This is a genomic window from Cribrihabitans pelagius (assembly GCF_048820915.1).
GTDB lineage: Bacteria > Pseudomonadota > Alphaproteobacteria > Rhodobacterales > Rhodobacteraceae > Cribrihabitans_A > Cribrihabitans_A pelagius.
In genome coordinates this window covers 54,538-279,441 of record NZ_JBMERR010000002.1, presented here as the reverse complement: position 1 = coordinate 279,441, position 224,904 = coordinate 54,538, and the positions used below count along the sequence as shown (strand labels likewise).

Annotated in this window: 208 protein-coding genes, 3 tRNA genes and 2 pseudogenes (2 of these 213 cut by a window edge); 116 read left to right on the top strand and 97 right to left on the bottom strand. The window is 66.2% G+C overall.

From position 1 onward, the window contains the following. The 4 genes in view from hutU to hutI are tightly spaced (at most 5 nt apart) and all read right to left on the bottom strand, a layout consistent with a single transcriptional unit that may run on beyond the window. Positions 1-556, bottom strand: the beginning of a protein-coding gene (gene hutU, locus ACOHX0_RS03040) for a urocanate hydratase (RefSeq protein WP_420675171.1). Its footprint begins 1,133 nt before the window's first position; the window shows 556 of its 1,689 coding nt (coding positions 1-556); its start codon is at positions 554-556; its stop codon lies off the left edge, out of view. Continuing rightward, entirely contained in the window at positions 553-1,335 is a 783-nt protein-coding gene (gene hutG / locus ACOHX0_RS03035) for an N-formylglutamate deformylase (protein ID WP_420675170.1), read from the bottom strand. The genes hutU and hutG overlap by 4 nt, the downstream gene beginning before the upstream one ends. Next, positions 1,332-2,855: a histidine ammonia-lyase gene (gene hutH / locus ACOHX0_RS03030; protein ID WP_420675217.1), complete on the bottom strand. Its 1,524-nt coding sequence runs from the start codon at positions 2,853-2,855 to the stop codon at positions 1,332-1,334. The genes hutG and hutH overlap by 4 nt, the downstream gene beginning before the upstream one ends. Before the next feature lie 5 nt (positions 2,856-2,860). After that, on the bottom strand, positions 2,861-4,075 hold the full coding sequence (gene hutI / locus ACOHX0_RS03025; RefSeq protein ID WP_420675169.1) for an imidazolonepropionase: 1,215 nt from the start codon (positions 4,073-4,075) through the stop codon (positions 2,861-2,863). A gap of 74 nt (positions 4,076-4,149) precedes the next feature. Here hutI and ACOHX0_RS03020 point away from each other — a divergent pair, with 74 nt between their 5' ends. Both ACOHX0_RS03020 and ACOHX0_RS03015 read left to right on the top strand, forming a co-directional pair. Further along, positions 4,150-5,517, top strand: a complete 1,368-nt coding sequence (locus ACOHX0_RS03020) for a formimidoylglutamate deiminase (protein ID WP_420675168.1) — start codon at positions 4,150-4,152, stop codon at positions 5,515-5,517. 104 nt (positions 5,518-5,621) lie between these two features. Continuing rightward, the gene (locus ACOHX0_RS03015; RefSeq protein ID WP_420675167.1) at positions 5,622-6,323 is read left to right on the top strand and encodes a UTRA domain-containing protein; all 702 of its coding nucleotides are present in this window, start codon (positions 5,622-5,624) and stop codon (positions 6,321-6,323) included. Here the strand turns inward: ACOHX0_RS03015 and ACOHX0_RS03010 are convergent. After that, positions 6,317-7,891: a choice-of-anchor L domain-containing protein gene (locus ACOHX0_RS03010; protein WP_420675166.1), complete on the bottom strand. Its 1,575-nt coding sequence runs from the start codon at positions 7,889-7,891 to the stop codon at positions 6,317-6,319. The genes ACOHX0_RS03015 and ACOHX0_RS03010 overlap by 7 nt on opposite strands. Positions 7,892-8,084: 193 nt before the next feature. Here ACOHX0_RS03010 and ACOHX0_RS03005 point away from each other — a divergent pair, with 193 nt between their 5' ends. Then, on the top strand, positions 8,085-8,432 hold the full coding sequence (locus tag ACOHX0_RS03005; protein ID WP_420675165.1) for a hypothetical protein: 348 nt from the start codon (positions 8,085-8,087) through the stop codon (positions 8,430-8,432). A gap of 45 nt (positions 8,433-8,477) precedes the next feature. Here ACOHX0_RS03005 and ACOHX0_RS03000 read toward each other — a convergent pair whose 3' ends face one another. Further along, on the bottom strand, positions 8,478-9,533 hold the full coding sequence (locus ACOHX0_RS03000) for a transporter substrate-binding domain-containing protein (protein WP_420675164.1): 1,056 nt from the start codon (positions 9,531-9,533) through the stop codon (positions 8,478-8,480). A gap of 195 nt (positions 9,534-9,728) precedes the next feature. On the opposite strand from ACOHX0_RS03000, the gene dapE reads away from it, so the two are divergent. The 4 genes from dapE to ACOHX0_RS02980 all read left to right on the top strand — a co-directional run bounded on the left by dapE (position 9,729) and on the right by ACOHX0_RS02980 (position 15,395). Beyond that, the gene (gene dapE, locus ACOHX0_RS02995; RefSeq protein ID WP_420675163.1) at positions 9,729-10,874 is read left to right on the top strand and encodes a succinyl-diaminopimelate desuccinylase; all 1,146 of its coding nucleotides are present in this window, start codon (positions 9,729-9,731) and stop codon (positions 10,872-10,874) included. An 11-nt stretch (positions 10,875-10,885) separates the two neighbouring features. After that, entirely contained in the window at positions 10,886-11,614 is a 729-nt protein-coding gene (locus tag ACOHX0_RS02990; RefSeq protein WP_420675162.1) for a TIGR04282 family arsenosugar biosynthesis glycosyltransferase, read from the top strand. A gap of 57 nt (positions 11,615-11,671) precedes the next feature. Continuing rightward, positions 11,672-13,951 carry a ribonuclease R gene (gene rnr, locus ACOHX0_RS02985; protein WP_420675161.1) on the top strand — a complete coding sequence of 760 codons (2,280 nt, stop codon included), beginning with the start codon at positions 11,672-11,674 and terminating at the stop codon, positions 13,949-13,951. A gap of 118 nt (positions 13,952-14,069) precedes the next feature. Next, positions 14,070-15,395: a lytic murein transglycosylase gene (locus tag ACOHX0_RS02980; protein ID WP_420675160.1), complete on the top strand. Its 1,326-nt coding sequence runs from the start codon at positions 14,070-14,072 to the stop codon at positions 15,393-15,395. A gap of 137 nt (positions 15,396-15,532) precedes the next feature. On the opposite strand, the gene ACOHX0_RS02975 is transcribed toward ACOHX0_RS02980, so the two are convergent. The 6 genes from ACOHX0_RS02975 to ACOHX0_RS02950 all read right to left on the bottom strand — a co-directional run bounded on the left by ACOHX0_RS02975 (position 15,533) and on the right by ACOHX0_RS02950 (position 23,214). Continuing rightward, on the bottom strand, positions 15,533-16,708 hold the full coding sequence (locus ACOHX0_RS02975) for an ABC transporter permease (protein WP_420675159.1): 1,176 nt from the start codon (positions 16,706-16,708) through the stop codon (positions 15,533-15,535). A 5-nt stretch (positions 16,709-16,713) separates the two neighbouring features. Then, positions 16,714-18,342 carry an ABC transporter permease gene (locus tag ACOHX0_RS02970; RefSeq protein ID WP_420675158.1) on the bottom strand — a complete coding sequence of 543 codons (1,629 nt, stop codon included), beginning with the start codon at positions 18,340-18,342 and terminating at the stop codon, positions 16,714-16,716. Positions 18,343-18,431: 89 nt separating this feature from the next. Further along, positions 18,432-19,532, bottom strand: coding sequence for an extracellular solute-binding protein (locus tag ACOHX0_RS02965; RefSeq protein ID WP_420675157.1), 1,101 nt, complete (start codon positions 19,530-19,532; stop codon positions 18,432-18,434). An 85-nt stretch (positions 19,533-19,617) separates the two neighbouring features. After that, positions 19,618-20,718: an ABC transporter ATP-binding protein gene (locus ACOHX0_RS02960; RefSeq protein ID WP_420675156.1), complete on the bottom strand. Its 1,101-nt coding sequence runs from the start codon at positions 20,716-20,718 to the stop codon at positions 19,618-19,620. A 362-nt stretch (positions 20,719-21,080) separates the two neighbouring features. Further along, positions 21,081-22,475 (bottom strand): aspartate aminotransferase family protein, encoded by a 1,395-nt coding sequence (locus ACOHX0_RS02955; protein ID WP_420675155.1) that lies wholly within the window; start codon positions 22,473-22,475, stop codon positions 21,081-21,083. A gap of 67 nt (positions 22,476-22,542) precedes the next feature. Continuing rightward, entirely contained in the window at positions 22,543-23,214 is a 672-nt protein-coding gene (locus ACOHX0_RS02950) for a GntR family transcriptional regulator (RefSeq protein ID WP_420675216.1), read from the bottom strand. Between the two features lie 157 nt (positions 23,215-23,371). Here ACOHX0_RS02950 and ACOHX0_RS02945 point away from each other — a divergent pair, with 157 nt between their 5' ends. From ACOHX0_RS02945 to ACOHX0_RS02925, 5 genes are all read left to right on the top strand, one after another. Continuing rightward, the gene (locus ACOHX0_RS02945; protein WP_420675154.1) at positions 23,372-24,457 is read left to right on the top strand and encodes a polyamine ABC transporter substrate-binding protein; all 1,086 of its coding nucleotides are present in this window, start codon (positions 23,372-23,374) and stop codon (positions 24,455-24,457) included. A gap of 134 nt (positions 24,458-24,591) precedes the next feature. After that, positions 24,592-25,719, top strand: a complete 1,128-nt coding sequence (locus ACOHX0_RS02940) for an ABC transporter ATP-binding protein (protein ID WP_420675153.1) — start codon at positions 24,592-24,594, stop codon at positions 25,717-25,719. Then, complete coding sequence (locus ACOHX0_RS02935) at positions 25,719-26,600, top strand: ABC transporter permease subunit (protein WP_420675152.1); 882 nt, start codon at positions 25,719-25,721, stop codon at positions 26,598-26,600. Before ACOHX0_RS02940 ends, ACOHX0_RS02935 begins: the two co-directional genes overlap by 1 nt. Next, a complete protein-coding gene (locus tag ACOHX0_RS02930) occupies positions 26,597-27,418 on the top strand; it encodes an ABC transporter permease (RefSeq protein ID WP_420675151.1) in 822 nt (273 codons plus the stop codon). The genes ACOHX0_RS02935 and ACOHX0_RS02930 overlap by 4 nt, the downstream gene beginning before the upstream one ends. Continuing rightward, complete coding sequence (locus tag ACOHX0_RS02925) at positions 27,418-28,815, top strand: NAD(P)/FAD-dependent oxidoreductase (protein WP_420675150.1); 1,398 nt, start codon at positions 27,418-27,420, stop codon at positions 28,813-28,815. The genes ACOHX0_RS02930 and ACOHX0_RS02925 overlap by 1 nt, the downstream gene beginning before the upstream one ends. Here ACOHX0_RS02925 and ACOHX0_RS02920 read toward each other — a convergent pair. The 3 genes from ACOHX0_RS02920 to fliK all read right to left on the bottom strand — a co-directional run bounded on the left by ACOHX0_RS02920 (position 28,710) and on the right by fliK (position 30,891). Then, a complete protein-coding gene (locus tag ACOHX0_RS02920; RefSeq protein ID WP_420675214.1) occupies positions 28,710-29,567 on the bottom strand; it encodes a phosphotransferase in 858 nt (285 codons plus the stop codon). The genes ACOHX0_RS02925 and ACOHX0_RS02920 overlap by 106 nt on opposite strands. A gap of 78 nt (positions 29,568-29,645) precedes the next feature. Continuing rightward, a complete protein-coding gene (locus ACOHX0_RS02915; protein ID WP_420675149.1) occupies positions 29,646-30,335 on the bottom strand; it encodes a FlgD immunoglobulin-like domain containing protein in 690 nt (229 codons plus the stop codon). Positions 30,336-30,339: 4 nt separating this feature from the next. Continuing rightward, complete coding sequence (gene fliK / locus ACOHX0_RS02910; protein ID WP_420675148.1) at positions 30,340-30,891, bottom strand: flagellar hook-length control protein FliK; 552 nt, start codon at positions 30,889-30,891, stop codon at positions 30,340-30,342. A gap of 1,509 nt (positions 30,892-32,400) precedes the next feature. Here fliK and ACOHX0_RS02905 point away from each other — a divergent pair. From ACOHX0_RS02905 to ACOHX0_RS02880, 6 genes are all read left to right on the top strand, one after another. Beyond that, positions 32,401-32,697: a rod-binding protein gene (locus ACOHX0_RS02905; RefSeq protein ID WP_420675147.1), complete on the top strand. Its 297-nt coding sequence runs from the start codon at positions 32,401-32,403 to the stop codon at positions 32,695-32,697. Then, positions 32,690-33,049 carry a flagellar biosynthesis protein FlgN gene (locus ACOHX0_RS02900; RefSeq protein ID WP_420675146.1) on the top strand — a complete coding sequence of 120 codons (360 nt, stop codon included), beginning with the start codon at positions 32,690-32,692 and terminating at the stop codon, positions 33,047-33,049. The genes ACOHX0_RS02905 and ACOHX0_RS02900 overlap by 8 nt, the downstream gene beginning before the upstream one ends. 203 nt (positions 33,050-33,252) lie before the next feature. After that, the gene (locus ACOHX0_RS02895) at positions 33,253-34,098 is read left to right on the top strand and encodes a flagellin N-terminal helical domain-containing protein (protein ID WP_420675145.1); all 846 of its coding nucleotides are present in this window, start codon (positions 33,253-33,255) and stop codon (positions 34,096-34,098) included. 79 nt (positions 34,099-34,177) lie between these two features. Beyond that, complete coding sequence (flaF, locus tag ACOHX0_RS02890) at positions 34,178-34,549, top strand: flagellar biosynthesis regulator FlaF (RefSeq protein WP_420675144.1); 372 nt, start codon at positions 34,178-34,180, stop codon at positions 34,547-34,549. Between the two features lie 2 nt (positions 34,550-34,551). Beyond that, a complete protein-coding gene (gene flbT / locus ACOHX0_RS02885) occupies positions 34,552-34,956 on the top strand; it encodes a flagellar biosynthesis repressor FlbT (RefSeq protein WP_420675143.1) in 405 nt (134 codons plus the stop codon). Next, on the top strand, positions 34,953-35,744 hold the full coding sequence (locus ACOHX0_RS02880) for a DUF1217 domain-containing protein (RefSeq protein WP_420675142.1): 792 nt from the start codon (positions 34,953-34,955) through the stop codon (positions 35,742-35,744). Before flbT ends, ACOHX0_RS02880 begins: the two co-directional genes overlap by 4 nt. A gap of 158 nt (positions 35,745-35,902) precedes the next feature. On the opposite strand, the gene ACOHX0_RS02875 is transcribed toward ACOHX0_RS02880, so the two are convergent. Further along, complete coding sequence (locus tag ACOHX0_RS02875; protein ID WP_420675141.1) at positions 35,903-37,231, bottom strand: FliI/YscN family ATPase; 1,329 nt, start codon at positions 37,229-37,231, stop codon at positions 35,903-35,905. A gap of 86 nt (positions 37,232-37,317) precedes the next feature. Here ACOHX0_RS02875 and ACOHX0_RS02870 point away from each other — a divergent pair, with 86 nt between their 5' ends. From ACOHX0_RS02870 to ACOHX0_RS02830, 9 genes are read left to right on the top strand one after another with little or no spacing between them, the layout of a single operon-like run. Beyond that, the gene (locus tag ACOHX0_RS02870) at positions 37,318-37,710 is read left to right on the top strand and encodes a FlgB family protein (protein WP_420675140.1); all 393 of its coding nucleotides are present in this window, start codon (positions 37,318-37,320) and stop codon (positions 37,708-37,710) included. 13 nt (positions 37,711-37,723) lie between these two features. Next, a complete protein-coding gene (flgC, locus tag ACOHX0_RS02865; protein ID WP_420675139.1) occupies positions 37,724-38,116 on the top strand; it encodes a flagellar basal body rod protein FlgC in 393 nt (130 codons plus the stop codon). A gap of 22 nt (positions 38,117-38,138) precedes the next feature. Continuing rightward, positions 38,139-38,429: a flagellar hook-basal body complex protein FliE gene (fliE, locus tag ACOHX0_RS02860; protein WP_420675138.1), complete on the top strand. Its 291-nt coding sequence runs from the start codon at positions 38,139-38,141 to the stop codon at positions 38,427-38,429. Positions 38,430-38,432: 3 nt separating this feature from the next. Then, positions 38,433-38,705 (top strand): flagellar biosynthetic protein FliQ, encoded by a 273-nt coding sequence (locus ACOHX0_RS02855; protein ID WP_420675137.1) that lies wholly within the window; start codon positions 38,433-38,435, stop codon positions 38,703-38,705. After that, complete coding sequence (locus ACOHX0_RS02850; protein ID WP_420675136.1) at positions 38,705-39,421, top strand: flagellar hook-basal body complex protein; 717 nt, start codon at positions 38,705-38,707, stop codon at positions 39,419-39,421. Before ACOHX0_RS02855 ends, ACOHX0_RS02850 begins: the two co-directional genes overlap by 1 nt. 10 nt (positions 39,422-39,431) lie before the next feature. After that, complete coding sequence (flgG, locus tag ACOHX0_RS02845; RefSeq protein WP_420675135.1) at positions 39,432-40,217, top strand: flagellar basal-body rod protein FlgG; 786 nt, start codon at positions 39,432-39,434, stop codon at positions 40,215-40,217. Continuing rightward, the gene (flgA, locus tag ACOHX0_RS02840) at positions 40,217-40,642 is read left to right on the top strand and encodes a flagellar basal body P-ring formation chaperone FlgA (protein WP_420675134.1); all 426 of its coding nucleotides are present in this window, start codon (positions 40,217-40,219) and stop codon (positions 40,640-40,642) included. Before flgG ends, flgA begins: the two co-directional genes overlap by 1 nt. Further along, positions 40,639-41,379, top strand: a complete 741-nt coding sequence (gene flgH / locus ACOHX0_RS02835) for a flagellar basal body L-ring protein FlgH (RefSeq protein WP_420675133.1) — start codon at positions 40,639-40,641, stop codon at positions 41,377-41,379. The genes flgA and flgH overlap by 4 nt, the downstream gene beginning before the upstream one ends. Positions 41,380-41,387: 8 nt before the next feature. Continuing rightward, entirely contained in the window at positions 41,388-41,900 is a 513-nt protein-coding gene (locus ACOHX0_RS02830; RefSeq protein WP_420675132.1) for a flagellar basal body-associated FliL family protein, read from the top strand. An 80-nt stretch (positions 41,901-41,980) separates the two neighbouring features. Here the strand turns inward: ACOHX0_RS02830 and ACOHX0_RS02825 are convergent, their stop codons facing one another. The 9 genes from ACOHX0_RS02825 to ACOHX0_RS02785 all read right to left on the bottom strand — a co-directional run bounded on the left by ACOHX0_RS02825 (position 41,981) and on the right by ACOHX0_RS02785 (position 51,732). Next, positions 41,981-42,379 (bottom strand): hypothetical protein, encoded by a 399-nt coding sequence (locus tag ACOHX0_RS02825; RefSeq protein WP_420675131.1) that lies wholly within the window; start codon positions 42,377-42,379, stop codon positions 41,981-41,983. Continuing rightward, complete coding sequence (gene flhB, locus ACOHX0_RS02820; RefSeq protein ID WP_420675130.1) at positions 42,376-43,464, bottom strand: flagellar type III secretion system protein FlhB; 1,089 nt, start codon at positions 43,462-43,464, stop codon at positions 42,376-42,378. Before flhB ends, ACOHX0_RS02825 begins: the two co-directional genes overlap by 4 nt. After that, positions 43,461-44,240: a flagellar biosynthetic protein FliR gene (locus tag ACOHX0_RS02815; RefSeq protein ID WP_420675129.1), complete on the bottom strand. Its 780-nt coding sequence runs from the start codon at positions 44,238-44,240 to the stop codon at positions 43,461-43,463. Before ACOHX0_RS02815 ends, flhB begins: the two co-directional genes overlap by 4 nt. After that, the gene (flhA, locus tag ACOHX0_RS02810; protein ID WP_420675213.1) at positions 44,237-46,270 is read right to left on the bottom strand and encodes a flagellar biosynthesis protein FlhA; all 2,034 of its coding nucleotides are present in this window, start codon (positions 46,268-46,270) and stop codon (positions 44,237-44,239) included. Before flhA ends, ACOHX0_RS02815 begins: the two co-directional genes overlap by 4 nt. Before the next feature lie 448 nt (positions 46,271-46,718). Then, complete coding sequence (locus tag ACOHX0_RS02805; RefSeq protein ID WP_420675128.1) at positions 46,719-49,181, bottom strand: hypothetical protein; 2,463 nt, start codon at positions 49,179-49,181, stop codon at positions 46,719-46,721. Beyond that, positions 49,178-50,047 (bottom strand): flagellar motor stator protein MotA, encoded by an 870-nt coding sequence (gene motA, locus ACOHX0_RS02800; protein WP_420675127.1) that lies wholly within the window; start codon positions 50,045-50,047, stop codon positions 49,178-49,180. The genes ACOHX0_RS02805 and motA overlap by 4 nt, the downstream gene beginning before the upstream one ends. Positions 50,048-50,125: 78 nt before the next feature. Next, positions 50,126-50,746, bottom strand: coding sequence for a MotE family protein (locus ACOHX0_RS02795; RefSeq protein ID WP_420675126.1), 621 nt, complete (start codon positions 50,744-50,746; stop codon positions 50,126-50,128). Next, positions 50,746-51,195: a hypothetical protein gene (locus ACOHX0_RS02790; protein ID WP_420675125.1), complete on the bottom strand. Its 450-nt coding sequence runs from the start codon at positions 51,193-51,195 to the stop codon at positions 50,746-50,748. Before ACOHX0_RS02790 ends, ACOHX0_RS02795 begins: the two co-directional genes overlap by 1 nt. A 9-nt stretch (positions 51,196-51,204) precedes the next feature. Next, a complete protein-coding gene (locus ACOHX0_RS02785) occupies positions 51,205-51,732 on the bottom strand; it encodes a flagellar basal body-associated FliL family protein (RefSeq protein ID WP_420675123.1) in 528 nt (175 codons plus the stop codon). A gap of 118 nt (positions 51,733-51,850) precedes the next feature. On the opposite strand from ACOHX0_RS02785, the gene fliF reads away from it, so the two are divergent. The 4 genes from fliF to fliP are packed head-to-tail and all read left to right on the top strand — an operon-like array spanning position 51,851 to position 55,158. Continuing rightward, complete coding sequence (gene fliF, locus ACOHX0_RS02780; protein ID WP_420675212.1) at positions 51,851-53,533, top strand: flagellar basal-body MS-ring/collar protein FliF; 1,683 nt, start codon at positions 51,851-51,853, stop codon at positions 53,531-53,533. Beyond that, complete coding sequence (locus tag ACOHX0_RS02775; protein WP_420675122.1) at positions 53,533-54,132, top strand: FliH/SctL family protein; 600 nt, start codon at positions 53,533-53,535, stop codon at positions 54,130-54,132. The genes fliF and ACOHX0_RS02775 overlap by 1 nt, the downstream gene beginning before the upstream one ends. Beyond that, entirely contained in the window at positions 54,125-54,418 is a 294-nt protein-coding gene (locus tag ACOHX0_RS02770) for a FliM/FliN family flagellar motor switch protein (RefSeq protein WP_420675121.1), read from the top strand. Before ACOHX0_RS02775 ends, ACOHX0_RS02770 begins: the two co-directional genes overlap by 8 nt. Next, complete coding sequence (fliP, locus tag ACOHX0_RS02765) at positions 54,415-55,158, top strand: flagellar type III secretion system pore protein FliP (protein WP_420675120.1); 744 nt, start codon at positions 54,415-54,417, stop codon at positions 55,156-55,158. The genes ACOHX0_RS02770 and fliP overlap by 4 nt, the downstream gene beginning before the upstream one ends. 422 nt (positions 55,159-55,580) lie before the next feature. Here fliP and ACOHX0_RS02760 read toward each other — a convergent pair whose 3' ends face one another. The 10 genes from ACOHX0_RS02760 to ACOHX0_RS02715 form a co-directional block, all read right to left on the bottom strand. Next, positions 55,581-56,684, bottom strand: a complete 1,104-nt coding sequence (locus tag ACOHX0_RS02760; RefSeq protein ID WP_420675119.1) for a flagellar basal body P-ring protein FlgI — start codon at positions 56,682-56,684, stop codon at positions 55,581-55,583. Continuing rightward, positions 56,681-57,688 (bottom strand): flagellin, encoded by a 1,008-nt coding sequence (locus tag ACOHX0_RS02755; protein WP_420675118.1) that lies wholly within the window; start codon positions 57,686-57,688, stop codon positions 56,681-56,683. The genes ACOHX0_RS02760 and ACOHX0_RS02755 overlap by 4 nt, the downstream gene beginning before the upstream one ends. A gap of 3 nt (positions 57,689-57,691) precedes the next feature. Further along, the gene (flgK, locus tag ACOHX0_RS02750; RefSeq protein ID WP_420675116.1) at positions 57,692-59,140 is read right to left on the bottom strand and encodes a flagellar hook-associated protein FlgK; all 1,449 of its coding nucleotides are present in this window, start codon (positions 59,138-59,140) and stop codon (positions 57,692-57,694) included. A gap of 46 nt (positions 59,141-59,186) precedes the next feature. Beyond that, positions 59,187-60,500 carry a flagellar hook protein FlgE gene (locus tag ACOHX0_RS02745; RefSeq protein WP_420675115.1) on the bottom strand — a complete coding sequence of 438 codons (1,314 nt, stop codon included), beginning with the start codon at positions 60,498-60,500 and terminating at the stop codon, positions 59,187-59,189. A gap of 124 nt (positions 60,501-60,624) precedes the next feature. Next, positions 60,625-61,461, bottom strand: coding sequence for a flagellar motor protein MotB (locus ACOHX0_RS02740; RefSeq protein WP_420675114.1), 837 nt, complete (start codon positions 61,459-61,461; stop codon positions 60,625-60,627). 133 nt (positions 61,462-61,594) lie between these two features. Beyond that, positions 61,595-63,220, bottom strand: coding sequence for a long-chain-fatty-acid--CoA ligase (locus ACOHX0_RS02735; RefSeq protein ID WP_420675113.1), 1,626 nt, complete (start codon positions 63,218-63,220; stop codon positions 61,595-61,597). Between the two features lie 193 nt (positions 63,221-63,413). Next, positions 63,414-63,489: transfer RNA gene (locus ACOHX0_RS02730), tRNA-Thr, on the bottom strand. Between the two features lie 72 nt (positions 63,490-63,561). After that, positions 63,562-65,082, bottom strand: coding sequence for a heme biosynthesis protein HemY (locus ACOHX0_RS02725; RefSeq protein ID WP_420675112.1), 1,521 nt, complete (start codon positions 65,080-65,082; stop codon positions 63,562-63,564). A 13-nt stretch (positions 65,083-65,095) separates the two neighbouring features. After that, positions 65,096-66,601, bottom strand: a complete 1,506-nt coding sequence (locus ACOHX0_RS02720; protein WP_420675111.1) for a COG4223 family protein — start codon at positions 66,599-66,601, stop codon at positions 65,096-65,098. A gap of 51 nt (positions 66,602-66,652) precedes the next feature. Beyond that, positions 66,653-67,378 carry a uroporphyrinogen-III synthase gene (locus ACOHX0_RS02715; RefSeq protein ID WP_420675110.1) on the bottom strand — a complete coding sequence of 242 codons (726 nt, stop codon included), beginning with the start codon at positions 67,376-67,378 and terminating at the stop codon, positions 66,653-66,655. Positions 67,379-67,449: 71 nt separating this feature from the next. Between ACOHX0_RS02715 and tsaD the strand changes: the two genes are divergently transcribed. Genes tsaD through ACOHX0_RS02690 form a run of 5 tightly spaced genes read left to right on the top strand, consistent with a single transcriptional unit; the run spans position 67,450 to position 70,640 of the window. Beyond that, on the top strand, positions 67,450-68,547 hold the full coding sequence (gene tsaD, locus ACOHX0_RS02710) for a tRNA (adenosine(37)-N6)-threonylcarbamoyltransferase complex transferase subunit TsaD (protein ID WP_420675109.1): 1,098 nt from the start codon (positions 67,450-67,452) through the stop codon (positions 68,545-68,547). Beyond that, entirely contained in the window at positions 68,544-69,506 is a 963-nt protein-coding gene (locus ACOHX0_RS02705; RefSeq protein ID WP_420675108.1) for an NAD(P)H-dependent glycerol-3-phosphate dehydrogenase, read from the top strand. The genes tsaD and ACOHX0_RS02705 overlap by 4 nt, the downstream gene beginning before the upstream one ends. Position 69,507: 1 nt before the next feature. Beyond that, entirely contained in the window at positions 69,508-69,780 is a 273-nt protein-coding gene (locus ACOHX0_RS02700; protein WP_420675107.1) for a YciI family protein, read from the top strand. After that, positions 69,780-70,202 (top strand): EVE domain-containing protein, encoded by a 423-nt coding sequence (locus tag ACOHX0_RS02695; RefSeq protein ID WP_420675106.1) that lies wholly within the window; start codon positions 69,780-69,782, stop codon positions 70,200-70,202. Before ACOHX0_RS02700 ends, ACOHX0_RS02695 begins: the two co-directional genes overlap by 1 nt. Before the next feature lie 42 nt (positions 70,203-70,244). After that, positions 70,245-70,640 (top strand): DUF1761 domain-containing protein, encoded by a 396-nt coding sequence (locus tag ACOHX0_RS02690; RefSeq protein WP_420675105.1) that lies wholly within the window; start codon positions 70,245-70,247, stop codon positions 70,638-70,640. Between the two features lie 321 nt (positions 70,641-70,961). Here the strand turns inward: ACOHX0_RS02690 and ACOHX0_RS02685 are convergent, their stop codons facing one another. The 4 genes from ACOHX0_RS02685 to ACOHX0_RS02670 all read right to left on the bottom strand — a co-directional run bounded on the left by ACOHX0_RS02685 (position 70,962) and on the right by ACOHX0_RS02670 (position 74,177). Continuing rightward, a complete protein-coding gene (locus ACOHX0_RS02685; RefSeq protein WP_420675104.1) occupies positions 70,962-71,303 on the bottom strand; it encodes a DUF2853 family protein in 342 nt (113 codons plus the stop codon). A gap of 178 nt (positions 71,304-71,481) precedes the next feature. Next, entirely contained in the window at positions 71,482-72,120 is a 639-nt protein-coding gene (locus ACOHX0_RS02680; RefSeq protein ID WP_420675103.1) for a PRC-barrel domain-containing protein, read from the bottom strand. 213 nt (positions 72,121-72,333) lie between these two features. Further along, positions 72,334-73,722, bottom strand: a complete 1,389-nt coding sequence (gene ahcY / locus ACOHX0_RS02675; protein ID WP_420675102.1) for an adenosylhomocysteinase — start codon at positions 73,720-73,722, stop codon at positions 72,334-72,336. Positions 73,723-73,859: 137 nt separating this feature from the next. Then, on the bottom strand, positions 73,860-74,177 hold the full coding sequence (locus ACOHX0_RS02670) for a hypothetical protein (protein ID WP_420675101.1): 318 nt from the start codon (positions 74,175-74,177) through the stop codon (positions 73,860-73,862). 233 nt (positions 74,178-74,410) lie between these two features. Here ACOHX0_RS02670 and ACOHX0_RS02665 point away from each other — a divergent pair, with 233 nt between their 5' ends. Further along, positions 74,411-75,007, top strand: a complete 597-nt coding sequence (locus tag ACOHX0_RS02665; protein ID WP_420675100.1) for an HD domain-containing protein — start codon at positions 74,411-74,413, stop codon at positions 75,005-75,007. A gap of 46 nt (positions 75,008-75,053) precedes the next feature. Here ACOHX0_RS02665 and ACOHX0_RS02660 read toward each other — a convergent pair whose 3' ends face one another. The 3 genes from ACOHX0_RS02660 to ACOHX0_RS02650 form a co-directional block, all read right to left on the bottom strand. Next, entirely contained in the window at positions 75,054-76,238 is a 1,185-nt protein-coding gene (locus tag ACOHX0_RS02660) for a glycosyltransferase 61 family protein (RefSeq protein WP_420675099.1), read from the bottom strand. 6 nt (positions 76,239-76,244) lie between these two features. Beyond that, entirely contained in the window at positions 76,245-76,799 is a 555-nt protein-coding gene (locus ACOHX0_RS02655) for an ActR/PrrA/RegA family redox response regulator transcription factor (protein ID WP_420675098.1), read from the bottom strand. A gap of 78 nt (positions 76,800-76,877) precedes the next feature. Beyond that, positions 76,878-77,504: an SCO family protein gene (locus ACOHX0_RS02650; RefSeq protein WP_420675097.1), complete on the bottom strand. Its 627-nt coding sequence runs from the start codon at positions 77,502-77,504 to the stop codon at positions 76,878-76,880. 116 nt (positions 77,505-77,620) lie between these two features. On the opposite strand from ACOHX0_RS02650, the gene regB reads away from it, so the two are divergent. The 8 genes and pseudogenes from regB to trxA form a co-directional block, all read left to right on the top strand. Next, positions 77,621-79,042, top strand: a complete 1,422-nt coding sequence (regB, locus tag ACOHX0_RS02645) for a sensor histidine kinase RegB (protein WP_420675096.1) — start codon at positions 77,621-77,623, stop codon at positions 79,040-79,042. Between the two features lie 89 nt (positions 79,043-79,131). Then, positions 79,132-80,679, top strand: a complete 1,548-nt coding sequence (locus ACOHX0_RS02640) for a PAS-domain containing protein (RefSeq protein ID WP_420675095.1) — start codon at positions 79,132-79,134, stop codon at positions 80,677-80,679. A 49-nt stretch (positions 80,680-80,728) separates the two neighbouring features. Continuing rightward, on the top strand, positions 80,729-81,205 hold the full coding sequence (tsaE, locus tag ACOHX0_RS02635; protein WP_420675094.1) for a tRNA (adenosine(37)-N6)-threonylcarbamoyltransferase complex ATPase subunit type 1 TsaE: 477 nt from the start codon (positions 80,729-80,731) through the stop codon (positions 81,203-81,205). Further along, positions 81,202-82,200: an aminoglycoside phosphotransferase family protein gene (locus tag ACOHX0_RS02630; protein WP_420675093.1), complete on the top strand. Its 999-nt coding sequence runs from the start codon at positions 81,202-81,204 to the stop codon at positions 82,198-82,200. Before tsaE ends, ACOHX0_RS02630 begins: the two co-directional genes overlap by 4 nt. Beyond that, the gene (locus ACOHX0_RS02625; protein WP_420675092.1) at positions 82,200-82,892 is read left to right on the top strand and encodes a nucleotidyltransferase family protein; all 693 of its coding nucleotides are present in this window, start codon (positions 82,200-82,202) and stop codon (positions 82,890-82,892) included. The genes ACOHX0_RS02630 and ACOHX0_RS02625 overlap by 1 nt, the downstream gene beginning before the upstream one ends. Next, positions 82,882-85,815 carry a double-strand break repair protein AddB gene (addB, locus tag ACOHX0_RS02620; protein ID WP_420675091.1) on the top strand — a complete coding sequence of 978 codons (2,934 nt, stop codon included), beginning with the start codon at positions 82,882-82,884 and terminating at the stop codon, positions 85,813-85,815. The genes ACOHX0_RS02625 and addB overlap by 11 nt, the downstream gene beginning before the upstream one ends. Then, a complete protein-coding gene (addA, locus tag ACOHX0_RS02615; protein WP_420675090.1) occupies positions 85,812-89,168 on the top strand; it encodes a double-strand break repair helicase AddA in 3,357 nt (1,118 codons plus the stop codon). The genes addB and addA overlap by 4 nt, the downstream gene beginning before the upstream one ends. A gap of 23 nt (positions 89,169-89,191) precedes the next feature. After that, positions 89,192-89,551 (top strand): annotated as a pseudogene (gene trxA / locus ACOHX0_RS02610) (thioredoxin); the annotation flags it as partial. A gap of 258 nt (positions 89,552-89,809) precedes the next feature. Here trxA and ACOHX0_RS02605 read toward each other — a convergent pair. After that, positions 89,810-90,001 (bottom strand): DUF1127 domain-containing protein, encoded by a 192-nt coding sequence (locus tag ACOHX0_RS02605; RefSeq protein WP_420675089.1) that lies wholly within the window; start codon positions 89,999-90,001, stop codon positions 89,810-89,812. A gap of 281 nt (positions 90,002-90,282) precedes the next feature. On the opposite strand from ACOHX0_RS02605, the gene hslV reads away from it, so the two are divergent. The 4 genes from hslV to ACOHX0_RS02585 all read left to right on the top strand — a co-directional run bounded on the left by hslV (position 90,283) and on the right by ACOHX0_RS02585 (position 94,460). After that, the gene (hslV, locus tag ACOHX0_RS02600) at positions 90,283-90,867 is read left to right on the top strand and encodes an ATP-dependent protease subunit HslV (RefSeq protein ID WP_420675088.1); all 585 of its coding nucleotides are present in this window, start codon (positions 90,283-90,285) and stop codon (positions 90,865-90,867) included. Position 90,868: 1 nt separating this feature from the next. After that, positions 90,869-91,939, top strand: a complete 1,071-nt coding sequence (locus tag ACOHX0_RS02595) for a hypothetical protein (RefSeq protein ID WP_420675087.1) — start codon at positions 90,869-90,871, stop codon at positions 91,937-91,939. Positions 91,940-91,952: 13 nt separating this feature from the next. Continuing rightward, the gene (gene hslU / locus ACOHX0_RS02590; protein ID WP_420675086.1) at positions 91,953-93,263 is read left to right on the top strand and encodes an ATP-dependent protease ATPase subunit HslU; all 1,311 of its coding nucleotides are present in this window, start codon (positions 91,953-91,955) and stop codon (positions 93,261-93,263) included. A 99-nt stretch (positions 93,264-93,362) separates the two neighbouring features. Beyond that, positions 93,363-94,460 (top strand): alpha/beta hydrolase, encoded by a 1,098-nt coding sequence (locus ACOHX0_RS02585; RefSeq protein ID WP_420675085.1) that lies wholly within the window; start codon positions 93,363-93,365, stop codon positions 94,458-94,460. Positions 94,461-94,467: 7 nt separating this feature from the next. Here ACOHX0_RS02585 and ACOHX0_RS02580 read toward each other — a convergent pair whose 3' ends face one another. Genes ACOHX0_RS02580 through ACOHX0_RS02570 form a run of 3 tightly spaced genes read right to left on the bottom strand, consistent with a single transcriptional unit; the run spans position 94,468 to position 96,760 of the window. Further along, positions 94,468-95,055, bottom strand: coding sequence for a Smr/MutS family protein (locus tag ACOHX0_RS02580; RefSeq protein ID WP_420675084.1), 588 nt, complete (start codon positions 95,053-95,055; stop codon positions 94,468-94,470). Beyond that, the gene (gene mltA, locus ACOHX0_RS02575; protein WP_420675083.1) at positions 95,055-96,107 is read right to left on the bottom strand and encodes a murein transglycosylase A; all 1,053 of its coding nucleotides are present in this window, start codon (positions 96,105-96,107) and stop codon (positions 95,055-95,057) included. The genes ACOHX0_RS02580 and mltA overlap by 1 nt, the downstream gene beginning before the upstream one ends. After that, the gene (locus ACOHX0_RS02570) at positions 96,104-96,760 is read right to left on the bottom strand and encodes a Tim44/TimA family putative adaptor protein (protein WP_420675082.1); all 657 of its coding nucleotides are present in this window, start codon (positions 96,758-96,760) and stop codon (positions 96,104-96,106) included. The genes mltA and ACOHX0_RS02570 overlap by 4 nt, the downstream gene beginning before the upstream one ends. A gap of 116 nt (positions 96,761-96,876) precedes the next feature. On the opposite strand from ACOHX0_RS02570, the gene ACOHX0_RS02565 reads away from it, so the two are divergent. After that, a complete protein-coding gene (locus ACOHX0_RS02565; RefSeq protein WP_420675081.1) occupies positions 96,877-97,377 on the top strand; it encodes an FxsA family protein in 501 nt (166 codons plus the stop codon). Between the two features lie 55 nt (positions 97,378-97,432). Continuing rightward, positions 97,433-97,933: a protein-export chaperone SecB gene (gene secB, locus ACOHX0_RS02560; protein ID WP_420675080.1), complete on the top strand. Its 501-nt coding sequence runs from the start codon at positions 97,433-97,435 to the stop codon at positions 97,931-97,933. An 82-nt stretch (positions 97,934-98,015) separates the two neighbouring features. Here secB and dnaQ read toward each other — a convergent pair whose 3' ends face one another. Genes dnaQ through ACOHX0_RS02540 form a run of 4 tightly spaced genes read right to left on the bottom strand, consistent with a single transcriptional unit; the run spans position 98,016 to position 100,756 of the window. Continuing rightward, positions 98,016-98,747 (bottom strand): DNA polymerase III subunit epsilon, encoded by a 732-nt coding sequence (gene dnaQ, locus ACOHX0_RS02555; protein WP_420675079.1) that lies wholly within the window; start codon positions 98,745-98,747, stop codon positions 98,016-98,018. Then, the gene (gene coaE / locus ACOHX0_RS02550) at positions 98,740-99,330 is read right to left on the bottom strand and encodes a dephospho-CoA kinase (protein ID WP_420675078.1); all 591 of its coding nucleotides are present in this window, start codon (positions 99,328-99,330) and stop codon (positions 98,740-98,742) included. The genes dnaQ and coaE overlap by 8 nt, the downstream gene beginning before the upstream one ends. After that, positions 99,327-100,160 carry a shikimate dehydrogenase gene (locus ACOHX0_RS02545; protein WP_420675077.1) on the bottom strand — a complete coding sequence of 278 codons (834 nt, stop codon included), beginning with the start codon at positions 100,158-100,160 and terminating at the stop codon, positions 99,327-99,329. The genes coaE and ACOHX0_RS02545 overlap by 4 nt, the downstream gene beginning before the upstream one ends. Next, positions 100,157-100,756, bottom strand: coding sequence for a Maf family protein (locus ACOHX0_RS02540; RefSeq protein ID WP_420675075.1), 600 nt, complete (start codon positions 100,754-100,756; stop codon positions 100,157-100,159). Before ACOHX0_RS02540 ends, ACOHX0_RS02545 begins: the two co-directional genes overlap by 4 nt. Before the next feature lie 409 nt (positions 100,757-101,165). Here ACOHX0_RS02540 and ACOHX0_RS02535 point away from each other — a divergent pair, with 409 nt between their 5' ends. The 7 genes from ACOHX0_RS02535 (at position 101,166) to ACOHX0_RS02505 (ending at position 108,617) form a co-directional block, all read left to right on the top strand. Beyond that, positions 101,166-101,621: a CopD family protein gene (locus tag ACOHX0_RS02535; RefSeq protein ID WP_420675074.1), complete on the top strand. Its 456-nt coding sequence runs from the start codon at positions 101,166-101,168 to the stop codon at positions 101,619-101,621. Between the two features lie 171 nt (positions 101,622-101,792). Continuing rightward, positions 101,793-103,064 carry a transcription termination factor Rho gene (gene rho, locus ACOHX0_RS02530; protein ID WP_420675073.1) on the top strand — a complete coding sequence of 424 codons (1,272 nt, stop codon included), beginning with the start codon at positions 101,793-101,795 and terminating at the stop codon, positions 103,062-103,064. A 26-nt stretch (positions 103,065-103,090) separates the two neighbouring features. Next, complete coding sequence (gene mnmE, locus ACOHX0_RS02525; protein ID WP_420675072.1) at positions 103,091-104,377, top strand: tRNA uridine-5-carboxymethylaminomethyl(34) synthesis GTPase MnmE; 1,287 nt, start codon at positions 103,091-103,093, stop codon at positions 104,375-104,377. Positions 104,378-104,391: 14 nt separating this feature from the next. After that, the gene (gene mnmG, locus ACOHX0_RS02520) at positions 104,392-106,275 is read left to right on the top strand and encodes a tRNA uridine-5-carboxymethylaminomethyl(34) synthesis enzyme MnmG (RefSeq protein WP_420675071.1); all 1,884 of its coding nucleotides are present in this window, start codon (positions 104,392-104,394) and stop codon (positions 106,273-106,275) included. Then, complete coding sequence (rsmG, locus tag ACOHX0_RS02515; RefSeq protein ID WP_420675070.1) at positions 106,275-106,895, top strand: 16S rRNA (guanine(527)-N(7))-methyltransferase RsmG; 621 nt, start codon at positions 106,275-106,277, stop codon at positions 106,893-106,895. The genes mnmG and rsmG overlap by 1 nt, the downstream gene beginning before the upstream one ends. Beyond that, entirely contained in the window at positions 106,888-107,697 is an 810-nt protein-coding gene (locus ACOHX0_RS02510; protein WP_420675069.1) for a ParA family protein, read from the top strand. The genes rsmG and ACOHX0_RS02510 overlap by 8 nt, the downstream gene beginning before the upstream one ends. 26 nt (positions 107,698-107,723) lie before the next feature. Further along, a complete protein-coding gene (locus ACOHX0_RS02505) occupies positions 107,724-108,617 on the top strand; it encodes a ParB/RepB/Spo0J family partition protein (protein WP_420675068.1) in 894 nt (297 codons plus the stop codon). Here the strand turns inward: ACOHX0_RS02505 and ACOHX0_RS02500 are convergent. Genes ACOHX0_RS02500 through rph form a run of 4 tightly spaced genes read right to left on the bottom strand, consistent with a single transcriptional unit; the run spans position 108,607 to position 111,436 of the window. Continuing rightward, positions 108,607-108,960: a YbaN family protein gene (locus ACOHX0_RS02500; RefSeq protein ID WP_420675067.1), complete on the bottom strand. Its 354-nt coding sequence runs from the start codon at positions 108,958-108,960 to the stop codon at positions 108,607-108,609. The two genes, ACOHX0_RS02505 and ACOHX0_RS02500, sit on opposite strands and share 11 nt — an antisense overlap. 4 nt (positions 108,961-108,964) lie before the next feature. Next, on the bottom strand, positions 108,965-110,119 hold the full coding sequence (gene hemW / locus ACOHX0_RS02495) for a radical SAM family heme chaperone HemW (protein WP_420675065.1): 1,155 nt from the start codon (positions 110,117-110,119) through the stop codon (positions 108,965-108,967). Next, complete coding sequence (gene rdgB / locus ACOHX0_RS02490) at positions 110,112-110,726, bottom strand: RdgB/HAM1 family non-canonical purine NTP pyrophosphatase (protein ID WP_420675064.1); 615 nt, start codon at positions 110,724-110,726, stop codon at positions 110,112-110,114. Before rdgB ends, hemW begins: the two co-directional genes overlap by 8 nt. Continuing rightward, the gene (rph, locus tag ACOHX0_RS02485; protein WP_420675063.1) at positions 110,723-111,436 is read right to left on the bottom strand and encodes a ribonuclease PH; all 714 of its coding nucleotides are present in this window, start codon (positions 111,434-111,436) and stop codon (positions 110,723-110,725) included. The genes rdgB and rph overlap by 4 nt, the downstream gene beginning before the upstream one ends. A 143-nt stretch (positions 111,437-111,579) precedes the next feature. On the opposite strand from rph, the gene hrcA reads away from it, so the two are divergent. Then, complete coding sequence (hrcA, locus tag ACOHX0_RS02480) at positions 111,580-112,644, top strand: heat-inducible transcriptional repressor HrcA (RefSeq protein WP_420675062.1); 1,065 nt, start codon at positions 111,580-111,582, stop codon at positions 112,642-112,644. 9 nt (positions 112,645-112,653) lie between these two features. Then, the gene (locus ACOHX0_RS02475) at positions 112,654-113,217 is read left to right on the top strand and encodes a nucleotide exchange factor GrpE (protein WP_420675061.1); all 564 of its coding nucleotides are present in this window, start codon (positions 112,654-112,656) and stop codon (positions 113,215-113,217) included. 106 nt (positions 113,218-113,323) lie between these two features. Here the strand turns inward: ACOHX0_RS02475 and mutS are convergent, their stop codons facing one another. Together mutS and ACOHX0_RS02465 are read right to left on the bottom strand one after the other, a co-directional pair. Then, positions 113,324-115,957 (bottom strand): DNA mismatch repair protein MutS, encoded by a 2,634-nt coding sequence (mutS, locus tag ACOHX0_RS02470; protein WP_420675060.1) that lies wholly within the window; start codon positions 115,955-115,957, stop codon positions 113,324-113,326. Positions 115,958-116,055: 98 nt separating this feature from the next. Further along, positions 116,056-116,901 carry a flagellin N-terminal helical domain-containing protein gene (locus ACOHX0_RS02465; protein WP_420675059.1) on the bottom strand — a complete coding sequence of 282 codons (846 nt, stop codon included), beginning with the start codon at positions 116,899-116,901 and terminating at the stop codon, positions 116,056-116,058. A gap of 351 nt (positions 116,902-117,252) precedes the next feature. Here ACOHX0_RS02465 and ACOHX0_RS02460 point away from each other — a divergent pair, with 351 nt between their 5' ends. Then, the gene (locus ACOHX0_RS02460) at positions 117,253-119,508 is read left to right on the top strand and encodes an NADP-dependent malic enzyme (RefSeq protein WP_420675057.1); all 2,256 of its coding nucleotides are present in this window, start codon (positions 117,253-117,255) and stop codon (positions 119,506-119,508) included. A gap of 5 nt (positions 119,509-119,513) precedes the next feature. Further along, positions 119,514-120,386 carry a ribokinase gene (locus tag ACOHX0_RS02455; RefSeq protein WP_420675056.1) on the top strand — a complete coding sequence of 291 codons (873 nt, stop codon included), beginning with the start codon at positions 119,514-119,516 and terminating at the stop codon, positions 120,384-120,386. A 59-nt stretch (positions 120,387-120,445) separates the two neighbouring features. Here ACOHX0_RS02455 and msrA (ACOHX0_RS02450) read toward each other — a convergent pair whose 3' ends face one another. Further along, positions 120,446-121,111, bottom strand: coding sequence for a peptide-methionine (S)-S-oxide reductase MsrA (msrA, locus tag ACOHX0_RS02450; protein WP_420675055.1), 666 nt, complete (start codon positions 121,109-121,111; stop codon positions 120,446-120,448). A gap of 149 nt (positions 121,112-121,260) precedes the next feature. On the opposite strand from msrA (ACOHX0_RS02450), the gene ACOHX0_RS02445 reads away from it, so the two are divergent. Both ACOHX0_RS02445 and ACOHX0_RS02440 read left to right on the top strand, forming a co-directional pair. Then, entirely contained in the window at positions 121,261-122,169 is a 909-nt protein-coding gene (locus tag ACOHX0_RS02445) for a D-amino acid aminotransferase (RefSeq protein ID WP_420675054.1), read from the top strand. Then, the gene (locus tag ACOHX0_RS02440) at positions 122,169-122,882 is read left to right on the top strand and encodes a sulfotransferase-like domain-containing protein (protein WP_420675053.1); all 714 of its coding nucleotides are present in this window, start codon (positions 122,169-122,171) and stop codon (positions 122,880-122,882) included. Before ACOHX0_RS02445 ends, ACOHX0_RS02440 begins: the two co-directional genes overlap by 1 nt. Before the next feature lie 84 nt (positions 122,883-122,966). Here ACOHX0_RS02440 and ACOHX0_RS02435 read toward each other — a convergent pair whose 3' ends face one another. From ACOHX0_RS02435 to ACOHX0_RS02425, 3 genes are all read right to left on the bottom strand, one after another. Next, positions 122,967-123,251, bottom strand: a complete 285-nt coding sequence (locus tag ACOHX0_RS02435; RefSeq protein ID WP_420675051.1) for an SCP2 sterol-binding domain-containing protein — start codon at positions 123,249-123,251, stop codon at positions 122,967-122,969. An 80-nt stretch (positions 123,252-123,331) separates the two neighbouring features. Beyond that, positions 123,332-123,799: a DUF1810 domain-containing protein gene (locus ACOHX0_RS02430; RefSeq protein ID WP_420675050.1), complete on the bottom strand. Its 468-nt coding sequence runs from the start codon at positions 123,797-123,799 to the stop codon at positions 123,332-123,334. After that, positions 123,796-125,022: an argininosuccinate synthase gene (locus ACOHX0_RS02425; protein WP_420675049.1), complete on the bottom strand. Its 1,227-nt coding sequence runs from the start codon at positions 125,020-125,022 to the stop codon at positions 123,796-123,798. The genes ACOHX0_RS02430 and ACOHX0_RS02425 overlap by 4 nt, the downstream gene beginning before the upstream one ends. Positions 125,023-125,158: 136 nt before the next feature. On the opposite strand from ACOHX0_RS02425, the gene ACOHX0_RS02420 reads away from it, so the two are divergent. After that, positions 125,159-125,908, top strand: a complete 750-nt coding sequence (locus ACOHX0_RS02420; protein WP_420675048.1) for a threonine dehydratase — start codon at positions 125,159-125,161, stop codon at positions 125,906-125,908. A gap of 72 nt (positions 125,909-125,980) precedes the next feature. Then, a complete protein-coding gene (gene ilvA / locus ACOHX0_RS02415) occupies positions 125,981-127,207 on the top strand; it encodes a threonine ammonia-lyase IlvA (protein WP_420675047.1) in 1,227 nt (408 codons plus the stop codon). Between the two features lie 33 nt (positions 127,208-127,240). Here ilvA and ACOHX0_RS02410 read toward each other — a convergent pair whose 3' ends face one another. Beyond that, positions 127,241-127,564, bottom strand: a complete 324-nt coding sequence (locus tag ACOHX0_RS02410; RefSeq protein ID WP_420675046.1) for an Hpt domain-containing protein — start codon at positions 127,562-127,564, stop codon at positions 127,241-127,243. A gap of 211 nt (positions 127,565-127,775) precedes the next feature. On the opposite strand from ACOHX0_RS02410, the gene ACOHX0_RS02405 reads away from it, so the two are divergent. Then, positions 127,776-129,008 carry a PP2C family protein-serine/threonine phosphatase gene (locus tag ACOHX0_RS02405; protein WP_420675044.1) on the top strand — a complete coding sequence of 411 codons (1,233 nt, stop codon included), beginning with the start codon at positions 127,776-127,778 and terminating at the stop codon, positions 129,006-129,008. A gap of 40 nt (positions 129,009-129,048) precedes the next feature. Here the strand turns inward: ACOHX0_RS02405 and ACOHX0_RS02400 are convergent, their stop codons facing one another. Next, positions 129,049-129,504, bottom strand: coding sequence for an NUDIX hydrolase (locus ACOHX0_RS02400; protein ID WP_420675043.1), 456 nt, complete (start codon positions 129,502-129,504; stop codon positions 129,049-129,051). A 77-nt stretch (positions 129,505-129,581) separates the two neighbouring features. On the opposite strand from ACOHX0_RS02400, the gene hslO reads away from it, so the two are divergent. The 8 genes from hslO (at position 129,582) to ACOHX0_RS02360 (ending at position 138,946) form a co-directional block, all read left to right on the top strand. After that, positions 129,582-130,568 carry an Hsp33 family molecular chaperone HslO gene (hslO, locus tag ACOHX0_RS02395; RefSeq protein ID WP_420675041.1) on the top strand — a complete coding sequence of 329 codons (987 nt, stop codon included), beginning with the start codon at positions 129,582-129,584 and terminating at the stop codon, positions 130,566-130,568. After that, positions 130,561-131,169, top strand: coding sequence for a CoA pyrophosphatase (locus tag ACOHX0_RS02390; RefSeq protein ID WP_420675040.1), 609 nt, complete (start codon positions 130,561-130,563; stop codon positions 131,167-131,169). Before hslO ends, ACOHX0_RS02390 begins: the two co-directional genes overlap by 8 nt. After that, positions 131,169-132,329, top strand: coding sequence for a CCA tRNA nucleotidyltransferase (locus ACOHX0_RS02385; RefSeq protein ID WP_420675211.1), 1,161 nt, complete (start codon positions 131,169-131,171; stop codon positions 132,327-132,329). The genes ACOHX0_RS02390 and ACOHX0_RS02385 overlap by 1 nt, the downstream gene beginning before the upstream one ends. Positions 132,330-132,534: 205 nt before the next feature. Then, positions 132,535-134,373: an ABC transporter ATP-binding protein gene (locus ACOHX0_RS02380; RefSeq protein WP_420675038.1), complete on the top strand. Its 1,839-nt coding sequence runs from the start codon at positions 132,535-132,537 to the stop codon at positions 134,371-134,373. Continuing rightward, positions 134,370-136,217, top strand: coding sequence for an ABC transporter ATP-binding protein (locus ACOHX0_RS02375; RefSeq protein WP_420675037.1), 1,848 nt, complete (start codon positions 134,370-134,372; stop codon positions 136,215-136,217). Before ACOHX0_RS02380 ends, ACOHX0_RS02375 begins: the two co-directional genes overlap by 4 nt. A 74-nt stretch (positions 136,218-136,291) precedes the next feature. Further along, positions 136,292-137,539 (top strand): class I SAM-dependent RNA methyltransferase, encoded by a 1,248-nt coding sequence (locus ACOHX0_RS02370; protein ID WP_420675036.1) that lies wholly within the window; start codon positions 136,292-136,294, stop codon positions 137,537-137,539. A gap of 2 nt (positions 137,540-137,541) precedes the next feature. Beyond that, complete coding sequence (locus ACOHX0_RS02365) at positions 137,542-138,351, top strand: ion transporter (protein WP_420675035.1); 810 nt, start codon at positions 137,542-137,544, stop codon at positions 138,349-138,351. Between the two features lie 67 nt (positions 138,352-138,418). Beyond that, complete coding sequence (locus ACOHX0_RS02360; protein WP_420675210.1) at positions 138,419-138,946, top strand: L,D-transpeptidase family protein; 528 nt, start codon at positions 138,419-138,421, stop codon at positions 138,944-138,946. A gap of 191 nt (positions 138,947-139,137) precedes the next feature. Here the strand turns inward: ACOHX0_RS02360 and dalA are convergent, their stop codons facing one another. Continuing rightward, complete coding sequence (dalA, locus tag ACOHX0_RS02355; protein WP_420675033.1) at positions 139,138-139,632, bottom strand: divisome-associated lipoprotein DalA; 495 nt, start codon at positions 139,630-139,632, stop codon at positions 139,138-139,140. A gap of 167 nt (positions 139,633-139,799) precedes the next feature. Here dalA and ACOHX0_RS02350 point away from each other — a divergent pair, with 167 nt between their 5' ends. Continuing rightward, positions 139,800-140,414, top strand: a complete 615-nt coding sequence (locus ACOHX0_RS02350; protein WP_420675032.1) for a L,D-transpeptidase — start codon at positions 139,800-139,802, stop codon at positions 140,412-140,414. Positions 140,415-140,553: 139 nt separating this feature from the next. Beyond that, positions 140,554-140,736 carry a hypothetical protein gene (locus tag ACOHX0_RS02345; protein WP_420665120.1) on the top strand — a complete coding sequence of 61 codons (183 nt, stop codon included), beginning with the start codon at positions 140,554-140,556 and terminating at the stop codon, positions 140,734-140,736. A 94-nt stretch (positions 140,737-140,830) separates the two neighbouring features. Here ACOHX0_RS02345 and ACOHX0_RS02340 read toward each other — a convergent pair whose 3' ends face one another. From ACOHX0_RS02340 to ACOHX0_RS02330, 3 genes are all read right to left on the bottom strand, one after another. Then, positions 140,831-143,833, bottom strand: a complete 3,003-nt coding sequence (locus tag ACOHX0_RS02340; protein WP_420675031.1) for an aminotransferase class III-fold pyridoxal phosphate-dependent enzyme — start codon at positions 143,831-143,833, stop codon at positions 140,831-140,833. A 72-nt stretch (positions 143,834-143,905) separates the two neighbouring features. After that, a complete protein-coding gene (hemH, locus tag ACOHX0_RS02335) occupies positions 143,906-144,967 on the bottom strand; it encodes a ferrochelatase (protein ID WP_420675030.1) in 1,062 nt (353 codons plus the stop codon). A 106-nt stretch (positions 144,968-145,073) separates the two neighbouring features. After that, positions 145,074-145,910 (bottom strand): methyltransferase domain-containing protein, encoded by an 837-nt coding sequence (locus tag ACOHX0_RS02330; protein WP_420675028.1) that lies wholly within the window; start codon positions 145,908-145,910, stop codon positions 145,074-145,076. A gap of 13 nt (positions 145,911-145,923) precedes the next feature. Between ACOHX0_RS02330 and ACOHX0_RS02325 the strand changes: the two genes are divergently transcribed. The 4 genes from ACOHX0_RS02325 to ACOHX0_RS02310 all read left to right on the top strand — a co-directional run bounded on the left by ACOHX0_RS02325 (position 145,924) and on the right by ACOHX0_RS02310 (position 148,290). Next, positions 145,924-146,652, top strand: coding sequence for a double zinc ribbon domain-containing protein (locus ACOHX0_RS02325; RefSeq protein WP_420675027.1), 729 nt, complete (start codon positions 145,924-145,926; stop codon positions 146,650-146,652). Between the two features lie 80 nt (positions 146,653-146,732). Then, the gene (gene grxC, locus ACOHX0_RS02320; RefSeq protein ID WP_420675026.1) at positions 146,733-146,990 is read left to right on the top strand and encodes a glutaredoxin 3; all 258 of its coding nucleotides are present in this window, start codon (positions 146,733-146,735) and stop codon (positions 146,988-146,990) included. A gap of 17 nt (positions 146,991-147,007) precedes the next feature. Beyond that, a complete protein-coding gene (locus ACOHX0_RS02315) occupies positions 147,008-147,838 on the top strand; it encodes a carbon-nitrogen hydrolase family protein (protein ID WP_420675025.1) in 831 nt (276 codons plus the stop codon). Further along, positions 147,838-148,290, top strand: a complete 453-nt coding sequence (locus tag ACOHX0_RS02310; RefSeq protein ID WP_420675024.1) for a MarR family winged helix-turn-helix transcriptional regulator — start codon at positions 147,838-147,840, stop codon at positions 148,288-148,290. Before ACOHX0_RS02315 ends, ACOHX0_RS02310 begins: the two co-directional genes overlap by 1 nt. A gap of 321 nt (positions 148,291-148,611) precedes the next feature. Here ACOHX0_RS02310 and ubiG read toward each other — a convergent pair whose 3' ends face one another. Further along, positions 148,612-149,358 (bottom strand): bifunctional 2-polyprenyl-6-hydroxyphenol methylase/3-demethylubiquinol 3-O-methyltransferase UbiG, encoded by a 747-nt coding sequence (gene ubiG, locus ACOHX0_RS02305; protein ID WP_420675023.1) that lies wholly within the window; start codon positions 149,356-149,358, stop codon positions 148,612-148,614. A 50-nt stretch (positions 149,359-149,408) separates the two neighbouring features. On the opposite strand from ubiG, the gene pip reads away from it, so the two are divergent. The 7 genes from pip to ACOHX0_RS02270 all read left to right on the top strand — a co-directional run bounded on the left by pip (position 149,409) and on the right by ACOHX0_RS02270 (position 157,627). Further along, on the top strand, positions 149,409-150,386 hold the full coding sequence (gene pip, locus ACOHX0_RS02300) for a prolyl aminopeptidase (RefSeq protein WP_420675022.1): 978 nt from the start codon (positions 149,409-149,411) through the stop codon (positions 150,384-150,386). Continuing rightward, positions 150,386-151,231 carry an ABC transporter substrate-binding protein gene (locus tag ACOHX0_RS02295; protein WP_420675021.1) on the top strand — a complete coding sequence of 282 codons (846 nt, stop codon included), beginning with the start codon at positions 150,386-150,388 and terminating at the stop codon, positions 151,229-151,231. Before pip ends, ACOHX0_RS02295 begins: the two co-directional genes overlap by 1 nt. A 237-nt stretch (positions 151,232-151,468) precedes the next feature. Next, positions 151,469-152,074: a ribosome maturation factor RimP gene (gene rimP / locus ACOHX0_RS02290; RefSeq protein WP_420675020.1), complete on the top strand. Its 606-nt coding sequence runs from the start codon at positions 151,469-151,471 to the stop codon at positions 152,072-152,074. Continuing rightward, positions 152,074-153,693 carry a transcription termination factor NusA gene (gene nusA / locus ACOHX0_RS02285; RefSeq protein WP_420675019.1) on the top strand — a complete coding sequence of 540 codons (1,620 nt, stop codon included), beginning with the start codon at positions 152,074-152,076 and terminating at the stop codon, positions 153,691-153,693. The genes rimP and nusA overlap by 1 nt, the downstream gene beginning before the upstream one ends. Positions 153,694-153,717: 24 nt before the next feature. After that, entirely contained in the window at positions 153,718-154,338 is a 621-nt protein-coding gene (locus ACOHX0_RS02280) for an RNA-binding protein (RefSeq protein ID WP_420675018.1), read from the top strand. A gap of 8 nt (positions 154,339-154,346) precedes the next feature. Further along, the gene (gene infB, locus ACOHX0_RS02275; RefSeq protein ID WP_420675017.1) at positions 154,347-156,833 is read left to right on the top strand and encodes a translation initiation factor IF-2; all 2,487 of its coding nucleotides are present in this window, start codon (positions 154,347-154,349) and stop codon (positions 156,831-156,833) included. 377 nt (positions 156,834-157,210) lie between these two features. Beyond that, complete coding sequence (locus tag ACOHX0_RS02270) at positions 157,211-157,627, top strand: VOC family protein (RefSeq protein ID WP_420675015.1); 417 nt, start codon at positions 157,211-157,213, stop codon at positions 157,625-157,627. Between the two features lie 149 nt (positions 157,628-157,776). Here the strand turns inward: ACOHX0_RS02270 and mutT are convergent, their stop codons facing one another. From mutT to ACOHX0_RS02255, 3 genes are read right to left on the bottom strand one after another with little or no spacing between them, the layout of a single operon-like run. Further along, on the bottom strand, positions 157,777-158,175 hold the full coding sequence (mutT, locus tag ACOHX0_RS02265; protein ID WP_420675014.1) for an 8-oxo-dGTP diphosphatase MutT: 399 nt from the start codon (positions 158,173-158,175) through the stop codon (positions 157,777-157,779). Then, positions 158,172-159,398 (bottom strand): bifunctional glutamate N-acetyltransferase/amino-acid acetyltransferase ArgJ, encoded by a 1,227-nt coding sequence (argJ, locus tag ACOHX0_RS02260; RefSeq protein WP_420675013.1) that lies wholly within the window; start codon positions 159,396-159,398, stop codon positions 158,172-158,174. Before argJ ends, mutT begins: the two co-directional genes overlap by 4 nt. 2 nt (positions 159,399-159,400) lie before the next feature. Then, entirely contained in the window at positions 159,401-160,252 is an 852-nt protein-coding gene (locus ACOHX0_RS02255; protein WP_420675012.1) for a peptidylprolyl isomerase, read from the bottom strand. A gap of 178 nt (positions 160,253-160,430) precedes the next feature. Between ACOHX0_RS02255 and secA the strand changes: the two genes are divergently transcribed. The 3 genes from secA to ACOHX0_RS02240 all read left to right on the top strand — a co-directional run bounded on the left by secA (position 160,431) and on the right by ACOHX0_RS02240 (position 165,893). Further along, positions 160,431-163,133, top strand: coding sequence for a preprotein translocase subunit SecA (secA, locus tag ACOHX0_RS02250; RefSeq protein WP_420675011.1), 2,703 nt, complete (start codon positions 160,431-160,433; stop codon positions 163,131-163,133). Between the two features lie 261 nt (positions 163,134-163,394). Continuing rightward, positions 163,395-164,315 carry a hypothetical protein gene (locus ACOHX0_RS02245; protein WP_420675010.1) on the top strand — a complete coding sequence of 307 codons (921 nt, stop codon included), beginning with the start codon at positions 163,395-163,397 and terminating at the stop codon, positions 164,313-164,315. 24 nt (positions 164,316-164,339) lie between these two features. After that, positions 164,340-165,893 (top strand): phosphate ABC transporter substrate-binding/OmpA family protein, encoded by a 1,554-nt coding sequence (locus ACOHX0_RS02240; RefSeq protein WP_420675009.1) that lies wholly within the window; start codon positions 164,340-164,342, stop codon positions 165,891-165,893. 249 nt (positions 165,894-166,142) lie between these two features. Here the strand turns inward: ACOHX0_RS02240 and radC are convergent, their stop codons facing one another. The 3 genes from radC to dnaK form a co-directional block, all read right to left on the bottom strand. After that, complete coding sequence (gene radC, locus ACOHX0_RS02235; protein WP_420675008.1) at positions 166,143-166,907, bottom strand: RadC family protein; 765 nt, start codon at positions 166,905-166,907, stop codon at positions 166,143-166,145. Between the two features lie 337 nt (positions 166,908-167,244). Next, positions 167,245-168,405, bottom strand: a complete 1,161-nt coding sequence (gene dnaJ, locus ACOHX0_RS02230) for a molecular chaperone DnaJ (protein WP_420675007.1) — start codon at positions 168,403-168,405, stop codon at positions 167,245-167,247. A gap of 78 nt (positions 168,406-168,483) precedes the next feature. Beyond that, positions 168,484-170,409 (bottom strand): molecular chaperone DnaK, encoded by a 1,926-nt coding sequence (gene dnaK, locus ACOHX0_RS02225; protein ID WP_420675006.1) that lies wholly within the window; start codon positions 170,407-170,409, stop codon positions 168,484-168,486. Positions 170,410-170,621: 212 nt separating this feature from the next. On the opposite strand from dnaK, the gene ACOHX0_RS02220 reads away from it, so the two are divergent. Next, positions 170,622-171,224, top strand: coding sequence for an alpha-ketoglutarate-dependent dioxygenase AlkB family protein (locus ACOHX0_RS02220; protein WP_420675005.1), 603 nt, complete (start codon positions 170,622-170,624; stop codon positions 171,222-171,224). Positions 171,225-171,308: 84 nt separating this feature from the next. Here the strand turns inward: ACOHX0_RS02220 and ACOHX0_RS02215 are convergent, their stop codons facing one another. After that, the gene (locus ACOHX0_RS02215) at positions 171,309-172,130 is read right to left on the bottom strand and encodes an ABC transporter permease (RefSeq protein ID WP_420675004.1); all 822 of its coding nucleotides are present in this window, start codon (positions 172,128-172,130) and stop codon (positions 171,309-171,311) included. A 148-nt stretch (positions 172,131-172,278) separates the two neighbouring features. Between ACOHX0_RS02215 and cysQ the strand changes: the two genes are divergently transcribed. The 8 genes from cysQ to ACOHX0_RS02175 all read left to right on the top strand — a co-directional run bounded on the left by cysQ (position 172,279) and on the right by ACOHX0_RS02175 (position 181,354). After that, entirely contained in the window at positions 172,279-173,076 is a 798-nt protein-coding gene (gene cysQ / locus ACOHX0_RS02210) for a 3'(2'),5'-bisphosphate nucleotidase CysQ (RefSeq protein WP_420675209.1), read from the top strand. Then, a complete protein-coding gene (locus ACOHX0_RS02205) occupies positions 173,076-173,876 on the top strand; it encodes a 3-deoxy-manno-octulosonate cytidylyltransferase (protein WP_420675003.1) in 801 nt (266 codons plus the stop codon). The genes cysQ and ACOHX0_RS02205 overlap by 1 nt, the downstream gene beginning before the upstream one ends. A gap of 183 nt (positions 173,877-174,059) precedes the next feature. After that, on the top strand, positions 174,060-174,953 hold the full coding sequence (gene galU / locus ACOHX0_RS02200; RefSeq protein WP_420675002.1) for a UTP--glucose-1-phosphate uridylyltransferase GalU: 894 nt from the start codon (positions 174,060-174,062) through the stop codon (positions 174,951-174,953). A 69-nt stretch (positions 174,954-175,022) separates the two neighbouring features. Then, a complete protein-coding gene (gene galE / locus ACOHX0_RS02195; RefSeq protein ID WP_420675001.1) occupies positions 175,023-176,006 on the top strand; it encodes a UDP-glucose 4-epimerase GalE in 984 nt (327 codons plus the stop codon). Between the two features lies 1 nt (position 176,007). Next, positions 176,008-177,048 (top strand): glycosyltransferase family 2 protein, encoded by a 1,041-nt coding sequence (locus ACOHX0_RS02190; RefSeq protein ID WP_420675000.1) that lies wholly within the window; start codon positions 176,008-176,010, stop codon positions 177,046-177,048. Positions 177,049-177,218: 170 nt separating this feature from the next. Beyond that, entirely contained in the window at positions 177,219-178,205 is a 987-nt protein-coding gene (locus ACOHX0_RS02185) for a glycosyltransferase family 2 protein (RefSeq protein WP_420674999.1), read from the top strand. Then, positions 178,202-179,902, top strand: coding sequence for a DUF5927 domain-containing protein (locus ACOHX0_RS02180; protein ID WP_420674998.1), 1,701 nt, complete (start codon positions 178,202-178,204; stop codon positions 179,900-179,902). The genes ACOHX0_RS02185 and ACOHX0_RS02180 overlap by 4 nt, the downstream gene beginning before the upstream one ends. A gap of 6 nt (positions 179,903-179,908) precedes the next feature. Then, positions 179,909-181,354 carry a nodulation protein NodH gene (locus tag ACOHX0_RS02175; RefSeq protein ID WP_420674997.1) on the top strand — a complete coding sequence of 482 codons (1,446 nt, stop codon included), beginning with the start codon at positions 179,909-179,911 and terminating at the stop codon, positions 181,352-181,354. 405 nt (positions 181,355-181,759) lie between these two features. On the opposite strand, the gene ACOHX0_RS02170 is transcribed toward ACOHX0_RS02175, so the two are convergent. The 10 genes from ACOHX0_RS02170 to ACOHX0_RS02125 form a co-directional block, all read right to left on the bottom strand. Further along, positions 181,760-182,224 (bottom strand): PTS sugar transporter subunit IIA, encoded by a 465-nt coding sequence (locus ACOHX0_RS02170; RefSeq protein ID WP_420674996.1) that lies wholly within the window; start codon positions 182,222-182,224, stop codon positions 181,760-181,762. Positions 182,225-182,271: 47 nt separating this feature from the next. Continuing rightward, complete coding sequence (hpf, locus tag ACOHX0_RS02165; protein ID WP_420674995.1) at positions 182,272-182,829, bottom strand: ribosome hibernation-promoting factor, HPF/YfiA family; 558 nt, start codon at positions 182,827-182,829, stop codon at positions 182,272-182,274. Between the two features lie 383 nt (positions 182,830-183,212). Continuing rightward, the gene (lptB, locus tag ACOHX0_RS02160; protein WP_420674994.1) at positions 183,213-183,971 is read right to left on the bottom strand and encodes an LPS export ABC transporter ATP-binding protein; all 759 of its coding nucleotides are present in this window, start codon (positions 183,969-183,971) and stop codon (positions 183,213-183,215) included. After that, a complete protein-coding gene (lptA, locus tag ACOHX0_RS02155) occupies positions 183,971-184,492 on the bottom strand; it encodes a lipopolysaccharide transport periplasmic protein LptA (protein ID WP_420674993.1) in 522 nt (173 codons plus the stop codon). Before lptA ends, lptB begins: the two co-directional genes overlap by 1 nt. 3 nt (positions 184,493-184,495) lie before the next feature. Beyond that, the gene (locus ACOHX0_RS02150; protein WP_420674992.1) at positions 184,496-185,095 is read right to left on the bottom strand and encodes a hypothetical protein; all 600 of its coding nucleotides are present in this window, start codon (positions 185,093-185,095) and stop codon (positions 184,496-184,498) included. A gap of 19 nt (positions 185,096-185,114) precedes the next feature. Then, positions 185,115-186,083, bottom strand: a complete 969-nt coding sequence (locus ACOHX0_RS02145; RefSeq protein ID WP_420674991.1) for a KpsF/GutQ family sugar-phosphate isomerase — start codon at positions 186,081-186,083, stop codon at positions 185,115-185,117. Then, positions 186,080-186,694: a ribonuclease D gene (locus ACOHX0_RS02140; protein WP_420674990.1), complete on the bottom strand. Its 615-nt coding sequence runs from the start codon at positions 186,692-186,694 to the stop codon at positions 186,080-186,082. The genes ACOHX0_RS02145 and ACOHX0_RS02140 overlap by 4 nt, the downstream gene beginning before the upstream one ends. A 96-nt stretch (positions 186,695-186,790) precedes the next feature. Further along, on the bottom strand, positions 186,791-188,596 hold the full coding sequence (locus tag ACOHX0_RS02135; protein ID WP_420674989.1) for a M10 family metallopeptidase: 1,806 nt from the start codon (positions 188,594-188,596) through the stop codon (positions 186,791-186,793). A gap of 232 nt (positions 188,597-188,828) precedes the next feature. After that, positions 188,829-188,915 (bottom strand) — tRNA-Leu (locus tag ACOHX0_RS02130). A gap of 43 nt (positions 188,916-188,958) precedes the next feature. Next, positions 188,959-190,032, bottom strand: a complete 1,074-nt coding sequence (locus tag ACOHX0_RS02125; RefSeq protein WP_420674988.1) for an AraC-like ligand-binding domain-containing protein — start codon at positions 190,030-190,032, stop codon at positions 188,959-188,961. 125 nt (positions 190,033-190,157) lie between these two features. Between ACOHX0_RS02125 and ACOHX0_RS02120 the strand changes: the two genes are divergently transcribed. Next, positions 190,158-190,601: a cupin domain-containing protein gene (locus ACOHX0_RS02120; protein ID WP_420674987.1), complete on the top strand. Its 444-nt coding sequence runs from the start codon at positions 190,158-190,160 to the stop codon at positions 190,599-190,601. Between the two features lie 11 nt (positions 190,602-190,612). Beyond that, positions 190,613-192,100, top strand: coding sequence for a flavin-containing monooxygenase (locus ACOHX0_RS02115; RefSeq protein ID WP_420674986.1), 1,488 nt, complete (start codon positions 190,613-190,615; stop codon positions 192,098-192,100). Between the two features lie 88 nt (positions 192,101-192,188). On the opposite strand, the gene ACOHX0_RS02110 is transcribed toward ACOHX0_RS02115, so the two are convergent. Beyond that, positions 192,189-192,275, bottom strand: a tRNA-Leu gene (locus ACOHX0_RS02110). Between the two features lie 217 nt (positions 192,276-192,492). Here ACOHX0_RS02110 and hemN point away from each other — a divergent pair. Together hemN and ACOHX0_RS02100 are read left to right on the top strand one after the other, a co-directional pair. Then, the gene (gene hemN, locus ACOHX0_RS02105; protein ID WP_420674985.1) at positions 192,493-193,848 is read left to right on the top strand and encodes an oxygen-independent coproporphyrinogen III oxidase; all 1,356 of its coding nucleotides are present in this window, start codon (positions 192,493-192,495) and stop codon (positions 193,846-193,848) included. Positions 193,849-194,358: 510 nt separating this feature from the next. After that, a complete protein-coding gene (locus ACOHX0_RS02100) occupies positions 194,359-195,351 on the top strand; it encodes a complex I NDUFA9 subunit family protein (RefSeq protein WP_420674983.1) in 993 nt (330 codons plus the stop codon). 77 nt (positions 195,352-195,428) lie between these two features. On the opposite strand, the gene ACOHX0_RS02095 is transcribed toward ACOHX0_RS02100, so the two are convergent. Then, complete coding sequence (locus tag ACOHX0_RS02095; RefSeq protein WP_420674982.1) at positions 195,429-196,235, bottom strand: undecaprenyl-diphosphate phosphatase; 807 nt, start codon at positions 196,233-196,235, stop codon at positions 195,429-195,431. Between the two features lie 265 nt (positions 196,236-196,500). Between ACOHX0_RS02095 and ACOHX0_RS02090 the strand changes: the two genes are divergently transcribed. The 7 genes from ACOHX0_RS02090 (at position 196,501) to ACOHX0_RS02060 (ending at position 208,043) form a co-directional block, all read left to right on the top strand. Beyond that, a complete protein-coding gene (locus tag ACOHX0_RS02090) occupies positions 196,501-197,940 on the top strand; it encodes an NAD(P)-dependent oxidoreductase (protein ID WP_420674981.1) in 1,440 nt (479 codons plus the stop codon). Positions 197,941-198,081: 141 nt separating this feature from the next. Then, a complete protein-coding gene (locus ACOHX0_RS02085) occupies positions 198,082-198,516 on the top strand; it encodes a GFA family protein (RefSeq protein WP_420674979.1) in 435 nt (144 codons plus the stop codon). Then, positions 198,513-203,045, top strand: a complete 4,533-nt coding sequence (gltB, locus tag ACOHX0_RS02080; protein ID WP_420674977.1) for a glutamate synthase large subunit — start codon at positions 198,513-198,515, stop codon at positions 203,043-203,045. The genes ACOHX0_RS02085 and gltB overlap by 4 nt, the downstream gene beginning before the upstream one ends. A 257-nt stretch (positions 203,046-203,302) precedes the next feature. After that, positions 203,303-204,070 (top strand): monofunctional biosynthetic peptidoglycan transglycosylase, encoded by a 768-nt coding sequence (gene mtgA / locus ACOHX0_RS02075; protein WP_420674976.1) that lies wholly within the window; start codon positions 203,303-203,305, stop codon positions 204,068-204,070. A gap of 81 nt (positions 204,071-204,151) precedes the next feature. Next, a complete protein-coding gene (fzlA, locus tag ACOHX0_RS02070; RefSeq protein ID WP_420674975.1) occupies positions 204,152-204,817 on the top strand; it encodes an FtsZ-binding protein FzlA in 666 nt (221 codons plus the stop codon). Positions 204,818-204,924: 107 nt separating this feature from the next. Next, a complete protein-coding gene (queG, locus tag ACOHX0_RS02065) occupies positions 204,925-205,965 on the top strand; it encodes a tRNA epoxyqueuosine(34) reductase QueG (protein WP_420674974.1) in 1,041 nt (346 codons plus the stop codon). A 71-nt stretch (positions 205,966-206,036) separates the two neighbouring features. Beyond that, positions 206,037-208,043: a hydantoinase/oxoprolinase N-terminal domain-containing protein gene (locus ACOHX0_RS02060; RefSeq protein ID WP_420674973.1), complete on the top strand. Its 2,007-nt coding sequence runs from the start codon at positions 206,037-206,039 to the stop codon at positions 208,041-208,043. Between the two features lie 186 nt (positions 208,044-208,229). On the opposite strand, the gene msrA (ACOHX0_RS02055) is transcribed toward ACOHX0_RS02060, so the two are convergent. From msrA (ACOHX0_RS02055) to ACOHX0_RS02015, 9 genes and pseudogenes are all read right to left on the bottom strand, one after another. Continuing rightward, a complete protein-coding gene (gene msrA / locus ACOHX0_RS02055) occupies positions 208,230-208,745 on the bottom strand; it encodes a peptide-methionine (S)-S-oxide reductase MsrA (RefSeq protein ID WP_420674971.1) in 516 nt (171 codons plus the stop codon). Then, a complete protein-coding gene (gene msrB, locus ACOHX0_RS02050; RefSeq protein ID WP_420674970.1) occupies positions 208,742-209,191 on the bottom strand; it encodes a peptide-methionine (R)-S-oxide reductase MsrB in 450 nt (149 codons plus the stop codon). Before msrB ends, msrA (ACOHX0_RS02055) begins: the two co-directional genes overlap by 4 nt. Before the next feature lie 100 nt (positions 209,192-209,291). After that, complete coding sequence (locus ACOHX0_RS02045; protein WP_420674969.1) at positions 209,292-209,855, bottom strand: DUF4202 domain-containing protein; 564 nt, start codon at positions 209,853-209,855, stop codon at positions 209,292-209,294. Positions 209,856-209,966: 111 nt separating this feature from the next. Then, the gene (locus ACOHX0_RS02040) at positions 209,967-210,878 is read right to left on the bottom strand and encodes a DMT family transporter (protein WP_420674968.1); all 912 of its coding nucleotides are present in this window, start codon (positions 210,876-210,878) and stop codon (positions 209,967-209,969) included. Between the two features lie 72 nt (positions 210,879-210,950). Continuing rightward, a pseudogene (locus ACOHX0_RS02035) lies at positions 210,951-211,565 on the bottom strand (LysE family translocator). 173 nt (positions 211,566-211,738) lie between these two features. Beyond that, complete coding sequence (locus tag ACOHX0_RS02030) at positions 211,739-212,026, bottom strand: HU family DNA-binding protein (RefSeq protein ID WP_420674967.1); 288 nt, start codon at positions 212,024-212,026, stop codon at positions 211,739-211,741. Between the two features lie 142 nt (positions 212,027-212,168). Beyond that, on the bottom strand, positions 212,169-213,635 hold the full coding sequence (locus ACOHX0_RS02025) for an AMP nucleosidase (protein ID WP_420674966.1): 1,467 nt from the start codon (positions 213,633-213,635) through the stop codon (positions 212,169-212,171). Then, entirely contained in the window at positions 213,632-215,434 is a 1,803-nt protein-coding gene (gene ade / locus ACOHX0_RS02020) for an adenine deaminase (RefSeq protein ID WP_420674965.1), read from the bottom strand. Before ade ends, ACOHX0_RS02025 begins: the two co-directional genes overlap by 4 nt. An 83-nt stretch (positions 215,435-215,517) precedes the next feature. Further along, positions 215,518-216,459 carry a GlxA family transcriptional regulator gene (locus ACOHX0_RS02015; RefSeq protein ID WP_420674964.1) on the bottom strand — a complete coding sequence of 314 codons (942 nt, stop codon included), beginning with the start codon at positions 216,457-216,459 and terminating at the stop codon, positions 215,518-215,520. A 79-nt stretch (positions 216,460-216,538) separates the two neighbouring features. Here ACOHX0_RS02015 and ACOHX0_RS02010 point away from each other — a divergent pair, with 79 nt between their 5' ends. From ACOHX0_RS02010 to ACOHX0_RS01995, 4 genes are all read left to right on the top strand, one after another. Beyond that, positions 216,539-217,702, top strand: coding sequence for an acyl-CoA dehydrogenase family protein (locus ACOHX0_RS02010; protein WP_420674963.1), 1,164 nt, complete (start codon positions 216,539-216,541; stop codon positions 217,700-217,702). A gap of 3 nt (positions 217,703-217,705) precedes the next feature. Beyond that, positions 217,706-218,041 carry an Rdx family protein gene (locus tag ACOHX0_RS02005; protein ID WP_420674962.1) on the top strand — a complete coding sequence of 112 codons (336 nt, stop codon included), beginning with the start codon at positions 217,706-217,708 and terminating at the stop codon, positions 218,039-218,041. Positions 218,042-218,273: 232 nt separating this feature from the next. Continuing rightward, positions 218,274-220,304, top strand: a complete 2,031-nt coding sequence (locus ACOHX0_RS02000) for an acetate--CoA ligase family protein (protein ID WP_420674961.1) — start codon at positions 218,274-218,276, stop codon at positions 220,302-220,304. Positions 220,305-220,395: 91 nt separating this feature from the next. Next, positions 220,396-221,181: a carnitinyl-CoA dehydratase gene (locus ACOHX0_RS01995; RefSeq protein WP_420674960.1), complete on the top strand. Its 786-nt coding sequence runs from the start codon at positions 220,396-220,398 to the stop codon at positions 221,179-221,181. Positions 221,182-221,289: 108 nt separating this feature from the next. Here ACOHX0_RS01995 and ACOHX0_RS01990 read toward each other — a convergent pair whose 3' ends face one another. Then, a complete protein-coding gene (locus ACOHX0_RS01990) occupies positions 221,290-221,937 on the bottom strand; it encodes a class I SAM-dependent DNA methyltransferase (protein ID WP_420674959.1) in 648 nt (215 codons plus the stop codon). Between the two features lie 74 nt (positions 221,938-222,011). Between ACOHX0_RS01990 and ACOHX0_RS01985 the strand changes: the two genes are divergently transcribed. After that, the gene (locus ACOHX0_RS01985) at positions 222,012-222,881 is read left to right on the top strand and encodes an SDR family oxidoreductase (RefSeq protein WP_420674958.1); all 870 of its coding nucleotides are present in this window, start codon (positions 222,012-222,014) and stop codon (positions 222,879-222,881) included. 251 nt (positions 222,882-223,132) lie between these two features. On the opposite strand, the gene dxs is transcribed toward ACOHX0_RS01985, so the two are convergent. Further along, positions 223,133-224,904, bottom strand: the 3' portion of a protein-coding gene (gene dxs, locus ACOHX0_RS01980) for a 1-deoxy-D-xylulose-5-phosphate synthase (RefSeq protein ID WP_420674957.1). The gene runs 157 nt beyond the window's last position; the window shows 1,772 of its 1,929 coding nt (coding positions 158-1,929); the start codon falls outside the window, past its right edge; it ends in the stop codon at positions 223,133-223,135.

Genomic DNA, 224,904 nt, shown 5'->3' with positions numbered 1-224,904 from the left:
CAGCCGCCAGCGGCTGCGCGCCGCCCATGCCGCCAAGGCCGCCGGTCAGGATCCATTTGCCCGTGAGGTCGCCGCCGTAATGTTGGCGGCCCGCCTCGGCAAAGGTCTCATAAGTGCCCTGCACGATGCCTTGGGTGCCGATATAGATCCAGGAGCCGGCCGTCATCTGGCCGTACATCATCAGGCCCTTCTTATCGAGCTCGTTGAAATGGTCCCAATTGGCCCAATGCGGCACCAGGTTGGAGTTGGCGATCAGCACCCGCGGCGCGTCCTTGTGGGTCTGGAACACGCCCACGGGCTTGCCCGACTGAACCATAAGGGTCTGGTCTTCCTCAAGGTTCTTCAGGGTCTCGACGATCAGGTCGAAATCCTTCCAGGTGCGCGCGGCGCGGCCGATGCCGCCGTAGACCACCAGCTCATGCGGGTTTTCGGCGACGTCGGGGTGCAGGTTGTTCATCATCATCCGCAGCGGCGCCTCGGTCATCCAGGACTTGGCGTTGAGCTCCGGGCCGGTGGGCGGGAAGATGTCTCGGGAGTTCTTGCGGGGATCGCTCATGCGGGCCTCCAGGTCTGAAGATCGGTGAGAATATTGGTGAGATGGGCGCGCAGGGCGTCCGCGCGCTCCGGCAGATAGGTCCAGGGCGCCGCCTCCTCGCAGTAGGTGGCCTGCGCCAGCTCCATCTGGATGGCGTGCAGGCCGTCCGCGGGCCGCCCGTAGTGGCGGGTGGTCCAGCCGCCCTTGAAGCGCCCGTTGAGAGTGGAGGTGTAGCCCTCTGCCGCCTCGCAATGGGCCACGGTCAGGGACTCGATAGCCTGATCGCAGGTCTCGCCCATATTGGTGCCTACGTTGAAATCCGGAAGGCGGCCTTCGAACAGGAATGGAATGTCGCCGCGGATCGAGTGGCAGTCATAGAGGATGGCAAAGCCGTGAATGGCCTTCACCCGCTCCAGCTCCGCCGCCAGGGCGGCGTGATAGGGCGTGTGATAGGCCTCGCGGCGGCGGGCGATTTCCGCCTCGTCCGGCTCCTGGCCTTCGCGCCAGATTGGCAGCCCGTCGAAGTCGGTCAAAGGCACCAGCGTCGTGGTATTTTGCCCGGGATAGAGACTGATACCGGCGGGATCGCGGTTCACGTCGATCACGTAACGGTGGATGGGAGTACGGACGGCCGTCACCTCCTCCGCCAGCCCGGCATAGAGGTCGTGAATATGCCAGTCGGTATCACCCAGCGCCCGGCCGGTCCCGTTCAGACGCTCCCAAATGTCCGGCGGCACATCGGTGCCGGTGTGGGGCAGCCCCAGCACCAGCGGCGAGGCGCCTTGGGTGACTTCGATCATGCTTTCACCTCCACGCCCGCGGCCTTGGCAGCACGGCCTGCGCGGACCATGGCGCTGGCGGTTTCGATATCCGGCGCCAGATAGCGGTCATCGGCCAGAGTGGTGATCTCCGCGCGCAGCATCGCCAACACGTCCTGCAGGCGGGCGGAGGTTTTCAGCGGCGCGCGCGCCTCCACCCCTTGCGCGGCGCAGAGCATTTCGACGCCGAGGATCACCGAGAGGTTGGCGTTCATCTTCGAAAGCCGCAGCGCGCCGTGGGCGGCCATCGACACGTGGTCCTCCTGGTTGGCGGAGGTCGGGGTCGAGTCGGTCACGCAAGGGTTGGCCAGATGCTTGTTCTCGCTCATCAGCGCCGCGGTGGTCACTTCGGCAATCATGAAGCCGGAATTGAGGCCGGGATCGGGCGTCAGGAAGGGCGGCAGGTCGTAGGACAAGGTCGGGTCCACCATCAGGGCCACCCGGCGCTGCGCAATGGCGCCGATTTCGGCCACGGCCAGCGCGATCTGGTCGGCGGCAAAGCCCACATATTCGGCGTGGAAGTTGCCGCCGGAAACGATGCGCCCTTCGTTCACCAGCACCAAGGGGTTGTCGGTGACGGCGTTGGCCTCGATCTCCAACGTCCTGGCCGCCATCCGCAGCACGTCCAGCGCTGCGCCCACCACCTGAGGCTGGCAGCGGATGCAGTACGGGTCCTGCACCCGGGTGTCGCCCTCGCGGTGGCTCTCGCGGATTTCCGAACCCTCCATGATGGCGCGCATTTCCCGTGCCACGTCGATCTGCCCGGCATGGCCGCGCAGGGTGTGGATATCGGAGATCAGCGGCGCGGTGGAACCCATGATGGCATCGGTGGAGAGAGACGCAATCGCCATCGAGGCCTCCGCCATGCGCCAGGCGTCGAACAGCCCGGCCAGCGCGCAGGCGGTCGAAAACTGGGTGCCGTTGATCAGCCCCAATCCTTCTTTTGGACCCAGCACAATAGGCTCTAACCCGGCCTTTTTCAGCGCTTCCGCGCTGGACATGCGTGTGCCCTCAAAGGTGGCCTCCCCTGCCCCGATCATCGCCGCCGCCATATGCGCCAGCGGTGCCAGGTCGCCGGATGCACCGACCGAGCCTTGCGAGGGGATCACCGGCACCACGCCGCGTTCCAGCATCTGCTCGATCTGCTCGATCACCAGCCAGCGCACGCCCGACGCACCGCGCCCCATCGACAGGAGCTTCAGCGTCATCATCAGCCGGGTCCTGTCCTCCGGCAGCGGTTCGCCCACGCCGCAGCAGTGCGACAGGATCAGGTTGCGCTGCAGGGTGGCAGTATCCGCCGGTGCAATCTTGGTCGAGGCCAGCTTGCCGAAACCGGTGTTGATGCCATAGACGGCTTCCTCACCCGCGGCAGCCTCCGCCACCATCCGGGCGGCGGCCGCCACCGGTTCCCGCGCAGAGGCGTCCAGCTTGGCCGGAGTCAGGTTGCGGTAGATATCTTCCAGCGTGGACAGGGTCACTGTGCCCGGAACCATCTGAATCATCTCGATCATTGTTTGCCCTCATAGATACGGGTGTGAAGCGGGTTGAAGCCGATGCGGTAGGCAAGCTCGCCGGGCGTCTCCACGTCCCAGACCGCCAGATCGGCGCGCATGCCGGGGGCGATTTGGCCCCGGTCTGCCAGACCCAGCGCGCGGGCGGCGTTGCGGGTGACGCCGGCCAGCGCCTCCTCCGGCGTCATCCGGAACAGGGTGCAGCCCATGTTCATGGTGAGCAGCAGGGAGGTCAGCGGCGAGGAGCCCGGGTTGCAGTCGGTTGCCAGCGCCATCGGCACGCCGTGGCTGCGGAAATGCGCGATCGGCGGTGCTTGCGTTTCGCGGATGGTATAAAACGCGCCGGGCAGGATCACCGCGACGGAGCCGGAGGCGGCCATCGCCTTGGCATCATCCTCGGTGGCGTATTCCACGTGATCAACTGACAAGGCGCCGTATTGGGCCGCCAGGGCAGTGCCGCCCTGATGGCTCAGCTGCTCGGCGTGCAGCTTCACCGGCAGGCCCAGCTCCTGCGCCACTTCGAACACGCGCTCGATCTGCGCCGGGGAAAACGCGATGTTCTCGCAGAAACCGTCGACCGCATCCACCAGCCCCTCGGAATCGGCGGCGCGCAGGGCCGGAATGCAGACCTCGTCGATATAGGCGTCATCGCGGCCCTTGTACTCGGCAGGCGTGGCATGGGCGCCGAGGAAGGTTGTTTTCACCGTCACCGGACGCAGCTCGCCCAGACGCCGGGCGGCGCGCAGCATGTTGAGTTCGGTTTCCAGATCCAGCCCGTAGCCGGATTTTACCTCCACCGTGCTCACGCCCTCAGCCAAGAGCGCATCCAGCCGCGGCAGCGCGTCCTGCACCAGTTCCTCCAGCGAGGCTTCGCGGGTGGCGGAGACCGTGGAGACGATGCCGCCGCCGGCCCGCGCGACCTCCTCGTAAGACGCGCCGTTCAGCCGCATCTCGAACTCCATCGCGCGGTTGCCGCCAAAGACGACATGGGTGTGGCAGTCGATCAGCGCAGGCGTCAGCAGGCGCCCGCCAAGATCCCGGCGCGGCCAGTCCGCGTAGTCGGCGGGAAGATCGCCACCCGCGCCGGCCCAGGCGATTCTGCCATCCAAGAGCGCAACGGTGCCGCCGGGAATCAGCCCGTAAGGCGCGCCGCCCTCCTTCATCGTGGCGAGATTGGCATTGTGGAGAACGGTTTTAGACGGTTCGGGCATCTCACTCCCTCAAAAAGCTTGCTGCCGGAAAGGTATGCTATTAAGCTCATTATGTCTATACATATGAGGATCAGATGCAGACGATTTTTGCCCGGCACGCCCGCCTGCCCGAGGGCTGGGCCGCAAACCTCCGCCTGACGGTTGCAGACGGGCGTATCGCCACGGCCGACACTGATGCTGTGGTGCAGGACGGGGACTGCCGGGTGGACACGCTGCTGCCCGCGCTTGGCAATCTGCATTCGCACAGCTTCCAGCGCGCGATGGCCGGCATGACCGAGGTGCGCGCCGCCGGGAAGGACAGCTTCTGGACCTGGCGCAGCCTGATGTACCGCTTCATGGATCACCTCACGCCCGAACAGTATGAAGCCATCGCGGCGCTGGTCTTCATGGAGATGCTGGAGGCCGGCTATGTCGCGGCGGGTGAGTTCCACTACGTGCACCACCAGCCGGGCGGGGCGCGGTTCGAATCGCTGACGGAGCTGAGCGAACGGGTCTTTGCGGCGGCGGGCGAGGCGGGCATCGGCCTCACCCACCTGCCGGTGCTCTATACCTACGGCGGTGCCGGCAAGCAGGCGCTGAGCGGCGGGCAGCAGCGGTTTGGCAATAGCGTCGAGGGGTTTGGTGAACTGGTGACGCAGGCGCGAGAGGTTGCAGCGCGCGATCTGCCTCCGGATACCCGCGTGGGCATCGCGCCGCACTCGCTGCGCGCCACCTGCCCGGCTGACCTGGCGGAGGTGCTGACGCTTCAGGACGGCCAGCCGGTGCACATCCACATCGCGGAGCAGCCCAAGGAAGTTGAGGATGTCCGCGATTGGCTGGGCGCGCGGCCGGTGGAGTGGCTGCTTGAGAACGCTCCTGTGGACGCCAGGTGGTGCCTGATCCACGCCACCCACATGACCAGCGCCGAGACCCGGGCGATGGCCCGCTCGGGCGCGGTGGCAGGCCTGTGCCCGGTGACCGAGGCGAACCTCGGCGACGGCCCGTTCAACGGCCCCGAATACCTGGCCGAGGGCGGTGCCTTCGGGGTTGGGTCGGATTCCAACGTGCGGATCTCGCTGGCGGAAGAGCTGCGCACGCTGGAATACTCCCAGCGGCTGCGCGATCTGGCCCGCAACGTGCTGGTGCCGGGCGAAGGCTCGGTCGGGGAGACGCTGTATCTCGGTGCCGCCGCGGGGGGCGCGCAGGCGCTGGGGCGCGATGCCGGGCGGATCGAAGCGGGCGCGCTCGCCGATCTGGTCGCGATCGACAGCACCGCGCCGGCGCTTTGCGCTCTGCAGCCGGAGCAGCTCTTGGACGGGCTGTGCTTTGCCGCCGGCGACAACACCGTCACCGATGTCTGGAGCGCCGGGCGCCATGTGGTGCGGGAGGGCCGCCACGTCGCGCGGGCGGAGATCATAACGGCCTACCGAACGGCAGTGCGGGGGCTCTTGGACAGTCTCTGAGCAGCCCGCACTCCGCTCCCGGACGCCGGGACGGCTTTACATTCTTCGGCGCGGGCGGACATAGTCCGGCCACCCCAGACAGGCTCAACAGAACAGGCAACCCGGTGCAGCAGCGGAAGAAAACCAGCTTTCAGGACGTCCGCGACGAGGTGCTGCAACGCATCCAGAACCGGGTCTGGCCGCAAGGCGCACTCTTGCCGACCGAGCAGGAGCTGGCGGAGGAGTTCGGCTGCGCCCGCGCCACCGTGAACCGCGCCCTACAGGAGCTGGCCGCGCGCGGCATCATCGACCGCAAGCGCAAGAGCGGCACAAGGGTGGCGCTCACCCCGGTGCGGCAGGCCAAGCTGGAAATCCTGGTGATGCGGCAGATGGTGGAGGAGATGAACGCCGCCTACCGCTACGCGCTGGTGCACCGCGAAGAGATGCCGGCGCCGCCCTGGCTTGCGTCGCAGATGGGGCTGACCGCGGCGGCGGAGGTGCTGCACCTGCAATGCATGCATTACGCCGACAACCGCCCCTTCCAGTTCGAGGAGCGCTGGATCAGCACCGCCGCGGTGCCGCATGTGACAGAGGCGGATTTCACCCGGACCGGCCCGAACGAATGGCTGCTGGCCGAAGTGCCCTTCTCCAACGCGGAAATTTCGCTGGCGGCGGTGGCCGCGGATGCGCGGCTGTCGGGGTTCCTCGGCAGCGGCGAGGGCGTGCCGCTGTTCCAGATGGAGCGCACCACCTGGTTTCAGGAAGCGCCCGTGACATTTGCCCGGATGACCTTCCACCCGGGCTACAGGATGCAGACGCGCTACTGAAGCTCGGCCGCCAGCAGGCGGCTTTCATGCGCTTTCAAGGACATCCGCGCGGCAGCACCGTAGCTGCGCCAGCTGTCGCCCATCAGCGCCATGAACTCGGCCCTCGTGTCTTCATCCAGCCCCTCCAGGCTCTGCGCGCCGGGGTGGTAGCTTTCGCTCTCCAGGCCGTTGCCGCGCACGATCTGGTGGCGGTCGAACAGCAGGTGCAAATAGGTGACCGGCCGGGCGTCCTGCCGGAGGCGGACGGTGGTGCCGTTGACCAGATGCTTGGCCGCCACCAGCACTTGACGCGCGCCGAACATCAGCTCGGCACTGCCTGAGGCGACCAGCACCCGGTGGCAGGGTGACAGCTCCATCGCGTCGTGCTGCCCCAGCGCACCCGCCGCGATCTGCACCGGCGCGTCGCGGCCTTCCGCCAGGCGGCGGCTGCGGCCGATCCAGCGCACCGGCTGCGGGCCGTCGTCGCGGGTCAGCACCAGGGTGCCGGGGCGGATCTCGGCAATCGGCATGGGGCCGTGCACGGTGTCGATCAGCGTATCTTCGGTGAAGCAGGGCGTCGTCGTCATCTTGACGAAGCCCACGTCCGAGGTGCCCGCATCATCCGCGACCGTATAGGTGAAGGTGGTTTCCTCGTCGGTGGCGACGTCTTCCTTGCCGGTGACGGTGAAGGTGCCGTCGTCGTTCAAGGTCACCGTCTCGCCATCGGCCAGGGTGACAGTATCGCCTGCGACGACCGGCTGGTTGTTGATATGGGTGATGTGCAGGGTGCCGCCGGTGGCGTGGCTGTCATTTGCCAGCACGTCGATGGTGGCGCTGTCGTCCTCCTGCACCGAGACCAAATCGTCTGCCGCGATCACCTCGGTCTGGATCGAATCCCCGGCGATCAGCAGATTGGAATCGTATTTGGCATCGCCTGCATCGGCGATGCCGATCTTGATGGTGTTGATCTGCCCCGGGTTCACCGGCGCCGTCAGCTTCAAGGTCACGGTGAAGCCGTCCATCTCGGTGTTGTAGGAATCGTCCTGGTGGCTGTTGTCGACGTAGAGGTTGGAATTCGATTCGTCATTGATGTTGTCGATCGAGATGTCGCCCTCGCCCACCGTCAGCTGCGCCGGCACCCCGTTGACCCAGACCCCGACGGCATCGTTGAAACCGGAATCGACGTATTCGAGGTATTCTTCCGAGGAAAACACGAACTGCATCGACAGCACCGAACCTGCGGGCACGAAATCCGCCTCGAAAACGGCGGCGTCGTAGGTGCTGCCGCCGGCGATCTCCGACAGATCTGAATCGCCCGCGGTCTTGTGCTGGGTGGTGGTATGGGCGCGGGTGTTCACGTCGCCGCTGCTGTTGGTCACATCCTGCGCCCGGCCGGTCGACAAGATCACGCCGCTGTCCGAAGGCGTCAGATCCGGCGCGGCCGAATCACCGTTGGAATAGATCCCCGACGCCGAGCTTGCTCCGGTGTAATCGGCAGACATGATGACGATGCCATTGCCGAACATGGCGTTGGCCATCTGCCAGGCGGAGGCAGAGGTATCGACCGGCAGTTCAGAGGCAGAGCTCATCTAATGTCCTTTTCGAAATGCATAATCCAAAACCGTTGCTGCCACGGGCCTAGCTGCCCTGCAGTTGCTGCGGGGTAAACACTGCCGCCGCGGCAGCGAAGGATTTTGCTGTATTTTCACTTTGCGCCTGCTTCGGCCCCGCCGCAGGCCATTTCGATTGACCCGCAGGGCGCCGCAGCGATATGGCAGCGCCATGGAACAAAAGAAACCCTCCCGCCAGCAGGTTTACACCCTCCTCGTCCAGATCGGCCGCAAGGACGGCGACGGGCTGCCCGACGGCGCCACGGGTGCTGCGCTGATGGTCTTTGCCTCCGGCATCGACGAGGCCGAGGCGGTACGCGAGACCGTGGCGATTCTCAAGCAGGCCGATACTGCGCCGCTGGATGTCACCGGCTACGGCACCCTGCAGGAGCGCGAAGACGAAGGCCACGAGATCGGCGAGGAAGAACGCGCGCTGATGCAGCGGGCGCTGGACGAAAACGCGGTGATCGTGGCGCAGATGACCCCCTTCTTCGACGGCGAGGAGCCGGTGGTGCACTAGATCACCCGCTGGCAGCGACCGCGCGCCGATACCGCGGCGGCGGATTTAATACTGGCTGCCGAACCACTTGCGGTAGATGGCGTCATAGGTGCCGTCTTCCTGCAGGCTGAGCAGCACCCGGTTCACGTCCTCCACCAGCGGCGAGCCGGCCGGGAACACCAGACCGTAGTTCTCCCGCAGAAAGGCCGGCCCCACGGTGCGGCCGAACTCATGCCCGCCCTGGCGGATGTAGTAGTTCAGCACCGGCGCATCAAACACCACCGCATTCAGCTCCCGGGCTTCGAAGGCGGCAAGCAGCGGCTGCAGCCCGGGATAGGCGGCATAGCCGATCTCGCGCCGGTCCAGGAATCCGGCCGCGGTGGAGCCCTCGATGGTGCCGACCTCCTTGCCGTAAAGGTCGTTCACCGAATTAACCGAGCCGCTGATCGCTTCCACCGTCATCACCGCGGTGATCTTGGCGACAAAGACCGAGACCACGAATAGCGAGGAGATCACCAGCACCACGCCGAAAATGCGCCCGACCGGCGTGCGCGGCACGCGCTCCTCGAAGCCGCCGTTCACCACCAGGTTCAGCGCCCACCAGAACGACGGAAACCAGGCCTCCTTCAGGGGCCGGTCGAAATAGGGCTGGGCGCGGCGCTCGAACCCCCACATCATCATGCCGCCCCCCAGCAGCAGCACGAAGGCGATGCCGATGGCTGCGGCCAGATCCCAGGACAGCAGCGCCCTCAGCAGCGAGGGCGCGCGCACGTCATCGGCCTGCACCATGATCTGCAGGCCGCTCTCGAAGATTGGCTGGCTGAAGTCCATCTCCACCTCGCGCGCCGCGGTGATCGAGATATTGGCCGCGGCCAGGTCGCTCGCGCCGCTGCGCACGCCGTCGAGCATCCCGGCAAAGCTGTCGGCCCGGTTGACCGCGTAGCTCCAGCCCAGGCGGGTTGCCAGCGCGTCCAGGACTTCGAGCGAAAAACCGGTGTCGCGCCCGCCCTCCAGCATCGAAAACGGCGGCCGGGTCACCGTGTTCACGGTCAGCACCTGGGCTGGCAGCCACTGCCCCCAAGATATCAGGGTGAGAAGGAGGGACAGGCGGAATAATCGCAAGGGAACGCTCGGCAGCCGGAGATTGATCTATAGCGGCTCCACTAGGCGGGATTCCGCCACCGCGCAAGCGCGGCGGGCCAGCCCGGATCGCAGAGGCCGCGCGGCGTGGCCGTGGCGCCGCAGGGCGGCCCCAATTGAACCGGAGGCCGATCCGCGCTAGGCCAAGGCAACCCCAGCGTTTCAGGAGCTTGCCCCATGCCGCAGACCGATCCCGTCCAACTGACCGCCGACCTGATCCGCTGCCCCTCGGTCACGCCCGTGGAAGGCGGGGCGCTGGTGCTCCTGGAAAAGCTGCTGAGCGGGGCGGGTTTTGAGTGCACCCGGGTTGACCGCGGCGGCATTGCCAACCTGTTTGCCCGCTGGGGGCAGAAAGGCCACGCCAGGACCTTCGGCTTCAACGGCCACACCGACGTGGTGCCGCTGGGGGACGAGGCCGCCTGGACCATGGCGCCCTTCGGCGCCGAAATCAAAGACGGGGTCATGTACGGCCGCGGTGCCACCGACATGAAATCGGGCGTCGCCGCCTTTGCCGCTGCTGCCATCGACTTCGTGCGCGACACGCCCCCCGACGGTGCCGTGATCCTCACCATCACCGGGGACGAGGAAGGCGACGCGGTGGACGGCACCACAGCACTTCTGGAGCATATGGAGCGCGCGGGCGAGAAGATGTCGGTCTGCCTGGTGGGCGAGCCCACCTGCCCCAGCACCATGGGAGAGATGATCAAGATCGGCCGCCGCGGCTCGCTCTCGGCCTGGTTCACGGTGACCGGTGTGCAGGGCCATTCCGCCTATCCGCACCGCGCCAACAACCCGCTGAACGCGATGGCGCGGCTGATGGACCGGCTGGCGAGCCACGAGCTGGACAAGGGCACCGAGCATTTCGACGCCTCCACCCTGGCGGTTGTCACCATCGACACCGGCAACCCGGCGACCAACGTGATCCCGGCGCAGAGCCGCGCCACCGTGAACATCCGCTTCAACGATGCCCATTCCGGCGCCAGCCTGTCTGAGTGGCTGCAGAGCGAGGCGGACAAGGTGGCGGAAGAATTCGGGCTGCAGATCGGCATGGAGGTGAAGATATCGGGCGAGAGCTTCATCACGCCTCCGGGGGCGCTGTCGAATCTGGTCGCGGCGGCGGTGGAGGCCGAGACCGGCGTGAAGCCGGAGCTCTCGACCACCGGCGGCACCTCGGATGCGCGCTTCGTAAAGGCCCACTGCCCGGTGGTGGAGTTCGGGCTGGTCGGCAAGTCCATGCACCAAGTCGACGAATGCGTGGAAGTGGCGCAGATCGAGCAGCTGAAGGCAATCTATACCCGCATCCTGAAGGACTATTTCGCCTGAGACGCCCGCACATGCGCCCGCGCCTCGTCATCATGCTGAAAGAGCCGCGCCCGGGCCGCGTCAAGACCCGCCTGGGGCGTGACATCGGCGTGATCCCGGCCACCTGGTGGTTCCGCCACCAGACCGCAGCCCTGATCCGGTCCTTGCGCGATCCGCGCTGGCAGATCGTGCTGGCGGTGGCGCCGGAGCGGGCGGTTGCTTCGCGCGCCTGGCCCGCGGACCTGCCGCGGCTGGCGCAGGGTGGCGGTGATCTGGGCGCGCGGATGAAACGGATGCTTCAGGCGGCGCCCCAAAATCGCCTGTCTGGCCCGGCCGCGGGCCGGGCCGCGCCCGACCCTCGCGTCAAACCGCAGGTTTGCCTCCGGCAAAACGGGAGGGCGCTTTCGCACCCCCCCAGGGTCAGGCGCGTCCCTTCCCGCATCGTCCCTCCCACCTGTCTGATCGGCGGCGACATTCCCGGCGTCACACGCGCCCATGTCGCCCGCGCCTTCAAGGCCCTGGGCGATCACGAGGCCGTCTTCGGCCCGGCGGAGGACGGCGGTTACTGGCTGGTGGCGGCCAAGCACCCCGCCCGCCTGCCCGACGGCCTGTTCGAAAACGTGCGCTGGTCCAGCGAACACGCGCTGGCCGACACGCTGGCCACGGCACCCGGCCTGCGCATCGCCTTCACCGATGTCCTGCGCGACGTTGATACCGGTGCGGACTTGCGCACCGGTCGGCCGGAGCACCGCCTGCGCTGAACGGCACATACGCTTTTCCCCCATGACGCGCCCCGCGCGCCGTGCTAGGGCGGAGACATGAGCCGTATTCCCACGAAGGCCGAAATCCTCGACTGGATTTCCGCCAACCCGACGCAGACTGCCAAACGTGACATTGCCAAGGCCTTTGGCATCAAGGGCGCCGACCGCATCGACCTCAAGCGCCTGCTGAAGGAGCTGGAGGCCGAAGGCCACCTGCAGAAACGCAAGAAGACCTACCGCGACCCGGACCAGCTGCCGCCGGTGACGGTTCTGCAGGTGAAGGCGCCGGACGACAATGGCGATCTTTACGGCCGTCCGCTGGAATGGCACGGCGAAGGCATCGAGCCGATCATCCTGATCCTCACCAAGGCCTCGGACCCGGCGCTTGGCGAAGGCGACCGCGTGCTGGCCCGGCTGACCGCGGTGCCGGATCAGGACCACAACTACGAGGCCCGGCTGATCCGCCGCATCGCCTCCGGCCCGAAACGGGTGCTGGGCATCTTCCGCAGCGGCGCCGAGGGCGGCCGCGTGGTGCCGATCGACAAGGCATCCTCGAACGAATGGATGGTCGCGGGCGATGCCACCAAGGGCGCCCGCGACGGCGAGCTGGTGGAGGCCGAACAGGCCGGGCCCAAATCCCGCATGGGCCTGCCGCGCGCGCGCATCGTCGAACGCTTGGGCGATCCGGCGGCGCCCAAGGCGGTGTCGCTCATCGCGATCCACCAGCACGGCATCCCTGACGACTTCCCCGAAGACGTGCTGGCCGAGGCCGACGCCGTTAAGCCCAAGGGGCTGAAGGGGCGCGAGGATCTGCGCGAGCTGCCGCTGGTCACCATCGACCCGGCTGACGCGCGTGACCACGACGACGCCTGCTATGCGCATGAGGACGACGACCCGGCAAACCCCGGCGGTTTTGTCATCTGGGTGGCAATTGCCGATGTCGCCGCCTACGTGCGCCCGGGCTCGGCGCTCGACCGCGAGGCGCGCAAGCGCGGCAACTCCAGCTACTTCCCCGACCGGGTGGTGCCGATGCTGCCGGACCGGCTGTCGGGTGATCTCTGCAGCTTGCACGAAGGCGTGCCGCGCGCCTGTCTGGCGGTGCGGATGCAGATCGACGCCGCGGGCAACAAGACCGGCCACCGCTTTGTGCGCGGGCTGATGCGCTCCGCCGCCTCGCTGAACTACCAGGAGGTGCAGGCAGCCCGGGACGGCGATCCGAACGAGAAGACCGCGCCGCTGCTGGAGAGCGTGATCAAGCCGCTCTACGGCGCGTATGCGGCGCTGCGGCGCGCCCGCGCGACGCGCGAGCCGCTGGATCTGGATCTGCCGGAGCGCAAGATCGTGCTGGACAAGGACGGCACCGTGACCTCGGTGGCCTTCCGCGACCGGCTGGATGCGCACAAGCTGATCGAGGAGTTCATGATCCTCGCCAATGTCGCCGCCGCCGAGACGCTGATCAAGAAGCGTTCGCCACTGCTGTTCCGCGTGCACGAAGAGCCGGCCCAGGACAAGCTGGAAGCCTTGCGCGAAACTGCCCGCGCCGCCGGGCTGAACCTCGCCAAGGGGCAGGTTCTGCAGACCCGGCACCTGAACGCGCTGTTGAACAGCGCCGCCGGGACCGAGGACGCGGAGCTGATCAACATCTCCACCCTGCGCTCGATGCAGCAGGCCTATTACAACCCGGAGAACTTCGGCCACTTCGGCCTCGCGCTCAGGAACTACGCGCATTTCACCTCGCCGATCCGCCGCTACGCCGACCTGATCGTGCACCGCTCGCTGATCTCGGCGCATGGCTGGGGCGACGACGGGCTGACGGCGGAGGAGATCGAGCGGCTGGAGCAGACCGCCACCCATATCTCCGACACCGAGCGCCGCTCGATGATTGCCGAACGCGACACCTCCGACCGTTACCTGGCCGCTTACCTGAGCGAGCGGGTGGGCAATGAGTTTGCCGGCCGGATCAGCGGCATCGCCCGCTTCGGCGCCTTCGTGAAGCTGGACGAGACCGGCGCCGACGGGTTGGTGCCGGTGCGCTCGATCGGGCGGGAGTTCTTCCATTTCGACCCGCAGGCCGGGACGCTGACCGGATCGGATACCGGGCTCACGCTGGCCATCGGCCAGCGTGTCACCGTGCGGCTGACCGAGGCCGCGCCGGTCACCGGCGGGCTGGAGCTGGAACTGCTGTCGATCGAGGACGCCAAGCTGCCCCGCGGCGGCAGGGGCGGCAAGGGAGGCCGGCGCAGCCCGGCAGGCCAGCCAGCCAAGCGCAAGGCCGCAAAGTCCAAGCTCAAATCCGCCAAGGTCAAACGCAAGGTCGAGCGCAAGCGCCGCAGCTGACCGGCCAGCCCTGGCAGACCACCGCAGGCAAGCTCCCGCCATTGTTGCGGGCGGCCCTTTTTCGCTGCATCCCCCGCCGCTAAGGTGAAGGGGAGCAGCACGTTATTGAGGTATTCCTATGCGTATTTGGTTGACGGCATCCCTGCTGGCAGGCGGCACGGCACTGGCTGGCACGGCACCGCCCGACAGCTCTCTCAGGCCCGAGGGACGGCCCGGTGCCGGTGTGGCGCAGGACATCGGCGTCCGCACCGCCAGCGCGGCCTCGCTGCGCCCGCTTGCGCGCCCGGACGGTTCCCTGGCTGCCTCGCCCGAGCAAGCCGCGGAGGAGGCGCGTTTCCAGGACTGGCTCACGGGGTTCCGCAGCCGCGCTTTGGCGCAGGGGATCAGCGTGTACACGCTGGATGCGGCGCTGGCCGGCGTCACCCCCGACCCGGAGGTGATCCGCCGCGACCGCAACCAGTCCGAGTTCAGCAAGACGATCTGGCAATATCTCGACAGCGCCGCGTCGGACACGCGGGTGCGGAACGGCCGCGCCGCCCTCGCCGCCCAGCGGCAGCGGCTGGAAAAGATCGAGGCGGCCTATGGCGTCGACAAGGAAGTTGTGGCGGCGGTCTGGGGGCTGGAAAGCAGCTATGGCACCTTCCGCGGCAGCATGGACGTGGTGCGCTCGCTCACGACGCTGGCCTTCGACGGGCGCCGCGGGGAATTTTTCGAGAATCAGCTGATCGCAGCCCTCAAGATTCTGCAGGCGGGTGACGTGCCGCCGCGCAAGATGACCGGCAGCTGGGCCGGCGCCATGGGGCATACCCAGTTCATTCCCGCGTCCTATCTGCAATTCGCGGTGGATTTCACCGGCGACGGCAAGCGCGACATCTGGTCGGACGACCCCTCGGACGCGCTCGCCTCCACCGCGGCCTACCTGAACAAGGCGGGTTGGGTGACGGGTCAGCCCTGGGGGGTCGAAGTGCGGCTGCCCGCGGGCTTTGACTACCGGCTGGCGGACCGGGAAATCACCAAGCTGCCCTCGGACTGGGCGCGCCTGGGCGTGCGCGGCATCAATGGTGAGGCGGTGGCGGATCACGGCCAGGGCTCGATCCTGCTGCCTGCGGGCCGGAACGGTGCGGCCTTCATGATCTTCAAGAATTTCTCGGTGATCGAGCGCTACAATGCCGCCGATGCCTATGTGATTGGGGTCGGGCACCTGTCGGACAGGCTGAAGGGCGCCGCGCCGCTGCAAAGCAGCTGGCCCCGCGGCGACCGGGCGCTGAGCCGGGCCGAGCGTGAGGAGCTGCAGCGGCGGCTGAGTGCTGCCGGGTTTGACACGCAAGGCGTGGACGGGCGCATCGGGCCCAACACGATCCAAGCCGTGCGCGCCTTTCAGGAGGCGCGCGGGCTGGTGCCGGATGGCTATGCCTCTCCGGCCATGCTGGAACGGCTGCGGTAAGGTTTGCGGTGAAATAGGGGGCCAGCCCCCTCGCCCGGACGCTGTCCGGGCTCACCCCCGGGGTATTTCGGGTCAGAAAGTTGCAGAACAGGCCCCGCTTGGGGGCCTGTTTTTGTTTTGGTTTGTGGTTCTTGGCGTCAGCTTGGGGACATGCCGCGCAGGCGCTCGGAGCGGCGGCGCAGCATCTCGACCGTGGTGAGCAGCGCGATGGAGATCACCACCAGGATCGTCGCCACCGCGAGGATGGTGGGCGAGATCTGCTCGCGCAGACCGATGAACATCTGCCAGGGCAGCGTCTTCTGCCCGGCGGAGCCGACGAAGAGCACCACCACCACCTCGTCGAAGGAGGTGATGAAGGCAAACAGGCCGCCGGAGATCACGCCGGGCAGGATCAGCGGCATCTGCACCCTGAAGAAGGTGGTGACGGGCCCTGCGCCCATGTTCGCCGCCGCGCGGGTGAGCGAGCGGTCGAAGCCCACCAGCGTCGCGGTCACGGTGATGATCACGAAGGGGATGCCCAGGGCCGCATGCGCCAGCACCACGCCGAAGTAGGTGCCTTGCAGGCCGATCCGGCTGTAAAAGAAGTACATCCCCGCCGCCGAGATGATCAGCGGCACGATCATCGGCGAGATCAGGATTGCCATGATGGCGCGGCGGAAGGGCACATGCGGCTGGCTCAGGCCAATTGCCGCCAGGGTGCCGAAGCCCACCGACAGGATTGTTGCCATCGGCGCGATCTTCACCGAGTTCCACAGCGCCTGCTGCCAGTCGTCGTTGGTGAAGAAGTCCCGGTAGTGCTTGAGCGAATAGCCCTCAGGGTCGAAACGCAGCATCTCAGGCGTGAAGGTGAAGAAGTCCTCGGCGTTGAAGCTGAGCGGCATCACCACCAGTATCGGCGTGATCAGGAAGACGAAGATCACCCCGCAGATCACCCGGAAGGCATAATGCCAGAGCACCTGGCCCGGGGTGAGGTACGGCGCCAGGTGGGCGCGGTAGCGCGAGGTGGCGATCCAGAACACGAACCAGCCGGTGAACCAGCCGAAGAGCGCGCCGATCACTCCGGCGACGATGCCGCCAAGCAGGAAGCCCGCCGCCGCGAAGACCGCGAGCAGCAGCCAGCGCAGCGGGGTTTCCTTTTCCGTGAGCCCGGCCGCGACGAAGCCGATCACACCCAGAAGCACGGCCCCCGCCAGCACGCCGATCAAGCCTGAGCCCTGGGCGGTGCCCACGAAGAGGCCGAAGAAGGCGCCTGCGGCGGCGGCCACCGCGGCGGTGAAACCGGGGGTTTGGTTTTCAACAGGTGTCAAAGCCATATCGGTTATCCCAGTTTCACGTTGTCGATGCCGACGATCTTGTCATAGGCCCAGTAGAGCCCGAGCACGACCACCAGCAGGATGGTCCCGAGTGCTGCGGCCAGGCCCCAGTTCAGCGACTGCGAGATGTGGAAGGCGATCCGGTTGGAGATAAAGACACCCTTGGTGCCGCCGACCAGTTCCGGCGTGATGTAGTAGCCGATTGCCAGGATGAAAACGAGGATCGAGCCCGCGCCGATGCCCGGCACCGACTGCGGGAAATAAACCCGCCAGAACGCCGTCCAGTTGGTCGCGCCCAGGGATTTCGCCGCCCGCAGGTAGGTGGGGTTGATGGTCTGCATCACCGAATACATCGGCAGGATCATGAACGGCAGCAGGATGTGGGTCATCGCCACGATGGTGCCGAACTGGTTGTTGATCATCACCAGCCGGTCGCTGTCGCTGACCAGCCCCAGCCAGACCAGCGTGTCGTTGATCACGCCCTGCTGCTGCAGCATCACCTTCCAGGCCGAGGTGCGCACCAGGAGCGAGGTCCAGAACGGCAGCAGCACCAGGATCATCAAGAGGTTAGCGGTGCGCGACGGCAGGTTGGCGAGAATCCAGGCCACCGGGTAGCCGAGCACGATGCAGCTGCAGGTGATCGCCAGCGACATCACCAGCGTGCGCAGGAACAGGGTGCCGTAGATGCGCTCGTCTTCGGGGCGCAGCTCGGGGCCGTCCGGGCTTTTCTGCAGATCGGCGGCATTCAGGAAGTAGCCGTTGGTGTATTTGCCGGCATAAGTCTTGAGGGTGCGCCAGACCTCGGGGTCGGCCCAGTCCTTGTCCATCTTGATGAAGGCGTCGCGGGCGGATTCGGTTTCCATCTGACCCGATTCGATCAGCGCGGCGGCTTCCTGCAGCAGGCGCTGCGGGTCGCCTTCGAAAGCCCGGACGGCAAAGGGATTGGCCGCGAGGTCGGCATGCAGCGCCATATAGACCGGCGCCCAGGGCTCTTCCTCGGTCGGGCTGTCGTTATCCTCGTCCTGAATAGTGCGGGCAAAGCTGAGATAGGCGGCACTGGCCACAGGCAGCGCATTGCGCGCGGCATCCGAAAGGCGGAAGCGCGGCTCCTTTTCGCTGCTTGCGCGGTCCTCCAGCCACTCGGGATCGGCGAAGATCGCGAGAAAGGTCTGCGGCTCCTCCCATGCGGGGTCGAGGGCTGCAAACTGTTTCAGGTAACCCTCGCCGATGTCGTCGGCGCGGCGGCCTGCCTTGCGGAACAGCGAGGAGATGCCGGGCGTTTCATAGTTCAGCCGGGAACCAACACGGGTGTGTTCCTTGCGCTCGGCAGCCTCCACCATGTCGTAGGCCAGCGCTTCGAACACCGGTTCGGGCGGGATTTCACCGCTGTCGGCGTCCCACTGCTGCACCGCCACCACGGTCTGCGGAAGGGTGTCCTGCACGATGCGGTTCTCGACCGAGCGGAACAGCATGTCCGCGATCGGGAGAATGAAGGTCAGCAGGACAAAAAGCAAAAGCGGCGCGATCAGCATCAGCGCGCGGATCTTCTGCATCCGGAGGGCACGGGCCAGGCTGCGCTTCAGCGGCCTGCCGTCGGCGGCAAGCACCGGTCCGGAAAGGGTTGTATCGCTCATGTTGGGAAACCCCCTGTCGGGTTCTTTATGGTGGGGAAAGGGCACCTCGGCGTGAGCCCTTTCCCGATGGTCAGATCGCGGTCAGGCGATTATTTCGCCAGCCAGGCCTGGAACTTGGCGTCCAGATCATCGCGGTTGTCGGCCCACCATTCGTAGTCATAGGTGTGCACGTTGCCGGAGTTGGCCGGATCGGTCGGCATATGCGGCGCCATCTCGATGCCCAGTTCGGCATGCTGGCCGACCAGCGGCGCCGAAGAGGCGCGGGCCGGGCCGTAGGAGATGTAGGCGGCCTGATCGGCCAGACGCTGGGTGTCGGTGGCGAACTTCAGGAAGTCCATCACGCGGGCCAGGCGGTCTTCGGGCAGGCCTTCGGGCACGATCCAGCCGTCCAGATCGAAGGACTGCATGTCCCAGAGCATCCCGATCGGCTGGTCCTGCTCGGCAATCGCGGAGAACAGGCGGCCGTTGAAGGTGGACCCCATCACCACTTCGCCATCAGCCAGGAGCTGCGGGGTTTCAGCACCGGCGGTCCACCAGACCACCTGGTCCTTGATGGTGTCGAGCTTGGCCAGCGCGCGGTCGACGCCTTCGTCGGTGCCCAGCACGTCATAGAGCTCGTCCTTTTCGACGCCGTCGCAGTAGAGCGCCCATTCCATGTTGTCGATCGGGCGCTTCTGCAGCGAGCGCTTGCCCGGGTACTTTTCGGTGTCGAAGATCGCGCAGACCGAATCCGGCGCGTCGATCAGGTCGGTGCGGTAGCCGAAGGTGGTGGAATAGACGATCTGCGGCACGAAGCAGTCGGAAACCAAGAGGTCGCCGAAGTCTTCGGAGGCCGGGGTGCCGTCGGGCGCTTCTGCCAGCACCTCGTCGTGGTCCAGCTCCATCGCCAGGCCTTCGTCGCATAGGCGCATCGCGTCGGAGGCCACCGCGTCGACCAGGTCCCAGGTCACATTGCCGGCTTCGTTCATCGCGCGCAGCTTGGCCACCGCTTCGGCCGAGCTTTCATCCCAGATGATTTTCACGTCCGGGTTCATCTCCAGATAGGGCTCGACGTAGGCCTTCTGCTGGCTCTGCTGATAGGCCCCGCCCCAGGACACCAGGGTCAGTTCGTTGGCCATCTCGGCGGCAAAGGCAGCGGGCGCGCAAAGCGCCGTCGAGGCCGCCAAAGCAGACAGTTTGGTCAGTTTCATAGAGATACTCTCCTTGTTGAAATTCGTCGTCGTGAATTGCCCCCCCGGTCGTTCGCCCGCCGGGGGTTCGAAGCGGCGCGCCGGCTCAGGCGTCCAACGCGCGGCAGTCTTCCGGCAGCCAGCCGATTTCGATCTGCCGGCCGGGCTGAAGACGGACCTGGTCGGGTGCGTTCCGGGTCTTGATAATGAACTCGTCATTGCCGGCCACCCGCAGCCGGGTGCGGAAGATGTCGCCCATGTAGATGAATTCCAGCACTTCCGCTTTCAGCGTGTGGACGCCTTCGCGCAGGCGGTCCTTGTTGTACTCGACCCGCTCGGGGCGAATCGAGACGCGGGTGCGCTCACCGGGCTTGGAGACGTTCACCGGCTTGCAGTCGATCAGCCCGCCGTCGTCAAGCTGGACCAGCGCCAGCCCGTTCTTGATCTCCTTGACAGTGCCTTCCAGCGTGTTGTTCTCGCCGATGAACTGGGCGACGAAGCTGTTTTCCGGCTCTTCATACAGCTGATCGGGCGGCGCCAGCTGCTGGATGCGGCCGTCGTCGAAGACCGCAACCCGGTCCGACATGGTCAGCGCCTCGGTCTGGTCATGGGTCACATAAACCGTGGTGATGCCGAGGTTGTGGGCCAGGTTGGTGATCTCGAACTGCATCTTCTCGCGCAGCTGCTTGTCGAGCGCGCCGAGCGGTTCGTCCATCAGCACCAGCTCGGGTTCGAACACCAGCGCGCGGGCCAGCGCGATCCGCTGCTGCTGGCCGCCCGAAAGCTGTGCCGGGCGGCGGCCGCCGAAGGCGCCCATCTCCACCATGTCCAGCGCCCGCTTCACCTTCTGCTCGCGCTCGGACTTGCCCAACTTGCGCACTTCCAAGGGGAACGAGAGGTTTTCCGCGATGGTCATGTGGGGGAACAGCGCGTAGTTCTGGAACACCATGCCGATGCCGCGCTTGTGCGGCGGGATGTTGTTGATCGAGGTGCCGCCCAGCCGGATATCGCCGTGAGTGGCGGTCTCGAACCCTGCCAGCATCATCAGGCAGGTGGTCTTGCCGGACCCCGACGGCCCCAGCATGGTCAGGAATTCGCCTTTGGGCATGGTGAGGTTGAGATCTTTGACAACGAGATTTTCGCCATCGTAGCTCTTTTGGACGCGTTCGAACTCTACGAACGCATCAGTGTTTGACGCATCAGCCAAAGCAGGCTCCCCGTTTATTTTTAACCTCTGGCAGATTTCAGCTCTGCGCTTGTTGTGGATTTAATCACACCCAGCATAGCGAGTGCTAGGGATGAAAAAAATAATCTTTCCGCCTCTGGACGCGGCCGCGCGGACTCTGCGGGCCGGGCGGGCGGACCGCGCTGATCGCGGACCGGCTGGCGTGATTAAATCGTAAGTTCCGTAACGTAGCGGATGATTTGCGGCACGCAAGGGGGGCTTTGCGGCGCGGCGCCGCAATTCGCGGCCGCGGCGCAAATTCAGCGTAAAACCCCCGCGCCCTGGCGGGCACGGGGGCAGGTGATTCCAGAGCGCAGGGCGGAGCCGCGCCAGAGACAGCCGGGTCAGGCCGCCGCCAGCAGGCCCTTCTCCTTGGCTTCCGCGTAGGCCTCGTCCAGCGCCTGGCGGGCCCGGGCGATCAGCACGTCGATCTCCGCGGGCGTGATCACCAGCGGCGGCGCGATGATCATCCGGTCGCCGACGTGGCGCATCACCAGGTTGTTGGCAAAGCAGCGCTCGCGGCAGAGGAAACCCACGGTGCCTGCCTCGGCGGCAAAGGGCGCGCGGGTTTCCTTGTCGGGCGTCAGCGCGATCGAGCCCATCAGACCGGCGATCTTGGCCTCGCCCACCAGCGGGTGACCGGCCAGCGCTTCCCACTTCTGTTTCAGATAGGGCGCTGCCACGTCGCGCACATGGCCCAGGATGTTTTCCTCCTCCAGGATGCGCAGGTTCTCCAGCGCCACCGCGGCCGCCACCGGGTGGCCGGAATAGGTGTAGCCGTGGTTGAACTCGCCGCCCGCGATGACCGCGGCGACCTCGTCGCTCACGATCGAGCCGCCGATCGGCGCGTAGCCCGAACTCAGCCCCTTGGCGATGGTCATGATGTCGGGGCGGATGCCCAGGGTTTCGCTGCCGAACCAGTTGCCGGTGCGCCCGAAGCCGCAGATCACCTCGTCGGCGATCAGCAGGATCTCGTATTTGTCACAGATACGCTGGATTTCCGGCCAGTAGGTTTCCGGCGGCACGATCACCCCGCCCGCCCCCTGCACCGGCTCCGCGATGAAGGCCGCGACGCGGTCTTCGCCCAGCTCCTGGATCGCCGCCTCCAGCTCGCGGGCGCGGGCGAGGCCGAACTCCTCCGGCGGCATGTCGCCGCCCTCGGACCACCAGTCCGGCTGGTTGATGTGGTGAATGTCCGGGATCGGCAGGCCGCCCTGGGCGTGCATGCCGCTCATGCCGCCCAGCGAGCCGCTGCCGACCGAGGAGCCGTGATAGGCGTTCTTGCGGCTGATGAGGATGGATTTGCCGGGCTTGCCCTTTTCGGCCCAGTAGTGGCGCACCATGCGGATGTTGGTGTCATTCGCCTCCGAGCCGGAGCCTGCGAAGAACACGTTGTTGAGATCGCCCGGCGCCAGCTCTGCCAGCCGCGCCGCCAGCGCGATGGCGGGCACGTGCGAGGTCTGGAAGAAGGTGTTGTAATAGGGCAGCTCGCGCATCTGGCGGGCGGCGGCCTCGGCCAGCTCGTCGCGGCCATAGCCGATGTTCACGCACCACAGCCCGGCCATCGCGTCGAGGATCTCGTTGCCCTCGCTGTCGGTCAGATGCACGCCGCTGGCGCGGGTGATGATGCGCGCGCCCTTCTGCGCCAGCTCGCCGTTGGCGGTGAAGGGATGCATGTGATGCGCCGCGTCGAGCGCCTGCAGCTCGCCCGTCGGCATGTGGTTGGTGATCACGGTCATGAGACTGGCTCCTGAGAAAGACAGATTGTTGCCCAGAATATGATCAAATATCCGCGTGTCAATCGAATCAGTTGGCCGCGTCCAGCCCCTGCCGCACCTGCTCCATGCCCTGCGTCACATCGCGCTCCATCGCCAGCGCCGCCAGTTCGGCGTCCTGCCGCTTCAGCGCCTCCAGAATGTCCTTGTGCCGGTCCGGAAAGCTCTGGGTGCCAAGCCGCCCGCAGACCACCCGCAGCGAGGGGCCGAAGCGCAGCCACAGCCGGTCTGCCATGTCGCTGAGGATGGGGGCGCCGGCCTCCCCGTACAGCACGGTATGGAAGCTGTAATTCTGCACCAGGTAGCCTGCCACGTCGCCGCCCATGATGGCCTTGTCGAGCGCACCGTCGATGGCCTCAAGATCTGCAATCCGGGTCTCCGCAATGCGCAGGGTAGCCCGGCGCGCAAGCTCGCACTCGATTGTTTTTCTTGCAAAAACCAGCTCATCCAGATCCTCGGTCGTCAGCTCGGGCACCGACACGCGGCGGTTGCCCTGAAACATCAGCGCACCGTCCGAGATCAGCCGCCGGATCGCCTCGCGCACCGGCGTCATGCCCGCGCCCAGCGCCTCCACCAGCCCCTGGATCGTCACCGCCTGTCCCGGCGCCAGCTCCCCGAACAGAATCTGCGCCCGCAGGGTCTGGTAGACGGTTTCATGGGCCGGCTGTTTGGCGCCGCCGTCCGCTGCCGCTGCGGCCTGCATATTGGTCTCGTTCACCTTGGGTTTCACCTCCGCTTTTGCGGGCAGCTTGCACCATCTCTGCCCGGGTGAAAACATAAACGGTATTGCCCAATCAGGCAAAACTTGATCAAATCCATTCCAGCCGGGCTGCGAAACCGGCACGCACAGGGAGATTTCCATGACACTGAAAACGATGACCTTGACCGCCGCCGCCGCGCTGATCGCTGCCGGTGCCGCCGCGGAAGAGGTGCGCGTCTACAACTGGTCCGACTACATCGACGAGGACCTGCTTGCGAAGTTCGAGGAAGACACCGGCATCGAACTGATCTACGACGTCTTTGACAGCAACGAGGTTCTGGAAACCAAAATGCTGGCGGGCGGCTCCGGCTATGACGTGGTGGTGCCCTCCGGCACATTCCTGCAGCGGCAGATTGCGGCGGGCGCCTTCCAGAAGCTGGACATGGAAAAGCTGCCCAACCATGAGCATATGTGGGATCTGATCGAGAAACGCACCGCGCAGTACGATCCCGGCAATGAATACTCGATCAACTACATGTGGGGCACCACCGGTATTGGCGCGAACGTCAATAAGGTGAAGGAAATCCTGGGCGAGGATGCGCCCATCGACAGCTGGGACCTGGTGTTCAAGCCGGAGAACATGGAAAAGCTCGCGGAATGCGGCGTGCATTTCCTGGACGCCCCGGCTGAGATGATTCCCGCGGCGCTCAATTACATCGGCGAGGATCCCGACAGCCATGACCCGGATGTAATCGCCAAGGCGGAGGAGGTCTTTGCCCCGATCCGCCCGCACATCCAGAAGTTCCATTCTTCCGAATACATCAATGCGCTGGCCAACGGCGACATCTGCGTCGCGGTTGGCTGGTCCGGCGACATCCTGCAGGCCCGCGACCGCGCCGCCGAAGCGGGCAACGGTGCCGAGATCGCCTATCACGCGCCCAAGGAAGGCGCCCAGATGTGGTTCGACCAGATGGCCATCCCGGTTGACGCGCCGAACCCGGATGCGGCGCACAAGTTCCTGAATTTCATCATGGATCCCAAGAACATGGCGGCGGCGTCGAACTACGTCTACTACGCCAACGGCAACAAGGCCTCGCAGGAGCACCTGGTCGAGGACGTGAGCGGCGACCCGGCGATCTACCCGGACGAAAAGACGCTGGAGAACCTCTTCACCACCACGCCCTACGAACCCAAGGTGCAGCGCGTGGTGACGCGCCTGTGGACCAAGATCAAGTCCGGCACCTGATCCGTGCCCGGACCGGCAGGGCGCACAGACCGCGCCCTGCCCCCTCTCCCCGCCACACAGGGACCCTTTCCCAAATGGACGTTCAGACCCTCCCGACCCAGAAGACCTCCCCGAGCACCTCGAAGGAGGCCGGCGTGACCAACTCCGTTTTCGAGCCCTGGAACGATCCCCAGGCCAAGCCCCTGATCCAGTTCCAGAATGTGACCAAGCGTTTTGGCGAATTCACCGCCATCGACGACTTGACCATCGGCATTCACGAGCGCGAATTCTTTGCCCTCCTGGGGCCGTCGGGCTGCGGCAAGACCACCCTGATGCGGATGCTGGCCGGGTTCGAGACCCCGACCGAGGGCACCATCTACCTCGCCGGGCAGGACATCGCCCGGGTGCCGCCGAACAAGCGCGCGGTCAACATGATGTTCCAGTCCTACGCCTTGTTCCCGCACCTGTCGGTCTGGGAGAACATCGCCTTCGGCCTCAAGCGCGAGGGCATGGCCAAGGATGACATTGCCGGCCGCGTCACCGAAATGCTGCGCCTGACCCGGCTGGAGAACTTCGCCCGCCGCAAGCCGCACCAGATCTCCGGCGGCCAGCGCCAGCGGGTGGCACTGGCGCGCTCGCTGGCCAAGGCGCCAAAGCTTCTGCTGCTGGACGAGCCGCTCGGCGCGCTCGACAAGAAACTGCGCCAGGACACCCAGTTCGAGCTGATGGATATTCAGGAGAAGACCGGCACCACCTTCGTGATCGTGACCCACGACCAGGAAGAAGCGATGACCGTGGCCAGCCGGGTTGCGGTGATGGACCACGGCCGCATCGTGCAGGTGGCCACCCCGGACCGCATCTACGAAACACCGAACTCGGTGTATGTGGCTGATTTTATTGGTGATGTGAACATCATCGAGGGCACCGCCACGCGAGTGGGCGAAGACCGCTACGCGATGGCGTGGACCGAAGGGCAGAAGCCGCTCGATGTGAAGAGCGCCAGCACATTTTCCGACGGGCAGAAATGCCACCTGGCGATCCGACCGGAGAAGGTCACGATCAGCGCCGAACAGCCCGTCGATGCAGCCAACGCGGTGCAGGGCCGGATTCTCGATATCGCTTACCTCGGCAATATCTCCACCTACCACGTCGAGCTGCCCTCGGGCGGGGTGATCAAGGCGCAGACCGCCAACACCCGCCGCATCTCCCGCCGCGCCTTCACTTGGGAAGACTCTGTCTGGCTGTCCTGGACCGCCACGGCAGGCGTTCTGCTGGCCGACTGATGCGCCGCTTTCTGCTGATCGCCCTGCCCTACGCCTGGCTGGCGGCGCTGTTCCTGGTGCCCTTTGCCATTGTCCTGAAAATCTCGCTCTCCGACGTCGCCCTGGCGCGCCCGCCCTACATGCCGCAGTTCGACTGGGCCGAGGGCATCGGTGCCTTTCTGGCCGGGCTGGATTTCGAGAATTTCGTCTGGCTGACCCAGGATGACCTTTACTGGAAAGCCTATCTCAGCTCGCTGCGCATCGCCTTTGTTGCCACGCTGCTGACCCTGATCGCGGGCTATCCCATTGCCTATGCGATGGCCCGCACCCCGCAGGAATGGCGCCCGACGCTGATGATGCTGGTGATCCTGCCGTTCTGGACCAGCTTCCTCATCCGCGTCTACGCCTGGATGGGCATTCTCTCGAACGAAGGGTTTCTCAATCAGCTCCTGATGTGGACCGGGCTGATTTCCGAACCGCTCACCATCCTCAATACAAACACCGCGGTCTATATCGGCATCGTCTACACCTATCTGCCCTTCATGATCCTGCCGATCTACGCGGCGCTGGAGCGGCTCGACGAATCGCTGATCGAAGCCGCCGAGGACCTGGGCTGCTCGCGTTTCACCGCCTTCTGGCTGGTCACCGTGCCGCTGTCGCGGCCTGGCATCATCGCGGGCTGCTTCCTGGTCTTCATCCCGGTGATCGGCGAATTTGTGATCCCCTCGCTGCTTGGCGGCTCGGGCACGCTGATGATCGGCAAGGTGCTGTGGGAGGAGTTCTTCTCCAACCGCGACTGGCCGGTTGCCTCGGCGGTGGCGGTGGTGCTGCTCCTGATCCTGATCATCCCAATCGTGCTGTTCCAGCGCAACCAGCAGAAACAGCAGGAGGCGGAGCAATGAACAAACTGAGCTGGTTCAACGCGGTATCTCTGACACTGGGGTTTGCCTTCCTCTACATCCCGATGCTGATCCTGATCATCTTCAGCTTCAACGAAAGCAAGCTGGTCACGGTCTGGGCCGGGTTCTCCACCAAGTGGTACGGCGAGCTGATGCAGAACGAGGCCTTCCTCAACGCGGCCTGGGTCACGCTGAAGGTCGCGGTGCTCTCCTCCACCATCGCCACGGTTCTGGGCACTATGGCGGCCTATGTGCTGGTGCGGGGCGGGCGTTTCCTGGGCCGCACGCTGTTTTCGGGCATGATCTACGCGCCCCTGGTGATGCCCGAGGTGATCACCGGCCTGTCGCTGCTGCTGCTTTTCATCGGCATCGGTCTGGATCGCGGCGTGCTGACCATCGTGCTGGCGCATACCACGTTTTCGATGTGCTACGTCTCGGTCGTGGTTTCCTCGCGGCTGGCCACCTTCGACCGCTCGCTGGAAGAGGCGGCGCTGGATCTCGGCTGCTCGCCCGGAGAGGCGTTCCGTCTGGTGACCTTGCCGATCATTGCGCCCGCGGTGATTTCCGGCTGGCTGCTGGCCTTCACCCTGTCGCTCGATGACCTTGTGATTGCCTCCTTCACCTCCGGCCCCTCGGCCACCACCCTGCCGATCAAGATCTTCTCCGCCGTGCGCCTTGGCGTCTCGCCCGAGATCAACGCGCTGTCGACTATTCTGATCGGCATCGTGACGGTGGGGGTGATCACCGCTTCGCTGGTGAGCAAACAGCAGCTGGTGCGGCAGAAGCGCGACGAGCAGGCGGCCGAGCGCGCGGCGGCCTGATGCGCCGGGTCTTTCCGGACTACGCTTACGGGCCGGGCCCGCGCTCGGACTGCTGGTGGGACACAACCATCGCGGCGCCGGACTGGCCCCGCCTGGACACGGATGCCGCCGCCGATGTGGCAATCATCGGCGGCGGCTTTACCGGGCTTTCCACCGCACTGCATCTGGCGCAAGACGGCGTTTCGGCTACGGTGCTGGAGGCGGAAAGCCCCGGCTGGGGCGCGTCGGGGCGCAATGGCGGCTTCTGCTGCCTGGGCGGCGCGAAACTGCCCGAGGCCGCGATCCGCCGCCGGTTCGGGAAGGCCGCTGCAGACAGCTACTTCGCCGCCGAGGAAGCGGCAGTCACGCTGGTCCGCGACCTGCTCACCCGCCACGGCATCGAGGCGGATACCCATTCCGCGGGCGAGACCCGGATGGCGCATAGCCCGAAGGCGGCCCGCCGTCTGCGGGCAGAGGCCGGGGCGTTGCAGGCTGAGGGGCATGATCCGGTCTTTCTCGACCGGGATGAACTTGCCGCCGCCGGACTGAACGGCAGGTTCCACGCTGCCCTGACAACCCCTGCGGGCTTTGCCCTCAACCCGCGCAAGTACCTCTTTGGCCTTGCCCGCGCGGCCCGGGCCGCCGGCGCAGAACTGTTCCGGCAAAGCCCTGCGTTTGCAATTCAGCACACCGGCAGCACCTACCGCATCCGCACGCCGCGGGGCGAGCTGCGCGCGCGCCGGGTGGTGATCGCCACCAATGGCTATTCCTCCGAAGACCTGCCGCCGGCACTCGCCGGGCGCTATATGCCCGCGCAGTCGACGGTGATGGTGACCCGCCCGCTCACCGTGAGCGAGCTTCAGGCGCAGGGCTGGACCTCCTCCCAGATGGCCTATGACACCCGCAACCTGCTGCATTATTTCCGCCTGATGCCGGACCGCCGCTTCCTGTTCGGCATGCGCGGCGGGCTGATCTCCTCGCCCCGCGCCGAGGCCGCCATCCGCCGCCGCCTGCGCCGCCATTTCGACGCGCTGTTCCCCGCCTGGCGCGGGGTCGAGGCCACCCATTGCTGGTCCGGCATGGTGTGCCTCGCGCGCAACCTGGTGCCTTTTGCCGGGCGGGTGCCGGGGCAGGAAGGCATGTTCGCGGGTCTCTGTTACCACGGCAACGGCGTCGCAATGGGCAGCTATACCGGCGCGCTTCTGGCAAGCCTTGTCCAGGGCAAGCCGCCCGATCTGCCCTACTCGCCCGTGATGCAGAGCCTCGCCCGCTTCCCGCTCGGCCGCGCCAGGCGCCTGCTGATGCCGCCCGCTTATGCGCTGCTCGGCCTGATGGACTGGAGCGCCGCAAGCTCCAGATCCAGGCCTTCGCGGTCCCGCGAGGCGCCGCATCCACGCTCCGCCCGCCACAGGCAATAGGCCGCCATCCGCCAGTGAAACCAGGGCTTCAGCGCCAGTACCCGGGCCACGATGCGCGGGTCGGGGTAGGCGGCAAGGAAAGTGTCTTCCTCTCCCCGTGTGAGCGCGCTGCCGCGGTAGAGGAGCTGCATCGCCGGCGACAGGAACAGTGCCAGATCCTCAGCCGGGTCGCCGAGCTGCGGGCATTGCCAGTCGATCAGCGTCAGCGTGCCGTCATGGGCAAGGAGGTTGCCCGGCACCGGGTCGCCGTGGATCAAAACCGTGCCTGCCAGCGGCGGCACCCGCCCCAGCGGCCGCAGCGGGATCAGCGCCGAGGCACCGCGGCAGCGGGTCAGGACCGCCTGCGTCTGCGCCTCCAGCGCGACGCTGCCGTTCACCCCCGCAGGCAGGCCGGGCGGCGGCGCCTGATCGTGCAGCCGCCCCAGCAGCCGCGCCACATGGGCGGTATCGCGCTGCCAGGGGCGGCCTGTGATATGGGCGTAGGCCAGCCAGTGCCGCCCCTCAAAGCAGCCCGAGGCCGCCAGCGGCGGCACCATGCCGGTGCCCGCGAGCGCGCCCAGCGCCGCCGCCTCGCGCCGCGGGTCATTGGCAAACAGAGGATTGGCGCCCTCCGGTTCATAGAGTTTGATCACCAGCCCGCCCGCCCGCCAGACATGATTCGAGCGCCCGCCAGCGAGGGGCCGGGGCGCCGGGACATCGAGGCCGCGCGCCGCAAGATCGGCGAAAAGGCGGGCAGTGAAACGGGCGGGCAGCGGTTGCAGGGCGGGCTCCAGTCAGGCGCCGCGCAGGCCCTGGGCCCGCGCGGCTGTCACTGCCGGCGCCCGTCCGGATCAGCTTCCGGAGACAGGATCGCGCAATGCGCTCACCGACGAGGCCAAAATCGCCGAACCGCCATTGGTGATCAAGACCACATCGCCGCCGCGCATCTGGGTTTCCTTGACCTTGGTATAGATCTCGGCGGTTTCCGAAAGGATCACCTCGCCCGCCTTGCTGCTTTCGACGGTGAAGCTGTAGTTGCCGGGCGCCAGCGTGTTGCCGTCGGCGTCGGTGCCGGTCCACTCATAGGCGTCGGCAGAGACCGGCAGTACCACGCGCTGCACCTCGGTGCCGTTCTTGTCGCTGACCACGAGGTTGACGGTATCGGCCGCCGCGGCCGGATTCGGCGAGATGGTGATCGGGCTGCTGCCGTCGAAGTGGCCGGGCGTGGCCGCGCGTGCCTCCATGCCGACCCAGCCGGACATTGCCGCCATGTTGGCCAGCCCCAGCTGCGCCTGCACCCCGCCCAGCAGGTCGTTGCTCTGCACCTGCTGCTCCACCATCGAGAACTGCGCAAGCTGTGCGGCGTATTCCGTCGAATCAAGCGGCTCCAGCGGATCCTGGTATTTGGCTTGTGCAGTCAGCATCTTGACGAAGGTTTCGAAATCCGACGTCAGCCCCATTGCCGAGTTGCTGGAGTCGGAGGCGGAAGTTACAGCGGGCTGTGCCGCTGCGCTGCCTGCTTGGGATACGGCTGTTGTCATCTGATCAGACCCTCATGTCCACGCCGGCGCTGCCGAGCCGGAGATTCTGTTTTGCCGGTTCATTTTCTGGTTCGGCGGAAGGCGCGCCGGGGCCTGCGGAGGCAGCCGCTCCGGCATGCTCCGCCCCTGCCCCGCCGTCGCGGAAGGCGCCGCCGCTCTGGCCGCCGCCGAATTCAAACGAGATGTTTTCATATCCCATGCGCCGGAACTCCTCGGCCAGCTCATGGATGTGGCGGCGCATCAGGTCGCCGGTTTCCGGCCGCTCGGCCTGGATCATCACGGTGATTCCCGTCTCGCTCGCCGAGACCCGCATACGCACCTGGCCCAGTTCCTGCGGGTTCAGGGAGACGTCGACCTTCTGTTCGCCCTTGGCGGCAAAGGCCTCGGCCAGCTGCGTGGCAACCTGGCGCGGGGTTTCCGGGCGGTGCACGGTGCCCGCGGCCCCGGCCGAAGCTTCGGCCAGCAGCTGGGGCAGGCCTGGTGCCTCCGCCGCAAAGGAGCCGAGGCCGCTCAAGGGATCGCCCTTGCCACTCAGGAAGTCCGTTTCGCTCACCATTGCGCCCAGCGCCTGCGGCACCTGGACCTGGACCGCAGCAGTGGTGCCCTGCGCAAGGATCTGACCCCCGCTGCGCAGGGGCGCTGTGGCCGTGGAAGCGGGAGCAACGGGCTCGGTCAGCGGCGCTGCCCGGCCCGCCCGGCGCGCTTCCGCGGCAGCGCCGGGCGCGGGTGCCGCGGCGGCCGGCGGAGCCACTTGGGCGCCAGTTGCGGCAGGCTGCGGAGCGGCCGGCCCAGTTGGCTGGGGGGTCGCAACAGCTGGCCCCGGTGCGCGCCTTCCTGAATTGGCAGTCTCTTGCACCGCGGCCGTTTGCGTTCCAGGACGGCGAATCCCGGCCTGCCCGGTGGCATCAGGGGCGGCGGCGCCGGGAATTCCAGGCTTCGCCGATGGCAGCACGGGTTCCTGCACCGCCACGCCTGCGGCGCGGCGCATTGCACCTCCAGCGGCAGGGGGGCGATTCGCGGCAACACTTTGCGTTTCATCCGCTTGCGCCGTGGAAGCCTCTGCCGCGCCGGTGAAGGACGGTTCAGCGCCGCGCCGGCCCGAGGTCCCAGCGGCTGCGCTCCGGGCCGCCTCCCCTGCGCGGGGCCGGACGGCCGCACCTGCATCCCCGCCAGAGCGCGGAATGCTGGCCGGGCCGGCGCCGGTGTCCCCGGCGGCCTGTACCGCCGCAACCGGCCCGGCGCGGAGGCCGCTGCCCGGCTCCGGGTCCGGTGCGCCCCAAGGCTTCGGCCCTTCGGGCGCAACGGCAGTATCGCCAGGAGCTGCGGGCTTGGCCTCCGATCCGCCGTCGCTGACGATGGCTCTTACCTTGGCCCCATCGACCTCTGCACCATCAACCCCTGCTCCATCGCCGGTGGCCGCCGCTGCCCCTTCAGAGGAGACCGGAACAGCAGATGCAGCTTTAGGGGCCGTGAGGCCCGCAACATGCGTGGAACCGGAAGGTTTTGCGGAAAAATCTGCTGCCTGGCGGCGTCCCCCGAGAGATGCGGTTGTCCCAGTTTCCCCGTCCTCGCCATAAGCCGCCGGCAGGCCGCGCGCTGCGGCACCCTCCGCCGCCTCCGCTGGCCGGTCTTCAGGTGCCGCAACGGCAGTGAAGGCTGGGACAGAACCGGTCGGCTCATCCTTTCCGCGCGGCGGCGGGGCCTCCCCGCCGCCATCGGCAGCCGCCTCCGCGGACCCCGCAGCGGCAGAGGCAGGCGCAGGGACAGAGGCAACTTCACGCTCTCCTGCCGGATCCGGTTCGGCCGCAGGCCGGTTCCGCGATTCGACGAACTCTGCAAAGCTCTTTGCAGTGCCTTGCCCCAGGGCCTTTCCGGCCGCTGGAGGAGGAGACTTGGACGCCGGGTTCAGAACCTGGGCAATGATCGGTGTCGTATTCATGATGTTCCAGACATTCTATCTTGACCCGTCCAGTCTTACCCAAAAGCGGTTACGGCAATTTTAACCGGTGATGGCGCAGTCTCAGAAAAATCGATGCAATTCGTGATCTGAACCGGAGAACCGGAGATGCCATATATTTCCCCTGCACCGCCGCCCGTGCCACCCGCCGCCGCCGTCGGCGGCGGCGCCGCGGGCCAGGATCCGCTGCGCGAGGCCGCGATCAAGCTAGAGGCCTCATTTCTTTCGGAAATGCTGAAATCCGCCGGATTGGGGGAAGCCCGGTCCGGCTTTGGCGGCGGCGCCGGGGAGGAGCAGTTTTCCAGCTTCCTGATCCAGGCGCAGGCCGAGCAGATGGCCCGGTCCGGCGGCATTGGACTGGCCGAATCACTTTATCACGCACTGAAGGAGACTCAGAATGAGTGACCACACCCCGCAGCAGCTCATCGATGAGCTGGACATCATCCTCGACCGCGAGCGTTCGGCCCTGATGGCCGGCGACCTGAGCCAGCTGGAAGAGCTCCTGGCCAAGAAGGAAAACCTGATCAGCCAGCTCAACACGGCAAACGAGCTGGAACGCGAGTCGCTGGTGCAGGTGCAGAACAAGGTGTCGCGCAACCAGCAGCTCCTGGACAGCGCCATGGAGGGGATCCGCTCGGTGGCCACCCGCATGGCCGAACTGCGCCGCATCCGCAAGGGTCTCGACGTTTATGACAAGTCCGGCCGCAAGACCCGGTATGGCACCCGCGGCAGCACCAAGCTGGAGAAGCGCGCCTGAGCGCGCAATTTAGGGAAAATTCTAAGGATGCAAATTCCAGCATTAGCTTTCCCTTAGCACCTGATGCGCCAAAGTCACCTTGCACCTGATGAAGGGTGGCGCGGAAGCCGGACGGCGGAACGCACAGTCAGAAAGACGTCAAGAAAGCGCCCTCCGGGGCAAACAAATATGGGCTAAAGCGCCCACAGCTAAAGGAAAAAGCTATGACCAGCATTCTGACCAACAATGGCGCAATGGTTGCACTGCAGACCCTGCAGTCGATCAACAACAACCTGACTGACACCCAGAACGCAATCTCCACCGGTAAGGAGATCAACAGCGCATCTGACAACTCCGCGATCTGGGCGATTTCCAAGGTGATGGAATCGGACGTTGCCGGCTTCAACGCTGTGTCCGACTCTCTGTCGCTGGGCGAAGCCACCGTCGAAGTGGCGCTCGCGGGCGCCGAACAGATCACTGAAATCCTGAAGGACATCAAGGAAAAGGTGGTCCAGGCGACCGGTGAAAACGTCGATCACACCAAGATCGGTGCGGAAATTTCGCAGCTGACCGAGCAGGTCACCCAGATCATTGCAGGCTCGCAGTTCAACGGTGCAAACCTCCTGAACACTTCGATCGATGCAGCCGGCAACTCCGAACTGACCGTGCTGTCCTCGCTCGACCGCTCCGGCACCACGGTGACTCCGGCGAACATCACCATCGCGTCGGTCGACTTCCAAGCCGGTGCCCTTGACAGCAACCTGGCCGCTGTCGACGTGAGCGACGCCGCCACTGCGGAGAGCTCGCTGGCCAGCATCGAAGCGGCAATCCAGGCCGCTGTGGATGGCGCGGCCGCGCTGGGTGCAGGCGCCTCCCGGATTTCCGACCAGAAGGAATTCGTGAACAAAGTGTCCGATGCCATGAAGTCAGGCATCGGGGCGCTGGTGGATACCGACATGGAAGCCGCATCGGCAAGGCTGAAGGCGCTGCAAACCCAGCAGCAGCTTGGCGTGCAGGCGCTCTCCATCGCCAACTCGGCGCCGCAGACCCTGCAGCAGCTGTTCCGGTAACGGCCTGATCCGGGGCGCCCCTGGCGCCCCGGTCTTCCTCTCTCAGAGAATCTGAAGAAATAATACGTTAGGAAAACACGTGAATGCCCTTCTGAAGGCGAAGAGCGCCTATTCGGCCGGAACGGCCCCCACCCGGACAGCAAAGAACTTGGAATACGATGCGCTGGCCCGCATCACGCGCCGGATGATTGACGCTGCCAACAAGGGTCGCGATAGCTTCACCGAGCTCGCCCAGGTCCTGCATGAGAACCGCAGGCTCTGGAGCATCTTCGAAACCGATCTGCTGAGCCAGGACAACCAGCTTCCGCTGGAGTTGAAGGGAAACCTGCTTTCCCTCGCCGCATTCACGAGAGAACACACCAGCAAGGTCCTGTCCCGCAAGGACACGGTGCGCCCGCTGGTCGAAATCAACATGGCCATCATGCGTGGCCTTCGCAGCGGAGCATCCTGAAGATGAGCGGATTGGTTCTGAAACTTGCCCCCAAGGAGCGTGTCCTTGTCAACGGCGCGGTGATCGAAAACGGCGACCGCCGCAGCCGCCTGTCGATCGTCACCCCCGACGCCAACATCCTGCGGCTGCGGGATGCCATTCACCCCGAAGAGGCCAATACCCCAGTGCGCCGGGTCTGCTATGCGGCCCAGCTGGTGCTGTCCGGCGATGCCGACCCCGAAGAGGAGCGGCTGCCGATGCTGCGCCGGATCGAGGAGCTGAGCCAGGTCTTTACCGACTCCGACAGCCGCGCCGCCCTGGCCGAGGCCACCGAGGCGCTGATCAGCGGCAACCACTACCGCTGCCTGAAGGCGCTGCGGGCCCTGCTGCCGCGCGAAGAGCGCTTGATGGCGATCCGTCCGTCATGAGTTTCCAGCCGGTCATACCCGCCTCGGGGATTGTCGGCTGGAACTTTCTTCAGGCGACCTACGAGAAGCAGTTCGATGCATTCACCGAGGGCGCCGTGCTGCAGCGCGACAGCGATTACTTCCTCGAGAATATCGGGGAAGTCAAAACCGCCGAGGATCTGGTCAAGGACCACCGCCTGCTGAGCGTGGCCCTGGGCGCCTTTGGCCTCTCGGACCAGCTGCCGATGAAGGCGCTGGTTCAAAAGGTTCTTGAGGACGGCACCAGCGCTGATGACGCGCTGGCCAACCGGATGGGCGATGACCGCTGGGCCAGTTTCGCCGACGCCTTTGGATTCGGGCCCGGCGACACTGTCCTGACCGGCTCACCCGAGGCCATGCAGGACGTGATCCATACCTTCAAGATTCAATCCTTCGAAGAGGCGGTCGGCGCACAGCAGCATTCCATGCGGATCGCGATGTATGGCGAGCGCGAGGTGAAGATCCTGGCCGAAGAAGACAGCTCGATCGACACGAAATGGTACAATGTGCTGGGCCAGCCCGCGCTGCAGGAGATGTTCCAGGTTGCGCTTGGTCTGCCTAAATCCTTGAGCGGGATCGACATCGACCAGCAACTCGAAGTCATGAAAGAGCGCGCCCAGCGCATGTTCGGCTCTGACGACGTCGCGATTTTTGCCGACCCGGACGAGCTGCAAGACCTGGTCACGACTTATCTGGCGCGGTCGGAACTGGAAAGTTTCCAGGCTTCCCAGTCCGGGGCCTCCACAGCCTTGACGCTGCTCCGGTTCTAAGAAAACCGCCTTCCGCTTCCGAGGGGCGTCCGGGCAATGCCTGCGGCGCCCCTCCGCCGTTTCCGGACGGCGCCTCCGGATGTCGCTGGCGTCGGCAGCTGAAGTCTCCGCTCGCGGCTGCTGCGCAAGGCCCCGCGCGGGCACTGGCGGGCCGCCTTTCAGCGGCCTGCGGCGGCCCGGCGCAAGAGCAGCAGCAGGCGGTTGAAACTGCTTTGGATGCCCGCTGGATCGTCGCGGCCAAAGAAGGCGTCCAGCTCGGGCCAGATCTTGACCGCCTGGTCCAGGGTGGCGTCGTTTCCCTCTGCGTAAAGACCCGCGCGGATCATCACTTCCGACTGCTCGTAGGAGCCGAGGAACTTGCGCACGTCCAAAATCGCCGCGTTCTCATCCGGGCTGGCCGCGGCCGGCAGGCTGCGCGAGACAGAGCGCGAGACGTCGATCGCCGGAAAGCGGCCGCGTTCGGCAATTTCCCGGTTCAGCACGATATGCCCGTCCAGAACCCCGCGCAGGATGTCGGCGACCGGCTCGTCCATGTCCGAACCCGCCACCAGGACACTGAACACCGCGGTGATATCGCCCTGCCCGCCGCTGCCGGGGCCTGCGCGTTCGCAGAGGCCAGTGATCAGCGGCGTCACCGAGGGCGGATAGCCGCGCAGCGCGGGCGATTCTCCGGAGGCCGCGGATATTTCCCGGTGCGCCTCGGCAAAGCGGGTGACGGAGTCGGCCAGGAACAACACGCTCTTGCCCTGGTCGCGGAAATGCTCCGCAACGCTCATCGCAGCCCAGGCGCAGCGCCGCCGCACCAGGGCGGATTGGTCGGACGTGGCCGCCACGACAACCGCGCGGCGCATGCCTTCGGGTCCGAGCACCTGTTCGACAAAGTGATTCACTTCTCGGCCGCGCTCGCCAATCAGCGCCATCACCACGACATCGGCTTCCATGTTCTGCGCCAGTTTGGCCAGCAGCGAGGATTTACCGACGCCGGACCCCGCAAACAGGCCGACACGCTGGCCGCGCACGATGGGGAGAATCGTGTTCAGAACCGCCAGTCCTGTGGCCAGCCGCTCCCCCATCGCCCGCCGCCCGGCCGCCTTGGGCGGTGACGCCATCACGTCGCGCACTGCGGCGCCCGGCAGCAGCGGACGCCCGTCAAGCGGGGCACCGAAGGGATCGATCACCCGTCCCACCCAGTGATCCCCGGGCGCAAATTCCGGCGCGGGGTACAAGAGAACCGGATCGCCCACTGCCGCGCCTTCGGGTGATCTGTCCGGCAACATGCTGATTTTGCTGCCTCCGATGGCCAAAACGTCGCCGTGGAGTTCATTCCCGGGCCCGCGCCGCAAAATCAGCCGGTCGCCGATGCGGGCGGTTCCGGCCAGACCCTCCACCTCAATCTCGCCGCCGGTGATTCCACTCACCCGCCCCATCGGTGCTGCCAGTTTCTTGGCCGCCAGTTGCTGGGTCAGCGCCTCTAGCTCTGCTTTCATCGCAGCCGCCTCCATTTCTTCCTGAAACAATTTCTAAAGGAATCGGGGTTAAGCCTTGATTGAAATTGATCACGGGAGAAGCCCTGGTGTTCACAGAACTGAACGTATTCAAGATCGCCTACTCCATGGCCACCCACGCCGGCACACGCCAGGCGCTGGTCGCGCAGAATATCGCCAATGCCGACACGCCGGGTTACCAGGCCAAGGATATCAAACCTTTTGCAGAAGTGTTTGCCGCCGGCTCACAGGGCGGCGGCGGTATGGCTGCCACCCGCGCCAGCCACCTGCACGGCAGCACCGGCAGCGGGCTGGATTGGGCCGTAACCACCAGCAAATCCGGCAGCGACCCGAACGACAATTCGGTTTCGGTCGAAACCGAGCTGTTGAAGGGCGTTGAGGTGGAGCGCCAGCACAAGCGGGCCATGGCCATCTACAAATCTTCGATGAACATCCTGCGCACCAGCCTGGGCCGCGGTTGAGGAGGAATGAGCGATGAGTGAGTTTTCCAAAGCCCTGTCCGTCACCGCCAGCGGGCTGAAGGCCCAGGCCACCCGCCTGCGCCACGTGTCCGAAAACATTTCCAACGCCGACACCCCCGGCTACCGCCGCAAGACGGTGCCGTTCGAGGCGGTGCGCGACCTGAAGACCGAGGCCGAGCAGGTCCGCACCGGCCGGGTCAGCCTGGACCGCGGCGACCTGCCGAAGATCTACGACCCCTCGCACCCGCTGGCCGATACCTCGGGCCACTACGAAGGTTCCAACGTGGACCTGATGATCGAGATCGCGGACGCGCGCGAAGCTCAGCGCAGCTACGAGGCCAACCTGAAGATGTTCGATCAGACCCGGCAAATGTCAGCCGGGCTGATGGACCTATTGAGACGCTAACCGACACATTTGGAGATCCAGAATGGATATTCGCAGCCTTTCCGCCGCCAGCGGCTATGCCGCCGCCCGCCCGGCGACCAAAGTTGACCCCAGCCACGACGGCGCCGCCGCCCAGGTAAAGGCCAGCTTCGAGCAGTTCGCCTCCACCCTTCAGCACAGCGAGCAGGTCTCGGTGCAGGCAATGACCTCGGGCGCCGACCCGCATGCGCTGGTGCAGGCGCTGGCGCAAACCGAACTGGCGGTCGAGACCGCGGTGACGGTTCGCAACAAGGTCGTCGAGGCCTATCAGGAAATCCTGAGAATGCCGGTCTGAGCCATGTTGAGTGAAGGCCAGTTCTACGACACCCTGCGCCAGGCGCTCTGGGCCGCGGTCACCATGTCGACGCCGATCCTGATCGTCGCGCTGGTGGTGGGCCTGGCCATCGGCCTGTTTCAGGCCCTGACCTCGGTGCAGGAGATGACGCTCACTTTCGTGCCCAAACTGGCGGCGATCCTGGTCGTGTTCTGGATCACCATGGGCTTCATGACGCAAACGCTGGTGGCCTTCTTCGACGGCCACGTGATCCCGATGATCGCAGGAGGTGCCTGATGGAAGCCACCGGTTACGCAACCCTGTCGCGCCAGTCCGGCCTGATGCGGGAGATGCGCGTTGTTGCCAATAACATCGCCAACTCCGCCACCACCGGCTACCGCCAGGAAGGGCTGATTTTCTCGGAATACGTCCAGACCTCTCCGGACCAGGCCTCGCTGTCGATGGCGCGCGCCAATATCTACAACACCTCGATGGCACAGGGCGCGATGACCCAGACCGGCGGCACTTTCGACTTCGCGGTCGAGGGCGACGGTTTCTTCATGGTCGAAACGCCCCAGGGCGAGCGGCTGACCCGCTCCGGCGCCTTCTCCCCGAATGCCGATGGCGACCTGGTCACGATGGATGGCCACCGGGTGCTGGACGCGGGCCGCGCGCCGGTCTTCGTGCCGCCCGATGCCGGCAAGATCGAGGTCGGCGCCGATGGCACGATCAGCGCAAACGGCCGCCTCCTGGGCCAGCTCGGCCTGTTCAAGCCCGTCGAGCAGCACCAGATGGTGCGCGAGGACGGGGTGATGTTCCGGGTCGACGGCGACATCGAGGAAAGCTTCGATTCCAAGGTCCTGCAGGGCTTCCTGGAAGGCTCCAACGTGAATGCAATTTCCGAGGTGACCCGGATGATCGAGGTGCAGCGCGCCTATGAGATGGGCCAGAGCTTCCTGGAAACCGAAGACCAGCGCATTCGCAATGCAATCAAGAACCTGATGAAGTCGTAGGAGAATCCCGATGCGTGCCCTGAAAATCGCCGCCACCGGCATGAGCGCCCAGCAGCTGCGGGTGGAAACCATTTCCAACAACCTCGCCAATATGAACACCACCGGCTACAACGCCCGGCGCGCCGAATTTGCCGATCTGCACTACCAGCAGGTGTCGCGCGCGGGCACCGTCAACGCCTCCGACGGCACGGTGCTGCCGACCGGCGTGCAGGTCGGGCTGGGTGTGCGTCCGGCAGCGGTGTCGATCCACCTTGCACAGGGCTCGCTGCGCCAGACCAATGGCGACCTCGACCTCGCCATCGACGGCAAGGGCTACCTGGAGGTCACCCTGCCCTCGGGCGAGTCGGGTTACACCCGGGACGGCGCGCTGAAACGCTCCGCGGAGGGGCTGATCGTCACCTCGGACGGTTTTGCGGTCTCCCCGGAGATCACCATTCCGGAAGATGCCAGGAATATCTCCATCAACGCCGAGGGCGAGGTCTACGGTTATTTCGAAGGCACCGCCGAAGGCCAGCTGCTGGGACAGCTGACCCTGGCGGGCTTCACCAACCCCAAGGGCCTGGAAGCGGTCGGCAGCAACCTGTTCAAGGAGACCGAGGCCTCCGGCGCGGCCACCGTGTCCACCGCCGGCGAAGACGGGCTCGGCACCCTGCGTCAGGGCTACCTGGAGGACAGCTCGGTCGATGCCGTGCGCGAGGTCACCGAACTGATCGAAGCCCAGCGCGGCTATGAGATGAATGCCAAGGTAATCTCCGCCGTCGACCAGATGATGGGCGCGACGACGCAGGTGCGCTGATGAAACTGACTCTCGCCCTCCTGACCGCCGCCGCGCTTGCCGCGCCGCCCGCCTTCGCAGAGTATCTGGTGCCGCTGCGCACCATCCGGGCAAAAGAAATCGTGAACGCCGAGGATCTGGCGGTCAAGAAAGGCGAGATCCTCGGCGCGCTGGCCGACCCGGCCGCGGTAGTGGGCAAGGAGGCGCGGGTGTCGCTTTATGCCGGCCGGCCGCTGCGGGCAGGCGATATCGGCCCCCCGGCCATCGTCGAACGCAATGATCTGGTCAACCTGGTGTTCCGCCAGGGCCCGCTGACCATCGCTGCCGAGGGCCGCTCGCTTGGCCGCGGCGCCGCGGGCGAAGCCGTCAGGGTGATGAACCTGGCATCGCGCACCACAGTTTCCGGCCGCATCCAGACGGACGGCTCCGTTGAGGTAAACCAATGAAACCGAACCTTCTCTCCGCGAAAACCTTGCTCGCCGGGCTGACCCTGCTCACCGCCTGCGGCCGCATGGACCACATCGGCAAGCCGCCGACCTTCACCCCCGCGAACGAAACGCCGGAGCACGTCGCGATGCTCTACCAGGGCCTGCCGTCGCAGACCCAGACCCGGCGCCGCGTCGATGGCGCCTCGCTGTGGAGCGGCTCGCAGCAGTCGCTTCTGGGCGACCGCCGGGCGATGAAGCAGGGAGACATCCTCACCGTGGTGATCGAGATCGATGAGGAGGCGGAAATCTCCAACGACACCAAACGCTCCCGCTCGGGTTCCGAGAGCCTCTCCATGCCGCAGCTTCTGGGGCTGCCGCAGCGGCTGGACCGGAAGCTCCCCGAAGGCGCCTCCTCGGCCGAGGCAGTGGAGCTGGGCAGTTCCAGCTCCTCTGGCGGCAAGGGCTCGGTCAAGCGCAGCGAGAAACTGGAGCTGCGGGTTGCCGCTACCGTCGTTGACGTGCTGCCTAACGGGGTGCTGGCGATCAGCGGCACCCAGGAGCTGCGCGTGAACTTCGAGCTGCGCGAGCTCCTGGTCACCGGCTACGTCCGCCCGCAGGACATCAGCCGCCAGAATGAAATAACCTACGACAAGATCGCATCGGCACGCGTCTCATATGGCGGCCGTGGCCAGATCACCGATGTGCAGCAGCCGCGCTACGGCCAGCAGCTGCTCGACGTCGTCCTGCCGTTCTGAGGTCCGCCATGCTGTCGAAACTTCTGCCCGTCATCCTGCTCGTCGCCGGCACCGGCGGCGGCATCGGCGCCGGCATCATGCTGGCCCCCGAGCCCGAGGCACCGCCGCCCGCCGAAACCGCCGAGGGCGGCGCGGACCCGGCACACACACCGGAACCGGAGCCCGAAGCAGACCTCGCTGCCGGCGGCGAGGCGCTGGAACGCGAATACATCAAGATCGCCAACCAGTTCGTGGTCCCGGTGGTGGAGCGCGACGTGCTGTCCTCGCTGGTGGTGATCTCGCTCAGCCTGGAGGCCAAGAAAGGCACCTCGGAGAAGGTGCACGCCTATGAGCCCAAACTGCGCGACGTCTTCCTGCAGGTGCTGTTCGATCACGCCAACATGGGCGGTTTCCGCGGCGCCTTCACCCGCTCGGACGTGCTGAACCCCCTGCGCAACGCCCTGCGCGAGGCGGCGCAGAAGCAGATGGGCAAGGATATCTACGACGTGCTGATCATGGAGATGTCGCGCCAGGACGTCTGAGCGCCCCGGCATTTTTCCACAAGCAGAATGGCCGGCCCCGCGCGGGACCGGCCATTTTCGTGTTTCAAGAAATGCGGCCTTCAGCCCTCCATCAGCCGCTCCATCAGCGCCTTCGCCCTGGCCGCCTTGTGTTTCGCGCGTTCGGCTTTGGCCATGGTCTCCACCGCGTGCTTGCGGCCGAAGGACCGGCGCAGCTTGTCCATCACACGCAGCTTCTGCGCCGTGGCCTGGGCCAGCTCGACGTTGAGCTGGCGCCGGGTGCGCGTGTGCCAGCCCTCCCACAGCAAATCGGCGCCCAGCGCCTTCATCGCGTGGTCGGCATCCAGCTGCGTGCGCGCCTGCTGCACCTGGGCGCTCAGCTTGGCCACCTGGCCGCGCAGCTTGGCCTCCTGCGCCAGCACCGGTTTCACCCTGGCGTGCTCCTGCAGGTATTGCGCCGCGGTGACCGCGGCCATCTGGTCCAGCATCTTCTGCTTCATGTGACTTTCCCCTTGGCGCGCTGGCGCATGTCCTCGGCAAAGCGGATCGCTGCCGCCACCGGCGCGTAATGTTCTTCCATGACCTCGTCGCCGATCTCCACCGCGGCATGCAGCGCCCGCGCGGTCGGCGGGTCGCTGTGGATCGGCACGCCGTTCTCGTTCGCCACCCGGCGGATAGCGGCGGCGGTTTCGTCCACGCCCTTGGCAACGCAGGTGGGTGCCGAGCCGGGATCGCGGCTCCATTGCAGGGCCACAGCATAATGCGTCGGGTTCACGATAACCACATCGGCCTTGGGCACATCGGCGAGCATCTGGCCCATCGCGATCTGCTGCCCGCGCTGGCGGCGCTTGCCCTTGAAATGCGGATCGCCCTCGGAATCCTTCATCTCGTCCTGGATTTCCTTGCGCGACATCATGTTCTTGCGCCGGTGCTCGGCGTGCTGGAAGGCGGCATCCACGATGCCGATCGCCAGCGCGATCAAGAGCGCCATGACCAGGAACTCCATCGCCAGTTCCGCCAGCATCAGCACCACCGATTGCGGCCCGGTGCCGGAGGAAGCGATCATCTCCGGCAGCCGGTGCGAGAGATAGACGCCCAGGCAGATTGAATAGAGCACCAGCTTCACGAAACTTTTCAGGAACTCGAACAGGCCGGAACGCCCGAATTTGTTCTTGGCATTGGAGAGGATCGAGATGCGGGAAATCTTCGGCTCAAGCTTGCTGGGCGCAAAGACCAGCGCCCGCTGGCCGATGATCGACAGGAATACCAGTACAAAGGGCACCATGAACCAGGGCAGCACCGGCCAGATCGCGCTGCTGACAAACCTGCCCGAAACCGGCGCCGCCGAGCCTTCGAAGAACAGGGGCGCAAGCCGGTCCGGCTGACTGATGAAAGCCATCAGCGCCGTGCCCATCGCCTCCACCGACGCGCCGCCCGCCGCATAAAGCGCGATCACCAGCCCGATATAGGAGGCCGCGACCGAAAGATCGGTGGATTTGGCCACCTCGCCTTTGTCGCGGGCCTTCTTGAGCTTCTGTTCTGTCGGCTCGAATGACTTGTCTGAATCGTCGTCCTGGCCGCTCATGGCATGCCGCCTCCCGGGTTCGCGAAAAAGGTCATCAGGGCCCGCACCCAGACGTCCAGGATCATCGGGCTGGCGACCATCAGGATGAACAGCCCGCCAAAGGTGATCACCGGCGCGCCGACAAAGGCCACCATCAGCTGCGGCATGGCTCGGTTGATGACGCCCAGCGCAAGGTTGTAGACCACCGCGGTGATCACGAAAGGCGCGGACAGGGTGAACGCCATCGCAAAGCTGCGCGAAATCCGGTGCACGCCCCATTCCGACAGGCCGGCCGCGGCTGGGAACTCGCCCGCCGGGAACATCTGGTAGGACGAGATCAGCAGCTCGGCCGCGCGCACGTGCAGCCCCATCATCACGGCAAGCGCGGTGCCCGATATCATCAGAACCGCACCGATCGCGGGCATCGGCTCAGCGCCGATACCGCCCAGCACCTGCGACAGCGAAGTGCTTTGCGCCGCCATGGTGCCCGCGGTTTGCAAAGCCAGCACGAAAAGCCGCACACCGATCCCCAGCGCCAGGCCGATCACCGCCTCGGTCGCGGCAAAGCGGGCGTAATCCATCAGCCCGTCCGGTTCCGGAAACGGCGGCAGCGCCGGGGCCACCACGAACGTGAAGGCGATCGCCACGGTCAGCTTCACCCGCATCGGCACATACAGCTCGCCCACCGCCGGCAGCACCGAAACCATCGCCGAAACCCGCAGGAAAACGATGGCTGCATGCCAGAACCCGGCCCCCAAGAGCGCAAGCAGCTCGGGCGGCAGGAAGTCCAGGCTCATGCCTGCACCATCCCCACCAGCGCCGGGCGCGCCTCCAGCCCGATTTCCTCGAAGGAGAGCACCGGGTTGGAGATGCCGCGCGACTTCAGGATGGTTTTCAGGTAGCGCCGCCGCCGGGTCGAGGTCACCACCGCGGCAAAGACGCCCTGCTCGGTCACCATCGAGAGCTTGTCGCTCAGCCCCTCGGCCAAGCGGTTGAACAGGTCGGGCGGCAGCGCCACGTCGAGCCCTGCGCCTTGCGTATCCACCTGATAAGTCGAGAACTTGTCTTCCCATTCCGGCGCCAGCTGCACCAGCGGGATGGTGCCGTCCTCGCGCTTCATCTCGGCCACCAGCTGGAAGCCAAGCCGCTGGCGCACGTGCTCGCAGATCAATTCCGGCTGGGTGGTGTGAATGCGCGCCTCGGCAACGGCTTCCAGGATCAGCGGCAGGTTGCGGATCGAAACCCGCTCCTCCAGCAGAAGCCGCAGCACCGAATGCAACGTGTCCATCGGCACCTTATCCGGCACCAGCGCGTCCAGAAGCTTGCGGTTTGCCTCCGAGCGGAAGCCGTCCGACAGCTGGGTCATCTCATCGAGCAGGCGGCGCAGGGACTTGAGCGTGAGCAGGCGGGCAAAGTTCTGCTTGATCACCTCCAGGAGGTGCGTGGCAAGGATCTCGGGCGGGGTCACCACCGTGGCGCCTGCCAGCGCCGCCTGCTCCTGCGATTTCGAGGCGATCCAGCGCGCAGGCGCGCCATAGACCGGCTCGGTCACGTCGGTGCCGGGCGGCAGGGCGCCGTGGTTGTCGGGCATCAGCGCCAGCACCATGTCCGGGTGCAGAATGCCGCGCGCCTGCTCGACTCCCTGAACCTTGATCACATAGGTGCCCTTCTCCAACTCGAACTGGTCGGTCAGCCGGATCTCAGGCAGGATCAGGCCAAAGGAAGTGGCGATATGCGACCGCATGTTGGCGATCCGCGCATCCAGCCCGGTGCCGGCGTCCAGCACCATGCTCACCAGATCGGGCGCAAACTCCAGATGCAGATCGTCAAGATCCAGAATGTCGCCCAGCGGTTTCTTGGCGGCCGGGTCGGAGGCTTCCTCGATCTTCTCCTCGATTTCGGCCTCTTCCCTGTCCACGTTGTTCTTATGCAGCCGGATGGCGGCATAGCCAAGGATGCCGCCGCCGGTGATGAAGGGCAGAAACGGCAGGCCGGGCACCAGCGCAAACAGCACCATAAGCACGGCCACGGTGGCCAGCGCCGCCGGATGCTTGCCGAACTGCTCGAACAGCGCAATGTCGGTGGAGCCGGTGGCGCCGCCACGCGCCAGCAACAGCGCCGCCGCAATCGAGATGATGACCGAGGGGATCTGTGACACCAGCCCGTCGCCAACAGTCAGGATGGCATAGGTCTCAAACGCCGCACCAACCGGCATGCCGTGCACCAGCACGCCCATCACCAGGCCCATCACCAGGTTCAGCAGCGTGATCAGCAGCCCCGCGACCGCATCGCCCTTGACGAATTTGGAGGCACCGTCGAGCGAGCCGAAAAAGGTCGTCTCGCGCTGGTCCCGTTCGCGCCGCTCCTTGGCGGTGGCGTGGTCGATGGCGCCCGCGGACATGTCGGCGTCGATCGCCAGCTGCTTGCCTGGCATGCCGTCCAGCGCAAAGCGCGCGCCGACTTCGGCCATCCGTGCAGCACCCTTGGTGATCACCATGAAGTTCACGATCAGCAACACGCCAAAGACCACGAGGCCGAGGAACACGCTGCCGCCCATCACGAACTGGGCAAACCCTTCGATCACATTGCCGGCTGCGTCGGTGCCGCTATGGCCCTGGCCGATGATCAGCTTGGTCGAAGAGACGTTCAGCGACAATCGCAGCATCAGCGAGGCCAGCAGCACCGTCGGAAAGGAGGAGAAATCCAGCGGCCGCTCGATGAACAGCGTGACGGTGAAGATCAGGATGGCAAGGCCGAAGGAGGCCGCCAGCCCGACGTCCAGCACCCAGGCGGGCATCGGCAGAATCATCATCACGATGATCGCCATCAGCGCAAGCGCAAGCAGGACGGTCGGGCTGAACAGCTGCTGGGGAGTTATCTTGGGCACTGCTTAGAACTCACAATTTCTGAAAAAGAAGGGGCGCGGCAGCATGGCCAAAGCCCGGCGCGCCAGGGGCGGCCGGGCCGGGTTGCCGGAGTGCGGGCGCAGAAGCCCTCCGGCGGCAGCAACTGCTGAGCTGAAGAAACGGCGGCCGCCGCCGGCGCGCAACGGCCTGGGCCGGGGCGTATGGCTGCACGATTCGCCCGGGCCGCCGGTCATACGGCGGCAGACTGCGCCTTGCAGGCTGATGGTCTCAATAATCACTGGCATTCTGCCGTTCCAAGTCAGGATTCACCCGGGCTCCAAGCTACTGCCCGCCGGTTGACAAAGTGTTAGCGCCGCACAGCAAAGGCCGCCCGTTTCCGGACGGCCAGCGGGCGCAACTTCTTGCGGATTATTGGGTTTCGGTCTCGGGCTTGAGGCTCTTCCCGACCTTGTTCAGCAGGTCCTCGATACCGCCGCGAGTGCCTTCGCTGCTTTCGACCAGGGCCCGGGCATGGGCCAGCGGAGTGAGGCCTTCGGGGTCTTCCGCGGTCTCGCCGATCTGCGTGGTGACGGTGGCGACCTGTCCAAAGGGCAGCTCCGCCGCGGGTTCGATTGCACCGATGGAGTCCAGATCCTGCGAGTGCCAGAAGCCGCGCGCCGCCGCGTCCGGCTGTTCCTCGGCCAGGAGGTATTCGCCGGCCCGGCCGTATTCGCCATTGCGCCAAAGCGCCTCCGCCCGCAGGCGGTTGGCCTCTGACCCGTCCAGCCCCATCAGTTCAACCAGCGCCCGGTGCGGCTTGCCCAGCGCCAGCGCGGCCTCGGCCATCATCAGACGGCGCTCCTCGTTGCCCGGCTCCAGCGCCAGCTTGTTGAGCAGCGTCTGGGCCTGTTCGGCAAAGCCGAGATTCAAGAGCCGCCGCGCGGTGACGGACGCCACGGGCGCCGCCTCAGACGCGCTCGCCTCGGCCGCAAACACCAGCGCATATTGCAGGAAACTGACATCATCTGCGCGCTCGGCCAGAAGCGTCATCAGCGGCTCAAGCGCCTGGGCCCGCGCCGCCGGTCCGTCGCGGCCCGAGAGCTTCGCCAGCTCGTGGAACGCGTCATCGAACTGCCCGGTCAGGGCCAGCGCAGCAATTTGCGTCTGGCGCAACTCGGCTCCAAGAGGCGTTTCGCGGTTTTCCAGCTCGTAGGAGGCCACCAGGTCGGGCACGTCCGGCGTCAGCGCCTTGCGCTCGCCGAAACTCAGCTCCACCAGTTCGATCAGCGCTGCCGGCGCGTTGCCGGTGCGTTCGGCAACTTCGCTGGTCAGCTCCTCGGCGACCTTTTCGGTGTCCCCTTCCAGCTCGGCCAGCGCAGCTTCGGCCAGGTTGATTTCCGGCACGTCCTCGACCCCGGTGCGGCCGACCGAGCGCAGTACCGCCTCGGCCATGTGCAGATCGCCCGCCTCGGCAAACAGCGTGCTGAGGCGCGGGCCCAAGTGCACGCGCAAATGTGCCGGCAGCTTGGAAAACGCCTGCTGAATAGCATCGGTATTGGCACTTTTGCGAATGGACCCTTCGGCCAGCGCGCCCCAGAAGGCGCTGCTGCCCTCGCAGGTCTGCTGCCCGGTAAACGGATGCCCCTCGGGCAGGGCGGCGCCGTCCAGAAGCAGGGACAGCGGCTCCAGGATCGCGAGCGCCTGCGAATCGCGCTGAGCGTCAGGCAGGATTTCCATCAGCGAGCGCGCTTCGGCGCCAAAACCGAAGTAGAGGTAGATCCGCGCCAGCGCCATCACGCCGGCCGGATTCACATCGTCGAACTCGCGCACCAGGGCGCTGCGCAGCGGCCCCACCTGCTGCGAAAACGGTCGGTCGTTGCCCCAATTCTGTACCGCCAGCGCCGTTCCGGGCAGGCAATGGTCCGCCTGCGCGTTGGCGTCGACGGGATCGGGCATCAAACCAGTTTCGCGGTCGATCGCGGAGGTGACCGCGACATGTCCCAGCGGATCCAGCGGCCGGCCTGCCCGGCCCATCGGATCCAGCCCGTCCGGGCTGACTGCATTGGCGATGGCATCGCCGGTTATGGTGAGCAGGCCCTGGTTGGCCGCCCGGCCAAGCTGCTGCAGCAGGCGCTGCTCGGACGCGCTGACGGCGGCGGCACGCTCGCTTTCCTCAAGGTCCATCAGCAAGCCCGCGGCAGGCACCCTCACGGAGGGCCCGGCCGTCTCCGCGCGCTGGCGGGAATCGGCGGCGGCGACCGGGCTCAGCGGCAAGACCGCTCCCAGCTCAGCCCGCTGCCCGCCGGTATCCGCAGCGGCCGGGGGTGGCGAGACCAGCGCCGGCGTTGCGGCAGCACGTCCCGGAGCGCCGGAAGCAAAGGCCCGGCCCAGCATCTGGCGCGCATCGGCAATGGCGGAATTGGGAAGGTTGAAGCGATAGCCGGACGCCGCAGGTGCTGCCGGGACCAGCGGCAGAATACCGCTGCCCGCGGTGCGCAGCTCAGGCTGGAATGTTTCACGCTCCGGGCCGTTCTTGCCGTCGCGGATGTCGATCACCAGGTAGCCGTCGCGCTGCACGAAGGTCTCCACGTCGCAGGCGCAGCCAAGCTGCAGCCTGAGCGGCTGGCCCGGCGCGGCCTGGTCCAGAGCCTGCAGGCGGGTGCGCGGGATCAGGTTGAAGACCCGGGAGGTGTCAAAGACGGCCGCCGGTGCGTCCAGATTGAGCGTAGCCGTGCGGCCGCTTTGTGTCAGCGACCAATCGGCACCGTCCGGCAGCCGCATCACGAGGCGCGAGAAGTCGCCATGCTCGCCCGAGCGGGCGACGATGGTCTGCGCCCGGGCAGATCCGGCCGCCGCGAGGGCGGCCGCAATGGCAAGAGCTCGCCAGATCATGCTGCGTCCTGTTTCACCGATTTGAGGGCCTCTTCAAGCTCGGAGAAGCCGGGGCGGAAGTGCGAAGGCGTGTTCTGGCGGCCGACCTCGATGCAGATCGCCGCGGCGTGGTTATGCAGGTTGGCGACCAGAACCTCGCGGATCAGCTGGTAGAAATGCGCGTCTTCCTCGACCACGGCCTTCACCTTGCCGGCAAAGGGCGCAACCAGGCCATAGGACAGGAACACGCCGAGGAAGGTGCCCACCAGGGCGCCGCCGATCAGCTTGCCCAGAACCTCGGGCGGCTGGTCGATCGAGGCCATGGTCTTGATCACGCCGAGAACGGCGGCCACGATCCCCAGGGCCGGCAGGCCGTCGGCCATCACCTGCAGCGCGTGGCTGGAATGCAGCGCGTGGTGCAGGTTGGCTTCCATCCGCTTTTCCAGAACCTCTTCGACCTGATGCGGATCATCATAGTTCATCGAGGCCGAGCGCATGGTGTCGCAGATCAGGTTCACCGCTTCCTTGTCGCCCAGGATCTTGGGGTACTTGTTGAATACGGAGGAGTTTTCCGGATCTTCGATATGCTGTTCGACCTCGACCGGGTTGGCGCGCGCAATGCGGATCAGCGCAAACAGGAGGCACAGCAGATCGCGGTAGTCATCCGGCTTCCACTTGGGGCCCTTGAAGACCTTGCCAACGTCCTTGACCGTGTGTTTGACCCCGCCCATGTCATTGGCAATGAGAAAGGCTCCGACCGCGGCGCCGCCGATCATCATCATCTCAAACGGCAGCGACTTGAGAATGATCGCCATCTTGCCTCCGGCCAGAAGATATCCGCCGAAAACCATGGAAAAGATCACCACAATGCCTACAATACCGATCATAGGTCCACTCCGAATTCCATTACTTTTTATTAGTTTAGGCGAGTCTTCCTAAGGAAAGACTAAGTTCGGGCCGCACCCTTACTCCTTGGGCACCTTGCCATTGCGCCCGGCCAGCACCACGCTGATCGTATAAGCGGCTTCGGGGCTGAGGCCTGCCATGATTCCGGCGGCCGCCTCCGGCTGCATCCGGGCCAGGAAGCCGGCCGCGAAGCCGGGGTCCATCTCCTCGAACAAAGCGGCGGCCTCCTTGGGTTTCATCTGCTCATAGACGCTGGTGAGGCGGGTCACGTCCGCCTCGGTGGCGCCATCGGCGAGCGCCAGGGTGGTGCGCAGTTTCGCCTCTGCTTCCCGGAGCGCGGCGAGCTTCTTGTCGATCGCCTGATCGGCGATTTCCAGAGCCTTCATGCGGTCCTCGAACTCGGCCTCGCGGGCGGCAAGAGCGGCTTCGCGCTCCTGAAAGGCGGCGAGCATGGTCTGCAGCTCCGCCGAAGAGGGCAGCGCCTGGGCTTTCAACGCGCCGGTATCGGGTTTTTCCGCGCTCTCCTTGCCGGGTTCGCCCAGGCTTGCAACCTCCCGCGCGATAGCGGGGCCTGCCTCCATGCCGAGGCGCACGATCGCAGACCCCATCAGCAGGAGCGCAATCGTCATCAGCGTGCCGCTACGGCGGTAATTCCTGGTTTTCTTGGCTTTCTGTCCCATCACGCCACCTTGCTGCGGCTATGGCGTTTGAACATCACGCCCTGGCGCTTGCCCTTACCCTCTTCTTCCTTGGCTGGCTGGGTTTCGGCCTCATAGGCGGCCGCGAGCGCGTCATCCTCACTCTTCTTGGCCTTGAGCTCGGGCTTGGCGGGCGCCTCCCCGGTGCCGGGGATGTCGTGCATCGAGGCCATCATCAGCTCCAGCCGCTGCGCCACCGATTCGGCACGGCCGGTCAGCTGTTCCAGCGCCTTGCTGGAGCCGTCCGACATCTGCCGTGCGGCATTCAGCGATTTGTTCAGGTCATCAACCTGCGCCGACAGCACCGCCACCGCGCCGCCGACGCCTTTTTCCAGGTCATTGAAACGCTTCAGGCGCCGAGACAGCACCAGGCAATAGAATCCGGCGCCCATTGCACCGGCGGCCAGCAGGATATCAGCAATAATCTCCATCCCGTCCTCCTAGTTCAAAACGAAATCCATGATCAGCAGATCGCGCACCCGGCCCTGGCCGGTGGCAATATTGATCCGCCGCAGCATCTGTGCCCGCAGTTTGGGCAGCGCCATCGGATCGGTCAGATCCTCAAGCTCCAATGCTCTAAGGTAGCTGTTCAGGACATCGACGACCCGAGGAAGGATTTTTTCGACTTCGGCCTGATGGGCGATGCCGACCTCAAGTTGCGCGCGGAACCGCAAGTGATTGAGCCCGCCGCCCTTGCGCAGCGAGATCACGATCGGTTCCATTTCGATGAAGGCGAGATTGGCGATATCCGCCGAAGTCTCGCCACTGTCCACGCCTTCTGGCGCCGCTTTGGCCGCGGATGCCCGTTCTGGGGCCGCTTTCTGACCAAAGGGAAGAAGGCCTGACTGAACGGCGAAGAAACCGCCGCCCGCACCCGCAATTGCCAGCACCACCCCGATGATGAGGGGCAGTTTGCTTTTCTTTGCGGCCGCGTCTTCTGCTTCGATATCTGCTGCAGCGTCTGTCATGGCTATCCCTAAAACGTCGTGCAGCTTCTTCATAACCTGCGAGGAACTAACCGAATGTTAAGGCCAATCCTGCAAAAGGGTTGCAGCCGGAGAGAACGCCGGTGTGACGGAGGTTAATGTGCAGCAGATCAAGAATGTCTGGGCAGAAATGGACACACGCAAGCGCGTGATCGCGGTTGGGGCCACGGTAATCGTGATTCTCAGCGTGTTTGCCATGTCCCATGTGGCGAGCAAGCCATCCATGCAACTGCTCTATGCCGGGCTGGAAAGCGGCACGGCCGGAGATGTGGTGCGGTCGCTGGAACAGCGCGGCACCCCTTATGAAGTGCGCGGCGGGTCGATCTACGTCCCTGCCGAACGGCGCGACGAACTGCGGATGACGCTGGCCAGCGAGGGCCTGCCTGCAAATGGCGGCAAAGGCTATGAGCTGCTCGATTCGCTCAGCGGCTTCGGCACCACCTCGCAGATGTTCGATGCCGCCTACTGGCGCGCAAAGGAAGGCGAACTGGCCCGCACCATCGTTGCCAGCCCGCATGTGAGCCAGGCCAGGGTGCATATCGCCAATACCGGCGCGAATCCCTTCCAGCGCACGGTGGAGCCTACCGCCTCGGTCTCGATCGTGCCGATGGGCTCGCCGATCACCCCGGCCCAGGCCAATGCGATCCGCTTCCTGGTCTCCTCCGCGGTCACTGGCCTGCCGGTGGACAACGTGGCGGTGATCGATGCCAATGGCGCGCTGATCGGCTCGCCCGAAGCCGCAGCCTCCGGCGGCGCCGGCACCGAGGACCGCTCGCAGACGATTCGCGAACGGGTGATGCGGCTGGTCGAGGCCCGCGTCGGCCATGGCAACGCGGTGGTCGAGGTCAGCGTCGAAACCGTCACCGACACAGAATCGATCCGCGAGAAGCGCGTGGACCCGAAAAGCCGCGTCGCGGTCAGCACCGATATCGAGGAGCGCGCCGATTCCTCCACCAACCAGGCCGGGGAGGTCACCGTCGCCTCCAACATCCCGGACGGGGACGCGGCCGCGGGTGAAGGCTCCAAGGCCAACACCAGCGCCACGCGGGAACGGGTCAACTACGAGATCTCGGAAACCCAGAAGGAAATTCTGCGCGGGCCCGGCGCCATCAAGCGGCTGACCGTCGCGGTGCTGGTGAATGGCACCGCCGCGGTGAATGAAACCGGCGCCACCGTGTTTGCGCCGCGTCCCGAGGAAGAACTGGCCGCGCTGCGCGAGCTGATCTCCGCCGCGGTCGGCTTCGACGCGGAGCGCGGTGACGTGATCACGCTCAAGTCCATGGAACTGCCCGCGGTGGAGCCGCAGGGCACGGCGGCGGCGTCCTCCTTCATGGACAACCTCTATTTCGACGCAATGTCGCTGATCCAGATCGGCGCATTGGCGCTGGTCAGCCTGATCCTCGGCCTCTTCGTGGTGCGTCCGATCCTGTCCAACAAATCCGGGGCCGTCCCGGCGCTGGCAGCCCCGCAAGCCGACGGCGACCTGTCCGGCCTGCCCGCGCTGGACGGCGGCGGCGGCGGCTTCATGACCGCGCCCGACCTCGGCGCCAACCTCGCCCTGGACGGTGAAATCGAAAACGGCGAGACCGGCCAGTTCGAGCCGATGGGCGGCATGGGCGGCATGGGCGGCATGGGCACCGGCGACATGATGGGCGGCCTGCCCGCCTTGGGCGGCGGCGGCGATGACCCGGTCGACCGCCTGCGCAGCATGATCGGCGAACGCCAGGAAGAAACCGTCCAGATCCTGCGCGGCTGGCTGGAAGAAAACGAGGAGCGTGCCTGATGACGATTGCCCATCTTCTGGAAGACTTCGCCATTGATACTGCACCCGTGCAGCCGGAGCCCACGATCTCGGAGGAGGAGGTGGAAGAACAGCGCCTGGCCTCTTTCGAGAAGGGCTACAGCGCCGGCTGGGACGACGCGGTCACCGCCAAGGACCAGGAAAGCACCCGGATCTCGACTGAGCTGGCCAGCTCGCTGGAAGATCTGCAGTTCACCTACCACGAAGCGCAGAGCCAGCTGCTGGATTCGCTCGATCCGATTTTCAAGGTGCTGACCAGCGCGGTTCTGCCGGATGCGATGGCGGCCTCCTTCGGCCATCATATTGTCGACCAGCTTTCCGACATGGCCCGCGGCCGCGCCGGCGAGCCGATGCAGATCGCCGTCGCCCCGGGCGAGGCCAACGCGGTGCGCAATCTCCTGCCGGAAAGCTTCGCGGTGCCGGTCAAGGTGCGCGAAGACGCGATGCTGTCACCGGGCCAGGCCTATCTGCGGGCCGGCGAGGCGGAACGCGAAATCAACTGCAACGCCCTGATCGACTCGATCCATGAATCGATCGAAGCCTTCACTTATCACGCCAAAGAGGACAGCCAGTATGGATGATTCCAACCCGCTGAACATGAAACCCGATGCCGGCAACCCCTTCGTTTCGGTGCCGGTCGAGGTTGTGGTCTCGGTCGGCAAGGCCCGCCCGCTGATCCGCGATCTGGTCAACCTGGGCGAAAACGCCATCCTGACGCTCGACAAGCGGGTCGAGGACCCGGTCGACCTCTACGTCGGGGACCGTCTGGTCGCGCGCGGCCTGCTGGAGGAGCTGGAGGGCGAACAGGCCGGCCAGCTTGCGGTGCGGCTGACGGAAATTGCCGATCTGCAAAGCGGGCTGGGATGACACGAACGCCGATTGTCTGGGCGGTATTGGCGGCGGCGGCCTTCGCGGCCGCGCCGGATGCCGCCATGGCTCAAGAACTGAGCCTTTCGCTGGCCGACGGGGAATCGATTTCCGCCCGCTCGATCCAGCTCATCCTGCTGATCACCGTGCTCAGCCTGGCCCCTGGCCTGCTGATCATGATCACCTGCTTTCCCTTCCTGATCACGGTGCTGTCGATCCTGCGCCAGGGCATCGGGCTGCAGCAGGCGCCGCCGAACATGCTGATCGTCAGCCTGGCGCTGTTTCTCACCTATTTCGTGATGGAGCCGGTGTTCACCGCCGCCTGGGAGACAGGGATCAGCCCGCTGTTGCAGGAGCAGCTGGAGCCGAGCGAGGCGATTGCCCGCGGGCTGGAGCCGTTCCGTGCCTTCATGGCCAACCGGCTGGATCCGGATACCTTCTATGCCATCGCCGACCTGCGGCCCGGCACCGAGGGTATCGATCCCTCGCCCGAAGCGCCGCTTTCGGCGCTGATCCCGAGCTTCCTGCTGTCGGAGATCTCCCGGGCCTTCCAGATCGGCTTCCTGATCTTCCTGCCCTTCCTGGTGATCGACCTGGTGGTGGCCGCGATCCTGATGTCGATGGGGATGATGATGGTGCCGCCCGCGGTGGTCTCGCTGCCTTTCAAGCTGGCCTTCTTCGTCGTGGCCGACGGCTGGAGCCTGATCGCCAGCGCCCTGGTGCGCAGCTACTACCCCTAAGCCCGGCGCCACCCCGCAGCCTCCCGCCCCCGCAAGCCCCGCTTGCGGGGGTTTTGCGTTGCTCCCGCCCTGTCAGCTCTGGCGGCCCTGGCGCCACGGGCTCCAGCGGCCGCGCCGCGCGCCGGCCACCGATACCGGCCCGTGCGGCCGCCCCGGCAACACGGTGCCGGCGGCAGCGGGAACTGCCATGCGTTCCGCAGCGGAGCACGCCGGAGCGGCGCGGCAGGTCCGGCCGGGCGGGAGAACGGCCAAGGCAAACGCCCGGCTCCGCCCGCAGCTGGCAGGCTTCGCGGTGCGCCAGCCATCCGCGCTCCCGCGCTGCCAGTCTGCCGGCATTACCCCCGGCAAGGCTCGGCTCCAAAGAAAATCCCCCGGAACCTGAGGGCACCGGGGGCGGGATTTTTAACTTTGGCGGCAGGTCTTTAGCGGACCACAAACTCCGCGTGCAGCGCGCCGGCCGCCTTCAGGCTTTTCAGGATGTCGATCATATCGCGCGGCGAGACGCCGAGCGCATTCAGCCCGCCGACCACCTCGGAAAGCGACGTGGTTTCCGGCACTTCAGCAAGCTGGATGCCGTCTTCGTCGATTGCGGCACCAGTGCGGGGCACCACCACGGTCTCGCCGTCGGCAAAGGGGTTGGGCTGTACCGCGATAGGCGCTTCCTCGATCCGCAGGGTGAGATTGCCCTGCGCCACTGCCACACGCGAGATCCGCACGTCATTGCCCATCACGATGGTGCCCGAGCGCTGATCGACCACCACCCGCGCCTTGCGCTGCGGCTCCACCAGGATGTTCTCGATCCGGCCCACCGCATGTGCCGTGGAGCGCGTGTTGGTGCGGTCGATGTCCACCTCGACCGTACCCGAATCGCGCATGATTGCCACGGACCGGCCGAATTCGGCGTTGATCGCGCGTTCGATCCGGCCCGCAGTGGTGAAATCCGGCTCGCGCAGCGCCAGCCGCATCGACGACAGCGACGCGAGGTCGAAATCGATCTCCCGCTCCACCCGCGCGCCGGAGGGGATGCCGCCGGAGGTCGGCACGCCCTGGGTGACCCGCGCCGCCTCGCCCTCGGCCACCGCTCCGCCAGCCAGGATGGTGCCCTGGGCCACGGCGTAAATTTGCCCGTCGGCGGCGTTCAGCGGCGTCATGATCAGCGTGCCGCCCAAAAGGCTCTTGGAATCGCCGATCGCGGAGACAGTCACATCGATGGTGCTGCCCACCCGGGCAAACGGCGGCAGGGTGGCGGTCACGAAGACCGCGGCCACGTTCTTGGGCCGGAACTGCTCGCCGGTCACATTGACGCCGAGCCGCTCCAGGATATTGGTCATGATCTCTTCGGTGAAAGGCGAGTTGCGCAGCCCGTCGCCGGTGCCGTCGAGCCCCACCACAAGGCCATAGCCGACCAGGTCGTTGCCGCGCACGCCGTCGAATTCCACCAGATCCTTGAGCCGGATTGTATTGGCCTCAGCCAGCGCGGGCAGCAGCATCAGGCAAGCGAGAAGGAGATACAGCAGTTTCCTCATGAGATGTAATTCAGCAGAGACAGATTGGCGCTGCGCGCGGTGATCGTGTAGAGGCCCTCAAGCTGGGTCTGCACTTCCTGCAGGCGCGTGTAGGTCTCGTACGGATCGGCCGAGATCAGGTTGTTCTTGGCAATGCTGAGGCTGGTTTTGGTTGCAGCCGTGCGGGCGTTGGCGGCTTCCAGCCGGCCCTCGATGAAGCCCACATCCGCCTGCACACCGATCAGCGTGTCATTGCTGACCGCCAACTCCAGGCCGGCCGAGCGCACCAGCTCCACCTGTACATCCAGGCCGATGCCCAAGGCCCCTTCGTTGGCAAGGGCCGCAATGGTGTAGCTCTGCAATGCGTGCTTCAGATCCGGATCGTCGGCCCGCAATCCAAGGGAGACTTGCTCGCCATCGCCTATCTGCACCGGCTGCAGAGAGGTGTCCGAGCCATTGTACATCACGGTATCGAAACCTGCCGGGTCGTCGAACCAGTCCTTCACCGCCTGGATGATGTCGTCGCTGGTCGTCAGCCCGCCAACCTCGGCCACCAGCGCGGTCATCAGCGTATCGGTGTTTTCCAGGGGCGAAACATTGGTGGCGATGCCCGCAAACAGGCTGCGGCCGCCGGACCAGCCGTTCAGCGAGCTGATTGCACTATCCAGCTGCTGGCGCGCTTGTTTCGAAAACTGCGTGACCTTGGAGCTGTCCAGGCTCGGGCTCATCGCCAGGATGTCGTCACGCAGCGATTGGACCTGTGACTGCACCTTCTCGAGGCTGCCCTGGGTCGCGGTGGCGAACAGCTGCACCTCGCTGTTGGCGACCGTATAGCTGTCGAGCCGGTTCAGCGTGTTCTCGATATCGGCGAGATAGGTGAAATCGCCGCCCAGGCGTTCGGTGATATTTGCAGTCTTGCCGGTGGCGAATTCTTCGGAAAGCGTGCTGACGTTCTCCTTCAGCTCCGCGTTGCGGCTGCGCAGAAACAGATGCTGCGCCATGTCGCCATAGGAATTAATGATCATGCGTCAGATCCTCAAAAGCGTTTCCATCAGCTCGTCAACAACCGAAATCATCCGGGCGTTGGCGGCATAGATCTTCTCCACCAGCATCAGGTTCTGCAGTTCGGCGTCGGTATCCACGCCGAGCGCCAGTTCGGCGCTGCTCAGCTCGTTGAAGCTGGTGGCGGCAAAGGTGGAGGCGCGGGACGCGGTGTCATCGTCCCGGGCAAAGCGCGACAGCAGATTGGCGCTGAGCGTGGTTGCCGTCATGTCCGCAGTGCCGAGACCCACCGAAGACACCGTCCGCACCGCCGACAGGGCATCGGAATACCCTTGCAGCAGGCTGGAGTTGCCAGGGTCGCCCTGCCCTGCGGCATTGAACCCGTCGCGGAACCGCCAGGTCTCCGCCTGGCCGCCGAGCGCGACGAGATCGTTCAGCTCGATCCGGTTGGCGATGCCGACGGTATTGGTGGCATCGAAGAAGCCGCCGTCATCGGTGAACATCCCGGCATCGGTGGCGCCGAGGGTGGTGTCCAGAGCCGGATCCTGGAACCGTTCGATCAGATCGCGCGCCATCGCGTCCAGGTCTTCCTGTGCGTTCACGGAATCGACGTCGCGGATCTCGAACTGGGTGATCAGCGTGCCGCCGCGCAGCGGACCGCTGGTGGAAGTGTCGATGGCCTTGCCGTCCACCTCCAGCCCCGACAGCAGGCCGCCGGCCTGGGTCATGTAAGGCATGATGTCCCGGGTCGGATTGAAGCTCACCTCCGCCGCCTTGCCATCGATCAGCTTCACGCCGCCGTCGGAGTAAAGCGCGATCTGGCCGTTGTCGCGCATCATTATGCTGACCGGGATGATCTCGTTCACCTGATCGACCAGCTGGTCGCGCTGGTCGTGCATGGACACCGCGTCCATGCCGCCTGCCTCGACCACCATAATCCGGGCGTTCAGGCGCTCGATCTCCTTCAGGGCCTGGTTCACCGTATTGACCTGATTGTCGATCGAACTGTCGGCGGAGACACGCAGCGTGCGCAGCCCTTCGGCGGCGCGGGAGATCGTATCGGCCAGCGATTCCGCCTTGACCGACAAGTCGTTCAGCCGCGGCGTGGAGTCCGGCCGCGACACCGCCTCGATCAGCGAGGAGTCGAAATCCGACAGCTGCGCCGCCAGCGAGGAGGAGTCGTCCACGGTGCCGACCAGCGTCGACATCCGGCTGTAGAAATCGGCCCGCGCCTTGGCAACGCCGAAATCGGCCTCGGCGATGCGGCGGCTGGAGACCAGTCCCGGGTCGGTGACCCGTTTCACATGGCCAACCCGGACCCCGGTGACGGCGTCGCCCGGGCTGTGCAGCTCCAGCGTGCGGCGGGAGTAGCCGGGGGTCAGGGCGTTGGCCAGGTTTTCTGACACCACTTGCGACGAGCGGCTGGCCGCAGTGAGCCCGCTCATCGCACTGTTGAGGGCGGAATAGATCGACATGATCAGCCTGCTTTCCTGGGTCCGGGATCAAAGCGCATCAGGCGCGTCAGCGCTTGATGTTGGTGGTTTCCTGCAGCATTTCGTCAACCGTCTGGATGACTTTGGCGTTGGAGGAATAGGCCCGCTGGGTCTGGATCATGTTGGTCAGCTCATTGGCCACATCGACCGCGGATTCCTCCTGAGCGTAGGACATGACCTCCCCGGTCGGCCCGTCGCCCGCGTCCCACAGGAAGTAGGAGCCGCTTTCGCTGGAGGGCAGGTAGGTCTGCTGGTCCATCGAGACCATGCCGTTCGGGTTCGGCAGGTCGACCAGCGGGATCTTGTAGACAACCAGGCTGGCGCCAGTGTCGTACTGCGCCCGGACATAGCCGGATTCGTCAATTTCGACGCCGGTGTAGTTGCCCACGGGGGAGCCGTCCTTGGAGATCTGCGCGGGCGCAAAACGGTCGGCCAGCTGGGTCAGCCCGTTGTCATCGCCGAGTATGCCGATGTCGATCTCCATCGGGCCGCCCGCAACATTCACGATGATGCTGCCGGTGGTAGAATCATAGGCGCCGCCGGTTGTGGTGGCGACCGAGGCCAGGGTGCCGCCATCGTCGCGGCTGTCGTCGAAGGTGATCGTGTATTCGCCGACTGCGGTGGCACCGGTGGCCGAATCAGTGATCGTCATCGTCCATTCGTTGGACGGGTCGGTGGCCGGCGCGGTGGGCACGGTGGGCGAGAAGGTGATGGTGAGCGTTTCCGCCCGGCCCATGTTGTCGTAATATTCGACCACCTGCTCCTCGTCGCCGGAAGTGGCATCGACCTCGGTCGAGGTGGCGGGCAGGTTCAGGCCGACGCTGATCTCGGTGGTCGGCTCGCCGGAAAGCTTGTTGGTGTTCAGGTGCACCGGCTCCAGCCCTTCGGTGGTGTCGCGCGGGCCATCGGGCACGGTGCCGTCGGAGGCGGCGGGCCAGCCCAGGAGCACCAGGCCGGATTCGGTGGTCAGCAGGCCGTCCTCATTGGTGCGGAACGAGCCGGTGGTGGTCAGCATCATGGTCGGGCTGCCATTGCCCGCCTCGACATCGGTGATCGAGGCAACCGGCAGCATGCCCCGGCCGCGCACGGCCAGGTCGGTGGCGTTGTTGGTCGACACCAGCGGACCGCGTTCGTCGATCATCCGTACCGTCGTTGCGCGCACCCCGCCGGCGGAATAGGTGCCGCTCCCGGAGGAGGTCATCACCATCGAATGGAAATCGGTCTGCACCCGCTTGTAACCGCGGGTGCCGGAGTTGGCGATGTTGTCGGAAATGGAGGCCAGTTTGCTGGCGTTGGCGCTCAATCCTGAAACGCCCGCGTTCAGCGACGAAGAAATGGTCATAGCACGCCTTTCTGCTGCATCTAATCATTCTGGATGCAACAGCTAGCGCAGGAGCGATTAACGGGCGGCTAACAGATACAATCTGATTGATCGGTCAGCCGCCATGTCGTGAAATATCAATTGGTTAGTTGCGCAGAAGGATGATCTCTATCCGATCGTTGCGGGCTGACATCGGATTCGCGACGGCCAGCTTGCGGTCGGCATGGCCGGTCACCCGGTGAATGCGCTTTGCCGCGAGATTCCCTGATTCGAGCAGTTTGCGGGTGGTTCCCGCGCGCGCCTGCGACAGCTCCCAGACCGGGTTGTCGGCCAGCACCACCGGGTGCGAGCGGATGTGCCCGCCGATGGCGACATTGCTGGTCACGCTGCCCGAGACCCGCGCCACCATCTGCACCAGATCCCGCAGCAGCGGCGTCGGCGCGGCGCGGCCGTCCTCGAACAGCGGCGCGTCGGGGGTTGCAAACAACTCGATTATCAGCCCCTCGTCCGTCACCCGGGTGACGATGTGGCGGGCCATCTCGGTGGAGACCATGCTTTCGCCGGACCGGCCCGCGAGCTGTTCCTCGACGGCACGGAAGGTTTCGTTCTGCTTTTCGATTTCGGCGTCGGCATCGATGCCGGTTTCGCCCTGGGCCTGCTGCGCATCCATCGGATTGGCGTCGGTGGCACCGGTCCCGGATTGCGGCTGGATGTCCTCGGTGAACATGCTGTCGCCCTGGAAGGCGCCATTGCCGCCGCCGGAGACCCGGCTCAGCGGGATCGACGGCGAGAAATAATCCGCCAGCCCTTTGCGTTGTTTTTCGGTCGTCGCGTTCAGCAGCCACATCAGCATAAAGAAGGCCATCATCGCGGTCACGAAGTCGGCATAAGCCACCTTCCATGCGCCGCCGTGGTGGCCATCGCCACCACTGACTCTTTTCTTCTTGATGATAATGGGCGCCACATTGCTCTGTGCGCTCATATCCACCACCACTATTTTCACCCAGGACCGGGATAGCAGGCGGGCTGTTAAACGCGGCTTAACAATTAAATTTGCCGGCAGTTACAGCCGCCCCGCATCAGCCACGCCGGGTGCGGGGCGGCACTGGACCGTATCAGCCGGCGCTGTCCAGAAGGACGCGGCCGAACTCTTCCCGCAGGCGGGACTTCAGCACCTTGCCGGTGCCGCCCATTGGCAGCTCGCTGACAAAGACCACCTTGTCGGGCACCTGCCAGCTAGCAACCTTGCCCTGGTAATGCGCCAGCAGCTCGGCCTCGCTCAGCCCGGGGTCCGCGGCGATGGCGATCACCACCGGGCGCTCGTCCCATTTCGGATGCGCCGCCGCAATCGCCGCCGCCTGCGCCACCTTGGGATGCGACATCGCGATATCCTCCAGCTCCACGGTGGAGATCCACTCGCCGCCGGACTTGATGATGTCCTTGGAGCGGTCGCGGATGATCATGTAGCCGTCCGGATCGATGGTGGCGACGTCGCCGGTGTCGAACCAGCCGTCCTCGGTCAGCGCCGGAGATTCCTGGCCGAAATAGGTATCGACCACCCAATGGCCGCGGATCTGCAGCTCGCCCTGTGTCCTGCCGTCCTCGGGCAGCGGCTGGCCCGCCTCGTCCACGATGCGCAGCTCCACCCCAAAGGGCGCCCGGCCCTGGCCTTCGCGCAGCGCGGCCTTCTCCGTCTCCGGCAGGGCTTCGTGTTTCTGCAGCAGCTGGTTCAGCGTGCCGAGCGGGCTGGTTTCGGTCATCCCCCAGGCGTGGATCAGCTCCACACCGTACTTGTCGCGGAACGCCGGGATCATCACCGTCGGCAAGGCCGAGCCGCCAACCACCGTGCGTTCCAGGCTTTCCGCCTTGCTGCCGGTCTGTTCCAGCGCCTGCAGAAGCCCCATCCAGATCGTCGGCACGCCCAGCGCCAGGGTGACGCGCTCATCGTCGATCAGGCGGACGAGGCTTTCGCCATCGAGGAACGGCCCCGGCAGCACCAGCTTGGCGCCCACCGCGGCGGCAATATAAGGAACACCCCAGGCGTTCACGTGGAACATCGGCACCACCGCAAGCACCGTATCCCGCGCCGCGATGGCGAGCCCGTCGGGCTGGTTGCCGCCGAGCGAGTGCAGCACGGTGCTGCGGTGGGTGTAGAGCACGCCCTTCGGGTGGCCGGTGGTGCCCGAGGTGTAGCAGAGGCTCGACGGCAAGGTCTCGTCCAGCTCCGGCCAGGCGAAACTGCCGGTCTCCGCGGCGATCAGCTCGTCATAGAACAGAAGCCCCGGGATCTGCCCCGCCGCGGCCTCGTCACGCGGGCCCATCAGGACAATGTGCTTCAATGCCGGAAGCTGCGGGTGCAGCTGGCTGACTGCGGGCACGAAGGTGGCGTCGATAAACAGCACCTCGTCTTCGGCATGGTTCAGGATGTAGACCAGCTGTTCCGCCGGCAGGCGCGGATTGAGGGTGTGGCAGACCATGCCGCCGCCCGCCGCGCCGAAGTAGATCTCCAGATGGCGGCGGTTGTTCCAGGCGATGGTGCCGCAGCGGGCGCCCTGCGCCAGCCCCAGCCGGTGCAGCGCGCTCGCCAGTTTTCGCGCCCGCGCCGCGACCTCGCCCCAAGTGGTATGCTCCACCCCGCCCGAGGTTTCCACCGAGGTCACCGCAGTACCGCCGTGATATCGGCCTGCGTGTTCGATCAGCGAACTGATGGTGAGCGGTTTGTGCATCATCTTGCCAAGCATTGGGGCCTCTTTCCTCCGTGTTGCCGCGGCACGGGCAGCCTGTGCGCATGCGGGTCTGCGCAGGAGCGTAGCGGCCCCGCACAGGCGGCGCTGCCGCAACGCTGCGTCAAGCAAGTGGAGCGGCAGCCCACGGGTGATACATGGTGCCTGGCGCGGGAAACGGCCCTTGGGAGAGGGTGGTCTGGCAAGGAGGTGGTGCCGCTGAAGGGACTCGAACCCCCGACCCCATCATTACGAATGACGTGCTCTACCAGCTGAGCTACAGCGGCGCCCGGAACCGGCTTGCGGTTCGATAGGCTTATGCGGCGCGCTTTAGCATTGGCGCGCCGCCTGGGAAAGCCCTAATTGGCGGCTTTCGGTGTCTCCGCACCCTCATGGGCGGGTCCCGGCTGTTCCGTTTCGGGTTCTGGGGCAGGTTCTCCGGCAGGTTCTGCGGTGGCGGTCAGCAGATCCTCGTCCGGCGCCTCCCCGGCTTCCGGCACATCCGGCCGGCCGGTGAGCAGAGGCAGCACATGCGCAGAGGCGAGGCTCGCGGTTTCCGGCGTCTCCGGGCGTTGCCAGGCCAGCGTGTCGAAGCTTGCGCAATGCTCGCAGACCGGCACCCATTCGGCGTGGATATGATTGCAGTTGCTGCACACCCACTGCGGCCCGCGCGGCGCGGTCAGCGCCCGGGTGAGCCAGCCCTGCACCACCTTGTCGCCGGCGCCTTCACCGCGCTCGATGGCTGCCATCAGCGTCAGCGCGCGGGTGTCGGGGGCGCGCTCGGGCAGGTCGCCAAGCCAGCGGCGGGCCTCCGGGAAATCCTCCGCCACGATGTTCAGCTCGGCCATCACCAGCCGGGTTTCCGCGTGATGCGGCGCCAGACGGGCCAGGTGCTCGAAACGCTGCACCCGGGCCGAGGGGCTCTCCTCCGGATCGATCGCGGCAAAGGCCTGCGCCAGATCCGGATGCGGCTGGGTCTCCCAGGCCTTTTTCAGGAGGCGCACGGCCGGGCGCGTCTTGCCCTTGGCCACATAAGCGCGCGCCGCCAGCGCGGCTGCGGGCACCAGATCGGGCGACAGGCGGTTGGCCTCGATCGCCTGGTCCTGCTGCTCGGGCGTGGCGGTGCCGTCGAGGATCGCGCGCGAGGAAGACAGCGCCAGCACAGCATCGCGGCGCTTGTAGACGTCGCGCGGCAGGGTGCCGGTCTTGAGCTTGGTCGCCAGCGTCTTGCGGGCGCCGGACCAGTCCTCGGCCTGGGCCTGCAGCCGCAACAGAGCGTCCTGCACTTCCTCGTGGCGCGGGCGCAGCGCCAGCGCCTTCTCGGCCAGCTGGCGCGCGGTCTCGCTGTCACCTTCGGAGAGCTTCTGCCGCATGATGCCGCGCACCCCGACAAAGCGGGTGGACTGGTTTGCCAGCAGGCGCTTGTAGGCCTCCGCGGCCTTGTGGGTGTCGCCCGTCATCTCCGCCGCCTGGGCAGTAAGCAGGTCGGTCAGCTCAGGCTTTTGCAGGTATTTCTCCGCCCGCGCCGCCTTGGCCATTGCCAGCCGCCCCTCGCCCGAGGCCAGCGCCATCAGGCCGTCGGACAGCGCCTTGAAGCCCTTACGCTCGCGGCCCTTGTCGAAATAGCGCGACAGGGCGGTTTCATCGCCATTGAGGAAATGCAGCGTCGCCGCCAGCAGCGACAGCAGCTTGAAGAACAGCCAGACCAGCAACACCAGAACCGCCAGCGCAATCACCGATTGCAGCGCGCTCAGCGTGTATTCGGTGCCCGCAACGGTGATCTGCACACCGCCCGCGGTTTCCATCAGAAGCGACGCGCCAAAGGCAAGGACCGCAACGATCGCGACAAAAACGAGGATCTTCAACAGGGACCAGAGCATATCGGCGGCTTCCTTATTTGTCGTTCAGGCGTTGGGCCAGATCATCGGCGGCGGCTACCGCGGCCAGGCGCGCCTTGGCGGCGGCCTCCCAGCCGGAGAGCGCTTCGCGGGCCTTTGCGGGCAGCAACTCCAGCCCCTCCAGGGCATCGCCCAGGTTGCCGGCCTTCACGGCCGCCTCGGCGCGTGACAATACAGCGTCCGGATCGTCGCCCTCGCGCGGCGCAACCGAGCGTGCGCCCAGCTGGCGCTGGAAATAGGCGGTGATGCCGCCGGTGCCATCGCCTTCGTCGCGGGCCGCGGCCAGCGCCTCCCGTGCGGCGGGGGCGAAACTGTCGCGCAGGCTGGCAAGCGTCGCAACGCCAGTATCGGCATGGGCGGCCAGCGCCTCGGGCACCTCGACGCCAACAGCGCCCAAATCCGCGATCACGCCGGTATAGCTGCTGCCCGTTTCCAGCGCGCCGCGCAGCCGCGCCATCATGGTGCGGGCGCTGGCCAGGCGGGCGGTCTCGGCGCTGGCGGCCTCGGCGGCGCGGGCTTCCTGCAGCATCGCCTCCACCTCGGCGCGCTGCGCGGTGAAGCTTTCCTGAAGCTTGGCCAGCTCACTCTCGAAAGCCTCCACCGCACCGGCAGAAGCGCCCTCGGTCAGCGGCCGGGTTTCCAGCTCGGCCAGGCGGGTGTTGAGCGCCTCGATCTCGGCGGCAAGCGCATCGCCGTTGCCGCCCTGCTCCGGACTCACGCCCTCAAGGCTGGCGGCCAGCTCGTCCACACGCTGCTCAAGCGGCCGCAAGTCGGTCACCGGGCGGGCGGCGGCGTCTTCCTGAAGCTCCGCCACTTGCGCCTCCAGCTTGGCCTGCGCCTCGGCCAGGGCGGCGAGTTCGGCACTGTTGCCGGATTTCAGGCTCGCCGGCAGGACCTGATCGAGCAGCCCCGCCTGCCCTGCGGCAAAGCCCAGCACCGCAGCCACGGCCCCGCCCAGCAGCGCGGCGCCAAAGCCACCGCGTCTTTCCACGATGTGTTCCGCGGGCACGGGCGCCGCAACGGCAGAGGGGGCCTCGGCGCGGCCGGTGTCTGCAGCGCCGGGGCCGGAAGCGCCGGAATCCGCGGAGCCGGAGGCATATGCAGCGCCGGTGCGGCCCGTCTCTTCCAGAGCCGCCGGTTCTTCCTCCCCGGCGGCTTCCTCCGCTTCCGTGGCGGGCATGATCGCCGGGTCGGCCAGCGTGGCGTCCTCACCGGTGTCCGCTTCCCCTGCGGTCTCGGTCTCGGTCTCGGTCTCGGTCTCGGTCTCGGTCTCGGTCTCGGTCTCGGTCTCGGTCTCGGTCTCGGTCTCGGTCTCGGTCTCGGTCTCGGTCTCGGTCTCGGTCTCGGTCTGAGAAGACTCTTGCGGCGTCTCCGCGTCAACCGCCTCAGCGGTGCCCTCATCCGGCCGGCCTGGGGCGCCGGTGTCCGAAGCGGCTTTATCGCCCTCCGGTGCGGCGGGGCCGGGCTCGTTCAATTCTTCCGGAGTTTTCTTGTCAGCCACGCCGGCCTCCCCTCAGATTACCAAATTCATTTGCGCGAACACCCCGGGACACTACTGCGCAGCCCCCCCGTCCTCAAGCCGCCGCAGACCGGCTGCGGCATCCTGGACAGCTTGCGCCATGGCCCCGGCATCCGGCGAAGTACATACCTGCAACGCCTTGCAATTCAAGCCTTTCAATGGCTCCGCCACCGCCAGGCTAAGAGCGATCAGGTGCAGATTGGGCGCCGTTGCGCAGAATCCGGCAAACTGCCGCGCGGTCCTGGGCGAGAAAAGCGGCACGATGACACCGTCGCGCGCCGCCAGCGCCTCAAGCGCCCGGGCACTCAGCGGTTTCAGCTCCTGACGGTAAACGATCTGCTCGCGGCATTCGTTCCCGGCCGCAGCCAGCCGCTGCGCAACCTCGCCGCGGGCATGGCTGCCGCGCAGATGCAAGAGCGGGCCGGGCGGCTTGTGCCGCACAAGATCCGCCACCAGTTCCTCCGCGGTGGCACCGGCACGGACCGCCTGCCAGCCCTCTGCCGCCGCGGCCGCTGTGGTGCGGGGGCCGACGCAATAGGCAGGCAGCCGCCGGCCGGTTTCACGTGAAGCGGCCGCCACGCCGTTTGCTGAGGTGAAGATCACCGCCCGGGCGGGGCCCAGATCCAGCGGCCCGGCAAGGGGTTCGATCGAGATCAGCGGCGCATAGATAACCTCCACCCCCTCCAGCGCCGCCTCCGGCAGGCTGGCCACGAACCGCTGCGCCGCCTCCAGCGGGCGCGTCATCAACAGGCCCGCCATCACTTGCTCCCAGTTGTTTGCTCGCCGTTAAGGTGGTAGCCCCGGCATCAATTCAATGCAACGGTAAGACCATGACAAAGACCCTGACCATACTGGGGCTGGAAAGCAGCTGTGACGACACCGCCGCCGCGGTGGTGCGGCAAGCGGCGGAAGGCCGGCCGCAGGTCCTGTCCTCGGTGGTGTTCGGCCAGACCGAGCTGCACAGCGCCTATGGCGGGGTGGTGCCGGAAATCGCCGCCCGTGCCCATGCCGAAAAGCTCGACATCTGCGTGCGCGAGGCGCTGGCGGAGGCCGGTGTCACGCTGGCCGGGCTGGATGCGGTGGCGGTGACCGCCGGGCCGGGGCTGATCGGCGGGGTAATGTCGGGCGTGATGTGCGCCAAGGGGATTGCCGCCGCCACCGGCCTGCCGCTCATCGGCGTGAACCACCTGGCGGGCCATGCGCTGACGCCGCGGCTGACCGATGGCATCGCCTACCCTTACCTGATGCTGCTGGTGTCCGGCGGCCATTGCCAGTTCCTGATCGCGCACGGGCCGGAGCATTTCTCCCGGCTGGGCGGCACCATCGACGACGCCCCGGGCGAGGCCTTCGACAAGACCGCGCGGCTGCTGGGCCTGCCCCAGCCCGGCGGACCCTCGGTGCAGGCCGAGGCGGAAGGCGGCGATGCGAAGCGTTTCCGCTTCCCGCGCCCGCTGATGGACCGGGACGATTGCAACCTGTCCTTCTCGGGGCTGAAGACCGCGCTGTTGCGGATGCGCGATCAGATCGTGGCGGAGAAAGGCGGGCTCACGCGGCAGGACCGGGCCGACCTCTGTGCCGGATTCCAGGCCGCGGTGGTGGATGTTCTGGCGGCAAAGACCCGCCGGGCGCTGGCGCTTTACCTTAAGGAGAACCCGGCCCAGCCGACGGTGGCCGTGGCTGGCGGGGTGGCGGCAAATACCGCGATCCGCGCCGCGTTAGAGACGGTTTGTGCCGAAGCTGGTGCGGCCTTCACCGCCCCGCCGCTCAGTCTCTGCACCGACAACGCGGCGATGATCGCCTATGCCGGCCTGGAGCGGTTCAAGGCCGGCGCGCGCGACGGGCTGGAGCTGACCGCGCGGCCGCGCTGGCCGCTGGATCAGAGCGCGCCGGCGCTGATCGGCTCGGGCCGCAAGGGGGCCAAGGCATGAGCGTCGCAGTCCTCGGCTCCGGCGCATTTGGAACGGCGCTGGCGATCTCGCTGGCGGGGAACGGGCCGGTCATGCTCTGGGCGCGCGACGCGGAACAGGCCGCGGAAATGCAGCACAGCCGCCGCAACGAGACCCGCCTGCCCGGCGTGGAGCTGCCCGCGGGGCTGAGCGTCACCGCGGATCTCGGCAAGGCCGCGCAGGCGAAGACCCTGCTCCTTGCGGTGCCGATGCAGAAACTGCGCGGCGCGCTGGAGGCCCATGCGGCGCATCTGGGCGGTAAAACGCTGGTTGCCTGCTGCAAGGGGGTGGAGCTGAAGACCGGACTGGGCCCGGTTGCGGTGATCCGGCAGGTCCTCCCGGACGCCCAGGCGGCGCTGCTGACGGGTCCCAGCTTTGCCGCCGACATTGCTCGCGGCCTGCCCACGGCTTTGACGCTGGCGTGCGAAGACTCCAAGCTGGGCGAGGCGCTGCAGGCCGAGCTGACCACCGCAAACCTGCGGCTTTACCGCACCACGGACACCATCGGCGCCGAGCTTGGCGGCGCCTTGAAGAACGTCATCGCCATCGGCTGCGGTGCAGTGATCGGCGCAGGCCTCGGCGACAGCGCCCGGGCCGCGCTGATGACGCGGGGCTATGCCGAGATGCAGCGCATGGCGCTGGCCTGCGGTGCCAAGGCCGAAACGCTGGCCGGGCTGTCGGGCTTTGGCGATCTCACGCTCACCTGCAGCTCCGAACTGTCGCGCAACTACCGCCTGGGCCTGTCGATCGGCCGCGGCGAAGCCTTCGATTCGAGCATCACGGTGGAAGGTGCCGCAACCGCCCATGCGGTGGCGGAACAAGCGCGGAAAATGCAACTGGATATGCCGATCACCCACACGGTAACCCTTTTGCTCGATCAGCGCTTGACGATTGCGGAGGCGGCGGATCAACTGCTTAAAAGACCGCTAAAAGAGGAATAAAATGCTCATCGCCTTGATTGCCCGCGATAAACCCGGCCATTTGCAGACCCGTCTCGACAATCGCGATGCGCATCTCGCCTATATCAACGACACTGGTTGCGTGGCCCAGGCCGGGCCGCTTCTTGATCAGGACGGCGAAATGGCGGGCTCGCTCATTATCCTCGACGTCGATGACATGGCCGCGGGCGAAGCCTGGGCCGCGGATGACCCCTACAACAAGGCAGGGCTGTTCGAGGCGGTCGAACTGATCACCTGGAAGAAGGTCATCGGCTGATGCGCTACTGGCTGTTCAAATCCGAACCCTCCACCTGGAGCTGGGACGACCAGCAGGCCAAGGGCGATGCGGGCGAGGAATGGGACGGCGTGCGCAACTACCAGGCGCGCAATTTCATGCGCGAAATGAAGATTGGCGACCGCGGCTTCTTCTACCACTCGCAGAAGGAAAAATCCGTGGTCGGCATCGTCGAGGTCTGCGCCGAGGCGCATCCCGACAGCACCACCGAAGACGACCGCTGGGAGTGCGTCGACATCAAGGCGGTGCGCCCCTTCGTGCAAGCGGTGACACTGGATGAGATCAAGGCCGACCCGCGGCTGGAGGAGATGGTGCTGGTCAAGAACTCGCGCCTGTCGGTGCAGCCCGTCACGGCCGGGGAATGGCAGGCCGTCTGCGCGCTGGGGCAGACGGATCCTTCGTAACCTGCCATTCTAACGGCAGATTTCCGGATTTATGGAGCTGACATGGACTTCCTGAGTGTGATTCTGGCGACAATTGCAGCCTTTGCGCTGGGGGCCGGGTATTACGGCGCCCTGGCGAAGCCCTGGATGAAGGCCGCCCGCATCCCGCGCGGCCCCGATGGGCGGCCCGAAGGTGCCGATGACAAGAAGATCTATGCCATCGCCTTTGTGCTGCAGCTGTTTGTGGTCGGCATGATGAGGCACGTGTTTGTGCTGTCGGGGATCGAGACGCTTGGCGCAGGGATTGTCGGCGGCGCAGGGATTGGCCTGTTCTTCATCAGCCCGTGGCTCGCGCTCAACAATCTTTATGGCATGCGGCCCGTGAAGCTGTCGCTGATCGACGGCGGCTATGCCACGCTGGCCTGCGCGGTGATGGGGCTGATGCTGACACTTTTCTGACAAGTCGTGCGGCAAGGATACCTGTCGTCATCCCGGCCTGGGCCCTGGCAGAGGCGGTCCGTGCATGCAGGACCAGCACCACTGCAACCCGGAGGCTGAAAACCAAAAAGGGAAGATCCCGAGGAGACCCAGGACCTTCCCTTCCACCCCGCGTGCTCCTATCCACCACACGCGTATGAAAATCTGGTTCCTGGCCATCCTGGCCGGTGTCTTCAGGTATAGACGCGCGCAGGTTGATTCCGCAAAGCAATAACCAAGACAATGCTCATCAAATGGGAAACGCCCGCAGCGGGGCGCTTCCAAAGACCGGGCTGCGCGGGTTCAGGCGTAGACCGATTCCTTCCCGAAATGCCGGGTCAGGAGGTAGTAAACAACGGCGCGGTACTTGTTGCGCTCCGAGCGGCCGTAGGTCTCCACCGCCTGCTCGATTGCCTGCATCAGCTCTGGCCCGTCGGGCAGGCCCAGCTTCTTGATCAGAAAGTTTTTTTTCACAGTTTCCAGTTCGCCCGGCTGGCTGGAGGCGACGGTAGCGGCATCCGCGTCATAGATCGCCGGGCCGCATCCGATGGCGACCTTGGCGAGCAGGTCCATGTCCGGCTGCACTCCGCATTTGGTCTTCAAATCCTCGGCATACTGCGCGATCAACTTGTCCCGTTTTCCCATGAAATACCCTCCTGTTTACAATAGCCGCCCCCCACGGGGCCTCGCAGAATACCAATAACCTAAAGGCGCGCCGCGGTTCATCAAGCGCGGTTCTTCCTGGCACGGGCCAAAGCCCAGAGCACAAAGGTGAAAAAAGGCGCCCCCGCAGGGGCGCCCCGAAACTATTCCGTTGCAGCGGTTACATGTGCGCCGACAGTTTCTCGTCCTCCGCCAGCGGCGAGATCTGGCTCTCGTCGACCTCCGCCATTGCCTTCAGCCCGGCTTCGGTCTGCGCGCTCAGCTGCAGCTGCTCGTCCTCGATCACCTTGAAGTCCTCCAGCGGGATCGCGACGGTGTGCTCGCCCAGCCCCAGGAAGCCGCCGACACCGACCACACCGGCCAGCTTGCCGCCCTGCTTGATCACATAGTCGATCTCACCAACGTCGCTGCCGTCGGCGCTGAGGACGTTCTTGCCAGTCAGCTCGCCCGCGGTCATGTTTGCGATATCCAGTTCGGCCCCGGCCATCGAGGAGGCATCTGCCATCCCGGACCCGATATCGGTTTCGGCACTAGTCTCCGCCGTGGTGCCGCCCTCGTAGGCAGGCGAGCCCGGCTCTGCGGAGATGTCCGCACCTGCGTTTGCTTCGGCCTCCGCTGCGGCGCCCTGGCCGTCGATCGCGCCCTGCAGATTGCCTTCAGTCTGCAGGGAGCCGGCTGGCGCGCTCTCCTGGCTCACGTCAGCGCCCAGGTCGCTGGAAGCGGCAAAGGCAGGACCGGCGATCAGCGCGGCGGCGGTCACGGAAGCCAGGATACGGGCTTTGGTTTTCAGCGCGGTCATCATCGGTAGAACTCCTTCTGTTTCACTTACCGTCCCCCACCCAACGTCTCGGTCCTGTATGGGTTCCTGCGGGTGCCGCGCGCCGAAGGCCGGGCAAGCGGCTTCCCGCCGCCGCCCCTGCGTCCCGCGCGCAGGTTCCCGCCGGCCGCCGCAAAAAGCAAAAGGCCCCGCCGGGAGAGCGGGGCCTTTGCCAATCTCTGCGCTTGCGGCCGCTCAGTAGCGGTAATGCTCCGGCTTGAACGGGCCTTCCGGAGTGACGCCGATATAAGAAGCCTGCTCGGAGGACAGCTGGGTCAGCTTCACGCCGATGCGCTCCAGATGCAGGCGCGCGACCTTCTCATCGAGATGCTTTGGCAGGATGTAGACCTTGTTCTCGTATTTGTCGCCACGCGTCCACAGCTCGATCTGGGCCAGCACCTGGTTGGTGAAGGAGGCCGACATCACGAAGGACGGGTGGCCGGTGGCGTTGCCGAGGTTCAGCAGGCGGCCTTCGGACAACAGGATGATCCGGTTGCCCGAGGGCATCTCGATCATGTCCACCTGTTCCTTGATGTTGGTCCACTTGTGGTTCTTCAGGTTGGCGACCTGGATCTCGTTGTCGAAGTGGCCGATGTTGCCGACGATGGCCATGTTCTTCATCTCGCGCATGTGCTCGATGCGGATCACGTCCTTGTTGCCGGTGGTGGTGATGAAGATGTCGGCAGTGGCGACAGCGTCTTCCAGCAGAACCACTTCGAACCCGTCCATCGCCGCCTGCAGGGCGCAGATCGGGTCGGCCTCGGTCACTTTCACCCGGGCACCCGCGCCGCGCAGGGAGGCCGCGGAGCCCTTGCCGACGTCGCCATAGCCGCAGACCACGGCGACCTTGCCGGCCATCATGGTGTCGGTGGCGCGGCGGATGCCGTCGACCAGCGATTCCTTGCAGCCGTACTTGTTGTCGAACTTCGACTTGGTGACGGAGTCGTTCACGTTGATCGCCGGGAAGGGCAACTGGCCCTGCTTCACCAATTCATAAAGGCGGTGCACGCCGGTGGTGGTCTCCTCGGAGACGCCCTGGATCGCATCGCGGGTCTTGGTGAACCAGCCCGGCGAGGCTTCCATGCGCTTCTGGATCTGCGCCTTGATGACGGCCTCTTCCTCGGACTGCGGGACGGGGATGATCTCCTCGCCGGCTTCGGCGCGCGCGCCCAGGAGCACGTAGAGCGTCGCATCGCCGCCGTCGTCGAGGATCATGTTGGCGCCCTCGGGGAACTGGAAGGAGCGGTCGAGATAATCCCAATGCTCCTCCAGCGACTGGCCCTTGATGGCAAAAACCGGGATGCCCGCGTCAGCGATTGCGGCGGCGGCGTGATCCTGGGTGGAGAAGATGTTGCACGAAGCCCAGCGCACGTCCGCGCCCAGCGCCACCAGCGTTTCTATCAGCACGCCGGTCTGAATAGTCATGTGCAGCGAACCAACGATGCGGGCGCCCTTCAGGGGCTTGCTGCCGCCGTATTCCGCGCGCAGCGCCATCAGGCCCGGCATCTCGGTTTCGGCGATGTCCAGTTCCTTTCGGCCATAGCCGGCCTGCGCGATATCCTTAACGATGTAATCCCCGGCCATGTTTTGCTCCATATCGGTTACGGGTCGACTTGGAGCTTGGCCTAGCATCGCAGCAGTTTACATTCAACGAAGATGGCGGCGGCCGGGCCGACTTGGCCCGGACCGGCCGGCGAGACAGGCTGCGCAGGCGCTGAAAATCAGCTTGGCGTGCCCAGGTCGGCCACCTCGGTGGCCGGGATGTGGAAGAATTCGGAGCCGGTTGCCACCACGCAGCTGATGCCGTTGGCATGGGTGACAAGAACCGTGAAGGTGCCGGTTTCCTCCGAGGCCCAGACCTCCAGCATGGTGGCGGCGGGCCGGGTCCGTTGCAATCCGCCAACGGTGAGCCGTTCGGAATATCCGCTTTGCAATTTGCTGACCATCACCTCGCGGTCGCCGCAGCTGGCGGCAAAAGCGGGCGGCGCGGTGGCCGCCATGCCAAAGACGAGGCCGATACCCAATACGCGCTTGAACATGACAGTCTCCTTTCCTGTGCGCGATACGTCAGAGAAGGGGTCTGCCATTTGGGGGGCAGTGCCCCTTGCCTACACATAATATTGGGGTTTGGCAGGGGTTTTTCAAATTCACGGGCTGTAAATACAGTGTTTCCATCCGTGTTCCGCCGCCGGGAAACCGGCGCCCCGGCGGCATTGCCCGGCAGGCCAACAGCAGGTAGTCAGAGGTAAAATTGCTGCGACAGGAGGGGCTCATGCCCGCCAAACCTGCCCGCGCCTGGCAGCGCATGCTGTCGGGCCGGCGTCTAGACCTGCTGGACCCGACGCCGATGGATATCGAGATCGAGGACATCGCCCGCGGGCTGGCTTTCGTGGCGCGCTGGAACGGCCAGACCCGCGGCGACTACGCCTATTCGGTGGCCGAGCATTCGCTGCTGGTGGAGGCGCTGTTTGCCCGGATGAACCCCGGCGCGCCGGTCCGCTGGCGGCTGGCGGCGCTGCTGCACGATGCGCCGGAATACGTCATTGGCGACATGATCTCACCGGTGAAGGCCGCGGTTGGCCCCGGCTACGGCGAGCTGGACCGGCGGCTGACCGCCGCGATCCATTTGCGCTTCGGCCTGCCCGCGGCGCTGCCCAAGACGGTGAAGGCGCAGATCAAGCGCGCCGACAAGGTGAGCGCCTGGATGGAGGCGGTGCAGATCGCGGGCTTCTCCGAGGCCGAGGCGAGCCGCTTCTTCGGCCGCCCGCGGCCCGAACTGATGCAGGGGCTTGCCATTGTGCTGCGCCCGCCGATGGAAACCCGCACCGCGCTGCTTGAGCGCCACGCGGATCTGCTTGGCCGGATGTGACGGGCGCGGCGGGGGCGCGCTCAGCGCCGTGCCTTAGCCCCCTGCCTTAGGCCTGAGCCTCGGCCCGCCGCGCACGGCGCGCGTGCCGCAGGGCGCGGATGCGCTGCCGCCTGGCCTCCGGCGCCTCGGTAAAAGCGCTGTTGCCGCCCAGGCCCTTGGCGTCGAGGATGCGCTGCCGGTCGGCATCGCTCAGCTCCGGCCACGCGGCGCCCCGCGCGATGAAGTCCTGCCCCGCCAGCGCCGTGCCGATCGCTGCCAGGTTCAGCTCGCCAAAGCTGAGGCGGCTGGATTTCTGCTTGTGCGCGGGCACCCATTCGGTGCGCAGCGCATCGATCACCAGCGGGTCGCAGCGGCAGAAATGCGCAACGTGATCGGCCAGCAGATTGTTCGCCCCCGCTTGCCGCCGCAGCACCATTGCCACCTTCTGATCGGGCCGGCCCACCATCGCATAGAGATGCAGCGCCGAGCCGTCCGCCGCGACCACCTGCCGCGCCGCCTTGTAGCGGGCCAGCTGGGTGCTGAGGCTGTGTTCCTGCGGATGGAAGATCTCGTAGCCCTCGGCCCGCAGCAAGTCCTCCATCTGCTCTTCGCCCAGAAGCCCGCCCTTGCCGAGACCCAGTTTCGAGCGCGAGATATAGAGTTTCTCTGGCCCCTCGGCTGCCACATCGCGGGCAAAACGGCTGTGGAATGCATTGCGGAACCTGCGGGTGCCTGCGGTAATCCTGCCAAGGCCGAACCCCTGCCCCGGCACCACCAGCTGCTCCGCCTGCAGCGCATGATCCGCCACTTTCAGCGGCAGGCCCGGCGCCATCAGCCCGAGGAATTCATGCTGAAACCCCCGCGTAGCGGCACCGGTGGCGGGGCGTTTCGGGATAAACAGGATACCGTCGACCGGCTGTTCCAGATGCGCCAGCGCCCAGAGCCGGGATGAGCTTTCCACCAAAAAATGCCCGAAATGCGCCCAGAGCACCCCGCCCCAGAGCCAGCGGCCCGGCAGCTGCTCCACCCCGTCGTCCGGACGCGGCGGGGAGGTGGTGATCGGCCGGTAGCGGCGCCAGAGCGCGCCTTCCGCACAATAGCGCCCATCGGCGTGCAGTACCCCCGCCGCCTGCACCAGAGCGCTTTCGCAGGGCGGCACCACATAGGCGCCGGCAAGGGTGGTGATGCCTTCGGACCAGCCGCCGCCGGGCTGCGGCTGGTGTTCCGGGCTGAGGAGGTCCGCCTGCTGCACCCGGGCTTACCGCGGGCTGCGCTTGGCCAGGATGCGCTGCAGCGTGCGCCGGTGCATGTTGAGCCGCCGCGCGGTCTCCGACACGTTGCGGTCGCAGAGCTCATAGACGCGCTGGATATGCTCCCAGCGCACCCGGTCGGCGCTCATCGGGTTTTCCGGCGGCGGCGGCAGCCCGTCATCGCCAGCCAGCAGGGCGTTCATGATGTCGGTGGCATCGGCCGGTTTCGACAGGTAATCCGTGGCGCCGATCTTCACCGCGGCCACCGCGGTGGCAATTGCGCCGTATCCGGTCAGCACCACCACCCGGCTGTCGGGGCGCTTTTCGCGCAGGATTTCCACCACGTCGAGCCCGTTGCCGTCCTCTAGCCGCAGGTCCACCACCGCATAGGCAGGCGGGCGGGCGGTGGCGATGGCGCTGCCCGCGGCAACCGAATCCGCGGTCTCCACCTCGAAGCCGCGCTTCTCCATCGCCTTTGCCAGCCGCCGCAGGAAAGGTTCGTCATCATCGACCAGCAGCAGCGTGTTGTCTGATCCGATGTCCTGCAGAGCAATGTCGGCCATGCCCGGTCCTCCGCCAAATTCTATTGTGCAAGGCAGAATACGACCGGGCAGCCGGAAAGGTCAAACAGCTATGACGTCTCAGCTATTTTCGATGAAGCAGGCGGTCTTCCCGGCGATCTGCTCCGCACTCTCGTCGCGGCGGAAGAACTCGACGAAGCCGTCTTCGGGCAGCACCAGGTAGGAGAAGGTGGAGTGGTCGACCAGATAATAGTCCTCGTCGCCATCGTTCTTCTTGTAGTAGGTCTTGTAGGCCTTGCTCGCTGCCTTGATCTGATCGGGCGAGCCGGTGAGGCCGATCATCTTCTCGTGCAGGTTGCCGGCAAAATCACCCACCGCTTCCGGCGTGTCGCGCTCCGGATCGACCGAGATGAACACCGGCGTCACGCTGTGGCCGCGCTCGGCCAGCAGGTCCACCGCGTCGGCGTTGCGGGCGGAATCCATCGGGCAGACATCGGGGCAGAAGGTATAGCCGAAGTAGACAATCGAGGGCTCGGTGATCACGTCCTGGTCGGTGACTGTTTCCCCCTTGGCGTTGACCAGCTCGAATGGCCCGCCGATGGCGGCGGTGCCGCCGGCGATCTGGCTGCTGCGGCATTGCGCGTATTGATCGCCTCCGCCTCCGCTGCCGCCGCGCGTCAGATACCAGCCCCCCCCGACCAGGGCAGCGACAATCAGGGCGGCAAGAAGAGCATAGAGGCGCGTCATGGGATCACACTTTGACTTGGAGAAGGGTTGTTGATCGTTCCAGGCGCCAGACCTATCAAGAAAACCACCCGATGCAACTGGCGCACGGGGTCACATCTGCGGGAGCAGGCGCAAATATGAGCGATCGCGACATATGGCTGGCAGCCAGCCGGCCAGGCAGCCACTGGATTCGCCTCAGGACCCTGATCCTGCTGCGCTGGGTGGCGATTGCCGGCCAGCTTGCCGCGATCACCGTGGCGCAGCAGATGTACAGCCTGCGGCTGGAGCTGGAGCTGTGCTACCTGGCAGTGGGCATCTCGGTGGCGGGCAACCTGTTGCTGATCTTCGTCTTCCCCGAAAACCGGCGCCTGACGGATTTCGAGAATTTCCTGATGGTGCTGTTCGACCTGTTGCAGCTGTCCTTCCTGCTCTATCTCACCGGCGGTCTCAACAACCCGTTTGCGCTTCTGGTGCTTGGGCCGGTGACGATATCGGCCGCTGTGATGCGGCTGCGCCCGACTCTGATCATCGGCGCCACCGCAGTGATCCTGGTCACCCTGATGGCCGAGTTCCACCTGCCGCTGCGCACCGAACAGGGGTTCCTCCTGCGGGTGCCCGACATCTTCATCTTCGGCAACTGGACCGCCATCGTCATCGCCATCCTGTTCATCGGCGGCTATTCCTTCCGCGTCAGCAACGAAATGCGCTCGATGTCCGAAGCGCTGAGCGCCACCCAGCTGGCGCTGTCGCGGGAGCAGAAGCTGACCGACCTCGGCGGCGTGGTGGCCGCCGCCGCGCATGAGATGGGCACGCCGCTTGCGACCATCAAACTGGCCAGCGCCGAGCTGATCGACGAGCTCGAAGACCGGCCGGACCTGCGCGAGGACGCCGCCCTGATCCGCGAGCAGGCCGACCGCTGCCGCGACATCCTGCGCGGCATGGGCCGGGCCGGCAAGGACGACTTGCACCTGCGCCAGGCGCCCTTTTCCACCGTGGTGAACGAGGCTGCGGAGCCGCACATGCAGCGCGGCAAGGCGGTGCTCTACCACGAAGGCCCGCTGGAGGGCGGCGATTTCCAGCAGCCCACCGTGCAGCGCATGCCTGAGATCATCCATGGCCTGCGCAACCTGGTGCAGAATGCAGTGGATTTCGCCCGGTCCACGGTCTGGATCGACGCCGCCTGGAATGACGAGCGTATCACCCTGCGGATCTGCGACGACGGCCGCGGCTACCCGCCGCAGATGCTGGGCCGGATCGGCGATCCCTTCATGCGGCGGCGGCGCAGCGACAGCGACAGCCGCCAGCGCCCGGAATATGAAGGCATGGGGCTGGGGCTGTTCATCGCCAAGACCCTGCTGGAGCGCACCGGCGCGCAGCTGCGCTTCGCCAATGGCTCGGACCCGTTCCAGACGCTCTGCCCCTATGGCGACCGCTGCGGCGCCATCGTGGAGGTCTCCTGGCCGCGGGCGGCCATCGACGCCCAAGCGGCAGATGGCGCCGAAACAGGAGCCGACAACGGCCGGGGCGGGCTTGGAGAGAACAAACCGATAGAATTTTAACTATTCATTTTTCGGCAACCAATTAAACTTGATTTAACCATTTACGGGGAACCATGCGGAAAAACGATAGCTAACCGAGGCAGGACGACATGCAAGACATCGTTTCGATCGAATGGTTTGTACTGGCGGTGATGTGCGCCGCCACCGCGGCCGCTGCCGTCTGGTGGCTGTCGCCGTCCCCGGGCCGCCACGGGCTGGAGCAGGACCTGCTCGCCAGCGACGGGCGCACCGATGCGGTATTCCTGTTCGACGACACCACGCTGATCGGCTGGTCCTCCGGAGCGCGCAAGTTCATCGGCGACCAGGCCGAAAATTTCAGCTGGGCCATGCTGCGCGACCAGCTGGCGCGCAGCTACCCCGGCCTGCCGCAGTCGCCGGGCTTCCTCAAGGACGTGGGCCCGCTGGTGCTCTCCGGCACCGCCACCGCCGAAAGCCGCGAGGCGCATTGCGAATGGATCGACGGCGTGACCCGGGTGCAGCTGCGCCGCAGCACGCTGGAAGAGCAGAACAAGTCGCTCGACCAGGAGCTCACCACCCTGCGCGCCGCGGTGCATCAGGCGCCCTACCCCGTCTGGCTGCAATCGGACGAAGGCCACGTCACTTGGACCAACCTGGCCTATGACAACCTCAGCCAGAAGATCCGCGGCCGCGATGCCGATTTCGCCGAACCGCTGTTTGCCGACCTCGAGGATCCGATGGCCAGCGGCAAGCCCGAGCGCATCTCGATCCCGCTGCCGGAGACGAAAAAGAAGCTGTGGTACAACATCTCCACCACCGAGACCGAGGCCGGCTGGTTGTGCCACGCGGTCGATGTGAACGCGGTCGTCGATGCCGAGGTCGCCCAGCGCAATTTCGTGCAGACTCTGGCCAAGACCTTTGCCCAGCTCTCGATCGGCCTTGCGATCTTTGACCGCAACCGCCAGCTGGTGCTGTTCAACCCGGTGCTGATCGACCTCACCGCGCTGCCTGCGAATTTCCTCTCCTCGCGCCCCAACCTGCTCAGCTTTTTCGACCGGCTGCGCGACCAGCGCATGATGCCCGAGCCCAAGAACTACTCGAGCTGGCGCCATCAGATGGCCGATGTTCTGGAAGCCGCCGCTGAGGGCCGCTACCAGGAGACCTGGTCGCTGCCCTCGGGCTCGGTCTACAAGGTTTCTGGCCGGCCGCATCCCGATGGCGCCATCGCCTTCCTGTTCGAGGACATCACCGCCGAGATCACCCTTACCCGCCAGTTCCGCTCCGAGCTGGAGATGGGCCAGTCGATCATGGACCAGATGGACGAGGCGATTGCGGTCTTTGCCGGCGACGGCACCATGAGCTTCTCCAACCGGGCCTATCACGAGCTGTGGCGGATGGACCCGGAAACGAGCTTTGCCAAGGTCTCGATCATGGATGCCAGCCGGGTCTGGCAGGACACCTGCGCGCCAACCCCCGCCTGGGGCGAGATCCGCGACTTCACCGCCGGCGGCGAGACGCGCGAACCCTGGTGGTGCCAGGTCCAGCTGCGCGATGGCACGCCGCTGATCTGCAAGGTCTCCGCCATCCAGAACGGCGCCACCATGGTGAGCTTCCGCCTGCCCGAAATCGCGGCCGCACCGGCCGGGCAGGAGCGCTTTCCCGCGATCGGCCAGGGCTGAGCCGGGAAACCGGCTTGCGGCGGCTCCGCCACGGCGGCATTCTACCGCCATGATCACGAGCCCTGCGCGCCTGACGCTGAACTCACCGGAAGAAACAGCCGAGCTGGCTGGACAGATCGCCGGGGCCCTGCGCCCCGGCGATTGCCTGTTGCTGGATGGCCCGATCGGCGCCGGAAAGACCCATTTCGCCCGCCACCTGCTGCAAACACTGATGCCGGTGCCGGAGGACGTCCCCTCCCCCACCTTCACCCTGGTGCAGACCTACGAGGTGCCCGGGGGTGAGGTCTGGCACGCCGATCTCTACCGGCTCACCAGCCTGGACGAGGTCGAGGAGCTGGGCCTCACCGCCGCCTTCGACGAGGCGGTCTGCCTGGTGGAATGGCCGGACCGGCTGGCCGAATTGACGCCCGCCCATGCGCTCACCCTGTCGCTGGCCCCCGATCCCGAACACGAAGACCGCCGCCATCTGCGCCTCGCCTGGAGCGACGCCAAGTGGCAGCCCCTGATGGAGCGCCTATTCGCATGACCGACCGCGCCGCCGCCTGCGAAACCTTTCTTGCCGATGCGGGCTATGCCGGTTGGCGCCGCGCGCCCCTGGCCGGCGATGCCTCCAACCGCCGCTACGAGCGGCTGACCGGTGCCGGCGCCCGCAGCGTGGTGCTGATGGACGCGCCGCCTGAGAAGGGCGAGGACGTGCGGCCCTTCGTGCGGATCGCCCGCTATCTGACCGCACAGGGCCTGAGCGCGCCGGAAATCCTCGCCGCGGATGAGGCCCGGGGCTTCCTGCTGCTGGAGGATCTGGGCGACGACCTCTTTGCCCGGGTGATCGCCGCTGATCCCTCGCTGGAACGCCCGCTCTACGAGGCCGCCACGGACGCGCTGGCGGCCCTGCACGCGGCCCCGCTGCCGGACCTGGAACCCTACGGCCCCCGGCTGATGGCGGAGATGTCGGGCCTGGCGCTGACGAAATACCGCGCGGGCATTTTCGGTTCCGCGGACGCAGACCTGCAGGCGCGGTTCGAGAACAGTTTCGAGGACATTCTGCGGGAAACCGTGACAGGCGATCCGGTGCTGGTGCAGCGGGATTACCACGCCGAGAACCTGCTCTGGCTGCCCCAGCGCGCAGGCGTCGCCCGCGTGGGCCTGCTGGACTTTCAGGACGCCCGTTCCGGCCACCCGGCCTACGACCTGGTGTCGCTCCTGCAGGACGCCCGCCGCGACGTGACGCCCGCTGTCGAGATGCAGATGATCGAACGCTATCTCGCCGCCACCCGCACGGATGAAACCGGCTTCCGCACGGCCTATGAGGTGCTGGGTGTGCAGCGCAACCTGCGCATTCTCGGCGTCTTTGCCCGGCTCAGCCTCGACTACGGCAAGCCGCATTACATCGGCCTGATCCCGCGGGTCTGGGCGCATTTCATCCGCGGGCTGGAACACCCCGCGCTGGCGCCCGTTGCGGCTCTGTTGCGGGACAATCTGCCGGAACCCACGCCGGAAAACCTGAACAAGCTGAGGCGCTGATGCAGGACACGCCTGATTCCGTCATGCTGTTCGCGGCCGGTTTCGGCACCCGGATGAAGGAGCTGACCCGCGACCGCCCCAAGCCGATGATCGAGGTCGCCGGCCGGCCGCTGATCGCCCATGCGCTGGACCTGGCGCGAGGAGTCGACCCGCGCCGGGTGGTTGCAAACCTGCATTACAAGCCGGAGCCGCTTCGCGCCTATCTAGAGCCACATGACGTGGCCTTGAGCCACGAGACGCCCGAGATCCTCGACACCGGCGGCGGGCTGCGCCAAGCCCTGCCGCTATTGGGCGGAGGGCCGGTGTTTACCCTGAACACCGATGCGATCTGGAAAGGCCCGAACCCGCTGGCACTCGCCCGCGCGGCCTGGGACCCGGAGCGGATGGATGCGCTCCTGGTCTGCGTGCCGCTGGCCCGAACGCGCGGCCGCAAGGGTGCGGGGGACTTCGGCACCGACACGGAGGGCCGCCTGCACCGGGGCGGCGATCTGGTCTATGGCGGCGCGCAGATCGTGAAAACGGACGCGCTTGCGGAAATCCCCGAACGCGCCTTTTCGCTGAACCTTCTGTGGAACCGCATGGGGGAAGCCGGCCGGCTGTTCGGGCTGGAATATCCCGGCCACTGGTGCGATGTGGGCCACCCTGAAGGCATCCGGACCGCCGAGGAGCTGATTGCAGCCGATGATGTTTGAGCCCAGCCCCAAGCCACGCCTCTTTGCCCTGCCCTGCGGGGTGGATTTCCCGAAAGCCCTTGTTCAGGGCCTGATTTCGCGCAGCCCGGGCCTGCCGCCCGAAGCGCTGGCCCGGGCCGAGCTGATCGTGAACACCGCCCGCATGGCGCGGCGCGTTCGGAGCCTGTTCGATCAAGGCCCCGCGATGCTGCTGCCGCGGCTGTCGCTGCTGACCGACCTGGCCGAACGCGCGGCCCCTGGCAGCCTGCCGCCCGCCCTGCCCCCGCTGCGGCGCCGGCTGGAGCTGGCGCAGCTGATCGCAAGGCTCCTGGAGGCCCAGCCCGACCTCGCGGCGCGCGCCTCGCTTTATGACCTCTCCGACAGCCTCGCCGGGCTGATCGACGAGATGCAGAGCGAAGGCGTCACCCCGGAAGATATCCGCAATCTCGACGTCTCCGACATGTCCGGCCATTGGGCGCGGGCGCAGGCCTTCATCGGCATCGCCGACCAGTTCACCGCCCTGCACGAGGGCGCGCTGGACAGCCAGGCCCGGCAGCGCCAGGCGGTGCTTTCTCTCATCGAACACTGGGAGACGTCCCCGCCCCAGCACCCGGTGATCCTCGCAGGCTCCACCGGCTCGCGCGGGACCACGCTGATGCTGATGGAGGCGATTGCCCGCCTGCCCCAGGGCGCCGTCGTGCTGCCCGGCTTCGACTTCGACCAGCCTGCAAGCGTCTGGTCCGGGCTGGACGACCCGATGATCTCGGAAGATCACCCGCAGTACCGGTTCTACCGGCTGATGCGCGACCTGGACCTTGCGCCGCAGGACGTGCGGCCTTGGACCGGTTGCGCCCCCGCCTCGCCCGCGCGCAACCGGCTGGTCTCGCTCGCGCTCCGGCCCGCGCCGGTGACCGACGCCTGGATGAGCGAAGGCCCGCAGCTGGAGGGGTTGGACCGCGCCACCCGGGAAGTCACCTTGATCGAAGCCGCAGGCCCGAGGGCCGAGGCGCTGGCGATCGCGCTGCGGCTGCGGCAGGCAGCGGAGGACGGGCAGACCGCCGCCCTGATCACGCCCGACCGGATGCTGACGCGGCAGGTGGCGGCGGCGCTCGACCGCTGGAACATCCTGCCCGATGACTCCGCAGGCCAGCCGTTGCAACTGTCGCCGCCGGGCCGTTTCCTGCGCCATGTGGCGGGGCTGTTCACCCGGCCGCTCACCTGCGACAGCCTGCTGACGCTGTTGAAACACCCGCTGTCCCATGACGGCGCCGGCCGTGGCGGCCACCTGCGCCAGACCCGCGAGCTGGAGCTCTCCTTGCGCCGCAACGGCCCGCCCTTCCCCGATGCCGCGGCCTTTGCCGCCTTTGGCGAAAGCCGCGAGCTGACGCCGGGCTGGACCTGTTGGCTGAGCCACTGTTTCGATGGCCAGAAAACCGAGTGCGCCCTGCCGCTGACCGAATGGGTGGCGCGCCTGCGCGAACTGGCGGAAGCCATCGCCGCGGGCAGTCAGGCCACAGGCACCGGCACTCTCTGGGACAAGAAGGCGGGCCAGTCCGCGCTTGCGCTGATCGAGGAGCTGGAGGCCCAGGCCCCCCACGGCGGCGAGATGAGCGCTCGCGACTTTGCAGACCTTCTGGGCGCGCTCCTGAGCCAGGGCGAGGTGCGTGACCGCGACGCGCCTTATGGCTCGATCATGATCTGGGGCACTTTGGAAGCGCGTGTGCAGGGCGCCGATCTGGTGATCCTCGGCGGCCTCAATGAGGGCAGCTGGCCCGAGGCGGCAAGCCCCGATCCCTGGCTGAACCGGCAGCTGCGCAACCAGGCGGGGCTGTTGCTGCCGGAACGCCGCATCGGCCTCTCGGCGCATGACTTCCAGCAGGCGGTGGCCGCGCCGGAGGTCTGGCTGACCCGCGCGATTCGCTCGGAAGAAGCCGATACCGTGCCCTCGCGCTGGCTGAACCGGCTCACCAACCTGCTCAAGGGCCTGCCGGATCAGGGCGGGCTCGATGCCTGGCAGAGGATGAAGGCGCGCGGCAACGAATGGCTGGGCTGGGCCGCCGCGCTGGAGGAACCGGCGCCCCTGCCGCCTGCCCCGCGCCCCTCGCCGCGCCCGCCGGTAGCCGCACGTCCGCGGCGCCTGACCATCACAGAAATCCCGCGGCTGATCCGCGACCCTTACGCGATCTATGCCAAACACGTGCTGCGCTTGAAGCCGCTCAATCCGCTGGTGCAGGAGCCGGACGCGTTGCTGCGCGGCATCGTGGTGCATGAGGTGTTCGAGCATTTCATCAAGGACACATTGGCGGACCCAGCCCTGCTGGATGCCGGAACCTTGGTCGAAAAGTCCCGCGCCCTGCTGGAGGAACACGTGCCCTGGCCGGTGGCGCGCATCCTCTGGCTCAGCCGCATCCGCCGCATCGCCGGCGATTTCGTGCAAGGTGAGCAGGAGCGCCAGGCCCGCGCCAGGCCCGTTGCGTTCGAGGCCAAGGGCAGTGCCCGGCTGGATCCTCTGGATTTCACCATCGCCTGCCGCGCCGACCGCATCGACATGGACGACCGCGGCTTCCTGCATCTTTACGACTACAAGACCGGTGCGCCGCCAAGCGAGAAACAGCAGCAGAAGTTCGAGAAACAGCTGCTGATCGAAGCCGCGATGGCCGAGGAAGGCGCCTTTGCAGAGATTGGCCCGGCCGAAGTGGCCCGTGCGCTGTTCATCGGGCTCGGCAGCAGCCTCAAGGAGGTGCGCGCGCCGCTGGAGGAGCACCCGCCCGCCAAGGTCTGGGACGAGCTGCGCACCCTGATCGGTGCCTATTTCGAGCCGGACCAGGGCTACACCAGCCGCCGGATGGTGCATAAGGACGATTTTGCCGGCGATTATGACCACCTCGCCCGCTATGGCGAATGGGACCGCAGCAAGGACGCGGAACCGGAGACCCTGACATGACCCCTCGCGACGCCGCTTCCGAAGCGCAGTTCCGCGCCGCCCGCCCCGATGCCTCCACCTGGCTCGCTGCCAACGCGGGTTCCGGCAAGACCAAGGTACTGACCGACCGCGTTGCCCGGCTGCTGCTGCGCGGAGTGCAGCCGCAGCACATCCTCTGCCTCACTTACACCAAGGCCGCGGCGAGCGAGATGCAGAACCGGCTGTTCAAGCGCTTAGGTGAATGGGCGATGCTGGCGGACGAGAAGCTGATCGCGGCGCTCACCGAACTGGGTGCGGAGGACGTGATCTCCCCCGAGGGCCTCGCGCAGGCGCGCACACTCTTTGCCCGCGCCATCGAGACGCCCGGCGGGCTGAAGATCCAGACCATCCACTCCTTCTGCGCCTCGCTGCTGCGGCGCTTCCCGCTGGAGGCCGGCGTCAGCCCGCAATTCAGCGAAATGGACGACCGCGCGGCCACCCTCTTGCGCGGCGAGATCATGGAGGATTTCGCCCAAGGCCCCGAAGCACCGCTGCTCGATGCGCTGGCCCGCCACGTAAGCGACAGCGATTTCGAGACGCTGACCGCCGCCCTCTGCCAGCGCCGCGCCAATTTCGACCCGCCCTTGGAGCGTGACGCGCTGCTGGAGCTGTTCGGCCTGCCCGCCGGTTTCGACACAGAAGCGCTGGAGGCGCTGGTGTTCCTCGGCGGCGAGGAGGAGCTGTTGCAGCGCACCCGCGCGATGCTGGCCGAAGGCGGCACCACCGACCAGCGCGCCGCGGCCAAGCTGGCGGGCATCGCCCGGCCCTCGCGGGCGGATCTGGACGTGCTGGAAAGCGTCTTCCTCACCGGCACCGGCGCCAAGGCGCCGTTCAGCGCAAAGGTTGGCAGCTTCCCGACCAAGAAGCTGCGCGAGGCGAACCTTGGGCTGATGGACCAGCTGGAGCCGCTGATGCTGCGGATTGAGGACGCCCGCGCCAAACGGCTCGCGCTTTCCGCCGCCCGCAAATCCGCCGATCTGCACCGCTTTGCCGCCGCTTTCCTGCCGGAATACGAACGCCGCAAGCAGCAGCGCGGCTGGCTCGACTTCGACGATCTGATCCTGAAGGCGCGAAAGTTGCTGAACGATCCGGGCGTCGCCGCCTGGGTGCTCTACCGGCTCGACGGCGGCATCGACCACATCCTGGTGGATGAGGCCCAGGACACCAGCCCGGTGCAATGGGACGTGATCGAGAAGCTGGCCCAGGAGTTCACCTCCGGCGAAGGTGCGCGTTCGGATGTGGAGCGCACGATTTTTGTGGTCGGCGACAAGAAGCAGTCGATCTATTCCTTCCAGGGTGCCGACCCGGATGCCTTTGATCGGATGCAGGTGGAATTCGGGCGCCGCCTGGAGGAGACAGGTGCGGGGCTGCAAAACGCCTCGCTCGACTTTTCCTTCCGCTCCTCCGCCGCGATTCTGAAGCTGGTGGACCTGGTGTTCCGCGACAGCCCGCGCGCCGGCTTCCGCAAGGAAGCGCTGCATCAGGCCTTCAAGTCCGACCTGCCCGGCCGTGTCGACCTCTGGCCGGTGGCGGAGAAGACCGAGGACGAGGAAGAGCCCGACTGGACCTCGCCGGTCGACCGCCCCGGCCGCCGCCACCACACGGTGATCCTCGCAGAACGCATCGCCGGCGCGATCAAACAGATGATCGACAGCGGCGTGACCATCCCCGAAGACGGCCCCGAGCGCGGCAGCTTCCAGCGGCGTCCGGTGCAGGCAGGCGATTTCCTGATCCTGGTGCAGCGCCGCTCGGAACTGTTTTCCGAGATCATCCGCGCCTGCAAGAAAGCGGAACTGCCCATCGCCGGCGCCGACCGGCTGAAGGTCGGGGCGGAACTGGCGGTGAAGGACATTGCCGCGCTCCTGCGCTTCCTCGCCTTGCCGGAGGATTCGCTTTCGCTGGCCGAGGCGCTGAAATCGCCCATCTTCGGCTGGAGCGAGCAGAGGCTCTTCGACCTCGCCCACCGGCGCGACGGCCCCTACTTGTGGCCTGCCCTTCGCGACCGGGCGGCGGAGTTCCCGGAAACCCTTGCCGTGCTGGACGATCTGCGCGCGAACGCCGATTTCCTGCGTCCCTACGACCTGATCGAGCGCATCCTGACCCGCCATCAGGGCCGCCAGAAACTGCTGGGCCGGCTCGGGCCGGAGGCCGAGGACGGGATCAACGCGCTGCTGTCGCAGGCGCTGGCCTATGAGCGCTCCGATGTGCCCAGCCTCACCGGTTTTCTGGTCTGGATGCAGACCGACGATCTGGAGATCAAGCGCCAGATGGGCAGCGCGGGCAACATGATCCGGGTGATGTCAGTGCATGGCTCCAAGGGTCTGGAAGCGCCCATCGTGATCCTGCCCGACACCGCCAAGCGCCGCCCGCCCGCCGATCCCGAAATCATGACTGCGGGCGAGGTGCCCCTTTGGAAGGTGCCCAAGGACCAGATGCCGGAGGCGATGCTCGCCGCACGCGACGCTGCGCAGGAGAAGCTCCAGAACGAGCGGCTGCGGCTGTTGTACGTGGCGCTGACCCGGGCGGAGAAATGGCTCATCGTGGCCGCGGCGGGGGATCTGAGCCCGGACGGCAACAGCTGGTACCAGATGGTCGAACGCGCCTTGCAGGACGGCGGCGCTGCGGAATGCGAAATGCCCGGCGGCACCGGTCTGCGCCTGCAGCATGGGGGATGGGACGGGTTGCCGCTGGTGCATCACCCCGTCGCGGAGACCCCAAAACCGGTGCTGCCGGCGTTGTTCCTCCAGTCCGCGCCGCCTTATGCAGCGCCCAGCGCAGCGCTCAGCCCCTCGGATCTGGGCGGCGCCAAGGCGCTGCCGGGCGAAGCCGGGCTGGAAGAGGACGCGGCCAAAACGCGCGGCACAAGGCTGCACCTTCTGCTGGAGCATCTGCCCGGGCGCGCCGAGGCGGACTGGCCCGCCCTGGCCCAGGCGATGCTGCCGGGTGCAGAAGACGGTGGCACACTGCTGGCCGAAGCTGCGGCGGTGCTGCGCAACCCCGATTGCGCCCATGTCTTCCACGCCGAAACCCTGGCCGAGGTGCCCTTCACCGCCGGCCTGCAGGGAGAGCGGATTCACGGCATTATCGACCGGCTGATCCTCACCCCGGACAAGGTGCTTGCGGTGGATTTCAAATCCAATGCGACGGTGCCGCAGAGCCCCGAGGCCTGCCCCGAGGGCCTGCTGCGGCAGATGGGCGCCTATGCCCATGCGCTGGCCCAGATCTACCCCGGGCGGCAGGTGGAAACCGCGCTGCTGTGGACCCGCACCGCCACCCTCATGATGCTGCCACACGATCTTGTGTCAGCGGCGCTCATGCGGCGGTTGGAACCTTGACGATCTGAGACCCCGTACCTAGGTTCCAACTCCAGTTGCCACACACTCATGGAGACATGCATATGTCCACCGTAGCCGTCACCGACGCCACCTTCGACGCCGAAGTCAAAAACTCCGATATCCCCGTCGTGGTGGATTTCTGGGCCGAATGGTGCGGTCCGTGTAAACAGATCGGCCCGGCCCTGGAAGAGCTGGCCAAGGAATATGATGGCAAGATCAAGGTCGCCAAGGTCGATGTTGACAGCAACCCGAACTCCGCCGCCGCCATGGGCGTGCGCGGCATTCCGGCGCTGTTCATCTTCAAGGACGGCCAGGTTGTCTCCAACCGCGCCGGCGCCGCCCCCAAGGCCGCGCTGCAGAGCTGGATCGACGAATCGATCTGATCCGCGCTGAACCGGATTTCTTGAAGGGCTGCCCTCCGGGGCGGCCTTTTTCTTGGCGCAGGCCGCCCCGGCTTTCTGCACAGATCCTGTGTGAGAGCCATATAACAGAACTGCCCCGCGCCGCGCGGGCGATGCGCGGCGGCGTTCGGCCTTGATCCGCGCTGGAGATATTCAGTGGCGGTTGGCCGTAAATATCAAAAGCCGCCCGATGGGCGGCTTTGGGAAGACTGGCTGCCCGAAGGCAGATCAGGCGTCAGCTCAGAACTTGGCGATGTCCATACGGGTCAGGCCGATGTCGTGCAGCTGGCTGTCGGTCAGTTTCGACAGCTCCTTGCGGGTCTGGCGCGCCAGGTGCCAGTCCACGATGGCGTTCTTCACGTCCAGAATCGAATCGACCACGCGGAGAACGGAGACTGCCCCGAGCGGCGCATGGATGTTTGCGGTCGTCATTTGCGCATGTCCTTGATGAGAAGCAGCCGGCCCCGTGCCGGTTGTGAGGCTGATTTAGAGCGCCCCCCCGGGACTCACAATTGTCCGTTGAGCAGTCCCGATTTGCGCCTGCTGCATGGCTGCAACACCGGCTTGCAATCCGGCCGCAGTTCCTCGGGAAAAACGGCCGCAGAGCGCTGTCCGGCACCCCGCTGCCGCCCGCCCGGCGCCCGTCCGCGCCGCTCCCTTGTGCCGGCAGGGGGATGGTTCCATATAAGGGGGCAACCCAATTGGAGGCATTTATGGCAGACGATCAATTCCCCGGCTGGCACGGCACCACCATCATCGGTGTCAAGAAGGACGGCGAGGTTGTCATCGCCGGCGACGGCCAGGTGTCGCTGGGGCAGACCGTGATCAAGGGCACCGCCCGCAAGGTGCGCCGCCTGTCGCCGGGCGGCTTTGACGTGGTGGCGGGTTTTGCCGGCTCCACCGCTGACGCCTTCACCCTGCTGGAGCGGCTGGAAACCAAGCTGGAAGCCACGCCCGGCCAGCTGGCCCGCGCCAGCGTCGAGCTGGCCAAGGACTGGCGCACCGACAAATACCTGCAAAAACTGGAAGCCATGCTGATCGTCAGCGACGGCAAGGACATGTTCGTGATCACCGGCGCCGGCGACGTGCTGGAGCCCGAGCATGACGTGGCCGCGATCGGCTCCGGCGGCAACTTTGCGCTGGCTGCCGCCCGCGCGATGATGGATGGCGGCAAGTCTGCCGAAGACGTCGCCCGCGGCGCCATGGCGATTGCCGCCGACATCTGTGTCTACACCAACGGCAACCTGACCGTCGAAACCATCACCGCCGCCAGCTCTGACGCCAGCGCCGGGGTCTGACATGACGGAGATCGATCAGAACGACCTGCGCGCGGCGGTTGGTTCCGGTCTCCTGAGCGAGGCCCAGGCGGCTTCGCTTCTGGCGCTGGCCCAAAGCCGCCGCGGCGCGCGGGAGAACCTTGCGCCGGGCGATGAGCCGTTCGAACTGTTCAAGGGCTTCAACGAGATCTTCATCGTCATTGGCCTGATGATCCTCGCCTCCGGCTGGGCCGCGGTCACTGCCGCGGTCCTCTCGGGCGGGTTCGGCGGCTTTCAGGGCAAGACCGTGGCTTCGGCTGTGCTGGCGGCGCTCGCGCTCTGGGGGCTCGCGGAATACTTCATCCGCCGCCGCCGCATGGTGGCGCCGGCCATTGCGCTTTCGGCGCTGTGGGCGGCGAATGCCGGCTCCGGGCTTGTGGCGCAGTTTGCCCAGCCTTTCATGGTGGCGCAGAACGACTACTCCAGCCTGCTCCTGCCCTGCGCGCTGACCACCGCGGCGATTGCCGTCTTCTGGGCCCGCTTCCGGGTGCCCTTTGCGATGGCGCTGATCGCGCTTGGCGTCTTTGTGCTGGCGCTTCTGGCCGGTGCGGTGCAAGCGGGCACGCCTGCGAGCCTTGGCGATTTCTTCCTGCTCTCGGCAAGCGGCCCTTTCGCCTGGATCACGCTGCTGGTGGGGCTGGGCGTCTTTGCTGCCGCCATGGGCTTTGACCTCAGCGACCCGCACCGGGTCACCCGCCGCTCGGCGCAGGCATTCTGGCTGCATGTGGTGGCGGCACCTGCGCTGGTGAACACCATCGCGCTGAGCCTTCTGGAAAGCGCCACCCAGGGTGCCCACATGCTGTTGGTGGCCATCCTGCTCGGCTTTGCCCTGGTGGCCATCGTGATCGACCGCCGCTCCTTCCTGATTGCCGCAATCGGCTACAGCGTGACGCTGGCCGGCACCGTCTTCGACGGCGAGGGTGCCGCGGCCATCATCCTTCTCCTCGGCGCGGTGCTGGTGGCGCTTGGGGCCTTCTGGTCCCGCATCCGCGCCGTCCTCCTCGCGCCCCTGTCAGGGCTCCTGCCGCTCGACCGGCTGCCGCCCGCACATTGAAACGGATAGACCCATGACCGACCTGACCCCCCGTGAAATCGTGTCCGAGCTGGACCGCTTCATCATCGGCCAGAAAGAGGCCAAACGCGCCGTTGCCGTTGCCCTGCGCAGCCGCTGGCGGCGCAAGCAGCTGCCCGATGACCTGCGTGACGAGGTCTACCCCAAGAACATCCTGATGATCGGCCCCACCGGCGTCGGCAAGACCGAGATCTCGCGCCGTCTGGCCAAGCTGGCCCGCGCGCCCTTCATCAAGGTGGAAGCCACCAAGTTCACCGAGGTCGGCTATGTCGGCCGCGACGTGGAGCAGATCATCCGTGATCTCGCCGATACCGCGATCCTGCAGACCCGCGAATACATGCGCGAGGAAGTGAAGGCCAAGGCCCACAAGGCGGCTGAGGAGCGGGTGCTGGAGGCCATCGCCGGCACGGACGCCCGTGAAGCCACCCGCGAGATGTTCCGCAAGAAGCTGAAGTCGGGCGAGCTGGACGACACCATGATCGAGCTGGATGTGGCTGACAGTTCGAACCCGATGGGCGGCATGTTCGACATTCCCGGCCAGCCCGGCGCCAACATGGGCATGATGAACCTCGGCGATCTGTTCGGCAAGGCAATGGGCGGGCGCACCACCCGCAAGCGTCTGACCGTCGCCGAAAGCTATGAGGTGCTGATCGGCGAGGAAGCCGACAAGCTCTTGGACGACGAAACCGTCACCAAGGCCGCGCTGGAATCGGTGGAGCAGAACGGCATCGTCTTCCTGGACGAGATCGACAAGGTCTGCGCCCGCCAGGAAGCCCGCGGCGGCGATGTCAGCCGTGAGGGCGTGCAGCGCGACCTCCTGCCCTTGATCGAGGGCACCACCGTCAGCACCAAGCACGGGCCGGTGAAGACCGACCACATCCTGTTCATCGCCTCCGGCGCCTTCCATATCGCCAAGCCTTCGGACCTGCTGCCGGAATTGCAGGGCCGACTGCCGATCCGGGTCAACCTGCGCGCGCTGAGCGAAGAGGATTTCGTGCGTATCCTGACCGAGACCGACAACGCGCTGACCCGCCAGTACACCGCGTTGATGGGCACCGAGGAGGTCGAGGTGAGTTTTACCGAAGAGGGCATCGCCGCGCTTGCCAAGATCGCCGCCGAGGTGAACCAGTCGGTCGAGAATATCGGCGCACGGCGGCTCTATACCGTGATGGAGCGCGTGTTCGAGGAGTTGTCCTTCACCGCCCCTGACCGACCGGGGGAGAGTATCACCGTCGATGCGGCCTTTGTGTCGAAGAACCTGGGCGAGCTCAGCCGCTCCACCGACGTGAGCCGCTACGTGCTCTGACAGGCCCCGAAGGGCCGGTTCCCCGGGGCGGCGCGCAGGATGCTGGACTTTGGCGGCAGGTGTAATAGCCTGCCGCCACTTCGTGGAGGGCAGGGCAGGATGCAGCGGCTGCGCGCGGTGTTATCTGTGGGTCTGATGCTGCTGGCCGGCTGCACTGGCCGGCCGGTCTCGCCCACCGTCCCGGAGGCGCTGGACATCGGCACGCCCCGGACCGTCTTTGCCGCCACCACCCGCGCGGAACAGCCGGACCGCACCTTCGGCCCCGGCCGGTCGCGCAAGCTCAGCCTCCTGGAGCTAACGGTGTCCATCCCCCCGGTGCGCAGCCCCGGCACGCTGATACCGGCCAGCGGTTCGCCTGATCCGCGCACCCAGTTCGCCATTGCGGAGCGCCGCCGCTTTCCCGACGCCCTGGGTTTCAACCGCCGCCTGCGCACAGCCGCGCGCAGCAACGGAAACGGCCGTGACGTGACGGTCTTCGTGCATGGGTTCAACGCGACCCAGTCCGAGACCGCCTTCCGCGCCGCGCAGCTGGCGCAGGATATCGGCCTGCCGGGGGCGACGGCGATCTACTCCTGGCCCAGCCAGGGCAGCCCGCTCGGCTATGCCTATGACGCCGACAGCGTGCTGTTTGCCCGCGACGGGCTGGAGCAGTTCCTGCGGCAAATCCGGGCGGCCGGCATCGACCGGACCGTGCTGGTGGCGCACTCGCTGGGGGCACAGCTGACGATGGAAGCGCTGCGGCAGATCGAGATCAAGACGCCGGGCTGGGCCTCGGATAACCTGGGCGGGGTCATCCTGATGTCGCCCGACCTCGATATTGACGTTTTCAAGTCGCAGATCGCCCAGTTCCGCGAGGTGCCGCAGCCCTTCCTGGTGTTTGTGTCGCGCAGGGACAGGGTCTTGACCCTCTCCCAGCGGCTGCGCGGGCGGCGCAGCGGCGCCCGGCTCGGCAATCTCGGGTCACTCGAAAGCATCGCTCATCTGCCGGTCGAGGTCATCGACACCACCGCCTATGCGGACACCGCGGAGTCCGGGCATTTCGTGGCCGCAACGTCGCCCGCGCTGATTGCCTTGCTGAACGCGGCCAGGGCCACGGCTCAGGCGTTCGGCCGGGAGGCCGGTATCGAACAGCTTCTGCCGGTGCGGATCGAGCGGCAGAGCAAGGCCGTTCAGGTGTCTCTCTCCGTGGCGCGTTGAGCCGGTCTCAGCGCGGCCGCCGCAAATAGACGTAGTAGGCGCCGTCGCCGCCGTGGCTGACATGCGCGGGCGCCACCTGCAGCACCGCCTGCGCAAGCGGCGGCAGCGCCAGCCATTGCGGCACCTGGTGGCGCAGCACACCGCGCGGCACCGGCATCGGGCCGGGCTCGTCGCGGTCCTTGCCCTTGCCGGTCACCACCAGCACAAGACGCTTCCCCGAAGCCTGCGCCGACAGGATGAAGCGGATCAGCGCCGGATGGGCGCTGTCGATGCGCATGCCGTGCAGGTCCAGCTTGGCCTCGGGCCGGAGCTTGCCGCGCTTCATCCGGCGGAAGGCCTTTTCATCCATGTTGAGCGGAGCGCCGCTCAGGCTGCGCGCGAGCGACGGCTTCAGGTCATGGCCCCCCGGCGCAGGCTTGGCGCGGCTGCCGGCCTCAAACGGCGCCAGCCGCGGTTCGGGGTGTTTCACCGGCTTCGGTTTCGGTTTGGGCGCGGCAGGCGGCGTGGAATGGGCGCCCGGGTGCAACCGCTCGGTATGCGCCACGACCTTGTGCCAGAGGCCGATTTCCTCTTCTGTCAGTTTGCGCCGGGTCATCAGAGGTCTTCCGGCAGCATCGCATAGGCCCGCTGGATCGGCAGCAGCACCACCATCCTTCCGGGGTCTTTCATCTGCCCTGCGGTTTCCCCTGCAGCATCGCCGCTGCCGACGAAGATGTCGGCCCGCTGCGCGCCCTTGATGGCCGATCCGGTGTCCTGCGCGACCATCAGCCGCCGCATCGGCAGCACGCCGTCCTTTTCGACCCACACAGGCGCGCCCAGCGGCGTGTAGGCGGGGTCGGCGGCAATCGAGCGCATCGGGGTCACAGAGCGGTTCATCGCCCCCAGGGGCCCGCGGGAGGCCGCCAGGCGCCGCAGCTCGCGGAAGAACACGTAAGACGGGTTGTGAAACAGCAGCTCGCGCCCGGCAGCGGGGTTGCGCCGCACCCAGGCCTTGATCACCTGGGCGCTGACCTGGTGCGCCTGGTAGATGCCGCGCCGGACCAGTTCCTGGCCAATTGAGCGGTAGGGGTGGCCGTTGGCACCGCCATAGCCGACCCGCAAGGTAGCGCCATCCGGCAGGCGGATCCGGCCCGAGCCCTGGATCTGCAGGAAGAACAGCTCCACCGGGTCGTCAACCCAGGCAATCTCCAGCCCGCGCGCCTGCATCACATCCGAGGTAAGGATCTCCTGCCGCGGCAGCCACATCTCCGCCTGCCGCGCCTCGGGCGGCATCCGGTAAACCGGGTAGCGGTAGCGCTCGGTCGGCACGCGGGAGCCTTGCAGCTCGGGTTCGAAATAACCGGTGAACAGGGCCGGGCTGCCGTCTTCGATCATCACCGGGCGGAAGAACAGCTCGAAAAAGGCGCGGGCGCCCTCCGGCGGCTGCTCCGCGGCGGCGCGGCAGAGCGCGGTCCAGTCCGGATCCTTCAGGTCCCGGCAGGTCTCCAGGAAGACCGCCAGCGCCTCGGCGTGGGTGTCCTTCTGCCAGCCATCCAGTTGCGCGTAGTCGAGCAGCGTCAGCACGGTTTCAGCCCGAACTCCGGAAGCGGTCACGGCAGTGCCTGCAAGCGCGGCCGCCGCCAGTGCCCTCCGGAGCGCGGCAATCATGCGTCCGTTGCGACCAGCTGCCAGTTCGGGTCGTCGCTGCCCATGATGCGGGCAAAGACCCAGGTGTCCTTCTGGCGCTTCACCGCCTTGGGGTCGCCCTCGACGATATCGCCGCCGCGGTCGCGCACAACCGAGGTCAGCTCACCCACGAAGCGCATGGTGATTTCGGCGCGCTGGCTGTCTTCGTCGAAATGTGCATCCGCGAGTGTGGTTTCGCGCACGCCGATGAACTCGGCCTCGATCTTGTAGCCCTGATCCTCGCGCTGCGCGACGGCATCGACGAAGCTTTCAAAGACGTCCTCAGCCAGCAGCGGCTGGATGTTGTCCAGGTCGCCGTGCTCGAAGCCCATCAGGATCATCTCGTAAGCGGCGCGGGCGCCCTGGACGAATTCCTGCACCTGGAAAGAGGCATCGGCGCGCTTCATCGCGGTCAGCGCCTGCGCCTGCGGGCTGCCTTCGGGCACGTAATCGGTGATGTCACGGTCCGGCCCGCCCTCGATCACTTCCAGATCCGGGCGGCGGCTCCGGGTTTCCGCTTTCGGCAACGGCGGCTTCTCGAACCCCTCGCGTGTTCCCAGAACGCTTTTCAAGCGCAGGATCAGGAACACGGCGATACCGGCCAGAACCAAAAGCTGTATCACGGGCGACTCCATGCGTACCTCATGCTAGGTATTGGTGCCTTGTTTGAAACCAAAGCCTTCACGCCTTATGTAGGTGACGGGCGGAGCCAAGTCTACCGCTCCGGCTCATGTTCTGAGGAAACCCCGCGATGTATCTCTTCCTGGCCTTTCTGCTGGTCCCGATTCTTGAAATTGCCCTGTTCATCCAAGTCGGCGGTGTAATCGGCCTGTGGCCGACGCTTGCCATCGTGGTGCTGACGGCGGTGCTGGGCACCTGGCTGGTGAAGACCCAAGGGCGCATGGCGATCGGGCAGCTGAAATCCTCCTTCGAGCGGCTGTCCGATCCGGCCGAGCCGCTGGCCAATGGCGCGATGATCCTGTTTGCGGGCGCACTTCTGCTGACGCCGGGGTTTTTCACCGATGCGGTCGGCTTTGCCCTGCTGACGCCGCCGGTGCGCCGCGCCGTCTTCTCCTACCTGCGCGGGCGCGTCAGCGTCGCGCAGTTCCGCATGGGACCGCAGCCGGGCCGCCAGCAGCAGCCGCCGCGCCATCCCGGCGGGCCGGGTGATATCATCAACGGCGACTACGAGGACGTCACACCGAACCGCCGCGGCGAGGGGCCTTCGGGCTGGGTCGACGGGCCCCGTTGAGCTGATGCCGGCAAGCTGCTAAGCACTTGCAAAGCAATTCTTCAGGAGTACCACGATGGCCGAGAACGGCGAAGACAAGCAGCAGCAGCCGCAAGTGCAGATGAACATTCTGGCCCAGTTCATCCGCGACATGTCCTTCGAGAACGTGATGTCGCAGAAAGGTGCCGGCGGCGAAGTGCAGCCGGACGTCAGCGTGCAGGTCAACCTCGACGCCAAGAAGCGCTCGGCGGAAGACCAATATGAGGTCATCACCAAGCTGACCATCGAGTCCAAGAACAAGGACGGCGGCAACATCCTGTTCGTGTTCGAGCTGGAATATGTCGGCGTGTTCAGCATCACCGGCGTGCCCGAAGACCAGCTGCATCCCTATCTGCTGATCGAATGCCCGCGGATGACCTTCCCGTTCCTGCGCCGCATCGTGTCGGACGTGACCCGCGACGGCGGCTTCCCGCCGCTGAACCTCGACAACATCGACTTCGTGGCGCTCTACCGCAACGAGCTGACCCGCCGCCAGGCCGCGGCCGCGGCCCCAGCACCCGAGGCGCCGGAGCAGTAAGACTGCCCGCAAGCCGGAACGCAAAACGCCGCTGAGATCCCTCAGCGGCGTTCTTTTTGATGACTGCCGTGCCGGCGCCGGTTCAGCCGCCCGGGCTGTTCCAGAGCGCGTCTTCACCCAGCTTGGCCACAAAGGCCTCATGCGCTTCCTGTTCCGCAGCCGTGAGCCGCGATGGCAGCGGCGCGGAGCGCGGGGCAGGGCGCCAGGCGTCCTGAGCCTGGGAAGTGCCGCCGGAGCCGCCGCTGCTCAGCCCGAAATCCGGCTGGCGGCCGCCGATCAGCTCCAGGTAGACGTCGGCCAGGATCTCGGAGTCGAGCAGCGCGCCGTGCAGCGTCCGGTTGGCATTGTCGATACCGAAGCGGCGGCACAGCGCATCCAGCGTCGCCGGCGAGCCGGGAAAACGCTTGCGCGCCATCGCCAGGGTGTCGAGCGCCTGCTCCATCGGCAATTGCGGCAGCCCCATCCAGCGCAACTCGGCATTGAGAAACTTCATGTCGAAGCTGGCGTTGTGGATCACCATGCGGGAATCGCGCACGAAATCCAGGAACTGCTGCCCCACCCTGGCAAAAACCGGTTTGTCGCGCAGGGTGACCGCGCCCGGCGCGGGCTGCTGCGGCGGCTCCAGGAGGTCGGGGCCGATGCCATGCACGCCAAAGGCCTCCGCCGGCATCGAGCGTTCGGGGTTGATGTAGACGTGGAACGTCTCTCCCGTGGGCATGTGGTTGAGCAGCTCCACCGCGCCGATCTCGACGATCCGGTCGCCGGATTCGGGATCAAAGCCGGTGGTTTCGGTGTCGAGTACGATTTCACGCATTGGCGGTCCTGCTCCTGATATCGGCGAGGATGCGGTCGACGGCTGCCGCCGCCTGCTCTGGCGTTGCGGTTTCGATCACGTAGTCGGCGCGCGCCAGCTTCTCCTCGATCGGCATCTGTTTCTGCAGGATCTGGCGGAATTGCTCAACCGTCATCGTGCCGCGCGCAAGAACCCGCTGCTCCTGCGTGGCGCGGTCCACGGTGACGCAGGCGACCGCGTCCATCTCCGCCTCGCCGCCGGTCTCGAACAGCAGGGGAATGTCGAATACGAGGATACCGCTGCCCGCCGCCCGGAAGGCGGCCCGGTCGGCAGCGACCAGCGGGTGCACGATGGCCTCGATCCGCTTGAGCGCCCCCGGGTCTTCCGCAATGATGCGTTTCAGCGCCCCGCGGTCGACCGTGCCTTCGGTCACCGCCTCGGGGAAGGCGGCGGCCATGGGGGCCACGGCAGCGCCTCCGGGCCCGTAGAGCCGGTGCACCGCGACGTCCGCATCCCAGACCGCGCAGCCCCGTTCGGCAAACAGGCGGGCGGTTGTGCTTTTGCCCATGCCGATGGAACCGGTGAGGCCAAGGCTGAAGCTCATGCCAGGATGGCCGCGCGGGTGGCAGCATCGACCACCGGGCGCTGGCCGAACCAGCGCTCGAACCCGGGCACCGCCTGGTGCAGCAGCATGCCGAGACCATCGACCACGGTGCAGCCGGCCTCTTCCGCCGCCTCCAGCAGATGCGTCTTCAGCGGCGCATAGATCAGGTCCGTCACCACCGCGCCAGGGCGCAGGCCGTCCAGCGGCACCCGCAGCCGCGGCTTGCCGGTCATGCCGAGCGAAGTGGTGTTCACAACCAGCGCGCCTTCCTCGATCACATTGCCGGCCTGCACCCATTCCACCACCCGGATGCGGGCACCGAACTCGCTGTGCAGCTGGTCGGCGCGCTCCCGCGTGCGGTTGCTGAGCAGGATCTCCGGCACCCCGGCTTCCAACAGCGACGCCACCACCGCGCGGCAGGCGCCGCCGGCCCCCAGCACCACCGCGGGCCCGGCTTTCGGATCCCAGTCCGGCGCACCCTGGTGCAGGTTGGTGATGAAGCCATAACCATCGGTATTATCCGCCAGCACGGAGCCGTCGCCGCGGAAGATCAGCGTATTGGCCGCCCCGATGAGGCGCGCGCGGTCGGTCACCTTGTCGGCCACCGCCATCACCGCTTCCTTGTGCGGAATGGTCACATTGGCGCCGGCAAAGCCCATTTTCGGCATCATCCGGATCACCGCCTCCAGATCGCCCGGCTCCACGTGCATCGGCACATAGTGGCCGGCAATGCCCAGCGTTGTGAGCCAGTGGCGGTGCAGCTGCGGCGACTTGGAATGGGCGATCGGGCAGCCGATCACGCCGGCCAGCGGGATAATCTCAACTGTCATTGCGCAATCACACCCTGCAGCCCGAGGTAACTGATAAGCTCGATCAACGGTAAACCCAAAACGTTAAAATAGCTGCCGTCAACCTGGGTGAACAGGCGCACGCCTTCCTCTTCCAGCTTGTAGCCGCCCACCGCGTGGCGGATGCTGTCCCAGTTGCGCGCCACATAATCCTCCAGATAGCTGTCCGACGCGTGGCGCATCGACAGCCGCACCTGGCCAACGTGCCGCCAGACCGGCTCTGCGTCGCGGTAGATCACCGCAGCCGACAAGAGCATGTGCCGTTTGCCGCGCATCGCCTTGAGCTGTGAGAGCGCCTCTGCGGGGCTTTCCGGCTTGGAGAGCAGCTGGCCCTCGAAGTCGAGCACCTGGTCGCAGCCGAGCACCAGCAGCCCGGGGTGTTTTGCACTGACCTTGCGGGCCTTCGCCTCGGCCAGGGCGTCGGCCACATCGCGCGGCGGCGCGCCCTCGGCCAGCAGCCCCGCCTTCACCGCCGCCTCGTCCAGGCGCGGCACATCGACGGTGAATTCCACCCCCGCCTGGCGCAGCAGATGCGCCCGGATTTCGGAACCGGAGGCCAGAACGATGTGGGCAGCCATGTGGAAAACCCCGTGGGAAAGCAGCTGATCTTTGCAGGACGTTTTGTATGGTTTTCCGGGCACAAGTAAAGACCACAGGGCTTGACGCATGCGCCGGGATTCCGCCCGATGAGTCGCCCAGCGTGGATGAGGATAACTGCAAATCCGTGGATATCTGCACTACCCCCAATTCATCCCGGAATTATCCCCAGGCTGCTGCCGGCAGAAACTCCGTCCAAACACCTTATTTTCATGACGCCTGGCAGATTTTGCCGGCAAGCGCCTGCAAGCGCTGGAATTTTATTCACAGTGAGGATAAGCGGGGGGAAGAGTCACTTATCCACCGGACTCGGTACACCCTACAAAAACATCATCCTTCTAATATTTCTTTTTTTAATTAGGGGGACTGATCCGGCCCAAGGAATAGCCCATGGACCTCGGCGACCTGATGCACTCGCTCTATCCTTACGCCAAATCGCTGCACATCATGGCGGTGCTGAGCTGGATGGCGGGGCTGTTCTATCTCCCCCGCCTGTTCGTGTATCACGTGGAGCAGGCAGAGAAGGTGAACGACGCAAAGCCGATCTTCCTGGAAATGCAGGAGAAGCTGCTCAGAGTAATCATGCGGCCTGCGATGTATGTCTCCTGGGCCGCAGGGCTGTTTATCGTGCTGACGCCGGGGATCGTCGACTGGAGCTACATATGGCCCTGGACCAAGGGCGCGGCGGTGATCGCGATGACCTGGTTCCACCACTGGCTTCTGATGCGGCACAGGGATTTCCAGGCCGGACGGAATCAGCTCTCGGGCCGGCGTTTCCGGTTGATGAATGAGGTGCCGACCGTGCTGATGGTGATCATTGTCGTCTCGGTGATCTTCAAATTCTAGCGCAGAATCGCAGGAACAGGGGCAGGGGCGGCGGAACGGCCATCGCCGGCGTTTGACTCATCCTCAGCGAGTCCCTATGTATCGTCTTCAACGGGCCCGTCCGGGCACCTGTGCCTTCCACACCTGTCGAAATACCGCCCCCGGGCAAGCGGGGGACCAGAGGCTGTATATATGACCGTCCAATCCCTGAATCTGTCCGATCTCAAGGCGCAGAGCCCCAAGTCCCTGCTGGCCATGGCCGAAGAGCTGGAGATCGAAAACGCCTCCACCATGCGCAAGGGCGAAATGATGTTCCAGATCCTGCGCGAACGCGCGGATGAAGGCTGGGATATCGGCGGCGATGGCGTGCTGGAGGTGCTGCAGGATGGATTCGGCTTCCTGCGCTCGCCCGAGGCGAACTACCTGCCGGGTCCGGATGACATCTATGTCTCGCCCGACATGATCCGCCAATATTCCCTGCGCACTGGCGACACCGTCGAAGGCCAGATCAAGGCGCCGCTGGAGACCGAGCGCTACTTTGCGTTGACCAATGTCACCAAGATCAACTTCGAGGAGCCGGAGAAGGCGCGCCACAAGATCGCCTTCGACAACCTGACCCCGCTTTACCCGGACGAGCGCCTGAAGATGGAGATCGAGGATCCCACCATCAAGGACCGCTCCGCCCGGGTGATCGACCTGGTCGCGCCCATCGGCAAGGGCCAGCGCTCGCTGATCGTGGCGCCGCCGCGCACCGGCAAGACAGTGATACTGCAGAACATCGCGCATTCGATCGCGAAAAATCATCCCGAGTGTTACCTGATCGTGCTGCTGATCGACGAACGCCCGGAAGAAGTCACCGACATGCAGCGCTCAGTGAAGGGGGAGGTCGTCTCCTCCACCTTCGACGAGCCGGCGACGCGCCATGTCGCGGTGTCGGAAATGGTCATCGAAAAGGCCAAGCGTCTCGTTGAACACAAACGAGATGTTGTTATTCTTCTCGATTCGATCACAAGACTTGGTAGAGCATTCAACACCGTTGTGCCGTCCTCCGGCAAGGTTCTCACCGGCGGCGTCGACGCCAACGCGCTGCAGCGGCCGAAACGCTTCTTTGGTGCGGCCCGGAACATCGAAGAAGGCGGCTCGCTCACCATCATCGCCACCGCGCTGATCGACACCGGCAGCCGGATGGATGAGGTCATCTTCGAGGAATTCAAGGGTACCGGTAACTCGGAAATCGTGCTGGACCGCAAGATTGCCGACAAGCGCGTGTTCCCGGCGATTGACATCCTCAAGTCCGGCACCCGGAAAGAAGACCTGCTGGTGGATAAGGGCGATCTGGCCAAAACATTTGTTCTGCGCCGGATCCTCAATCCGATGGGCACCACCGATGCCATCGAATTCCTTCTGTCCAAGCTGAAACAGACCAAGTCGAACACGGAATTCTTCGACTCCATGAACACCTGATCCGGGCCGGCAAGAAGGGCCACCCCATGGACACGATCTTTGCGCTGGCCTCCGCTCAAGGCAAGGCCGGGGTCGCGGTGATCCGCGTCTCCGGCCCGCGCGCGCAATTTGCAGGCGCGGCGCTGTGCGGCCGGGCATTGCCGGAGCGGGGAAGCTCTTTGCGCTTGCTGCGCGACAGTGCCGGCGAGCGGCTGGACGAGGCGCTGGTGCTCAGCTTCACCGCGCCCAAGAGCTTTACCGGTGAGGACGTGGTGGAGTTCCAGACGCACGGCAGCACCGCGGTTGTCGCCGCCGTTCTGGAGGCGCTTGGCCAGATTGACGGGCTGCGCATGGCGGAACCGGGGGAATTCACCCGGCGGGCGCTGGAAAACGGCAATCTCGATCTCACCCAGGTGGAGGCGCTGGCCGATCTCATCGACGCCGAAACCGAAGCGCAGCGCAAGCAGGCGCAGACCGTGCTTGCCGGCGGGCTGGGCAAGCTCGCTGAGGAATGGCGCAGCGACCTGATCCGGGCGGCCTCCCTGATCGAAGTCACCATTGATTTCGCCGATGAAGAGGTCCCGGTCGATGTGACGCCGGAGGTCTCCGCGCTGCTGGCCAAAGTTCAAGCCGGCTTGACGCGGGAGACCGCAGGTGTCGGCATCGCGGAACGCATCCGCACCGGCTTTGAAGTTGCCATTGTCGGCGCGCCGAATGTCGGCAAGTCGACGCTCCTGAATGCGCTGGCCGGCAGGGACGCCGCAATCATTTCGGAATATGCTGGAACCACCCGCGATATCATCGAAGTGCGCATGGATCTTGCCGGCCTGGCAGTCACGCTGCTGGACACCGCCGGTCTGCGTGACACCGACGACCATGTCGAAGGCATTGGCATCGCTCGTGCCCGCGCGCGTGCTGATGCCGCCGACCTGCGGGTCTTTCTGGCTGAAGAGGATGATCTTCTTGACGTGAGCCTGCGGGCCGGCGACATCCGGCTGAAGCCCAAGGCGGATCTGCGCGCCGATGGCGCCGGCGCCGTCTCGGGGCGCTCGGGGCAGGGGGTGGACCAGCTGGTGGCCCATATCGCGGCGGTGCTTAAGCAACGTTCCGCGCATGCCGGCATTGCTACCCGGGCGCGTCATCGGGACGCAATGGCCGCCGCCCTTGAAAACCTGACCGCGGCACAAGATATTCTTCGGCGCGGCCCTGAGTGTTATGACATCGCGGCCGCGGAACTGCGCTCGGCGATTCGCGCCTTGGAAATGCTGGTGGGGCGGATCGGCGTCGAAAACCTTTTGGATGAGATCTTTTCAAGCTTCTGCCTTGGGAAATAGAAGGAGTGTTTCACGTGAAACATTCGGGATATGACGTGATTGTGGTCGGCGGCGGTCACGCCGGCACCGAAGCCGCCCATGCCGCCGCTCGCATGGGCGCGCGAACCGCGCTGGTGACCTTGCGCCGGCAAGACATTGGCGTGATGTCCTGCAACCCGGCCATCGGCGGCCTGGGCAAAGGCCATCTCGTGCGTGAGATCGACGCGCTCGACGGAGTCATGGGCCGTGTGGCCGATCGCGCCGGCATTCAGTTCCGCCTGCTGAACCGCCGCAAAGGCCCGGCGGTGCAGGGGCCGCGTGCGCAATCGGACCGGAAGATCTACCGTTCCGAGATGCTGACGGCGACCGAGGCGCAGGAAAGCCTGGACATCCTTGAAGGCGAAGTCACCGATTTCCTGATGGAAGGAGAGACTGTCGTCGGCGTGCAATTGGCGGATGGAAGCACCCTGCCGGCCCGCAGCGTGATTCTGACCTCTGGCACCTTTCTGCGCGGCGTCATCCATATCGGCGATTCCTCGCGCCCCGGCGGACGTATGGGAGACCGGCCCTCGGTCAAGCTGGCCGAGCGGCTGGACAGCTTCCAGCTGCCCTTGGGCCGTCTGAAAACCGGCACACCACCGCGGCTGGACGGGCGGAGCATCAACTGGGATATCCTCGATGCCCAGCCCGGCGACGACGATCCCGTATTCTTTTCTTTTCTGAGCAAGTCCGTCTCGGCCCGGCAAGTGGCTTGCGGCATTACGCATACCAACCCGCGCACCCATGAGATCATTCAGGAAAATCTGGCTCGCTCGGCGATGTACGGCGGTCATATTGACGGGGTCGGCCCGCGTTACTGCCCTTCGATTGAAGACAAGATCGTGCGCTTTGCGGACAAGACCTCGCATCAGATATTCCTGGAGCCGGAAGGGGTGTCCGACCATACGGTTTATCCGAACGGGATTTCGACCAGCCTGCCAGAAGATGTGCAAGAGGCTTATGTGCGCTCGATTTCCGGCTTGGAGCACGCGGAGATTCTGCAACCGGGGTATGCAATCGAGTATGACTACGTCGACCCCCGCGCGCTTGGTCTCGACCTTTCCCTGAAAGATGTACCGGGTCTCTTTCTCGCCGGCCAGATCAATGGCACCACTGGCTATGAGGAAGCCGCAGCACAAGGGCTTGTTGCCGGATTGAATGCGGCGCGGCGCGGTCTGGGTCAGGAACCGGTGATTTTCAGCAGGGCAACTAGCTATATCGGTGTAATGATCGATGATCTCACCACCAACGGCGTGGCAGAGCCCTACCGGATGTTTACGTCCCGGGCGGAATTCCGGCTGTCCTTGCGGGCCGACAATGCCGATCAGCGCCTGACGCCCTTGGCACTTGAGCTTGGCTGCGCCGGCGAGACGCGCAAAGCCGCGTTTCTGGATAAAATGGAACGTCTGGAAAGCGCGAGAGACGTGCTGCAGTCCAGCAGCTTTACCCCCAAGGAAGTCGCGTCCGCGGGAATTCGCGTCAACCAGGACGGCAACCGGCGCAGTGGCCAGGACGTTCTGGCCTTTCCGGATGTCAGCTTTGAGGACATCTTGCCCTTGCTGCCGGAGCTTGCGGGCGTGGACGCGGAAATCCGCCGCCAGTTGGAGCGCGATGCGCTCTATGCCAACTATATCGTGCGGCAGGAACGCGAAATCTCCGCGATGAAAAAAGATGAAGGCTATGTCATCCCGGCCGGTTTCGACTACGCGTGTATCGACGGTTTATCCAAGGAACTTCAGCAGAAGCTCGCGGCTGCCCGGCCAGAGACCCTGGCCAAGGCGGCCCGGATTGATGGGATGACTCCAGCGGCCCTGGCACTTCTTCTGGCGCGTTTGCGGCGGGATGCCGGTAAGACGGACCGCCAGGAGAGGGCGGTCTGATGGCGCGTCCGCTGCTGGAGCAGCTGGATGTTTCACGTGAAACAGTGGCCCGGCTGGAGGTCTTTGAACAGGTAATCCGTAAATGGAATCCGAAGATCAACCTGGTGTCGCGCAGCAGTCTGGATGAGCTCTGGACTCGGCATATCGCCGATTCAGTTCAGGTGTTTCGTTGCGCCGCGCCGCCCCTGGCGGGTAAATGGGTGGATATCGGCAGTGGCGGCGGTTTTCCCGGTTTGATCATTGCAATCCTCGCCGCAGAGGAAGCGCCGGGTTTGGAAGTTGTTCTGATCGAAAGCGATCAGCGCAAATCGGCATTCCTGCGGACGGCTGCGCGGGTATGCGGGGTCAAGGTGAGGGTAATCAGCGAAAGGATCGAACGCGCCGAGCCGCAGCAGGCGGATGTTCTCTCGGCCCGCGCCTTGGCGGATCTGTCGACTTTGCTCGAATTTTCTACGCGCCACTTGAAGATCGGCGGAATGGCGCTGTTTCCGAAAGGGGCGACATGGAAAAAAGAAGTGGATAACGCGCAAGGGCAATGGCGGTTTGAGGCGGAACCGGTTAGAAGTATTACAGAAAACGAAGCAGTGATCCTGAAAATAGGGGGAGTGGCCCGTGTCTGAATTCACCCGCCCGGAGGGGCCTCGTATTATCGCGGTCGCCAACCAGAAAGGCGGGGTAGGGAAGACAACCACGGCGATCAACCTGGCAGCCGCGCTGGTGGAGTGCGGTTTGCGGGTTCTGGTGGTGGACCTCGACCCGCAGGGCAATGCCTCGACCGGGTTGGGAATTGAAGCCTCGGAGCGGGAACTGACCAGCTATGATCTCCTTGTGGAGGACGCGCCTTTGCAAGACGTGATCCGCACCACGGAGATCGAAGACCTTTGCATCATCCCCGCGACCGTTGACCTCAGTTCCGCCGACATAGAGTTGTTTGCAAATGAGAAACGCAGCTACCTGCTGCATGATGCGCTGCGCCAGCCTGCGATGGAAGATTATGATTGGGATTATGTCCTGATTGATTGCCCGCCATCGCTGAACCTGCTGACCGTCAATGCGATGGTCGCTGCCCATTCGGTGCTGGTGCCGTTGCAGAGCGAGTTTTTTGCCCTGGAAGGCGTCTCTCAACTGATGCTCACGGTGCGGGAAGTGCGCCAGTCGGCCAATCCCGAACTGCGCATAGAAGGCATTGTGCTGACCATGTTCGACCGGCGCAATAATCTGTCCCAGCAGGTGGAGCAGGACGCGCGGGACAATCTCGGCGATCTGGTTTTCCAGACCAAGATCCCCCGCAATGTCCGGGTGAGCGAGGCACCCTCTTTTGCGCTGCCGGTGCTGAACTATGATACAAACTCTCTGGGTGCCCAGGCCTACCGGGCTCTGGCAACGGAGATCCTAAATAAACACCAAAGAATAGCGGCTTGAATGCAGAAGAAAATGCGGAGGCAGTCATGGCAGAAAAAAAGGCAAAACCTCGCGGGCTGGGCCGGGGGCTGTCGGCTCTGATGGCAGATGTGAACCCCGAGCCCGTGAGCACCCTTGCAGAGGCGCCGCGCAGCGCCGAAATCATGGTGCCGATCGAGAAGATTGTCGCCAACCCGAACCAGCCGCGTCGGCAGTTCCTGCAGGAAGATCTGGATGACCTGACCGCCTCGATCAGGGAAAAGGGTGTTCTTCAGCCGCTGATCGTGCGGCCCAAGGCGGGCGGCCAGTTCGAGATTGTTGCCGGCGAACGCCGCTGGCGCGCCTCGCAGGCGGCAAAGCTGCATGAAGTCCCGGTTCTGATCCGCGAGTATTCGGACCTCGAGATGATGGAAGTTGCCATCATTGAAAACATTCAGCGTTCGGACCTGAACGCGATGGAAGAGGCGCAGAGCTATAAACAGCTGATGGAGAAGTTCGGCCACACCCAGGAGAAGATGGCGGAGGCGCTTGGTAAAAGCCGCAGCCACATTGCCAACCTGGTGCGGCTGTTGCATCTGCCCGAAGACGTGCGCGTGCTGGTGCACGAGCGGAAGCTGTCAGCCGGCCACGCCCGCGCGCTGATCACTTCCGACAATGCCTCGGATCTGGCCAAGAAGATCGTCAAGGGCGGGCTTTCGGTCCGCGCGACCGAGGCGCTGGTGAAAAAGGACGCCGCCGGCATTGCCAGCAACTCGCCTAAGAAGCCAAAGACTGCGGCGGAGAAGGATGCCGATACCAAGGCGCTGGAAGGGGACCTGTCTGCGACGTTGAAGATGCAGGTCTCGATTGATCACAAGGCCGGCGGCGAAGCCGGGTCGGTGACGATCAGCTATACTTCCCTCGACCAGCTGGATGATCTCTGCAATATGCTCAGCCGCTAGGCCGGGTCCAGATGAACAGCAGGACGAGGCTCAGCACGGCGGCCTGAATGCCCAGAAGATGGGTCGGGAGCGTCAAGGCGAGAGACAATCCAAAAACGGCGGCAATCGACAGGGTTGCCGCCGTTTTTGCACGCGGCCGGATGGCACCGCGTTCGCGCCAGTCCAGGATCATCGGGCCAAAGACCGCATGCGCAATGATCCAATCGTGCAAGCGTTCGGATGAATTGGCAAAAAAGAACGCCGCCAGCAGCAGGAAGGGGACGGTGGGCAGCAGCGGCAGCGCGATACCTACGACGGCCAAAGCGACGCAAAGCAACCCGAGACCAGCATAGAGAAATCGCATTATATTAATCCGCTAACAAGTCGCGCAGGACTGCATTCAAAACGGCGCGGCCCTGCTCGGTCGCGCGAAGCCTCTGGTCCGAGATAGTCACCATTCCGAGCTGCACAAGGTTGTCGAGTGCATTTTCCGGCAGCGGCTTGCCGGCCAGCCGGGCGTAGCGCTCTATATCCAGACCCTCGGACAGGCGCATCCCCATCATCAGGTATTCAGCCGCAGTATCTTCGGGGAGGAGTGCCTCGCGCAGGGTTTCACCGTTGCCGGCTTTTGCCGCGGCCAGCCAGGCGCCCGGCGCCTGGTGCGTTTCGCTGGCGTAGCGGGTGCCGTTCAGGGTCATCCGCCCGTGCGCCCCGGGGCCGATGCCGACGTAATCGCCATACCGCCAATAGATCAGATTGTGCCGCGACTCGGCACCGGGGCGGGCGTGGTTGGAAATCTCGTAGCCGGGCAGGCCATGCGCTGCGCAGATCTCCTGCGTGGCAAGGTACATGTCGGCGGCGCTGTCGTCACTTGGCAGGCCGCGCAGCTTGCCGCGGGCGTAGCGGTCGCCGAAGGCGGTTCCGTCCTCGATGGTGAGCTGGTAGAGCGAGAGATGGTCGATCGCCATCGACAGCGCTTCGTTCAGTTCCGCTTTCCAGGCCTGGAGCGTCTGCCCCTGTCGGGCATAGATCAGATCGAAGCTGACCCGGTCGAAACAGTGCCGCGCAATGTCGAAAGCAGCGCGGGCTTCGGCCACCGAATGGATGCGGCCAAGCCGGCGCAGGTCGTCGTCGTTCAGGGCTTGTACGCCCATGGAGATGCGATTGACGCCGGCATCACGGTAGCCGGCAAAGCGGCCTGCCTCGACCGAGCCGGGATTGGCTTCCAGCGTGATCTCCATGTCATTGGCAAAGGGCCAGATGCGGCGTGCGCCCTCGATCACCGCGGCCACCGTTTCGGGCAACATCAGGGAAGGGGTGCCGCCGCCGAAGAAGATGGTATTCAGGACCCGGCCCGCCAGCTCCTGCGAGAGCCGCTCGAGCTCGCTCAGATAGGCTCTGACCCAGGCGCTCTGGTCGATGTTGGCCGAGACATGGCTGTTGAAGTCGCAATAGGGGCACTTGGCCTGGCAGAACGGCCAATGCACGTACAGGCCAAAGCCCCCATTGCGCCAGTCATCCACCGAAACAGCCCTCGATGAACTTCGCCACCGCCTTGGCGCGGTGGCTGATCTTGTTCTTCTCCCAGCGGTTCATTTCCGCAAAGGTCACGTCGTAGCCGTCGGGCATGAACATCGGATCATAGCCGAAGCCGCCTTCGCCTCGGACCGGCCAGACCAGATGGCCGGCGGCGATGCCCTCGAACACTTCATCATGGCCGTCTGGCCAGGCCAGCACCAGGGTCGAGCGGAACTGCGCCAGACGCGGGTGGGGGGCACCCTTGGCCTCCAGTTCTCCATGGGCCCGGGTCATCGCCTGCATGAAGTCGCGGCCATCGCCGGTTTCGGCCCAATCGGCGGTATAGACACCGGGGGCGCCGTCCAGCGCGTCGATGGTGATGCCGGAGTCATCCGACAGCGCGGGCAGGCCGGTCGCCCCGGCCGCGGCATGGGCCTTGATGCGTGCGTTGCCGACGAAGGTGTCCTCGGTCTCCTCCGGTTCCGGCAGCTCCATCTGCGCCGCACCGATCACCTCCACCCCGTAGGGGGCAAGGAGATGTTCCATCTCCTCCAGCTTGCCCTTGTTGTGGGTGGCAAACAGCAGTTTGCCACCTTCGAACTTGCGGGTCATGCGCAGGCGGCCTTCTGCATCTCGGCCAGCTCGGCGGTGCCCTTGGCGGCGAGGTCCATCAGCGCATCCATCTGCTCGCGCGAGAAAACCGAGCCTTCTGCCGACATCTGCACTTCGATCAGCTTGCCGGTGCCGGTCATGATGAAGTTGCCGTCAACGCCCGCCTCAGAATCTTCGGGGTAGTCGAGGTCCAGCACCGGCTGGCCCGCGTAGATGCCGCAGGACACCGCCGAGACCGGATCCACCAGCGGGTCGATCTTGACGTCGCCGGCCTTCATCAGCTTGTTCACGGCGAGGCGCAGCGCCACCCAGCCGCCGGTGATCGCGGCGCAGCGGGTGCCGCCGTCAGCCTGCAGAACGTCGCAGTCGACGGTGATCTGACGCTCGCCCAGGGCGACCCGGTCGACCCCCGCGCGCAGGGCCCGGCCGATCAGGCGCTGGATCTCGACGGTGCGGCCGCCCTGCTTGCCGGCCGCGGCCTCGCGGCGCATCCGGGTGTTGGTGGCGCGCGGCAGCATGCCGTATTCGGCCGTGACCCAGCCGAGGCCGGTGCCCTTGATGAAGGGCGGCACCCGGTCTTCGATGGTGGCGGTGCACAGGACATGGGTGTCGCCCGCCTTGATCAGGCAGGAGCCTTCGGCGTGTCTGGTGAAACCGGTCTCGATCGAGACGGTGCGCATTTGGTTCAGTTCTCGTCCGGAGGGTCGCATGTCAGATCCTTTTTTTGCTGGCCCGGGGATAGCCTTCGCGGGGCCGCGGATGCAAGTCTGATTGACCTTTTGACGCGCTGCTCCTTAATGACATCGGGGTCTTGCACACCTATGTTGAAACCGGAAATCTCCGAGAGACGCACATGAAGGATACACGCAAAATTCTGGAGGATCTGAATGACCGCTCCCGCGATGTGTTCCGGGCGGTGGTGGAGACCTACCTGGACAGCGGCGGCCCGGTTGGCAGCCGCACCCTGACCCGGTCGCTGAGCGAGAAGGTGAGCGCCGCGACGGTGCGCAACGTGATGCAGGACCTGGAATATCTCGGTCTGCTCGACAGCCCGCATGTGAGCGCCGGCCGGGTGCCGACGCAGCTGGGGCTGCGGATGTTCGTCGATGGGCTGCTGGAAGTCGAGAACCTCAATGCCCAGGACCGCGAGAAGATCGACGCAACGCTGGGGCGCAACGCGGGCGATGTCGGCGGCATGCTGGACCGGATCGGCGCGGCGCTTTCGGGGGTGACGCATGGCGCCTCGCTGGTGCTGACGCCCAAACACGAGGCCGAGCTGCGCCATATCGAGTTTGTCTCGCTTGCCCATGACCGGGCGCTGGTGGTCTTGGTGTTCTCGGACGGCCATGTGGAGAACCGCCTGTTCGCGCCGCCCCCGGGGCAGACACCCAGTTCGATGCGGGAGGCGGCCAATTTCCTCAATGCGCTGATCGAGGGCCGCACGCTCACCGAGGTGCGGCGTGAAATCCTGAAAGAAATCTCCTCCCGGCGGCAGGAAATCGACACGCTGGCGCAGGAAATGATCGAGAGCGGGCTGGCGGCCTGGGAGGATGACGGCAGCGATCAGGCCCGTCTGATTGTGCGCGGCCGGTCGAATCTCCTGGCCGAAGAAGGCGCCGCCGAGGAGCTGGACCGCATCCGCAACCTGTTCGACGATCTGGAGCGCAAGCGGGACATTGCCGAATTCCTGGAACTGACCGAAGAAGGCGAAGGCGTACGGATTTTTATCGGTTCGGAGAATAAACTTTTCTCACTTTCGGGTTCCTCTTTGGTGGTGTCTCCCTATATGAACGCGGATCGGAAGATAATTGGCGCGGTGGGGGTGATCGGCCCGACGCGGCTGAACTACGGACGGATCGTGCCGATTGTTGACTATACGGCACAACTGGTCGGCAAGCTGTTGTCGGACCGGAGTTAGAGGTGAAATATGGCAGAGCTCAAGAACGAAGACTTTCTGGACGACATCGCCGATGCCGAGGCTGAAGAGCTTGCGGCGCAGACAGAAGAAATAGACGACGATGCGCTGGAGATCGACGCGCTGCGGGCCGAGCGGGATGAACTGAAGGACCGGTTCATGCGGGCGCTGGCGGATGCCGAAAACGCCCGCAAGCGCGGCGACCGCGCGCGCCGGGAGGCCGAGCAGTATGGCGGCTCGAAGCTGGCCCGCGACATGCTGCCGGTCTATGACAACATGAAACGCGCCATCGACGCGGCCACCGACGAGCAGCGCGAGGCGGCTTCGGCGCTGATCGAGGGCGTGGAGCTGACCATGCGGGCGCTTCTCGGCGTGTTCGAGAAGCACGGCATCCGGAAAGTTTCGCCCGATGTGGGTGACAAGTTCGACCCGCAGATGCACGAAGCGATGTTCGAAGCGCCTGTGCCGGGCACCAAGGCGGGCGACATCATCCAGGTTTCTGCCGAGGGCTTCATGCTGCACGACCGGCTGCTGCGGCCGGCGCAGGTCGGCGTGTCCTCGACGCCGGCGAACTGACATCGCGCCAAAGAGTAGAACACGCCCATTCGGGCCTGTGCCTCCGGCGGGAGTATTTTCGGCAAGATGACAAGGGCGGGTCCGGTTGGATCCGCCCTTTTCCGTTTTACTCTGCGGCCTGTTTGAGCTGGTAGAGCAGGTCCAGCGCCTCGCGCGGGGAGAGGTCGTCCGGCTGGATGGTGCCGAGCATCTGTTCCACGGGGGAGGGGCCGGGCGCGGGTCTTGCCGCGGGCTGCGCAGGAGCGGCGGCAAACAGAGGCAGGTCGTCGATCTGGATCTTGCTGCTGCCGTCGCGGCTGTCCTGTTCCAGCATGTCGAGCACATCGCGGGCGCGCGCCACCACCGAGGCGGGCAGGCCCGCAAGCTGCGCCACCTGCACCCCGTAGGAGCGGTCAGCAGCGCCCTTACGCACCTCGTGCAGGAAGACCACGTCGCCCTCCCACTCCTTCACTGCTACAGTGGCGTTGTTGACGCACGGCAGCTTGGCCGCCAGCTGCGTCAGCTCGTGGTAGTGGGTGGCAAAGAGCGCGCGGGCCCGGTTCACCTCATGCAGGTGTTCCAGCGTGGCCCAGGCGATCGACAGGCCGTCGTAGGTGGCGGTGCCACGGCCGATTTCGTCCAGGATCACCAGCGCGCGGTCGTCGGCCTGGTTCAGGATCGCGGCGGTTTCGACCATCTCGACCATGAAGGTCGACCGCCCGCGCGCCAGATCGTCCGACGCGCCGACCCGGCTGAACAGCTGGCTCACCAGGCCGATATGGGCGCGCTCGGCGGGGACGTAGCTGCCCATCTGGGCCAGGAGAGCAATCAGCGCGTTCTGCCGCAGGAAGGTTGATTTACCGGCCATGTTGGGGCCGGTCAGCAGCCAGATCGCGGCGCCATCTTCGGCCGTCAAGGTGCAGTCATTGGCCACGAATGTATCGCCGCCCTGCTGGCGCAGAGCCTGTTCCACCACCGGGTGACGGCCGCCCTCGACATCGAAAGCGCGGGAGCCGTCGACCCGGGGCCGGGTCCAGTTCTCACTGCGGGCGAGATCCGCCAGCGCGGTCACCAGGTCCAGCTCGGCAAAACCGCGAGCGGCAGTGCTGAGAAGGGGAGCGGCCTCCAAAACAGCGCCGGAAAGCCTTGCATAGAGCCGCTTTTCGATCTCCAGAGCCTGATTTCCGGCGTTCAGGATACGGGTTTCAATCTCGCTCAGCTCCACGGTGGTGAAACGCACTTGATTGGCCGTGGTCTGGCGGTGGATGAAGGTTTCCGACAGGGGCGGCGACAGCATTTTGTCCGCGTGGGTGGCGGTGGTTTCGATGAAATAGCCCAGGACGTTGTTGTGCTTGATCTTCAGCGAGGCGATGCCGGTCTGTTCGGCATACTGCTTCTGCATCGCCGCAATCACCGAGCGGCCCTCGTCGCGCAGGGTGCGGGCCTCGTCCAGCTCCGCATCGTAGCCGGGCGCGATGAAGCCGCCGTCGCGGGCCAGAAGCGGCGGCTCGGCCACAAGCGCGGCGTCGAGCAGGGCAAGGAGACCGGTGAAACCTTGCAGGCTCTGTACCGCGTCAGTGCTGAGCGGCGGCAGATCCTGCGCGGCGCAAAGCCCGGTGATGCTCTCGGCCTGGGTCAGCGCGTTGCGGATCGCGGCAAGGTCACGCGGGCCGCCGCGCTCCAGCGCCAGGCGGGAGAGCGCGCGGTCAAGGTCCGGCGTTCGGCGCAGCGCGGCGCGCAGGTCCTCGCCCCATTGCGGGGCCTCCACCGCGTGATCCAGCGCCGCCAGCCGCGCCTGCACCACGTCGAGGCTGCGCGAGGGGCTGGCGATGCGCTGCTCCAAGAGCCGCGCGCCGCCGGGGGTGACAGTGCGGTCGACCACCGACAGAAGCGAACCGGCCCGGCCGCCCGACAGCGCGCGGGTCAACTCCAAGTTGCGGCGGGTGGCGGCGTCGATCTGCACGACGCGGTCCTGGGCTTCTTGCTGCGGCGGCTGCAGGAGCGGCAGCTTGCCCTTCTGGGTGATCTCCAGATAGTCGATCAGCGCCCCCATGGCGGAGACCTCGGCGCGGCTGAAACTGCCGAACCCGTCCAGGGCGCTGACGTTGAACAGAGCGCAGATGCGCTGCTGCGCGGCAGTGCTGTCGAAACTGGCCTTGCCGAGCGGCGTGAGCGGGATCTTGTATTCTTCGGCCAGCGGGCGGGCGTGTTCGTATGCGGGGCCGTCGGCGACCAGCAGCTCGGAGGGCGCGAGCCGCGCGAGCTCGGGCGAGAGACGCACGCGGGCGACGGGCATCACGTGGAACGCGCCGGTGGAAATATCGGCCCAGGCCAGCGCCGCCTCGTCGCGCAACTCGGCGTAGGAGACCAGGAAGTTGTGGCGGCGGGCCTCCAGCAGCGAATCCTCGGTCAGTGTGCCGGGGGTGACCAGCCGCACCACGTCGCGTTTCACCACTGATTTGGCGCCGCGCTTCTTGGCTTCGGCCGGGGATTCCAGCTGTTCCCCCACCGCCACGCGAAAGCCCTTGCGGATCAGGGTCAGCAGGTAGCCCTCGGCGGCGTGGTAGGGCACGCCGCACATCGGGATCTCGGCGCCGTCATGCTTGCCGCGCTTGGTCAGCGCGATATCCAGCGCCTCGGCCGCGGCGACGGCGTCGTCAAAGAACATCTCGTAGAAGTCGCCCATCCGGTAGAACAGCAGGGCGTCCTTATATTGTTCTTTTATTTCAAGGTATTGCGCCATCATGGGCGTGACGGTCATAACGGGCCCCCACCGGTTTGTGCCGGGGATGTCTACAATGGCGCCGGTCCGAGGAAAACCCGGATATCAGGGGCCCGGCTGAGGTTTGCCGCGTAGCTCTAGAACAGGGCTTTCAGGGCCTGAGGAGCGGCATTGGCGATCGACAGCGACAGGGAGCCAAGCTGCTGCTGCGCCTGCAGCGCATGCCAGCGGGTGGCGGCCTCTTCCATGTTGGTGTCGACCAGGCTGCTCTGGCCCTGCTTCATCGCATCCGCCAGCTTGCTGGTGAACTCGTTCTGGTCCGACATCCGCTTGGAGCTTGCGCCCAGCCGGGCAGCGCCGTCGATGGCGAACTGGATGAAGCCCTCCATCTCGTCCAGCGCCGCCATGGCAGAGGCCTTGTCAGTGATCGGGGTGCGGTTGGCGAGATCGAAGGCGGCATCGCCCTCGAAGTTCACGCTGTCGACGGTGATGTTGGAAAGGGCGGGGTTTCCGGCCCCCTGCCGGTCGAGCGACGCTGCCACCGAAATTCCGGTGGCGCCGTTGCCGTTGGCATCGGTGGCCAGAAGGTTGGCGCCGTTGAACTGCGAGGCGGAGATGATCGAATTGATCTGCTGCGTCTTCTGCTGCATCTGCGCTTCGACCTTGGAGTAGTCGACAAGACCGCTGGCGGCGGAGATCGCGAGCTTCTTCATGTCCATCAGCGTGTCGGTGATCTGTTCGGCCCCGGCCGATGCCACGGCAACGGTGGCTTCGCCCAGCGACAGGGCATCCGACACGCCGCGGTAACCCGCCATGTCGGTGTCCATCATCTGGGAAATCGCCCACAGCGCGGCATTGTCCTTGGCGGTGTTCACCTCACGGCCGGTGGCCACGTCGTCCTGCACGTCATTCAGCTGCCGGGTGGTGCCGCCCAGCATCTGCAGCGCTGTCATCGCGCCCGTGTTGGTGTTGATACTAAACATCGGTTTGCATTCCTCAAACTCGTAAGGGCTCGGTCATGGTCTGATTGCGGCGTCTTGCGAGGCCGGTGGATGCCGTTCTGACACGTGCTGAAGGGGGCATGGGATTCGGCCCCCCAGCGCCACCCGGGCTGCGGGTGCAAGTTGAAGGCTAGTTAACAATTGCAGCGCAGCCGGGCCTCTATTGCGGCAGAAATGGGGCGGGCAGGCGAATTTGCGCAAGTCTTGCGCGGGTCCGGCCACGGGCACAGGCGCCGCAGCCCGGAGGCGGCTGCCCAGTTTCTGTGCAGCCCGGATTGAGAGCGGCGATTGGCTGGGATATGAGAGGTGCCAGTAAAAGAGGACAGGACCCCGATGCCCAAAGCGAAGATCACCAACGAAGAGGCGCTTGCGTTCCATCTGGAGCCCACGCCCGGCAAATGGGAAGTGCAGGCCACCGTGCCGATGACCACGCAGAGGGACCTGTCGCTGGCCTATTCGCCCGGCGTTGCCGTGCCTTGCGAGGCGATCGCGGCCAATCCCGAGACCGCCTATGACTACACCAACAAGGGCAACTTGGTGGCGGTGATCTCCAACGGCACCGCGGTGCTGGGGCTTGGCAACCTCGGCGCGCTCGGCTCCAAACCGGTGATGGAGGGCAAGTCGGTGCTGTTCAAGCGCTTTGCCGACGTGAACTCGATCGACATCGAGCTCGACACCGAAGATCCGGAAGAGTTCATCAAGGCGGTGAAGCTGATGGGTCCGACCTTCGGCGGCATCAACCTCGAAGACATCAAGGCGCCCGAATGCTTCATCATCGAGCAGCGCCTCAAGGAAGAGATGGACATCCCCGTCTTCCACGACGACCAGCACGGCACCGCGGTGATCTGCGCGGCCGGCCTGATCAACGCGCTGCATCTGTCGGGCAAGAAGATCGAGGACGTGAAGATCGTTCTCAACGGCGCCGGTGCCGCGGGCATCGCCTGTATCGAGCTGCTGAAATCTATGGGCGCGCGGCACGAAAACTGCATCGTCTGCGACACCAAGGGCGTGATCTACCAGGGCCGCACCGCGGGCATGAACCAGTGGAAATCGGCCCATGCGGTTGAAACCGGTCTGCGCACCCTGGAGGAAGCAATGCGCGGTGCCGACGTCTTCCTCGGCGTTTCGGTCAAAGGTGCTGTGACGCAGGAAATGGTCAAGTCGATGGCCGACAACCCGGTCATCTTCGCGATGGCTAACCCCGATCCGGAGATCACCCCGGAGGAAGCTCACGAGGTCCGCGTCGATGCCATTGTCGCCACCGGCCGCTCGGACTATCCGAACCAGGTCAACAACGTGCTCGGCTTCCCCTACCTGTTCCGCGGCGCGCTCGATATCCACGCCCGTGCCATCAACGACGAGATGAAGATCGCCTGCGCCCATGCGCTGGCGGCGCTGGCGCGCGAGGACGTGCCGGACGAGGTGGCGCTGGCCTATGGCAAGTCGCTCGCCTTCGGCCGCGATTACATCATCCCGACACCGTTTGATCCGCGGCTGATTCACCGCATTCCGCCCGCTGTGGCCAAGGCCGGTATGGACACCGGCGCCGCCCGCCGCCCGATCATCGACATGGACGCCTACGAGGTCTCGCTGAAGACCCGGATGGACCCGACCGCCTCGATCCTGCGCGGGCTGAATGCGCGGGCGCGCTCGGCCCAGTCGCGGATGATCTTTGCCGAGGGCGACGATCCGCGGGTGCTGCGCGCCGCGGTGATGTACCAGAGATCGGGCTTCGGCAAGGCGCTGGTGGTGGGCCGCCCCGAGGATGTGCGCGAGAAGCTCGAAACCGCAGGCCTCGGCGATGCGGTACGCGAGCTGGAGGTGCTGAACGCCGCCAATACCCAGCATTTCGAGACCTACAAGGACTTCCTTTACAACCGGCTGAACCGCAAGGGCCACGACCACAAGGACATCCACCGCCTGGTCGGCCGCGACCGCCACGTGTTCTCCGCCCTGATGCTGGCGCATGGCCACGGCGACGGGCTGGTCACCGGCGCCACCCGCAAGTCGGCGCATGTGCTGGACCGGATCAACCATGTCTTCGACGCCGACGCCGCCCATGGCGCCGCGGGCGTCACCGCGCTGTTGCACAAGGGCCGCATCGTGCTGATCGGCGACACGCTGGTGCATGAATGGCCGAACGAGAACGACCTCGCCAATGTCGCCGAGCGCGCCGCCGGCGTCGCCCGCCACATGGGGCTGGAGCCGCGTGTCGCCTTCGTCAGCTTCTCCACCTTCGGCTACCCGGTGTCGGAACGCGCCGAGAAGATGCATCGCGCCCCGGCGGTGCTCGACAAGCGCGGGGTGGATTTCGAATACGAAGGCGAAATGACGGTCGACGTGGCGCTGAACGCCGCCGCACAGGAGGCCTACCCGTTCCAGCGCCTCTCCGGCCCGGCCAATATCCTGATCGTGCCGGCCCGCCATTCGGCCTCGATCTCGGTCAAGCTGATGCAGGAAATGGGCGGCGCCACCGTGGTTGGCCCGATCCTCTCGGGTGTGGACAAGCCGATCCAGATCTGCTCCACCACCTCGACAGCAAATGACATCCTCAACATGGCCGTGCTGGCGGCCTGCAACATCGGATAGGTGCCATGGCGATTTTCAACCTGGGTTCGATCAATGCCGACATGGTCTATGCGCTGCCGCATCTGCCCGCCGCAGGGGAGACCCTGGCCGCGGAAAGCCTGACCCGCTTCCTCGGCGGCAAGGGCGCCAACATGTCGGTGGCCGCGGCGCGTGCGGGCAGCCGCGTCCGCCACATCGGCGCGGTCGGCCCGGACGGTGAATGGGCGGCAGCGCGGCTGCGGGACTATGGCGTGGACACGCAGCATGTGACCCGCGCCGGCACCGCCACCGGCCATGCCATTATTGCGGTGGAGCCCGGCGGCGAGAACCAGATCATCCTGTTTCCCGGCGCCAACCGGGCGCTCACCCCGAACCAGCTGGACCCTGCGCTGGCCGCGGCCAATGCCGGCGACATCCTGGTGTTCCAGAATGAAACCAACCTCCAGGCCGAGGCCGCTGAAGCGGCGCGCGCGCGGGGTTTGCGGGTCTGCTATGCGGCGGCACCCTTTGATGCAGCCGCCGTGCAGGCGGTGCTGCCGCAGCTCGATCTCCTGTTCCTGAACGAAGTCGAGGCCTGCCAGCTGCAGGAGGCCACCGGCAAGAGCGCTGCGGCGCTGGGCGTCCGTGACGTGGTGATCACCCTGGGCGCCAAAGGCGCGCGCCATATCGACGGCACCACCGGCGCCACCCTGGAGGTGCCTGCGCTGCCGGTCACCGCGGTCGACACCACCGGCGCCGGCGACACTTTCACCGGTTACGTGCTGGCCGGCCTCGATGAAGGCCTGGCGATGCCCGAAGCCCTGGCGCTCGCCAGCCGCGCCGCCGCGCTGATGGTCACCCGCCACGGCACCGCCGACGTGATCCCCACCCGGCAAGACGTCGCCGCTGCTACTTTCTGACCGGAAATACCCCGGGGGAATTGGCCGCAGGCCAAGGGGGCAGCGCCCCCCTTAAGGTTTCAATGCCCGGCCGCAAACGGCGCCGAATCGCCCCAGAGCTGCGCCACCCGCGCATCCCGCCCGCAGGCCTTGCGGTAGCGTTTGTATGCCGCGGCCTGCCGCTTGGGGCCGAAGCGGGTGAAGACCAGGCCGGTGCCCTTGTAATAATCCTGGTGGTAGTCCTCGGCCCGGTAGAAGCGGCCGGCCTGCAGCACCGGCGTCACCACCTTGCGCCCCAAGGCATCCTGCGCTGCGGCAAGCACCCGCTGCGCCAGCGCCGCCTCCTGCGCATCCGCAGCAAACACGGCGCTGCGGTAGCTGTCGCCGCGGTCGCAGAACTGGCCGCCCGCGTCGGTCGGGTCGATCGACCGCACGAAGAGCTCCAGCAGCTGCCGGCGCGAGACCCGCGCCGGATCAAACCGGATCTGCACCGCCTCGTAATGGCCGGTGCCGCCGCCGGTCACCTGATTGTAAGTCGGATTGGCGACCGTGCCGCCAGTGTAACCGGAGGTGGCCTCGATCACGCCGGGCACCCGTTCGAAATCGCTCTCGACGCACCAGAAACAGCCGCCAGCAACCGTGAGCACCGCCTGTTCCTGGGAGTGGGACTGCCGCGCCTGCAGCAGAACCGCCAACGCAATCAGCGCCGCCAGCAGGACGGGTTTGAGATTTTCCGCAGCACGCATCACACCCTCCGTTCCGGACCGCCCTCAGCCTGCCGCGCGCGGGCCTGCGCCTCAAGCCGGCAGGCGGCGCCTTCACGCAGTGGTGACAGCAAGTTACCGCTTGGAAAACCCCGCACTCCCTTTTAGCGTGCCCGGTGCAGGAGGACCCCATGACCGACAAGATGAGCACCCATCAGGCCGAGGAAGATCAGCGCAACGAGGAGATCCTGATCTATCTGAACGGCCGCATAGTCCCCAAGGCCGAGGCCAAGGTCAGCGTCTATGACAGCGGCTTCATGCTGGGCGACGGCGTCTGGGAGGGATTGCGGCTCTACAACGGCACCTGGGCCTTCCTCGACGAGCATCTCGACCGCCTGTTCGAGGCGGCAAAGGCTATCGATCTGGACATCGGCGCGGACCGCGGCGGGGTCCGCAAGGCGCTCTTGGACACTCAGAAGGCCAATGGCATGACCACCGATGCCCACGCCCGGCTGATGGTCACCCGCGGCCCCAAGACGCGGCCCTTTCAGCATCCGTCGCTGTCGCAGCAAGGTCCGACCTTCACCATCATCATGGAACACTCGCGCCCCGCTCTGCCGCGGCCGATCCGGCTGGCCACGGTGCCGCATGTCCGCGGCCTGGCGATGAGCCAGGACCCCAAGCTCAATTCGCATTCCAAGCTGAACTGCATCCTCGCTTGCATCGCGGCGGAGAAGGCCGGCGCGGATGAGGCGCTGATGCTGGATGTGAATGGCTTCGTGAACACCACCAACGCCTGCAACTTCTTCATCGTGCGCAAGGGCGCGGTTTGGACTTCGACCGGGGACTACTGCATGAACGGCATCACCCGGCAGAAGGTGATCGACCTTTGCCGCGCCGAGGGTATCGCGGTATTCGAGCGCAACTACTCGCTGGTCGACACCTATGGCGCGGACGAGGCCTTCCTGACCGGCACTTTCGGCGCGCAGACCCCGGTGGGCAGGATCGACGGGCGCCAGATCGGCAGCGGCACATTGGGTCCGGTGACAGAGCGCATCCGGGCGCTGTACAAGGGTCTTATCGAGAGGGAGTGTGCCTGATGCGGATTGCAATGTGGTCCGGGCCGCGGAACCTGTCCACGGCGATGATGTATGCCTTCGGCAACCGCGGCGATTGCGCGGTGGTGGATGAGCCCTTTTATGCCGCCTACCTGAAGATGACCGGGCTGGAGCACCCGTTGCGGCAAGAGATTCTGGAAAGCCAGAGCCAGGACCCCGGGGCGGTGGCCAAGATGCTCTTGGGGCCGGTGCCGGCGGCGAAACCCTTCTTCTACCAGAAGCATATGACCCAGCACATGATCCCGGGCGTGCCGCGGGAGTGGATGCGCGAGGCCGCGAACGTGTTCCTGATCCGCCACCCGGCGCGGGTGATCGCATCGTATGCGGCCAAGCGCGAGAACCCCACGCTGGAGGACATCGGATTCCGCCAGCAGGCCGAGCTTTACGCGCTGGTGCGCCGCTGGGGGCAGGCGCCGGTGGTGATCGACAGCCACGACATCCGCGAGGACCCGGCCGCGCGCCTGGAGCAGCTCTGCGAGGCGCTGGGCCTGCCGTTTTCGCCAAAGATGCTGAGCTGGCCGAAGGGCGGCCACAAGGACGATGGCGTCTGGGCCGCGCATTGGTACGGGGCGGTGTGGAACTCGACCGGATTTGCGGGCCCGGAAGGCCCGCTGCCGGAGGTGCCAGAGGCGCTTCAACCCGTGCTGGAGGCGGCGATGCCGTTCTATGAGGAGATGAAGGCAGCGAAGATCTGAAGGGGGAGGGGCGTTGCCCCTCTTGCCCCCTGGCGGGGGCAATTCACCCCAGAGTATTTCTGGCAAGATGACGGGGAGCCGGGCTCAGCCGATCAGTTTGCTCAGCTTCATTGCAACGCCCATATCGCCGGAGATTTTGATCTTTCCCAGCATCACCGCGGTCATCGGGTTGAGCTTGCCGGCGAGCAGTTTTTGCAGGTTTTCGGTGGAGAGCCGCAGGGTGCAGTCGGTGTCGCGGTCGCCGGTTGCGGCGCTGCCGTCGGCCAGCACGATCACGCCGTCACTGCCGCAGTCGAATTTCAGCGAGCCGTCGAAGCTTTTGCCGGCGAGGCCCGCCTGGATGTTTGCGGCAATCTCTTGCAGCTGCATGTTGTGTCTCCCCCTGGTGGCACCAGCGTTAGCAGGCCGCGGCAGCGGAGCAAGCGTGACCAAGGGGGAGGCGGGCGGCTTTATGCGCCGCGCGCCAGCGCCGCCGTGGTGAGCGGGCAGGGGCTGCCGTCGAAAAAGGCATCGAGCACTTCGCCGAAGTCTTCGGGCGCGCCGGGGACCGCAGCAAAGAGCGTCATTGAGGAGCGCAGTTTCTTGGCGTCGATGCCGCCGAGGATCTGCTCAGGCGCTTTGCCGCGGTGCTGCAGCATAAGCTGGCTGACCTCGGCCAGGCGGGCGCGCAGTTTTTCATGGTTGAGATAGGCGGTGGCCTCGGCCAGGTCTTCGATTCCGTAGAGCTGGGCCATGTGGGAGCGGCCCAGCTCGGCCAGCTGGGGGAAGACGAACCACATCCAGTGGCTCGTCTTCCGTCCGGCCGAGAGCTCACTCAGGACATCCGCCCAAACGGTGTCCTGAGCCTCGACGAACATCTCCAGTTCTTCCCTGAAATCGTCGCCGAAATCGCCGTCTATGCCGTCGTGCTCGCTCACTTCTTGATCCGGCGCTCGCGGGCGGCCAGCAGCTTGAGGCGCAGGGCGTTCAGCTGGATGAAACCGGCGGCATCCTTCTGGTCGTAGGCGCCGGCATCGTCCTCGAAGGTCACGTGCTCCTCGGAGTAAAGCGAATGCTCCGACCAGCGGCCGACGGTGGAGGCGTGGCCCTTGTAGAGTTTGACGCGCACGGTGCCGGTCACGTGCTGCTGGCTCTTGTCGATCGCCGCCTGCAGCATTTCGCGTTCCGGCGAATACCAGAAGCCGTTGTAGATCAGCTCGGCATATTGCGGCATCAGCTGATCCTTCAGGTGCATCGCGCCGCGGTCCATGGTGATCGACTCGATGCCGCGGTGGGCTTCCAGCAGGATGGTGCCGCCGGGGGTTTCGTAGATGCCGCGGGACTTCATGCCGACAAACCGGCCCTCGACCAGGTCGAGCCGGCCGATACCGTGCTTGCGGCCGTATTCATTGAGCTCGGTCAGGATGGTGGCCGGGCTCATCGCCGCGCCGTTGATGCTGACCGCATCGCCCTTCTCGAACCCAATCTCGATGTATTCGGGGGTGTCGGGCGCGTCCTCGGGGTGGACGGTGCGCTGGTAAACGTAATCGGGCGCTTCCTGCGCCGGGTCTTCCAGCACCTTCCCCTCGGAGGAGGTGTGCAGCAGGTTCGCATCGACCGAGAAAGGCGCTTCGCCGCGCTTGTCCTTGGCAACCGGGATCTGGTGCTCCTCGGCGAACTCCAGAAGCTTGGTGCGCGAGGTCAGGTCCCATTCGCGCCAGGGCGCGATCACCTTGATGTCGGGGTTCAGCGCATAGGCCGCGAGCTCAAAGCGCACCTGGTCGTTGCCCTTGCCGGTGGCGCCATGGGCGACCGCGTCGGCGCCGGTTTCCTCGGCGATCTCGATCAGGCGCTTGGAGATCAGCGGGCGGGCGATGGAGGTGCCGAGCAGGTAGAGCCCTTCATAGACCGCATTGGCGCGGAACATCGGGAAGACGAAATCGCGCACGAACTCCTCGCGGATGTCCTCGATGAAGATGTTCTCCGGCTTGATGCCCAGCATTTCCGCTTTCTTGCGGGCCGGATCCAGCTCCTCACCCTGGCCGAGATCGGCGGTGAAGGTGACAACTTCGCAGCCGTATTCGGTCTGCAGCCATTTCAGGATGATCGAGGTATCGAGACCACCTGAATAGGCCAGAACAACTTTCTTGGGCGCGGACATGGCTTTCCTCTCAGTCAGAACGTCCGTCGCCTAGCCGGTTTTTCGCGCGAGAGCAAGGTTTGCGGGGGTTTCCCGCCCCGTGAAACACGCCTAACGTGCGCGTCAAAACAGAACGATCCCTTGGAGAAAGCCCCTCATGAAATCCTGGTCCATCTTCAGCCATTCCATCGGGATGGTGCTGCGCAATTTCCAGCAGGCCGTGCAGATCGGGCTTGTGCCGCTGCTGATCGCCTTTGGGGTGGGTGCCGCGGTGCTCATCTTGGCAGGCAAGCCGCTGGATTCGCTGGGCGGCGGGCAGATCACCACGGAGACTGCCGGCGGGTTGGGTCTGGTCACTGTGGCGCTGGCGGTGGTGCTCTGCATGCTGTGGATCGTGGTGTCCTGGCACCGCTTCGTGCTGCTGGAGGAATACCCGCAGGGCTGGGTGCCGCCGTTCCGTTTTGACCGTATCTTGTCCTATCTTGGCCATGGGGCGATGATTGTTATCCTGTCACTCTTCGCGATCATCCCGGTCGGCCTGGTAGTTGGCATGGCCGCGGCCAGCGGGCTGCAGATGCTGATCGCAATCGTTGTTGCGGCTGCCAGTATTGCCATGGGAATTACCATGTACCGGCTGCTTCCAATTCTGCCGGCGGCAGCAATCGGCGTGCCCTTGAAGCTGAAGGAGGCCTGGGCTGCAACTGAAGGGGCCAATGGCACGATGTTCGGCCTCTGCGTCATTGTGTTCTTGTTCGGTATGCTGGTGCAGCTGGCGTCCGTGCCGGTGGCGATGGTGCCGGTGCTCGGGCCGATGGTGAGTTTTGCGGCAAGCCTTGTAGTGTCGCTGGTCAATGTCAGCGTAATGACCACGCTTTACGGCCACTACGTGGAGGGCCGCCCGGTCTGAGCGCCGGTATTCTTCCCAATGCCTCTCGCCTGCCCCTTGCCTTGGGGGCAGGCATGCGCCACTGAATGAGCCATGAGCGATTTTCAGACCCAGGCCCGCGCTGCCGAACAGGCGATGCGCGATGTGTTTCCCGCCACGCCCTTGCAGCGCAATGTGCATCTGTCCGAGCGCTATGGCGCCGACATTTACCTCAAGCGTGAAGACCTGAGCCCGGTGCGCTCCTACAAGATCCGCGGCGCGTTCAACGCGATGCGCAAGCAGCCGGATCAGGAGCTTTTTGTCTGCGCCTCGGCCGGCAACCATGCCCAGGGGGTGGCCTTCATGTGCCGCCACATGGGCAAGCGCGGGGTGATCTTCATGCCGGTGACCACACCGCAGCAGAAGATCCAGAAAACCCGGATGTTCGGCGGCGGCAATATCGAGATCCATCTGGTTGGCGACTATTTCGACATCTGCCTGGCCGCAGCGCAGGAGTGGTGCGCCAAGGAGGGCGGGCATTTCCTGTCGCCTTTCGACGATGCCGATGTGATCGAAGGCCAGGCCTCGATCGCGGCGGAGATCGAAAGCCAGCTCGGCCGCGTCCCCGATCACGTGATTCTGCCGGTGGGCGGCGGCGGCATGTCCTCCGGCGTCTACAGCTGGTTCGGGGAGAAGGTGCACTGCCTCTTTGCCGAGCCCGAGGGCGGTGCCTGCCTGCGTGCCGCGCTTGCCGCCAAGCGGCCGGTGGCGCTGGGCCGCGTCGATACCTTCGTCGATGGCGCCGCGGTCGGGAGGATCGGCGAGAAGACTTTCGAGATACTGAAAGACGTGCCGCTGCCTGATGTGCTCACCATCTCCGAGGACCGCATCTGCACCACCATCATCGAGATGCTGAACGTCGAGGGCATCGTGCTGGAGCCCGCGGGTGCGCTGGCGGTTGAGGCGCTCAACGACGTGCGCTCCTGGATTCGCGGCCGCACCGTGGTCTGCGTGACGTCCGGCGGCAACTTCGATTTCGAGCGCCTGCCTGAGGTCAAAGAGCGCGCGCAGCGGTATTCGGGCGTGAAAAAATACTTCATTCTGCGGCTGCCGCAGCGGCCCGGCGCGCTGAAGGAATTCCTCAGCATCCTCGGCCCCGAGGATGACATCGCCCGGTTCGAATACATGAAGAAATCGGCCCGCAACTTCGGCTCGGTGCTGATCGGGATCGAGACCAAGCGGCCGGAGAATTTCGCCGAGCTGTTTGCGCGGCTGGATGCGGCGGGGATGACCTACACCGACATCACCCGGGACGAGACCCTGGCGCAGTTCGTGATCTGAATCCTGGCTGGGGCCGTCCGCCTGCGCGCCGTCTCAATACCGCTGGGGCAGTTCCTTGAGAAAATAGGCCTTGGAGGCGCCGAAACTGGCCAGGATCGTCTCCACGCTGACGCTGCCGGAATTGCCTTCGGCGGCGGCACGTTCGCCTTCCAGGCACAGGGCGGAGAACTGCTCGAAGCCGAGGTTCAGCGCGCTGCCCTTGAGGAAATGCAGATCCTGCTCCAGCTGGCTGCGGCCGCCCGCCTTCAGCTTCTCCAGCACGGATTCCACTTCCTCCAGGAAAATTTTGACCACTTCGCCGAAGTCTTCTGCACCGACCTCCTCGCGCAGCTCTTTCACGCGCGGCCAATCAATCATGCGTCCCGTCCTTTCTTCACTGCTCTTGCGCGGGTCTTAGAGTTGAAAGGTGCAAAAATATAGTGAAATAAAGGAACAAGCTAAAACTTTAGGTTTCATCACCTGTTAAATATCTGACCAGATACTACGAAGCGTTAATCTGATAACGCCCTTTTCCTGTGAGGTGCCTTCGGTGCTGCCAGAAAGTTTGACGGACAACGAGGACCACACAGTGGCCGGATCTATTCGCCGCGTGCTTGTCGTGGACGACAGCCGCCTTCAACGCCGGATTCTGGTGGCATCGTTGAAGAAATGGGGGTTCTCCGTCACCGAGGCGGAGAGCGGTGAGGAGGCGATGGAGATCTGCTCCACCGAGCCGCCGGATCTGATTCTCAGCGACTGGATGATGCCGGGCATGAACGGGCTGGAATTCTGCCGCAGTTTCCGCGCGCGGTCCAAGGACGATTACGCCTATTTCATCCTGCTGACCTCCAAAAGCGAGAAGAACGAGGTTGCTGAAGGTCTGGATGCCGGAGCCGACGATTTCCTGACCAAGCCGGTCAGTTCGGACGAGCTGCGGGCGCGGATTTCTGCCGGGGAGCGGATTCTGCGCATGCAGCGGGAGCTGTCGCAGAAGAACCGTATCGTCTCCGAAACCCTGGACGAGCTGCAGCGGGTCTACGACGCCATCGACAAAGACCTGATCCAGGCCCGCAAGATCCAGGAATCGCTGGTGCCGGAGCTGTCCAAGGATTTCGGCTCCTCCACGGTGTCGCTGCTCCTGAAACCTTGCGGCCATATCGGCGGCGACCTGGTTGGCATGTTCTGCCCGGGCGTGAACCGGATCGGCTTCTACTCGATCGACGTTTCCGGCCATGGCATCACCTCGGCGATGATGACGGCGCGGCTGGGCGGCTACCTGTCGTCGAATTATTTCGATCAGAACGTCGGCATGGAAAAGCGGTTCAACCGCTTTTATGCGCTGCGCCAGCCGGAGGAGGTGGCGGGTCTGCTGAACGCGCGCCTGATCGCCGACACCGGGATCGAGGAATATTTCACCATGGCTTATTGCATCGCCGACCTGCGCAGCGGCGTGCTGAAGATGGTGCAGGCGGGCCACCCGCATCCACTGCTGCTGCGCAAGGACGGCTCGGCCGAGTTCATCGGCAAGGGCGGGGTGCCTGTCGGGCTGATTTCAGGAGTCAGCTACAGCCAGGAGGAAGTGGTGATGCAGCACGGCGACCGGCTGCTGCTCTATTCCGACGGCTTCACCGAGGCGCGGCTTGAAGATGGCTCCATGCTGGAGGCCGAAGGCCTCTTGGAACTGATCCGGAAATGCGACGCCAACCAGAGCGGCAAGGAATTCCTGGACGATCTCTACTGGAATCTCACGCAGATGATGAGCAGGGAACACGGGCTGGAGGATGACGTCTCCGCCACGCTGTTCGAATACAAAGGCCCCTGACCGCCGCGGCGCGCGCCAGAGGCCGCCTTCTGGGGCGGGCCTAGCTGCGCGCGGCCAACTGCTGCGCCAGCCGCGCCGCAAAATGCCTGTCGCCCGCGTTGCCCAGTTGCACCGCGGCGTCTTCCGCGGGAAGCCACAGCGCCTCGTGCCCGTCCTCCAGCGGCGGGCCGATCCGGCGCAGCGGGCGCGCCACGTAGATATGGCAAAGCTTTTCGGCCCAGAGATCGTATTCCGGCATGTAGGTATAGCGCCGGAACGCCCCCAGCCGCCGCGGCGCGCCGATGCGCCAGCCGGTTTCCTCATAGACTTCGCGGTGCAGCGCCGGCAGCGGCGATTCACCGGGATCGATGCCGCCGCCGGGCAGCTGCAGCTCGGGCCCCGGGTCGGCCTGGCGGGTCACCAGCAGCCAGCCGCCGCGCGGCAGCAGCGCATAGGCGCCCGGCCGCACCCGGTAGCGCCGGCCATTCTGCGGCGCGTTTCCAAAACGTCTGATCACGAACCGGCCCCTTCACTCCAGCGGCAAATCGCCTATATAGCCCCGGTATGCCAACCCCCGGCGTTTAAGGAAACCCCATGACTCTTGGTTCGAAAATCGCGTGGGACGACACCGTCCTGCCCTTCCAGCTTGACGTATCGGACATGCGCGGCCGCGTGGCGCGGCTGGACGGCGTGCTGGACGGGATTTTGAAGCAGCATGATTACCCGCCCGCGGTGGAGGCCCTGGTCGCCGAGATGGCGCTGCTGACGGCGCTGATCGGGCAGACCATCTCGCTGCGCTGGAAACTGTCGCTGCAGGTGCAATCCAAGGGTGCGGTGCGGATGATCGCGACCGACTATTACGCGCCGCAGAAAGAAGGGGAGATCGGCCGCATCCGCGCCTATGCCAGCTTCGACCGCGAGCGGCTGACGGAGGGCAGCCCGTTCGATCAGGTGGGCGAGGGGTATTTCGCCATCCTGATCGACCAGGGCAACGGCACCCAGCCCTACCAGGGTATCACGCCGCTGGCGCAAGGCTCGCTCAGCGCCTGCGCAGAGTCCTATTTTGCCCAGTCCGAGCAGCTGCCAACCTTGTTCAAGCTCAGCTTCGGCAAGTCGTCGGAACCGGGCATGGGTGAGCATTGGCGCGCCGGCGGCATCATGTTGCAGCACATGCCCAAGGCCTCGCCCTTTGCGGCGCAGTCCGAAGGCACCGGTGAGACGCTGCAGGCAAGCGACCTGGTCTCGGGCGAGCAGGAAGAGAACTGGAACCGCGTTACCATGCTGCTGAACACGGTGGAGGACCTGGAGCTGATCGGCCCCTCGGTCACCCCGGCCGACCTGCTGGTGCGATTGTTTCACGAGGAACAGCCGCGGGTCTATGACTTCCAGCCGGTGCGCTTTGGCTGCACCTGTTCCGAAGACCGCGTGCGGCAGAGCCTGTCGATCTACTCGGCCAAGGACATTGAGAAGATGACCACCGATGATGGCCGCGTCACCGCTGACTGCCAGTTCTGCGGCGCGCATTACGACCTCGACCCGGCAACCGTCGGGTTTGATGCGGAAAATCCGCCAAGTGCGTGATCCGGCTGAGGATCTCGCCCAACGTATCGCCGCCGCCCTGGCCCGGCCGGGCGGCGGCTCCTCCGATTTCGACCTGAACCCCGGCGTGGTTCTGCCCGAGGGGCGCAAACTGCGCCCGGCAGGGGTTCTAGTGCCCATCACCCTGGCCCACGGCGCGCCGCGGATGATCCTGACAAAGCGCTCCTCGGTGCTGAAACATCATCCGGGCCAGATTGCCTTTCCCGGCGGCAAGGTCGATGCGGGCGACGCGGACGCCTGCGACGCCGCCCTGCGCGAAGCCTGGGAGGAGATTGGCCTGCCGCGCAAACTCCCCGAGGTTCTGGGCACTCTGCCCCCGCATGAAACCGTCACCGGATTTACCGTGACCCCGGTCGTCGCGCTGATCCGCGAGGGCTTTACAGCGCGCCCCGAGGCGGGGGAGGTGGCGGAGGTCTTCCCGGTGCCGCTGGCGCATCTGCTTGACCCCGCGAACTACCTGATCGAGGCGCGGCGCTGGCGCGGCACTCGGCGGCGGTATTATACCGTTCCCTACGGCCCCTATTACATCTGGGGCGCCACCGCGCGGATGTTGCGCGCCTTTGCGGCACGGATGGAGACATGATGCGGATCAGCCAGCCCTGGCTGCATGACCCCGCCACCCAGGCGGTTTGCGCCGCGCTCACAGCAGAGGGCGCGCAGGCACTGTTCGTGGGCGGCTGTGTGCGCAACGCGCTTCTGGGGGCGCCGGTGTCGGATATGGACATCGCTACCGATGCCCATCCCGAGACAGTGCTGGAGCTGGCGGCGAAGGCGGGCATCAAGGCGGTGCCCACCGGCATCGAGCATGGCACCGTCACGCTGATCAAATCCGGCATCCCGCATGAAATCACGACCTTCCGCAAGGACGTGGCCACCGACGGCCGCCGTGCGGTGGTGGCCTTTGCCAGCGGCATTGCCGAGGACGCGCGGCGCCGCGATTTCACTATGAATGCGCTTTATGCCCGCCCGGACGGCACAGTGGTCGATCCGCTCGGCGGCATGGCGGACCTGCAGGCGCGCCGGGTACGCTTCATCGGCACCGCTGAGCACCGCATCCGCGAGGATTACCTGCGCTCCTTGCGCTATTTCCGCTTCCACTCCTGGTATGGCGATGCGGCGCAGGGATTCGATGCTGACGCGCTCGCCGCGATTGCCGCCAATCTGGACGGGCTCGAGACCCTTTCGCGGGAGCGGGTGGGCAGCGAGATGCTGAAGCTGCTGGCCGCGCCCGACCCGGCGCCCTCGGTTGCGGCGATGCGGCAGGCGGGGGTGCTGGCGCAGATCCTGCCCGGCACCGACGACCGCGCCCTTGCGCCGCTGATCCACCTGGAGGGCACCCGCCCGCCCTCGGCGCTGCGGCGGCTGGCGGCGCTGGGCGGTGAAGACATGCAGGAGGCGCTGCGCCTTTCCAAGGCGCAAGGGAGGGAGCTCACCCGCCTGCGCGACGCGGCCACCGGCACCATGGGGGCGGCGGAACTTGGCTACCGGCTTGGCGCGGCAGCGGCTCAGGATTCGCTTCTGCTGCGGGCGGCACTTCTGGAGCAGCCGCCTTCCCCCGGTCTGGAGACAGAAATTGCCCGCGGCGCCGCCGCCAAATTCCCGCTCACCGCACGCGACCTGATGCCCGCCCTGAAAGGCCCGGCGCTGGGCAAGGCGCTGAAGAAGCTGGAGGCGGAATGGATCGCCTCGGGCTTCACGCTCGGGCGCGATGAGCTGCTCGACTCGCTGAAGGGCAGCAAGTGACCCTCCGCCGCAACCTTTAGGGGTGACAAGCGCCCGGATCTTGCCTACCCATGGGGAAGGCACCACATGTCGGGAGGAATGCTGATGTATTACGGGATCTGGTTTCACTAACGCCTGAGACCCTGCCCGTATTTGCGTGGCGGCCTTGGGCTGCCCGCTGTCTGCATCCGCATATCTATTTGCTCAACCGCCCGGAGCGCCCCGCATGTTTCGCTTTTTCGAGAACCTGATTGACCCTTATTGCGCCTATCCCGAGACCAACACGCCGCCCACGCGGCTCTGGCCCTTCCTGCGCGGCTACGCAAAACCCTTCAAGACCGTCTTTACTCTGACCGCGCTGATGTCGGTGGTGGTTGCCGCCATCGAGGTCGGGCTGATCTACTACATGGGCCGGGTGGTAGACCTGCTGGCGGGCACGCCCGAACAGGTCTGGCAGGAGCACGGCACCGAGCTGATCCTGGTGGCGCTGTTCATCCTGCTGGTGCGGCCGGTGATCCAGCTCTTTGACGTGCTGCTGCTGAACAATGCGATCCTGCCGAACTTCGGCACGCTGATCCGCTGGCGGGCGCACAAGCACGTGCTGCGCCAGTCGGTCGGCTGGTTCGAGAATGATTTTGCCGGCCGCATCGCCAACCGCATCATGCAGACCCCGCCCGCCGCCGGAGAGGTGGTGTTCCAGGTCTTTGACGCGATCACCTTCTCGCTGGCTTATCTTGTGGGGGCGGCGGTGCTCCTGTGGGTCGCCGATGTGCGGCTGATGCTGCCGCTGGCGGTCTGGCTGGTGCTCTACGCGCTGCTCGTGCGCTGGACGGTAAAACGGGTGGGGCCGGCGAGCCAGGCGGCGTCGGATGCGCGCTCGGAAGTCACCGGCCGCGTTGTCGACAGTTATTCCAATATCCACTCGGTCAAGATGTTTGCCCATCACCACCGCGAGCTGACTTATGCCCGTGACGCAATCGAGAAGACCCGGCGCACTTTCCAGGCGGAAATGCGAATCTTCACCGTCATGGATGCGGCACTGGTGACGCTCAACGGACTGCTGATCGCTGGTGTCGTGGGCTGGGCGGTGATGCTGTGGATGCAGGGCTCCGCCTCCGTCGGGGTGGTAGCCGCGGCCACCGCGCTCACCTTGCGGCTCAACGCGATGACCGGCTGGATCATGTGGGCGCTCACGTCGTTCTTCCGCCAGCTCGGGGTGGTGGCCGAGGGGATGCAGACCATCGCCCAGCCGATCGGACTCGCCGATGCCGCAAATGCGGCGCCTCTGCGGCTGGGCAAGGGCGAGATCGAGTTCCGCAACCTCTCGCACCACTATGGCCGCGGGGCGGGCGGGCTCGACCGGATCAGCCTCACCATCCGCCCGGGCGAGAAGATCGGGCTGATCGGCCGCTCTGGTGCCGGGAAATCGACCCTGGTGAAGCTGTTGCTGCGGTTCTACGACGCCGACAGCGGCCAGATCCTGATCGACGGGCAGGACATTCGCACCGTGACGCAGGACTCTTTGCGCAGCCATGTCGGCATGGTCCAGCAGGACAGCGCGCTGCTGCACCGCTCGGTGCGCGACAACCTGCTCTATGGCCGCCCAGACGCCAGCGAGGAGCAGATGACCGCCGCTGCAAAACAGGCGCAGGCGCATGAGTTCATTCTTGACCTCGAAGACCCGCAGGGGCGCACGGGCTATGATGCTCATGTGGGCGAGCGCGGCGTGAAACTCTCCGGCGGGCAGCGCCAGCGGGTGACGCTGGCGCGGGTGATTCTGAAGGACGCGCCGATCCTGGTGCTGGACGAGGCGACCTCGGCGCTCGATTCCGAGGTGGAGGCGGCGATCCAGGAAACGCTCTACGGCATGATGCGGGGCAAGACGGTGATCGCAATTGCGCATAGGCTGTCGACCATTGCGCAGATGGACCGCATTCTCGTGCTGGACGAGGGCCGTATCGTCGAGGAAGGCTCGCATGAGGCGCTGTTGCAGGCGCAGGGACTTTATGCGCAGCTTTGGGCGCGCCAGTCCGGCGGTTTCCTGAATGTCGAGGCAGCAGAATGAACATTGGCAATCTGATTGACGCCTTTCGCCCCGCCGACGGCCCGCCGCCGCAGCGCCTCGGCGCCTTCCTGCGCTGGTGCCTGTCCGGGGCCTGGCCGATGCTTTGGGTGGCGGCGCTGTTCTCGGCGCTTGCGGGCGGTATGGAGGCGGGCACCGCCTATATCCTTGGCCTGGTCGTCGACACCGCGATTGCCAGCGGTCCGGGGCAGTTCTTTGCGCCCCGGAACGTCGCGGTGATCGCCGGGGCGCTGGCCTTCTTCCTACTGGTCCGGCCGGTTCTGTTCGGCCTCTCGGCGGCCTCCAATGCGATCGTGGTGCAACCGAACGTGAGTCCCTTGGTGCTGTCCCGGCTCAACCGCTGGACGCTGGGCCAATCGGTGCGCTTCTTTGACGAGGATTTTGCCGGGCGCATCGCCCAAAAGCAAATGCAGACCGCCAGCGCCGTGACCTCCGTCGCGAGCGAGATGATCAACGTGGTGGCCTTCGCGCTGGCGTCGCTGGCGGGTTCTTTGGCCTTGTTAGGCTCTATCGACCTGCGGATCACTCTGGTGTTTCTGGTCTGGCTCGCGGGTTATTTCACGCTGATCCGCTGGTTCCTGCCGCGCATCCGCAAACGCTCCGGCGCGCGGGCCGGGGCGCGGGCGACGGTAACCGGGCAGGTGGTGGATTCGATCACCAACATCAAGACGGTGAAGCTGTTTGCCCATGCCGACCACGAGGAGCGCACGGCGCAGGACGCGATGGTCTCCTTCCGCCAGAAGGCGCTGGACTTCGGCTATCTGGCGGCCAGCTTCCGCTTCACGCTGATGTGCCTGGCGGGGGTGCTGCCGGTGCTGCTGATCGGTGCGACGCTGTTCCTGTGGCGCAATGGCACTGCCACAGAAGGCGACATCGTCGCGGCCGGGGCGGTGTCGATCCGCATCGCCCAGATGACCGGCTGGGTCAGCTTCACCCTGATGGCGATCTATTCCAACATCGGCGAGGTGGAGAACGGCATGCGCACGCTCTCGGTCCCCGACCGGGTCGAGGACAGGCCGGACGCCCGGCCGCTTGTGGTCAGCGAAGGCAAGATCGTCTTTGACGGGGTGGAGTTTGCCTATGGCCGCGACGCGGGCGGGGTGCAGGGTCTGAACCTCACCGTGAATCCGGGCGAGAAGCTGGGCATCGTCGGCGCGTCGGGGGCGGGCAAGTCGACTCTCGTATCGCTGCTGCTCAGGCTCTATGACGGGGAAGGCGGGCGCATCCTGATCGACGGGCAGGACATTGCCGGCGTGACCCAGGACACCCTGAGGGGCCAGATCGGCATGGTCACGCAGGAAACCGCGATGTTCAACCGCTCGGCCCGCGACAACATCCTCTATGGCCGCCCCGATGCCACCGAGGCTGAGCTGATCGCCGCCGCCCACAAGGCCGAGGCGCATGAGTTCATCACCGAGCTGGAGGACGGCAAGGGCCGCAAAGGCTATGACGCGTACCTCGGCGAGCGCGGCGTGAAGCTCTCGGGCGGGCAGCGGCAGCGCATCGCCCTGGCCCGCGCGATCCTGAAGGACGCGCCGATCCTGGTGCTGGACGAGGCGACCTCGGCGCTCGATTCCGAGGTGGAGGCCGCGATCCAGGCGGCGCTGCACCGGGTGATGGAAGGCAAGACGGTGCTGGCCATTGCCCACCGCCTGTCGACGCTGAGCGAGATGGACCGGATCATCGTGATGGAGAAGGGCCGCATCGCCGAAGCGGGCAGTCACGAGACGCTGCTGGCCAGGGGCGGGCTTTATGCGAATTTCTGGGCGCGCCAGTCCGGCGGCTTCATCTGCACCGACGAGGACAAAGCCGAGGCTGCAGAGTAGCGCGCAAAGCGGGAGCAGGGCAGGGCACGCGTATTTTCCTTTTGCCCCGTCCCGGCCCGCGTTATGCAGCCGTCATGACAGATGCAGCCAGAACCACAGCCACGATAACCCGTCTCGGCCATCAGGGCGACGGTATCGCCGAAGGGCCGCTGTTTGCGCCCCGTACCCTGCCGGGGGAGACCGTCAGCGGCGTTGCCGAGGGCAACCGCCTGCAGGATATCCGTATCGAGACCCCCTCGGATGCGCGGGTGCAGCCGCCCTGCCGCCACTACAAGGCCTGCGGCGGCTGCCAGCTGCAGCACGCGAGCGACGCCTTCGTGGCCGGCTGGAAGGCAGAGGTGATCCGCAGCGCGCTGGCCGCGCAGGGCCTGGAGACGGAGTTTCGCCCGGTCCACACTTCGCCCGCGCAATCCCGCCGCCGCGCCACCTTTGCTGTGCGGCGCACCAAGAAGGGCGCGCTGGCGGGGTTCTACGGCCGCGCCTCCGGCGTGATCACCGAGATCCTCGACTGCCAGCTGCTGGAGCCTGCGCTGATGGCGGCGCTGCCAGTTGCGGAGGCGCTCGCCGTGGCCGGGGCCAGCCGCAAGACGCCGCTGTCGGTGACGGTGACCACCACGGAGGCCGGGCCCGACGTGCTGGTGCAGAACGGCAAACCGCTGGACGGGCCGCTGCGCATCGCGCTGGCGCAGCTGGCCGAGCGCCACCGCCTGGCCCGGCTGACCTGGGAGGACGAGCCGGTGGCGATGGCGCAGCCGCCGGTGCAGCGGTTCGGCCCGGCACCGGTCTGCCCGCCGCCCGGCGCCTTCCTGCAGGCCACCCGCGACGGCGAGGCGGCGCTGGTGGCGGCGGTGCAGGAGATCACCCGCGGCGCGCGGCGCATCGTCGACCTGTTTGCGGGGTGCGGCACCTTTGCCCTGCCGCTGGCGCAGGGCGCCGAGGTGCACGCCGCCGAGGGCGAGCGCGCGATGATCGAGGCGCTGGAGGCGGGCTGGCGCCCGGCCAAGGGCGTGAAGAAACTCACTGCCGAGACCCGCGACCTGTTCCGCAATCCGCTCCTCGCGGAGGAGTTCACGCCCTTCGGCGCCGCCTTCGACGCCGCTGTGATCGACCCGCCCCGGGCCGGTGCCGAGTCGCAGATCGCCGAGCTGGCCAAAGCGGGAGTGCCGGTGATCGCCTATGTCTCCTGCAACCCGGTGAGCTTTGCCCGCGATGCCAAGGCTCTGGTGTCGGCGGGTTATGCCCTGCACTGGGTGCAGCCCGTTGACCAGTTCCGCTGGTCGCCCCATACCGAACTGGTTGCCCGATTCTCCCTGGAACAGTGACGATGACCAACGCGCAGACAAACCCCCCGCTCCGCCGCCTGGCCGCCATTCTGGACAGCCAGGGTTTCAGCCGCTTCATCACCGGGGTCATCCTGCTCAACGCGGTGACCCTGGGGCTTGAGACATCGCCGGAGGCGATGGCCGTGGCAGGCGGGCTGATCCTGCTCGTCGACCAGATTTGCCTTGCTATCTTCGTGGTGGAAATCCTCGCCAAGCTCATGGTGCGGCGGCTGCGCTTCTTTGCCAGCGGCTGGAACGTCTTTGACTTCCTGATTGTAGGCATCGCGCTGGTGCCCGGCGCGCAGGGCTTTTCGGTCTTGCGGGCGCTGCGCATCCTGCGGGTGCTCCGGGTTATTTCGGTGGCGCCGCGCCTGCGCCGGGTGGTCGAAGGCTTTATCACCGCGCTGCCCGGCATGGGCTCGGTGTTCCTGCTGATGGCGATCATCTTCTACATCGGCGCAGTGATGGCGACGAAACTGTTCGGCGGCCTGTTCCCGGAGTGGTTCGGCGACCTTGGCCGCAGCGCCTATTCGCTGTTCCAGATCATGACGCTGGAAAGCTGGTCGATGGGCATCGTGCGCCCTGTGATGGAGGTCTACCCCTATGCCTGGGCCTTCTTCGTGCCGTTCATCATGGTGACTACATTTGCGGTGGTGAACCTTCTGGTTGGCCTGATCGTGAACTCGATGCAGGATGCCCACCACGAGGAGGAAGGCGAGCGCACCGATGCTTACCGCGACGAAGTGCTGAGCCGGCTTGAGGCAATCGAGCAGCAGATTGCGGGCCTGCGCGGCCCGAACAGAAAGATGTGATTTTGATTTGCCGCTGATCCGCGGTATGCGGAAAGGCAGAGGCAAACAAAAAAATACAGGCATAATGATGGACAGAAGGGCGTTTGGATTCGGCGCGGCGGCAAGCCTTGCGCTGGCGGGATGCAGTGGCGGCGGTGCCGGGGTCAGCAGGTTTCAGATCTATGACGGGCCGGAGGTGACCTCGATCGTGGTGAACAAGGGCGCGCGCAAGATGTACCTGCTGCACCACGAGGAAGTTCTGAAGCAGTATGATGTCGATCTCGGCTTTGCGCCGCTGGGCACCAAATCCATCGAGGGCGACGGGCGCACGCCCGAGGGCACCTATCTGATCGACCGGCGCAACCCCAACAGCCGTTATCACCTGTCAGTTGGGATCTCCTACCCGAACCAGCAGGACCGCGAGGCGGCTCTGGCCATGGGCCGGAAACCGGGCGGTGACATCTTCATTCACGGTGAGCCGGTGAACGCCAGGGAACGCAAGCGCGCCGCCCGCGTCGATGACTGGACTGCGGGCTGCATCGCGGTCAGCAATGAGGAGATCGAGGAGATCTACGCGATGGTGCAGGACGGCACCACGATCACGCTGCGGCCCTGATCACGCGGCAGCTCTGAGCGGCGGCAGCGCCCGGGAGGCGCCGCATGCCGTGCCGCAAGCCGTAAGGGCGCGCTCCCGCGCCCGCGGCTGCGCCGGCAAGGCCGGCACCGCCTGGCGGCCTTGGGCCGGGCGCCGCGCTGGCGCGCGGCGCGGGTCCTCAGCCGCTGCTTTGGATCGAATGCACGTGGCCCTCAGTTGGCCATGATCATCGTCCACCAGATCTTGCCGTTGGGCTCCTGGAACCAGGAAAGACCCATATTCGACGCCTTGGGGTCGAGGATCACCGCACGGGTGGCGGGCTTTTCCAGCCAGGCAGCCAGGGTCTGCTGCTCGTTCTCGTAGGTTTCGGAGATATTCTCCCCCAGGAGCGTGCCGCCGTAACCTGCCCGCGCCACCCGCTGCAGCGGCGAGGAGCCGTCGGAGCCGAAATGCCAGGGCCGGTTCTGCACCGACATGTCCCGCGCATGGGTGGCGGCGGCGGCGTTCAGCTGGGCGTTCAGCCGAACCGCGGGCGCGCCTGCGGCCTGGCGCAGGGCGTTGACCGAATCAAGCATCCGCAACTGAACCTGGTCGTCGTTGCGGATCCGGTAGATATTGCCGCCGCCGGTCCCGGTTTCGGTGACTGGCGTACAGGCGGTGGCCAGAGCCATCGCGGCTGCGGCGGCGAACAGGAAAACACGCGTCATCTTGCACTCTCGCTCCATGAATTGCCCTAGCACTTAGCCCTCCTGTGGCGCCGGTGCAAACTGGCCCGGGGTATTCGGCGGCGGCAGCGCCCGGTTTGAATTGCGACTGCGGCATTCCCGCCATAAACTCCCCGCACACCCACCGGAATGCGCAGGCTGGACTTCATATGTATAGAAACAGATTTAACCGTTGCAACAGGCGGCAGTTCCTGGCCGCCAGCGCCGCCCTGGCAGCCGCGCCCGCCTGGGCGCAGGACGCAAACGGCATCGATACCGCCTATGACCCGCTGCGCCCGCCGCCGGGGCCGGAACCGGCGGTCAAGCGCAATATCTCGGCCTTCCGTGCGAAGTCCTGGCGGCCCTATTTCGACAATTTGCGCAACGGCGCGGTGCTGGTCGACATCGACAGCCGCGCGCTGCACTACTGGGCCGAGGACGAAAGCACCTATCTGCTGTTCCCCTCTTCGGTGCCGTTGTCCGACGATCTGACCCGGCGCGGCCGCACGAGGGTGATCCGCAAGGTCGAAGGCCCGGGCTGGGCGCCGACGCCTAACATGCGCAAGCGCAACCCGGAATGGCCTGCCTATGTCCCGCCAGGGCCGGATAACCCTCTGGGAACACACGCGCTTTACCTCGGCTGGAAATATTACCGTATCCACGGCACCCACGATACGCGCAAGATCGGGCGGAAATCCTCGAACGGCTGCATCGGGCTCTACAACGAGCATATCGCCCATCTTTTCGGCCTGACCAAAATTGGCACACAGGTGTTGCTAATTTGACGACATCGCGCCGGCGCCGGCAGCGCCATGACGAACAAGCAATTGCAATGACGCAGTTTTGCTGCTTAGACAAAATAACGAGGTAAGACTTGGGTGCGTGGTCCATTTGGTGTGTTCCACGCAAATTCTGGAGGTTGACATGAAAAAACTCGTTATCGCCGCGGCTCTGACCGCTGCTGCTTCGACCGCTTCGGCGGGCAATCTGGCGGAGCCGGTTGTGGAAGCACCGGTCATCGTCGAAGAGGCACAGGGTTCCTCGGCAGGTATCCTGCTGCCCCTGCTGCTGCTGGTTCTGGTTGGCGCCGCAGTCGCGTCCAACTAAGCCCTGCGCAAGGATTACGGAAAAGGCGGTGGGGTTCCACCGCCTTTTTTGCTGCCCGGGCCTTGCCCGCCTCCTGCGGCAGAAATCTGCCGGTTCAGCCCAATTCGGCTTCGGTCAGCACCCGGCCGAGCACCTCCAGAAGCATCTCCGCATCAGCCGATTCGATGGTCAGCGGCGGGCGGATCTTGAGGATGTTGTCCCCGGGTCCTTCGCTGCCGATCAGGATGCGGTGGTCGCGCATCCGGTTTTTCACGAAGGCGCACAGGCCGGCGCCCTCGCTGCCGTCAGCCCCGATCAGCTCCACGCCCAGAAACAGCCCCATGCCGCGCACGTCGCCGATTGCGCCGTGGCGCGCCTGCAGTGTCCTGAGCCCCGCGCGCAGCACTTCTCCCTGGAGACGGGCGTTTTCCTGCAGCCCTTCGTCGTCGACGATATCCAGCACCTCCTTGCCGATGCGGCACGACAGGGTCGAGCCGCCGAATGTGGAGAAGAATTCCGGACCCTTGGCAAAGCTCTCCGCGATGGCGCGGGTGGTGACCAGCACGCCGATCGGGTGGCCGTTGCCGATGGGTTTGCCAAGCACCACGATATCGGGGCTGGCGCCCTGGTGCTCGAAGCCGAAGTAATAGTCGCCAAGCCGCCCAAGCCCGGTCTGTACCTCGTCGGCAATGCAGATGCCGCCGGCGGCGCGGATCTTCTCGTAGACCGCGGGCAGGTAGCCCTTCGGCGGGATGATCTGGCCGCCGACCGAGGGGAAGGTCTCGGCGATGAAGCCCGCGGCGCCATGGCCCTTCGCTTGCAGCCGGGCGATGGCCGGGTCCACGAGGTCCGCGAACTTCTGCGCGCGCTCGGGGTCATCGCGGCGGAAGCGGCCGCGGTAGTCGTCCGCGACGTCCACCAGCTCGACCCACTCCGGCTGTCCCGGCCCGCCGGGCTTGTTGAACTTGTAGGCAGAGATGTCGACCGCGCCGGTGGTATTGCCGTGATAGCCGTGATCTGGCGTCACCATGCCCTTGGCGCCGGTATGGGCGCGGGCCAGGCGCAGGGCGAGCTCGTTGGCCTCGGTGCCGGAGTTGACGAAAAAGCAGACCTCCAGATGGTCCGGCATTTTCGACAGGATCTTCTCGGCAAAACCCACCTGCGCCGGGTGCAGGTAGCGGGTGTTGGAGTTCATCCGCTTCAGCTGGTCCGCCGCCACCGCCTGGATGCGCGGGTGCGCGTGGCCCACGTGGGGGACGTTGTTGTAGGCGTCGAGATAGGGCCGGCCCCATTCGTCGAACAGGTGGTGCCGCCAGCCGCGCACCAGCATCACCGGATCGCTGTAGGTGAGGCTGAGGTTGGCGGCAAAATGGGCGCGGCGGCCCTCCAGCACCGCGGCCTTGTCGGTCGGTTGGTAGCGGGTTTTCGCATCCGGCAGGTTGAGTAGCGGCGCCGGGTTGGGGCACAGCGCGTGCCAGAGTTCCAGCTCGTCCGGGTCGGCCACGCCCGGCCAGTCGGACTCCATGCCTTGGGTGCTGAGCGCGAGCTGGAAGTGCACATGCGGCGCCCAGCCGCCGTTCTGCGTGGCATCGCCCAGGCGGCAGAAAGCCTCGTCCCTGGCAATGCGGTCGCCGGGGGTGAGCCTCCCGCAGCATTCCGGGTCGAGGTGGCCGTAGAGCGTGTAGAAGGCATCGCCTGCCGGGGTTTCATGGCGCAGGATGATGACGCCGCCGTAGTCCAGATGGCTGTCGCGGTTTTCCACCGCAAAAACGGTGCCCTCCAGCGGCGCATAAAGCGGCGTGCCCGCCGGGGCGAAGCCATCGACGGCCAGATGCACGGTGCGCCGGTTGCTCGCCTTCCACGGCCCCTTGCGGAAGGCCGGTTCCGCGTAGATCAGCCGCGGCTCGTTGTAGTAGCCGAGCCACAGTCCGGTGCCGAACTCCGCGCCCGCGCGGGCGGCTTCCTCCGGCGGCATGTGGAACGGGTCCTGCGGCCAGGTGGAGTTTTCGACCGAGAGCGAGCCCATCGGCACGCCGCCCAAGTCCTGCCCCATCAGGGGGGCAAAGCGGCCGCGTTCAGTCTCTAAAAAGGCCAAAACCCGGTCTGCACCCTCCGCAACCGGCAGGCCGCAGGCGGCGCGCAGGCGGGCGTTGATCAGGCCCGCGTTTACGCTGCTCCCTTCAAGGAAGCGCCAGGCCGGAGCTTGCGAGATGGTCACGTAAGGGTCGTCGGGGTTCTCTGCCGCCATCAGCGTGGAGTTCACCACGCTCACCGCCAGCCGCATCCTGAGCAGAGGCCAGATCAGGTCAGCCTCGGCAGGTGAGAGCGGGTAAGCACTGTGATAACCCTGCACCAGAGCGGCCAGCGCCGCCTCCGGCTCGGGGTGGTCGAGCACGATGTAGGCCGCGGCGATGGCCAGGTCGCAGACCCGCGGCGCGGCACACATGTCGCCAAGATCGATCAGCCCGGAAATCCGGCGCGGCTCGGTCAGCTCGCCTGTGACCATCAGGTTGTAGTCGTTAGCGTCATTGTGAATCGCCTGCTTCGGCAGCGCGGCCAAATCAGGCTCTAACTTGGCGAAATCGGCGCAAATGCTTTCGATGACGTCACGGCGGCCAGAGTCGGTGATGCACTCCGTCCGGTCTCGAATCCAGCCCGCCTGTGTCAGGTCCCACTTGAACGCGCGGTCGAGACCTTCGTGCCGGAAATCCGCCAGTGCCGCGGCGGTTCCACCCAGGACGGCGCCGGCCTCCCGGATCAGCGCGGCGGCTTTCGGCGCGGCCTTGGCGTAGCAGCGCCCGGGCAGGCGGCTCAGCAGCCAGATCAGGCGGGGCTGGCCGTCTTCGTCCGGCAACTCTGCCACGGCCGCGCCGCTCGTTGTGCGGATCACCCGGGGCAGGGGCAGCGCGGAATTGCGCGCGCGGATGTGCTCCAGCGCGGCGATCTGCATCTCTACCAGCCCGGGCGCGCAGTCCGGGCGCATCGCTTTCAGAATGCAGCCGGTGCCGTCCGCCGCCTCGGCGAGGAAGTTCAGGTCGTACTCCCCGTCGAGCCGGCGCAGATCCGCGGTGATCCCCCACCGCGCCTCAAGTGCCGCGGCCCAATGTGCAAATGCCATGTCCAATCCTCCCCGGCCGGGAACGCCCCCCGGCACCTGAAATCCGCGCCATGTTTGGCGCGGAGCGGGAGGCTAGTCCAGCCAGCCCTTGAGGTTTTCGCTGATCACCTGCGCGAGGGCCGCGATGTGATCGCTGTCGTCGTTGAGGCAGGGGATATATAGGAACGCCTCGCCGCCCGCTTCCTCGAAGCTTTCGCGGATCTCCTCGTTGATCTCCTCCAGTGTCTCAATGCAATCGGCGGAAAAGGCGGGCGCAATCACCGCGATGTTCTTCTTGCCTTCCTTGGCGAGCGCCGCGACGTGGTCGACGGTGTAGGGCTTCAGCCATTCCTCCGGCCCGAAGACAGACTGGAAGGTGGTTGTGATCGCGGTGTCGTCCCAGCCCAGTCGTTCCTTCAGCAGGCGCGTCGTCTTCTGGCACTGGCAATGGTAAGGGTCGCCCTGCATCAGGTAGCGCTTCGGCATCCCGTGGTAGCTGACGACCAGGATATCGGGGCGATTCTCAACCTTGGCATAGGCCTCCTCCACCGAGCGGGCAAGCGCGTCGATATAGGCGGGCTCGTCGAAATAGGGCGCGATGGTGCGGGCCGCGGGCTGCCAGGTTTCTTCCATCAGTGCGCGGAAGAACTGGTCGTTTGCGGTGGCGGAGGTGGCGCCGGCATATTGCGGATAAAGCGGCACGAACAGGATCTTCTGACAGCCCGCCGCGACCATCCCGCGCACCTTGGACTTGGTCGAGGGGTTGCCGTAACGCATGCAGAAATCGACCATCACCTTGTCGCCGTAACGCGCGGCCAGCACTTCCGCCATTTTGGCGGTCTGGTCCTTGGTGATTGTCATCAGGGGGCTTTCGCCCTTGTCGTGGTTCCAGATCGACTTGTAGGCCGCACCCGAGCTGAACGGCCGCTTGGCGAGGATGATGAGCTGCAGCAGCGGCTGCCATTTCCACGACGGGTAATCGATCACCCGCTTGTCCGACAGGAACTCACTCAGATAGCGGCGCATCGGCCAGTAGGTGTAGCTGTCCGGCGTGCCAAGGTTGGCCAGCAGGATTCCCACCTTTCCGGCCGGCAGCTCCGGATGGCCGGCCGGTGCGTGGGCGGGGCAGGTGGCTTTCTGGGTGGTATCCAGCATGGGTACGGTCCTGTGCGGCTTTGTCGGTTTCAGTCGGGTGTAATCCGATACGGGCGGGAAGGCCAATTGGATCGCATTGCCGCAGCGATAGGCGCGCCCTATCGGATCAGATTTTGCCTTCGGGCACCTTCAGCGCATCCGCCAGCCGCATCTGTGCCGAGCCGGGGCGCAGTGGTTTCTGCTGCGTCTCCGACGGGGTCCAGCCGGTCAGGCAAACCAGTTCGAAGGTGGCGGGCAGCCGGCCCTCCGCGGTGGCGAAATGCGCGCGGTAAAGCCGCTCGGCCTCGGCAAACAGAGCCCGCGGCGGTGTGCGTCTCAGGCGCTGGGCAAGCGCGTTGGTCTCTCCCATGCCGCGCAGGTCGCGGACCAGGTGCGCCAGATCGCGGTATTCAGCGGTGAGCGGCACCGCATCGGCGACCGGCAGCGCAAAGCCCGCCCGCTGCAACAGCCCGCCGAGGTCGCGGATCTCGCCCATCGGGGCCACGCGCGGCGACAGCCCGCCGGTCACCAGGGTTTCGGCCTCGGCCAGGGCGGCGCGCAGCTCCCGCAGGGTCCCGCCGCCCAGCATCACCGCCAGCAACAGCCCGTCTTCCTTCAGGGCGCGGCGGCACTGGATCAGCTGGCCGACCGGGTCATTGGCCCAATGCAGCCCCATCGTGTGGATCACCACGTCATGCGCGCCTGGCTCCAGCGCCAGCGTGTCGTCGTCCGGCACCAGCTTGGCTCCGGGCAGAACGGCGGGCAGGGACCCCTGCCAGACCTCGGGGAAAGGCGTGACCACGGCGGGTGCCGTAAACCTCCGGTTAACCATGCTCAGGCGATCCTCGGCCTCGTCCCGCGCCATCTGGTGCAGGAACAGCGCGTCCGCCCGGCGGCGGGCGCGGCGGGCAGACAGTGCGTGGCGGTCAACAAGTTGCGGCTGGGAGGCAGGTGCAGGCGTCATAGGAGCTATTTAGATGCTGCACAGTCAGATTCAAACCGCTGTTTCTCTCGTCTTCCCGCCGCAATGCATGGGCTGCGGTGCGCTCACCGAAGAAACCGGCGGACTTTGCGCAAGCTGCTGGTCGGAGACGCAATTCATCACAGGCACTGTCTGCGAGGGGTGCGGCGCGCCATTGCCGGGGGAGGCAGACGGTTTCCGGCTTGAATGCGACGGCTGCATGACGCACCCGCGGCCCTGGGCCCGCGGCCGCAGCGCGCTTTTGTACGAGGGGCGCGGACGCAAGCTGGTGCTGGCGCTGAAACACGGCGACCGGACCGAGCTCGCGGAGCTGGCGGCGCATTGGCTGCACCGCGCGGCCCAGCCGCTGCTGGCGGGCCAGCCGCTCCTGTGCCCGGTGCCCCTGCACTGGACCCGTCTGCTCAGGCGCAAGTACAACCAGTCGGCGCTGCTGGCGGCGGCGCTGGCGCGGCGGACGGGACTTGCGCATTGCCCCGACCTGCTCCGCCGCATCCGGCTGACCCCGGCGCTGGAGGGCAAGAGCCGCGCCGCGCGCCACCGCCTTCTGAGCGATGCCATCACCGCGCACCCGCGCCACCGCGGGCGGCTTGCGGGGCGGGCGGTTCTGATCGTTGATGATGTGATGACCTCGGGCGCCACCCTGGGCGCCTGTGCCGAGGCTTGCCTGGCGGCGGGCGCGGGCGAGGTGCGGGTGGCGGTTCTGGCGCGGGTCACGCGGGCGTGAGCGGGGGCAGCCGCCTCTGGCAATTCTTGCAATGAATGCCCAATTCCTCCAGAACACGCTCACCAAGGATGGGGTTCGGAATGAAGCCGGTGGAAATTTACACGTCGCCGCTGTGCGGCTTTTGCCACGCCGCCAAGCGGCTGCTGGACAAGAAAGGCGTTGCCTTCTCGGAGATCAACGTGCTGCAGGAGCCGGAGCGCAAGGCGGAGATGATCCAGCGCGCCAATGGCGGCCGCACCGTTCCGCAGATCTTCATCGGCGGCACCCATGTGGGGGGCTGCGATGATCTTTATGCGCTGGAGCAGGACGGCAAGCTCGACCCGCTGCTGGCCGCCTGACGCCCGGAGACACAAATATGCGCGCTGCCCTGCTGCAAATGACCTCCACCGACATTCCGGCCCAAAACCAGGAAACGGTGAAGCGGATGATGGCGGAGGCCGTGCGCGGCGGCGCGGAGCTGGTGCTGACGCCGGAGGTGACCAACTGCGTCTCCACCAGCCGCAGCCACCAGAACGCTGTGCTCTGCCATGAGGATGAGGACCCGACCCTTGCCGCCCTTCGGGCCGAGGCGGCGCGGCACGAAGTCTGGCTGCTGATCGGCTCGCTGGCGCTGAAGACGCAGGATGCGGACGGGCGCTTTGCCAACCGGCAGTTCCTGATCGCGCCCGATGGCAGCATCCAGGCCCGCTACGATAAAATCCACATGTTCGACGTCGAAGTGACGCCGGAGGAGACCTACCGCGAATCCGACGGCTTCCGGCCGGGCGCTGAGGCGGTGCTGGCGCAGACGCCGCTGGGCCGGATCGGCATGACGGTCTGTTATGACGTGCGCTTTCCGCATTTGCACCGCGCGCTGGCCAAGGGCGGCGCCCAGATCCTGACCGTGCCGGCCGCGTTTTCGCATGTGACCGGTGCGGCCCATTGGCATGTGCTGCTGCGCGCCCGCGCGATCGAGACCGGCTGCTTCGTGCTGGCGCCCGCCCAGACCGGCACGCACCCGGCCACCAAGGGGCAGAACCGGCGGACCTATGGCCATTCGCTGGTGGTGGCGCCCTGGGGGGAAGTTCTGGCCGATGGCGGCACCGGGGCGGGGGTGGTCTTTGCCGACATTGACCTCGACAAGGTGCAGGACGCGCGCGCCCGGGTTCCGGCGCTCACCCATGACCGGGAGTTCGACGGGCCCTGATGGACGAGACCAATTCCCTGGCGGTTTCCCTGTTCAGCGAAATCCTGATGGCCGATCAGCTTGCGCGCACAAGGCTCAGCAAGGTGCTGCCGAAGGGCATGGAGCTGTCGCATTTTTCGGTGCTGAACCACCTGGCACGGGCCGGGCTGGAGCGCTCGCCCGCGCAGCTGGCGAAGTCCTTCCACGTCACCCGCGGCGCGATGACCAACACGCTGAACAAGCTGGAGACGGCGGGCTATATCCACGTGCGCCCGGATTGGGACGATGCCCGGCGCAAGATGGTGGCGATCAGCCCGGCGGGCCGTCAGGCGCGCGACGCGGCGCTGGCGGGGATCATCCCGATGATCTCCGAAGTGGTGGAAGAGCTGGGCAGCAGCCGGGTGCGGGCCACGCTGCCGATTCTGCGCGAACTGCGCGGCAAGCTGGAAACCGGCGGCAAGGAGGGCGGCTGAGGCGGCCATTCCTGTGCGGAGCACCAAACGCAGGCCGCATACAGGAAAAGGGGGCGCCTGGCAGAACAAGCGCCCCCATCTTCCCCATCAGTCCCCCATCAACCCCCGTGAGCGGTGGTTGGCAACCTCTGGGTTATGCCGCCGGATAGTGCGGCAGGCATTCACTCGGTGAGAAGGGCCAAAGCCCATGCCGGGCCGCGTAATTGCGCCCCGTGGCCTGACTCTAGCAAAGCCCGGCCCAACCCCCAACGGTGCAGAAGAGGTACGCCCTATCCTTTCGTATAGGACAGGGACCCGCCGCCCCGTAAACACCTGATTTTTTTACGCTGGCTTCACGCTGGCTGTGACGTAGTTCACCGTGAGGTCCCGCTCGGAGACTGCCCAGTTCCAGGTGATCGGATTGAACACAAAACCCTTGCGGTCCACTGGGGCCAGGCCTGCCTTGCGCAGCAGCTCGAACAGCTCGTCCGGAGTGATGAACTTGGACCAATCATGGGTGCCGCGCGGCAGCCAGCGCATGATCACCTCGGGGCCGACAATCGCCATTGCATAGCTCTTGGGGTTGCGGTTGATGGTGGAGCAGATCTGCAAGCCGCCGGGTTTCAGGAGAGTCTGCGTGGCGGTGAGATAGCCGAGCGGGTCGGCGACATGTTCGACCACCTCCATGTTCAGCACCACGTCAAAACGCTCACCCGCCTCCGCCAGAGCTTCGGCGGTGGTGTGGCGGTAGTCGATCTCCAGCCCCGATTGTGCGGCATGGATGCGCGCGACGGGGATGTTGCCCGCGGCGGCATCGGCACCCACAACTTCGGCCCCCAGCCGCGCCATCGGCTCGCTCAAGAGCCCGCCGCCGCAGCCGATGTCCAACAGGCGCAGCCCCTCGAAGGGGCGCTGTGACGTCAGATCGCGGCCGAACTCCGCCGCGATCTGACGCGCGATATAGTCCAGCCGGCAGGGGTTCAGCATGTGCAGCGGCTTGAACTTGCCCTGCGGGTCCCACCACTCCGCGGCCATGGCCTCGAATTTGGCGATTTCCGCCGGGTCGACCGTGGATAGAGGCGCTTGCATTCCTGTCTCCGTGTGTTCTTTTGTAGGCTGACGTCTCACTTAGGTCAGTAATGGACAAATACACCGACCAAAAGCGCGCTGTGCATTATCTTTATCCGCCGGTCGAACCCTTTGACCAGCGGATGCTGGATGCGGGCCAGGGCCACCGGATCTATGCCGAGCAGAGCGGCAATCCGCAGGGCATCCCGGTGGTGGTGTGCCACGGCGGCCCCGGCGGCGGCTGCAGCCCGGCGATGCGGCGCTATTTCGACCCCGAGGTCTACCGGATCATCCTGTTCGACCAGCGCGGCTGCGGCCGCTCGCGCCCGCATGCCTCCTGCGAGGACAACACCACCTGGCATCTGGTTGCCGACATGGAGCTGATTCGCCGCCAGCTGGGGATCGGGGACTGGATCGTCTTTGGCGGCAGCTGGGGCGCGACTCTGGCGCTGGTCTATGCCCAGTCCCACCCGGACCGGGTGCGCCGGATCGTGCTGCGCGGCGTGTTTTTGATGACCAAGGGGGAGCTCGACTGGTTCTATGGCGGCGGGGCGGGCAAATTCTGGCCTGAAACCTGGGCCCGCTTCACCGCGCCGATCCCGGACGGTGAGCGCGGCGACATGATTGGCGCCTATAACAAACGCCTGTTTTCCGGCAATCTTGAGGAGGAAGTGCGCTATGGCCGGGCTTGGTCGGCTTGGGAGAACGCGCTGGCCTCGGTCACCTCGAACGGGCATGGCGGCGACAGCCCCGGCGATTACGCCCGCGCCTTTGCCCGGCTGGAGAATCATTATTTCATCAATGGCGGGTTCCTCGATTACGACGGGCAGATTCTCGCCAACATGGACCGGATCTCGCATATCCCGGGGATGATCGTGCAGGGGCGTTATGACATGATATGCCCGCCCGCTTCCGCCTGGCGGCTGAACGAGCTGTGGCCGAGGGCCGAGCTGCGCATGGTGCGCAATGCGGGACACGCGCTTTCGGAGCCCGGCATCAGCGCCGAGCTGGTGCGGGCGATGGACCGGATCGCAGGGGAGCTTGTCTGATGCCGCGTATCGACCGCCGCGCGCTGTTCACCTCGGGTGCTGCTGCTGCCCTGCTGGCTGCGGCCGGCGGGCCGGTGGGGGCCGGGGCGCGCATGGGCGGCGTTCTGCGGCTGGCGGTCCCGCGGGAGGGCGCGCTGCTGGAGCAGACCGCCCGCGGCGCGCTGCACGCGACGCTGACCGAAGTGGCCCCCGACGGTGTGCTGCGCGGCGATCTGGCGCAGGGCTGGCAGTGTGACTCGGACGGAACGCGCTGGACTTTCGATCTGCGCAGCGATGTGCGCTTCCACGATGGCCGCGTGCTGACCGCCGAAGACGCCGCGCTGTCGCTGAAAGCGCTGGGCGTGCCCGGCGCAGGCCTGCGCGGGGCCGGGGCGCTGGGCCCGCACCGCCTGGCGCTGGAGCTGGACGCGCCCAACCCGCATCTGCCCTATCTGCTGGCCGCGCCCGGCCTTGGCATCGCGCCCTCCGGCGCGGTGGACGTGCCGCTCGCCGGCACGATTGGCGCCGGCTGCTACCGGGTGGAGCGCGCGCAGGAGGGCCGCCATTTCCGCGCCGCGCGGGTCGAGGGCCATTACAAGTCCGGCAGCGCGGGCTGGGTGGACGCGGTGGAAATCATCGTGATTCCCGACGCCGCCGTGCGCGCCGAGGCGCTGCGCGACGGCTATGTCGATATCGCCGCCCTGCCGGAGCCGCGCGGGCTGTTGCAACGCGGCCGCTTCCACTATCACCCATCGGCGGGCGAGATGGCGCTGGCCGCGCGGCAGGACGTTGGCATTCCGCGCAAAATCGGCCGCCAGGCGCCGCTGGACGACTTCCGCATCGCCGAGCGCTGGTGGCGCATCTGACGCCGCCAGCCGCGTACCCAGGCGCGCCGGCAGGGCAGTGCAGCAACAGAACACTTGCAGTTCGCCCCGATCCGCCCTATATGCCTTGAACAACAGCGGCGCGTTGAACCACTGGTTCAAGGCTCCACCGGGAATGATCAACGGGCCGCGCGCCCGTTTTTTTGTGCCCGCAGGCCCCGCGCCTGTATGCCCCAAGTGCCCGCAGGCGGACGCCTGCACGCCCAATTTGGAGGTCAGATGACCAACGACCTTATTGCCAAAGCCGCCATCGACCGGCGCCTGGCCGAGATCGTCGCCCCGGTGATCGAGGATCTGGGTTACGAGCTGGTCCGTATCCGGCTGATGTCCGGCAAGGCCACCACCTTGCAGATCATGGCCGACAAGCCCGACGGCGGCATCGAAGTGGATGACTGCGCCGATATCTCCAACGCCGTGAGCGCGGCGCTGGATGTCGAAGATCCGATCCTGGATGCTTACAGCCTGGAAGTGTCGAGCCCCGGCATCGACCGCCCGCTGACCCGGATGAAGGACTTCGAGATGTTCGAGGGCTACGAGGCCAAGCTGGAGACCGCCGAGCTGGTCGGCGGCCGCCGCCGCTTCAAGGGCGAACTGGCGGGCACCGAGGGCGACGAGGTGCTGATCAACATCGAGGATCAGGGCGAGACCGTGACCATCGGGCTGAAATTCGACTGGCTGAGCGACGCCAAGCTGGTGCTGACCGACGACCTGATCGCGGAAATGCTGCGCCAGCGCAAGGCCGCGGGCACGCTGAACGAAGACGCATTTGACGAAATCGAGACCGACCAAATCGAGACCGAAGAGTCCGAACAGGAGAAAAACTAATGGCGATCACCTCTGCTAACCAGCTGGAGCTTTTGCAAACCGCCGAGGCCGTGGCGCGGGAAAAGATGATCGACCCGGGCCTGGTCATCGAAGCGATGGAAGAGAGCCTCGCCCGTGCCGCCAAGAGCCGCTACGGCGCCGAGATGGACATCCGCGTCTCCATCGACCGCAAGACCGGCCGCGCCACCTTCACCCGGGTGCGCACCGTGGTCGCCGATGAAGACCTTGAGAACTACCAGGCCGAGATGACTGTCGCGCAGGCGCGCCAGTACATGTCTGAGCCGGAAGTGGGCCAGACCTATGTCGAGGAAGTGCCGCCGGTCGAAATGGGCCGCATCGCCGCCCAGTCGGCCAAGCAGGTGATCCTGCAGAAGGTGCGCGAAGCCGAGCGTGACCGCCAGTACGAAGAGTTCAAGGACCGCGCCGGCACCATCATCAACGGCCTGGTCAAGCGCGAGGAATACGGCAACGTCATCGTCGACGTCGGCGCGGGCGAAGCGATTCTGCGCCGCAACGAGAAGATCGGCCGCGAAAGCTACCGCCCCAACGACCGTGTGCGCTGCTACATTAAGGACGTGCGCCGCGAACAGCGCGGGCCGCAGATCTTCCTCAGCCGCACCGCGCCCGAGTTCATGGCCGAGCTGTTCAAGATGGAAGTGCCGGAAATCTATGACGGCATCATCGACATCAAGGCAGTGGCCCGCGACCCCGGATCGCGCGCGAAGATTGCCGTGATCTCCTATGACAGCTCGATCGACCCGGTCGGCGCCTGTGTGGGTATGCGCGGCTCCCGCGTGCAGGCCGTGGTGAACGAGCTGCAGGGCGAGAAGATCGACATCATCCCGTGGAACGAGGATCAGCCGACCTTCCTGGTGAACGCGCTGCAGCCCGCCGAGGTGACCAAGGTGGTGCTGGATGAGGAAGCCGGCAAGATCGAGGTCGTGGTGCCGGAAGAGCAGCTGTCGCTCGCCATCGGCCGCCGCGGCCAGAACGTGCGCCTGGCCTCGCAGCTCACCGGTCTCGATATCGACATCATGACCGAGGAAGAAGAATCGGCCCGCCGCCAGAAGGAATTCGAGGCGCGCACAAAATTGTTTATGGAGACCCTTGATCTGGACGAGTTCTTTGCCCAGCTTCTGGTGTCTGAAGGCTTCACCAACCTGGAAGAGGTCGCTTACGTCGAGCTTGACGAGCTGCTGGTGATCGACGGCGTCGACGAAGGCACCGCCGAAGAGCTGCAGGCCCGCGCCCGCGACTACCTGGAAGCCCAGGCAAAGGCGGCGCTCGATGCCGCCCGTGAACTTGGCGCCGAGGACAGCCTGATTGGCTTTGACGGCCTCACGCCGCAGATGGTCGAGGCCTTGGCCAAGGACGGTGTGAAGTCGCTGGAAGATTTCGCCACCTGCGCCGACTGGGAGCTGGCCGGCGGCTGGACCTCGGATGGCGGCGAGCGCGTCAAGGACGATGGTATCCTGGAGCCCTTCGGCCTGTCGCTGGAAGACGCCCAGGACATGGTCATGACCGCGCGGATCTCGCTGGGCTGGGTCGATCCGGCCGAGCTGGAGCAAGACGGCGCCGAAGGTGAGGCGGAAGACGGCGAAGCGGAAGGCGAAGCCTGAAGCCGGTAAAGGCAGGAGAACGCGATGACACGCGGCGGCGCAACCAAAGACCGGTCCGAAGACAGCGAGCGCAAGTGCATCGCAACCGGCGAGACCGAGCCCAAGCAGGGCCTCATCCGCTTTGTGATGGGCCCTGACGGCAGCGTCGTGCCGGACGTGCGCGGCAAACTGCCGGGCCGCGGCGTCTATGTCGCGGCCAGCCACGCGGCTTTGGCCGCGGCGGTAAAGAAAAAGGCCTTTGCCCGCGGCTTCAAGGCGCAGGTGCAGGTGCCCGAAGATCTCCCACAGGAGGTCGAGCGCCAAGTCGTGCGCCGCCTCGTGGAGCTGATCAGCCTGGCCCGGAAATCCGGCGATGCGGTGGCCGGCTTCGAAAAGGTGAAGGACTGGCTGTACAAGGAAGACGCCCGGGTGCTGATCCAGGCCTCCGACGGCTCCGGCCGCGGCAAGTCAAAGCTGAGCACGCCCTACAAGGGTAAATTCATCGGCTGCCTCACGGCGGACGAGCTGGGAATGGCATTTGGACGGCAAACTGTGATACATGCCGCCCTCGCCTCTGGCGGACTCAGCAAACGTGTTGTAGATGAGGCGCAACGACTGCAAGGTTTGCGCGAAATGGTGGGCGGCAAGGGCCGCACGGAAGGATAAGTAGCTTTATGAGCGATAGTGACGGCAAAAAGACACTGGGTCTGCGTGGGGGTTCCCGTCCGGGGAACGTGAAACAGAGTTTCAGCCATGGGCGGACCAAGAATGTCGTGGTGGAAACCAAGCGCAAGCGCGTGGTTGTACCCAAGCCGGGCGCTGCCAAAGGCGGCAGCGGCGCCTCGCCCGCCGCGTCCGGATCGCGCCGGCCCGCCGGCATCAGCGATGCCGAAATGGAACGCCGCCTGAAGGCTCTGCAGGCCGCCAAGGCCCGCGAAGCGGATGAAGCCGCGCAGCGCGAAGCCGAGGAAAAGGCCCGCGCCGAGGAGCGTGAACGCCGCCGGGCCGAGCTGGAAGCCAAGGAGCGCGAGCAGCGCGAGGCCGAAGAGCGCGCGCGCCAGAAAGCCGAAGACGCCGAGCGCAAGCAGGCCGAGGAAGCGGAAGCCGCCAAGCGCGCCGCAGCCGACGCCGAGAAGAAGAAATCCGAACCCGCAGCCTCCGCGCGACCCGCGCCGAAGTCCGCAGCGCCGGCAGCCGCGCCGCGCAAGGCAGACCGCGAGCGCGAAGAGCGCGGCCGCAGCGCCAAGGGCCGCGGCGACGGCGGCCGCCGTTCGGGCAAGCTGACCCTCGGCCAGGCCACTGGCGGCGAAGGCGGCCGGCACCGGTCGATGGCCGCGATGAAGCGCAAGCAGGAGCGGGCGCGTCAGAAGGCCATGGGCACCGTCGAGCGGGAAAAGATCATCCGCGACGTGCAGCTGCCGGAAACCATCGTGGTTTCCGAGCTGGCCAACCGGATGGCCGAGCGCGTCGGCGAAGTGGTAAAATCGCTGATGAACATGGGCATGATGGTCACGCAGAACCAGACCATCGACGCCGATACCGCGGAACTGATCATCGAGGAATTCGGCCACAAGGTGGTCCGGGTCTCCGACTCCGACGTCGAGGACGTCATCAAGGAGATCGAGGACAAGGACGACGACCTGAAACCGCGTCCGCCGGTCATCACCATCATGGGCCACGTCGACCACGGCAAGACCTCTCTGCTGGATGCGATCCGCGACGCCCGCGTCGTGGCTGGCGAAGCCGGCGGCATCACCCAGCACATCGGCGCCTATCAGGTCACCACCGACAGCGGCGCGGTGCTGAGCTTCCTCGACACCCCCGGCCACGCGGCCTTCACCTCGATGCGCTCGCGCGGTGCTCAGGTGACGGATATCGTGGTGCTGGTTGTTGCGGCGGATGACGCCGTGATGCCGCAGACCGTGGAGGCGATCAACCACGCCAAGGCGGCACAGGTGCCGATGATCGTGGCGATCAACAAGATCGACAAGCCGGCCGCCGACCCGACCAAGGTGCGCACCGACCTCTTGCAGCACGAAGTCGTCGTCGAGGCGATGTCGGGCGAAGTGCAGGACGTCGAAGTCTCCGCCGTCACCGGCCAGGGCCTGGACGAGCTGCTGGAAGCCATTGCGTTGCAAGCGGAAATCCTGGAGCTGAAGGCCAACCCCGACCGCGCCGCCCAAGGCGCCGTGATCGAGGCGCAGCTGGACGTGGGCCGCGGCCCTGTTGCCACCGTTCTGGTTCAGAACGGTACCCTGCGCCAGGGCGATATCTTTGTGGTGGGTGAGCAGTACGGCAAGGTCCGTGCGCTGATCAACGACAAGGGCGAGCGCGTCCAGGAAGCCGGTCCTTCGGTTCCGGTCGAGGTGCTGGGTCTCAATGGCACGCCGGAAGCGGGCGACGTTCTGAACGTCACCGAGACCGAAGCCCAGGCCCGCGAGATCGCCGAGTACCGCGCCCATGCCGCCAAGGACAAGCGCGCCGCCGCCGGTGCCGCGACCACGCTGGAACAGCTGATGCAGAAGGCCAAGGAAGACGAAAACGTCTCCGAACTGCCGATCCTGCTGAAAGCCGACGTGCAGGGCTCTGCCGAAGCCATCGTTCAGGCGATGGAAAAGATCGGCAACGACGAGGTGCGCGTGCGGGTTCTGCATTCGGGCGTCGGTGCGATCACCGAAACCGATGTCGGCCTTGCCGAAGCTTCGGGCGCGCCGATCATGGGCTTCAACGTCCGGGCCAACACGTCGGCCCGCAACACTGCCAACCAGAAAGGCGTGGAGATCCGCTACTACTCGGTGATCTACGACCTGGTGGATGACGTGAAGGCGGCGGCCTCGGGCCTGCTGTCGGCGGAGATCCGCGAGAACTTCATCGGTTACGCCGAGATCAAGGATGTCTTCAAGGTCTCCAACGTCGGCAAGGTCGCCGGCTGCCTGGTCACCGAAGGCGTTGCCCGCCGCTCCGCCGGCGTGCGCCTGCTGCGCGACAACGTGGTGATTCACGAAGGCACGCTGAAGACCCTGAAGCGCTTCAAGGACGAGGTTGCCGAAGTGCAGTCCGGCCAGGAGTGCGGCATGGCGTTCGAGAACTACGACGATGTCCGCAAGGGCGACGTGATCGAGATCTTCGAGCGCGAGGAAGTGACCCGCACACTGGACTGATCCGGCCCTGCGTGGAAATTGGAAAACCCCCGGTGCCTGCGCCGGGGGTTTTGTTTTGGAAGTGTCCGGGTGACGGTATAGCGTCGCGGGCTCAGACGCACTTGCAGGCAAGCCGGAACGTTGCCTTCCCTTCGGCAATTCGGGCAACCGGCACAACACTCTAAAGTTTAGGGGAGCCGGAAAGGGTTGCAGGTTCCCGGAAAGTCTCACCGTGGCCGCAATGCGGGACAGAGACAGCTCTCGCTGCGATTGCACCAATGCCGGCTTGGGGAACCGGCGACGCGGGAGGTGCATTGAGCCGAATCTTGCAGCGGCCTACAAGAACGCAGCAATCTCGATTGAATGGCCAAACAAACGTCCGGAAGGAAACGCAAAGCATGATTGCCTACGTCACAGTCGGTGCAGACGACATAGCGCGCGCAAATCGGTTTTATTCCGCGTTCCTGCCAGCCCTTGGCTACGAATTGGAGAAGGGGCCTGAGGGTCTGAGTTACGCACTGCCCCTGCAACCGGGTCAGTCCCCCGCTCCGCCGGATTTCTACGTTAAACCCACCTTCGATGGACGTCCTGCCTCGGCCGGCAACGGCTCTATGGTCGCATTCGAGGCGCGCAGTCAGGCACAGGTCCGTGACCTTCACGCCGCGGCGCTTCGCGCTGGCGGTTCCGATGAGGGGCAGCCGGGCTTTCGTGCCTCATATGGCCCCACATTCTATGTTGGCTACCTTCGCGATCCGCAAGGCAACAAGATCGCACTTTTCTCCAGCGATCCGAACGAACCGGGACGCGACGGATAGCCCGGGGAATCGCGAGCACCAGCCATTTGCCGCACCGCGAACGATCGGCAATAAGGGCCCCGGCCGGCCGCTGACGAAGATGGCGCAGCTATTGCCAAACGGCGCATTGGCCAGCGCCGTTTTTTCTGTTCTTAAAGAAATATCCCCGCCTACAGCCAGTCGCGCAGGATCGGGATCAGCGGGATGTCGGCGGGCGGCATCGGGTAGTCGCGCAGATCCTGCGGTTTTGCCCATTTGAGCACCTGGCCTTCCTTGCCGTGCGGAATGCCCTCCCACTTGCGACAGGCAAAGAGCGGCATCAGCAGGTGGAAGTCCTCGTAACTGTGGCTGGCAAAGGTCAAAGGAGCCAAACAAGACGCCCAGGTGTCGATGCCCAGTTCCTCGTGCAGCTCCCGGATCAGCGCGGCCTCGGGTGTTTCGCCCGGCTCCACCTTGCCGCCGGGAAATTCCCATAGCCCGGCCATGGACTTGCCCTCCGGGCGCTGCGCCAGCAGCACCCGGCCATCGGCGTCGATCAGCGCGACGGCGGAGACCAGTATGGTCTTCATGACCGGTAGTCCGCGTTGATCGAGATGTACTGATGGGTAAGATCGCAGGTCCAGACGGTGGCCTTGCCCTCGCCGAGGCCGAGGTCCACCTTGATGGTGATCTCCGGCTTCTTCATCTCCGCCGCGCCCAGCTCCTCCCGGTAGTCCGGGGAGACCCAGCCCTTTTCCGCCACCAGCACATCGCCGAATGAGATCGAGAGCAGGTCGCGGTCCGCTTCAGCGCCCGACTTGCCGATCGCCATCACGATGCGGCCCCAGTTCGGGTCCTCGCCGGCGATGGCGGTCTTGACCAGCGGCGAGTTGGCAATCGCCAGACCATGCACCTTGGCCTCCGCGTCCGAAGACGCGCCGGTGACCTCAATGGTGACGAACTTGGTCGCGCCTTCGCCATCGCGCACCACCTGATGCGCCAGGTCCAGCATCACGCTCTCCAAGGCTTCCGCAAAGTCTGCATCGCCAGTGGCGTCAACGCCGGAGGCACCGGTTGCGCAGAGCATCAGACTGTCCGAGGTCGAGGTGTCGCTGTCCACGGTGATGCAGTTGAAAGTCCGGTCGCAGGTCTCCCCCAGCAGGCTTTGCAGCGCGGCCTGCTCCACTTTGGCGTCGGTGAAGATATAGACCAGCATCGTCGCCATGTCGGGGGCGATCATGCCCGAGCCCTTGGCAATGCCCGCGATGCGCACTCTCTTGCCGCCGACCTCGACCTCGGCGCTGGCGCCCTTGGGGAAGGTGTCGGTGGTCATAATCGCCTTCGCAGCCTCTGCGATACCGTTGCCGTCCAGCGCGCCGGTCAGCTCCTCCAGCTTGGCGAGGATGCGGCCATGCGGCAGCGGCTCCCCGATCACCCCGGTGGAGGCGGTGAAGACCCGCGCGGGCGGCAGGCCCGCGGCGGCGGCCACGGCGGCGGTGATCTCCGCCACCGAGGTCTGGCCGTAATGGCCCGTGAACGCGTTGGAATTGCCGGAGTTCACCAGGATCGCCGCGCCCCCGGACGTATCGCCGCCCAGTTTTTCCTGGCAGTCCAGCACCGGCGCGGAGCGGGTCTTGGAGCGGGTGAAGACCCCGGCCACCGCGGTGCCCGGTTCCATCACCGCCAGCATCACGTCGGTGCGGCCCTGGTACTTGATCCCGGCCGAGGCGGCGGCAAAACGCACACCCGCGATCTGCGGCAAATCGGGGAAGCCGGCAGGCGCCAGCGGGGAGACAGGGAGCGGTTCGCCCATGATCAGTTTCCTACCAGGCTGCGGTCTTTGAGAACGGAGGGGTCGAGATCCTTGATTTCCGGTTTGTCGATTTCGGCAGAGGCGGTGAGCTCGCTCACGCGGTTTTCCACCGCCTTCACGCGCAGCTCCTCGGCGATGTCGCCGCGCACTTCCTCGAACTCGGGCGCTTCGGTCTTGCGGCGCTCGTGCAGGAGGATCACGTGCCAGCCGAACTGGGTCTGTACCGGGGCGGAAACCTCGCCCGGACGCAGCTCAAGTACCGCGGCTTCGAACTCCGGCACCATGCGCCCCGTTTCGAACCAGCCCAGCTCGCCGCCGCTCGGGCCCGAGGGGCCGGTGGATTTCTGCTTGGCCAGGGTGGCAAAATCGGCGCCATCCTGCAGATCGGCCGCAATCGCTTCGGCGGCTTCCTTGGTTTCCACCAGGATATGCGCCGCCTTGAACTCGTCGACGCCCTCGCCGGTGGCGTATTTTTCCTCATAGGCCGCCCGCAGCTGTTCGTCGCTGGTGGCGCCCTGCATCACGGTGCCGATCACCTTGGCGGCCAAGAGCGCGCGGCGCTCGTTGTCGATCGACAGCTGCACGTCATGCGGAACCTCGCCATGCAGCTCCTGCTTCAGCGCGGTCTGCTGCACCAGCTGGTCGAGGATCGCATTGTAGAGCACATCGTCGGGCAGCTGCTTATACTGCTGAGGCAGGGTTTCGCGGGCCATGATCATGTGGCCGATGGTGATGTCCTCGCCGTTGACCGTGGCAACCACCGTGTTGGCATGGGGCGCGGCCACTGCTGCCAGCGGCAGCGCAGTCCAGGCCGCCACTGCCATGCCACGCAGAAAAGTGAGACCTTTGGGCATTGAAATCTTCCTATTCCTGGGCCGCGGCGGGGCGCGGCGTTGACACTCTATACCCTGCCCCTTACATCGCTTTGAGGCCTTTGGCAGGACCGTCTTTTCCCCCTTTGTTTATGGGTTGCGGGCGGGGCGGGCAAGCCTGCCCGGAACAGGGGCCGCAGACAGGACCGTTGGAGAAAACATGCTGGGTATCGGAACACTCGCCAAAAAGGTTTTCGGCACGCCGAACGACCGGAAAGTCAAGGCGACGCGGCCGCTGATCGCACAGATCAACGCGCTGGAGGACGAGTTCGCGAAGCTCAGCGACGAGGGTCTGAAACAGAAGACCGAAGAGCTGCGCAAGCGCGCGCTGGACGGCGCCAAGCTGGACGATCTGCTGCCCGAAGCCTTCGCCAATGTGCGCGAAGCCGCCAAACGGGCGCTTGGCCTGCGTGCCTTTGACACCCAGCTGATGGGCGGCGTGTTCCTGCACCAGGGCAATATCTCGGAGATGAAGACCGGCGAGGGCAAGACCCTTGTTGCGACCTTCCCCGCCTATCTCAACGCGCTCACCGGCAAAGGCGTGCATGTGGTCACCGTGAACGAATACCTGGCCAAGCGCGACAGCGAATGGATGGGCAAGGTGTTTGCGCAGCTGGGCATGACCACCGGTGTGATCTGGTCCGGGCAGGCCGACCCGGAAAAGCAGGCCGCCTATGGCTGCGATGTCACCTACGCCACCAACAACGAGCTGGGCTTCGACTACCTGCGCGACAACATGAAACCGTCGCTCGACCAGGTGTTCCAGAAGCAGCACAACTTCGCCATCGTCGATGAAGTCGACTCGATCCTGATCGACGAGGCGCGCACGCCGCTGATCATCTCCGGCCCGGCGGAGGACCGCTCGGAGCTATATGCCACCATCGACAAAGTGATCCCGCATCTGACCGCGGACCACTACGAGATCGACGAGAAGACCCGCGGCGTCACCTTCACCGAGGACGGCAACGAATACCTCGAAAACCTGCTGCAGGAGCAGGGGCTGCTGGAAGAGGGCGCCTCGCTCTACGATCCGGAAAGCACCACCGTGGTGCACCACGTGAACCAGGCGCTGCGCGCGCACAAGCTGTTCCAGCGCGACAAGGACTACATCGTGCGTGACGGCGAAGTGGTGCTGATCGACGAGTTCACCGGCCGCATGATGCCGGGCCGCCGCCTGTCGGAAGGGCTGCACCAGGCGATCGAAGCCAAGGAAGAGGTGGCGATCCAGCCGGAAAACACCACGCTGGCCTCGGTCACCTTCCAAAACTACTTCCGCCTCTATGACAAGCTGTCGGGCATGACCGGCACCGCGATGACCGAGGCCGAGGAATTCCAGGAAATCTACGGGCTGGGTGTGGTCGAAGTGCCGACCAACAAACCGATTGCCCGCGTTGACGAGGACGACCAGGTCTACCGCACCGCGCGCGAGAAATACGAGGCGATGATCGCCGAAGCCAAGAAGGCGCATGAGAAGGGCCAGCCGGTCCTCCTCGGCACCACCTCGATCGAGAAGTCGGAACTGCTGAGCCAGATGCTGCAGGCGGAAGGCATCCCGCACAACGTGCTGAACGCGCGCCACCACCAGCAGGAAGCCCAGATCGTCGCCGAAGCGGGCCGCCTCGGCGCGGTGACCATCGCCACCAACATGGCGGGCCGCGGCACCGACATCCAGCTCGGAGGCAACGTCGAGATGCGGGTGCTGGAACGCCTGGCGGAGAACCCCGAGGCCGACCCCGCCGCGCTGCGCGCCGCGGAGGAAGCCAAGCATGCTGAGGAAAAGCAGAAGGTGCTGGAGGCGGGCGGGCTGTTCGTGATGGCGTCGGAGCGCCACGAAAGCCGCCGCATCGACAACCAGCTGCGCGGCCGCTCGGGCCGTCAGGGCGACCCGGGCCGCACCCGTTTCTACCTCAGCCTCGAAGACGATCTAATGCGCATCTTCGGCTCCGAGCGGCTGGACAAGCTGCTCTCCTCGCTCGGTATGAAGGAAGGCGAGGCGATCATTCATCCATGGGTGAACAAATCGCTGGAACGCGCCCAGGCCAAGGTCGAGGGCCGCAACTTCGACATGCGCAAAAACGTGCTGAAGTTCGATGACGTGATGAACGACCAGCGCCGGGTGATCTTTGGCCAGCGCCGCGAGATCATGGCGGCCGAGGATCTGTCGGAAATCGTCGGCGACATGCGCCACGAGGTGATCGACGATCTGATCGACACCTTCATGCCGCCCAAGACCTACGCTGACCAGTGGGATACGGCAGGGCTGCAGGAGCAGGTGCGCGAGAATCTGTCGCTGGATCTGCCGGTCGCGGATTGGGCCGCCGAGGAAGGCGTCGACGACGAGCAGATCCGCGAGCGGCTGGTGGCGGCCTCCGACAAGCTGATGGCGGAAAAGACCGAGGCCTTCGGCCCGGAAAACATGCGCAACATCGAAAAGCAGGTGCTGTTGCAGACCATCGACAAGAAATGGCGCGAGCACCTTCTGACGCTGGAGCACCTGCGCTCGGTCGTGGGTTTCCGCGGCTATGCGCAGCGCGACCCGCTGAATGAATACAAGAACGAAAGCTTCCAGCTGTTCGAAAGCATGCTCGACAGCCTGCGTGAAGAGGTGACCCAGCAGCTGAGCCGGGTGCGCCCGATGACCGAAGAAGAGCAACAGCAGATGCTGCTCGACATGGCCGCACGCCAGGCCGCGATGCAGCAGATGGCGGCCGCCTCCGCGGCCCCGGCAGCCCCGGCAGCGGAGGAGCCCGCACCCGGCTTTGTCGAGGATGACCCCGAGACCTGGGGCCAACCCTCGCGCAACGACAAGTGCCCCTGCGGCTCCGGCAAGAAATTCAAGCACTGCCACGGCAGCCTGGTCTGAGCCTGTGCGATCAACACCCGGCGCGCGCTGCGCCGGGGCCCTCCCGCCGGTCACCGGGACTTTAAAAAAGCCCGGTTCCCGTTGGGCCGGGCGCTGCGCTGACGCGCAGCGGGAGCGGCGAAAGAGGCCACGTTTGTTTCTGAAACGGAGACAAAACAGGGCTCGTCACCGGATTTGCCCGAAACTCACCCGCCCTTGGCCACAGTCTGGCCGGATTTCCGGGTGAGGATGCCTCGACCACCCCCGGGACTGGAGGCCATGATGCTGAATAAACACGTGCTCTTGAGCGGTGCCGCGACCCTGGCCTGCGCCCTGGGGATCGGGGTCTTCATGCAATTCACCGGTGCCGAAGCCGCCCGCGAGCAGAGCCGCCCGGCGGTGCCGCTTCTGCCTGCGGAGGCCGGGCCTGCCGCGCTCACCATCGAAAACATCACCCTGACCTCGGTGCCGCCCGGCCTTGGCAAGAGCGCTCCGGTTGCGCGGACGGCTCGGCCTGCCAAAGCGCATCCGGCGCTGAAACCCGCCTGTGCGTTCATTGCCACGGCGGCGCCGGCGGCCGGCGCCTCGGTCCTTCTGTCGGTGGACGCTCCCTGCCGCGCGGGTGAGGCAGTTACCGTGCATCACCGCGGCATGATGTTCACCGCCGCGCTGGACGGCTCCGGCCGCTACCAGGCGCGTGTTCCTGCGCTGGCCGAACACGCGGTGTTTGTCATCGAGACGGCCGATGGCGGCGGTGCGGCGGCCAGCGCGCAGGTTCCCGGGCTGGAGGGCATGGAGCGTATGGTGCTGCAATGGCGCGGCGGCAGCGGGTTCGAGATGCACGCCCGCGAAAACGGCGCCGCATACGGCAGCCCGGGTCACCTTTGGCATGGCGCGGAGGCGCCGGCGACCGCTGGCGCGGCGCCGCGTCTGGTCCGCCTCGGCAGCAGCGCCCGGCCGGGTGCGCGCATCAGCGAGGTCTACACGCGGCCCGCGGCACAGGACCCCGGCACCGCGCTCACCGCCGAAGCCGAGGTGACGCAGGCAAACTGCGGCCGTGACGTTTTTGCCGAGGCGCTGCACCTGCAGGACGGCCGTCTGGGCAGCCGCGACCTGTCCCTGTCTATGCCGGGCTGCGAGGCAGCCGGCAGCTTTCTGGTGTTGAATAATCTGGCCGAAAACCTGAAACTCGCCGCCAATTGATCTGCGGCAAAGTCAGGTAATCCCATGTCCTTTTTGCGTGCGGCCCTCTGTGCCGCACTTATTCTGACCGCGCTTGGCCGCCCGCTTGCGGCGCAGGACGTGACCCTGTCCTCGCCGGACGGGGCGGTGGAGATCACTGGCGACCTTCTCGGCTTTGACGGTGAGTTCTACCGGGTGCGCACGCAGTTCGGCGAATTGACGGTGGATGGCTCGGGGGTAAGCTGCGAGGGGCCGGGCTGCCCCAGCCTGTCGGATTTCGTGGCGGAGCTGACCTTTGCCGGGGCCTCGGCGATGGCGGAGGTGCTGCTGCCGGCGCTGATCGAGGGCTTTGCCCTGCGCAATGGCTACAAGACCGAACGAGACGCGCTGCCGGGCGGGAACTTCAGCTATGTCCTGCTGCGCTCGGACGCGCCCGCCGCGCGGTTCACCTTCGACATCAGCACTACCGATGAGGGCTTCGCGTCGCTGTTGGCGGACCAGGCCGATATCGTGATGGCGCTGCGCGAGATCCGGGTGCAGGAGCAGGCAATGGCGCGCGGCGCCGGGCTTGGCGATCTGACCGGGCCGGGCCGCAGCCGGGTGCTGGCGCTGGATGCGCTGGTGCCGGTGGTGGCGCCCTCCAACCCGGTGCGGGAAATCTCCCTGCCGCAGCTGGCGGCGGTGCTGTCGGGAGAGATCGCGAACTGGAAGCAGCTGGGCGGGCCGGATGCGCCGGTGGCGCTGCATCTGCCGGTGGCGGGCTCCGGTCTGGCGCAGACCGTCGAGGACCGGCTGATGGTGCCTTTCGGGGCGCGGCTGTCTTCTGCCGCCCGCCGCCACGACCGCAGCAGCGCGCTGGTGCGGGCGGTGGCGACGGACCCCTTTGCCATCGGCGTCGGCAGCTTTGCCGAAACCGGAACCGCCCGGGTTCTGACCCTGGCCGGGACCTGCGGCTTTGCGCTGAAAGCGGGCCGGCGCGCGGTGAAGACCGAGGATTACCCTCTGAACGCGCCAATGTTCCTCTACCTGCCGGCCCGGCGGCTGCCCAAGGTAGCGCGGGACTTCCTCGCCTATGTGCGCGGGCCTGCGGCGCAGCTGGTGATCCGGCGCGCGGGCTTCATCGACCAGGCGGCGGAGCGCATCCCTCTGGCGGTGCAGGGCAGCCGGCTCTCCAATGCGATCCTGGCGGCGCAGGGCGAGAGCGGGCTGGGTGAGCTGCAGCGGCTCTTGCGCGCTTTCGACGGGTTGCAGCGTCTCAGCCTGTCGTTCCGCTTCGAGCCCGGCTCCTCGCGTCCCGATGCGCAGTCCCGCGGCAATATCGAGCAGCTGGCCCGGGCGCTGGAGACGGGTGCGTTTGATGCGGGTGAACTGGTGTTTGCGGGCTTCTCCGACGGCGAAGGCCCGGCCGCACGCAACCGGGAGATTGCGCTGGAGCGCGCCGGTGCCGTGCGCGATGCGGTGCTGGAGGCGGCGGAGACAGCGGACCTGAGCCGGGTGAAACTCAGCGCCGAGGGTTTTGGCGAGACGCTGCCGATGGCCTGCGACGACAGCGCGTGGGGCCGCCAGGTGAACCGCCGGGTCGAGGTCTGGGTGCGGTGATTATTGCGGCGGAGGGCTCCCGCCCGGCGTGCGCCGCATCACAGATGCGGCTGCGCCCGTTGGGCCGGGCGCCGCGCTGGCGCGCGGCGGGGCGTCCCGCGGGAGTCGCCTGTGTGCAAGATTTTCGTTGCGGCAGCGCATGCAGCGCACCGAAGGTGCGCTGCGCGGCCCAACGCCGCCAAGGGGTTCCGGCGCGGCCGGGGCACCTGCGGGCGCGGGAGCGTTCGCTTTAGCGGGGCCGGGCTGGGGTCAGAGGTAGCCTTGGGAGCGGAAGCTCAGCTCGGTTGACTTTCCGATGATGAGATGGTCGTGCAGCACGATCCCGAGGGCCGTGAGGGCGGTCTGCACTTGCTCGGTCATCGAGATGTCGCTGGCCGAAGGTGTGGGGTCTCCGGAGGGGTGATTATGCACAAGAATCAATGCGCTGGCGTTCAGCTCAAGGGCGCGTTTGGCGACCTCGCGCGGGTAGACGGGAACGTGATCGACGGTGCCGCGGGCCTGTTCCTCGTCGGCGATCAGCACGTTCTTGCGGTCGAGGAACAGGATGCGGAACTGCTCCGTCTCGCGGTGCGCCATGGTGGTGTGGCAATAATCCAGAAGCGCGTCCCAGCTGGAGATCACCTGCCGCTGCATGATGCGCGCGCGGGCCATGCGATGGGCGGCGGCCTCCAGCACCTTGAGATCGGTGATTACCGCGGTGCCGATGCCCTTCACCTGCGCCAGACGTTCCGGCGGCGCGGTGATCACGCGGTTGAAATCGCCAAAGACATCAATCAGTTGCCGGGCGATCGGTTTTACGTCCTGGCGCGGGATGGAGCGGAAGAGGACCAGTTCCAACAGCTCGTAGTCCGGCACCGCGGCGGCACCGCCCTGCATGAAACGGCTGCGCAGGCGGGTGCGGTGGTCGCGGATGTAGGAGGGCAGGCGGCCGTTCGCGGGGAGCGCTGGCGCGGCCGGGCTGCTGTCGGGAAACAGCGGCAGGGTGGCTTCCTCGAAGGCAGGCGGCTTGGGCATGCGGGCAGGGTGGCTGCGGGATGGTTTCCGGCCGGTTAACCGGGGCGGTAAGGCTGCGTGAAAAGCGAGCTCTTCGATCCCGGGCCGAGCGGGTGCGATGCGTGCACCCCTTGTGCACCTTCTGTGCACCGTTGGAAGCGGCATCGGCTCTTTTCCTGGAATTCCCGAACCCAAGCGGAAACGGTCAAGCGGAGCCGGCGCCTTCGGCACGTTTCCGGGCTGGAAAAAGGAAAAGCGCCCCTTGGGGCGCTTTTTACTCAGTTGCCCGCTGGGAGAGGCCGGGGCTGCGCCTGTTCGCAAGCGAAATGCTTCCCCGGAACTCTTCCAGGAAGCCTGCTCACCCCTTCATGCCGTCCCAGAAGCTCTTCACCGAGGAGAAGAAGCTGCGCGATTCGGGGTTGGTGGCGTCTTCCGAGATATCCTCGAACTCGCGCAGAAGCTCCTTCTGGCGCGCGGTGAGGCTCATCGGTGTTTCAACCGCAAGCTCGATGAACATATCGCCCGGTCCGCCGCCGCGCAGGGCGGGCATGCCCTTGCCGCGCAACCGCATCTGACGGCCGGACTGGCTGCCCTCGGGGATCTGCACCCGGCCGCGGCCGCCGTCGATTGTCGGCACCTCGATGGCGCCGCCAAGCGCGGCCTTGGCCATGCTCACCGGCACCCGGCAGTAAAGGTTGTTGCCGTCGCGTTCGAACAGCTTGTGCGCCGCCACCTCGACAAAGATGTAGAGATCGCCCGGAGGCCCGCCGCGCAGACCCGCTTCGCCTTCGCCGGCAAGACGGATGCGGGTGCCGGTTTCCACCCCGGCGGGGATGTTCACCGACAGCGAGCGGTCCTTCTCGACGCGGCCGTGGCCGTGACAGGTCTTGCAGGGATTCTTGATGATCTGGCCCAGGCCCGAGCAGGTCGGGCAGGTGCGTTCGACGGTGAAGAAACCCTGCTGCGCGCGCACCTTGCCCATGCCGGAGCAAGTCGGGCAGGTGGTCGGCTCGACCCCGCCTTCGGCGCCGGTGCCCTCGCAGGAGCCGCAGGCCACGGAGGTGGGCACGCGAATCGTCTTGTGCAGGCCCGAGAAGGCTTCCTCCAGCGTGACGCGGAGGTTGTAGCGCAGGTCGGCCCCGCGTGCGGCGCGCTGGCGCCCGCCGCCGCCGCCGCGGCCGCCCATGAAATCGCCGAACAGATCGTCGAAGACATCGGAGAAGGCGGAGGAGAAATCTCCGCCGCCAAAACCCTGGGCGCCGCCGCCCCCGCCGCGGGCGCCGCCCATGCCGTTTTCGAAGGCAGCATGGCCAAAGCGGTCATAGGCGGCTTTCTTGTCGCCGTCCTTCAGGACCTCATAGGCCTCGTTGGCTTCCTTGAACTGCGCCTCCGATTCCGGATTGTCCTTGTTCCGGTCCGGGTGCAGTTCCTTGGCCTTCTTGCGGTAGGCCTTCTTGATCTCGTCGGCCGAGGCGCCCTTGGACACCCCCAGAATATCGTAGTAGTCGCGTTTTGACATCGGATAACCCCATCAGCCTCAACATAAAATGGGCCGGTCCGGAGTTCGGACCGGCCCGCTGCGGCCTGACTTCAGGCGTTAGCGCTTGCTGTCGTCCAGGTCTTCGAACTCAGCATCCACGATGTCGTCGTCACCGGGGCCGGCAGCGGCGCCGTCAGCTGCGGACGGCTCGTCCTCGCCGGCGCTTTCCTCGGCCTGGGACTTGTAGATCGCCTCACCCAGCTTCATGGCGGCTTCGGTCACGTTCTGGATGCCGGCCTTGACCTTGTCGGCCTTGACTTTTTCGTTCTCCAGATCGTCCTTCAGCGCGGCCACGGCCAGCTCGATCGCCTCGACGGTGGAGGGGTCGACCTTGTCGCCGTGCTCTTCGACCGCCTTCTCTGTCGAGTGTATGAGCGATTCGGCCTGGTTCTTGGCTTCCACCAGCTCGCGGCGTTCCTTGTCCGCCTCGGCGTTGGCTTCGGCGTCCTTGACCATCTTTTCGATGTCGTCGTCGGAGAGGCCGCCGGAGGCCTGGATGGTGATCTGCTGCTCCTTGCCGGTCGCCTTGTCCTTGGCGCCCACCGACACGATGCCGTTGGCGTCGATGTCGAAGGTCACTTCGATCTGCGGCATGCCGCGCGGGGCCGGCGGGATGTCTTCCAGGTTGAACTGGCCGAGCATCTTGTTGTCGGCCGCCATTTCACGCTCGCCCTGGAACACCCGGATGGTCACGGCGTTCTGGTTGTCTTCCGCGGTCGAGAACACCTGGCTCTTCTTGGTCGGAATGGTGGTGTTGCGGTCGATCAGGCGGGTGAAGACACCGCCCAGGGTTTCGATGCCGAGCGACAGCGGGGTAACGTCGAGCAGCACCACGTCCTTGACGTCGCCCTGCAGCACGCCGGCCTGGATGGCAGCGCCCATGGCAACCACTTCATCCGGGTTCACGCCCTTGTGCGGCTCCTTGCCGAAGAACTTGGTCACCTGTTCGATGACTTTCGGCATCCGGGTCATGCCGCCGACCAGCACCACCTCGTCCACGTCGGAAGCGGAGAGGCCTGCGTCCTTCAGGGCCGCCTTGCAGGGGTCCATCGAGCGCTTGATCAGGTCGGCCACCAGGCTTTCCAGCTTGGCGCGGGTCAGCTTCATCACCATGTGCAGCGGCTGGCCGTCGGAACCCATCGAGATGAACGGCTGGTTGATCTCGGTCTGCGAGGTGGAGGACAGTTCGATCTTGGCCTTCTCGGCAGCTTCCTTCAGGCGCTGCAGGGCCATCTTGTCCTTGGACAGATCGACACCGTTTTCCTTTTTGAACTCCTCGGCGAGGTAGTTCACGATGCGCATGTCGAAGTCTTCGCCGCCCAGGAAGGTGTCGCCGTTGGTCGACTTCACTTCGAACAGGCCGTCGTCGATTTCCAGGATGGTGACGTCGAAGGTGCCGCCGCCGAGGTCATAGACCGCGATGGTGTGGGTGTTCTGCTTGTCGAGGCCATAGGCCAGCGCGGCCGCGGTCGGCTCGTTGATGATGCGCAGCACTTCGAGGCCCGCGATCTTGCCCGCGTCCTTGGTGGCCTGACGCTGGGCGTCGTTGAAGTAGGCGGGCACGGTGATCACCGCCTGGGTGACTTCCTCGCCCAGGTAGGATTCCGCGGTTTCCTTCATCTTGCCCAGGGTGAAGGCGGAGATCTGCGAGGGCGAATACTTCTCGCCGCGCGCTTCCACCCAGGCGTCGCCATTGCCGCCGTCGACGATGGAGAACGGGACCATCTTCTTGTCCTTGGTGACGGCGGCATCGTCGATGCGGCGGCCGATCAGGCGCTTGACGCCAAAGATGGTGTTGTTGGGGTTGGTCACGGCCTGGCGTTTTGCCGGCTGGCCGACCAGGCGCTCTTCTTCGGTGAAGGCGACAATCGACGGCGTGGTGCGCGCGCCCTCGGCGTTTTCGATCACGCGGGGCTGCGAGCCGTCCATGATGGCTACGCACGAGTTCGTCGTACCCAGGTCGATCCCGATAACTTTGCTCATTTTCGATCCCTCTTACGTTTCAAGGCGATTACCCGAGGCGGGAACCCGTTGTGGCATTCCGGCCCCGATCCTGTTGCGGTTTGGCCTGCACCTCGCCGCGTCCCGGCGTATATAGGGAGCAGAAAACGCCCCTGCAACCGCCAGATTGAGCCGCCAGCCGCGATTCAATGCGCTTTTTTGCACGGGGCGCAGTTAACAACGGATGAACGGTGATGCCGGCTCTAAATGTGCGCGGATTCGAGATACACAAGGGCTGCCTCGGCCCGGACCGCCAGGCTGCCCTGATCAAGGCGCTGCGGCCAGTCCTGAAGGCCGCGCCGCTGTTTTCGCCCAGGGTGCCGGGGGGCGGGCAGATGTCGGTGCGGATGACCTCGGCCGGGCGCTTTGGCTGGTATGCGGATGCCACGGGCTACCGCTATGCCGAGCAGCACCCCGGCGGCCAGGATTGGCCTGCGATCCCGCCCGAGGTGCTCGAGATCTGGGACGAGGCGACCGGGCTGGATCGGAAACCCGATTGCTGCCTGTTGAACTACTATGGCGAGGGCGCCCGGATGGGCCTGCACCAGGACAAGGACGAGGCGGATTTCTCCTTTCCCGTGGTCTCGGTCTCGCTGGGCGACGACGGGCTGTTCCGCATCGGCAACCGGACCCGCGGGGGCAAGACCGAATCGCTCTGGCTCAGCTCGGGGGATGTGGTGGTGATGGGAGGCGCGGCGCGGCTCACCTATCACGGGGTGGACCGGATCCGCTTCAAGTCCTCCCGCTTGCTGCCGAAGGGCGGGCGGATCAATCTGACGCTGCGGGTGGTGACCTGAGGCAGCGGGGTGGCTGCCAGGGGCGGCGGCAAAAATCTTGGGAAGATTGTTGGCCGGAAAATTGGAATTTTCCGGTCCCGCCCGCTAGCGCTTGGCGCTCCAGCTGATGGAGACATTGCGGCGGGTGTAGAACTCGCCCATCAGGCCGATCATCAAGAGCACCAGCGCCACCCAGGCCGCATACTGCCAGGAGCTGAAATGCGGATTGTAGTTGATGAAGACAAATCCGCGCGCCTGGTCGATGCAGTGAAACAGGGGGTTCCAGTCGAACATCGCCAGCATGAAGCCGGGCAGCGTGTTGGCCAGGAACATCTTGCCGGAGGCAATCATATTGGCGCGCTGGTAGATCATCGTGAGGATCCCCACCATGCCCGGCGCCCAGGGTTTCAGCACCAGGAACACCAGCCCCACCGCGGCGCCGGTGAGCCAGGACAGCAGCACCATGCCGAAGGCCGCCGCCGGTTCCTCGATATGAAGGGGGGTGAAGGCGACATGGTAGACGAAGAGAATGATGAACAGCGACAGCACCTGGATGTAAAGCGCCCCGATCGCCGCCGAGAGGATCGCCACCACGGTGTTCATCGGCGCATGCTGCATCATCGGGCTGCTCGGCCCTTCGGCGCCGGCCACCGCGCTCACCGTCTTGGTGTGGATCAGGAACAGGAAGATGCCCGACATCACGTAGAGCAGGAAATCGCCGCGGATGGCGGAGCCGCGCATGCCCAGCACCGCAAACATCACATAGAAGGCCATCACGAAAAGCACCGCCTGCAGGAGATTCAGCCCCAGCGCCAGAAAGGCGTTGTTGTGCTTGGAGCGCACGCTGCGCACCACCGCGTGGAACACCACTTCCCCCATCATCAGGAGGCCGGAGAGGCGCGAAGGCTGGGGGCGGGGCTGGAACATGAAAGCTGCGGGGCCTGTGAACTCTGCTCGGGTGATCTCTGCTCGGGGCGTTGCGGCTTCTTGCCGTTTGGCCGCCAGGGCAGCATAAGGGTGCACAGGCAAATATTCAATTAAACCCGGTTGAGGGAGAGCCACCGTGCCGAATAGCGTGACATATGAAGAGCTGGTGCCCGTGATCCGCCGTCTTGCCATCGAGGCGGGCGAGGTGATCATGGAGATCTACAACTCCGAGGATTTTGGCGTGAAGGTGAAATCGGACGAAAGCCCGGTCACTGCGGCAGATGAGGCGGCGGATGCGCTGATCTCGGCCGGGCTGCGGGCGGCGTTCCCGGAGATGATGCTGGTGACCGAGGAACAGGCGGCTTCGCACAAGGAACGCGGCGATACCTTCCTGATCGTCGACCCGCTGGACGGCACCAAGGAATTCATCCACCGCCGCGGCGATTTCACCGTGAACATCGCACTGGTCGAAAGCGGCACCCCCACCCGCGGTGTCGTCTATGCGCCGGCGAAGGAGCGGATGTTCTACACGCTCGCCGATGGCACCTCGGTGGAGGAAACCGGCGCCTTCGACCCCGAAACCACCGGTGAGACCCGCCCGATCCGGGTGGCCGGGAGCGACAATGCCGCGCTGATGGTTGTGGCGTCGAAATCGCACCGCGACCAGGCCACCGATGATTACATCGGCAAGTACAGCGTGAAGGACATGAAGAGCGCGGGCTCCTCGCTGAAGTTCTGCCTGGTGGCCACGGGCGAGGCGGATCTCTACCCGCGTGTCGGCCGCACCATGGAGTGGGACACCGCCGCAGGCCATGCGGTGCTGGCGGGCGCGGGCGGCAAGGTGGTCCGGTTCGACGATCATTCCCCCCTGGTTTACGGCAAGGAAGGTTATGCGAACCCCTTCTTCATCGCCCACGCTCCGGCTGTGGACCTGAAGGAAGCCTGATGTCCGTGCTGATCGTCATCCCCGCCCGCTACGCCTCCACCCGTTATCCGGGCAAACCGCTGGTCGAACTGGCCGGCGCCGGCGGGGAGAAGCGCACGCTGATCGAACGCTCCTGGCGCGCGGCGATGTCCGTCGAAGGTGCGGACCGGGTGGTTGTGGCGACGGATGACGGCCGCATCCGCCAGGCGGCCGAGGGGTTTGGTGCCGAGGTGGTGATGACTTCGCCCGAGTGCGCCAACGGCACCGAACGCTGTGCCGAAGCGCATGCGGCGCTGGGCGGCGGTTTTGAGGTCGTGGTGAACCTGCAGGGCGACGCGCCGCTGACCCCGCACTGGTTTGTCGAGGAACTGGTCGCGGGCTTGCGCGCGGCGCCGCAGATGCAGCTCGCCACCCCGGTGCTGCGCTGCGACGGCGCGGCGCTGAACAGCCTGCTGGCGGACCGCAAGGCGGGCCGGGTCGGCGGAACTGCCGCAGTATTTGCTTCCGACCGCAGCGCGCTCTATTTCTCCAAGGAAGTGGTGCCGTTTTGTGCACAGACTTTCGGGGAAAGCGAAAAGACGCCGGTTTTCCATCATGTGGGCGTTTATGCCTACCGGCCGGAGGCGCTGGCGGCCTATCCTGGCTGGACTGCGGGGCCGCTGGAGCAGCTGGAGGGCCTGGAGCAGCTGCGCTTCCTTGAAAATGGCCGCAAGGTGCTCTGTGTCGAGGTGGAATCCCGCGGGCGGGAATTCTGGGAGCTGAACAACCCCGAGGACGTGCCGCGGCTGGAGGCGATGATGAGGAAGATGGGGCAACAGTGAACGAGTAGGGGGATACTGCAGGATCGGCCCGCAAGGGCTCTGCGCCACCGCATGACGCAGCGGCTCCGATGTGCTAGGGCTTCATGTATTGTTGGGAACATCCGGGCAATGATGCGCTAAACCGGCCGGCGGAGATAATCCGGCCCGCAGCACACCCGGGCATTCAGGTTTTGAGAGAACGTCATGCGCAAGAAAGTCACGAAAGCCATTTTTCCGGTCGCGGGTCTGGGAACCCGGTTCCTGCCGGCCACCAAATCGGTTCCGAAGGAAATCATGACATTGGTGGACCGGCCGCTTGTGCAATACGCCATCGACGAGGCGCGCGCGGCCGGCATCAAGGAGTTCATCTTCGTCACGTCCCGCGGCAAGGGCGCGCTGGAAGATTACTTCGACCATTCCCCGGTGCTGGAGCAGGAACTGCGCAAGAAGGGCAAGGAGGAGCTCTTGGAGGTGCTGCAGACCACCAATATGGAAAGCGGGGCCATTGCCTATATCCGCCAGCACAAGGCGCTGGGCCTGGGCCACGCGGTCTGGTGCGCGCGGCGGCTGATCGCCAATGAACCCTTTGCGGTGATCCTGCCCGATGATGTGATCGCGGCCGAGAAGCCCTGCCTGCAGCAGATGGTCGAAGCTTATGAGGAAACCGGCGGCAACATGGTCGCCGCGATGGAGGTCGCGCCCGAGCAGACGTCTTCCTATGGCGTGCTCGACGTGAAGGAGGACATGGGTCAGGTGGTGGCGGCCAACGGCATGGTCGAAAAGCCCAAGGCCGGGGAGGCTCCCTCGAATCTGGCGGTGATCGGCCGCTATATCCTGGCGCCCTCGGTGCTGAAGAACCTCAACAAACGCAAGCAGGGTGCCGGCGGCGAGATCCAGCTGACCGATGCCATCGCCGAGGATATCGCCAAGGACGTGCCGGTCTACGGCTACCGTTTCAACGGCCAGCGCTTCGATTGCGGCTCCAAGTCGGGCTTTCTGCGGGCCACCGTGGCCTTTGCGCTGGCCCGGGACGAGTTGCGCGACGATCTGATGAACTACATCACCGAGATCGCCCAGGTGGGCAAGGCCGCGCAGTAAGCCGGACAATCGGAACCAGGCCAGCTCCGGCCAAGAATGCCGGGGCGGCCGCAGAGAAGAGCAGCGACATTGACAAACATTCTGGTTACCGGCGGTGCCGGTTACATTGGCTCCCATGCCTGCAAGGCCCTGAAACAGGCAGGCTACACCCCCGTGACCTATGACAATCTGGTCACCGGATGGCAGGAGGCGGTGAAATTCGGCCCCTTCGAGCAGGGAGATCTGAACGACCGCGCCCGGCTGGACGGGATCTTTGCCAAGTACCGGCCCGCTGCGGTGATGCATTTCGCCGCTCTCAGCCAGGTCGGCGAAGCGATGAGCGAGCCGGGCCGCTACTGGGCCAACAACGTGGGCGGATCGCTCACTCTGGCCGAGGCCGCGGTGGCTGCGGGATGCCTGAACTTCGTGTTCTCCTCGACCTGCGCAACTTACGGTGAGCATGACAACGTGGTGCTGGACGAAAACACCCCGCAACTGCCGCTGAACGCCTATGGCGCCTCCAAGCGCGCGGTGGAGGATATCCTCAAGGATTTTGGTGCGGCACACGGGCTGAACGCGGTGATCTTCCGCTATTTCAACGTGGCCGGCGCCGACCCTGAGGCGGAGGTGGGCGAGTTCCATCGCCCCGAAACCCACCTGGTGCCGCTGGTGCTGGACGCGATTGCGGGCAAGCGCGATGCGCTGACCGTTTTCGGCACCGACTACGACACGCCCGACGGCACCTGCATCCGCGACTACGTGCATGTCTGCGATCTGGTGGACGCGCATGTGCTGGGTCTGCAATGGCTCGAAGAGGGCAAGGGCGCCCAGGTCTTCAACCTCGGCACCGGCGCGGGCTTTTCGGTGCGCGAGGTGATGGACAAGGCGGAGGCTGTGACCGGGCAGAAAGTGCCCTGCACCACCGGCCCGCGCCGGGCGGGCGATTGCACCAAGCTGGTCTCGGGGTCGATCCGGGCGGTCACCGAACTCGGCTGGGAGCCGCGCCGCTCGACGCTGGAGCTGATGATTGGTGATGCCTGGAAGTGGCACAAAAGCGGCCACTACGAGCGCTGACATGGGGCCTGCCGCCGTTCCGGGCGCCTCTTCCGGCCTGGTGGCGGCTTACCGGCTGCGCTGGAAACGGCGGCGGCTGCTGTGGCGGGCGCTAAGGGCACGGCATCAGCTCACCTGCCGTGCCGACCGTACCGGAGAAATCCCCGAAGCGCCAATCCTGTGCTTCTCAGTGGTGCGCAACGAGGCTGCCCGGCTGCCCTTCTTTCTCGGCCACTACCGCCGCGCCGGGGTTTCGCATTTCCTGTTTGTCGACAACGGCAGCGATGACGGCTCCGCCGGGCTGCTGCTGGATCAGCCCGATGTCTCGCTCTGGCAGACGCAAGCCAGCTACCGCGGCAGCCGCTTCGGGATGGATTGGCTGACCTGGCTGCAAATCCGCTACGGCCATGGCAAATGGTGCCTGACCGCGGATGCCGACGAGATCCTGACCTACCCGCATGCGGACACCCGCTCGCTGCGCGGCCTGACGGACTGGCTGGACCGCCAGGGCGTGCCGGCCTTCGGCGCGCTGATGCTGGACATGTACCCGAAGGGGCCGCTTGGCCAGCAGGCCTATGCCCCCGGCCAGGACCCTTGCGAGGTGCTGCCGTGGTTCGACCCGGGCCCGTTCCGCGCTGTGCGGCAACATCCAGCAGGTAACCTCTGGCTGCAGGGCGGGCTGCGGGAGCGGGTGTTCTTTCAGGACGATCCCGCGCGCTCTCCGACGCTGAACAAGATCCCGCTGGTGAAGTGGGACCGGCGCTATGTTTATTTGAACTCTACCCATTCGCTGCTGCCGCCGCGGCTCAACGCGCTTTACAGCGGACCGGGCGGACCTGGGCCTTCGGGGGTGCTGCTGCACAGCAAGTTCCTGCCGGAGATCGTTTTAAAGTCGGAATCAGAACGGCAGCGCGGGCAGCATTTTTCCCGGCCGGAGGACTTTGACCCCTACTACGCCCGCATCATGGCCGGGCCGGACCTGTGGCACCCGGGCGCGCTGCGCTACGAGGGCTGGCAGCAGCTGGAGGCGCTGGGCCTGATGACACGCGGCGGCTGGACCTGACGGCGCGCGCGAGCGGCGGGCCCGGACGTGCAAATCCGTTGTCCGGGTGGCAGGTCCATGACATATTGGCGCAAAGCGAGAGAGGCAGGGCCGGGCATTTTCCCGGCAGGTGAGCGCGCTCCCTGTATTTTAATGATGGAGTGGACGTGGGGCTTTGGGATTCTTACAGGATGCGGCTGCGGCGCAAACGCCGGCTCCTCCGGGCCCTGCGCAAGGGGCGCGAGCTGAGGGCGGTGCAGGACAACACCGGCGCCATCCGGCCGGATGACGTGCTCCTGGTCAGCACCATGCGCAACGAACAGATCCGGCTGCCCTATTTCCTCGACTACTACCGCAAGATGGGGGTGGGGCATTTCCTGCTGGTCGACAATGGCTCCACCGACGGCACCGCGGACTACCTGCGCGGGATGGAGGATGTCTCGTTCTGGCACACGGAGGCGAGCTACAAGCAGGCAGGCTTCGGCATCGACTGGATGAACGGGCTGAAGCGGCGTTACGCGCATGGCCACTGGGTGCTGGTGGCCGATCCCGACGAGTTCTTCATCTATCCGTTCTGCGACAGCCGCCCGATCCAGGCGCTGACCGGCTGGCTGGACGATTGCGGCGCCCGCAGCTTCCCGGCGATGCTGCTCGACCTCTACCCCAAGGGGCCGCTCGATGCGGTGCCCTACCGCGCGGGGCAGGACCCGATGGAGATCGCCCATTGGTTCGACAGCGGCAATTACACGCTCAGCCGCAACCCGGAGTATGGCAACCTGTGGATCCAGGGCGGGCCGCGGGCGCGGGTGTTCTTTGACGGCGACCCCTACCGCGCGCCGGCGCTGAACAAGATCCCGCTGGTCAAATGGCACCGGCGCTACGCCTATGAAAGCTCGACCCATGCGCTGCTGCCGCGCGGGCTGAACCAGGTCTATGCCCGCGAAGGCGGCGAGCGGGCGAGCGGCGCGCTGCTGCATGCCAAGTTTCTGGACACCTTCACCGCCAAGGCCTCGGAAGAGCTGGCCCGGCGCCAGCACTATGCCGACTCGGTCGAGTACATGGCCTATGCCGGCCAGCTGGCGAAACACCCCGAACTATGGTGCCGCTGGAGCGAGAAATACATCAACTGGAGGCAGCTGGAGATCCTCGGCCTGATGTCGAAAGGCGGCTGGGCGTGAGCGCGCTGGGGGTGGTGATGCTGGTGCACACCGCGCTGGAGCGGGCGGCACAGGCGGCCCGGCACTGGAGCGCGGCAGGCTGCCCGGTGGTGATCCACGTGGACAGGAGCGTGTCCGCGCCGGAGCTTTCCGGGTTCAAGGCGGGTTTGGCCGCTGATCCGCTGATCCGCTTCTCGCCGCGGCACCGCTGCGAATGGGGCACCTGGGGGATAGTCGCCGCAACCCAGGACGCCGCCGCGCTGCTGCTCGAGGATTTTCCCTCCGCGCGGCATGTCTTCCTCGCCTCCGGTTCCTGCCTGCCGCTGCGCCCGGTGCAGGATCTCGCGGCCTACCTCGAGGCGCGGCCCGGGACCGATTTCATCGAAAGCGCCACCACCGCGGATGTGCCTTGGATCACCGGCGGGCTGGCGCACGAGCGCTTCACCCTGCGGTTTCCCTTCTCCTGGAAGCGGCAGCGGCGGCTGTTCGACCGCTATGTCGCGCTGCAACGCCGCCTGGGGCTAAGCCGCAAGATCCCCGAAGGGCTGGTGCCGCATATGGGCAGCCAGTGGTGGTGCCTGACCCGGCAGACGCTGTCGGCCATCCTGACCGATCCGCGCAGGCCGGAGTATGACGCCTACTTCCGCCGCGTCTGGATTCCGGATGAAAGCTATTTCCAGAGCCTGGCGCGGCTGCATTCCAACCGTATCGAAAGCCGCTCCCTGACGCTGGCGAAATTCGACCCGCACGGCCGGCCATATGTATTCTACGACGACCACCTGCCGCTCCTGCGCCGGTCGGAATGTTTCGTGGCGCGCAAGATCTGGCCTGAGGCCGGTGCGCTTTACAGCGCCTTCCCGGCAGCATCAGACGGGCCGCCGCGCCAGGCCGAGCCCGACCCCGGCAAGATCGCCCGGCTGTTCGATACCGCGGCGGAACGGCTGAGCCGCGGGCGGGCCGGGCTATATATGCAAAGCCGCTTTCCCCGGCCCGGCCGGGAGCACGGCATCACCCCGGGGCCTTACGCGGTTTTCCAGGGCTTTGCCGAACTGTTCGAGGATTTCGAGCGCTGGCTTGCCGGGGCCACCGGCGCGCGGGTGCATGGCCATCTGTTTGCCCCCGAAGGCGCAGACTTCGCCGGCGGCGGCGGCCGGATCGAGGGCGCGCTGGGTGCCGACCCTGTGGTGCGGGACTATGATTGCGAGCGCTTCCTCACCAATTTCCTGTGGAACACCCGCGGCGCGCGCCAGTCCTTCCAATACGGCCCGCGCGACAGTCAGGGGGCGAACTGGCTGATGGCCCGCGACCCGAATGCCCGCATCGCGGTGATCAGCGGCGCCTGGGCGCTGCCGCTGCTGCGCTCCGCCCTCCCCTTTGCCGAGCTGCGCCGCGAGGCCGCGCGGCTGCAGCAGGCCGAAGCTGCGCAGCTGGAGATCCTGCGCGCGCATTGGGTGCAGGCGCAGGTGCGGATCTGGAGCCTTGCGGATTTCCTGGAGGCGCCGGCGGAGCATTTGCAGACCGCCGTCACTGGCGCAGGCCTGATCCCGGGCCGGGCCCTGCCGGAACCGCCGGATCTGGCGCCGCTCGATGGTGCCGGCGCCTTCCTGCAGCGGCTCAAGAACGAGGGGATGCACCCCTATCTGCTGGGGGATTTCCCGGCCGTGCCAGCCCCCGCCCGCAGGGCAGAACCGCAGCGCAAACCCTATTTGGTGCGATAGATCCCGATGACCTCTCCGTTTGACTACTTCGCTGTCTTTGCCGAAATGCGCACAGGCTCCAACTTCCTGGAAAGCAACCTCAACGCGCTGGAAGGGGTGGCCTGCCATGGCGAGGCCTTCAACCCCGCCTTCATGGGCTATCTGAACAAGACCGGGCTCTTGGGCATGTCGCTCGATCAGCGCGAGGCCGATCCTGCCGCCCTCATCGCGCGCATCCGGGAGCTGCCGGGGGTGCTGGGGGGCTTCCGGTATTTCCACAACCACGACCCGCGGGTGCTGGACCTGATGCTGGAGGATCCGCGCTGCGCCAAGATCGTGCTCACCCGCAATCCGCTCGAAAGCTACGTCTCTTTGAAGATCGCCCGCGCGACCAACCAGTGGAAGCTGACAGACGTGAAGCGGCGCAAGACGGCGCAGGCAGAGTTCGACGGCGCTGAGTTTGCGTCGCATGCGGCTGAGCTGCAGGCCTTTCAGGTGATGCTGATGAACCGGCTGCAAATCAGCGGCCAGACGGCGTTCTATGTGGCTTATGAGGACCTGCAAAATCTGGAAGTGATGAACGGTCTGGCGCGCTGGCTTGGGGTGCCGGGGCGGCTCAGCGCGCTGGACGGCAAGCTGAAACGGCAGAACCCGGCGGCGGTGCTGGACAAGATCGCCAATCCCGAAGACGTTCCCGCCGGGCTGGCGGATCTGGACCGTTTCAACCTTGCCCGCACCCCGAATTTCGAGCCGCGCCGCGGCCCGGCGGTGCCCGGCTATGTGGCAGGGCGGGAGTCGCGCCTCTTGTACCTGCCGGTGCGCGGCGGGCCGGAGGCGGACGTGGTGCAGTGGATGGCGGCGCTGGAGGGTGAGGCGCCTGAGGCGCTGCACCAGGGCATGAACCAGAAGCAGCTGCGCCAGTGGAAACGTGCCAGCAAGGGATTCCGCAGCTTTACCGTGCTGCGCCATCCGGCGGCGCGGGCGCATGCGGTGTTCTGCCGCCGCATCCTGCAGACGGGCCCGGGCTGCTATAGCGGCATCCGCAGCACCCTGCGGCGGCAGTTCAAGCTGCCGCTGCCCGAGGACGGGCCGGGGCCGGAGTACAGCCGGGCGGAGCATAAGGCTGCCTTTGCCGCCTACCTGGGCTTCGTGCGGGCGAACCTGGCCGGGCAGACCTCGGTCCGGGTGGATGCGGAATGGGCAAGCCAGGCGCAGGCGCTTGCGGGCTTTGCCGAACTCGGCGCGCCGGACTTTGTGCTGCGCGAAGAGGAGATGGCCGCGGCGCTGCCCGCGCTGGCCGAGCGTCTGGGGCGGGCTGAGGCGCCTGGAACCGTGCCTGTGCCTGCGCCCGCGGAGCCGGACGCGCCGTTTCCGCTTGCCGATATATACGACGCGGAGCTGGAGGCGCTGGTCGCCTCGGTCTATCAGCGCGACTACGTGAGTTTCGGTTTCGAACCCTGGCGGCCGCAATGACCTGCTGCGCCGGATGCACGGCGGGGACCGGGGGGGCTCCCGCGCCCGCCAGCTGCCCGGGCTGCGCCCGGACCGCCGGAACGGCCTTGGGCCAAGCGCCGCGCCAAGCGCGGCGCGGGTGTGGCATACGCAGGATTGCCGCAAGCCAAGTTCCGGCATTGCGGCCAAGAAGATCCGCTGGCCGCACGGCTGTAGGGCGCGCCGCGCACGCTGCGCGTCAGCGCAGCGCCCGGCCCAACGGGAAGAGTGCCTCCGCGAGGGGGCCGATGACGGGCGGGAGAGTGCCCTCGGCGGCGGCGCGGAGCAGGTGGCGGACAGAGTGAAGCGGGCTGCAGGACAGGCGCGGCGGCGCGCTGGTGCGGCGGCGGCGGCGGCCGGACGGATGGCGGGGCCGGGCGGCGCGGTTCAGGCGGCCTTCACCGAGTGGTCTTCGGTCAGGATGGTGTAAAGCGTCGCCGGGTCGTGGTTGGCGCGCAGCTTGGTGCAGAAGCTCTGCTCGCGCAGGGTGCGCGAGACCAGCGCCAGCGCCTTCAGGTGCTCTACGCCCGCATCCTCGGGCGCGAAGAGGGCAAAGGCGATGTCAACCGGCTGTCGGTCCACCGCGCCGAAGTCCAGAGGCTTTTCCAGCACCAGGAAAACGCCGCAGATTTCGTCCAGCTCATCGAGCCGGGCATGGGGCAGGGCGACGCCGTGCCCGACCCCGGTGGGGCCGAGGCTCTCGCGGTCGAGGAGGGCCTCGACCGCGGTCTGGGCATCGAACCCGTAGGCGGTGCTGGCGACATCCGAGATTTCCTGAAACAGGCGCTTCTTGCTGGAGGCCGATCCGATCACCCGGACCGCCTCTGGCTTGAGAATGCTGGAAATCTGCATGTGTCTGCTCCGTTCCGGCGCCCCGGCCGGGAGGCGCTGCCTTCGTGTTACGGGTCGATCCACCCGATGTTGCCGTCTTCGCGGCGGTAGACCACGTTCAGCCCGTCCTTGCCTTCGTTGCGGAAGACCAGGACCGGCGCGCCGGCCAGTTCCATCTGCATCACGGCCTCGCCCACCGACAGGGACGGAATGCGGGTCTCCATCTCGGCCACGATGATCGGCTGCAGCGAGTCCGGTTCGCCGCCGGTATCCTCAGAGGCGAGGATATACGAATTGGCGCCGAGATGTTCAACCGGTTCGCTGCGGTCGCGGTGGTGATCCTTGAGGCGGCGCTTGTAGCGGCGCAGCTGTTTCTCCATCTTCTCGCAGCAGCCTTCGAAAGAGGCATAGATTTCGGTGGCATGCGCCTTGGCCTGGGCGGTCAGCCCGGTGGACAGATGCACGGTGGTTTCGCACACATATTCATGCGCCGAACGGGAAAAGACCACGGTCGCGTCGGTCGGGCGTTCGGCATATTTCTGAACCGCCGTCCCAAGCTCGGTCTGCACGTGGGTTTGCAGAGCTTCGCCGATGTCGATCTGTTTGCCGCTGATTTTGTAACGCATGTGATCTCCTTCACGAATGTGGCGCCGGGCCTGCCGCCAAGGCAATCCTTGGCGGCCTGGTGTCAGGTCCGGCTCCGGGGGTCAGGCCTGGCATCCGGAAGCACCCGCCCGGGCCCTGTTGCCAAGGCCGGCGCGCGGTTTGCATCGGATTGCACATATGCCATTGGCCAATTCGACGGCATGTCAGCAGGAGAGTCAATGGATATCGCGCAAATTCGGCAACGGTTCGTTAGCGCTGGCACGCGGGTTGCCGACCGCCCCGTTTGGCCTCCCCGGGCCGGCCGGAGCGCAGGCGGAACGGGGCCGGCAGGAGGGCCTGCAAGCGGGGCGCAGGGCCGGCCCGGACAGGCCCGGACCGGGGTGCGCCGAAGCCGGCGGCAGGGTCAGGAAATGCGGAAATTGTCGCCCAGATAGACGCGGCGGACGTTTTCGTTTTCCACCACTTCCTCGGGGCTGCCGGACATCAGCACCTGGCCGTCGTGCAGAATATAGGCGCGGTCGACGATCTCCAGCGTCTCGCGCACGTTGTGATCGGTGATCAGCACCCCGATGCCGCGCTTCTTGAGGTCCGCGACCAGGTGGCGGATGTCCCCGACCGAGATCGGGTCGACGCCTGCGAAGGGCTCGTCCAGCAAGAGGTATTTGGGATCGGCGGCCAGGCAGCGGGCGATTTCCACCCGGCGGCGCTCACCGCCCGAGAGCGCCAGCGCAGGCGCGCGGCGCAGGTGCTCGATGGAGAAATCCGATAGCAGCTCTTCCAGCCGCTCGCGGCGCTTGTGCTCGTGCTTTTGCGAAATATCGAGCACGGCGGAGATGTTGTCCTCCACCGACAGGCCGCGGAAGATCGACATCTCCTGCGGCAGATATCCGATGCCGAGCCGGGCACGGCGGTACATCGGCAGGCCGGTCACGTTCTGCCCGTCGATCGACACCACCCCGGCCTCGGGGAACACCAGCCCTGCGATGGCGTAGAAGCTGGTGGTCTTGCCGGAGCCGTTCGGGCCCAGGAGCGCCACCACCTCGCCGCGGTTCAGCGACATGCTGACATCGCGGATGACCACCTTCTTGCGGTAGGATTTGCGCAGCCGCTCGATCCGCAGACCGGAGGAGCCTTCGGTCACTTTCAGGTCGGGTTTTGCCATCAGTTGCTGCCGCCCTCCGGGTTGAGGATGGTCTTGACGCGGCCGGCCATGCGGGCGGAGCCGGAGGTCAGGTTCACTTCCAGCCGGTCCGAGGTCAGCGTGTTGTTCTGCTGGCTGAGCAGCACGTTGCCGGTCATCACCACGGTGCCGCTGTCGATAGTGTATTCGGCGCGCTCGGCCTCGGCGGCGTCGGGGCCGCTGACCAGGAGCACGTTGCCGGTGGCCTCCAGCCGTTCGATGCCCTTTTTGCCGCCGTCTTCCGCGCCGGTCTTGTAGATCACCAGCACCTCATCGGCGGAGAGCCGCATCACCCCCTGAACGATCAGCACGTTGCCGGTGAACTCGGCAGAACCGTCGGCCTGGTTCACGGCCAGCGCATCGGCGGTCACCTCGACCGGCTGGCTGGGGTCGGCTTTCACTGCGCCGAAGGCCACCGAGGCCTCCTGTGCCGGGGCGGAAGCGGGGACCAGGGCCGCAAAGGCCAGCGGCAGGCAGAACAGAAGGGCGCGAAGATGGGGCACGGTCTATCTTTCCGGTTTTTGGGGATCGTATATCAGCTTCACCCCGTCCTTGAACAGCATATGCACCGGGCCGCCTTCGGTTTTCGCGCGGATGCGCATGTTGCCGGCGGTGAGGTCGCCGATCGGGCCGCGGGCGCGCACCGGGCCGGGGCTTTCCGCTTCCAGCCCGCTCAGTGCGGTGTTCAGGATTTCGGTCTCCACCGTCAGCCCGTCAGCCGAGGTGATGGTGACGCCGCCGGCAAATTCTGCAAGATCCCGGTCCGGGTAAACGGCGCCGGTGTCCGAGGACAGCGCGATCCGTCCGCCCCCGGCCATGCGGATCTCGGCTTTCAGATCGCTGGCGACCGCCGGGGCGCTGGCGCCGCCGGGGCGGGCGAGGCTTGCGGTCACCATGATCTCGTCGCCCTCCGCCGTGGTGCCGGAGAAATAGGGCGCGGTCACCTGCTGGCCGCGCAGCCGGTCCTCGATCTCCGTCTCGGCGAAGGGGATCACCGCTTCGATGTCGGAACCGCGCGAGATCATGAATAGGGTGGACAGCAGCACCAGCGCGGTGAGCGGCAGCAGCACCTTCAGATAGGCAACGGCGCGGGAATGCCTGTCCATGACGCCCTCCTTTCGCGGCTCAGCCGAGGCCCGCGCGCAGGCAGTCGTGGATGTGCAGGAGCCCTTCCGCCTTGCGGCCGTTGTCCGGGTCGACCACGAAGAGGCAGGTGATCTTGCGCTGGTTCATCACCGCCACCGCTTCCTCGGCCATGGCGCCGGGGGCGATGGTGGCAGGGGCGGCGGTCATTACCTCAGCCGCGGTCTTTTCCAGGAGCCCGTTCATGTGGCGGCGCAGGTCGCCGTCGGTGATAATGCCCGCAAGCGAGCCGTCCGCGGCGGCAACGCCCGCGACACCGAAGCCCTTCTGGCTGATCTCGATGAGCGCGTCGGGCATCGGGGTGGTCTCGGCCACCAGCGGCAGGGCCTCGCCCGCATGCATCAGGTCGCGCACTTTGCTCAGCCGCGCGCCGAGCTTGCCGCCCGGGTGGAAATCGCGGAAGTTCTCGGGGCGGAAATCGCGGTGCTTCATCAGCGCGATGGCCAGCGCATCGCCCATCGCCAACGTCAGCGTGGTGGAGATCGAGGGCACCATGCCAAAGCCGCAGGCCTCGCCCATCGAGGGGATCTGCAGATGCACGTCGGCCTGTTTCATCAGGGTGCTCTCCATCTTGCTGGAAAGCCCGATCAGCGGAATGCCGAAGCGGCGGGTGAAGGCCAGCAGGTTCGCCAGTTCCGGCGCCTCGCCCGAGTTGGAGATCGCCAGCACCACGTCGCCGCCCGACAGCATGCCGAGGTCGCCGTGGCTGGCTTCGGCCGGATGCACGAAATAGGCGGGCGTCCCGGTGGAGGCGAGCGTGGCCGCGATCTTGTGGCCGATATGGCCGGATTTGCCGATACCGCTCACGATGATGCGGCCCTCGGCCTTGAGGATCAGGTCGACCGCTTCGGCAAAGCGGCGGTCCAGCCCCTCGGCCAGCGCGTTGAGCGCCGCGGCCTCATCGGTGATGACCTGGCGGGCAGTGGCGAGGAAGTCTTCGGTATGGGTCATGAGTGGGCAAAGATATCAATTTCGGGCCAGCCGGCGAGATCCAGCTTGGCGCGCATGGGCAGGAAGCCGAAGCAGGCCTGGGCCATCCCGGTGCGGCCTTCGCGGGCGAGCCGCGCATCCAGTGCGTCGCGCAGGCGGTGCAGGTGCAGCACGTCCGAGGCGGCGTAGTCGAGCTGCGCCTCGGTCAGGTCCTCCGCGCCCCAGTCGCTCATCTGCTGCTGCTTGGAGATGTCGATGCCCAGCAGTTCCTGGGTCAGGTTCTTCAGCCCGTGCCGGTCGGTGTAGGTGCGCACCAGGCGGCTGGCGATCTTGGTGCAGTAGACCGGCGCGGCCAGGGCGCCGAAGGCATTGTACATGGCGGCAATGTCGAAACGGCCGAAGTGGAACAGCTTCAGCACATTCGGGTCTTCCAGCATGCGGCAGAGGTTGGGCGCCGCGGTCTGGCCCTTCTCCACCTGCACGATATGGGCGTCGCCGTCGCCGCCCGACATCTGGATCACGCAGAGCCGGTCGCGGTGCGGGTTCAGCCCCATGGTTTCACAGTCGATCGCCACGACGGGGCCGAGGTCCAGCCCGTCGGGCAGGTCGTTCTTGTACAGGTGGTTGGCCACTGGAGTTCCCTCTTGCTTGCCGCCGCGCGGCGCGGTTGCAAGGGAAATAGGCGCTCTGGCCGCCGAACTCAACTGCCGGCGCCGCCCTGCGCGCGTTCAGAACAGGAAGTCGTCGACGCCGAGGCTGTCGAGGCTGACGCCCTGCAGCAGCAGCGAGCTGTCCGCGCCGGTGGTGATGCGCACACCGGCGTTGCCGTCCCTTGCGGCGGCAAGGACACTAGCAAAGCTGCCGAAGCCGTCGAGTTCGCTGAAGTCCAGCCTGTCACCGCGCCCGGCGTTGAAATCACGCACCACGTCACGGCCGTGGCCGGCGCTGAAGACAAAGACATCTGCGCCGCTGCCGCCGGTCAGCCGGTCGTTGCCGCCGCCGCCATCGAGGCGGTCATCGCCGCCGCCGCCCGTGAGCCCATCCCGGCCGCCGCCGCCGCGCAGCTGGTCCGCGCCGTTGTGGCCGCGCAGCCGGTCGTTGCCGCCGTGGCCGAAGAGCCGGTCGCCTCCGCGGCCGCCTGCCAGCAGATCGTCGCCTCCGCGGCCGCCCAGCCGGTCGCCGCCCGCGCCGCCGCGGATCATGTTGTCCGCTGCGTTGCCGGTCACGCTGTCACGGCCGCTGCCGGCCAGCGCGTTCTCTACCACCGTGCCGCGGGCGATGCCGACGTTGCCGGTGAGCTCACCGATATCCGAAAAATGCCCGCCGCGCAGGTCGATCCGGCTGCTAGTGGAAAAGCCGCTGGCGTCCAGCGTGTCGGTACCGTCCCGGTCGCAGATGGTGAAGGCGACGTTGTTGCCGCGGTAGTGGTCCTGGCCGTTGAAGAGATCGCTTAGCACGCCGGGCAGCTGCGATCCCGGCCCCCAGACCGTATCGCCCGCGGTCGCGCTATCCGCATCTGGTCTGCCGTAGAGATCCTGGATCGCGATCACATCCGCCATCATCGGCGTCAGCAGCAGCGCTTCGCTGGCATCCGTCAGCGTGTTCTCGTTCTGCGAGAAGTAGGACATCACCGAGAGCTGCCAGCTGTCGTTGGCGAATTCATTGTCGATGCCGTAGGTGGCGCTGCCGTTGTAATGGCCCTGATGCCCCAGCCCCAGCGCGTGGCCGATTTCATGCAGATAGGTCTGATAGGAATAGCTGTCGATGCTGGTGCCGTAGTGGGCCAGCCAAGGCAGCGAGACATTGATATAGGAGCTTTCGATCGTGCCATTGCGCACGTCCGAATAGGAGTAGGCCCCGGCGTCGTTGTCGCCGAAGGTGATGCCGGCGCCATGGCTGACCTCGCGGAACTCGATGTCCGCGGCCATCTCCCACGCATCGAAAGCCCAGCGGGCCAGCTGGCGGCCTTCGGCGGTGAGATCGGTCACGTCGACCGTTATGACGCTGTCGCGGCTGGTGTCGAAGCTGCGCCCGCTCAGGCCGCGGTCCTGCCAGAAGCCATCGGTCAGATAGTCGGCAAGCTGGTTCAGGGAGGCAGGCTGCGGCGGCGCTTGGCGGGCGGCTTCGAGCAGGTAGCTGCCCGTGCCGTAGTCGCCATAGCTGCACGCGGCGAGGTAGTAAGTGCCTGTTGCGGCAGCGGTGAAGGTCAGCGCCGCTTCAAACCCCAAGCCGCTGTCATCATCCACCCGCAGCTCGCGGCCGTTGCCATCGTAAAGCCGCAGCAGCGGATCGCTGAGACTGCCTTGGCCGCTGGCGCTGCCTTTCAGGGTGAAGCTGTAGGTGGCGCCTTCCTCCAGCGAGATGGCAGTCCAGTCACGGTCGCCCCGGTAGCTGAGCGTGCCTTGGAAGCTGCCGTCACTGCCGAGGTCGTAGCGGGTCCAGCGACTCGCCGCCGCGTCGGCAGATTCGCGCAGAGCAGCGGCGGTCTCACCGGTTGAATGCGCAAGGGCGCCGGGGAAAGTGTGGTCGTGCATAGGTAGAAGACGCAAGTTCCAAAAATCTGAAAAAAATCATAGGTACAGCCGCTTGCCGACGGGGGAGGGCCGAGGCGCAGAGCGGATGGGGTGAAATTACTCAACTTTAGGTAAAATGCAATGGCGTAATGCGCGAGCCACACCTTGCCCTTGCGGGAGCCGGAGCGCACGGGGGGCACGCGGCCTCGGCGAGAGGCGGGATCGTGTCTTTGATTATCGGGATTTCCGGCAGTGGTGCCCAGAAGAGGACTCGAACCTCCACGTCCATACGGACACTAGCACCTGAAGCTAGCGCGTCTACCAATTCCGCCATCTGGGCACGGATGCAGTAGGAGGGCGTATAAAAGTGCTTCGCGGCGGCGTCAAACGGAAAATGCATCTCCGGCCGCGCTTTCCGCCGTGCCGCCGGAGCCTGCGCCGCGGGCACACCCGGACAGGTCGCGCGCCCGGGCGGTGGCGCTGGGCGGCTGGCCGAAGCGCGCGCGGTAGAGCTGGGCAAAGCGGCCGAGGTGGGCAAAGCCGCAGTCATGGGCGATGCTTCCGACGCTGCTGCCGGGCGGGCCGGACAGCAGCAGGTAATGCGCCATGTCGAGCCTCTGGTCACGCAGGTATTGCATCGGGCTGAGGCCGAAGGCGGCCTGGAACCCCGCCTGCAGCGAGCGCAGGCTGCAGCCAGCGGCGCCGGCGATCCCGGGCAGGCTGACCGGGTCAGATAGATGCGCGTGGATGAAGTCCTGCGCGCGGCGGATCTGGGCGCTGCCGGCGCGGGGCGCGGGGCGGTCCAGCAGGTGGCGGATGTTGCTGTCCTGATGGCTGAGGAAGCCGAGCATCAGCTGCTCCTCGATCACCTGCTGCTGCAAGGCGGACCAGGTGCCGAAACCCTCCTGCCGGCTGGTGGCCCTGACGCAGGCCGAGAACTGGCGCGCCCAGTCCTGAAGTCTTCCCGCTTCCAGCGGCACCGCGGTGTCAAAGACCACCGCTTCGGGCAGAGCCATGCCTGCGGCGCGTTCGGCGGTGCCGTGCAGCGCCGAACGGCTGATTTGCAGCAACAGCATCCGGCAGTCCGCGTGCCAGGTCATCCGCGACTTCCGGTCCGGGTTCAGCACCGTGCCCAGGCGGGGGCGGGAGGCGACCGCGGCGCCGCCGTTGGCGACCTCCGCACGGCCCGTAAGCGGTAACTGCACCAGGTAGAAATCGCGCAGCTCTTCCGGCGCGATCCGCACCCCGGTGCCATAGCTGAGGTAGTTGAGCGACAGGCTGCGCCCCGGGGCGTGGTTGTGGCGGGTGTCGAATCCGGCGCTGCGGCCCGCGGGGTCCAGCGCATGGTCGCAGAACTTGCGCGCCACCATCGCGCGCGCTTCGCCGATGTCGCGGCTGTGAAACCGCCGCCAGGCCCGGAGGGGCTCGGCGCTGGGTGTGGTGTGTGGCGCGTCCATTGCGGCAGGCTAGCACGGAACTTGCGCCGCCCGGCCAGGATTTTGCGCTTTATTGCGCATTCCGGATAATGGTTTTGCCGATCCCGTCCTAAGCTTGAGTGCACGAGCTGAAAAGGGAGGACAACATGGCTCTGGATCAGGGAGTAACCAAGGCGGCCGAGGGGCTGAACGGCACCGCGTGGAACGTGGTTGGCCACACTTATACGCCCAAGCTGCACAGCGAAAACGCCTTCATCTGGCACGCGGTGGTTCCGGACGGCACTTTCGTGCCGCCGCATGTGCACCCCACCCAGGACGAGTGGATCACCATGCTGGAGGGAGAGCTGGAGGTCGAATTTGGCGAGGATGTGCACAAGGCCGGCCCGGGCGACACCATCCGCATGCCGATGGGCGTGGCGCATGGCATCTTCAACCGCTCCGGCGCGGAGGCCACTTGCGTCTTTGGGGTCGCGCCCTCGCGCAAGCTCTACGATCTTTTCGGCGCGCTCGACGGGGTGACCGACCCGGAGGAGCTGGTTCGGCTGTCGGCGCTGCATGAGGTCGACTTTCTGCCGCCCCCGGCCGAGTAAAGGAGGCTCACATGGTGAAAAGGAAGAAGGTCGCCGTCATCGGCGGCGGGGTCAGCGGTTTGGCAGCAGCCAAGGCGTTTGCCGAAAAGGGCCACGAGGTGCTGGGCTTCGAGCGCGGCCATGATCTGGGCGGCGTTTGGGAGCTGTCGCGCTCCTATCCCGGTGTGCAGACGCAATCGCCCAAGGAGCTTTACTGCTACACCGATCACCCGATGCCCGCAGACTACCCCGAGTGGCCCAAGGGCCCGCAGGTGCATGCCTACCTGCATTCCTATGCGGACAAGCATGACCTGCACCGCCTGTTCCAGCTGAACACCGCCGTGCTGGAGATGGACCGGCGTCCGGAGGGGCAGCCGGGCTGGCGGCTGGTGGTAGAAACGGCGGGGGAGGCGCGCGAGGTCGACGTGGACTTCGCCGTGGTCTGCACCGGGCAGTTCTCGGAGAAGAACATCCTCACCCACCCGGGGCAGGAGTCGTTCGAGGCTCAGGGCGGCGAGGTGGTGCATTCTTCGGAGTACCTCGACCCGGAACGCGCGCGCGGCAAGCGGGTGGTGGTGCTGGGCGGTTCCAAATCCGCAACCGACGTGGCGGTGAACGCGGCCCAGCATGGCGCCAAACAGGTGCATCTGGTCTACCGCCAGAACGTCTGGCGGGTGCCCTATTTCGTCGGCGGCATCAATTTCAAGAAGCTGCTCTACATGCGCGCGCAGGAGGTGCAGTTCAACGGCTGGGGGCGGAGCTGGCTGCACAAGGCGCTCTATGGCATGGCTAAACCCCTGATCTGGGCCAATTTCCGCGGGCTGGAGGCGCTTTTGAAGCTGCAGCTTGGCCTGAAGAAATGGGACATGGTGCCGGATGTGCCGATCGAAAAGGACGTCTCCTGCTCGGTGCCGATCGTGACGCCCGGGCTGTTCGAGGGCTTCAAGGACGGCTCCATCATCCCGGTCCGCTCCACCTTCGAGCGGTACGAGGGTGACGAGATCGTGCTGGAGAACGGTGCGCGCATCGGCGCCGACCTCGTGGTCTCCGCGGTGGGCTGGAAGTTAGGCATTCCCTATCTGGCGCAGCGCCACCTGGACAAGCTGATTGAGCCCGACGGCCAGTACCGCACCTACCGGCTTGCGGTGAACCCGGACCTGCCGGAGATGGGATTCGTCGGCTTTAACTCCAGCTTCTGCACGATTCTGTCGGCTGAAATGGTGGCGAACTGGCTGGTGCGCTACGCCGACGGCCAGCTGGCGCGGCAGCCCTCGCGGGCAGAGATGGACGAGAACATCCAGATGATGCTCGACTGGCGCCGCAAGGAGCGCCCGGCCGCGCAGATCTACGGCGGGCTGTGCTCGGCGCCGTTCCATTTCAAGCATTTCGATGAGCTGCTGATGGACATGGGTGCGACCGAGTGGAAGCGCGCGAACCCGCTGGTGGAGCAGTTCGCCCCGCCCGACGCCGGCGCCTACGGCCGCTTTCTGGCAACGGCTCCGCAATATCAGGCAGCCTGAGCGCTGCCCCCGCGCCTGCCGGACACGGCGGGCGCAAATTAGCTCCGGTCACCTGGGGCGGCGAGGTCTGCTATCGAGAGAGGGGGGATGGTGCCCAGGAGAGGACTCGAACCTCCACGTCCATACGGACACTAGCACCTGAAGCTAGCGCGTCTACCAATTCCGCCACCTGGGCCGGTGTCGTGGGACCGGCGTATAAGTGGAGTCGCGGGCAGGGTCAAACGGAAAATGCGTGTCTTGGCCGAAATTCTCTGGAATTCGGGGTTGCGACATTTTCCAAAGTAAATACAGCAGGTTGCGTTAATACCTCCGTGGCTGCGGCGGAGCGCGAAACACGCGGCCGTTTGATCCTGCGCAAAGTCTGGGCAGCGCAGCCGGTGCATAGGGCAGTCATGAAACAGATTGACCGCCTTCAAGCCCTTGGGCTGTTCGACAGCCGGGTGCCCCGCTACACCTCCTATCCAACCGCGCCGGTGTTTTCCGCAAGCCTTGGCGCCGCGGATCAGGCCCGCGCATTGCGGGCGCTGGACCCGGCGCAGCCGGTTTCGGTCTACCTGCATATCCCGTTTTGCGAGCGGTTGTGCTGGTTCTGCGCCTGCCGCACGCAAGGCACCCGGACACTGAGCCCGGTGGAGAGCTACATCGGCTCTTTGGAGCAGGAACTGGCGCTGGTGGCGCCGCTTCTGCCCGCGGGCGTGCGGATGGGGCGGATGCATTGGGGCGGCGGCACGCCCACCATCCTGCCGCCGCAGCTGATCCGCCGGCTGGCACAAATGGTGAAGGCGGTGTTCCCGCAGACGGAGGATTGGGAGTTCTCGGTCGAGATCGACCCGACGATGGTGGACCGCGGCAAGATCGCGGCGCTTGCGGCCGAAGGCATGAACCGGGCCAGCATCGGCATTCAGGACTTCGATCCGCTGGTGCAGACGGCGATCGGGCGGGAGCAGCCGTTTGAGGTGACGCAGGCCTGCGTTGCGGACCTGCGCGCCGCCGGGATCACCTCGCTCAACGCCGATCTGGTCTACGGGCTGCCGCATCAGACGCAGGCGCGGATGGCGGATACGCTGGAGAAGGTGCTGAGCCTTGCCCCGGACCGGCTGGCGCTGTTCGGCTATGCGCATGTGCCCTGGGTCGCGAAGCGGCAGCAGCTCATCAGGGAGGAGGCGCTGCCGGACGATCTGGCGCGCTTCCACCTGGCCGGGCAGGCGGCGGAGCGGTTCCGGGCGGCGGGGTTTGCCGCCATCGGCATCGACCATTTCGCGCGTCCCGGAGACGGGCTGGAGGGTGCGGCGCGCAGCGGCCGCCTGCGGCGTAACTTTCAAGGCTACACGGACGACAGCTGTCCCTCGCTGATCGGCCTCGGCGCGTCTTCGATCTCGCGCTTTGCCGGCGGCTACATCCAGAACGCCGCGGCCACGCCCGCCTACGTGCAGCGGATAGAGGCCGGGGAACTGGCAGGTGCGCGCGGGCACGTGATGTCAGGCGATGATGCCTTGCGCGGCCGGGCGATCGAGATGCTGATGTGCGATTTCCGGCTCGACCGGGCAGGGCTGCGGCAGCGGTTCGGAGCCGGGGCCGCGGCGCTGGACGCGGAGCTTGACGGCATCGCGGCGCGGTTCGGCGATCTGGTGCGGCTGAGCGACACGGCGCTGGAGATCCTGCCCGAAGGCCGCCCGCTGACCCGCATCATCGCCAGCGCCTTGGACGCCCATAAGCCGGAGGGGGTGCGCTACAGCCGCGCCTCCTGAACGCCAGGCGGGGCCGGACCGGCAAAAAGGGGGCGCTCCCGCCCGCTCAAGCGCATTCACAGAATGCCCCGCCCGGTTGGGCCGGGCGCTGCGCTCGCGCGCAGCGGGGCGGCGCATGCGGACGCGCCTTGGCGCCATTTGCCCTGGGGGCGGGGGGCTGCCGGACAGCCGCATGGCCCTGCACGGGCAAAACGGCCAGAGAAGGTTTCTCAGCAGGAAAGCCAGCGCAGCTGCGCGGCCCAAGGCCGTCAAGGTTCCCCGGCGCAGCCGGGGCGCCTGCGGGCGCGGGAGAGCGCGGGAGGGCGCCGGCTGCCCCTAGCCCTGCTGCCGAACCGCCAGGGAATGCACCTGATTTTTACCCATTCCAGCCATGCTGCGCCAAAGCTGCGTGCCGGGCTCAAAAAGGGCAGGCCGCCCCGGGGGTTGGCCCGCAAACGCGGCTAATTGCGCCTTGTTTGGCGCCTTTGGCGGCGCTAGAGCATAGGGGCAGCTAACTTCAGGAGCCAAGAGATGTCCAAACTGGTCACGATTTACGGCGGATCCGGTTTCGTCGGCCGCTATATTGCGCGGCGCATGGCCAAGGCGGGCTGGCGGGTGCGGGTGGCGGTGCGCCGCCCTAACGAAGCCATGCATGTGAAGCCTTACGGCGTGCCGGGCCAGGTGGAACCGGTGTTCTGCAATATCCGCGACGATGCCTCGGTGGCGGCGGTGATGCAGGGGGCGGATGCGGTGGTGAATTGCGTCGGCGTCCTGAACGAGCTGGGCAAGAACACCTTCGAGCAGGTCCATGCCGAGGGCGCTGCACGGGTGGCGCAGATCGCGTCCCATCAGGGCGTTGCCCGGCTGGTGCAGATCTCCGCCATTGGCGCCGATGCCTCGGGCGCCAGCGCCTATGCCCGCACCAAGGCGGCGGGCGAAGCGGCTGTGCTGCGCAACTTCCCTGACGCGGTGATCCTGCGGCCGTCGGTGATCTTCGGCCCGGAGGATAATTTCTTCAACCGTTTCGCGGGCATGACCCGTCTGTCGCCGGTGCTGCCGATTGCGGGCGGCAGCACGAAGTTCCAGCCGGTCTATGTGGATGATGTCGCCAAGGCGGCCGTGAAAGCGGCCACGGGGGAGGCCGCGCCGGGCATCTACGAGCTTGGCGGGCCGGAGGTGAAGAGCTTCCGGGCGCTGATGCAGCAGATGCTGGGGGTGATTCACCGCCGCCGCCTGGTGCTTTCTCTGCCGGGCTTTGCAGCGCAGATGATCGCCTTTGGCTTTGATATGCTGCAGAAGGCGAGCTTCCAGCTTCTGGAAAACAAGATGCTGACCCGCGACCAGCTGAAAAACCTGAAACGCGACAATGTGGTGTCCGGCGGCGCCAGGGGTTTTGCCGACCTCGGCATCAGCCCGGTCAGCCTTGAGGCCGTGCTGCCGGATTACCTGTGGAAGTTCCGCCCTTCGGGCCAGTATGACGAGATGACCCAATCGGCCCGCGACCTGCGCAAGAACGGCGCCTGAGCGGGCCAGCGGCCTGAAGGACGAAGGCGCGGGCAGAGGCCGGCGCCTTTTCTGGACTCTTGCCTCAGGTGCCCGGTTCAGTTGCTGTAGGCAATGGCCAGCAGTATCAGCCCCAGGAGCACCCGGTAGAGCACGTAAGGCGTAAAGCTGAGCGAGCGTAGCAGCCGCATCATCAGGCTGAGCGCGGCCAGCGCCGAAAGCATTGCCAGCCCCGCCGCAATTGCGGCGTCGCGCAACAGGGCGATGTTGGCCTCCATCGCGACCTCGGTGCCCAGCAGCGCTCCGGAGGCGATGATGGTGGGGATCGACATCAGCATGGCGATGCGGGCGCCGTCCTCGCGGGTGTAGCCGAGCTGGCGCGCGCCGGTGATGGCGATGCCGGAGCGCGAGGTGCCGGGGATCAGCGCCAGCGCCTGCCACAGCCCCATGATCAGCGCATCGCGCGGGCCCCAGTCGTCCTCCTGCTTCACCTCCGCGCCGCGCTGGTCGGCCCAGTAGAGCACCAGCCCGAAGCCCAGCATGGCCCAGCCGATCACCTGCATCGAGCGCAGCAAATCGTCGAGGCCGGTGAAATGCAGCGCCGCCCCTGCCAGAATGGTCGGCACGGTGGTGATGATCAGCCCCAGCGCCAGTTTCGCACCCGGTGTGTCGATGCGGCCGGCGAGGGCGCGGGGCAGGCCCGCCAGCGCCTCGCGCACGTCGCTCCAGAAGTAGATCAGCACCGCCGCCAGCGTGCCCACATGCACGGCCACGTCGATTGCCTGGCCCTGGTCGTCGAGCCCGGTGAGCCCTGGCAGGAGAATCAGGTGGCCGGAGGAGGAAACCGGCAGGAATTCGGTGATGCCCTGGATCAGCGCGACCAGGATCAGTTGGAAGAGCGGCATCGGGAAGTGTCCTTTCCTGGCCGCGAACGGGCCTCAATTGGTCGCGCTTTTGTATAAAAGCCGGGTTCGGAATGGAAAGCCCGTTTTTGGGTCCGAATCGGCCCTAAAATTGCTGTACATTTGCGCCCGGCGCGGTAGTAAGGGGCAACTGCTGGCAAAATAGGTCAGCATATTTTACGTAAATAGGCCCGTGCCCCGAACAAGCCCTTCGAGCAGCCTCCGGACGGCAGGGGCCCGCAGCCAGACAGATGATGGAGTCCAGCCCGTGGCCAAGCAACCGATGCTGAAATTCGTGCAGATCGAACGCGACATGCCGGAGAAGCGTGACGCCAGTCTGCGCAAGGAAGACTTCAACGAGATTTACGCGGAGTTCGCCGCCGCCAAGGCGGCCGAACAGTCCAGCCGCTGCAGCCAGTGCGGCGTGCCATACTGCCAGAGCCACTGCCCGCTGCACAACAACATCCCCGACTGGCTGCGGCTGACCGCAACCGGCCGTCTCGAAGAAGCCTATGAGGTCAGCCAGGCCACCAATACCTTCCCTGAGATCTGCGGCCGCATCTGTCCGCAGGACAGGCTTTGCGAAGGCAACTGCGTGATCGAGCAGTCGGGCCACGGCACCGTCACCATCGGCTCGGTCGAGAAATACATCACCGACACGGCCTGGGAAAAGGGCTGGGTGAAGCCCGCCGCCCCGGCCGCCGAGCGCAGCGAAAGCGTGGGCATCATCGGCGCGGGCCCTGGCGGGCTGGCGGCGGCGGACATGCTGCGCAAGGCCGGCGTGCAGGTCACCGTCTATGACCGCTATGACCGCGCGGGCGGGCTGCTGATGTATGGCATTCCCAGCTTCAAGCTGGAAAAGGACGTGGTCGAGCGCCGCAACAAGCTGCTGGCCGATGGCGGCGTCACCTTTGTGCTGAACTGCAACGTGGGCGCGGACATCAGCTTTGACGAGATCCGCGGCAAGCACGATGCGGTGATCATCGCCACCGGCGTTTACAAGTCGCGCGACCTCGCGATGCCGGGCAGCGGAGCGGAAGGCATTGTAAAGGCAATCGACTTCCTGTGCGCTTCCAACAAGAAGAGCTTTGGCGACGCGGTGCCGGACTTCGAGAGCGGCGCGCTCAACGCCGAAGGCAAGAAGGTGGTCGTGATCGGCGGCGGCGATACGGCGATGGACTGCGTGCGGACCTCGATCCGGCAGGGCGCGACCAGCGTCAAATGCCTCTACCGCCGCGACCGGGCGAATATGCCGGGCTCTCAGCGCGAAACCCAGAACGCCGAGGAAGAAGGCGTGATCTTCGAGTGGCTGTCGGCGCCCAAGGGTTTCACCGATGACGGCGGCAAGGTTGCGGGCGTGATGGTGCAGAAGATGCGCCTGGGCCAGCCGGATGCCTCGGGCCGCCAGGCGCCGGAGGTGATCGAGGGCGCGGATTACGTGGAAGACGCGGATCTGGTGATCAAGGCGCTGGGCTTCGAGCCCGAGGACCTGCCGGGTCTCTGGGGCCAGCCGGAGCTGCCGGTGACCCGCTGGGGCACCATCAAGGCGGAGTTCCAGACCGGCGCCACCGCGCTGGAGGGAGTCTATGCGGTGGGCGACATCGTGCGCGGTGCCTCGCTGGTGGTTTGGGCGATCCGCGACGGCCGCGACTGCGCCGCTGCGATCCTGGAGCGCCTGAACAGCCGCGCCGCGGTGGCGGCCGAATAGGCAGCAGCGGCCGTGCACCGGGTGTGCACCCCCCGTGCACTCCCTGTGCGCCAGCCAGGCGGGGTCAATACTGCAAACAGGTCATCAATGCTGACCAATCAAGCAAGAGGGCCCTGGGCGGCCAGCAAGAGGACAAATGCTATGGGCGAGTTGAATGGGCAATGCATGTGCGGCGCGGTGAAGGTCTCCGCCACGCCTGCGCGCGCCGCGCTGTCGGCCTGCCACTGCAAGATGTGCCAGCGCTGGTCCGGCGGGCCTTTCCTCAGTTTCCAGGCCGCGCCGGGTTTTGCCGCGCTGGGCCCGGTGCAGACCTTCCAGTCCTCGGGCTGGGCCGAGCGCGCTTTCTGCGGCAGCTGCGGCTCGGCGCTGTGGTACCGCATGACCGCGGGGAAACATCAGGGCCAGACGCAGATCGCGGCCGGCCTGTTTGACAACGCAGGCGGCAGCGAGCTGCGCCTGGAACTTTACATCGACCAAAAGCCAGCGGGCTACACGTTCGACAGCAGCTGCCGGAAACTGACCGGCGCCGAGATGATCGACATGTTTGCCCCTTCCGGAGAAGGAAACAGCCAATGACCAGATATGATGCCGATTGGGTGCGCGCCGAGGAAGCCAAGCGCAAGTGGATGGCTGAGAACGGCCTGTATTCCGAGGAGGAGGAGCATTCCTCCTGCGGCGTCGGCCTGGTGGTTTCGGTCGACGGCAAGAAAAGCCGCAAGGTGGTGCAGGCGGGCATCAACGCGCTGAAGGCGATCTGGCACCGCGGCGCGGTGGATGCCGACGGCATGACCGGTGACGGCGCGGGTATCCACCTGCAGATCCCGGTGCCCTTCTTCTATGACCAGATCCGCCGCACCGGGCACGAGCCGCGCGAGGACGAGCTGATGGCGGTGGGCCAGGTGTTCCTGCCGCGCACTGATTTTGGCGCCCAGGAGCGTTGCCGGACCATTGTGGAAAGTGAAGTGCTGCGCATGGGCTATTCCATCTATGGCTGGCGCCATGTGCCGGTGGATGTGACCTGCCTTGGCGAAAAGGCCAACGCGACCCGCCCCGAGATCGAGCAGATCCTGATCTCCAACGCCAAGGGCGTGGATGAGGAAACCTTCGAGCGCGAGCTTTACGTGATCCGCCGCCGGATCGAGAAGGCCGCTGCCGCGGCCGGCATTGCCGGGCTCTATATCGCGTCGCTCAGCTGCCGTTCGATCATCTACAAGGGCATGATGCTGGCCGAGCAGGTTGCTGTGTTCTACCCGGACCTCAACGACCTGCGGTTCGAGAGCGCCTTTGCGATCTATCACCAGCGCTACTCCACCAACACCTTCCCGCAATGGTGGCTGGCGCAGCCGTTCCGCATGCTCGCGCACAACGGCGAAATCAACACGCTGAGGGGCAACCTCAACTGGATGAAGAGCCATGAGATCCGCATGGCGTCCTCGACCTTTGGCGACTACGCCGAGGACATCAAGCCGATCGTGCCGGGCGGGTCGTCCGACTCCGCGGCGCTCGATTCGGTCTTCGAGGTGCTGGTGCGCGCAGGCCGCTCGGCGCCGATGGCGAAGACCATGCTGGTGCCGGAAAGCTGGTCCAAACAGGCGGTGGAGCTGCCGCAGGCCTGGCGTGACATGTACTCCTACTGCAACTCGGTGATGGAGCCCTGGGACGGGCCCGCGGCGCTGGCGATGACCGACGGCCGCTGGGTCTGCGCCGGGCTCGACCGCAACGGGCTGCGCCCGATGCGCTACGTGGTCACCGGTGACGGGCTGGTGATCGCGGGCTCGGAAGCGGGCATGGTGCCGATCGACGAGGCCGCTGTGGTGGAAAAGGGCGCGCTGGGTCCGGGCCAGATGCTGGCCGTCGACATGGCGAAGGGCCAGCTGTACCACGACACCGAAATCAAGGACAAACTCGCCCGCGCGCTGCCCTTCGGCGACTGGGTGCAGAAAATCAACGACGCCGACCCCACCCTGGCGGGGGTCAGCGAGCAGGCGCTGTTTAGCGGGCCTGAGCTGCGCAAGCGGCAGATCGCGGCCGGCTATTCGGTGGAGGAGCTGGAGCAGATCCTGGCGCCGATGGCCGAGGACGGCAAGGAGGCGCTGGCCTCGATGGGCGATGACACGCCCTCGGCCGTGCTGTCCAAGCAGTACCGGCCCCTGAGCCACTTCTTCCGGCAGAACTTCTCGCAGGTGACCAACCCGCCGATCGACAGCTTGCGCGAATTCCGGGTGATGTCGCTCAAGACCCGCTTCGGCAACCTCAAGAACGTGCTGGACGAAGACAGCTCCCAGACCGAGATCATCGTGCTGGAAAGCCCCTTTGTCGGCAACGCCCAGTGGGACACTCTGGTCGGCCAGTTCAACGCGCCGCTGGCGGAGATCGACTGTACCTTCACCCCCGGCAAGGGCGCGCTGAGCGCCGCCCTTGCGCGCATCCGCGCCGAGGCCGAAGAGGCCGTGCGCTCGGGCGCAGGCCACCTGGTGCTGACAGATCAGTATTCCGGTGCGGAAAAGGTGGCGATGCCGATGATCCTGGCGACTTCCGCCGTGCATTCGCATCTGACCCGCAAGGGCCTGCGCACCTTCTGCTCGCTCAACGTGCGTTCCGCCGAATGCATCGACCCGCATTACTTCGCGGTGCTGATCGGCTGCGGCGCCACCGTGGTGAACGCCTACCTGGCCGAGGATTCGCTGGCCGACCGCATTGAGCGCGGCCTGCTGGACGGCACCCTCACCGAAAACGTGGCCCGCTACCGCGAGGCGATCGACCAGGGCCTGCTGAAGATCATGGCCAAGATGGGCATCTCCGTGGTCTCCTCCTACCGCGGCGGCCTGAACTTCGAGGCCGTGGGTCTCTCCCGCGCAATGTGCGCCGAGTATTTCCCCGGCATGACCAGCCGGATTTCCGGCATCGGTGTCACCGGCATCCAGTCCAAGGCCGAGGAGATCCACGCCAGGGCCTGGAAATCGCCCGAGGGCGTGCTGCCGATCGGCGGTTTCTACAAGGCGCGCAAGACCGGCGAGACCCACGCCTGGGAAGCGACCTCGATGCACATGATGCAGATGGCCTGCAACCGCGCGTCTTATGAGCTGTGGAAGCAGTATTCCGCCAAGATGCAGGGCAACCCGCCGATCCACCTGCGCGATCTGCTGGACATCAAGCCGCTGGGCAAACCGGTGCCGATCGAAGAGGTGGAATCGATCACCTCGATCCGCAAGCGCTTCGTGACCCCCGGCATGAGCTTGGGCGCACTGAGCCCCGAGGCGCACAAGACGCTGAACGTGGCGATGAACCGGATCGGCGCCAAGTCGGACTCGGGCGAGGGCGGCGAAGACCCGGCACACTTCGTGCCTGAGCCCAACGGCGACAACCCCTCTGCCAAGATCAAGCAGGTGGCGTCGGGCCGCTTTGGTGTCACCGCCGAATACCTCAACCAGTGCGAAGAGCTGGAAATCAAGGTGGCCCAGGGCGCCAAGCCCGGCGAGGGCGGCCAGCTGCCGGGCATGAAGGTCACCGACCTCATTGCCCGCCTGCGCCACTCCACCAAGGGCGTCACCCTGATCTCGCCGCCGCCGCACCACGATATCTACTCGATCGAGGACCTGGCGCAGCTGATCTACGACCTGAAGCAGATCAACCCGCGCTGCAAGGTAACCGTTAAGCTCGTTGCTTCGAGCGGTGTCGGCACCATCGCGGCGGGCGTGGCGAAGGCGAAGGCCGACATCATCCTGATCTCGGGCCACAATGGCGGCACCGGCGCGTCGCCCGCGACCTCGATCAAATACTGCGGCCTGCCGTGGGAGATGGGCCTCACCGAGGCGCATCAGGTGCTGGCGATGAACAACCTGCGCGGCCGGGTGACCCTGCGCACCGACGGCGGCCTGCGCACCGGCCGGGATATCGTGATGGCGGCGATGATGGGGGCCGAGGAATATGGCATCGGCACCGCGGCGCTGATCGCCATGGGCTGCATCATGGTGCGCCAGTGCCAGTCCAACACCTGCCCGGTGGGCGTCTGCACCCAGGATGAATCCTTGCGTGCCAAGTTCACCGGCAATGCCGACAAGGTGGTGAACCTGATCACCTTCTACGCCCAGGAGGTGCGCGAGATCCTTGCCAATATCGGCGCCCGCTCGCTGGACGAGGTGATCGGCCGGGCCGATCTTCTGGCGCAGGTCTCCCGCGGCTCGGCGCATCTGGACGATCTCGACCTCAACCCGCTGCTGATCACCGTCGATGGCGCCGAAAGCATCGTCTACAACCGCGACAAGGAGCGCAACGCGGTGCCCGATACGCTGGACGCGGAGATCGTGCGCGACGCCGCCCGCTTCCTGCAGGACGGCGAGAAGATGCAGCTCTCCTACGCGGTGCAGAACACCCACCGCACCGTCGGCACCCGCACCTCGAGCCACATCGTGCGCAACTTCGGCATGCGCAACTCGTTCCTGCCGGATCACCTGACGGTGAAGCTGCAGGGCTCGGCCGGGCAAAGCTTGGGCGCCTTTGCAGCACCGGGGCTGAAGCTGGAGGTCTCGGGCGATGCCAACGACTATGTCGGCAAGGGGCTTTCCGGCGGCACCATCGTGGTGCGCCCGCCGCAGGTGAGCCCGCTTACCGCGTCCGAGAACACCATCATCGGCAACACCGTGCTTTATGGCGCCACTGCGGGCTACCTGTTTGCCGCGGGCCGCGCGGGCGAGCGCTTTGCGGTGCGGAACTCCGGCGCTTCGGTGGTGGTCGAAGGCTGCGGCGCCTGCGGCTGCGAATACATGACCGGCGGCGTTGCGGTGATCCTCGGCTCGATCGGTGCCAACTTCGGCGCGGGCATGACCGGCGGCATGGCCTACCTCTACGACCCGGAGGGCAAATCCGAAACCCTGCTGAACCGCGAATCTCTGGTCACCTGCCCGGTGGCGGCGGCGCATTGGGAAGCGCAGCTGAAAGGGCTGATCGAGCGCCACCTGCAGGAGACCGGCAGCCGCAAGGCGGCGGAGATACTGCAGCACTGGGAGGCCGAGCGGCAGAACTTCGTGCAGGTCTGCCCGAAGGAGATGCTCGACAAGCTGGAACACCCGGTGGCGCTGGAAGACACCGCGGTGCCGGCGGAATAGCACTGCCCCCTCCTCTGCACGGACCCCCCCCCCGCAGGCCCGCCGCCTGCGGGGGTTTTCCTGTCAGGCAGGAGGCCCCCGGCCCCGGTCCGGCCACTTTCTGACGGGAAATACCCCGGGGTGAATTGGGCCACGGGCCCAAGAGGGGCAGCGCCCCTCGTTCTTTTGCCCTGTCACCGGGGCCGCGGGATCGGCGGATTGCGGCAGCGGGGCAACTGACCCTTTGTGCACAGGCCGCCTCCGTCTTATAGAGAGACATGGCAAAGGCAGGCGCAAAAACGAAAAAATCCCAAGGCGGGTCCAGAGGCGGGTCCAGAGGCAGTTCCAGGGCGTCAGGCGGCGTGAAGGCGCTCCGCCCGCTGCAGCGGCTGAAGCGCTGGCTGTTGCGGTCGGTGCTGGCGGCGGCGGCGCTGCTCGTGGCGCTGGTGCTCTTGTACTCGGTGGTGAACCCGCCGGTCACCCATACCATCTGGGCCGAGCAGCGCCGCCTGGGCGAGGTCGACCGCATGTGGGTGCCGCTGGAGGAAATGGCACCGGTGCTGGCGCGTTCGGTGGTGGCGGCGGAGGATGCCCGCTTTTGCCAGCACTGGGGGTTCGATGCGGCGGCGATCCAGGCGGCAATTGCCGCGGGCGGGCGGCGCGGCGGCTCCACCATCTCGCAGCAGGTGGTGAAGAACGTCTTTCTCTGGCAGGGCCGCAGCTGGCCGCGCAAGGTGCTGGAAACCCTGCTCACGCCGCTGGTGGAGGCGGTCTGGAGCAAGCGCCGGATCCTGGAAGTCTATCTGAACGTCGCGGAGATGGATGAGGGCGTCTTTGGCGCCGAGGCCGCGGCGCGGCGGTATTTCGGGGTCGGGCCGGAGGCGCTCACCGCGCGGCAGGCAGCGCTGATCGCGGCGGTGCTGCCCGATCCCAAGGACCGCTCGGCGCGCAGGCCCGGCGGCTTCACCCAGCGCCGCGCGGCCCAGATCATGGACGGGGCGGCCACCATCCGCGCAGACGGGCGGGCGGCCTGTTTCGAGGATTGAAGTTTTGCCCGCCGCAGGGCATTTCTGGTCCATTCAACGCACCCCGTCCCGCAACCCGCTTTCAGGAGACTTCAGACGCCCATGGCCCGCCTGTATCACGTCCCGCTTTCGCCCTTCTGCCGCAAGGTGCGGCTGTCGCTTGCGGAAAAGAAGATCGAGGTGGAACTGGTCGAGGAGCGCTATTGGGAGCAGGACGCCGATTTCCTGCGCCGCAACCCGGCCGCCAAGATCCCGGTGGTGCGGCTGGACGGCAAGATGATGGCCGAAAGTGCCGCGATCTGCGAATACCTGGAGGAAACCCGGCCCGAGCCGCCACTGATGCCGCGCGATGCCGACGGCCGCTACGAAGTGCGCCGGCTGGTGAGCTGGTTCGACGACAAGTTCCACCACGAGGTGACGGCGAACCTGCTTTATGAGCGCGTGAACAAGAAGATCACCGGCCAGGGCTACCCCGACAGCCGCAACGTGAAGGCCGGCGCCAAGGCGATCAAGTACCACCTGGACTACATGGCCTGGCTGCTGGACCACCGCCGCTGGCTGGCGGGCGACCAGATGACGCTGGCCGATTTCGCCGCCGCCGCGCATCTGTCGTCGCTGGATTACATCTCGGACGTGGACTGGAACCGCTCGGCGGTGGTGAAGGACTGGTACGCCAAGATCAAGTCGCGCCCGGCCTTCCGCTCGATCCTCGCTGACCAGGTGCCGGGCTTCCGCCCGCCGCCCCATTACGCCGACCTTGATTTCTGATAGAAAAGGGTCAGGGGCGTGCAAAGGGCAGGGGGCGCTGCCCCCTCTTGGCCCATCGGGCCAATTCACCCCCGGGGTAGTTTGGGTCAGAAAGTATCAAAGAGACGATGAGTGCCGCGCTGAAAGACAGGCTGGTGCAGCAGGCCCTGGCCGAGGGCTTCGTGTCCTGCCGGATCTGCCGGCCCTGGGATGTGCCGGAGGTGCCTGCGCGGCTGAGCGCCTTTCTGGAGGCGGGTTATCACGGGCAGATGGGCTGGCTCGCGGAGCGCAGCCATTGGCGCGGCGATCCGTCGGCGCTGTGGCCCGAGGCGCGCTCGGTCATCATGCTGGCGGAGAGCTATACGCCGGAGGAGGATCCGATGGCGGTGGTGGGCCGGGCGGACCGGGGCGCGGTGTCGGTCTATGCGCGCGGCAAGGATTACCACGATCTGGTGAAGAAGCGGCTGAAGCGGCTAGCGCGCTGGCTGATGGCAGAGGCGGCGGAACTGAACCCCGAGGTGAAGGTTTTTGTCGACACCGCACCAGTGCCGGAAAAGGCGCTGGGACAGGCGGCGGGGCTGGGCTGGCAGGGCAAGCACAGCAACCTGCTGAGCCGGGACTGGGGCAATTGGGCCTTCCTCGGTTCGATCTTCACCACGCTGGAGCTGCCCGCGGACGCGGCGGAGCGCGATCGCTGCGGCTCCTGCCGGGCGTGTCTTGACAGCTGCCCGACCGATGCCTTCCCGGCGCCCTACCAGGTCGACGCGCGGCGCTGCATCTCCTACCTCACCATCGAGCACAAGGGGCCGGTTGCGGAAGAGCTGCGCGAGAAAATGGGCAACCGGATATACGGCTGCGACGATTGCCTCGCGGCCTGCCCCTGGAACAAGTTCGCGGTGGCCGCAAGCGACATGCGGTATGCGGCGCGGGCAGGGCTGGAGGCGCCGAAGCTGGCGGAGCTGGCGGCGCTGGATGATGCCGGGTTCCGGGAGAGGTTCTCGGGCTCTCCGATCAAGCGGATCGGGCGCGGCCGCTTTGTGCGCAACGTGCTTTACGCAATTGGCAATTCGAATGACCGTGCGCTGCGCCCGGCGGCAGAGGCGCTGGTGGGCGATGCCGATGCCACCGTGGCCGAGGCCGCGGCCTGGGCGGTTCGCAGGCTTTCGTGACGCAAACAGGATGGACGCCCGCGGCGCAGGCGTTAGACCGGGTCTGCGGACAGAGCTGAGAAGGGACGGGCATGGCGCTTTTGCTGGGGGTGGATACGGGCGGAACCTACACGGATGCGGTGCTGATCCGCGATGAGCGCGAGGTCGTCGCCTCGGCCAAGGCGCTGACCACGCGGGGCGATCTGGCAATCGGCGTGGGCGGCGCGATCCGGGCGGTCTTGCAGCAGTCAGGCGCGGCGCCCGGCGAGGTGTCGCTGGCGGCGCTGTCGACGACGCTGGCCACCAACGCGCTGGTTGAGGGGCAGGGCGGCCGGGTGGCGCTGATCTACATCGGGTTCACCGAGGCGGATCTGGACCGGCACGGGCTCAGCGAGGCGCTGAAGGGCGACCCGGCGCTGGTGCTGGCGGGCGGGCACACCCATGCGGGCAGCGAAGCGGCGCCGCTGGACGTGGCGGCGCTGGAGGCCTTCCTGCGCATAGAGGGGCCGGGGGTGTCCGGCTTTGCCGTGGCCGGGGTTTTTGCCACCCGCAACCCCGCGCATGAGCTGGAGGCGGCGCAGATCATCCACGAGATGACCGGCGCGCCGGTGACCTGCTCGCATCAGCTCTCGGCCAAGCTGAACGGGCCGAAACGGGCGCTGACCGCGGTGCTGAATGCGCGTCTGATCGGGATGATCGACCGGCTGATCGGGCGCGCGCAGGACACTCTGCGCGACCTTGGCATCGCAGCGCCGATGATGGTGGTGCGCGGCGACGGGGCGCTGATGAGCGCAAGCCAGGCGCGCGAGCGGCCGATCGAGACGATCCTGTCCGGGCCTGCCGCCTCGATCGTGGGGGCGCGCTGGATGACCGGGGCCGGGGAGGCGCTGGTCAGCGACATCGGCGGCACCACCACCGATGTGGCGCTGATCCGCGGCGGCAAGCCCGCGATTGACCCGGGCGGCGCGCAGGTCGGCGGCTTCCGCACTATGGTGGAGGCGGTGGCGATGCGCACCACCGGCCTTGGCGGCGACAGCGAAGTGCATCTGAACGCCAGTGGTTTGGAGGGCGGGCTGCGGTTGGGGCCGCGGCGGCTGGTGCCGGTTTCGCTGATCGCTGTAGACGCGCCGGAAGTGGTGCATGGCGCGCTGGAGGCACAGATGAGCGCCACCGCGCCGGGCGAATATGATGGCCGCTTCGTGCGCGCGGTGCCGGGGCTGCCGGTGGCGGGGCTGAGCGAGCGGGAGGCGGCGCTGCTTGCGCGGATCGGGATGCATGTGCATCCCCTTGGGCAGATCCTGCGCACCCGTATGGAGCAGGGTGCGCTGGCCCGGCTGGTGGACCGCGGGCTGGTGCAGGTGGCGGGGGTCACGCCCTCGGATGCGAGCCACGTGCTGGGCCGGGCCGATGCCTGGGACGCGGCGGCGGCGGAAAAGGCGCTGACGCTCTTTGCGCGCCGGCGGGTGGGCAGCGGCGAGCGGGCGGCGCCGGATGCCGCGGCGCTGGCGCAGATGATTGTCGATCAGCTGACGGAACAGACCGCGCTCACCCTGCTGGAGGCCGCTTTTGCGGAGGAGAGCGGGGCATTCGGCGTGCCGCCGGAGCAGCTGGCGCGGCATGTGCTGCTGCAGAAGGGGCTCGCCAGGCACCGCGGGCTGCTGGCGCTTGATGCGGCGCTGAACGTCGATGTGGTGGGGCTGGGGGCCTCGGCCCCGAGCTATTACCCCGCGGTGGGCGAGCGGCTGCGCTGCCGGATGGTCCTGCCGGAGCACGCAGGCGTCGCCAATGCCATCGGCGCAGTGGTTGGCCGGGTTACCATGCGGCGCAGCGGATCGGTGACGGCGCCCGGGGAAGGCAGGTTCCGCGTGCATCTGGACAGCGGGCCGGAGGATTTCACCGCCGCCGAGGACGCCCTTGCGGCGCTGGAGGCGGCGCTGTCAGGCGAAGCCCGCGCCGCGGCGGAGGCGGCAGGGGCCGAGGACATCCACCTGCACGTGGAGCGCGATATCCGGGTGGCCCAGGTGGAGGCGCGGGAGGTCTTCGTCGAGGCCGCGCTGACAGTCGAGGCCAGCGGGCGGCCGCGGGTGGCCTTGGGGTGAGCGCGGGCTGACGGCCGGCTGAGAACCGGGTTTTCCTGGGGAAAACCCGGGGCCTCCGGCGGGGGTATTTTTGGTCAGAAAGTGGCGTGAGGGCTTGCGGGCCCGGCGGCGTGGCGCTGGCGGCAGCCGGGACGGGAAAGGAAAAGCCCCGCCGGGGAGGGCGGGGCTTCATGTGTTTCAGCCGGGTTATTCCGCGGCGGCGCCGCGTCTGGGCAGCACCCAGTCCGGGCGCGGGAAGTGGCAGGTGTAGCCGTTCGGCAGGCGCTGCAGGTAGTCCTGATGCTCGGCCTCGGCCTCCCAGAATTCGCCGACCGGGGCCAGCTCGGTGACCACCTTGCCGGGCCAGAGGCCGGAGGCCTCGACATCGGCGATGGTGTCCTCGGCCACCTGTTTCTGGGTCTCGTCCGCGTAGAAGATGGCGGAGCGGTAGCTGTCGCCGACGTCGTTGCCCTGGCGGTTCGGCGTCGTCGGGTCGTGGATCTGGAAGAAGAACTCCAGCATCTCCCGGTAGGAGGAGACCGCGGGGTCATAGATGATCTCGATCGCCTCGGCATGGCTGCCGTGGTTCCGGTAGGTGGCATCCGGCACGTCGCCGCCGGAATAGCCGACGCGGGTGCTGATCACGCCGGGGCGCTTGCGGATCAGCTCCTGCATGCCCCAGAAACAGCCGCCTGCCAGGACGGCGCGTTCGGTCTTGCTCATTTCACGGTCTCCACTTGGTCCTTGTAGGCGCCATACCCTTCGGCCTCCATGTCGTCCAGATGCACGAAGCGCAGTGACGCGGAATTGATGCAGTAGCGCAGGCCGCCGCGGTCCGACGGGCCGTCGGGGAAGACGTGGCCCAGGTGGCTGTCGCCATGGGTGGAGCGGACCTCGGTGCGGATCATGCCGAGGCTGCGGTCTTCCAGCTCCTGGAGGTGGGCCGGTTCGATCGGTTTGGTGAAGCTGGGCCAGCCGCAGCCCGATTCATACTTGTCGGCGGAGGCAAACAGCGGCTCGCCCGAGACGATGTCCACGTAGATGCCCGGTTCCTTGTTGTAGAGCAGCTTGCCGGTGCCGGGGCGTTCGGTGCCCGCGTCCTGGGTGACGTGGTATTCTTCCTCGGAGAGGGTGGCGATGACGTCCGGGTTCCTGGTGTATTTCGGCATGATGTCCTCCCGCCTGTTCGCGATGGTGCAGAAGATGGGGCTTGCACGCGCAATTGCAACGCCCGGTTTCAGTGTGCTCGCGCAGCCGTGTACGCCTTTCTCAGGGCTTGAAGGCGGCGGCGAGGGGGGCGGGCAGGCCGAACTCCTCCAGCACCCGGGCGCGGGCCTCGGGGGACATCTTGCGGGCGGTCTTGGCGACGATGCGCTGCACCTTGTCCTCGGGGTGTTTGGCGGCGAAAGGGGCAAAGTACCATTTGAGGAAGGTGAAGCAGGCGATGTCCTCCAGCGCCTGCACTTGAGGGTCGCGCTTGATGCCTTCCTTGCGCAGCATGCGGGCGGCGGCCTCCTGCGCCTCTGTGCCGTAGCCCGCCTTGCCCATCAGGCCGGTAACGAGTTCGGCGTGGTGGCGGGCCTCGGCCTGGCGCCAGGCGAGGTAGCCGGCGCGGCCCTCGGGGAAGGCCTCGCGGGCCAGCTTCCAGCGTTCCACGTGCTGGCCGCGGGCCGCGATCTGCAGCGGTTCGGAGGCCGCGGGGAAGAGCCGCGCCTGTTCCGCGCTCATCCGGCGGCCATAGAGCAGGGCCGCGGGCTGGCCGTCCTCCAGGTTGGGGTCCTTTGCATTGGCGGCGTCGATCGCTTCGAGCACTTGGGTCAGTTGCGCGTTCATCTCTCGTGGTCTCCTGCCGGGTCTTCGCGGGCAGGGTAGGGCGGATCGCATAGGCTGCGCAATGGCCCGCACGCCGTCAGGCGTGCGCGGCCCAAGGGGCGGCTGCGGGTGTCAGCCCGCTTCCGCCGCGCGGGAGGGCGCCGCCGGCGGTTTGCGCGGCCCGGGCTGGCGGGAGAGCTGCACCGCGAGGATGCCCGCGGTCACTACCGCCACCCCCAGCACGTCCAGAAGGCCCAGCCGCTCGCCCAGGAGCAGCGCCGCGATGGCCACGCCGAACACCGGGTTCAGGAAGTGGAAAGTGGCAGCGCGCACGGGGCCGATGCGGTTCAGCAGCAGCACCCAGATGAGGGTGGCCATCAGCCCCGGCACCAGCGTGGTGTAGGTGAAGGCCAGCGCCAGGCGCAGGCTGGGGCGGATGAAAATCTCCTCGGTCAGCGGTGCGGCAGCAAACAGCAGGGCGGAGCCGATCAGCATCTGCAGCCCTACCACCATCATGTAGTTGCCGCCGGAGGTGGCGCCGCGCAAGGAAAGCGTGGCCGCCGCCAGCGCCAGCACCCCGATACCGCAGAGCGCGACGCCAAGAAGGTCCGCGCCGGCACCGAGCCGGGTGCCCATGATCAGCGCCACCCCGGCCATGCCGGCCATGAGCCCCGCGATGCCCAGCGGCCGCAGGCGCTCGCCGAACATGAGCCAGCTTGCCAGCGCCACAAGAAGCGGCATGGTCGAGGCGATGATCGCGGCAAGCGAGGCCTCGATCCACTGCATCGCCACGAAGTTCAGGCCGAGGTAGAGCGCGTTCTGGCAGATCCCGAAGATCACCGTGGCGCGCCACTGGCCGGGGGTCAGCCGCCAGCTCTGGCCGAGGGCGCGGGCGATCATAACGCCGATCAGGCCGGAGATCAGGAAGCGCACCGCGAGCGAGAACAGGGGCGAGGCGTCCTGCACGATAATCCGCGCCGAGGTGAAGGCGGAGGACCACATCAGGGCGAAGGCCAGCCCCATGGCGATAGCGCGTGCATCCATCGTGAATTCCTTCCTCCCGCCGCGGACCTTCGCGGAAAGGCAACAGGAGATCAAGCCGTGCGGTGCCGGGGGTCAGCTGAGCCGGGCCACAAGGATCTGCCAGCTCGCAGCGCCGAACGCGGCAGCGAAGACCGCCTCGAAACCGCGGCGCACGCGGATGCAGATGCGGCTTGCCGTCCGGCTGGAAAACAGCAGCGCGCAGCCGTGGAAGATCAGGGTGCTTTGCACCGCGATGGCGGCCATCACCAGCAGCAGCGCGGACAGCGGCGGGCCGGGCGGCAGGCCGATTGCGTTGAGCGCGCCGAAGAACAGCACCGCCATGGGGTTGGTCAGATGCAGCGCCAGCCCCTTGCCATAGGCCCTTCGCAGCGTCGGTGCGGCGGAGGCCCGCAGCGCTGGCGCACCGGGGCGCAGGGCCGACCGGGCGGAGCGGAGGGCAAGATACATCAGGTATCCGGCACCGGCATAGCGGACCGCCTCGAACATTCAGGCGTTGGCCAGCATCACCGCGCCCAGCCCGAACGCGGCGAAGACCGACCAGATCAGCGAGCCGGTGCAGACCCCCGCGGCCAGCGCCAGGCCCGGTTTGCGGCCATGCTGCATGGAGGTGCCGGCAATGGTCAGCGTGGCGGGGCCGGGACTTGCGGCGCCCAGCAGGGCGGCGGCAAGAATCAGCAGCAGGTTCACGTTTTCCACGGCGTCCCTCCTCCGGTAACCGATGGAAGGGTGCGCCTTCTGAGCTGCCGTGACAAGAAACTACGCTGCCGAAGCGGACACGCAGTGTCCGACGCAGCCCCCGCAGGCAAAAGAAAAGGGCCGCCCGGGGGGCAGCCCTGACTGGGATACGGCTTGGGGCCGGATCAGCCGTTGACGCTGTCCTTCAGCGCCTTGGCGATGGTCATCTTCACCACCTTGTCGGCTTCCTTGGTGAACTTTTCACCAGTGGCCGGGTTGCGCACTTCGCGCTCGGGGCGCTCGCGGCAGTAGATCTTGCCAACGCCCGGCAGGGTCACGGCGCCGCCACCCGATACTTCACGGGTAATCAGCGCGCAGACGGCATCCAGAGCGGTGCCTGCGGTTTTCTTATCGCTGCCCATTTCCTCAGCCAGCGCCGCGACGAGCTGGGTTTTGGTCATCGGTTTGGACATTCTTAGCTCTCCTTAAAACTGCCCGAACTGTGGGGCCTCATCGCGGGACTGTATCGTTATGTGGTGGGGTAACACAACTTGTTGTGTCGTCCGCAAAGACGAAAACAGGCAATTTTCCCCGGAAATTCGCAAAATTCTGCCTTCAAAGGAAGGCGGTTTCGTCGAAGGAACGCAATTTACGGCTGTGCAGGCGCTCCAGCGGCATGCCGCGCAGCCGCTCCATCGCCCTTATGCCGATCTGCAGATGCCGCGCAACCTGGGTCTGGTAGAAATCCGACGCCATGCCCGGCAGTTTCAGCTCGCCATGCAGCGGTTTGTCGGACACACACAGGAGCGTGCCGTAGGGCACCCGGAAGCGGTAGCCGTTGGCGGCGATGGTGGCGCTTTCCATGTCCAGCGCGATGGCGCGGGACTGGCTGAGCCGCTGCACCGGGCCGGACTGGTCCCTGAGCTCCCAGTTGCGGTTGTCGATGGTGGCGACGGTGCCGGTGCGCATGATGCGCTTGAGGTCGTAGCCTTCGAATTCGCTCACCTCTTCCACCGCCTCCTCCAGCGCGACCTGGATTTCCGCCAGCGCCGGGATCGGGGTCCAGACCGGCAGGTCGTCGTCGAGCACGTGGTCTTCGCGCAGATAGGCATGGGCCAGCACGAAATCTCCCAGCGCCTGGGTGTTCCTGAGGCCTGCGCAATGGCCCACCATCAGCCAGGCATGCGGGCGCAGCACCGCGATGTGGTCGGTGGCGGTCTTGGCGTTGGAGGGGCCGACGCCGATGTTGACCAGGGTGATGCCGTTCCCGTCCTTGCGCTTCAGGTGGTAGGTCGGCATCTGCGGCAGCTTCAGGCTGAGCGGCAGCTCGGCATCGGGATCGCTGATCTCGTGGTCGCCGGTGCTGACAAAGCTGGTGTAGCCCGAGGCCGGATCGGCGAGCTGGCTGCGGGCAAAGGTTTCGAACTCGGAGACGTAGAACTGGTAGTTGGTGAACAGCACGTGGTTCTGGAAGTGCTCCGCGCTGGTCGCGGTGTAGTGGCTGAGCCGGGCCAGCGAGTAGTCGATGCGCTGGGCGCTGAACAGCGACAGCGGCCCGATGCCGTTGGCGGGCTGGAAGGTGCCGTTGACGATGTCGTCATTGGTGGTTGACAGGTCCGGCACGTCGAAGACATCGCGCAAGGTAAAGCCCGCAGCACCCTCCTGCGGCACCGTCAGATCGGGGCGCGAGGCGACCGCGAAATGCACCGGGATCGGCGTGTCCGAGACGCCGATGGTGACCGGCTGGCCGTGGTTTCGGATCAGCAGGCCGATCTGCTGGATCAGGTAGTTGCGGAACAGGTCGGGCCGGGTCACCGTGGTGGCATAGGTGCCGGGGGCGGAGACATGACCGAAGCTGAGCCGGCTGTCCACCTGCGCAAAGGTCGAGGTGGTGAAGCGGATCTCGGGATAATAGGCGCGGATGCGCTGGTTGTCCGGCGCCCCGTCCGCCATCGCGCGGATGAACTCGTCACACAGGAAGCCGGTGGCCTGGGCATAGAGCAGCTCCAGCCGGTCGACCGCCTCGGCAGCGTCGGTGAAGCTTTCGGTATCCGGGTGGCCGGGGTGTTTGGTGGTTATCATACGGCGGGCTCGATCACGGGGATTTTCTTGAAGGTGCGCACATCGACCAGGCCAAGGTCGGAGATCCTGAGTTCCGGGATCACCACCAGCGCCAGGAGCGAATGCTGCATGTAGGCGTTGTTGAGACCGCAGCCGCAGGCCTGCATCGCCTCCACCAGCCCCTGCGCCTTGGCGGCGACTTCGGTGGCGGGGCTGTCGGACATCAAACCGGCAATCGGCAGCTCCACCAGCGCCAGTTCCGCGCCGTCGCGGAACAGGGTGATGCCGCCGCCCACTTCGGCCAGGCGGTTCGCGGCCAGCGCCATCTGCGCGCGGTCGGTGCCGACCACGATCATGTGGTGGCTGTCATGCGCGACGGTGGAGGCCATCGCCATCTTGCCCTGGTAACCGAAGCCCTCAACGAAGGCATTGGTGACGCCGCCGGTGCCGCGATGGCGTTCGACCAGCGCGATCTGGCAAACCCCGTCTTCACCTTCGACCAGCCCGTCGCGGACCGGCAGCTCGGCCTTGAGCGCCTTGGTCGGGGCCTGGTTTTCCACTACGCCGATCACATTGGCAGTGACCGCGTTGGCGCCATCGGGGGCCTGGATTTCAAAGTCTTTTGCGGTCAGCTCATGACCCAGGTGCACGGTGCCGCGGGCATGTGCGGGCCAGTCCAGATGCGGGCAGTCCACCTTGATCTCGCCCTGCTCCGCCACCACCTGGCCGCGGGCGATCACCACCTCGACGGGCAGCGCCGTGAGGTCGGAGGTCAGGATCACGTCGGCGCGGCGGCCCGGTGTGATCGAGCCAATCTCGCGCTCCAGCCCGAAATGGGTGGCGGTGTTGATCGTCGCCATCTGCAAGGCCACCACCGGGTCGCAGCCGCAGGCAATGGCGTGGCGCACCACCCGGTTCATGTGACCGTCGTTGACCAGCGTGCCGGAATGGCAGTCATCGGTGCAGAGGATGAAGTTGCGCGGGTCCAGCCCTTTTTCGGTCACCGCGGTGATCTGGCTTTCGACGTCATACCAGGCCGAGCCCAAGCGCATCATCGAGCGCATCCCCTGGCGGACGCGGGCAATGGCGTCGGCCTCGCAGGTGCCCTCGTGGTCATCCGCCGGGCCGCCCGCCACATAGGCCGCGAAATCGGGGCCGAGGTCGGGAGAGGCGTAGTGCCCGCCCACGGTCTTGCCCGCCCTTTGCGTGGCGGCGATTTCGGCCAGCATTTTGGGATCGGCATTCGCCACGCCGGGAAAGTTCATCATCTCGCCCAGCCCGATGATGCCGGGCCAGCCCATCGCCTCCGCCACGTCTTCGGCGGTGATCTCGAAGCCGGTGGTCTCCAGCCCCGGCGCGGAGGGCGCGCAGGAGGGCATCTGGGTGAAGATGCTGACCGGCTGCAGCAGCGCCTCGTCATGCATCAGCCGCACGCCTTCGAGACCCAGGACATTGGCGATCTCATGCGGATCGGTGAACATCGAGGTGGTGCCATGCGGGATCACCGCGCGGGCAAATTCGGCCGGCGTCAGCATGCCGGACTCGATATGCATATGCGCGTCGCACAGGCCGGGGATCATGAAGCGGCCCTCGGCCTCGATCACCTGGGTGTCCGGCCCGGTGCAGTAGGAGGCGTCGGGGCCGACATAGGCGATGCGGCCTTCGGTGATGGCAATATCGTGGCCCTCAAGGACCTCGCGGGTATGGACATTGACCCAAGCGCCCTGGCGGATCACCATCTCGGCCGGGGTGCGGCCGGCGGCGGTGTCGATCAGTTTCTGGGCGGAGTCGGGCCAGCTCGGGATTTTGTTATCTGACATGGCCCAATTGTTCTTATTGCCGCGGAGAGTGCAAGAGCTTTGGCGGCCTTCTGCGAAACCGGCATTTTTCAGGCCTGCGTTTCTCAGACCGCTGCGCGCAGGCGGCGCGGGGTGGTGGCGAACTCTGCCCGGAAAGCGCGGGTCAGGGCGCTCGGGTCCTCGTAACCGCAGCGCAGGGCAATCTCTGCCACGCTGAGGCGGGTTTCCAGCACCAGCCGGCGCGCCTCGATCAGCCGCAGCCGCCGGTAGACCGCCTGCGGCGTCGCGCCCAGCTCGGCCTTCATCCGCGCTTCCAGCTCCTTCTGGCTGCGCCCGGCGGCGCGGGCGATGGCGGCAATCGGCAAGGGTGTCTCCAGATTGGCCTGCATCGCGGCCACCGCCCGCGCCACCGGCTTGCCGCGGGCGAGAATCGGGTCCTGGCTGCCGGTGGCCTCCGGGCTCATGAACAGCGCCGCCACCTCCAGCCGCAAGGCCGCGCCATGCTGAGCGCCGATCAGCTCCATCATCGTGTCGAACGCCGCCAGCGCCCCGGTGCAGGTAATCCGGTTGCCGTCCGCCACATGGCGCGCGCGTTCGGCCCGAACCGCCGGAAAGGCCTCGCTGAAGCGGGTCAGCTCCTGCCAGTGAATGGTCGCGCGCCGCCCCTCGAGAAGGCCGGCATCGGCCAGGAGCCAGGCACCGGTGTCGAACCCCGCCAGCACGCCGTAGCGCCGCGCCGCGGCCCTCAGCGCCCGTGCCGCCTGCGGCGTGGCATGGCGCAGGAAATCGTAAGAGGGCATCACGATCAGCATGCCGCCGCCGCAGTCCGCAAGCCGCCCATGCGCCCGCACCTCCATCCCGGAAGAGGACACCGCAGGCCCGCCCCCAAGCGTCAGGAACCGCCAGCCATAGGCCTGCCGCCCGGCCAGGCTGTTGGCGGCGCGCAAGGGCTCCACCGTATTGGCCAGGCAGTGGGCCGAGAAGGCATCGAACAGCAGCACATCGACCCGCTGCACTGCGGCGTTATCTTTTACCCAATCATGCATGATTTAGTCTAACTTCGCATGATCAGCCGCCGCAAGCCGCCTATTCTGCGAGGCAGCAGACAGACCGGGGAGATCCGCCATGCAGTTCGGGATGACCGAAGAACAATCGATGATCGTCGGGACCACCCGCGCCTTCGTGGAAAAGGAGCTCTACCCGCATGAGGCGGCGATCGAGCGCAGCGGCCATCTCGACATGGAGGTGATCCGCGAGGTGCAGAAGAAGGCGATGGACGCCGGGCTTTACGCGGCCAACATGCCCGAAGAGCTGGGCGGTGCCGGGCTCGATACGCTGACCTGGCTGATGTACGAAAAGGAGCTTGGCCGCGCCAACTACGCGCTGCACTGGACCGGCGTTGCGCGCCCTTCCAACATCCTGCTCGCGGGCACCGAGGAGCAGAAGGAAAAGTACCTCACCCCTTGCATGAAGGGTGAGAAATGGGATTGCCTGGCGATGACCGAACCGGACGCCGGATCGGACCTGCGCGGCATGAAGGCCAGCGCCCGCAAGGACGGCGATGACTGGATCCTGAACGGCACCAAGCATTTCATCAGCCATGCCGACATCGCCGACTTTGCCATCGTGTTCATGGCGACGGGCGAGGAGGAGACGCCGCGCGGGGTGAAGAAGAAGATCACCGCCTTCTTCGTCGATAAGGGCACGCCGGGTTTCACCGTGCGCGACGGCTACCGCAACGTGAGCCACCGCGGCTACACCAATGCGGTGCTGGAATTCGACGACTGCCGGCTGCCGTCACGGGCGGTGCTGGGCGAGGTGGGCAAGGGCTTCGAGGTGGCCAACACCTGGCTGGGCGCCACCCGGCTGCAGGTCGCGGCCACCTGCTTGGGCCGGGCCGAGCGCGCGCTGCAGCATTCGGTGGAATACGCGGCTGAGCGCCGCCAGTTCGGCCAGCAGATCGGCAAGTTCCAGGGCGTCTCCTTCAAGCTTGCCGATATGGCGCTGGAGCTGAAGGCGGCGAACCTCTTGACCTGGGAAGCGGGCTGGAAGTTCGACCAGGGCACGGTGACCGAGAGCGACATGTCGATGGCCAAGCTGAAGGCGACCGAAATGCTGGCCTTCGTTGCCGACGAGGCAATCCAGATCCACGGCGGCATGGGGCTGATGGACGAGCTGCCGCTCGAACGCATCTGGCGCGACGCGCGGGTGGAGCGTATCTGGGAGGGCACCAGTGAAATCCAGCGGCACATCATCAGCCGCGAGATGCTGCGCCCGCTTGGAGGATGAGACATGGCAGACACCGGCGCCGCCGACGCACCCAATGAGACGGGCGCTGCCCCGAAACCGGTGGTGACGATCACCTACTGCACCGGCTGCAACTGGCTGCTGCGGGCGGGCTGGATGGCGCAGGAACTGTTGCAAACATTCGAAGGCAGCCTCGGCGGCGTCACCCTGGTGCCGGGCGAGTCCGGCGGCATCTTCGAGATCCGCGCCGATGGCGCAGTGATCTGGGAGCGCAAGCGCGATGGCGGCTTTCCCGATGCCAGGGAGCTGAAGCAGCGCCTGCGCGACCGCATTGCGCCGGACCGGGATCTTGGCCATCTCGACCGCAGCACCGGAGGCTAGGGCAGGATGCCTCCGGCGGGGATATTTGAAGCCAGAAGAAGCCAGGGGCGCAGATCCAGCCCCCGGCGGGCCAGGCCGCAACCGGGGGCCTTCTCCTGGCGCGGTCATCGGCGTCCCCGCCTGTACCGCACAATCATTGCGTGTGATTCTGGTAAAGAACCCCTTAATTCTTCTGGCTGGAAATATCCCCGCCGGAGGCTCCCCAACTCTCAAGCAGCGGACCGCTTCTGACATGACACGCGACCTCTCCCGGCTGTTCCGGCCGAAATCCATTGCCGTGATCGGCGGCGGCGCCTGGTGCCGGCTGGTGATCGAGCAATGCCGCAAGATGGGATTTGCGGGTGACATCTGGCCTGTGCATCCAAAGGCCGGCGAGGTTGCGGGCCTGCCTGCATTCCGCGACGCGGAAAGCCTGCCCGAAGCGCCGGATGCGGCCTTCATCGGGGTGAACCGCATTGCCACCATTGAGGTGGTGAGGGCGCTGGCGGCGCGGGGCGCGGGCGGGGCGGTGTGTTTTGCCTCCGGCTTCCTGGAGGCGGCAGCGGAGGATGCCGGGGGCGCGGATCTGCAGGCGCAGCTGGTGGCGGCGGCAGGGGACATGCCCTTCCTCGGGCCCAATTGTTATGGCTTCATCAACTATCTGGACGGCGCGCTGTTGTGGCCGGACCAGCATGGCGGTGCGCGGGTGGAGCGGGGTGTGGCGCTGGTCACGCAGAGCTCGAACATCGCGATCAACCTCACCATGCAGCGCCGCGGGGTGCCGTTGGCCTATGTGGTGACCGCAGGCAACCAGGCGCAGTCGGGCATTGCGGAGATCGGCACGGCGCTGTTGGAGGACGACCGGGTCACCGCGCTGGGGCTGCATATCGAGGGCTTCGGCGATCTGCGCGCTTTTGAGGCGCTGGCGGCGCGGGCGCGGGCGCTGGGCAAGCCGATCGTGGCTCTGAAAGTCGGCAAATCGGCGGAGGCGCGCGCGGCAACCGTGTCGCACACAGCGTCGCTTGCGGGCGGCGATGCCGGGGCCGGGGCGCTGCTGGCGCGGCTTGGCATTCCGCGCCTGGACGACCTGCCCGCCTTCCTCGAGACGCTGAAGCTTTTGCATGTTGCCGGGCGGCTGCCGTCGAACCGGATTGCCTCGATCAGCTGTTCGGGGGGCGAGGCGAGCCTGGCGGCGGATACCGCAGAGGGGAGCGGCGTGGTGTTTCCGCCGCTAACTGCGTGCCAGAAGGCGGATCTGCGGGATGCACTGGGGCCGATGGTGGCACTGGCCAACCCGCTGGACTACCACACGTATATCTGGCGCGACGCATCGGCGATGACCCGCGCCTTTGCTGCAATGGCCGACCCGGAGCTGGCGATCACGCTGCTGATCGCGGACTTCCCCCGCGCCGACCGCTGCGATGCCTCCGACTGGGACTGCGCCATCGAGGCCGCGATCGGCGCCCGGCAGCAGAGCGGCCGCCCGGTGGCGATGGCGGCGACCTTGCCGGAGCTGCTGCCCGAGGATGTGGCAGAACGGCTGATGGCGGCAGGGGTGGTGCCGCTCTGCGGGCTGCGCGAGGCAATTTCCGCCTGCGCGGCGGCCAGCCTGCCGTTGCCGCCGGAGCCCGCGCCCTTGCTGCTGCCGACGCCCGCGGTGGAGCCGGAGCTGATCCCCGAGGCCGAGGCCAAGCGCCAGCTCGCCGCCTATGGCCTGCGGGTGCCGCGGTCCAAGCGCGCTGCCTCGGCCGGAACGGCACGGGCAGTGGCGGTGGATGTCGGATTCCCGGTGGTGCTGAAGGGCGAGGGCGTGGCCCACAAGACCGAGGCCGGGGCGGTGGTGCTCAACCTCGGCTCGGGGCAGGAGGTGAGCGATGCCGCCTTCCGCATGCCGGCCCGGCGCTTTTTGGTCGAGGAGATGGTGACCGGGGCCGTGGCCGAGCTGCTGATCGGCGTGGTGAAGGATCCGGCGCATGGATTTGTGCTGACGCTCGCCGCGGGCGGCACCCTGACCGAAGTGATGCGGGACAGCGCCTCGCTGCTGCTGCCGGCCTCGGATGCGGAGATCGAAGCGGCGCTGCACAGCCTGCGCATTGCGCCACTGCTGGCAGGCTACCGCGGCGCGCCGCCGGCGGACCGCGAGGCGATTCTGCGCGCGGTGCGGGCGGTGGAGCTCTACGTGGTGGAGAACGCCGCCGGACTGGAAGAGATCGAGATCAACCCGCTGCTCTGCACGCCCGAGGATGCGGTGGCGGCGGATGCGCTGATGCGGCGCAAGTACTGAGGCTTGCAACAGGAACCGGCAGCGGGCTTTGCGCCCGGCCTGCCTTGATGCATGAAAGCGGCGCCCGGAGCGGTGCCGGAAGGGAGAGAAGATGACCGAAAGCCCCGTGAAGACGCGCCGCGAGGACGCCATTCTGGAAGTGACCCTGGACCGGCCCAAGGCCAATGCCATCGACCTCAAGACCTCGCGGCTGATGGGCGAGGTGTTCCGGGAGTTCCGCGACGATCCCGGGCTGCGGGTGGCGATCCTGACCGGCGGCGGCGGGAAGTTTTTTTGCCCCGGCTGGGACCTGAAGGCCGCGGCCGATGGCGACGCGGTGGATGGCGATTACGGTGTTGGCGGCTTTGGCGGGCTGCAGGAGATGCGCGGCATGAACAAGCCGGTGATCGCTGCGGTCAACGGCATCGCCTGCGGCGGCGGGCTGGAGCTGGCGATTTCTGCCGACATCATCCTGGCGGCGGAGCATGCCACATTTGCGCTGCCGGAGATCCGCTCGGGCACGGTGGCGGATGCCGCCTCGGTCAAGCTGCCCAAGCGCATCCCCTATCACATCGCGATGGAGCTGCTGCTGACCGGGCGCTGGTTCGACGCGGAGGAAGCGCACCGCTGGGGGCTGGTGAACGAGATCGTGGCGGCGGAGCGGCTGATGGACCGCGCCTGGGAGATGGCGCGGCTGCTCGCCTCGGGGCCGCCCTTGGTCTATGCGGCGATAAAGGAGATCGTGCGCGACGCCGAGGACAGCAAGTTCCAGGATGCGATGAACCGGATCACCCGGAGCCAGCTGGCCACGGTGGAGCGGCTCTATCGTTCGGAGGATCAGCTGGAGGGCGCGCGCGCCTTTGCGGAGAAGCGCGATCCGGTCTGGAAGGGCGAGTAGCAGCAAGCGGCGGAGGAGACGGCAGGTGGGGGCTCCCGCCCGCCGGGCGGGCATCGGAGATACCCTCCCGGCCGTTGGGCCGGGCGCCGCGCTGGCGCGCGGCGCGGGTCAGATCCGGCGGAACAGGGCGATCAGCGCGGTGTCCCCGGCGTGATCGCCAGCCGCCGCGCCATTGGCGCGCGTGTCGTAAATCGGCACCTCACAGAGCGTCAGGGTCTTGATCCATTGCCCGCGCAACAGCCGGTCGAAGGCTCCGGCGAAACCGGCCTTCTTGTAGAATTTCGTGTTAATCGAAAGGGCAAACTGCGCATTCGGCGCCGCCACCCGCAACAGCGCGGGCAGCACCTCGGGGCCGATGTGGCCGTGGGTGAAGGTGCCGCAGGAGATCACCCCGCGGTAGGCGTTGCGCGGCACTGGGATGCCGAGCCGCAAGTCGGCTTCGATCACGTCGCGGTAGACGTCCTTGCGCAGCGCCTCGCGCAGCATTTCGGGGCTGATGTCGGTGGCGTCAATAGGGCCGGTGCCAAGTGCCTGCAGCGCCTCGCCGCAGAGGCCGGTGCCTGCGCCCACGTCGAGCACCGGACCGCGCCCGCCCGCCGCGGCAAAGGCCTTGGCGGTCTGGGCCGGCAGGATATAGCCTTGCCTGGCTGCAAACTGCGCATCATAGGTCTCGGCCCAATCCGCATAGAGCCGCTTGGCGCCTTGCGGGGATTGCAGGGAATAGGCCTTGGACAGGTCCGGTTTGTCATTGTTCATGGCAGGCATGAAAGGGCGGCAGGAGATTCGAATCAAGCCTTGCACTGCCGGATCCGCCGCCGCATCTATGGGCCATGAAAAAAACGCTTCTGTGTCTGGGATTTGGCTATACCGCGCGGGCGCTGGCGCCGCGGCTGCTGGCGGAGGGCTGGCGCATCATCGGCACCTCGCGGGAGGCGGCGGGGTTTGAAGGTGTGGAGATGATCACCTGGCCGGGTGAGGCGGTGCCGCTCGAGGGCGTGACGCATCTGTTGAGCTCGATTGCGCCGGAGGAGGCGGGCGATCCGGTGCTGGCGGTGATGGGAGGCCAAATCGCCGCGGCGCCGGACCTGGAGTGGGCGGGCTATTTGTCGACCACCGCGGTCTATGGCCACCACGATGGCGCCTGGGTGGATGAGACGGCGCCCCTTACCCCTTCCAGCCGCCGCGGCGCCTGGCGGGCGCGGGCCGAGGCGGAATGGCAGGCCATCGCCGGCCTGCCGCTGCACATCTTCCGGCTTGCTGGCATCTATGGCCCCGGCCGCGGCCCCTTTGCCAAGCTGATGGCGGGCCGCGCGCGGCGGATCGTGAAACCGGGCCAGGTGTTCTCGCGCATCCATGTCGACGACATCGCGCAGGTGCTCGCGGCTTCCATCGCGCGGCCCAACCCGGGGGCGGTCTACAACGTCTGCGACAACGACCCAGCCCCGCCGCAGGATGTGCTGGGCTATGCGGCGGAGCTCTTGGGTCTGCCGGTTCCGCCCGAGGTGCCTTTCGAGGAGGCCGGCATGAGCGCGATGGCGCGCAGTTTCTACGGCGAGAACAAGCGGGTGCGGAACCGGCGCATTAAGGAGGATCTGGGGGTGGAGCTGCTGTACCCGACCTACCGCGAGGGGCTGCGCGCGGTGCTGGCGGCCGAGGACATGGAGAGCTTCGTGCCGCCATCGGAGCCGCCGGGGGTGTGAGGCCCGGGGCCGGGCCGTCTGCGGTCAGGAACGGGCCTTTCTGCTGCCTTGGGGCACTCGGCCGCGTCCGTGATGCGCAGCGGAAGAAGTGAAATCCACTATCCCGTGTTTGGGTAGAGAGCCCCGCCTCTCCGGCGCGCGCCGGCGATGCGCGGCGGCCTGCGGCCTTGTCCCGCGCAGACAACACTCAAGACGGAGCGATGCGTCACGCATGAGAGCGTGCCAATACGGCATGATTGACAATCAGGGGGTTACGCCCGCTTCTCCGCAATCGTCGCCACGCCCAGAACCTCGAGCACTTTGGCTTCGATCTGCGGCGCGTTCATTGCCGCGGCTTCATACATGTCCGCCGGGCTGGCCTGGTCGATGAAAGTATCGGGCAGCACCATGGACCGGTACTTGAGCCCCTCGTCGAAAACGCCTTCCTCGGCCAGGAGCTGCGCCACGTGGGAGCCGAAGCCGCCCACCGCGCCTTCCTCTATGGTGATCAGCGCCTCGTGACCGGCCGCCAGCTTTAGGATCAGATCGCGGTCCAGCGGTTTGGCGAAACGGGCGTCTGCGATTGTCGGGGTGATACCCTTGGCGGCGAGCGACTCGGCGGCCTTCTTCACCTCGCCCAGGCGGGTGCCGAAGGACAGGAGGGCGACGCGCTTGCCCGTTTGGATCATCCGGCCCTTGCCGATCTCCAGCACTTGCGGCTCATCCGGCATTTCGACGCCCTCGCCCTCCCCACGGGGGTAGCGGAAGGCGATGGGGCCGTCGTCATGCGCGGCGGCGGTGGCGGTCATGTGGACCAGCTCGGCCTCGTCGGCGGCGGCCATCACCACCATGCCGGGCAGGTTCGTCATATAGGCAATGTCGAAGGAGCCCGCATGAGTGGCGCCGTCGGCGCCGACCAGCCCGGCGCGGTCGATGGCGAAGCGCACCGGCAGGCGCTGGATCGCCACGTCGTGCACGACCTGATCGTAGCCGCGCTGCAGGAAGGTGGAATACATAACGCAGAAAGGCTTCATCCCGCCCGCCGCAAGTGCGGCCGAGAAGGTGACGCCGTGCTGCTCGGCAATGCCCACGTCGAAGGTGCGCGAGGGGTAGCGTTCGGCCATCAGGTTGAGGCCGGTGCCGTCCGGCATCGCGGCGGTGACGGCGCAGATCTTGTCGTCCTCGGCGGCGAGCTTCACCAGCGTGTTGCCGAAGACGGACGTGTAGGAGGGCGCGTTGGAGGGCGCCTTCTTCTGCTCGCCGGTCACCATGTCGAACTTGGCGGTGGCATGGCCCTTGTCCCGGGCAGCCTCCGCGGGCGCGTAGCCCTTGCCCTTCTTGGTAAGCACGTGGATCAGGATCGGCCCGGAGGCGCGGGATTTCACCGTGCGCAGAACCGGCAGGAGCTGGTCGAGGTCATGGCCGTCGATGGGTCCGAGGTAGGAAAAGCCAAGCGCTTCGAACAGGGTGCCGCCCACCGCCATGCCCTTCAGCATGTCCTTGGCGCGTTTGGCGCCTTCGCGGAAGGGGCCGGGCAGCAGTGAGACGGCGCCCTTGGCGGCGGCCTTCAGCTCCTGGAAGGGCTCACCGGCGTAAAGCCGCGACAGATAGGACGACAGCGCCCCCACCGGCGGCGCGATCGACATCTCGTTGTCGTTCAGGATCACGATCAGCCGCTTGCCGAGGTGGCCTGCGTTGTTCATCGCCTCAAACGCCATGCCAGCGGACATCGAGCCGTCGCCAATCACCGCGATGGCGTCGCCCAGCCCCTCGGGCACCACGCCGCCGAGGTCACGCGCGGTGGCAAAGCCAAGGGCGGCGCTGATCGAGGTGGAGCTGTGTGCCGCGCCAAACGGGTCGTATGGCGATTCCGAGCGCTTGGTGAAGCCCGAGAGCCCATCCTTCATCCGCAGGGTGCGGATGCGGTCGCGGCGGCCGGTGAGGATCTTGTGCGGGTAGCACTGGTGCGAGACGTCCCAGATCACCTTGTCGCGCGGGGTGTCGAAGACCGCGTGCAGCGCCACGGTCAGCTCCACCACGCCAA

Bases quoted from the DNA above. Each gene is read 5' to 3' on its own strand.
- hutG (WP_420675170.1), bottom strand. From the start codon at position 1,335: ATGATCGAAGTCACCCAAGGCGCCTCGCCGCTGGTGCTGGGGCTGCCC.
- hutH (WP_420675217.1), bottom strand. From the start codon at position 2,855: ATGATTCAGATGGTTCCGGGCACAGTGACCCTGTCCACGCTGGAAGAT.
- hutI (WP_420675169.1), bottom strand. From the start codon at position 4,075: ATGCCCGAACCGTCTAAAACCGTTCTCCACAATGCCAATCTCGCCACG.
- ACOHX0_RS03020 (WP_420675168.1), top strand. From the start codon at position 4,150: ATGCAGACGATTTTTGCCCGGCACGCCCGCCTGCCCGAGGGCTGGGCC.
- ACOHX0_RS03010 (WP_420675166.1), bottom strand. From the start codon at position 7,891: ATGAGCTCTGCCTCTGAACTGCCGGTCGATACCTCTGCCTCCGCCTGG.
- ACOHX0_RS03005 (WP_420675165.1), top strand. From the start codon at position 8,085: ATGGAACAAAAGAAACCCTCCCGCCAGCAGGTTTACACCCTCCTCGTC.
- dapE (WP_420675163.1), top strand. From the start codon at position 9,729: ATGCCGCAGACCGATCCCGTCCAACTGACCGCCGACCTGATCCGCTGC.
- ACOHX0_RS02990 (WP_420675162.1), top strand. From the start codon at position 10,886: ATGCGCCCGCGCCTCGTCATCATGCTGAAAGAGCCGCGCCCGGGCCGC.
- rnr (WP_420675161.1), top strand. From the start codon at position 11,672: ATGAGCCGTATTCCCACGAAGGCCGAAATCCTCGACTGGATTTCCGCC.
- ACOHX0_RS02980 (WP_420675160.1), top strand. From the start codon at position 14,070: ATGCGTATTTGGTTGACGGCATCCCTGCTGGCAGGCGGCACGGCACTG.
- ACOHX0_RS02975 (WP_420675159.1), bottom strand. From the start codon at position 16,708: ATGGCTTTGACACCTGTTGAAAACCAAACCCCCGGTTTCACCGCCGCG.
- ACOHX0_RS02970 (WP_420675158.1), bottom strand. From the start codon at position 18,342: ATGAGCGATACAACCCTTTCCGGACCGGTGCTTGCCGCCGACGGCAGG.
- ACOHX0_RS02965 (WP_420675157.1), bottom strand. From the start codon at position 19,532: ATGAAACTGACCAAACTGTCTGCTTTGGCGGCCTCGACGGCGCTTTGC.
- ACOHX0_RS02955 (WP_420675155.1), bottom strand. From the start codon at position 22,475: ATGACCGTGATCACCAACCACATGCCGACGGGCGAGCTGCAGGCGCTC.
- ACOHX0_RS02950 (WP_420675216.1), bottom strand. From the start codon at position 23,214: ATGCAGGCCGCAGCGGCAGCGGACGGCGGCGCCAAACAGCCGGCCCAT.
- ACOHX0_RS02945 (WP_420675154.1), top strand. From the start codon at position 23,372: ATGACACTGAAAACGATGACCTTGACCGCCGCCGCCGCGCTGATCGCT.
- ACOHX0_RS02935 (WP_420675152.1), top strand. From the start codon at position 25,719: ATGCGCCGCTTTCTGCTGATCGCCCTGCCCTACGCCTGGCTGGCGGCG.
- ACOHX0_RS02930 (WP_420675151.1), top strand. From the start codon at position 26,597: ATGAACAAACTGAGCTGGTTCAACGCGGTATCTCTGACACTGGGGTTT.
- ACOHX0_RS02925 (WP_420675150.1), top strand. From the start codon at position 27,418: ATGCGCCGGGTCTTTCCGGACTACGCTTACGGGCCGGGCCCGCGCTCG.
- ACOHX0_RS02915 (WP_420675149.1), bottom strand. From the start codon at position 30,335: ATGACAACAGCCGTATCCCAAGCAGGCAGCGCAGCGGCACAGCCCGCT.
- fliK (WP_420675148.1), bottom strand. From the start codon at position 30,891: ATGGTGAGCGAAACGGACTTCCTGAGTGGCAAGGGCGATCCCTTGAGC.
- ACOHX0_RS02905 (WP_420675147.1), top strand. From the start codon at position 32,401: ATGCCATATATTTCCCCTGCACCGCCGCCCGTGCCACCCGCCGCCGCC.
- ACOHX0_RS02900 (WP_420675146.1), top strand. From the start codon at position 32,690: ATGAGTGACCACACCCCGCAGCAGCTCATCGATGAGCTGGACATCATC.
- ACOHX0_RS02895 (WP_420675145.1), top strand. From the start codon at position 33,253: ATGACCAGCATTCTGACCAACAATGGCGCAATGGTTGCACTGCAGACC.
- flbT (WP_420675143.1), top strand. From the start codon at position 34,552: ATGAGCGGATTGGTTCTGAAACTTGCCCCCAAGGAGCGTGTCCTTGTC.
- ACOHX0_RS02880 (WP_420675142.1), top strand. From the start codon at position 34,953: ATGAGTTTCCAGCCGGTCATACCCGCCTCGGGGATTGTCGGCTGGAAC.
- ACOHX0_RS02875 (WP_420675141.1), bottom strand. From the start codon at position 37,231: ATGAAAGCAGAGCTAGAGGCGCTGACCCAGCAACTGGCGGCCAAGAAA.
- flgC (WP_420675139.1), top strand. From the start codon at position 37,724: ATGAGTGAGTTTTCCAAAGCCCTGTCCGTCACCGCCAGCGGGCTGAAG.
- fliE (WP_420675138.1), top strand. From the start codon at position 38,139: ATGGATATTCGCAGCCTTTCCGCCGCCAGCGGCTATGCCGCCGCCCGC.
- ACOHX0_RS02855 (WP_420675137.1), top strand. From the start codon at position 38,433: ATGTTGAGTGAAGGCCAGTTCTACGACACCCTGCGCCAGGCGCTCTGG.
- ACOHX0_RS02850 (WP_420675136.1), top strand. From the start codon at position 38,705: ATGGAAGCCACCGGTTACGCAACCCTGTCGCGCCAGTCCGGCCTGATG.
- flgG (WP_420675135.1), top strand. From the start codon at position 39,432: ATGCGTGCCCTGAAAATCGCCGCCACCGGCATGAGCGCCCAGCAGCTG.
- flgA (WP_420675134.1), top strand. From the start codon at position 40,217: ATGAAACTGACTCTCGCCCTCCTGACCGCCGCCGCGCTTGCCGCGCCG.
- flgH (WP_420675133.1), top strand. From the start codon at position 40,639: ATGAAACCGAACCTTCTCTCCGCGAAAACCTTGCTCGCCGGGCTGACC.
- ACOHX0_RS02830 (WP_420675132.1), top strand. From the start codon at position 41,388: ATGCTGTCGAAACTTCTGCCCGTCATCCTGCTCGTCGCCGGCACCGGC.
- ACOHX0_RS02825 (WP_420675131.1), bottom strand. From the start codon at position 42,379: ATGAAGCAGAAGATGCTGGACCAGATGGCCGCGGTCACCGCGGCGCAA.
- flhB (WP_420675130.1), bottom strand. From the start codon at position 43,464: ATGAGCGGCCAGGACGACGATTCAGACAAGTCATTCGAGCCGACAGAA.
- ACOHX0_RS02815 (WP_420675129.1), bottom strand. From the start codon at position 44,240: ATGAGCCTGGACTTCCTGCCGCCCGAGCTGCTTGCGCTCTTGGGGGCC.
- flhA (WP_420675213.1), bottom strand. From the start codon at position 46,270: ATGGCGATCATCGTGATGATGATTCTGCCGATGCCCGCCTGGGTGCTG.
- ACOHX0_RS02805 (WP_420675128.1), bottom strand. From the start codon at position 49,181: ATGATCTGGCGAGCTCTTGCCATTGCGGCCGCCCTCGCGGCGGCCGGA.
- motA (WP_420675127.1), bottom strand. From the start codon at position 50,047: ATGATCGGTATTGTAGGCATTGTGGTGATCTTTTCCATGGTTTTCGGC.
- ACOHX0_RS02795 (WP_420675126.1), bottom strand. From the start codon at position 50,746: ATGGGACAGAAAGCCAAGAAAACCAGGAATTACCGCCGTAGCGGCACG.
- ACOHX0_RS02790 (WP_420675125.1), bottom strand. From the start codon at position 51,195: ATGGAGATTATTGCTGATATCCTGCTGGCCGCCGGTGCAATGGGCGCC.
- ACOHX0_RS02785 (WP_420675123.1), bottom strand. From the start codon at position 51,732: ATGACAGACGCTGCAGCAGATATCGAAGCAGAAGACGCGGCCGCAAAG.
- ACOHX0_RS02775 (WP_420675122.1), top strand. From the start codon at position 53,533: ATGACGATTGCCCATCTTCTGGAAGACTTCGCCATTGATACTGCACCC.
- ACOHX0_RS02770 (WP_420675121.1), top strand. From the start codon at position 54,125: ATGGATGATTCCAACCCGCTGAACATGAAACCCGATGCCGGCAACCCC.
- fliP (WP_420675120.1), top strand. From the start codon at position 54,415: ATGACACGAACGCCGATTGTCTGGGCGGTATTGGCGGCGGCGGCCTTC.
- ACOHX0_RS02760 (WP_420675119.1), bottom strand. From the start codon at position 56,684: ATGAGGAAACTGCTGTATCTCCTTCTCGCTTGCCTGATGCTGCTGCCC.
- ACOHX0_RS02755 (WP_420675118.1), bottom strand. From the start codon at position 57,688: ATGATCATTAATTCCTATGGCGACATGGCGCAGCATCTGTTTCTGCGC.
- flgK (WP_420675116.1), bottom strand. From the start codon at position 59,140: ATGTCGATCTATTCCGCCCTCAACAGTGCGATGAGCGGGCTCACTGCG.
- ACOHX0_RS02745 (WP_420675115.1), bottom strand. From the start codon at position 60,500: ATGACCATTTCTTCGTCGCTGAACGCGGGCGTTTCAGGATTGAGCGCC.
- ACOHX0_RS02740 (WP_420675114.1), bottom strand. From the start codon at position 61,461: ATGAGCGCACAGAGCAATGTGGCGCCCATTATCATCAAGAAGAAAAGA.
- ACOHX0_RS02735 (WP_420675113.1), bottom strand. From the start codon at position 63,220: ATGCTTGGCAAGATGATGCACAAACCGCTCACCATCAGTTCGCTGATC.
- ACOHX0_RS02725 (WP_420675112.1), bottom strand. From the start codon at position 65,082: ATGCTCTGGTCCCTGTTGAAGATCCTCGTTTTTGTCGCGATCGTTGCG.
- ACOHX0_RS02715 (WP_420675110.1), bottom strand. From the start codon at position 67,378: ATGGCGGGCCTGTTGATGACGCGCCCGCTGGAGGCGGCGCAGCGGTTC.
- tsaD (WP_420675109.1), top strand. From the start codon at position 67,450: ATGACAAAGACCCTGACCATACTGGGGCTGGAAAGCAGCTGTGACGAC.
- ACOHX0_RS02705 (WP_420675108.1), top strand. From the start codon at position 68,544: ATGAGCGTCGCAGTCCTCGGCTCCGGCGCATTTGGAACGGCGCTGGCG.
- ACOHX0_RS02700 (WP_420675107.1), top strand. From the start codon at position 69,508: ATGCTCATCGCCTTGATTGCCCGCGATAAACCCGGCCATTTGCAGACC.
- ACOHX0_RS02695 (WP_420675106.1), top strand. From the start codon at position 69,780: ATGCGCTACTGGCTGTTCAAATCCGAACCCTCCACCTGGAGCTGGGAC.
- ACOHX0_RS02690 (WP_420675105.1), top strand. From the start codon at position 70,245: ATGGACTTCCTGAGTGTGATTCTGGCGACAATTGCAGCCTTTGCGCTG.
- ACOHX0_RS02685 (WP_420675104.1), bottom strand. From the start codon at position 71,303: ATGGGAAAACGGGACAAGTTGATCGCGCAGTATGCCGAGGATTTGAAG.
- ACOHX0_RS02680 (WP_420675103.1), bottom strand. From the start codon at position 72,120: ATGACCGCGCTGAAAACCAAAGCCCGTATCCTGGCTTCCGTGACCGCC.
- ahcY (WP_420675102.1), bottom strand. From the start codon at position 73,722: ATGGCCGGGGATTACATCGTTAAGGATATCGCGCAGGCCGGCTATGGC.
- ACOHX0_RS02670 (WP_420675101.1), bottom strand. From the start codon at position 74,177: ATGTTCAAGCGCGTATTGGGTATCGGCCTCGTCTTTGGCATGGCGGCC.
- ACOHX0_RS02665 (WP_420675100.1), top strand. From the start codon at position 74,411: ATGCCCGCCAAACCTGCCCGCGCCTGGCAGCGCATGCTGTCGGGCCGG.
- ACOHX0_RS02655 (WP_420675098.1), bottom strand. From the start codon at position 76,799: ATGGCCGACATTGCTCTGCAGGACATCGGATCAGACAACACGCTGCTG.
- ACOHX0_RS02650 (WP_420675097.1), bottom strand. From the start codon at position 77,504: ATGACGCGCCTCTATGCTCTTCTTGCCGCCCTGATTGTCGCTGCCCTG.
- regB (WP_420675096.1), top strand. From the start codon at position 77,621: ATGAGCGATCGCGACATATGGCTGGCAGCCAGCCGGCCAGGCAGCCAC.
- ACOHX0_RS02640 (WP_420675095.1), top strand. From the start codon at position 79,132: ATGCAAGACATCGTTTCGATCGAATGGTTTGTACTGGCGGTGATGTGC.
- tsaE (WP_420675094.1), top strand. From the start codon at position 80,729: ATGATCACGAGCCCTGCGCGCCTGACGCTGAACTCACCGGAAGAAACA.
- ACOHX0_RS02630 (WP_420675093.1), top strand. From the start codon at position 81,202: ATGACCGACCGCGCCGCCGCCTGCGAAACCTTTCTTGCCGATGCGGGC.
- ACOHX0_RS02625 (WP_420675092.1), top strand. From the start codon at position 82,200: ATGCAGGACACGCCTGATTCCGTCATGCTGTTCGCGGCCGGTTTCGGC.
- addB (WP_420675091.1), top strand. From the start codon at position 82,882: ATGATGTTTGAGCCCAGCCCCAAGCCACGCCTCTTTGCCCTGCCCTGC.
- addA (WP_420675090.1), top strand. From the start codon at position 85,812: ATGACCCCTCGCGACGCCGCTTCCGAAGCGCAGTTCCGCGCCGCCCGC.
- ACOHX0_RS02605 (WP_420675089.1), bottom strand. From the start codon at position 90,001: ATGACGACCGCAAACATCCATGCGCCGCTCGGGGCAGTCTCCGTTCTC.
- hslV (WP_420675088.1), top strand. From the start codon at position 90,283: ATGGCAGACGATCAATTCCCCGGCTGGCACGGCACCACCATCATCGGT.
- ACOHX0_RS02595 (WP_420675087.1), top strand. From the start codon at position 90,869: ATGACGGAGATCGATCAGAACGACCTGCGCGCGGCGGTTGGTTCCGGT.
- hslU (WP_420675086.1), top strand. From the start codon at position 91,953: ATGACCGACCTGACCCCCCGTGAAATCGTGTCCGAGCTGGACCGCTTC.
- ACOHX0_RS02585 (WP_420675085.1), top strand. From the start codon at position 93,363: ATGCAGCGGCTGCGCGCGGTGTTATCTGTGGGTCTGATGCTGCTGGCC.
- ACOHX0_RS02580 (WP_420675084.1), bottom strand. From the start codon at position 95,055: ATGACCCGGCGCAAACTGACAGAAGAGGAAATCGGCCTCTGGCACAAG.
- mltA (WP_420675083.1), bottom strand. From the start codon at position 96,107: ATGATTGCCGCGCTCCGGAGGGCACTGGCGGCGGCCGCGCTTGCAGGC.
- ACOHX0_RS02570 (WP_420675082.1), bottom strand. From the start codon at position 96,760: ATGGAGTCGCCCGTGATACAGCTTTTGGTTCTGGCCGGTATCGCCGTG.
- ACOHX0_RS02565 (WP_420675081.1), top strand. From the start codon at position 96,877: ATGTATCTCTTCCTGGCCTTTCTGCTGGTCCCGATTCTTGAAATTGCC.
- secB (WP_420675080.1), top strand. From the start codon at position 97,433: ATGGCCGAGAACGGCGAAGACAAGCAGCAGCAGCCGCAAGTGCAGATG.
- dnaQ (WP_420675079.1), bottom strand. From the start codon at position 98,747: ATGCGTGAAATCGTACTCGACACCGAAACCACCGGCTTTGATCCCGAA.
- coaE (WP_420675078.1), bottom strand. From the start codon at position 99,330: ATGAGCTTCAGCCTTGGCCTCACCGGTTCCATCGGCATGGGCAAAAGC.
- ACOHX0_RS02545 (WP_420675077.1), bottom strand. From the start codon at position 100,160: ATGACAGTTGAGATTATCCCGCTGGCCGGCGTGATCGGCTGCCCGATC.
- ACOHX0_RS02540 (WP_420675075.1), bottom strand. From the start codon at position 100,756: ATGGCTGCCCACATCGTTCTGGCCTCCGGTTCCGAAATCCGGGCGCAT.
- ACOHX0_RS02535 (WP_420675074.1), top strand. From the start codon at position 101,166: ATGGACCTCGGCGACCTGATGCACTCGCTCTATCCTTACGCCAAATCG.
- rho (WP_420675073.1), top strand. From the start codon at position 101,793: ATGACCGTCCAATCCCTGAATCTGTCCGATCTCAAGGCGCAGAGCCCC.
- mnmE (WP_420675072.1), top strand. From the start codon at position 103,091: ATGGACACGATCTTTGCGCTGGCCTCCGCTCAAGGCAAGGCCGGGGTC.
- rsmG (WP_420675070.1), top strand. From the start codon at position 106,275: ATGGCGCGTCCGCTGCTGGAGCAGCTGGATGTTTCACGTGAAACAGTG.
- ACOHX0_RS02505 (WP_420675068.1), top strand. From the start codon at position 107,724: ATGGCAGAAAAAAAGGCAAAACCTCGCGGGCTGGGCCGGGGGCTGTCG.
- ACOHX0_RS02500 (WP_420675067.1), bottom strand. From the start codon at position 108,960: ATGCGATTTCTCTATGCTGGTCTCGGGTTGCTTTGCGTCGCTTTGGCC.
- rdgB (WP_420675064.1), bottom strand. From the start codon at position 110,726: ATGACCCGCAAGTTCGAAGGTGGCAAACTGCTGTTTGCCACCCACAAC.
- rph (WP_420675063.1), bottom strand. From the start codon at position 111,436: ATGCGACCCTCCGGACGAGAACTGAACCAAATGCGCACCGTCTCGATC.
- hrcA (WP_420675062.1), top strand. From the start codon at position 111,580: ATGAAGGATACACGCAAAATTCTGGAGGATCTGAATGACCGCTCCCGC.
- ACOHX0_RS02475 (WP_420675061.1), top strand. From the start codon at position 112,654: ATGGCAGAGCTCAAGAACGAAGACTTTCTGGACGACATCGCCGATGCC.
- mutS (WP_420675060.1), bottom strand. From the start codon at position 115,957: ATGACCGTCACGCCCATGATGGCGCAATACCTTGAAATAAAAGAACAA.
- ACOHX0_RS02465 (WP_420675059.1), bottom strand. From the start codon at position 116,901: ATGTTTAGTATCAACACCAACACGGGCGCGATGACAGCGCTGCAGATG.
- ACOHX0_RS02460 (WP_420675057.1), top strand. From the start codon at position 117,253: ATGCCCAAAGCGAAGATCACCAACGAAGAGGCGCTTGCGTTCCATCTG.
- ACOHX0_RS02455 (WP_420675056.1), top strand. From the start codon at position 119,514: ATGGCGATTTTCAACCTGGGTTCGATCAATGCCGACATGGTCTATGCG.
- msrA (WP_420675055.1), bottom strand. From the start codon at position 121,111: ATGCGTGCTGCGGAAAATCTCAAACCCGTCCTGCTGGCGGCGCTGATT.
- ACOHX0_RS02445 (WP_420675054.1), top strand. From the start codon at position 121,261: ATGACCGACAAGATGAGCACCCATCAGGCCGAGGAAGATCAGCGCAAC.
- ACOHX0_RS02440 (WP_420675053.1), top strand. From the start codon at position 122,169: ATGCGGATTGCAATGTGGTCCGGGCCGCGGAACCTGTCCACGGCGATG.
- ACOHX0_RS02435 (WP_420675051.1), bottom strand. From the start codon at position 123,251: ATGCAGCTGCAAGAGATTGCCGCAAACATCCAGGCGGGCCTCGCCGGC.
- ACOHX0_RS02425 (WP_420675049.1), bottom strand. From the start codon at position 125,022: ATGTCCGCGCCCAAGAAAGTTGTTCTGGCCTATTCAGGTGGTCTCGAT.
- ACOHX0_RS02420 (WP_420675048.1), top strand. From the start codon at position 125,159: ATGAAATCCTGGTCCATCTTCAGCCATTCCATCGGGATGGTGCTGCGC.
- ilvA (WP_420675047.1), top strand. From the start codon at position 125,981: ATGAGCGATTTTCAGACCCAGGCCCGCGCTGCCGAACAGGCGATGCGC.
- ACOHX0_RS02410 (WP_420675046.1), bottom strand. From the start codon at position 127,564: ATGATTGATTGGCCGCGCGTGAAAGAGCTGCGCGAGGAGGTCGGTGCA.
- hslO (WP_420675041.1), top strand. From the start codon at position 129,582: ATGACTCTTGGTTCGAAAATCGCGTGGGACGACACCGTCCTGCCCTTC.
- ACOHX0_RS02385 (WP_420675211.1), top strand. From the start codon at position 131,169: ATGCGGATCAGCCAGCCCTGGCTGCATGACCCCGCCACCCAGGCGGTT.
- ACOHX0_RS02380 (WP_420675038.1), top strand. From the start codon at position 132,535: ATGTTTCGCTTTTTCGAGAACCTGATTGACCCTTATTGCGCCTATCCC.
- ACOHX0_RS02375 (WP_420675037.1), top strand. From the start codon at position 134,370: ATGAACATTGGCAATCTGATTGACGCCTTTCGCCCCGCCGACGGCCCG.
- ACOHX0_RS02370 (WP_420675036.1), top strand. From the start codon at position 136,292: ATGACAGATGCAGCCAGAACCACAGCCACGATAACCCGTCTCGGCCAT.
- ACOHX0_RS02365 (WP_420675035.1), top strand. From the start codon at position 137,542: ATGACCAACGCGCAGACAAACCCCCCGCTCCGCCGCCTGGCCGCCATT.
- ACOHX0_RS02360 (WP_420675210.1), top strand. From the start codon at position 138,419: ATGGACAGAAGGGCGTTTGGATTCGGCGCGGCGGCAAGCCTTGCGCTG.
- dalA (WP_420675033.1), bottom strand. From the start codon at position 139,632: ATGACGCGTGTTTTCCTGTTCGCCGCCGCAGCCGCGATGGCTCTGGCC.
- ACOHX0_RS02350 (WP_420675032.1), top strand. From the start codon at position 139,800: ATGTATAGAAACAGATTTAACCGTTGCAACAGGCGGCAGTTCCTGGCC.
- ACOHX0_RS02345 (WP_420665120.1), top strand. From the start codon at position 140,554: ATGAAAAAACTCGTTATCGCCGCGGCTCTGACCGCTGCTGCTTCGACC.
- ACOHX0_RS02340 (WP_420675031.1), bottom strand. From the start codon at position 143,833: ATGGCATTTGCACATTGGGCCGCGGCACTTGAGGCGCGGTGGGGGATC.
- hemH (WP_420675030.1), bottom strand. From the start codon at position 144,967: ATGCTGGATACCACCCAGAAAGCCACCTGCCCCGCCCACGCACCGGCC.
- ACOHX0_RS02330 (WP_420675028.1), bottom strand. From the start codon at position 145,910: ATGACGCCTGCACCTGCCTCCCAGCCGCAACTTGTTGACCGCCACGCA.
- ACOHX0_RS02325 (WP_420675027.1), top strand. From the start codon at position 145,924: ATGCTGCACAGTCAGATTCAAACCGCTGTTTCTCTCGTCTTCCCGCCG.
- grxC (WP_420675026.1), top strand. From the start codon at position 146,733: ATGAAGCCGGTGGAAATTTACACGTCGCCGCTGTGCGGCTTTTGCCAC.
- ACOHX0_RS02315 (WP_420675025.1), top strand. From the start codon at position 147,008: ATGCGCGCTGCCCTGCTGCAAATGACCTCCACCGACATTCCGGCCCAA.
- ACOHX0_RS02310 (WP_420675024.1), top strand. From the start codon at position 147,838: ATGGACGAGACCAATTCCCTGGCGGTTTCCCTGTTCAGCGAAATCCTG.
- ubiG (WP_420675023.1), bottom strand. From the start codon at position 149,358: ATGCAAGCGCCTCTATCCACGGTCGACCCGGCGGAAATCGCCAAATTC.
- pip (WP_420675022.1), top strand. From the start codon at position 149,409: ATGGACAAATACACCGACCAAAAGCGCGCTGTGCATTATCTTTATCCG.
- ACOHX0_RS02295 (WP_420675021.1), top strand. From the start codon at position 150,386: ATGCCGCGTATCGACCGCCGCGCGCTGTTCACCTCGGGTGCTGCTGCT.
- rimP (WP_420675020.1), top strand. From the start codon at position 151,469: ATGACCAACGACCTTATTGCCAAAGCCGCCATCGACCGGCGCCTGGCC.
- nusA (WP_420675019.1), top strand. From the start codon at position 152,074: ATGGCGATCACCTCTGCTAACCAGCTGGAGCTTTTGCAAACCGCCGAG.
- ACOHX0_RS02280 (WP_420675018.1), top strand. From the start codon at position 153,718: ATGACACGCGGCGGCGCAACCAAAGACCGGTCCGAAGACAGCGAGCGC.
- infB (WP_420675017.1), top strand. From the start codon at position 154,347: ATGAGCGATAGTGACGGCAAAAAGACACTGGGTCTGCGTGGGGGTTCC.
- ACOHX0_RS02270 (WP_420675015.1), top strand. From the start codon at position 157,211: ATGATTGCCTACGTCACAGTCGGTGCAGACGACATAGCGCGCGCAAAT.
- mutT (WP_420675014.1), bottom strand. From the start codon at position 158,175: ATGAAGACCATACTGGTCTCCGCCGTCGCGCTGATCGACGCCGATGGC.
- argJ (WP_420675013.1), bottom strand. From the start codon at position 159,398: ATGGGCGAACCGCTCCCTGTCTCCCCGCTGGCGCCTGCCGGCTTCCCC.
- ACOHX0_RS02255 (WP_420675012.1), bottom strand. From the start codon at position 160,252: ATGCCCAAAGGTCTCACTTTTCTGCGTGGCATGGCAGTGGCGGCCTGG.
- secA (WP_420675011.1), top strand. From the start codon at position 160,431: ATGCTGGGTATCGGAACACTCGCCAAAAAGGTTTTCGGCACGCCGAAC.
- ACOHX0_RS02245 (WP_420675010.1), top strand. From the start codon at position 163,395: ATGCTGAATAAACACGTGCTCTTGAGCGGTGCCGCGACCCTGGCCTGC.
- ACOHX0_RS02240 (WP_420675009.1), top strand. From the start codon at position 164,340: ATGTCCTTTTTGCGTGCGGCCCTCTGTGCCGCACTTATTCTGACCGCG.
- radC (WP_420675008.1), bottom strand. From the start codon at position 166,907: ATGCCCAAGCCGCCTGCCTTCGAGGAAGCCACCCTGCCGCTGTTTCCC.
- dnaJ (WP_420675007.1), bottom strand. From the start codon at position 168,405: ATGTCAAAACGCGACTACTACGATATTCTGGGGGTGTCCAAGGGCGCC.
- dnaK (WP_420675006.1), bottom strand. From the start codon at position 170,409: ATGAGCAAAGTTATCGGGATCGACCTGGGTACGACGAACTCGTGCGTA.
- ACOHX0_RS02220 (WP_420675005.1), top strand. From the start codon at position 170,622: ATGCCGGCTCTAAATGTGCGCGGATTCGAGATACACAAGGGCTGCCTC.
- ACOHX0_RS02215 (WP_420675004.1), bottom strand. From the start codon at position 172,130: ATGTTCCAGCCCCGCCCCCAGCCTTCGCGCCTCTCCGGCCTCCTGATG.
- ACOHX0_RS02205 (WP_420675003.1), top strand. From the start codon at position 173,076: ATGTCCGTGCTGATCGTCATCCCCGCCCGCTACGCCTCCACCCGTTAT.
- galU (WP_420675002.1), top strand. From the start codon at position 174,060: ATGCGCAAGAAAGTCACGAAAGCCATTTTTCCGGTCGCGGGTCTGGGA.
- ACOHX0_RS02190 (WP_420675000.1), top strand. From the start codon at position 176,008: ATGGGGCCTGCCGCCGTTCCGGGCGCCTCTTCCGGCCTGGTGGCGGCT.
- ACOHX0_RS02185 (WP_420674999.1), top strand. From the start codon at position 177,219: ATGCGGCTGCGGCGCAAACGCCGGCTCCTCCGGGCCCTGCGCAAGGGG.
- ACOHX0_RS02175 (WP_420674997.1), top strand. From the start codon at position 179,909: ATGACCTCTCCGTTTGACTACTTCGCTGTCTTTGCCGAAATGCGCACA.
- ACOHX0_RS02170 (WP_420674996.1), bottom strand. From the start codon at position 182,224: ATGCAGATTTCCAGCATTCTCAAGCCAGAGGCGGTCCGGGTGATCGGA.
- hpf (WP_420674995.1), bottom strand. From the start codon at position 182,829: ATGCGTTACAAAATCAGCGGCAAACAGATCGACATCGGCGAAGCTCTG.
- lptB (WP_420674994.1), bottom strand. From the start codon at position 183,971: ATGGCAAAACCCGACCTGAAAGTGACCGAAGGCTCCTCCGGTCTGCGG.
- ACOHX0_RS02150 (WP_420674992.1), bottom strand. From the start codon at position 185,095: ATGGACAGGCATTCCCGCGCCGTTGCCTATCTGAAGGTGCTGCTGCCG.
- ACOHX0_RS02145 (WP_420674991.1), bottom strand. From the start codon at position 186,083: ATGACCCATACCGAAGACTTCCTCGCCACTGCCCGCCAGGTCATCACC.
- ACOHX0_RS02135 (WP_420674989.1), bottom strand. From the start codon at position 188,596: ATGCACGACCACACTTTCCCCGGCGCCCTTGCGCATTCAACCGGTGAG.
- ACOHX0_RS02125 (WP_420674988.1), bottom strand. From the start codon at position 190,032: ATGGACGCGCCACACACCACACCCAGCGCCGAGCCCCTCCGGGCCTGG.
- ACOHX0_RS02120 (WP_420674987.1), top strand. From the start codon at position 190,158: ATGGCTCTGGATCAGGGAGTAACCAAGGCGGCCGAGGGGCTGAACGGC.
- ACOHX0_RS02115 (WP_420674986.1), top strand. From the start codon at position 190,613: ATGGTGAAAAGGAAGAAGGTCGCCGTCATCGGCGGCGGGGTCAGCGGT.
- hemN (WP_420674985.1), top strand. From the start codon at position 192,493: ATGAAACAGATTGACCGCCTTCAAGCCCTTGGGCTGTTCGACAGCCGG.
- ACOHX0_RS02100 (WP_420674983.1), top strand. From the start codon at position 194,359: ATGTCCAAACTGGTCACGATTTACGGCGGATCCGGTTTCGTCGGCCGC.
- ACOHX0_RS02095 (WP_420674982.1), bottom strand. From the start codon at position 196,235: ATGCCGCTCTTCCAACTGATCCTGGTCGCGCTGATCCAGGGCATCACC.
- ACOHX0_RS02085 (WP_420674979.1), top strand. From the start codon at position 198,082: ATGGGCGAGTTGAATGGGCAATGCATGTGCGGCGCGGTGAAGGTCTCC.
- gltB (WP_420674977.1), top strand. From the start codon at position 198,513: ATGACCAGATATGATGCCGATTGGGTGCGCGCCGAGGAAGCCAAGCGC.
- mtgA (WP_420674976.1), top strand. From the start codon at position 203,303: ATGGCAAAGGCAGGCGCAAAAACGAAAAAATCCCAAGGCGGGTCCAGA.
- fzlA (WP_420674975.1), top strand. From the start codon at position 204,152: ATGGCCCGCCTGTATCACGTCCCGCTTTCGCCCTTCTGCCGCAAGGTG.
- queG (WP_420674974.1), top strand. From the start codon at position 204,925: ATGAGTGCCGCGCTGAAAGACAGGCTGGTGCAGCAGGCCCTGGCCGAG.
- ACOHX0_RS02060 (WP_420674973.1), top strand. From the start codon at position 206,037: ATGGCGCTTTTGCTGGGGGTGGATACGGGCGGAACCTACACGGATGCG.
- msrA (WP_420674971.1), bottom strand. From the start codon at position 208,745: ATGAGCAAGACCGAACGCGCCGTCCTGGCAGGCGGCTGTTTCTGGGGC.
- msrB (WP_420674970.1), bottom strand. From the start codon at position 209,191: ATGCCGAAATACACCAGGAACCCGGACGTCATCGCCACCCTCTCCGAG.
- ACOHX0_RS02045 (WP_420674969.1), bottom strand. From the start codon at position 209,855: ATGAACGCGCAACTGACCCAAGTGCTCGAAGCGATCGACGCCGCCAAT.
- ACOHX0_RS02040 (WP_420674968.1), bottom strand. From the start codon at position 210,878: ATGGATGCACGCGCTATCGCCATGGGGCTGGCCTTCGCCCTGATGTGG.
- ACOHX0_RS02030 (WP_420674967.1), bottom strand. From the start codon at position 212,026: ATGTCCAAACCGATGACCAAAACCCAGCTCGTCGCGGCGCTGGCTGAG.
- ACOHX0_RS02025 (WP_420674966.1), bottom strand. From the start codon at position 213,635: ATGATAACCACCAAACACCCCGGCCACCCGGATACCGAAAGCTTCACC.
- ade (WP_420674965.1), bottom strand. From the start codon at position 215,434: ATGTCAGATAACAAAATCCCGAGCTGGCCCGACTCCGCCCAGAAACTG.
- ACOHX0_RS02015 (WP_420674964.1), bottom strand. From the start codon at position 216,459: ATGCATGATTGGGTAAAAGATAACGCCGCAGTGCAGCGGGTCGATGTG.
- ACOHX0_RS02010 (WP_420674963.1), top strand. From the start codon at position 216,539: ATGCAGTTCGGGATGACCGAAGAACAATCGATGATCGTCGGGACCACC.
- ACOHX0_RS02005 (WP_420674962.1), top strand. From the start codon at position 217,706: ATGGCAGACACCGGCGCCGCCGACGCACCCAATGAGACGGGCGCTGCC.
- ACOHX0_RS02000 (WP_420674961.1), top strand. From the start codon at position 218,274: ATGACACGCGACCTCTCCCGGCTGTTCCGGCCGAAATCCATTGCCGTG.
- ACOHX0_RS01995 (WP_420674960.1), top strand. From the start codon at position 220,396: ATGACCGAAAGCCCCGTGAAGACGCGCCGCGAGGACGCCATTCTGGAA.
- ACOHX0_RS01990 (WP_420674959.1), bottom strand. From the start codon at position 221,937: ATGAACAATGACAAACCGGACCTGTCCAAGGCCTATTCCCTGCAATCC.
- ACOHX0_RS01985 (WP_420674958.1), top strand. From the start codon at position 222,012: ATGAAAAAAACGCTTCTGTGTCTGGGATTTGGCTATACCGCGCGGGCG.